This window comes from Micromonospora sp. NBC_01796, from assembly GCF_035917455.1.
GTDB lineage: Bacteria > Actinomycetota > Actinomycetes > Mycobacteriales > Micromonosporaceae > Micromonospora_G.
The window spans coordinates 5,710,256-5,940,941 of the sequence record NZ_CP109078.1; the positions used below are offsets into that span (position 1 = coordinate 5,710,256).

The 230,686-nt window shown below is 68.5% G+C and carries 169 protein-coding genes, 11 pseudogenes and 5 CRISPR repeat arrays; of the genes and pseudogenes, 83 read left to right on the forward strand and 97 right to left on the reverse strand.

From position 1 onward, the window contains the following. Positions 1-237: 237 nt before the first annotated feature. Entirely contained in the window at positions 238-915 is a 678-nt protein-coding gene (locus tag OIE47_RS26195) for a response regulator transcription factor (protein ID WP_326557164.1), read from the reverse strand. Beyond that, the gene (locus tag OIE47_RS26200) at positions 912-2,108 is read right to left on the reverse strand and encodes a sensor histidine kinase (RefSeq protein ID WP_326557165.1); all 1,197 of its coding nucleotides are present in this window, start codon (positions 2,106-2,108) and stop codon (positions 912-914) included. The genes OIE47_RS26195 and OIE47_RS26200 overlap by 4 nt, the downstream gene beginning before the upstream one ends. Before the next feature lie 181 nt (positions 2,109-2,289). Between OIE47_RS26200 and OIE47_RS26205 the strand changes: the two genes are divergently transcribed. The 3 genes from OIE47_RS26205 (at position 2,290) to OIE47_RS26215 (ending at position 4,920) form a co-directional block, all read left to right on the forward strand. Further along, a complete protein-coding gene (locus tag OIE47_RS26205; RefSeq protein WP_326557166.1) occupies positions 2,290-3,210 on the forward strand; it encodes an ABC transporter ATP-binding protein in 921 nt (306 codons plus the stop codon). Beyond that, the gene (locus tag OIE47_RS26210; RefSeq protein WP_326557167.1) at positions 3,207-3,971 is read left to right on the forward strand and encodes an ABC transporter permease; all 765 of its coding nucleotides are present in this window, start codon (positions 3,207-3,209) and stop codon (positions 3,969-3,971) included. The genes OIE47_RS26205 and OIE47_RS26210 overlap by 4 nt, the downstream gene beginning before the upstream one ends. 163 nt (positions 3,972-4,134) lie before the next feature. Then, entirely contained in the window at positions 4,135-4,920 is a 786-nt protein-coding gene (locus tag OIE47_RS26215) for a hypothetical protein (protein ID WP_326557168.1), read from the forward strand. A gap of 73 nt (positions 4,921-4,993) precedes the next feature. Here the strand turns inward: OIE47_RS26215 and OIE47_RS26220 are convergent, their stop codons facing one another. The 6 genes from OIE47_RS26220 to OIE47_RS26245 form a co-directional block, all read right to left on the reverse strand. Continuing rightward, positions 4,994-5,869, reverse strand: a complete 876-nt coding sequence (locus OIE47_RS26220; RefSeq protein WP_326557169.1) for an ABC transporter permease — start codon at positions 5,867-5,869, stop codon at positions 4,994-4,996. After that, on the reverse strand, positions 5,866-6,831 hold the full coding sequence (locus OIE47_RS26225) for an ATP-binding cassette domain-containing protein (RefSeq protein ID WP_326557170.1): 966 nt from the start codon (positions 6,829-6,831) through the stop codon (positions 5,866-5,868). The genes OIE47_RS26220 and OIE47_RS26225 overlap by 4 nt, the downstream gene beginning before the upstream one ends. Next, positions 6,828-7,262 carry a lasso peptide biosynthesis B2 protein gene (locus OIE47_RS26230; protein ID WP_326557171.1) on the reverse strand — a complete coding sequence of 145 codons (435 nt, stop codon included), beginning with the start codon at positions 7,260-7,262 and terminating at the stop codon, positions 6,828-6,830. The genes OIE47_RS26225 and OIE47_RS26230 overlap by 4 nt, the downstream gene beginning before the upstream one ends. Beyond that, a complete protein-coding gene (locus OIE47_RS26235) occupies positions 7,259-7,519 on the reverse strand; it encodes a lasso peptide biosynthesis PqqD family chaperone (RefSeq protein ID WP_326557172.1) in 261 nt (86 codons plus the stop codon). Before OIE47_RS26235 ends, OIE47_RS26230 begins: the two co-directional genes overlap by 4 nt. Next, positions 7,516-9,345 (reverse strand): asparagine synthase-related protein, encoded by a 1,830-nt coding sequence (locus OIE47_RS26240; RefSeq protein ID WP_326557173.1) that lies wholly within the window; start codon positions 9,343-9,345, stop codon positions 7,516-7,518. The genes OIE47_RS26235 and OIE47_RS26240 overlap by 4 nt, the downstream gene beginning before the upstream one ends. 119 nt (positions 9,346-9,464) lie before the next feature. Further along, the gene (locus OIE47_RS26245; RefSeq protein WP_326557174.1) at positions 9,465-9,593 is read right to left on the reverse strand and encodes a lasso RiPP family leader peptide-containing protein; all 129 of its coding nucleotides are present in this window, start codon (positions 9,591-9,593) and stop codon (positions 9,465-9,467) included. A 262-nt stretch (positions 9,594-9,855) separates the two neighbouring features. Here OIE47_RS26245 and OIE47_RS26250 point away from each other — a divergent pair, with 262 nt between their 5' ends. The 3 genes from OIE47_RS26250 to OIE47_RS26260 are packed head-to-tail and all read left to right on the forward strand — an operon-like array spanning position 9,856 to position 11,911. Next, the gene (locus OIE47_RS26250) at positions 9,856-10,503 is read left to right on the forward strand and encodes a DUF3105 domain-containing protein (protein WP_326557175.1); all 648 of its coding nucleotides are present in this window, start codon (positions 9,856-9,858) and stop codon (positions 10,501-10,503) included. After that, positions 10,500-11,141, forward strand: coding sequence for a DUF305 domain-containing protein (locus tag OIE47_RS26255; RefSeq protein WP_326557176.1), 642 nt, complete (start codon positions 10,500-10,502; stop codon positions 11,139-11,141). Before OIE47_RS26250 ends, OIE47_RS26255 begins: the two co-directional genes overlap by 4 nt. Next, positions 11,138-11,911, forward strand: a complete 774-nt coding sequence (locus tag OIE47_RS26260; RefSeq protein ID WP_326557177.1) for an AfsR/SARP family transcriptional regulator — start codon at positions 11,138-11,140, stop codon at positions 11,909-11,911. The genes OIE47_RS26255 and OIE47_RS26260 overlap by 4 nt, the downstream gene beginning before the upstream one ends. On the opposite strand, the gene OIE47_RS26265 is transcribed toward OIE47_RS26260, so the two are convergent. Both OIE47_RS26265 and OIE47_RS26270 read right to left on the reverse strand, forming a co-directional pair. Next, entirely contained in the window at positions 11,912-12,574 is a 663-nt protein-coding gene (locus tag OIE47_RS26265) for a response regulator transcription factor (RefSeq protein ID WP_326557178.1), read from the reverse strand. Beyond that, on the reverse strand, positions 12,571-13,611 hold the full coding sequence (locus OIE47_RS26270; protein ID WP_326557179.1) for a sensor histidine kinase: 1,041 nt from the start codon (positions 13,609-13,611) through the stop codon (positions 12,571-12,573). The genes OIE47_RS26265 and OIE47_RS26270 overlap by 4 nt, the downstream gene beginning before the upstream one ends. Before the next feature lie 268 nt (positions 13,612-13,879). Here OIE47_RS26270 and OIE47_RS26275 point away from each other — a divergent pair. After that, positions 13,880-14,497 (forward strand): annotated as a pseudogene (locus tag OIE47_RS26275) (IS30 family transposase); the annotation flags it as partial. Positions 14,498-14,515: 18 nt separating this feature from the next. Here the strand turns inward: OIE47_RS26275 and OIE47_RS26280 are convergent. The 6 genes and pseudogenes from OIE47_RS26280 to OIE47_RS26305 all read right to left on the reverse strand — a co-directional run. Continuing rightward, positions 14,516-14,743 (reverse strand): annotated as a pseudogene (locus OIE47_RS26280) (transposase); the annotation flags it as partial. Positions 14,744-14,969: 226 nt separating this feature from the next. Beyond that, positions 14,970-15,590 (reverse strand): annotated as a pseudogene (locus OIE47_RS26285) (transposase); the annotation flags it as partial. A gap of 43 nt (positions 15,591-15,633) precedes the next feature. Further along, positions 15,634-16,530 carry an IS3 family transposase gene (locus tag OIE47_RS26290; RefSeq protein WP_326556611.1) on the reverse strand — a complete coding sequence of 299 codons (897 nt, stop codon included), beginning with the start codon at positions 16,528-16,530 and terminating at the stop codon, positions 15,634-15,636. Beyond that, positions 16,527-16,829: a transposase gene (locus OIE47_RS26295; protein WP_185755210.1), complete on the reverse strand. Its 303-nt coding sequence runs from the start codon at positions 16,827-16,829 to the stop codon at positions 16,527-16,529. The genes OIE47_RS26290 and OIE47_RS26295 overlap by 4 nt, the downstream gene beginning before the upstream one ends. Positions 16,830-16,875: 46 nt before the next feature. Beyond that, positions 16,876-17,388: pseudogene (locus tag OIE47_RS26300) on the reverse strand (IS110 family transposase); the annotation flags it as partial. Between the two features lie 208 nt (positions 17,389-17,596). Next, complete coding sequence (locus OIE47_RS26305) at positions 17,597-18,733, reverse strand: IS701 family transposase (RefSeq protein ID WP_442791994.1); 1,137 nt, start codon at positions 18,731-18,733, stop codon at positions 17,597-17,599. Positions 18,734-18,884: 151 nt separating this feature from the next. Between OIE47_RS26305 and OIE47_RS26310 the strand changes: the two genes are divergently transcribed. Together OIE47_RS26310 and OIE47_RS26315 are read left to right on the forward strand one after the other, a co-directional pair. After that, positions 18,885-19,775: an AlbA family DNA-binding domain-containing protein gene (locus tag OIE47_RS26310; RefSeq protein ID WP_326557182.1), complete on the forward strand. Its 891-nt coding sequence runs from the start codon at positions 18,885-18,887 to the stop codon at positions 19,773-19,775. A 222-nt stretch (positions 19,776-19,997) separates the two neighbouring features. Continuing rightward, a pseudogene (locus OIE47_RS26315) lies at positions 19,998-20,345 on the forward strand (helix-turn-helix domain-containing protein); the annotation flags it as partial. A gap of 899 nt (positions 20,346-21,244) precedes the next feature. On the opposite strand, the gene OIE47_RS26320 reads toward OIE47_RS26315, so the two are convergent. The 6 genes from OIE47_RS26320 to queC form a co-directional block, all read right to left on the reverse strand. After that, positions 21,245-21,934, reverse strand: a complete 690-nt coding sequence (locus OIE47_RS26320) for a hypothetical protein (protein WP_326557183.1) — start codon at positions 21,932-21,934, stop codon at positions 21,245-21,247. Between the two features lie 179 nt (positions 21,935-22,113). Further along, entirely contained in the window at positions 22,114-23,265 is a 1,152-nt protein-coding gene (gene dbpB / locus OIE47_RS26325; RefSeq protein ID WP_326557184.1) for a DGQHR domain-containing protein DpdB, read from the reverse strand. Beyond that, positions 23,262-24,482 (reverse strand): tRNA-guanine transglycosylase DpdA, encoded by a 1,221-nt coding sequence (gene dpdA, locus OIE47_RS26330; protein ID WP_326557185.1) that lies wholly within the window; start codon positions 24,480-24,482, stop codon positions 23,262-23,264. Before dpdA ends, dbpB begins: the two co-directional genes overlap by 4 nt. A gap of 46 nt (positions 24,483-24,528) precedes the next feature. Then, positions 24,529-24,885, reverse strand: coding sequence for a 6-carboxytetrahydropterin synthase QueD (queD, locus tag OIE47_RS26335; protein WP_326557186.1), 357 nt, complete (start codon positions 24,883-24,885; stop codon positions 24,529-24,531). Continuing rightward, positions 24,885-25,526: a 7-carboxy-7-deazaguanine synthase gene (queE, locus tag OIE47_RS26340; protein WP_326557187.1), complete on the reverse strand. Its 642-nt coding sequence runs from the start codon at positions 25,524-25,526 to the stop codon at positions 24,885-24,887. The genes queD and queE overlap by 1 nt, the downstream gene beginning before the upstream one ends. A gap of 3 nt (positions 25,527-25,529) precedes the next feature. Next, positions 25,530-26,234, reverse strand: coding sequence for a 7-cyano-7-deazaguanine synthase QueC (gene queC / locus OIE47_RS26345; protein ID WP_326557188.1), 705 nt, complete (start codon positions 26,232-26,234; stop codon positions 25,530-25,532). A gap of 631 nt (positions 26,235-26,865) precedes the next feature. Between queC and OIE47_RS26350 the strand changes: the two genes are divergently transcribed. Then, positions 26,866-27,930 (forward strand): integrase core domain-containing protein, encoded by a 1,065-nt coding sequence (locus tag OIE47_RS26350; protein WP_326557189.1) that lies wholly within the window; start codon positions 26,866-26,868, stop codon positions 27,928-27,930. A 46-nt stretch (positions 27,931-27,976) separates the two neighbouring features. Next, positions 27,977-30,205: direct repeats of the CRISPR family, unit length 29 nt; unit sequence CGGACCACCCCCACGGGCGTGGGGAGCAC. Between the two features lie 77 nt (positions 30,206-30,282). Continuing rightward, a CRISPR array of direct repeats spans positions 30,283-30,739; the repeat unit is 29 nt; unit sequence CGGACCACCCCCACGGGCGTGGGGAGCAC. 94 nt (positions 30,740-30,833) lie between these two features. Beyond that, positions 30,834-31,351: direct repeats of the CRISPR family, unit length 29 nt; unit sequence CGGACCACCCCCACGGGCGTGGGGAGCAC. Positions 31,352-31,633: 282 nt separating this feature from the next. Here OIE47_RS26350 and OIE47_RS26355 read toward each other — a convergent pair. Then, the gene (locus tag OIE47_RS26355) at positions 31,634-33,712 is read right to left on the reverse strand and encodes an HsdM family class I SAM-dependent methyltransferase (protein WP_326557190.1); all 2,079 of its coding nucleotides are present in this window, start codon (positions 33,710-33,712) and stop codon (positions 31,634-31,636) included. Positions 33,713-34,092: 380 nt separating this feature from the next. Between OIE47_RS26355 and OIE47_RS26360 the strand changes: the two genes are divergently transcribed. Then, on the forward strand, positions 34,093-34,827 hold the full coding sequence (locus OIE47_RS26360; RefSeq protein WP_326557191.1) for a hypothetical protein: 735 nt from the start codon (positions 34,093-34,095) through the stop codon (positions 34,825-34,827). Here the strand turns inward: OIE47_RS26360 and OIE47_RS26365 are convergent. Continuing rightward, positions 34,730-35,992 (reverse strand): serine/threonine-protein kinase, encoded by a 1,263-nt coding sequence (locus OIE47_RS26365; protein WP_326557192.1) that lies wholly within the window; start codon positions 35,990-35,992, stop codon positions 34,730-34,732. The two genes, OIE47_RS26360 and OIE47_RS26365, sit on opposite strands and share 98 nt — an antisense overlap. 238 nt (positions 35,993-36,230) lie before the next feature. On the opposite strand from OIE47_RS26365, the gene OIE47_RS26370 reads away from it, so the two are divergent. From OIE47_RS26370 to OIE47_RS26400, 7 genes are all read left to right on the forward strand, one after another. Next, positions 36,231-38,336 (forward strand): UvrD-helicase domain-containing protein, encoded by a 2,106-nt coding sequence (locus tag OIE47_RS26370; RefSeq protein ID WP_326557193.1) that lies wholly within the window; start codon positions 36,231-36,233, stop codon positions 38,334-38,336. A gap of 347 nt (positions 38,337-38,683) precedes the next feature. Further along, on the forward strand, positions 38,684-40,342 hold the full coding sequence (casA, locus tag OIE47_RS26375; RefSeq protein ID WP_326557194.1) for a type I-E CRISPR-associated protein Cse1/CasA: 1,659 nt from the start codon (positions 38,684-38,686) through the stop codon (positions 40,340-40,342). Continuing rightward, positions 40,339-41,010, forward strand: coding sequence for a type I-E CRISPR-associated protein Cse2/CasB (gene casB / locus OIE47_RS26380; protein WP_326557195.1), 672 nt, complete (start codon positions 40,339-40,341; stop codon positions 41,008-41,010). Before casA ends, casB begins: the two co-directional genes overlap by 4 nt. Continuing rightward, a complete protein-coding gene (gene cas7e / locus OIE47_RS26385) occupies positions 41,007-42,131 on the forward strand; it encodes a type I-E CRISPR-associated protein Cas7/Cse4/CasC (RefSeq protein ID WP_326557196.1) in 1,125 nt (374 codons plus the stop codon). The genes casB and cas7e overlap by 4 nt, the downstream gene beginning before the upstream one ends. Next, positions 42,128-42,829 (forward strand): type I-E CRISPR-associated protein Cas5/CasD, encoded by a 702-nt coding sequence (cas5e, locus tag OIE47_RS26390; RefSeq protein ID WP_326557197.1) that lies wholly within the window; start codon positions 42,128-42,130, stop codon positions 42,827-42,829. The genes cas7e and cas5e overlap by 4 nt, the downstream gene beginning before the upstream one ends. Before the next feature lie 2 nt (positions 42,830-42,831). Further along, on the forward strand, positions 42,832-43,497 hold the full coding sequence (gene cas6e / locus OIE47_RS26395) for a type I-E CRISPR-associated protein Cas6/Cse3/CasE (RefSeq protein WP_326557198.1): 666 nt from the start codon (positions 42,832-42,834) through the stop codon (positions 43,495-43,497). 2,179 nt (positions 43,498-45,676) lie between these two features. Next, positions 45,677-47,794, forward strand: a complete 2,118-nt coding sequence (locus tag OIE47_RS26400; protein ID WP_326557199.1) for a helix-turn-helix domain-containing protein — start codon at positions 45,677-45,679, stop codon at positions 47,792-47,794. A 373-nt stretch (positions 47,795-48,167) separates the two neighbouring features. On the opposite strand, the gene OIE47_RS26405 is transcribed toward OIE47_RS26400, so the two are convergent. Next, positions 48,168-48,437, reverse strand: coding sequence for an integrase core domain-containing protein (locus tag OIE47_RS26405; protein WP_326557200.1), 270 nt, complete (start codon positions 48,435-48,437; stop codon positions 48,168-48,170). A 42-nt stretch (positions 48,438-48,479) separates the two neighbouring features. Between OIE47_RS26405 and OIE47_RS26410 the strand changes: the two genes are divergently transcribed. Next, a complete protein-coding gene (locus OIE47_RS26410) occupies positions 48,480-48,614 on the forward strand; it encodes a hypothetical protein (protein WP_326557201.1) in 135 nt (44 codons plus the stop codon). A gap of 219 nt (positions 48,615-48,833) precedes the next feature. Further along, positions 48,834-49,461: a CRISPR direct-repeat array (repeat unit 29 nt; unit sequence CGGACCACCCCCACGGGCGTGGGGAGCAC). Between the two features lie 390 nt (positions 49,462-49,851). Next, a CRISPR array of direct repeats spans positions 49,852-54,029; the repeat unit is 29 nt; unit sequence CGGACCACCCCCACGGGCGTGGGGAGCAC. Positions 54,030-54,372: 343 nt separating this feature from the next. Here the strand turns inward: OIE47_RS26410 and OIE47_RS26415 are convergent. The 3 genes from OIE47_RS26415 to OIE47_RS26425 all read right to left on the reverse strand — a co-directional run bounded on the left by OIE47_RS26415 (position 54,373) and on the right by OIE47_RS26425 (position 61,539). Next, positions 54,373-55,668 (reverse strand): recombinase family protein, encoded by a 1,296-nt coding sequence (locus OIE47_RS26415; RefSeq protein ID WP_326557202.1) that lies wholly within the window; start codon positions 55,666-55,668, stop codon positions 54,373-54,375. A gap of 393 nt (positions 55,669-56,061) precedes the next feature. Next, positions 56,062-56,337 (reverse strand): DUF4259 domain-containing protein, encoded by a 276-nt coding sequence (locus tag OIE47_RS26420; RefSeq protein WP_326557203.1) that lies wholly within the window; start codon positions 56,335-56,337, stop codon positions 56,062-56,064. A gap of 585 nt (positions 56,338-56,922) precedes the next feature. Continuing rightward, on the reverse strand, positions 56,923-61,539 hold the full coding sequence (locus OIE47_RS26425) for a LamG-like jellyroll fold domain-containing protein (protein ID WP_326557204.1): 4,617 nt from the start codon (positions 61,537-61,539) through the stop codon (positions 56,923-56,925). Positions 61,540-61,564: 25 nt separating this feature from the next. Here OIE47_RS26425 and OIE47_RS26430 point away from each other — a divergent pair, with 25 nt between their 5' ends. After that, on the forward strand, positions 61,565-68,497 hold the full coding sequence (locus OIE47_RS26430; protein ID WP_326557205.1) for a polymorphic toxin-type HINT domain-containing protein: 6,933 nt from the start codon (positions 61,565-61,567) through the stop codon (positions 68,495-68,497). 384 nt (positions 68,498-68,881) lie between these two features. Here the strand turns inward: OIE47_RS26430 and OIE47_RS26435 are convergent, their stop codons facing one another. Next, entirely contained in the window at positions 68,882-69,844 is a 963-nt protein-coding gene (locus OIE47_RS26435; RefSeq protein ID WP_326557206.1) for a recombinase family protein, read from the reverse strand. A gap of 384 nt (positions 69,845-70,228) precedes the next feature. Between OIE47_RS26435 and OIE47_RS26440 the strand changes: the two are divergent. Then, a pseudogene (locus OIE47_RS26440) lies at positions 70,229-70,441 on the forward strand (zinc finger domain-containing protein); the annotation flags it as partial. Positions 70,442-70,483: 42 nt separating this feature from the next. On the opposite strand, the gene OIE47_RS26445 reads toward OIE47_RS26440, so the two are convergent. The 4 genes from OIE47_RS26445 to OIE47_RS26460 form a co-directional block, all read right to left on the reverse strand. Then, positions 70,484-71,299, reverse strand: a complete 816-nt coding sequence (locus OIE47_RS26445) for a hypothetical protein (RefSeq protein ID WP_326557207.1) — start codon at positions 71,297-71,299, stop codon at positions 70,484-70,486. 5 nt (positions 71,300-71,304) lie between these two features. Continuing rightward, positions 71,305-71,925 (reverse strand): RNA polymerase sigma factor, encoded by a 621-nt coding sequence (locus tag OIE47_RS26450; RefSeq protein ID WP_326557208.1) that lies wholly within the window; start codon positions 71,923-71,925, stop codon positions 71,305-71,307. A 147-nt stretch (positions 71,926-72,072) separates the two neighbouring features. After that, positions 72,073-72,486, reverse strand: a complete 414-nt coding sequence (locus tag OIE47_RS26455) for an endo alpha-1,4 polygalactosaminidase (RefSeq protein ID WP_326557209.1) — start codon at positions 72,484-72,486, stop codon at positions 72,073-72,075. Then, positions 72,465-73,355, reverse strand: coding sequence for an IS5 family transposase (locus OIE47_RS26460; protein ID WP_442792132.1), 891 nt, complete (start codon positions 73,353-73,355; stop codon positions 72,465-72,467). The genes OIE47_RS26455 and OIE47_RS26460 overlap by 22 nt, the downstream gene beginning before the upstream one ends. A 1,002-nt stretch (positions 73,356-74,357) precedes the next feature. Between OIE47_RS26460 and OIE47_RS26465 the strand changes: the two genes are divergently transcribed. The 6 genes from OIE47_RS26465 (at position 74,358) to OIE47_RS26490 (ending at position 88,193) form a co-directional block, all read left to right on the forward strand. Then, positions 74,358-75,626, forward strand: a complete 1,269-nt coding sequence (locus OIE47_RS26465; RefSeq protein WP_326557211.1) for a hypothetical protein — start codon at positions 74,358-74,360, stop codon at positions 75,624-75,626. After that, positions 75,623-77,629, forward strand: coding sequence for a hypothetical protein (locus tag OIE47_RS26470; RefSeq protein WP_326557212.1), 2,007 nt, complete (start codon positions 75,623-75,625; stop codon positions 77,627-77,629). Before OIE47_RS26465 ends, OIE47_RS26470 begins: the two co-directional genes overlap by 4 nt. Beyond that, positions 77,626-81,432 (forward strand): helicase-related protein, encoded by a 3,807-nt coding sequence (locus tag OIE47_RS26475; RefSeq protein ID WP_326557213.1) that lies wholly within the window; start codon positions 77,626-77,628, stop codon positions 81,430-81,432. Before OIE47_RS26470 ends, OIE47_RS26475 begins: the two co-directional genes overlap by 4 nt. A gap of 696 nt (positions 81,433-82,128) precedes the next feature. Beyond that, the gene (locus OIE47_RS26480; protein WP_326557214.1) at positions 82,129-82,614 is read left to right on the forward strand and encodes a hypothetical protein; all 486 of its coding nucleotides are present in this window, start codon (positions 82,129-82,131) and stop codon (positions 82,612-82,614) included. Next, positions 82,595-83,632 carry a tyrosine-type recombinase/integrase gene (locus tag OIE47_RS26485; RefSeq protein WP_326557215.1) on the forward strand — a complete coding sequence of 346 codons (1,038 nt, stop codon included), beginning with the start codon at positions 82,595-82,597 and terminating at the stop codon, positions 83,630-83,632. The genes OIE47_RS26480 and OIE47_RS26485 overlap by 20 nt, the downstream gene beginning before the upstream one ends. Positions 83,633-83,915: 283 nt before the next feature. Beyond that, positions 83,916-88,193 (forward strand): hypothetical protein, encoded by a 4,278-nt coding sequence (locus OIE47_RS26490; protein ID WP_326557216.1) that lies wholly within the window; start codon positions 83,916-83,918, stop codon positions 88,191-88,193. Here OIE47_RS26490 and OIE47_RS26495 read toward each other — a convergent pair. Next, positions 88,190-89,194 carry a hypothetical protein gene (locus OIE47_RS26495; protein ID WP_326557217.1) on the reverse strand — a complete coding sequence of 335 codons (1,005 nt, stop codon included), beginning with the start codon at positions 89,192-89,194 and terminating at the stop codon, positions 88,190-88,192. The two genes, OIE47_RS26490 and OIE47_RS26495, sit on opposite strands and share 4 nt — an antisense overlap. Before the next feature lie 464 nt (positions 89,195-89,658). Between OIE47_RS26495 and OIE47_RS26500 the strand changes: the two genes are divergently transcribed. Further along, positions 89,659-90,384, forward strand: a complete 726-nt coding sequence (locus tag OIE47_RS26500; RefSeq protein WP_326557218.1) for a hypothetical protein — start codon at positions 89,659-89,661, stop codon at positions 90,382-90,384. A gap of 55 nt (positions 90,385-90,439) precedes the next feature. Here OIE47_RS26500 and OIE47_RS26505 read toward each other — a convergent pair whose 3' ends face one another. After that, positions 90,440-90,997: a hypothetical protein gene (locus tag OIE47_RS26505; RefSeq protein WP_326557219.1), complete on the reverse strand. Its 558-nt coding sequence runs from the start codon at positions 90,995-90,997 to the stop codon at positions 90,440-90,442. 382 nt (positions 90,998-91,379) lie between these two features. On the opposite strand from OIE47_RS26505, the gene OIE47_RS26510 reads away from it, so the two are divergent. Next, positions 91,380-92,117, forward strand: a complete 738-nt coding sequence (locus tag OIE47_RS26510; RefSeq protein WP_326557220.1) for a hypothetical protein — start codon at positions 91,380-91,382, stop codon at positions 92,115-92,117. On the opposite strand, the gene OIE47_RS38065 is transcribed toward OIE47_RS26510, so the two are convergent. The 3 genes from OIE47_RS38065 to OIE47_RS26520 all read right to left on the reverse strand — a co-directional run bounded on the left by OIE47_RS38065 (position 92,098) and on the right by OIE47_RS26520 (position 94,223). Then, positions 92,098-92,163: a hypothetical protein gene (locus tag OIE47_RS38065; protein ID WP_442792187.1), complete on the reverse strand. Its 66-nt coding sequence runs from the start codon at positions 92,161-92,163 to the stop codon at positions 92,098-92,100. The two genes, OIE47_RS26510 and OIE47_RS38065, sit on opposite strands and share 20 nt — an antisense overlap. 261 nt (positions 92,164-92,424) lie before the next feature. Then, positions 92,425-93,297, reverse strand: a complete 873-nt coding sequence (locus tag OIE47_RS26515; RefSeq protein WP_326557221.1) for an AraC family transcriptional regulator — start codon at positions 93,295-93,297, stop codon at positions 92,425-92,427. 23 nt (positions 93,298-93,320) lie between these two features. After that, entirely contained in the window at positions 93,321-94,223 is a 903-nt protein-coding gene (locus OIE47_RS26520; protein ID WP_326557222.1) for an MBL fold metallo-hydrolase, read from the reverse strand. A 495-nt stretch (positions 94,224-94,718) separates the two neighbouring features. On the opposite strand from OIE47_RS26520, the gene OIE47_RS26525 reads away from it, so the two are divergent. After that, positions 94,719-95,441, forward strand: a complete 723-nt coding sequence (locus OIE47_RS26525) for a haloacid dehalogenase type II (RefSeq protein ID WP_326557223.1) — start codon at positions 94,719-94,721, stop codon at positions 95,439-95,441. On the opposite strand, the gene OIE47_RS26530 is transcribed toward OIE47_RS26525, so the two are convergent. The 3 genes from OIE47_RS26530 to OIE47_RS26540 form a co-directional block, all read right to left on the reverse strand. Then, complete coding sequence (locus tag OIE47_RS26530) at positions 95,334-95,918, reverse strand: transposase family protein (RefSeq protein WP_326557224.1); 585 nt, start codon at positions 95,916-95,918, stop codon at positions 95,334-95,336. The two genes, OIE47_RS26525 and OIE47_RS26530, sit on opposite strands and share 108 nt — an antisense overlap. An 80-nt stretch (positions 95,919-95,998) precedes the next feature. Beyond that, a complete protein-coding gene (locus OIE47_RS26535; protein ID WP_326557225.1) occupies positions 95,999-96,997 on the reverse strand; it encodes a hypothetical protein in 999 nt (332 codons plus the stop codon). A gap of 170 nt (positions 96,998-97,167) precedes the next feature. Further along, positions 97,168-97,575, reverse strand: coding sequence for a RidA family protein (locus OIE47_RS26540; RefSeq protein WP_326557226.1), 408 nt, complete (start codon positions 97,573-97,575; stop codon positions 97,168-97,170). 65 nt (positions 97,576-97,640) lie between these two features. On the opposite strand from OIE47_RS26540, the gene OIE47_RS26545 reads away from it, so the two are divergent. Further along, positions 97,641-98,297 carry a TetR/AcrR family transcriptional regulator gene (locus tag OIE47_RS26545; protein WP_326557227.1) on the forward strand — a complete coding sequence of 219 codons (657 nt, stop codon included), beginning with the start codon at positions 97,641-97,643 and terminating at the stop codon, positions 98,295-98,297. 49 nt (positions 98,298-98,346) lie between these two features. Here the strand turns inward: OIE47_RS26545 and OIE47_RS26550 are convergent, their stop codons facing one another. After that, on the reverse strand, positions 98,347-99,273 hold the full coding sequence (locus OIE47_RS26550; protein ID WP_326557228.1) for an IS3 family transposase: 927 nt from the start codon (positions 99,271-99,273) through the stop codon (positions 98,347-98,349). Continuing rightward, a complete protein-coding gene (locus OIE47_RS26555) occupies positions 99,270-99,581 on the reverse strand; it encodes a transposase (RefSeq protein ID WP_326557229.1) in 312 nt (103 codons plus the stop codon). Before OIE47_RS26555 ends, OIE47_RS26550 begins: the two co-directional genes overlap by 4 nt. A 56-nt stretch (positions 99,582-99,637) precedes the next feature. Between OIE47_RS26555 and OIE47_RS38070 the strand changes: the two are divergent. Then, positions 99,638-99,721, forward strand: a pseudogene (locus OIE47_RS38070) (IS5/IS1182 family transposase); the annotation flags it as partial. Between the two features lie 182 nt (positions 99,722-99,903). Here the strand turns inward: OIE47_RS38070 and OIE47_RS26560 are convergent. After that, positions 99,904-100,200: a hypothetical protein gene (locus tag OIE47_RS26560; protein WP_326557230.1), complete on the reverse strand. Its 297-nt coding sequence runs from the start codon at positions 100,198-100,200 to the stop codon at positions 99,904-99,906. A 225-nt stretch (positions 100,201-100,425) separates the two neighbouring features. Next, the gene (locus OIE47_RS26565) at positions 100,426-101,082 is read right to left on the reverse strand and encodes a TetR/AcrR family transcriptional regulator (protein WP_326557231.1); all 657 of its coding nucleotides are present in this window, start codon (positions 101,080-101,082) and stop codon (positions 100,426-100,428) included. A 58-nt stretch (positions 101,083-101,140) separates the two neighbouring features. On the opposite strand from OIE47_RS26565, the gene OIE47_RS26570 reads away from it, so the two are divergent. After that, positions 101,141-101,971 carry an SDR family NAD(P)-dependent oxidoreductase gene (locus OIE47_RS26570; protein ID WP_326557232.1) on the forward strand — a complete coding sequence of 277 codons (831 nt, stop codon included), beginning with the start codon at positions 101,141-101,143 and terminating at the stop codon, positions 101,969-101,971. A gap of 292 nt (positions 101,972-102,263) precedes the next feature. Then, positions 102,264-102,587: a nuclear transport factor 2 family protein gene (locus tag OIE47_RS26575; RefSeq protein WP_326557233.1), complete on the forward strand. Its 324-nt coding sequence runs from the start codon at positions 102,264-102,266 to the stop codon at positions 102,585-102,587. 81 nt (positions 102,588-102,668) lie between these two features. Here the strand turns inward: OIE47_RS26575 and OIE47_RS26580 are convergent, their stop codons facing one another. Continuing rightward, positions 102,669-102,989, reverse strand: a complete 321-nt coding sequence (locus OIE47_RS26580; protein WP_326557234.1) for a hypothetical protein — start codon at positions 102,987-102,989, stop codon at positions 102,669-102,671. 357 nt (positions 102,990-103,346) lie between these two features. On the opposite strand from OIE47_RS26580, the gene OIE47_RS26585 reads away from it, so the two are divergent. From OIE47_RS26585 to OIE47_RS26595, 3 genes and pseudogenes are all read left to right on the forward strand, one after another. After that, positions 103,347-104,054, forward strand: coding sequence for an aldehyde dehydrogenase family protein (locus tag OIE47_RS26585; protein ID WP_326557235.1), 708 nt, complete (start codon positions 103,347-103,349; stop codon positions 104,052-104,054). A gap of 2 nt (positions 104,055-104,056) precedes the next feature. Further along, a pseudogene (locus OIE47_RS26590) lies at positions 104,057-104,613 on the forward strand (aldehyde dehydrogenase family protein); the annotation flags it as partial. A gap of 47 nt (positions 104,614-104,660) precedes the next feature. Next, positions 104,661-104,786, forward strand: coding sequence for a hypothetical protein (locus tag OIE47_RS26595; protein WP_326557237.1), 126 nt, complete (start codon positions 104,661-104,663; stop codon positions 104,784-104,786). Positions 104,787-105,113: 327 nt separating this feature from the next. Here the strand turns inward: OIE47_RS26595 and OIE47_RS26600 are convergent, their stop codons facing one another. Together OIE47_RS26600 and OIE47_RS26605 are read right to left on the reverse strand one after the other, a co-directional pair. Next, positions 105,114-105,236 (reverse strand): hypothetical protein, encoded by a 123-nt coding sequence (locus OIE47_RS26600; RefSeq protein ID WP_326557238.1) that lies wholly within the window; start codon positions 105,234-105,236, stop codon positions 105,114-105,116. Positions 105,237-105,382: 146 nt separating this feature from the next. Beyond that, positions 105,383-106,663 carry an amidohydrolase family protein gene (locus tag OIE47_RS26605; protein WP_326557239.1) on the reverse strand — a complete coding sequence of 427 codons (1,281 nt, stop codon included), beginning with the start codon at positions 106,661-106,663 and terminating at the stop codon, positions 105,383-105,385. A 208-nt stretch (positions 106,664-106,871) separates the two neighbouring features. On the opposite strand from OIE47_RS26605, the pseudogene OIE47_RS26610 reads away from it, so the two are divergent. Next, positions 106,872-107,233: pseudogene (locus OIE47_RS26610) on the forward strand (winged helix-turn-helix transcriptional regulator). Between the two features lie 202 nt (positions 107,234-107,435). On the opposite strand, the gene OIE47_RS26615 reads toward OIE47_RS26610, so the two are convergent. Then, the gene (locus tag OIE47_RS26615) at positions 107,436-108,722 is read right to left on the reverse strand and encodes a vanadium-dependent haloperoxidase (protein ID WP_326557240.1); all 1,287 of its coding nucleotides are present in this window, start codon (positions 108,720-108,722) and stop codon (positions 107,436-107,438) included. A 505-nt stretch (positions 108,723-109,227) separates the two neighbouring features. On the opposite strand from OIE47_RS26615, the gene OIE47_RS26620 reads away from it, so the two are divergent. Then, positions 109,228-110,214 carry a serine hydrolase domain-containing protein gene (locus OIE47_RS26620; protein WP_326557241.1) on the forward strand — a complete coding sequence of 329 codons (987 nt, stop codon included), beginning with the start codon at positions 109,228-109,230 and terminating at the stop codon, positions 110,212-110,214. A gap of 334 nt (positions 110,215-110,548) precedes the next feature. On the opposite strand, the gene OIE47_RS26625 is transcribed toward OIE47_RS26620, so the two are convergent. After that, positions 110,549-111,601: an aldo/keto reductase gene (locus OIE47_RS26625; RefSeq protein WP_326557242.1), complete on the reverse strand. Its 1,053-nt coding sequence runs from the start codon at positions 111,599-111,601 to the stop codon at positions 110,549-110,551. A gap of 5 nt (positions 111,602-111,606) precedes the next feature. After that, positions 111,607-112,107 (reverse strand): hypothetical protein, encoded by a 501-nt coding sequence (locus OIE47_RS26630; protein WP_326557243.1) that lies wholly within the window; start codon positions 112,105-112,107, stop codon positions 111,607-111,609. Positions 112,108-112,669: 562 nt separating this feature from the next. On the opposite strand from OIE47_RS26630, the gene OIE47_RS26635 reads away from it, so the two are divergent. Continuing rightward, positions 112,670-113,635, forward strand: a complete 966-nt coding sequence (locus tag OIE47_RS26635) for a LysR family transcriptional regulator (RefSeq protein WP_326557244.1) — start codon at positions 112,670-112,672, stop codon at positions 113,633-113,635. Between the two features lie 168 nt (positions 113,636-113,803). On the opposite strand, the gene OIE47_RS26640 is transcribed toward OIE47_RS26635, so the two are convergent. Further along, positions 113,804-114,328 carry a hypothetical protein gene (locus OIE47_RS26640; protein WP_326557245.1) on the reverse strand — a complete coding sequence of 175 codons (525 nt, stop codon included), beginning with the start codon at positions 114,326-114,328 and terminating at the stop codon, positions 113,804-113,806. Positions 114,329-114,732: 404 nt separating this feature from the next. Here OIE47_RS26640 and OIE47_RS26645 point away from each other — a divergent pair, with 404 nt between their 5' ends. Next, positions 114,733-115,716, forward strand: coding sequence for a hypothetical protein (locus OIE47_RS26645; RefSeq protein ID WP_326557246.1), 984 nt, complete (start codon positions 114,733-114,735; stop codon positions 115,714-115,716). Positions 115,717-115,954: 238 nt separating this feature from the next. Here OIE47_RS26645 and OIE47_RS26650 read toward each other — a convergent pair whose 3' ends face one another. After that, on the reverse strand, positions 115,955-116,527 hold the full coding sequence (locus OIE47_RS26650) for a hypothetical protein (RefSeq protein ID WP_326557247.1): 573 nt from the start codon (positions 116,525-116,527) through the stop codon (positions 115,955-115,957). Between the two features lie 192 nt (positions 116,528-116,719). Here OIE47_RS26650 and coaD point away from each other — a divergent pair, with 192 nt between their 5' ends. Beyond that, positions 116,720-117,274, forward strand: coding sequence for a pantetheine-phosphate adenylyltransferase (coaD, locus tag OIE47_RS26655; RefSeq protein ID WP_326557248.1), 555 nt, complete (start codon positions 116,720-116,722; stop codon positions 117,272-117,274). Between the two features lie 76 nt (positions 117,275-117,350). On the opposite strand, the gene OIE47_RS26660 is transcribed toward coaD, so the two are convergent. The 4 genes from OIE47_RS26660 to OIE47_RS26675 form a co-directional block, all read right to left on the reverse strand. Continuing rightward, positions 117,351-118,139, reverse strand: a complete 789-nt coding sequence (locus OIE47_RS26660; protein WP_326557249.1) for a tyrosine-type recombinase/integrase — start codon at positions 118,137-118,139, stop codon at positions 117,351-117,353. A 296-nt stretch (positions 118,140-118,435) separates the two neighbouring features. Continuing rightward, positions 118,436-118,993 carry a hypothetical protein gene (locus OIE47_RS26665; RefSeq protein ID WP_326557250.1) on the reverse strand — a complete coding sequence of 186 codons (558 nt, stop codon included), beginning with the start codon at positions 118,991-118,993 and terminating at the stop codon, positions 118,436-118,438. Positions 118,994-119,148: 155 nt separating this feature from the next. Further along, positions 119,149-119,361, reverse strand: coding sequence for a DNA-binding protein (locus OIE47_RS26670; RefSeq protein WP_326557251.1), 213 nt, complete (start codon positions 119,359-119,361; stop codon positions 119,149-119,151). 95 nt (positions 119,362-119,456) lie between these two features. After that, positions 119,457-119,981, reverse strand: coding sequence for an HAD domain-containing protein (locus OIE47_RS26675; protein ID WP_326563255.1), 525 nt, complete (start codon positions 119,979-119,981; stop codon positions 119,457-119,459). A 214-nt stretch (positions 119,982-120,195) separates the two neighbouring features. On the opposite strand from OIE47_RS26675, the gene OIE47_RS26680 reads away from it, so the two are divergent. Next, positions 120,196-121,302, forward strand: coding sequence for a hypothetical protein (locus OIE47_RS26680; RefSeq protein ID WP_326557252.1), 1,107 nt, complete (start codon positions 120,196-120,198; stop codon positions 121,300-121,302). A 247-nt stretch (positions 121,303-121,549) separates the two neighbouring features. Here the strand turns inward: OIE47_RS26680 and OIE47_RS26685 are convergent, their stop codons facing one another. The 7 genes from OIE47_RS26685 to OIE47_RS26720 all read right to left on the reverse strand — a co-directional run bounded on the left by OIE47_RS26685 (position 121,550) and on the right by OIE47_RS26720 (position 136,563). Continuing rightward, positions 121,550-121,894 carry a hypothetical protein gene (locus OIE47_RS26685; RefSeq protein ID WP_326557253.1) on the reverse strand — a complete coding sequence of 115 codons (345 nt, stop codon included), beginning with the start codon at positions 121,892-121,894 and terminating at the stop codon, positions 121,550-121,552. Between the two features lie 478 nt (positions 121,895-122,372). Next, positions 122,373-123,041, reverse strand: a complete 669-nt coding sequence (locus OIE47_RS26690) for a suppressor of fused domain protein (RefSeq protein ID WP_326557254.1) — start codon at positions 123,039-123,041, stop codon at positions 122,373-122,375. A gap of 508 nt (positions 123,042-123,549) precedes the next feature. Next, on the reverse strand, positions 123,550-125,004 hold the full coding sequence (locus tag OIE47_RS26700) for a DUF7405 family protein (RefSeq protein WP_326557255.1): 1,455 nt from the start codon (positions 125,002-125,004) through the stop codon (positions 123,550-123,552). Between the two features lie 36 nt (positions 125,005-125,040). Then, entirely contained in the window at positions 125,041-125,484 is a 444-nt protein-coding gene (locus OIE47_RS26705; protein WP_326557256.1) for a hypothetical protein, read from the reverse strand. A 61-nt stretch (positions 125,485-125,545) separates the two neighbouring features. Continuing rightward, positions 125,546-135,277 carry an RHS repeat-associated core domain-containing protein gene (locus tag OIE47_RS26710; RefSeq protein WP_326557257.1) on the reverse strand — a complete coding sequence of 3,244 codons (9,732 nt, stop codon included), beginning with the start codon at positions 135,275-135,277 and terminating at the stop codon, positions 125,546-125,548. Between the two features lie 503 nt (positions 135,278-135,780). Beyond that, entirely contained in the window at positions 135,781-136,278 is a 498-nt protein-coding gene (locus OIE47_RS26715; protein ID WP_326557258.1) for a cupin domain-containing protein, read from the reverse strand. A 72-nt stretch (positions 136,279-136,350) separates the two neighbouring features. Next, positions 136,351-136,563 (reverse strand): hypothetical protein, encoded by a 213-nt coding sequence (locus tag OIE47_RS26720; protein ID WP_326557259.1) that lies wholly within the window; start codon positions 136,561-136,563, stop codon positions 136,351-136,353. 96 nt (positions 136,564-136,659) lie between these two features. Here OIE47_RS26720 and OIE47_RS26725 point away from each other — a divergent pair, with 96 nt between their 5' ends. Continuing rightward, a complete protein-coding gene (locus OIE47_RS26725; protein ID WP_326557260.1) occupies positions 136,660-137,298 on the forward strand; it encodes a dihydrofolate reductase family protein in 639 nt (212 codons plus the stop codon). A 29-nt stretch (positions 137,299-137,327) separates the two neighbouring features. After that, positions 137,328-138,917: a phospholipase D family protein gene (locus tag OIE47_RS26730; RefSeq protein WP_326557261.1), complete on the forward strand. Its 1,590-nt coding sequence runs from the start codon at positions 137,328-137,330 to the stop codon at positions 138,915-138,917. 514 nt (positions 138,918-139,431) lie between these two features. Here the strand turns inward: OIE47_RS26730 and OIE47_RS26735 are convergent. Next, on the reverse strand, positions 139,432-139,866 hold the full coding sequence (locus OIE47_RS26735; protein WP_326557262.1) for a hypothetical protein: 435 nt from the start codon (positions 139,864-139,866) through the stop codon (positions 139,432-139,434). Positions 139,867-139,973: 107 nt separating this feature from the next. Further along, the gene (locus OIE47_RS26740) at positions 139,974-143,522 is read right to left on the reverse strand and encodes a DNRLRE domain-containing protein (RefSeq protein ID WP_326557263.1); all 3,549 of its coding nucleotides are present in this window, start codon (positions 143,520-143,522) and stop codon (positions 139,974-139,976) included. A gap of 481 nt (positions 143,523-144,003) precedes the next feature. On the opposite strand from OIE47_RS26740, the gene OIE47_RS26745 reads away from it, so the two are divergent. The 4 genes from OIE47_RS26745 to OIE47_RS26760 are packed head-to-tail and all read left to right on the forward strand — an operon-like array spanning position 144,004 to position 151,610. Further along, on the forward strand, positions 144,004-144,936 hold the full coding sequence (locus OIE47_RS26745) for an ABC transporter ATP-binding protein (RefSeq protein WP_326557264.1): 933 nt from the start codon (positions 144,004-144,006) through the stop codon (positions 144,934-144,936). After that, entirely contained in the window at positions 144,933-145,655 is a 723-nt protein-coding gene (locus OIE47_RS26750) for an ABC transporter ATP-binding protein (RefSeq protein ID WP_326557265.1), read from the forward strand. The genes OIE47_RS26745 and OIE47_RS26750 overlap by 4 nt, the downstream gene beginning before the upstream one ends. 7 nt (positions 145,656-145,662) lie before the next feature. Continuing rightward, positions 145,663-148,845 (forward strand): FtsX-like permease family protein, encoded by a 3,183-nt coding sequence (locus OIE47_RS26755; RefSeq protein WP_326557266.1) that lies wholly within the window; start codon positions 145,663-145,665, stop codon positions 148,843-148,845. Then, positions 148,842-151,610: an FtsX-like permease family protein gene (locus OIE47_RS26760; protein ID WP_326557267.1), complete on the forward strand. Its 2,769-nt coding sequence runs from the start codon at positions 148,842-148,844 to the stop codon at positions 151,608-151,610. Before OIE47_RS26755 ends, OIE47_RS26760 begins: the two co-directional genes overlap by 4 nt. Before the next feature lie 100 nt (positions 151,611-151,710). On the opposite strand, the gene OIE47_RS26765 is transcribed toward OIE47_RS26760, so the two are convergent. Further along, positions 151,711-152,580, reverse strand: coding sequence for a fumarylacetoacetate hydrolase family protein (locus OIE47_RS26765; protein WP_326557268.1), 870 nt, complete (start codon positions 152,578-152,580; stop codon positions 151,711-151,713). A gap of 179 nt (positions 152,581-152,759) precedes the next feature. Between OIE47_RS26765 and OIE47_RS26770 the strand changes: the two genes are divergently transcribed. The 3 genes from OIE47_RS26770 to OIE47_RS26780 all read left to right on the forward strand — a co-directional run bounded on the left by OIE47_RS26770 (position 152,760) and on the right by OIE47_RS26780 (position 157,400). Continuing rightward, positions 152,760-153,530, forward strand: a complete 771-nt coding sequence (locus OIE47_RS26770; RefSeq protein ID WP_326557269.1) for an IclR family transcriptional regulator — start codon at positions 152,760-152,762, stop codon at positions 153,528-153,530. 424 nt (positions 153,531-153,954) lie between these two features. Next, entirely contained in the window at positions 153,955-155,385 is a 1,431-nt protein-coding gene (locus OIE47_RS26775) for an extracellular solute-binding protein (protein WP_326557270.1), read from the forward strand. Continuing rightward, positions 155,382-157,400, forward strand: a complete 2,019-nt coding sequence (locus tag OIE47_RS26780; RefSeq protein ID WP_326557271.1) for an ABC transporter permease — start codon at positions 155,382-155,384, stop codon at positions 157,398-157,400. The genes OIE47_RS26775 and OIE47_RS26780 overlap by 4 nt, the downstream gene beginning before the upstream one ends. Before the next feature lie 269 nt (positions 157,401-157,669). On the opposite strand, the gene OIE47_RS26785 is transcribed toward OIE47_RS26780, so the two are convergent. Then, positions 157,670-160,375, reverse strand: a complete 2,706-nt coding sequence (locus tag OIE47_RS26785; protein ID WP_326557272.1) for a M14 family metallopeptidase — start codon at positions 160,373-160,375, stop codon at positions 157,670-157,672. 622 nt (positions 160,376-160,997) lie between these two features. Between OIE47_RS26785 and OIE47_RS26790 the strand changes: the two genes are divergently transcribed. Together OIE47_RS26790 and OIE47_RS26795 are read left to right on the forward strand one after the other, a co-directional pair. Continuing rightward, positions 160,998-161,729, forward strand: a complete 732-nt coding sequence (locus OIE47_RS26790; protein WP_442791995.1) for a response regulator transcription factor — start codon at positions 160,998-161,000, stop codon at positions 161,727-161,729. Beyond that, the gene (locus OIE47_RS26795; protein ID WP_326557274.1) at positions 161,726-163,177 is read left to right on the forward strand and encodes a HAMP domain-containing sensor histidine kinase; all 1,452 of its coding nucleotides are present in this window, start codon (positions 161,726-161,728) and stop codon (positions 163,175-163,177) included. Before OIE47_RS26790 ends, OIE47_RS26795 begins: the two co-directional genes overlap by 4 nt. A gap of 107 nt (positions 163,178-163,284) precedes the next feature. Here OIE47_RS26795 and OIE47_RS26800 read toward each other — a convergent pair whose 3' ends face one another. Then, complete coding sequence (locus OIE47_RS26800; protein ID WP_326557275.1) at positions 163,285-165,429, reverse strand: MMPL family transporter; 2,145 nt, start codon at positions 165,427-165,429, stop codon at positions 163,285-163,287. A 154-nt stretch (positions 165,430-165,583) separates the two neighbouring features. Between OIE47_RS26800 and OIE47_RS26805 the strand changes: the two genes are divergently transcribed. Next, the gene (locus OIE47_RS26805) at positions 165,584-166,906 is read left to right on the forward strand and encodes a monooxygenase (protein ID WP_326557276.1); all 1,323 of its coding nucleotides are present in this window, start codon (positions 165,584-165,586) and stop codon (positions 166,904-166,906) included. 167 nt (positions 166,907-167,073) lie between these two features. Here OIE47_RS26805 and OIE47_RS26810 read toward each other — a convergent pair whose 3' ends face one another. Continuing rightward, positions 167,074-167,739, reverse strand: coding sequence for a response regulator transcription factor (locus tag OIE47_RS26810; protein ID WP_326557277.1), 666 nt, complete (start codon positions 167,737-167,739; stop codon positions 167,074-167,076). 444 nt (positions 167,740-168,183) lie between these two features. After that, a complete protein-coding gene (locus OIE47_RS26815) occupies positions 168,184-168,810 on the reverse strand; it encodes a TetR/AcrR family transcriptional regulator (RefSeq protein ID WP_326557278.1) in 627 nt (208 codons plus the stop codon). 39 nt (positions 168,811-168,849) lie between these two features. On the opposite strand from OIE47_RS26815, the gene OIE47_RS26820 reads away from it, so the two are divergent. Next, on the forward strand, positions 168,850-169,578 hold the full coding sequence (locus OIE47_RS26820) for a hypothetical protein (protein ID WP_326557279.1): 729 nt from the start codon (positions 168,850-168,852) through the stop codon (positions 169,576-169,578). A gap of 1,029 nt (positions 169,579-170,607) precedes the next feature. Here the strand turns inward: OIE47_RS26820 and OIE47_RS26825 are convergent. Beyond that, positions 170,608-171,498, reverse strand: a complete 891-nt coding sequence (locus tag OIE47_RS26825; protein WP_442792132.1) for an IS5 family transposase — start codon at positions 171,496-171,498, stop codon at positions 170,608-170,610. Between the two features lie 508 nt (positions 171,499-172,006). Between OIE47_RS26825 and OIE47_RS26830 the strand changes: the two genes are divergently transcribed. Both OIE47_RS26830 and OIE47_RS26835 read left to right on the forward strand, forming a co-directional pair. Then, the gene (locus OIE47_RS26830) at positions 172,007-172,243 is read left to right on the forward strand and encodes a hypothetical protein (RefSeq protein WP_326557280.1); all 237 of its coding nucleotides are present in this window, start codon (positions 172,007-172,009) and stop codon (positions 172,241-172,243) included. Positions 172,244-172,912: 669 nt separating this feature from the next. Beyond that, on the forward strand, positions 172,913-173,584 hold the full coding sequence (locus OIE47_RS26835) for a hypothetical protein (protein WP_326557281.1): 672 nt from the start codon (positions 172,913-172,915) through the stop codon (positions 173,582-173,584). A 122-nt stretch (positions 173,585-173,706) separates the two neighbouring features. On the opposite strand, the gene OIE47_RS26840 is transcribed toward OIE47_RS26835, so the two are convergent. Continuing rightward, positions 173,707-174,603 (reverse strand): SDR family NAD(P)-dependent oxidoreductase, encoded by an 897-nt coding sequence (locus tag OIE47_RS26840; protein ID WP_326557282.1) that lies wholly within the window; start codon positions 174,601-174,603, stop codon positions 173,707-173,709. Positions 174,604-174,616: 13 nt separating this feature from the next. After that, positions 174,617-175,342: a hypothetical protein gene (locus tag OIE47_RS26845; protein WP_326557283.1), complete on the reverse strand. Its 726-nt coding sequence runs from the start codon at positions 175,340-175,342 to the stop codon at positions 174,617-174,619. Positions 175,343-175,444: 102 nt separating this feature from the next. On the opposite strand from OIE47_RS26845, the gene OIE47_RS26850 reads away from it, so the two are divergent. From OIE47_RS26850 to OIE47_RS26860, 3 genes are all read left to right on the forward strand, one after another. Then, positions 175,445-175,888 (forward strand): MarR family winged helix-turn-helix transcriptional regulator, encoded by a 444-nt coding sequence (locus tag OIE47_RS26850; RefSeq protein WP_326557284.1) that lies wholly within the window; start codon positions 175,445-175,447, stop codon positions 175,886-175,888. A gap of 321 nt (positions 175,889-176,209) precedes the next feature. Continuing rightward, positions 176,210-177,457 carry a hypothetical protein gene (locus OIE47_RS26855; protein WP_326557285.1) on the forward strand — a complete coding sequence of 416 codons (1,248 nt, stop codon included), beginning with the start codon at positions 176,210-176,212 and terminating at the stop codon, positions 177,455-177,457. A 323-nt stretch (positions 177,458-177,780) separates the two neighbouring features. Beyond that, positions 177,781-178,158, forward strand: coding sequence for a tetratricopeptide repeat protein (locus tag OIE47_RS26860; protein WP_326563256.1), 378 nt, complete (start codon positions 177,781-177,783; stop codon positions 178,156-178,158). 335 nt (positions 178,159-178,493) lie between these two features. On the opposite strand, the gene OIE47_RS26865 is transcribed toward OIE47_RS26860, so the two are convergent. After that, positions 178,494-179,153: a TetR/AcrR family transcriptional regulator gene (locus OIE47_RS26865; protein WP_326557286.1), complete on the reverse strand. Its 660-nt coding sequence runs from the start codon at positions 179,151-179,153 to the stop codon at positions 178,494-178,496. 81 nt (positions 179,154-179,234) lie between these two features. Here OIE47_RS26865 and OIE47_RS26870 point away from each other — a divergent pair, with 81 nt between their 5' ends. The 3 genes from OIE47_RS26870 to OIE47_RS26880 all read left to right on the forward strand — a co-directional run bounded on the left by OIE47_RS26870 (position 179,235) and on the right by OIE47_RS26880 (position 181,907). Next, on the forward strand, positions 179,235-179,924 hold the full coding sequence (locus OIE47_RS26870) for a maleylpyruvate isomerase family mycothiol-dependent enzyme (protein WP_326557287.1): 690 nt from the start codon (positions 179,235-179,237) through the stop codon (positions 179,922-179,924). A 235-nt stretch (positions 179,925-180,159) separates the two neighbouring features. Next, positions 180,160-181,098, forward strand: coding sequence for an alpha/beta hydrolase (locus tag OIE47_RS26875; RefSeq protein WP_326557288.1), 939 nt, complete (start codon positions 180,160-180,162; stop codon positions 181,096-181,098). A 71-nt stretch (positions 181,099-181,169) separates the two neighbouring features. Further along, complete coding sequence (locus OIE47_RS26880; RefSeq protein ID WP_326557289.1) at positions 181,170-181,907, forward strand: SDR family NAD(P)-dependent oxidoreductase; 738 nt, start codon at positions 181,170-181,172, stop codon at positions 181,905-181,907. A 472-nt stretch (positions 181,908-182,379) separates the two neighbouring features. On the opposite strand, the gene OIE47_RS26885 is transcribed toward OIE47_RS26880, so the two are convergent. Both OIE47_RS26885 and OIE47_RS26890 read right to left on the reverse strand, forming a co-directional pair. Next, positions 182,380-183,213 (reverse strand): SDR family NAD(P)-dependent oxidoreductase, encoded by an 834-nt coding sequence (locus OIE47_RS26885; RefSeq protein WP_326557290.1) that lies wholly within the window; start codon positions 183,211-183,213, stop codon positions 182,380-182,382. 37 nt (positions 183,214-183,250) lie between these two features. Then, positions 183,251-184,222 carry an aldo/keto reductase family protein gene (locus OIE47_RS26890; RefSeq protein WP_326557291.1) on the reverse strand — a complete coding sequence of 324 codons (972 nt, stop codon included), beginning with the start codon at positions 184,220-184,222 and terminating at the stop codon, positions 183,251-183,253. Positions 184,223-184,344: 122 nt separating this feature from the next. Here OIE47_RS26890 and OIE47_RS26895 point away from each other — a divergent pair, with 122 nt between their 5' ends. The 3 genes and pseudogenes from OIE47_RS26895 (at position 184,345) to OIE47_RS26905 (ending at position 187,237) form a co-directional block, all read left to right on the forward strand. Then, positions 184,345-185,004, forward strand: a complete 660-nt coding sequence (locus OIE47_RS26895; RefSeq protein ID WP_326557292.1) for a TetR/AcrR family transcriptional regulator — start codon at positions 184,345-184,347, stop codon at positions 185,002-185,004. A 40-nt stretch (positions 185,005-185,044) separates the two neighbouring features. After that, positions 185,045-185,274, forward strand: a pseudogene (locus tag OIE47_RS26900) (FGGY-family carbohydrate kinase); the annotation flags it as partial. A gap of 181 nt (positions 185,275-185,455) precedes the next feature. Beyond that, positions 185,456-187,237 (forward strand): glycoside hydrolase family 15 protein, encoded by a 1,782-nt coding sequence (locus OIE47_RS26905; RefSeq protein WP_326557293.1) that lies wholly within the window; start codon positions 185,456-185,458, stop codon positions 187,235-187,237. A 74-nt stretch (positions 187,238-187,311) separates the two neighbouring features. On the opposite strand, the gene OIE47_RS26910 is transcribed toward OIE47_RS26905, so the two are convergent. The 3 genes from OIE47_RS26910 to OIE47_RS26920 all read right to left on the reverse strand — a co-directional run bounded on the left by OIE47_RS26910 (position 187,312) and on the right by OIE47_RS26920 (position 189,142). After that, the gene (locus tag OIE47_RS26910; RefSeq protein ID WP_326557294.1) at positions 187,312-187,737 is read right to left on the reverse strand and encodes a hypothetical protein; all 426 of its coding nucleotides are present in this window, start codon (positions 187,735-187,737) and stop codon (positions 187,312-187,314) included. Further along, positions 187,734-188,057 carry a hypothetical protein gene (locus tag OIE47_RS26915; RefSeq protein WP_326557295.1) on the reverse strand — a complete coding sequence of 108 codons (324 nt, stop codon included), beginning with the start codon at positions 188,055-188,057 and terminating at the stop codon, positions 187,734-187,736. Before OIE47_RS26915 ends, OIE47_RS26910 begins: the two co-directional genes overlap by 4 nt. Positions 188,058-188,323: 266 nt before the next feature. After that, positions 188,324-189,142 (reverse strand): alpha/beta fold hydrolase, encoded by an 819-nt coding sequence (locus tag OIE47_RS26920; protein ID WP_326557296.1) that lies wholly within the window; start codon positions 189,140-189,142, stop codon positions 188,324-188,326. A 57-nt stretch (positions 189,143-189,199) separates the two neighbouring features. Between OIE47_RS26920 and OIE47_RS26925 the strand changes: the two genes are divergently transcribed. Further along, positions 189,200-192,217, forward strand: coding sequence for a BTAD domain-containing putative transcriptional regulator (locus OIE47_RS26925; RefSeq protein ID WP_326557297.1), 3,018 nt, complete (start codon positions 189,200-189,202; stop codon positions 192,215-192,217). Here the strand turns inward: OIE47_RS26925 and OIE47_RS26930 are convergent. Both OIE47_RS26930 and OIE47_RS26935 read right to left on the reverse strand, forming a co-directional pair. Beyond that, complete coding sequence (locus tag OIE47_RS26930) at positions 192,193-192,747, reverse strand: dihydrofolate reductase family protein (protein ID WP_326557298.1); 555 nt, start codon at positions 192,745-192,747, stop codon at positions 192,193-192,195. The two genes, OIE47_RS26925 and OIE47_RS26930, sit on opposite strands and share 25 nt — an antisense overlap. Positions 192,748-193,092: 345 nt before the next feature. Then, entirely contained in the window at positions 193,093-193,716 is a 624-nt protein-coding gene (locus OIE47_RS26935; RefSeq protein WP_326557299.1) for a hypothetical protein, read from the reverse strand. Positions 193,717-195,271: 1,555 nt separating this feature from the next. On the opposite strand from OIE47_RS26935, the gene OIE47_RS26940 reads away from it, so the two are divergent. Beyond that, the gene (locus OIE47_RS26940) at positions 195,272-201,106 is read left to right on the forward strand and encodes an RHS repeat domain-containing protein (protein WP_326557300.1); all 5,835 of its coding nucleotides are present in this window, start codon (positions 195,272-195,274) and stop codon (positions 201,104-201,106) included. An 87-nt stretch (positions 201,107-201,193) separates the two neighbouring features. On the opposite strand, the gene OIE47_RS26945 is transcribed toward OIE47_RS26940, so the two are convergent. The 3 genes from OIE47_RS26945 to OIE47_RS26955 form a co-directional block, all read right to left on the reverse strand. Then, positions 201,194-202,069: an alpha/beta fold hydrolase gene (locus tag OIE47_RS26945; RefSeq protein ID WP_326557301.1), complete on the reverse strand. Its 876-nt coding sequence runs from the start codon at positions 202,067-202,069 to the stop codon at positions 201,194-201,196. Further along, a complete protein-coding gene (locus OIE47_RS26950) occupies positions 202,066-202,899 on the reverse strand; it encodes an alpha/beta fold hydrolase (protein WP_326563257.1) in 834 nt (277 codons plus the stop codon). The genes OIE47_RS26945 and OIE47_RS26950 overlap by 4 nt, the downstream gene beginning before the upstream one ends. 204 nt (positions 202,900-203,103) lie before the next feature. Further along, entirely contained in the window at positions 203,104-203,349 is a 246-nt protein-coding gene (locus tag OIE47_RS26955; protein WP_326563351.1) for a hypothetical protein, read from the reverse strand. A 120-nt stretch (positions 203,350-203,469) separates the two neighbouring features. Between OIE47_RS26955 and OIE47_RS26960 the strand changes: the two genes are divergently transcribed. The 6 genes from OIE47_RS26960 (at position 203,470) to OIE47_RS26985 (ending at position 210,015) form a co-directional block, all read left to right on the forward strand. Then, positions 203,470-205,983 carry an ATP-binding protein gene (locus OIE47_RS26960; RefSeq protein WP_326563258.1) on the forward strand — a complete coding sequence of 838 codons (2,514 nt, stop codon included), beginning with the start codon at positions 203,470-203,472 and terminating at the stop codon, positions 205,981-205,983. A 53-nt stretch (positions 205,984-206,036) separates the two neighbouring features. Continuing rightward, positions 206,037-206,603 carry a response regulator transcription factor gene (locus OIE47_RS26965; RefSeq protein ID WP_326557302.1) on the forward strand — a complete coding sequence of 189 codons (567 nt, stop codon included), beginning with the start codon at positions 206,037-206,039 and terminating at the stop codon, positions 206,601-206,603. 446 nt (positions 206,604-207,049) lie between these two features. Next, positions 207,050-207,886 carry an alpha/beta fold hydrolase gene (locus OIE47_RS26970; RefSeq protein WP_326557303.1) on the forward strand — a complete coding sequence of 279 codons (837 nt, stop codon included), beginning with the start codon at positions 207,050-207,052 and terminating at the stop codon, positions 207,884-207,886. A gap of 126 nt (positions 207,887-208,012) precedes the next feature. Further along, positions 208,013-208,771, forward strand: coding sequence for an AraC family transcriptional regulator (locus OIE47_RS26975; protein WP_326557304.1), 759 nt, complete (start codon positions 208,013-208,015; stop codon positions 208,769-208,771). 362 nt (positions 208,772-209,133) lie between these two features. Next, positions 209,134-209,496 carry a cyclic-phosphate processing receiver domain-containing protein gene (locus OIE47_RS26980; RefSeq protein ID WP_326557305.1) on the forward strand — a complete coding sequence of 121 codons (363 nt, stop codon included), beginning with the start codon at positions 209,134-209,136 and terminating at the stop codon, positions 209,494-209,496. Between the two features lie 90 nt (positions 209,497-209,586). Next, entirely contained in the window at positions 209,587-210,015 is a 429-nt protein-coding gene (locus tag OIE47_RS26985) for a hypothetical protein (RefSeq protein ID WP_326557306.1), read from the forward strand. Here OIE47_RS26985 and OIE47_RS26990 read toward each other — a convergent pair. After that, positions 210,005-210,601 carry a hypothetical protein gene (locus OIE47_RS26990; RefSeq protein WP_326557307.1) on the reverse strand — a complete coding sequence of 199 codons (597 nt, stop codon included), beginning with the start codon at positions 210,599-210,601 and terminating at the stop codon, positions 210,005-210,007. The genes OIE47_RS26985 and OIE47_RS26990 overlap by 11 nt on opposite strands. 561 nt (positions 210,602-211,162) lie before the next feature. Between OIE47_RS26990 and OIE47_RS26995 the strand changes: the two genes are divergently transcribed. Both OIE47_RS26995 and OIE47_RS27000 read left to right on the forward strand, forming a co-directional pair. After that, positions 211,163-212,068 carry a phosphotransferase gene (locus OIE47_RS26995; RefSeq protein ID WP_326557308.1) on the forward strand — a complete coding sequence of 302 codons (906 nt, stop codon included), beginning with the start codon at positions 211,163-211,165 and terminating at the stop codon, positions 212,066-212,068. A gap of 286 nt (positions 212,069-212,354) precedes the next feature. Further along, entirely contained in the window at positions 212,355-213,251 is an 897-nt protein-coding gene (locus OIE47_RS27000; RefSeq protein WP_326557309.1) for an NADP-dependent oxidoreductase, read from the forward strand. 276 nt (positions 213,252-213,527) lie between these two features. Here the strand turns inward: OIE47_RS27000 and OIE47_RS27005 are convergent, their stop codons facing one another. Beyond that, positions 213,528-214,064, reverse strand: coding sequence for an RrF2 family transcriptional regulator (locus OIE47_RS27005; protein WP_326557310.1), 537 nt, complete (start codon positions 214,062-214,064; stop codon positions 213,528-213,530). A gap of 82 nt (positions 214,065-214,146) precedes the next feature. On the opposite strand from OIE47_RS27005, the gene OIE47_RS27010 reads away from it, so the two are divergent. Both OIE47_RS27010 and OIE47_RS27015 read left to right on the forward strand, forming a co-directional pair. Continuing rightward, the gene (locus tag OIE47_RS27010; protein ID WP_326557311.1) at positions 214,147-214,938 is read left to right on the forward strand and encodes an SDR family oxidoreductase; all 792 of its coding nucleotides are present in this window, start codon (positions 214,147-214,149) and stop codon (positions 214,936-214,938) included. Between the two features lie 300 nt (positions 214,939-215,238). Then, positions 215,239-215,643, forward strand: coding sequence for a hypothetical protein (locus tag OIE47_RS27015; protein ID WP_326557312.1), 405 nt, complete (start codon positions 215,239-215,241; stop codon positions 215,641-215,643). Between the two features lie 320 nt (positions 215,644-215,963). On the opposite strand, the gene OIE47_RS27020 is transcribed toward OIE47_RS27015, so the two are convergent. Continuing rightward, positions 215,964-216,551 carry a hypothetical protein gene (locus OIE47_RS27020; protein ID WP_326557313.1) on the reverse strand — a complete coding sequence of 196 codons (588 nt, stop codon included), beginning with the start codon at positions 216,549-216,551 and terminating at the stop codon, positions 215,964-215,966. Positions 216,552-216,709: 158 nt separating this feature from the next. Beyond that, the gene (locus OIE47_RS27025) at positions 216,710-217,960 is read right to left on the reverse strand and encodes a S1 family peptidase (RefSeq protein WP_326557314.1); all 1,251 of its coding nucleotides are present in this window, start codon (positions 217,958-217,960) and stop codon (positions 216,710-216,712) included. Between the two features lie 1,102 nt (positions 217,961-219,062). On the opposite strand from OIE47_RS27025, the gene OIE47_RS27030 reads away from it, so the two are divergent. Next, the gene (locus OIE47_RS27030; protein WP_326557315.1) at positions 219,063-219,992 is read left to right on the forward strand and encodes a hypothetical protein; all 930 of its coding nucleotides are present in this window, start codon (positions 219,063-219,065) and stop codon (positions 219,990-219,992) included. A gap of 90 nt (positions 219,993-220,082) precedes the next feature. Here the strand turns inward: OIE47_RS27030 and rhaS are convergent, their stop codons facing one another. The 4 genes from rhaS to OIE47_RS27050 form a co-directional block, all read right to left on the reverse strand. After that, positions 220,083-221,141 (reverse strand): rhamnose ABC transporter substrate-binding protein, encoded by a 1,059-nt coding sequence (gene rhaS / locus OIE47_RS27035; protein WP_326557316.1) that lies wholly within the window; start codon positions 221,139-221,141, stop codon positions 220,083-220,085. 81 nt (positions 221,142-221,222) lie between these two features. Next, positions 221,223-222,242 (reverse strand): ABC transporter permease, encoded by a 1,020-nt coding sequence (locus OIE47_RS27040; protein WP_326557317.1) that lies wholly within the window; start codon positions 222,240-222,242, stop codon positions 221,223-221,225. After that, complete coding sequence (locus tag OIE47_RS27045; RefSeq protein ID WP_326557318.1) at positions 222,232-223,287, reverse strand: ABC transporter permease; 1,056 nt, start codon at positions 223,285-223,287, stop codon at positions 222,232-222,234. The genes OIE47_RS27040 and OIE47_RS27045 overlap by 11 nt, the downstream gene beginning before the upstream one ends. Next, a complete protein-coding gene (locus OIE47_RS27050) occupies positions 223,284-224,822 on the reverse strand; it encodes a sugar ABC transporter ATP-binding protein (RefSeq protein ID WP_326557319.1) in 1,539 nt (512 codons plus the stop codon). The genes OIE47_RS27045 and OIE47_RS27050 overlap by 4 nt, the downstream gene beginning before the upstream one ends. Before the next feature lie 532 nt (positions 224,823-225,354). Here OIE47_RS27050 and OIE47_RS38075 point away from each other — a divergent pair. From OIE47_RS38075 to OIE47_RS27060, 3 genes and pseudogenes are all read left to right on the forward strand, one after another. Continuing rightward, positions 225,355-225,450, forward strand: a pseudogene (locus OIE47_RS38075) (hypothetical protein); the annotation flags it as partial. A 685-nt stretch (positions 225,451-226,135) separates the two neighbouring features. Then, complete coding sequence (locus OIE47_RS38080; protein WP_442792188.1) at positions 226,136-226,291, forward strand: hypothetical protein; 156 nt, start codon at positions 226,136-226,138, stop codon at positions 226,289-226,291. A gap of 44 nt (positions 226,292-226,335) precedes the next feature. Next, positions 226,336-226,779 (forward strand): DUF4240 domain-containing protein, encoded by a 444-nt coding sequence (locus tag OIE47_RS27060; protein ID WP_326557321.1) that lies wholly within the window; start codon positions 226,336-226,338, stop codon positions 226,777-226,779. A gap of 185 nt (positions 226,780-226,964) precedes the next feature. On the opposite strand, the gene OIE47_RS27065 is transcribed toward OIE47_RS27060, so the two are convergent. The 4 genes from OIE47_RS27065 to OIE47_RS27080 all read right to left on the reverse strand — a co-directional run bounded on the left by OIE47_RS27065 (position 226,965) and on the right by OIE47_RS27080 (position 230,655). Continuing rightward, positions 226,965-227,375, reverse strand: a complete 411-nt coding sequence (locus tag OIE47_RS27065; RefSeq protein ID WP_326557322.1) for a hypothetical protein — start codon at positions 227,373-227,375, stop codon at positions 226,965-226,967. A gap of 240 nt (positions 227,376-227,615) precedes the next feature. Continuing rightward, entirely contained in the window at positions 227,616-228,668 is a 1,053-nt protein-coding gene (locus OIE47_RS27070) for a HEAT repeat domain-containing protein (RefSeq protein ID WP_326557323.1), read from the reverse strand. A 438-nt stretch (positions 228,669-229,106) separates the two neighbouring features. After that, a complete protein-coding gene (locus tag OIE47_RS27075; protein WP_326557324.1) occupies positions 229,107-229,883 on the reverse strand; it encodes a maleylpyruvate isomerase N-terminal domain-containing protein in 777 nt (258 codons plus the stop codon). 625 nt (positions 229,884-230,508) lie between these two features. Continuing rightward, on the reverse strand, positions 230,509-230,655 hold the full coding sequence (locus OIE47_RS27080) for a hypothetical protein (RefSeq protein ID WP_326557325.1): 147 nt from the start codon (positions 230,653-230,655) through the stop codon (positions 230,509-230,511). Positions 230,656-230,686: the final 31 nt, after the last annotated feature.

Sequence of the window (230,686 nt, forward strand, 5' to 3'; positions counted from 1 at the left end):
CTGGCTACGACCCTCGAGAACAACAGCCGTGATCACAAGACGGGCTTTGGACACCCCGCGACGATCACGGTCATCCAGGGTTTCCTATGTCCCGACACACCAGTTTCCGATGACTTGAGACAGGGGTTTCCTATGTCCTGAACCAGGACACTACCGGGGGCATGTCGCCGAGGCCCTGACCAGCGGAAACGCCGGCCAGGGCCTCATCTCTGCCTATACGTGCTGGCGGGCCTCAGCTCAGCGGCGCGGCGCAGCCGTCACCAGCCCGCTCTCATAGGCGGCTGCAACCAACTGCGCCCGATCGCGAGCCCCCAGCTTCGCCAACAGCCGAGACACATGGGTCTTCACTGTGCCAACACCCAGCCGCAAATGCGCGGCGATCTCGCCGTTGGACAGCCCCCGCGCGACCAGCACCAGCACCTCACGCTCGCGATCGGTCACGCCGGCCAGGTTCGTCGCGGGAAGACCGGCCTGTTCCGGGCGCCGGGCGAACTCCGCGATCAGGCGACGGGTCACCCCGGGCGCCAGCAACGCGTCGCCCGCCGCGATCACCCTGATCGCCGTCAGGAGGTCGGCTGGTGGGGTGTCCTTGAGCAGGAAACCGCTGGCTCCCGCGCGCAGTGCCGCGTAGACGTACGCGTCCAGGTCGAACATCGTCAGGATCAGCACCCGTACGTGCGCCGTCTCCGGCGCCGCGCAGATCTGCCGGGTTGCTTCCACGCCGTCCAGGTCCGGCATGCGGATGTCCATCAGCACCACGTCCGGGCGTTCCCGGCGGGCGAGCTCGACCGCCTCCAGGCCGGTGGCCGCCTCGCCGACCACCGTCAGGCCGGGAGCCGTGTCGACCAGGACCCGGAAGCTGCCACGCAGCAGCGCCTGGTCGTCCACGACGAGCACCCGTACGGCGTCGCTCACGCGGTGACCTTCGCCGCCGCCTGGAACGGGAGGCGGGCCGATACCCGGAAGCCCTGCCCGGGACGCGGGCCGGCCTCCAGCGTGCCGTCGTAGAGGGTCACCCGTTCCCGCATGCCGATCAACCCGTGGCCTTGCGTGCCGTCGTCCGGGAACTGGCGCCGGCCGGGACCGTCGTCCGTGACCTCGACCGCGATCATGCCGCCGTCCCGGCCGACGCGGACCTCGCAGGATGCCGGCGCGGCGTGCTTGACCACGTTCGTCAGCGATTCCTGCACGATGCGGTAGACGCACAGCTCGACGCCCTCTGGCACCGGGCCCAGGTCGGCCAGTTGCAGGTCGACGCGGACGCCGGCCCGCGCGGCGCGCTCGGCCAGGGCCGGCAGGCCGGCCAGGCCCTGGGGCGGGGCGTACGCGTCAGCCAAGTCGTCCGCGGAGTCCGAACGCAGCACGCCCAGCATCTGGCGCAGCTCGGTGAGCGCCGAACGGCTCGTCGTCTCGATCGCGCCCAGCGCCTCCCGCGCCACTTCCGGATGCTCGTCCATGACGTGGTGGGCGACGCCGGCCTTGACCGCGATTACGCCCATGCTGTGCGCGACGATGTCGTGCAGCTCCCGGGCGATCCGCAGCCGTTCACCGGCCACCGCGCGCTCGGTGAGCTGGGCGGCGGAGCGTTCCGCGTAGGCGTGGCGCTCGCGCGCGGCCCGGCCCAGCGTCCACGCGCCGCCGAGCAGCACGCCGCTCAGAAGCACGCCGCCGGCCGTGTCCCGGGCCCAGACCGGAAGTCCGGCCACCGAGCCGATCACCAGCGTGAGGCAGGTCAGCACGCCGATCACGCGGGTGGGTATCCACGGGCGCGGCGGCTGGGTGAGCGCCACCGGATACAGCCCGAAGGCCGCAGCGACGAAGAGGCTGCCCGCGACATCGGTGGCCGCGGCCACCACGGAGGCGGCGAGCACGATCGCGAAGACGGGCACGGGCCAGACCCGCCGGGCCGCGAGTGGCAGTCCCATGGCGGCGATGAGGAGGAGGCGGCCCCAGGCCGGTACGCCGTGACCGGGTGACGCGCCCAGCGTGGAGGTCACCATCACCGCGGTATATCCGGCCGCGGCGAGTGCGTCCACCACGATCAGGTCACGCCGGCGCGGGCGGCCGGTGATCAGCCGGGTGCGCGCCGAGGTCACCTCACCGTCCACTAGCGGAGTCCTTCATCAGCAGACCGTATCGCCGGGCGGCGCGCTGCGTCGACCGTCCCGGGGCGTATGTCTGGAGGCATACCCCGCGCGGTGCACGGCGGATCGGTCCACCCGGCAGCAGAGGGAAAGTCGAGACGGGGGAGAGATGTGTCGCGGGTGCTCCTGCGGAAGGGTTGTCGCCATGATCGAGGTGCGAGAACTGACCAAACGGTACGGCGGCACAGTGGCCGTCGACGGGCTGTCGTTCACAGTGCGGCCGGGCACTGTCACCGGCTTCCTCGGCCCGAACGGCGCCGGCAAGTCGACCACCATGCGGCTGCTGCTCGGGCTGGACACTCCTACCGCCGGCACGGCCACCATCCACGGCCACCCGTACGCCAAGCTGCGCCATCCGATGCGGCGCGTCGGTACCCTGCTGGACGCGAACGCGGTCCAGGGCAACCGCAGCGCCCTCAACCACCTGCGCTGGCTGGCCCGGAGCAACCGGATCGAGCCGGCCCGGGTGACGCGGGTGCTAGAGGAGGTCGGCCTGGCCGGGGTGGCCCGCAAGGCTGTCGGCGGCTTCTCACTCGGCATGCGCCAGCGGCTCGGCATCGCCGCGGCGCTGCTCGGTGAGCCCGACGTGCTGGTGCTGGACGAGCCGGTCAACGGTCTGGACCCGGACGGCGTGCGCTGGATCCGGGACATGCTGCGGTCCTACGCGGCCGAAGGCGGGACGGTCCTGCTCTCCAGCCACCTGATGAGCGAGATGCAGCTGACCGCCGACCAGTTGCTGATCATCGGACGCGGCCGGCTGATCGCCGACACCTCGGTGCGCGAGCTGGCCGAACAGTTCACCGAGGGCGTGCTGGTCCGCTCGGCGCGACCGGAGGAGCTGGCCGGTGTGCTCCGCGCGGCCGGCGGTGAGATCACCACCGCGGCCAACGGCGGCCTGACCGTACGCGGGCTCGACCAGCAGCGGATCGGCAACCTGGCCGCCGAGAACGGCATCCCGATCTACGAGGCCGCGGTCCGCAGCGCCTCCCTCGAGGACGCCTATCTGTCACTCACCGCCGGCACCGTCCAGTTCGGTGCCTCCGAGAACAGGACGGTATTCCGATGATCGACGCGCTCGCCGCCGAATGGATCAAGATCCGGACGACCGCGACGACCCTGTACTGCCTGGGCGTGGCGCTCGGCAGCGTGGTGCTGAGCACGCTGCTCACGTTCGGCATGGTGTCCTCGTACGACGGCCGGGACGCGGCCGGCCGCGCCACCTTCTCCGGCACGCCGATGGAGGAGATCACCATGCTGGTGGCCCACCTGTGTCTGGGCGTCCTGGGTGTGCTGGTGATCAGCTCGGAGTACACCAGCGGCATGATCCGCACCAGCTTCATCGCGATGCCGTCGCGCCGGGTGGTGTTCCTCGCCAAGAGCGCGGTTGTGGGGTTCGTGGTCCTCGTCGCCGCCCAGGCCGTCATCTTCGGCACGTTCTTCCTCAGCCGGCTGGTGGTCGGCGACCGCGCGATCCCCGACTACCGGACGGGCGTCGACGACCGCGCCGCTACGTTGTTCGCGATGGGCCTGACGGCCGTGGTGGTGGCGCTCGTCGGCCTCGGCCTCGCGGCGATCTTCCGCTCGGCGGTCGCCGCGATAGCCGGCATCGCCCTGCTGGTGTACGTGTTCCCGATCGCCGCGGGCAACATCCCCGAGCCGGTCGGGCCGAAGATCGACGCGCTGTCGATGAGAAGCCTCGCCCTCCAGATCGGCGGCGACGTGCCGGATGCCGTGCTGACGCCGGCTGCGGCGGTCGGCGTGCTGGTCGCGTACGTGGTGGTGGCGATCGGGACCGCCACCCACCTGATCGGGCGCCGGGACGCCTGACCGCTGATCCGGCGCGGACCTATATCCGCCGGTCGGCGGATATAGGTCCGGTATAGACCGTCGCAGTAGCGTGCGGTTCTGCGGTCCGGCCGGCGGCCGGCCCGACAACAACGAGGTGCCGCGCGGCGCGCCCGGGTGGTGCCCTGACCGGATCGGAAAAGGGATGCCTTCATCTGGAGTTGACCGGCGCGGACTGCTGCGCGGTTCGCTGGTCATGGCCGCACTGGCGGGAACCACAGCAGTACTCGGCTCCGAGAGCGCCGTGGCGGCGCCCGCCCCGCCGCGGACCGAGCCGCTGCCGGAGGTGCCGGGCATGCTCGGCGACCGGCTGGCCAACGAGTTCTGGTACCGCTTCGATCAGTACACGGCGTTCGCCCCCAGCGCCGAACTGGCCGCGGCGTACGAGGTGCTCCGGTCCCTGTTCGACCGCTTCGAGCGCGACATCTACTTCGCCTGGCGGGACACGAACGCGGCCGGCACGTACCCCGCCGCTTTCCTCGACGTCGTGACGCCGATCCGGCCGCAGCTCGAGGTCATGTCCCGGGCCCAGCTGATCGCCTTCGACGAGCTCTACCACCGGCACGACCCCCGGCTGGTGACCGCGTTCGTCGACTTCGGCCAGGGCGTGCTCTTCGATCCCCGCCTCGCCGAGCACGAGCAAGAGGTGCACACGATGAACGGCAAACCGCCGGTGGGCTACCACACCTGGCACGCCTTCATCCGCGCCATGATGCTGCTCGGCATCGACCGCGGACGCTGGCGCCGGATCGCCTCGCTGAACGGGCTGGCCTGGGCGATTCAGACGGTCGCCAAGCCGTCCACCAGGGTGGTGAGCCCTCCGCTGCCCCGCGAGACGGTCCGGCAGCTGACCCGGCTGTGGTTGCCGAAGAGCTTCGACCAGCTCGACGAGGACTTCCTGTCGTTCCCCTATCCGGTGGGGATGAGCTGACGTCCGATGCGTCGCGGATCCCGGCGCCCACTCCGGTGGGCGCCGGGATTGCCGGCCGATGCCGGTGGCCGTCTCACTCCACCCGTGAGAAGCGACGGGTGGCGATGCCCAGCACCAGCAGAGCGGCCAGGCCGATCACCGCGATCTCCAGCACCACCGGGGGAGTCCAGCCCCACAGCTGCGGGCTGAGCACCCGCCCGCCCAGGTCGGCGCCGTCGCCCGGCATGGTGCGGCGCAGCGCGTCGACGCCGTACGTCAGGGGGTTGCCCAGCACGGCGACGCCCAGCCATCCGGGCAACCCGCGCGCCGGGAACATCGCGCCGGACAGGAAGAGCATCGGCATCATCAGGAGGCTCATCACCACCTGGAACGACTCGATCCGGCGGATGCAGACCGCCGCCAGCACGCCGACCGAGGTGAAGGCGAACGCGATCACTCCGAGCTCCAGCAGCACGAGCAGCAGTTGAGGGTGGTAGGGCACGTTCGCGGCGCCGGCCACGAGGAGCACCATGCCGCCGTACGCCATCCCGGTGCTCGCGCCGCCGAGACAGATGCCGGCCAACAGGAAGCCGCGACGCACCGGCGCGACCATCATCTGCCGCAGCACCCCGGCCTGACGGTCCCAGACGATGGCGACGCCCACCGCCAGCGACGGCGCCTGCACGGTCATCAGCAGCACCCCGGGAAAGAGGTACGTGGTGTAGTCCCGCAGCGACTCCTGCCCGTCGCCGAGCGAGGACAGGCCGGTGCCGAGAATCAGCAGGAACACCAGCGGTGTCACCAGGCCCATGGCCAGCCGCAGCCGGTTACGGGCGAACCTCAGCATCTCCCGCTGCCAGAGCAGGCGAAGCGTCCGCAGGTCACGCTGGAGGCTGCTACCGGTCTTGAGGCCGGAGCCGGTGGTGTCCGGGGCTTCCGTTTCGGGCATGGCCAGGTCCGTTCGCGTCATCGTCGTCCCCTCGCTGCGATGGCCGCCACGGTGGGGCGCCCGCCCGCGTCCCGGATGGTGCGGCCCGTGTAGTGCAGGAACACGTCGTCGAGGGTCGGCGGCGTGACGGATACCGCGTGCACCGGCACGGTCAGCTCGGCGCAGAGCCTCGGCACCAGCGCCGCGCCGTCCGGCACGCGCACCTGGACACCGCTCGCTCCGGTGGTCGCTTCGATGCCGAACCGGGACCGGACGGCGCGGGCCGCCTCTTCGTCGTCATCGGTCCGCAGGGTCACCAGGTCGTCCGCGACGACCGCCTTGAGGCCCGGCGGCGTCCCTTCCACGACCAGTTCACCGTGATCGATGATGGCGATCCGGTCGCAGTTCTCGGCCTCTTCGAGGTGATGGGTGGTCAGGAAGATGGTGACGTCCTTCTCCCGTCGCAGCCGATGCAGGTGTTCCCAGATGGCCACGCGGGTCTGCGGGTCGAGGCCGGTGGTGGGTTCGTCGAGGAAGAGCACCCGCGGCGCGTGCAGCAGGCCCCGGGCCAGCTCCAGCCGCCGCCGCATGCCACCGGAGAACATCCGGACCGGTGTCTTCGCACGGTCGGTCAGGCCGACGAGGTCGAGCATCTCCGGGATCGCGCTGCGGGAGCGGCGGCGGGGAACGCCGAAGAGGTCGGCGTAGAAGCGCAGGTTCTCCGCCGCCGTCAGCTCCTTCTCCAGAGTGGACTCCTGGAAGATCAGGCCGATCCGCCGGCGCACCTCATCCGGTTGCCGGGTCACGTCGTACCCGGCAACCACGGCCTGCCCGGCTGTCGGGCGCAGGACGGTGCACAGCATGCCGATGGTGGTGCTCTTTCCCGCGCCGTTCGGCCCGAGGAAACCGAAGGTCACCCCGGCGGGCACCGTCAGGTCGAGATCCACCACCGCCTCGACCTCGCCGTAGATCTTGCGCAGGCCCTCCGCGACTACCGCGTTCACGATCGGCCGTCGCCGGCTCGAGGGGCACGCACCGAGAGCATCGTGTGATACAGCGCCATGTCGCCGGACTCGCCGACGGCGGCACCGTCCGCCTCCACCCAGGCATGTGCCCGGAACGGCTGGAGCCGGACGCCGGTGCACCAGTCGGGCCACCGCCCGCCCAACCGGCAGAGCAGCGCCGTGGCCACGGACCGCTGCAGGCAGCCCTGCCCGGCGCACCGGGCGCTGACTGTCACCACCGCTTGGCGGGCGGCCAGCGCCTGGGCGGCGGTGGCCGGCGCGGCACCCTTCGACAGCAGGGACAACACCGATCGGAGCCGCTTCGGTTTGAGCCGTACCAGGGCGAACGCGGCGGCCGCCGCGCAGCGTGCGGTCATCGACCGGCGCCACCGCAGCCGGACGCCTTCCTCGGCGGTCACCGGCATCGTCATGACGCCACCACCAGCCGGGCGCGGACCAGCGAGCCCATGAGCGTACGGACGTCGTCGAGCGCACGGGACGCGTCCTGCGGCGAACCGGCGGTCAGCTCGGCGGCCACCTCCTCGGCCGACCGGCCGGCGAGGGCGAGCCGCAGCGTGCTGGCGCCGGTGGTATTGAGCATCCAGTAGCGTCCGGTCCGCTCGTTGAGCAGCACCATGCCGTCCTCGGTGTCGGTCGTGGTGAGATCCGGCGCGAGTGCGATCGTCATGAGCGGTCTCCTGCCGTCAGTGGATGAACCCGGGTGCCCTCGGCCGCCCGGAGCCAGTTCTCGTACGCCAGCGTCGCCTCGAGGAACCGCAGGCGGCTCAGGTCGGGCTGCGGCCGCAGCAGCTCCGCCCGCATCAGGTCGGCATCGACGAGCCCGAGCCGGGCCAGGCGCAGGTCGTCGGTGACGTCGAGCAGCGCGCGCAGGTTGCGTTGCACACCCGCGTACATCTCGGCGCTGAACTCGCCCTTGTTCCGCCGAGCGAGGACCGGCTCCGGTACGACGCCCCGCAGCGCGGCGGTGAGCACCGGCTTGTAGCGGCCGGGACTGACCCGGTCCTCGACCCGGACAGCGAGCGCCGCCTCCAGCACCCGGTCGTCGAGCATCGGCGCCTCCCAGTCGACACCGTGCGCGCGCAGCACCGAGTTGAGCTGACGCAGCGCCACACCGCTGCGGACCACGCTCTGCAGGGTCTGGTGCTGGAGCCGGTCGGGGCTGAGCGGGGCAGTGCCGGCGTCGGCCGCGTCCCGCAGTTGCCGGCGGATGGCGTCGATCGCGGCGGCGCTGGCCCACGGTGGCAGCCGGATGTCATTCCCCCACCGCTGCGGCGCCTGGCGGGCCGCCCGCGGGGCCTCGGTGGCCAGTCCGTCGGCCATGACCGCCAGTGAACGCGCGTACGTCGTACGGTCCAGCAGCCCGCGCACCGTGGAACCGAGGCTCCAGCGATTGACCAGCTGCGCGCGGCGGACGCGGGGCAGCGCGCGCAACGGGTGGCGCCGCAGCAGCGACCAGAAGTAGGTGGACTGGAGCCCGAAGAGCTCGTCGCCGCCGACGCCGATCAGGTGCAGGTGGATGTCCTCGGCGGCCAGGAGACGGCTCTGGTGTTCGTGGTGGTTACGGTTGCGGGTCCAGTTGAGCGGCCCCTCGGCGTCGAGGTGGCCGTCGCCGGGACCCGCGGCGAACCAGGTGGGTGCGTCGGCGGGTTCGACGAACCGGTGCCGCGCCCGGGGCAGCATCTCGGCGGCACGGCGGGCCCAGGCGGTGTCGTCGTTGGCCCGGTCCACCGGGATCCAGTGCTGGGTGACCAGGTCGGCACCGGCGTGGTCGGCGAGGAAGCAGAGACTGGTGGAGTCCAGCCCGCCGGAGAGGTCGGCGCTGACCGCGGGATCGGTGGCGACCCGGGCGCCGAGGCTTCCCACGAGGGCGTCCCGCACCGCGGTCGCAGCCGTGGGGAGGGGTTCGGTCGCGGGCGGCGGGCGCCACCACTCGACCTCGCGGTGCCGTCCCGCCGTGTCCATCTCCAGCCAGTGGCCGACGGCGAGCTGCCGCACCCCGTTCCAGATCGGACGGAGCAACAGCGGCCACGGCGCGATCGGGCTCACCAGCCGCAGGGCCAGGGCGTCCTCGTCCGGTGCCGCGCCGGTGAGCTGGACCAGCGTTCCTGGATCGTCGGCGGCCACCGTGACGCCGTTGACGTCGGCGTAGAACACCTGGCGGGCCGTGGAGATCGTGCCTTGCGTCCGGGTCAGCCCGTCCAGCGAGGTGGCCAGGTGCACAGCACCCGGCAGTCGACGGGCAAGTGCGTCCAAATCCGGGCCGGTCCGGGCGTCGGCCAGCCGTCGTTGCGCCTCGCCGCGGTCGAAGTCGGTCCGGCCGAAGACGGCGAGCCGGTGACCGCCCGCCGTGACGATCGCGCATACGCCGCTCCGCCAGTCGCCGACCAGCCAGGGCCGCCCGGAGGCGTGCCGGATGACGCGGGTTCCGGGTCCGCCGGCCCGTTCCGCCACGCCGGCCGCATCCGGTGAATCCGGGAGGATCAGAAAACTCATGTCTCCTTCTCGGGGTGGAGGCTCAGCGCACGGACATAGCGGCGGGGCCGGCGGCGAAACTCCTCACCGCCGGCCCCGCCGAGCGTCGATTCAGTTACCGGCGGCGCTCGGGGCCGTGATTAGCACCAGAGCGGCTCTCCCCAGAACCAGTCCTCACAGGGCTCGTCCGTGTCGAGGCCCAGGGTGAGCTCGGCGAAGTCGCCGACCTCGATGAGCGTCGGCGGCAGGTACACCTGCTTTTCGGACATCCGGTCACCATCCCTTTCAGGTGGGTGAGATGAGAGCGGCCGCGGTCGGTCGCCCTCGCTGTCCTGTCGAAGCTAGGAAGCCGGGTGTCCCGGGCGCGTGAGAGCGCTGTCCCGCTCTGGTCCCGTCACCAACCGGGACGAGACGCGGGCACAGCCGGCTCTCTCCGGGACGCCGGCCCGGGACAGGACCGGGACACCGTTCCCATGTGCCCGGGGTACCGGTCCGCCTACCTTCATGGCAACGAGCGGTGAGGGAGGGCGTATGACGCAGCAGACGCGACAGAGCGATCGGCTGGCCTCGCGTCGCGCGGAGGAAGCGCGCCAGGCCGTGCGCAAGCGGCGTCGCGTCCTCGCGTTGTCGGTGGTCGCCGCGCTGGTACTGGCGACCGTCGTGGCGGTGCTGGCCGTCCAGGCGTGGTCGTCCGCCGACGAGGTTCGCCGCGGCATCGATCCGGGCCGGGCCAACGTGGCAGGCGAGGTCGTCTACCGCGACCTGGCGCGCAACCACGTCACCGGGCCGGTCGACTACGCCGCGACACCTGTGCCGCCGGTGGGCGGTCCGCACGACGGCACCTGGCAGAACGCGAACGGCGATGTGTACGAGCAACCGATACGTGCCGAGCATGCGGTTCACTCACTGGAACACGGCGCGGTGTGGGTCACGTACCGCGGCGACGTGTCCCGATCCGACTGGGACAGCCTGCGGGCGAAGGTCGAGGGCGTGCCGTACCGGATGATGAGCCCGCTCCCGCAGCAGCCGGCGCCCATCATGCTGACGGCCTGGGGTCATCAGCTGTCCGTCGACTCGGCCGGCGACGCCCGCATCGACGAGTTCCTCACCGCCTACACGCAGGGTCCGCAGGCGCCTGAGCCCGGCGCGCCGGTGACCGGCGGCCGGGCGGCACCGTGACACGCCTGCTCCGGATAACCGCCACCCTCGCCGTGCTGGCCGTCGGCCTGCTGATCGGCGAGCGGATGGGCCCCCGGCCGGTGGGCCCGCCGGGGGAAGGCTCGGCCGCGGTCGGGTTCTGCCGGGACATGGCCGTTCACCATCAGCAGGCGGTGGAGCTGTCGCTCGTGGTGCGCGACCGCAGCACCGACGACGACGTGCGGCGGCTCGCGTACGACGTGCTCACCACGCAGGCCGCGCAGCGCGGGATGATGCTCGGCTGGCTGACCTCGTGGGGCTACAGCGCGTCCGCCGCGCGTCCGCCGATGGCGTGGATGGCGATGCCCGGGTCACCTGCGGGACCGCCAATGCCCGGCATGGCCACCCGGGAGCAGGTCGCCGCGCTGGAGCGGGCCGGACCCGGGACGGCGGACGTCATGTACCTGCGGCTGTTGATTGCGCATCACCTCGGTGGCGTGCACATGACCGACGGCCTGCTCCGCCCGGGCGTCCCCGGCACGCCGCCGGAGGTGCGGTGGCTGGCGGAGGCGATGCGGAACTCGCAACGTGCCGAGATCGGAGCCCTGCGCGACATGCTAGCGGTTCGTGCGGCGCCCCCTCGGCGGGACAGCATCCACACGGGGGAGCCAGGAAGATGAAATTCGCGATTCTGGGACCGGTCTGCGTGTCGCGCGACGGGTCCGAGGTGCCCATCCCGGGGGCGATGCAGCGCACCCTGCTGGCGTGCCTGCTGCTCACCCACGGCCGGACGGTTCCCGACGGCCGCCTCGCCGGCCTGCTCTGGGGATGGCAGGCGCCGCGTACGGTCAGCGCCCAGCTGTACACCTACGTCTCCCGGCTCCGCAGCCGGCTGGGCACCGCGGTCCGCTTCGACCGGCTGAACCACGGCTACCGGCTGCGGATCGTCGACGGGAGCCTCGACGTCGACGACTTCACCCGGCTGTCCGCGGCCGGCCACGCCGAGCTGCGCGCCGGCCACCCGGAGACCGGCGCGCGGGCCCTGCGGGCGGCCCTGTCGCTGTGGCGTGGCCCGGGACTCGACGGTGTGACCAGGTACCTGCGCGACGCCGAGCTGCCGCAGCTCGACGAGGCCCGGATGGCGGCGCTGGAGAGCCGGATCGACGCGGAGCTGGCCCTGGGGGAGCATCAGCGACTGGTGCCGGAGCTGACCGGGCTGGTCACCCGCTACCCGCTGCGGGAGCGGCTCCGCGCTCAGTGGATGACCGCGCTCTACCGTTGCGAGCGCCGGGCCGACGCGCTGGCCGCCTACCGGGCCGGGCGGGAGCTGCTGACCAGCGAGATCGGCGTCGAGCCCGGCCCGCTGCTGAGCGCCACCCACCGGGCCGTCCTCGACGGGACCCTGCGCTGGCCCCGGGAGTCTGCCGGCCCGCCCTTCCCAGTGCGCTGATCAGTGACCCAGGCCGGCGTCCCGAGCTCGTACGGCCGCGGCCGTACGATCGGTGACCTGGAGCTTGATGAACGTGTGAGTGATGTGGTTGCGCACGGTCTTCTCGGAGAGCACCAGGTCACGGGCGATCTGGCGGTTCGTGTAGCCCCGGGCGATCAGGTCGAGCACCTGCCGTTCGCGCTCGGTCAGCTCGGGGAAGGCCGCCCGGCTCGGCACCTGGTACACCTCGGAGAAGTAGGTGGTGAGCCGGTCCGCCACCGACGGGCTGAAGACCGCACCCCCCGCCGCCACCGTGTGGATGGCCCGCACCAGCTCGTCGCGCGAGGACGTCTTGGCCAGGTAGCCGAGCACGCCGGCCCGCAGTACGGCCACCACCGTGTCGTCCTCCTCGGACATGGAGATGGCCAGCATCTTCATCGCGGCCTGGGCGGTCGCGTTGATCTGGGTGATCGCGCGGGCCACCTCGATGCCGGTGCGGTCGGGCAGCTGCAGGTCGAGCAGGACCACGTCGACCCGGCCGCACACCTCGGCCAGCGCCGCGATCGCCTCCGCACCGGTGGCGGCCTCCCCGACGATCTCGATGGTGTCATGAGTGGAGAGCGCCATGCGGAGGCCGTCGCGGAAGATCGGGTGGTCCTCGACGATGAAGATGCGGGCGATCACTGCCCGCTCCTCGGCAGGATCGCTCGCACCACCGCGCCCGTCTCATGGTTGAGCACCAGGAATCTGCCCTGAAGTTCCTCGGCGCGCCGCCGCATCGAGCCGAGGCCGACGCCGTCGCCCGGCCCGGCCGCCAACCGGCCGTTGCCGTCGTCGGCCACGTCGAGCAGCACGTGGCGGGAGTCCACCGCGAGGCGGACGGTCACCGTGCCGGCTCCGGCGTGGCGCAGCGAGTTGGTCACGCCCTCGCCAGCGATCAGGTACGCCGCCACCTGCACCGCGTCGGACAGCGGCGGGGCGTCCTCGGGCACTTCGGCCCGGACTGTCAGGCCGTCGTGCGCCAGCCGGGCGGCGAGTCGTTGCAGCGCGACGGGCAGGTCGCCGTCGTCGAGGTCGGCGGGCCGCAGCCCGTCGATCGCCCGGCGCACCTCCTCGGTGACCCGGGTCAGCTCGGTCGCCGCATCGGTGAGCAGCTGCCGGGCCGGCGAGTCGTCGGCCACGTGCGCGGCCGCGGTGTCCAGCCGCAACCGGAGGCCGCTCAGCGTCGGCCCGAGCCCGTCGTGCAGGTCGCGCCGGAGGCGCTCGCGTTCCTCGGTGCGGGCGGCGACGACCCGCCGGCGGAGCCGGGCGTGCAGCCGCCGGATCGTCTCGACGGTGCGGCGGCGCCGGGACCGGGACAGGTTGGCTGCCACCCGGTAGACCGCGCGGCCCAGCACAGCGGTGGTCACCGCCCAGCAGAGCATCATGACCACCAGCACGGCCGAGGATACGAACGCCGCGGCTACGACCGCGGCCAGCAGCACCAGCGCGGCGCCCACGAGCCCGAGCACCAGGCTGGCCGACAGAATCGCGGTGAGCGTCGGCGTGCACCGCCGCCGGGCGCGGTGGCCGGCCACGAACAGGAACGCCAGCACCGGGATCAGCACGACCCCGGGCAGCAGCAACAGCCGCGGGTGCGCGTCGCCGAGCAGGGCGGTGCCGGGACTGGGCGACAGGGCGGCGAGCAAGGGCGGCAGCGCGATGCCGCCCGCTGCAATCATAAGCGCCCGCGCCGGTCTCCGGTGCCGTGGCCCGATCGCGACCGCCTGGGAAGCCTCTTCCGTGGCAGTCGGCTCGTCGTCGTTTTCTTGACCTCTATGCCCCCGCAACTTGGTCATGGTGCCACAGTAGGCCGTTAACAATCATCTCACCAACATCAATGAGCGTCGAATTCTCGACATCAGTCCTATGTGGACGGCAATACGGCGCGAAGCGCAAGGCGAGTTCAGACGGTCGTAGCATTTGATCTTGGTGGTTGGGTGGGACAGGATGCCCGCCGTGCGTGCACCACTGACATTGACCGACCATGAAGAAATCTCCCACGGACTCGCGGAAGGCTTGCTGTACAAGGAAATCGGCGTCCGGATCGGCCGGAACCCGTCGATCGTGTCGCGGGAAGTAGCCCGGCACGGTGGCCGGGCAGGCTACCGGGCGGTGGCCGCCGACAGCACCGCCACGGCAGCCCGCCGGCGGCCGAAGTTGTTGGCGGTCGACCGGTCACCACGACTACGGTCGGTGGTCATCCAGCGGTTGCGGGCGGGTTGGTCACCGGCCTCGATCGCGGGTCGCTTGCCCGAGCTGGTGCCCGGCGACGACGCTGTGCGGGTGTCGCACGAAGCCATCTACCAACGGGTCTACGCCCAGCCCGTCTCCACCCTCGCCCGCGAGCTGATCGCTCTGCGGGCCGGCCGTCCGGCCCGCCGATCCGGGCCGCGTCCCGAGCCCGCACCGCGGATCCGCGAGCCCCGCTACCTCGACGAACGACCGCCCGAGGTCGAGGGCCGGGCCGTGCCCGGGCATTGGGAAGGGGACCTGGTGATCGGTAAGAACGGCAAGACCGCGGTGGCGACCCTGGTCGAACGCAGCTCACGGTTTCTGATCCTGGTCCCCGCTGGGCTCTGGCGCTCATTTTGTGAGTGATCTTGGTGGCGGCTCGCGTGTGGCGAGGACGCGTTTGCGGAGGAGGTCGAGGTTCGCGCGGCCGTACATCTGCCGTTTGATGGTTTTGATGCGGTTGACGTGGCCTTCGACGGGACCTGAGCTCCAGGGTTGGGTGAGGCCGGCGACGACGGCGTCGCGGTCGCTGATCAGGCCGGCGGCGAAGCCGCGCAGTTCGGTCTGGTCCCCACTCCTTGAGGCTTGGTTATGGGCGGTTGGCGGTTGTGTCGGTGGTCTGGCCTAGGCTGGGGCGACCATGGGGAAGACGGACCTGCTGCGTACGAGCCGCGATGGCGACCAGTTCCATTACCACTGGGCAGCGCGTCGGTGTTTGGCGCTCCTGCCGCCTATGGCTTCGCTGGCCGCCGTGGCGATCGAAGGGGTGTCGGAGGCAGAGTTCACTGGCGCCGACGGGATTGTCGCGGGTGAGCAGGTTATCGACATCGCGGAGTACTTCGGGTCTGAGCAGCTTTCGGACGCCGATCGTGAGTGCCTGCAGGCCGACCGCGTCGACGAGCCGGTCGTTGTGCACGTGACGGGCCAGCACGACCTTCTTCTTGCCGGACTGACGGGTGATCGGGCTGGTGCCGGCGTAGTTCTTGCGCGCCTTGGCGCTGGCGTAACGGGTCTTGTCGTCTCCGAACTCGGCGAGCACCCGGGCGCCGAGCACGGCACTCAACCCAGGCTGGCTGACGTAGATGTCAGCGTCAGGGTGCTGGCCAAAATGGGCCCTCAACTGCTCTTCCAAAGTCTTAATCTCGGTGTTGAGGGTGGTCAGGATGGCAACCTGGGCGCGGACCATAGCGGCGTACGCGGTGGTCACAACGGGCGGCTGCCCCAGGTGGTTGGCTCGTAGGGCATCTCGGATCGCCTCGGCCTTGACCGTGGCGTGATGACGCCGTGCCCGCTTGACCGCGGCGACGATCCGCGTCAAGGGCAGCCAGGCGGCCGATGCCGGCTCGGGCGCTTTGGCCAGGAGCTCCAGCGCTTCCGGCGCGGTCAGGTCAGCGAACGCGGCCAAAGCGGCGGGGAAGTACTCTGGGCTTGACCCGTTTCGACGGACAGGGTCGTTGTGTTGATCTTAGTTAGGCGGCTCGGTCGATCGGTAGCGGTTGTGAGCTGGTGGTCTCGAAGGCCGCAGGGCTGAGGTAGCCGAGGGTTGAGTGTCGGCGGCGGGTGTTGTACCAGCCCTCGATGTATTCGAATATGGCCTGGCGGGCGGCTTGGTGGGTGGGCCAGGCCTGGCGGTGCAGGAGTTCGGTTTTGATGGTGGCGAAGAACGACTCGGCGACTGCGTTGTCCCAGCACTGTCCGCGCCGGCCGACGGACAGGCGGATGTCGTGACGGTGTGCCAGGCGGGTGTGCTGGGCGCTGACGTATTGCGTGCCACGGTCGGAATGAAACACCAGCCCGGGCTCGGGTCGGCGGCGTGCGACAGCGTCGGCGAGGGCGGCGTCGACCAGGTCGGTCTTGAGGTTGTCGGCCACGGCCCAGCCGACGACCCGGCGTGATGCGAGATCGATGACAGTGGCCAGGTAGAGCCAGCCCTGCCACGTGTTGATGTAGGTGATGTCGCCGCACCAGCGGGTATCGATTACGCCAGGATCAACACGGAAATCGCGGCCGACCAGGTCAGGTCGGAGCCCGGCGGCCGGATCCGGGATTGTGGTCGTGCGCCAGCGGCGTGGGCTCTTGCCGGCGAGTCCGGCGATGCGCATCAGCCGGGCGACGCGTTTGCGGCCGTGCCGTAGCCCCTGTTCGGTGAGGTCAGCGTGGATCCGCGGCGCCCCGTAGGTGCCCTTGGACCGTTCGTGCAGCACGGTGATCTTGTCGGTGAGCCGGGCATCGACCCGCTCGCGCTGCGACTGGGTGCCGGTTTTCTGCTGGTAGTAGGCGGATCGGGAGACCTCGAGCAGTTCGCAGGCACGTTTAACGTTGTGCTTGCCGGCCTGCTCCGCGGCGATGAACGGGAAGACGTTCACCGGGTCTCCTTCGCGAAGAAAGCCGTTGCCCGTTTGAGCACATCGACGTCTTCGCGCAGCCTGCGGTTCTCTTTGCGCAGCTGTGCGAGTTCGGCCCGTTCGTCGGTGGTCAGCCCATCGGCGCGGACGCCGGTGTCGAGTTCGGCCTGCTTGACCCACTCACGCACTGCCGTCTCGGTCAGGTCGAAGTCCTGGCTGACCTGCCGGAGCGTGCGGTCACCACGCTGACACAACTCGACGATCTCGGCCTTGAACTCCGGCGTGAACGAACGCCGAGGCCGCGGCCGCTTCTTTCCCATGCTCTCCATGATGCTGGACATCCTCCCGGAGACCCCAGGTCCCCTGATCTCGGATGTCCGTCAAAACGGGGCAGGCCCACTCCCTCAGCGCGCTGCGAAGCCGCAGCATGTGCCTGGTCTGCTCCCAGATCAGCGTCTTGTGAGCGCGGGTGACGACCTTGATCGCCTCAGATTGGTCGCTGTCGCCGGCTACCGGCCGCAGTTGGTGCCGGGCCGCGCGGACCATGTCGGCCAGTGTGTGAGCGTCGGCGGTGTCACTCTTGCCCCCGGATACCGAGCGTCGTTCCCGATAGCGCGCGACCTGCAGCGGGTTGATCGCGTACACCTGATAACCGGCCGCGATCAACGCCTGGACCCACGGGCCACGGTCGGTCTCGATGCCAACAACCACCTGAGCTGCGCCATCATCCTCTGCCAGGTGTTCGCCGATCATGGCGTGCAGTCGCGTGACGCCGGCGATGCCCTCAGGCAGCTTCACCTTTCCCAGCCGTCGGCCGGTCTCGTCCTGCAGCTCGACGTCATGGTGTTCCTCGGCCCAGTCATCGCCAACAAACAGCAACTTCGGTCCCTCTCCTCCCGCCCGCGGGCTAGTACTGCAACGGCAGTTGGTTAGGGGTAGCCGTGTCGTCGGTAGTGGCAGGTTCGGGCTTGGTGTTGGCGGCGTCGTCGCCAGCGGGACCAGGCCCAGATGTGTTCTGGTGGGTGGGTTTGTCGCACGGCCAGTGCGGTGAGGAGTCTGCGGATCTCCGGTACGGTGTAGCCGATCATCAGGTGTTCGCCGTGGTCGGTTCCCCTTTTACCGCAAGGGATCTGGCCACCGAGAGCCACGCGTGGGCGGCCATCGACAAGGTGATGTGGGCGTACCAGGCCCGCCAGTCGCGGACCTGGTACTGGTCCAGCCCGGCCTCGTTCTTGGCCTGCTGGAAGCACTCCTCGACCGCCCACCGGGACCCGGCGACCCGGGCCAGGTCGACCAGCCGGGTCCGACGGGGTCCGTAGCAGACGTAGTAGGCAATCTCCCCGGTGGTCATATTGCGGCGGGCGAGGAGCCAATGGCCGCGACCCGGCTGCCAGAACACCCTGATCGGCACCCGCGCCCACCAGTACTCCCTCGGGCCGTGCGCCCCGGCACCGGCAGACAGGCGGCACCACGCCTGCTCAGGTAGGTCGGCGATGAGGTCGTCGGCTCGGGCCGTGCCCATGCTGGTGGTGATCATGTCGTCGTTGCGGCGGGTCGCGACCACATAAGCGACATCCCGTTGTTCCAACCAGACCCGCAACGACTTCGACTGCCCGTAGGCCTCGTCCATCGTCACCCACCCGACCGGCACCCCCGCGTCCAGGGCGCGGCCGAGCATGGTGCGGGCCATCTGGACCTTCGTGGCGAACTCGACCTCGTCCGGGATGCCGGCGGCCCGGCACCGGTCCCGGTCATCGGTCCAGGACGTCGGTAGGTAGAGCTGCCGGTCGATCAACGCGTGGCCCTTGCTGGAGCGGTAGGCCAGGAACACTCCGACCTGGCAGTTCTCCGTCCTGCCGGCGGTCCCGGAGTACTGGCGTTGCACCCCGGCCGACCGGACACCCTTCTTCAGGAACCCGGTGTCATCCACGATCAACACGCCCCGCGGGTCACCGAGATGCTCGACCACGTAGTCCCGCACATCGTCACGGACCACGTCGACGTCCCAGTCAGCCCACCGCAGCAACCGCTGCATCCCGTCCGGAGACACGTCCCCGGCCTGCTCCGCGAGGGTCCACCCGTTCTTCCGGTCCAGGCTCGTCACCAGCCCACACAGGTACTGACGAGCCCGCCGCCGCGGCTCCGCCCGACGAAACCGGGCACCTATCCGATCGTGAAGGTGGTCCAACTCCGCATGCCACCGATCAACATCGACATCCGTCACGCTATACCCAACGAACGTGAACAGGACTCGACTCGGTCAGTGCCGTTGCAGTACTAGGACGCGTGGCCCGATGGCTGCGCCTACCTGATCCTCCAACTGCCGTGACGGCTGACCTGGAAGGATTCCCATCGAATCGGGCACAATGCTCGCCATGCGAAGCGATTCCGCGCCATCGTCGAAGCGTCTCCGCTACCGGGAGACCAGCGTAGAGGCGAGACAGATCTTGTCACAGGAGGGCGAGTCACATCGATTCGAGTTTAAGGAGACAGCCGAGGCCGTTGACGCGCGCGTCCTAACTGCGGCTGCCAACGCTGTGCTGGTTGACCAGATAACCGAGGGTTTTGTAACGATCCTGGTTGGAGTCAAGGAGGTAGCCGACGAGCAGACTGGCGTCGTTCGCGGCGAGGTCGTGGGACTGGTCAAGATGAACGACGAGCGGGCTCGCCGTTCATCGCTCGAGAAGGCTAGGCAGAAGATCCAGAGTCGAGCGAGTGAGACGCTTCCCGTGCCAGTCAACCTGCGCATCATCGAAGAAGGGGTTGATACGTCCGCGCCGTTTCTTCGGCTCGAGGTCGGGCCAACCCGCGCGCCGCACTACACCCGAGATGGGCTTCGTGTCACCAGGTATGGCGCCTCAACGCGCGCAATCACCGACGAGGAGCTCATCGACTTGTACCTGGTGCGGGAGGCCGAGGCATTCCGGCAGCGGTTTAGTGCGATCGCCGCAGGCCTGACCGGGACTGTCGAAACGCTCCGTGGGAACGTCGAAGCCACGTCAGAGGCCATCATGTCGGCACTGAAGGAGGTGGAGGACAGTGCAGGGTATGCCGCCGTCGAAGCTTCGGAAGCCGCGAGCACTCTCCGCGATATCGAAATTGAGCTGCAGGACCGCCCAACGTCGGACCAGGTCATCGACTGGCTCGAACACGGCGACGTGACCCTCGCAGCTAACCTGTCCCGGGTGGCGGCGCACCTGACCCGCCGGATCAAGTCCCAACGAGTCCAGCCGATGAAACCACGGCCGCGGAAGGCGACTCCCTGACGCCAGGCATGAGCCGATGGTCGGGTGCGGCGAAGCACCTAACCCTCTGCCAGATTCCCGTCCTCGGGTCCTTCGCCCCCGTCAACCTAGATGTCAGCTAGCAGCGGGCCTGTCCCTGCCTCAGCCCGCCTCGCTGCACGCTCTGTCTCGTCTGTCGGCTCCGCCTGAAAACTGACCATGTGGTTCCGGCTGAATCGGGACCACCTCCTGAAGCATCGGGAGGTGCTGAGCGTGGAGGATTGGGCAGAGATCCGGCGGCTGCGGCGGTCGGAGGGCATGGCGATCCAGGCGATCGCACGGCGTTTGAGGATGTCTCGTAACACCGTGAAGAAGGCCTTGGCCGGTGATGAGCCGCCCCGGTATCGGCGGGCGGCGAAGGGGTCGATCGTGGATGCGGTCGAGCCGAGGATCAGGGCGTTGTTGGCGGAGTTCCCGGAGATGCCCTCGACGGTGATCATGGAGCGGGTGGGGTGGGCCCGGGGCAAGACGGTCTTCTGTGACCGGGTGCAGCAGCTGCGGCCGTTGTTCCGCCGGCCGGATCCGTGCCAGCGGATGGAGTATCTGCCGGGTTGACCGTCGTTTGACCGTGGAAACGTACGTGTCGCCTCGTCCTGGGCGGTGCCGCATCGTGTCGTGTCTCACCTCGTCGTCCGCAGCCGGCTGGTCTTGTCTCCGGCGCGTGTTCAACGCCTGGACCGGCTATCCCGGTCGGCTGGCCTTCTCGGGAGGGCGCGCTTGGACAGTCCGAATGTCAATGGCTGTTCCTGGCCCCGGTCGGTCCGTTCTCGCCAGACCGCGCGGATCTGGTCCCCGATCGATGGGGCTTGGCCGCGTCCCGCGTGGGCTGTCGATGGGTGCCGCGTGGGGTCGAGCATGTTGTTGCCTATCGCTCTGTGGGCCGCGGCGTTCTGTGTCTACGACGCCGTACGGCACCGGAGGGCTTCCGCCTAGGTTTGGGAGCGATCGGAGTGGGGCGGGTCGGGGTGATGGGCGGGATCACAATCACCCGGCTTTGGGTCATCGTCAGTCGGGTAATCGTTCTTCGGTGACCGCTCTGACAACGACGTTTCCCGGACGCAAACAGGGCTACGCATCGTCGGCCCGTTCGAGCCGGATCACGCAGCCCGTCGGTGGCTGGTGGCGGAGAGCATCGACGACCTGGCCCTTGGGTGGGGCTTCCTCGCGGCGGACGTATGTGCCTTGCTGAAAGGAGATCCTGGTCAACCCGCGTAGCCGGACGAGAACACGAGCCTCGTATGCCGACACCTACAGCCGACCTGGTCAAACACCGTGCTCGCACTCGCGCACGACACTGCCGAAGGGGCCGCGTCGGAGGATGGTCAGGTAAGCGATCCTTCCCGGATCGACGATCGGCCGGATACCGGGGCGAGTGGCCGGGCGTTGGACATGCCTTTGTGCGCCGAGGAGCTGGTCGAGGTGGGGACTCACTCAACCCCAGCCTTGCCGGGTCAGCCCCGAAACTGGCCGTATGGTGCGTGCCCCATCATGAGAATGTGGCTGGCGATGAGGTCGCACTCGACCTCTAGCCGCTGAGACCTGGAACGCCCGGCCAGATCAGCCCACGAGCACTGGACGTCCCCGCGGAATGCCCTGTGCTGCCGGTGATCATCGCGCCGCCCCTTGGCGGCATGACTTGCCAACCGGGCGCGGACGATTCCTTGACCGATGTACGCCAGTCCTTCCAAGCCGTCGGTATCCGTGCTGCGTCCTTCATTGCCGAGACGGCGTACCCGGTAGACGCCGGTGACCGGGCTAGCAGCCAGCATCGGGCTCCACGGACTCCAGGCCAACGTGGCCCAGTCCGCCGCGGTCGGATTGCCGTGCAGATCGAGGACGGCGGGTTCGTCGGCCGATCGTCGCGCGTCCGAATCTGGATAGCCGCGCCGTCGCCGACCGGAGCGCACGAGCGCAGCGGTATTGCCAGTGGACTTGACCCAGCCGTCGGGCATACGTCCGAAGTTGGCCGTGGGCGACCGGCCGTACTTCGCCCGGCACTCGGAAAGGAGCACGCACTCGGCCGCCAGCCGGTCGTCCTTCGTGCCGTCGAACTCGGCCACGGAGAACTCGAACGCTGCCTCGCCTTCAGTGCGCATCACCCAGAGGCACGGTGCAGCCGTGTGCGGGTCGTTGTAGGGCATGTCGTCGTCGTAGAGGACGCAGAGCTGGCTCAGCCGGCCGCGTAGTCCGCTCGTCTGGCCGATGTAGGCGAGACCGCTCCCACCTGAGGTCCTGACACGGTACAGCCCGGGTGACTGGGGTATCCGCAGGCGGGCGGCACGGTCATCTAGCGGACTCCAGTCGCTCCACTCTAGCGCCGTCATCGTTGTGATTCCCGTTCCGGGCTAGTCGGCTGTCTGCGGCCGAGGGTGTAGCGGCTGTGCAAAAAATCCGTCAGCCGCTGAATGTGGCGCGGAATATTTTCGATGTCATTCCACTTGTGTACCTGGCCGCCGCTGAAAATCCACGCCCCTTCGGTCCAGTGGCAGTCCACGGCGACGAGTTTTAGATCGGCAACGAACTGGTCAGTCGCGACGATGCCATCGTTCACGGCCCGCACGTGGACGATCGCATCCATGAGGTATCCCATGCTGATGATTCCCGTTCCGTGCATCAGGCGCGAGTTTCGAACAGGCTTACCCCACGCTTCGGGAAAGACTTCACGAACCGCGCTCCAGAAGTTGCATAACAGCGTGTGCGCTTCACCGCGGCGAACCATGTCTTCGTCATTGCGCAACCGGTACAACGCGCCGTCGGTGAGGCTGTTCTGGAGCATTCGCAGGACATTACTGTCGTTGATGTAGCCACCCGGATTGGTGGTTGTCTTGATCATTCGGTATAGCGGGGATCTGACTGCGTCCGAATTCAATCGTTCGAGGAGCGTCGCCGGTAACTGGCGGAGGTGCAACAGTGGCGGTAGCGTGCCTGCGGCTGTGGGTAGCAGTTCGTTGACGAGTCCCGTAGGCAGCGGTCGGGTGCGGTTGAGAAGTATGAACTGGGACCTCTGATCGGCTACCCCGTCGGCGAGAAAGGCATTGACGGCGACGGGGAACGCGTCCACGCGGGCGTCCCTGATAGCCGCGCAGCGGTGTTGCCCGTCGACGATTAGGCCGGGTCGTTCATGCTCGGGACCATCGGTCGCCGGAACGATCAGATATCCACTTTGCACGTATTCAGGCACGGCTTCGCCGGTCGGCGTCGTTTCGAAGCGAACCCGCTCATCGAAGGCGACGACGATGGCGTTGGGCATGAGCGGGCTGGGGTCATCTTCGAGATAGCGGCGGATCGCCGCGACGTGGGTGCCACTCTCCGGTCGCTGATAGCCGTTAACCTGGCCATCCGGCCGTTTGATACGAGAAACCGTGGCGATCTTCGGCAACAGCGTGCCGTCGATGGCAAACGTATAGACGGCACGCCCGCGTCCCTGGTCGATCTTCAAGGCGGGAAGCCGGAGTTCCGATTTGTCGTTCACGCAGCGTCCTTCCGCTGTTGCCGGGTACGTAGTTGCTGCTCAAAGACATAGAGGTTGTGGAAGCCGCGTCGTTTGTTGCGCTCCGAGCCGCGGAAGACAGCGATCTCGATACCGAGCGCTTTGCAGAGATCACATGGACAATGCCGCCATGGCCGGTCGACGAGAGTTTGGCGGTATTGGGCGCTGCGATCAGTCTTGCCGTCCCATACGGCACCGTAGCGGACGAGGGCTTCAACTACGTCGTCGACTTCGATCTTGTCCGAGTCGAACTGCCGGAGTTGGTGCAGCGCGTTGCGTTCCAGTTTCGCTGCCTGTTCCTGGCGGATCTCACCGGCACGAATCCGGCCCTTCAGCTTGGCGTTTACGTCGACTTGGGGAACTCGGAGTGCCACGTAGGTGCGGGTCGGGGTGTAGTAGTTGTTCCGGTCGTCCTTGAACGCTTGGCGGAAGGGTGAGCTACTGTCGAAGCTGGACACACCCAGTCGGGCGAAGTGCGGGACGTCGTCGCAGCGACTGATCCCGAGCAGATGCAGCTGGGTCTCTTTGTCCCGAACGTCGGCGACGGCGGCGAGGCAGGCCAGGATGTCGCGGGACTTCAGGGGAACCATTCCACCCAAAGCGATCCGTCGATAGCCGATCCGCTGGAGGACGCTGACCGAGTCGGCGTAAGACTGCGGACTCCAGCCCTGGGCGACACCGTATGGTTCGAACCGCACTCGCCGCGCTGTGCACCGCTGCAGGAAGAGGTCGGCCAGCTCCAGGGTGATGTGCTGCCGGTAAGCCCATCCCCGGGTGATCGCGTCATCTCGGGTCGCGACGGGATCGTATTGAAAAATTACGTGGTCGACGGCGATGCCGTAGTCGAAGCCGGAGCTCTCGTAGAAGTCGATGACCTCATCGGGCGTGTACGGCGGGTACTCCTCGGCGACGTACGAGAACGCACCGCAGTCGCCCATGATCTTCAGTTGGGTCTGGCTCTGGTCCAGCCGGAAGAACCGGCGTGCGCCTTCACGGTAGAGACGGTGCCGCTGGGCGACGGTGTACTTGCCATCGACAGCAGCCTTCGAAATCAGTAAACCGTCGTACGGCGCGCCTGTGAGAGCCTCGTGCGCGTAGCAGTCGTCACGTTGCCGGACGCGGAACGGATCGCGCTCCTCGGAGAGGAAGTCGAAGGCCGGATCGATCTGGTCCTGGCTGTCCGGAAAGAAGAATCTCACCTAGTCGCGCCCCAGGTGCCCTGACGATTCCGTTCCGTCCGCCGCACTACAGCTCTCCTCGGTAAATGCAGCCGGTGGTGCACGTCTCCCGCACCATCACTGCGGCCAACGACAAATGGTCGACCAGCCGATCCCAGATCCAGCGAGCGAGCACCTCACTCGTCGGATTCTCCAAACCGGGCACCTTGTTCAGGTAGTAATGGTCAAGCTGGGCATGCAGAGGCTGGAACGCCTCGCTAAGGTCGCCGAAGTCGATCACCCAGCCGCTGTGTGGGTCGACGTCCCCAGTCACATGCACCTGCACCTTGTACGAATGGCCGTGCAGCCGAGCACATTTGTGCCCCTCCGGCACATGCGGTAGCCGGTGCGCGGCTTCGAAGCTGAACTCGCGGAAGATCTCCATCAGGCAATTCCTATGTACTTGTGGGTTTGCACGCTCAGCCGCCACTGCGGGTGCTCCAGGCAGTAGCGGACCGCGGCAGCGGTGTTCGCAGCCCTATCCGGGCCGTCCATCGGCTGTAGCAGGAAACACTCGAAGTCCAGGTCCTCGAACCGCTCGGGCTCCGCACCCACCTGCGGGAAGACAAGTTTCAGGTCATGGCCCCGGGCGAGGATGACCGGAGCGCCGGCTTTGGGGCTGACACAAATCCAGTCCAGGCCAGCCGGAGCGTGGCGCGTCCCGTTGGTTTCGATGGCAACCTCGAAGCCGGCCGCGTGCAGAGCGTCCACCGCAGCCTGATCGAGTTGCAATAGCGGCTCGCCTCCGGTGCAGACGACGTAGGGCTTGGCACGCTGGTGCGGTCGACCGTCCCAGGCTCGGGCAACCGCCACTGCCAGCTCCGAGGGACTGTCGAACCGGCCGCCGCCCGGGCCGTCGACGCCGACGAAGTCCGTATCGCAGAACTGGCAGATGGCACGATGCCGATCCCGTTCCCGCCCGGTCCAAAGGTTGCAACTCGCGAATCGGCAGAACACGGCGGGACGGCCGGTATGCGATCCTTCGCCCTGAAGGGTGTAGAAGATCTCCTTGACCAGGTACCCCACGGCTCATCCTCCGGCAGTCGCCAGAGCCGGATCGCCGAGACCGAGTTCAGCGAACCCCCGGGCCCGCAACAGACAAGAGTCGCAGGTTCCACAGGCGCGACCCTGCACCGGGTCGTAGCAACTATGGGTCAACCCGTAGTCGACGCCGAGTTCCAGACCACGGCGAATCGTCTCCGCCTTCGACAGGTTGATCAGCGGGGTGTGGATACGCAGCCGTTGACGCCCCTCCACACCCGCCTTGGTGGCGAGGTTCGCCATCTCCTCATACGCCGCGACAAACTCGGGTCGGCAGTCGGGATATCCACTGTAGTCAAGGGCGCTCACCCCGATGAACACGTCGGACGCGGCTAGAGTTTCAGCCCAAGCGAGCGCAAAGGACAGGAAGATGGTGTTACGGGCAGGCACGTAGGTCACCGGAATGTCGGCTGCCATGTCATCGGCGGTCGCGTGATGCGGAACGTCGATGGAGGCGTCAGTAAGCGCCGAACCGCCGAACGCCCGCAGGTCGATGTCGACGATCACATGCCGCCGGACACCGAGATACCGCGCTACACGGGCCGCGGACTCGAGTTCGATGGCATGACGCTGCCCGTACCGGAAGCTGAGCGCGTGGAGGTCATAGCCCTCATGGCGGGCCATGGCTAACACCGTCGCGGAGTCGAGACCCCCGCTGAGCAGGACCACGACCTTCTTGTTAGCGGTGGACATGCGCTTCCCTCACTTCCTGCGACCGGGCGCCTCGGAAATCTACGAGGTGGGTCTGACATTCTTGGGTCACCTTTGAGCCGCTGTCAGGTAATTGACAACGCCGCCGCTCTCAGCCGCACCGAAACTGCTGAAGCCGCCGCGCGGCCAGCACCGACCAACAAAGACGATTGTCACCGCCGCAACGCCACCGCGCCGCGACAGACAGACAGAGCAGGCGGGCAGGTCGTCAGCGGTCCGCTGCGTGGCGACGCTCCAGCATGCATGCGGCGCCAACCTCGCGCGGGCCATGAAGCAGGCAGTTACCGGCCATCGACGACGCCCTCCGCCGCAGCCGACACGACGCCGGGAACGAGCTCGCACTTGACGTGATCAGCGGCAGTTTCGTTCTAGGCTCGCCTGGGTGAGGCAGACATTGGCGACCATTGCTCGGTACTGGGTAGACCGGAACAGCGGCATCCGCGATCGGGAATCGGCCCGCCTACTCGGCGAAGGGCTGCTGAGGCTCGTCGACGCCGTTGGCGGTCGGTGCACCGTCCTGCTCGCACCGTGTGGGGCTCGAATACTCGGTTCGGCGGTCTGAAGTGCGGTTCTGTGCGAGCTCGAGCACGGCGCAGCCGTCATGCTCGTGGCTATGAGCGCGTCGTTGGTGTACCTGCTGCTTCGCCAGGTCCTGCAGATGTTGTCCCAGCTCGCCCGCGACGAGGGGGCCAAGGATGTGGAGATCCTGGTGCTCTGCCATCAGGTGGCGGTGCTGCGCCGCCAGGTGACCCGCCCCGATCTCGAGCCCGCCGACCGGGTGGTGCTGGCGGTGCTGTCGCGGCTGCTGCCCCGCCCACGCTGGTCGGTGTTCTTCGTCACCCCGGCCACGCTGTTGCGCTGGCATCGTGACCTGGTCGCCCGACGGTGGACGTACCCGCATGCCCGGCCGGGCCGGCCAACGGTCGACAAGCAGGTCCGCGACCTGGTACTGCGACTCGCGGCGGAGAATCCTTCGTGGGGGCACCGCCGCATCCACGGTGAACTGCTCGGCCTGGGCTACCGAGTCGCGGCCAGCACCGTGTGGAAGATCCTCAACGAGGCCGGGGTCGACCCAGCACCCCGGCGGTCCGGGCCGACCTGGAAACAGTTCCTGACCGCCCAGGCCCACACGATCCTGGCCTGTGATTTCTTCACCGTCGACACCGTGATGCTCAAGCGGATCTACGTGCTGTTCTTCGTCGAGATCGCCACCCGCCAAGTCCACGTGGTTGGGGTAACCGCCCATCCGACCGGCGCCTGGGTGACCCAGCAAGCACGGAATCTACTGATGGATCTCGACCAGCGCACAGCTGGGCTGCGGTTCCTGCTCCGCGACCGCGACAAGAAGTTCACGAACACCTTCGACGCGATGTTCACCGCCGAAGGCATCGACGTGATCATGACCCCACCGCAGGCACCCCGGGCGAACGCGTTCGCCGAACGATGGGTGGGCACCGTACGCCGGGAGTGCACCGACCGGCTGCTCATCGTCAACGAACGGCACCTGGCGACCGTCCTCGCCGAGTACACGGCCCATTACAACGGCCACCGACCACATCGTTCACTCGGCCAGCAGCCACCGAATCCTGCGCCGCACGTTGTCGACCTCAACGCCGCCCGGGTTCACCGGCGACCGATCCTGGACGGGCTGATCAACGAGTATTCGCAGGCGGCGTAGCCGAGCCGGCTTTACGAGCCCCACACGTCGTCGGAGGACGAGGCGGCGGATCACCCCCACGGGAGTGGGGAGCACTTGAGCATGACGTCGTGCGGACCCATGCCCCACGGACCACCCCCACGGGCGTGGGGAGCACCGGCACCGCGCGTCGGCGTCCTGCCCGGCCGTCGGACCACCCCCACGGGCGTGGGGAGCACGCAAAGAAGCCGATCGCGAGGCCGACCAGGAACGGACCACCCCCACGGACGTGGGGAGCACGCGTCAACCTCGTGCCGAGGCACGAGCCAGCCCGGACCACCCCCACGGGCGCGGGGAGCACTCTTCCGTGGTCCGTACGAGTTTGCGCCACCGCAGACCACCCCCACGGGCGTGGGGAGCACGCTCTTCAATGGGCTGACGCCTGGCATTAACACGGACCACCCCCACGGGCGTGGGGCGCACGCCAGCTCGATCTCGGTCGCCCGCAGGTTCGCCGGACCACCCCCACGGGCGTGGGGAGCACCGCGACGGCCGAGGGTCCACCGAGCCAGCTGAGGGACCACCCCCACGGGCGTGGGGAGCACACCACGGTCGGGGCGAACATCTGATCAAGCAGCGGACCACCCCCACGGGCGTGGGGAGCACACCTCCTCTGTGGACGGCTCATAGATCAACTCAGGACCACCCCCACGGGCGTGGGGAGCACGCGCTCCTCCCGCTGACGGTCGCGTTCCAGGGCGGACCACCCCCACGGGCGTGGGGAGCACCGGCCAGCGACGGCTGCTCGGCCAGCGCCTCCTGAACCACCCCCAAGGGCGTTGGGAGCACGCTGAGGTCGATGGTGACGGTGAGGGCCGGGCCGGACCACCCCCACGGGCGTGGGGAGCACGACCGCCGGTTCCTGATCGGCTGCGCCCTCGGGGACCACCCCCACGGGCGTGGGGAGCACACCTCGGCATGGACACCGGGGACTGGCTGTGCCGGACCACCCCCACGGGTGTGGGGAGCACCGGGGCGTGGTCGGCTGCGGGTCGTTGGCGGGCGGACCACCCCCACGGGCGTGGGGAGCAAGACGGTACCTACCTACCGTCCGGGCGCGGTTGCCTACGGACCACCCCCAGGGGCGTGGGGAGCACGGTCAGTCCTGGTCGGCGCAGGGGCACTGCATCGGACCACCCCCACGGGCGTGGGGAGCACGGGCCCATCCCATCGAGTGCATCCGCGTGCACCGGACCACCCCCACGGGCGTGGGGAGCACGTCGGCATGTTCGCCAAGCCTGGTGGGAGCATCGGACCACCCCCACGGGCGTGGGGAGCACCGGGACTGGCGGTGGCGCGTCACCTCCCCGGCCGGACCACCCCCACGGGCGTGGGGAGCACGCGGGTGGCACCCAGGAGCCACGGGTCTACGCGGGACCACCCCCACGGGCGTGGGGAGCACCCCGGACCGCCGATGAACCGCAGGCCGGCCTCGGGACCACCCCCACGGGCGTGGGGAGCACGGGCCCCACCCTCGGCCGAGGGTGGGGCCCGTCGGACCACTCCCACGGGCGTGGAGAGCACCATCATCGACACGGCGTTGACTCTGGTCGAGCCGGACCACCCCCACGGGCGTGGGGAGCACACCACACGTGCACGGTGATCGTTGACGGTGATCGGACCACCCCCACGGGCGTGGGGAGCACGTAGTACCGCAGCGCCCGCCACATCGGCATGCCGGACCACCCCCACGGGCGTGGGGAGCACAGCCGGTTACCAGCGGCCAGCCTCGCGAGGACCGGACCACCCCCACGGGCGTGGGGAGCACTTGGCCGGATGGCTTGACGCCCAGGCGGTCGGCGGACCACCCCCACGGGCGTGGGGAGCACCTCGTGTCGACGGTCGTCCGAACCCGGAGCGGCGGACCACCCCCACGGGCGTGGGGAGCACTCCCTGTCGAGCCCCCGCTGCCGATCGGTCGCCGGACCACCCCCACGGGCGTGGGGAGCACAGTGCGGTGTTGGTCATTGAGTCCCGCGCGTTCGGACCACCCCCACGGGCGTGCGGAGCACGGTGGCGAGGAGGCAGGCCGCGCTCACGGCGCCGGACCACCCCGACGGGCGTGGGGAGCACACGACCATGGAACTCGACCGGGTCCGGCCGATCGGACCACCCCCACCGGCGTGGGGAGCACCTGAATTCCCAATCGGTCCAGGAATCCACTAGCGGACCACCCCCACGGGCGTGGGGAGCACGCGAAGTGGCGGGTCTCCGGCGTGCCGGGGAACGGACCACCCCCACGGGCGTGGGGAGCACGGGGCAAGCTTCCGGGCCGAACCACCCCCACGGGCGTGGGAAGCACCTCTCTCGGCGCGTACCTGGTGCCGGGGCAGACGGACCACCCCCACGGGCGTGGGGAGCACTGGCCTCCGGCGGGGTGCGATCCCGCCGGGGGCGGACCACCCCCACGGGCGTGGGGAGCACTCTGCAGTCCGCCCGGAAGCGGATCCTCGCGGCGGACCACCCCCACGGGCGTGGGGAGCATCCGTACTACGGCGCGGACGGGTACGCGAACGACGGACCACCCCCACGGGCGTGGGGAGCACTTCAGGGTCACGAGACCCTTCCGGGCCAGCGCCGGACCACCCCCACGGGCGTGGGGAGCACGCGAGCAGTACCGCCGGGTCGTCGCCTCTGGCCGGACCACCCCCACGGGCGTGGGGAGCACACGGACACGAGCCCGGCGAACCCGTCGGCCGTTGGACCACCCCCGCGGGCGTGGGGAGCACGTCGGTGGCACCGAAGCGGCCAGGGTCCTCGGCGGACCACCCCCACGGGCGTTGGGAGCACCGGTGCGGACCGTGTGTCGGCCTGACGTCGTACGGGACCACCCCCAACGGGCGTGGGGAGCACGTTCACGGAGCTGTAACGGACACAGGTGGGGGCGGACCACCCCCACGGGCGTGGGGAGCACGGGTACCGGCGGCCCGCGGCAACACCATGGCCCGGACCACCCCCACGGGCGTGGGGAGCACTGTCACTCTCGTCGGGGTACCAGGCGGGGATACGGACCACCCCCACGGGCGTGGGGAGCACTCGGGCAAGGCCACCCGCGCCCAGGCCCAGAACGGACCACCCCCACGGGCGTGGGGAGCACATGGCGGACAGTAGCGGGCTCTTGCCAAATCCCGGACCACCCCCACCGGCGTGGGGAGCACAAGTAGACCAGCGCGTACGGCGGAACCGTCCCCGGACCACCCCCACGGGCGTGGGGAGCACGGTGTGGACAGTGCGCGCGAGGCGCTGAAACCCGGACTACCCCCACGGGCGTGGGGAGCACGTCCGGACGGTCCTGAACGGGCTGCCGCCGGGCGGACCACCCCCACGGGCGTGGGGAGCACTCGACCCGGCCCGACAGGCGCTCCAGCTCGGCCGGACCACCCCCACGGGCGTGGGGAGCACACTCCGCGTCCGGGCCCGCCGTGTTGAGCGGGCGGACCACCCCCACGGGCGTGGGAGCACACAGAAGTCGACACGGAGACTGCCCGCCGCGACGGACCACCCCCACGGGCGTGGGGAGCACTTCAGTTGCTTACCCACGGGGCGTGGGGAGCACGCCCCGGCCAACGGCGCCGGCACCGTATTCACCGGACCACCCCGACGGGCCTGGGGAGCACCAGCGCGGGACCCGGGTTTTTCAGCATCGGCGGAGACGTCGCGGGCATGGCGGGCACTTCCCTGGACGTTAGGACGAGGGTCCGAGGCTGCCCAATGTGAGGCCGTCGCTGATTTCTCGAGCCAGCGCGGCTCCGGTTGTTCCTGCGCGGTCGAGGTGGTTTCGGAACTCGATGAGTTGGCGGAAGGCTTGTCCGTAGGGTCGCTGTTGATCCAAGGGCAGTACCGGAATGGTGAGTCGCCTGATTTCGATGCGCAATGCGCCGTTGCTGGTGCTGGTGGTTCGGTCGGCGCCGTGCGGGTTGTCGGTGCGGGAGATGACACCGGCGATGAACCATGGGTCGAAACGGGTCGTGTCGACGCGCATCAGTTGAACGCCTGGTCCTAGCTCGGCTCCAGCCTGATCGGGGGTGGCGACTTGGGCGGTGATGTTGCGGCCGAGGATGGTGATGAGGATGTCATTGGCGCGTACCCGAGAGGCTGGATCGTTGTTCGTGTTGCGGGGTGCCGAGCCGGTTGCCGGGCCGCCGGACAGAGCGTCGGTGGCGGTCAATACCGTGGTGGTGGCGGTGGTGCCGGTTGATCGGCTACGGGAGAGCGGGCGCTGTACGGATATGCTGCGGGACCGGATCAGGTCGGCAATGTCAGCCTGGGGGGCTGTGCGCAGCGCCGAAGAGTTCAGCTGTCGTACTGCGGGTAGGGTGCCGCGCACTTGGTCGAGGAGTTGCTCGAACTCGCCGATCCTAGCGATCGTCTGGCCCGGGTCAGGCGCGAGTTCGCCGGCCTTTGCCAGGTAGCGCTGCGGTGTCAGGTCGACCTGGTCATCGAGCACTTCGATGACGGGTATGGCGCGGTGGATGCTTGGCACTTCGTCGTAGCGACCGGACCGGTAGGCGCGCCACGCGGTTCCGACGATGTCGGGCAGGGACTGGTCGGCCGGCGCGGCGGTGGTGTCGACGACGAGCAGTTCTCCGGCGCGCGGCTGAGTTGGATCAGGTTGGCCGAGTACCCAGACGTGCAGGCCGATGCCGGTCGGTGGCATCAAGCCGGCGGGGAGGGCGATGATCGCGCGTAGCGCTCCGCGGCGGACCAGTTCGGCACGGACACGGCGGCCGGCTGGACGTACTGCTGCGGCCGGTGGCATGAGTACGACGACGGCGCCGTCGGGGGAGAGGTGGGCCAGGGCGTGTTGCACCCAGGCGAGTTCGGGCTCGGTGCGCGGGGGTAGGCCGTAGGTCCAGCGAGGGTCGTAGGCGAGGCGGTCGTGACCCCAGTCGTGGATGCCGAAGGGGAAGTTCGCTACGACGACGTCGGCCCGTAGGTCGGGCATGGCGTCGGCGAGCAGGCTATCGCCGACGTGGACGACGGGTGGCTCCACCTCGATGCCGGCGCGACGGGCTCGCAGGTGGACGAACCATAGCCGCAGTAGCGTGATCAGGGCGTACTGTGGCTTGATTTCCTGTGCGTAGCACCGTGTAGGGGCACGGTTGGTCAGGGCTTGGTCGGCGGCCATACGCAGGATCGATCCGGTGCCGCTGGTGAAGTCGAACATTCGGGCTCCGGAGCCGGCGAGGGTCAGCATCGTTTCGGCGATGCTGTCCGGCGTGCCAGCGAGGCCGGACAGCGAGTTGGCCGAGGCTACGTACCGGCTGTGTAGGTACTCAAATGCGGTCTCGTGGCCCTGTTCGGCGCCGAGTTGGTCGACCATGGTCAGCACCGTGGTGAGCTGTGCTGTCCACACCGGGGGTAACACGGTGTCGACCAACGCGGTGAGGCCAGGGTCGAGCGTGCGCAGGTGGTCGACGAGTTGCGCTGGGCTGAGCATGGTGTCGCCGGCGGTGTCGGTCTGATCGGAGCGGACGAGTAGGTATGCGCCGCAGATACCGAGCACGTCACTGATCTGGGTTGCGGGCTGGTGGCTCTCGATGTGCCGCCATGCCCACTGCTCGGTGCTGGCCTGGTGTAGGCGGCCATGTTGGCGGAGCCAGTCCGCGACCTCGCGCGCGTCGAAGGACGGGCTCGCCGGGGTGCCGCCGACGGGTGTCGGGAAGTCGGCGTACCGGCGACGCCAGTTGCTCACTGCCGCCCGACCGACGTTGGCCAGTCGTGCGATGTCGCTGGCGGTCAGAGTGACCTCTCCGGGGGTCATGCTGGGGTTCCGTGTCACCCGTGAACTCTAACATGTCTGCTATCCTTGTGTACTGGCTTCACGGGCGCTATCTTCCTTGGTGTTCCGATTCACAAGCCGTCATTGGAGGCTCCCATGCCCCGTCGTGGCCGTAGTACCACAGTTGGAAAGTTCGCAAAGCTCGACCAGAACCGCCGGGCGTCCGAAATTCGCGTGCTCGGTGAGCTGCTCCGTCGCGAGCAGCACGTAACGCCTGCCGAGGGCTCGCAGGTGCATGACCTGCAGGGAAGCGCTCGCTTGCCTGTGTGAGGCCCCACCCCCCGACGATCGAAGGAGGACCATGAACACCCTTGCGCGTACCTACGCCGCCACTGTCCCCGTCGTTTCCACCGGTTGAGTACGTGCGTGCCGGCGCGCGCCGGTATCACTCGGCCTCCCTGGACATGACGGCCCCGGAGGTGTACGCCGGGGTACGCCTTGATCCGGCTGTCGGTGCTGCCATCGCTGACGCTTACATGGCAGCAGCCGTCCGGGACGAGCGGGCCTACGGCGCGTATGCCCTGTTCTGCCGCGAGACCGTGCAGCAGTACCACCTCCTCGTTGGCCGGGTCGAGTTCGGCGGCCTGGGCGTGGCGGTACGGGTCGTCGACGAGGACCCGTACGCGGACGTCGAGTCCATGATCGACGATGTGCTGCAGCGTCGGCTGAGGGTGTGGGCCAGCGCAGCCACCGCCAACCCGCACCCGTACCTCAGCGACGGTGAGAACGACATGTTCCGCGCGGTCCACGACGTGTTCGGACACGCGGCGAGCGGCCGTGGCTTCGACCAGCATGGCGAGGAGGCGGCGTGGTTGAAGCACAGCACCATGTACTCGCCGCTGGCGCGCCGCGCCTTGACGACCGAGACGCGCGGACAGAACTGCGCCCAGATTTTTCACTACGCTGGCGCTCGGTTCCCACAGCAGAAAGCGGTGCTGTTGCCCCCGGCGTTCAGCGATCCGAAGCTGGTGGGTACCGGGGTAGCTAACGTGAAGGGGCCTATGCAGTGCTCAGCCGCTCGATCTCCCGCCGTAGATCTAACACCTTGGCGTACTCGGGGCCGTTCACTCGAATCATGTCGTTCAACAACACGTTGAGCTGCCGCAACGCGCGGTTTGGCTCCCCGAGTGGCAGGTGAGCGAGGGCGGCACGCCGTCGCGCGTCGAACACCAGTGGATGGTCGTCGCCATGCAGCCGCGCGTGCTGCTCGGCGACCTGCCGCCACTGTCGCGCCGCGGCCCGGAACGAGCCAGCGGCCTCCGACTGTTCTGCTTGGTTCGCGGCCCACTCCGCATCGGGCTTCGCGGGCGGGGCGGGCGGTGTCGCCGCGGGGCCGGCCTGCGGCGGCACCCGCCCGACGATCGCCGTGTACGTCCGCACCGCCCCCGCAGGGTCATCGAGGACCCCGGGAAGCGGCGGCAGGTCCCAGGCGAGGGGAGCCAGCGCGACATAGGCCTCGGCGGCGCTGTCGGGACGGTCCCGTGGGTCGATCGCCAACAGTGTATACACCAGGTCATCGAGCTCGGATGGGATCTCCGCCCGCAGCAGCGAAGGGCGCGGCGGGGGAGCGTTCATCTGGTTGCGCACCGTGGTCCTGGTGCTGGGATCATCGAATGGCGGGCGGCCGGTGAGCAGGTCGTAGAGCGTCGCCCCCAGGCCATACAGGTCGGTGTGATGACCGGTCGGCTCGCCGAAAATCTGTTCCGGAGCCATGTAGCCCACCGTGCCGAGGCTGTCCCCGGACTGGGTGATCCGCGAGTAACGGTCGTCGTCGCGCAGCACGGCCAGCCCGAAGTCAAGGACCTTCACGGCGCCGCTCGGGTGGAGCATGACGTTGCTCGGCTTAAGGTCCCGATGCACCAGACCAATCTGTCGGGCGGCGAGGAGAACGCTGCTGACCTGCGCCCCAATGGCGGCGACCCATTCAATGGGGAGCGGGCCGTGTTCCGCGACCAGATCTCGCAGTGTGACACCGTCGATCCTTTCCAAGACGACGTAGGGCAGACCAGCATGCTGGCCGAGGTCGTAGACGGCGGGTACTCCGGGATGGTCGAGCCGGGCTGTCAACAGCGCCTCGCGCCGGAACCGGCGCGCTGAGTCCGTGTCCATCCCCGTGGCGCTGACGAACTTCACGATCACCGGGCGGTCGAGCAGGGTGTCCTGTGCCATCCAGACTTCGCCCATCCCTTTGTGTGCCAAGGGGAACCGGTTGAGCCGGTATCGCTCCTTGATGTTCGCCCCCGACGCTCCGACGCTGAACATTGCGCCCTCCCCTCATAGCCCGATATCCCGCGGTGTGCGAGACTTAGTGGAGCCGCATCACAAACTAACGCTTGCAAGCGATGTTCACAAGATGCTCTAATGTTTGCCGGAACTGGTCAGCGTGGCTGCACCGGTCTCGAACGTGAACAAGACGACGCTGTCGCCCCACCACGAACGCTCGGCAGCGCCGGCTACGACATCTTGGTTCGCTCCAGACGCCGTGAACGGGGAGAGACGTATGGCCGAGCTGGCCCTCGAACGGGGATTCCTTGCCGCCTATGCCCGGCTGGAACCCCGGGCGCAACGCGCCGTTATCGCTGCCATCGACAGGTTCGTCGAGCACACCCACCCGGACCTGCTGTTGGAAGAGCTGACCGGAGCGCGTGACCCTCACATCCGCACCATGCGCATCGATCAGGCTCACGATGGCGTCGTGCTCTTCCTGGGAGGGGAGAGATACGCCCTGATCAACGTTCTGCCGCACGACGCCGCCGTCGCCTTCGCGACACGTCGCAGGGCTACCGTCAACCAGCTAGTCGGCGTCCTGGAGCTACGCGACCAGACAGGCATCGAGGATTATGTTCGTGCCGAGGCAGGGCAACCACGCGACGGCGGGCTGTTCGACCACGTATCCGCGGCGGATTTCGCCCACCTCGGGGTGGACGAGGACCTGATGCCACTGCTGCGCGTCATCGGCACCGACCAACAGCTGGAAAGCCTCGGCGGGCGGCTGCCCGAAACCCAGCTCGACATCCTGAATGGGCTCGCCAGTGGCATGTCGGTGGAGGAACTCCGCGCGGAGCTGACTGACCGGATCGTGTCGGGGGTGGACACCGACAACCTCCTCGCCGCGGCGCGCCGCACCCCGGAACGGATCCGCTTCGTCTCCGGCCCGGTCGAGCTGGCGGCCATTCTGGCCTACCCGTTCGACGAGTGGCGCACCTTCCTGCACCCGACCCAGCGCGACGTCGCCTATCGGGAGACCTACCGTGGTCCCGCCCTGGTCACCGGTAGCGCGGGAACCGGCAAGACCGTCACCGGCCTGCACCGCGCGGTATTCCTCGCCGGGCGGCTGCCCGACGGTGAGGGAAAGGTCCTACTCACCACGTTCACCCGCGCGCTCGCTGACGCTCTCGACCGGCAACTGCACCGGCTCACGACCGACCCGGCCGTACGGTCCCGCATCGATGTGATCAGCGTTGACAAGATTGCCTACGAGGTCGTATCCCGTGGCGGTAAGAGGGCCACTGTGGCGGAAAACGATGTCGTGGACTCGCTGTGGGAGGAAGCCGCTGCCACCGCACCCACTTACCTGAACCGGGTCGGCCAAGTCACCAGATTCAGCGGTGCCTTTCTCCGCCGGGAGTGGGAGCAGGTCGTGCTGGCCCAACAGTTGACTACCCTGGCCGCGTACCGCGACGCCCCACGCAAGGGCCGGGGCGAGCGCCTGCGAGCGGTCCAGCGGGAGCAAGTCTGGACCGCGATCGACGCTGTTCAGCGGAAGCTGGCGAAGCGGCGGCTACGCACCCACACCCAGCTCGCCGACGACGCGGCCGCGATCGCGCGCCAGGCACCGGCCACGTACCGACACGTCATCGTCGACGAAGGGCAAGACCTGCACCCGGCGCAGTGGAGGCTGCTCCGCGCGCTCGTCGCGCCCGGACGGAACGACATGTTCCTGCTCGCTGACCCGTACCAGCGCATCTATGACAGCCACGTGTCGCTGACCCAACTCGGCATCGAGGTACGCGGTCGCTCCCGAAGGCTCACCGTCAACTACCGCACCACTCACGAAATCCTGGACCTGTCGGTCCGGATCCTTAACGGCGACGCCGCCGTCGGCTTGGACGATGCGGACGACACGCTGCGGGGATACCGCTCGATCACACGCGGCGAGATGCCCGTGCTTCTCAAGCATGGCAACCGCAATGCCGAACACGAAGCCCTGTGCGAGCGGGTAAAAACCTGGCTGAAGCAGGGTGTCGAGCCGCACGCCATCGGCGTGGCCGCGCGCACGGGGCAGCTCGTCAAGACGATCAGCAAGATTCTGATCGAGGCAGGCATCACTGTCGCCGACGATCAGCGTGGTGTCGACGGCGTGCACGTCGCCACGATGCACCGATTGAAGGGTCTCGAGTTCCAGTGTCTCGCGGTCGTCGGGCTGGAGGCCGGGGTACTCCCCGCCCCATACGCGCTTACTTCGGCGGCGGAGGATCCGCATGCCCACAAGCAGGACCTGCAACGCGAGCGATGCCTGCTCTTCGTCGCCGTGACCCGCGCCCGCGATGTGCTCTACCTGTCCCACAGCGGCACACCCAGTTCGCTACTGCCGGAATCACGATGAACACCTACGACACCACCAGTGGGGTGTCACCTCGGCGCTGCGGCCCAACCGGTCCGAGGCAAACTGACCGCCGCGACGCCTCCCCCTACCCCCGAGCACAGTTTCTGGCCGACCAGCTTCAGCAACGGAAAGCGTCGAGGGCATCAAGCCCCACGTACCGCCGATCGGCTGGCGCGCTTGCGTAGACGGTGCGGGCGACTATGCAGCGCGGCGGCCCTTACGCGAAACCGAAGTCCCTCCTACGGGTACGTGCGTCGGACTGCCTAGTAGCGCCCCTCAGGATCCTCCGGCCAGAGCAGCGACCCACTGAACCTGGTTCGATCGCCACTTCGAAGGAGCACGTCGACTTGACAAGCCACCCGGATAATCGGGAATTTTCCCTAATAGACGAGCCATGGATTCCGGTACTGGACGCTGCCGGTGAGCGCCGAGAGATCTCGTTGTTCGGCCTCTTTGAGCAGGCCGGCGACGTACGCATGATCGCCTGTGAATTACCGACGCAGACGTTCGCGATCCTGCGACTGGCGTTGGCGATCCTGCACCGGACAACCGGCGGTCCGCCAGATGAGGCTGCCTGGCAGGCACTGTGGCGCGACCGGCGGCTACCTGTCGCGGACACCGCCGAATACCTCGGCAATCTTCGCGACCGGTTTTACCTGCTGCATCCGAAGTACCCGTTTTATCAGGTCGCCGACCTCCACACCCAGAAGGACGGCAAGTACGGGCTGGAGCGCCTTTTTGCCGACGTACCCAATGGCCTGCCGTTCCTGACCGCGCGCGCCGGAGCAGGGCTGGCGTCGATCGCGCCCGCCGAGGCGGCCCGTTGGCTGGTTCACTGCCAGGCCTACGACCCGTCGGGCATCAAAAGCGGGGCGGCCGGCGATGCGCGGGTCAAAGGCGGAAAGGGATATCCGATCGGCGTTGCGACCGTCGGCGCGCTGGGCGGCGTCCACCTGGAAGGCGCGACCCTGCTGGAGACCCTGCTGCTCAACCTGGTGCCGGTCGCGCCCGATTGGCAGCGGGCCGACGAGCGAGACATGCCCGTGTGGGAGCGCGAGCCACACGGGGCGGCTGAGGAGGCCGACGCCACGCGCGGACCCTACGGCCTCCTCAGCCTCTACACCTGGCAACCGCGCCGGATCCGGCTCTTCGGCGGCATCGGCGGCATCACCGGCGCCATGATCGCAAACGGCGATCGGCTCGACTGGCAGGATCGACACCTGCTCGAGCCGATGAGCGTCTGGGGGCGCAGCGGGCCACGCGAGCGCGAGCAAAAGCGGACCCCGATCTACCTGCCCCGGCCGCACGACCACACCCGGGCACTGTGGCGCGGGCTCCAGTCCCTGCTGCCGGCACCGCCGACAGGCGCCGAGCCGGCGCAGCGGCTGTCACCGATGGTGGTACGACGGCTCGCCCAGCTGACCGTTACCGGCGTCGTCGAGCCCGATTTTCAGGTCCGGACGCGGGCCACCAGTGTCACCTATGGCAACCAGCAGGCGGTCATCGACGAGGTGTTCACCGACGCGCTGACAATGAACGTGCTACTGCTCATCGAGCACTCCGCACTGCGCACGACAGCCGTCGACGCCGCAGCCGACGCCGAGGCGGCGATACGGGCGCTGCGCCTGCTCGCCGAAAACCTGGCCCGCGCGGCAGGCAGCCGGGAGATCGATAGCAGCGAGGCCGAACGGGCGGCCGAACGCGCGTACGCCCTGCTGGATCGCGCCTTCCGCGACTGGCTGGCCGGACTCAGTCCCGACAGCGACCCAGTGCCCGAGCGTGTCGAGTGGCAGCGTCTGGTGCGTCGGGCCGTTTACAGGCTCGGCCGAGACATGGTCGACGCAGCCGGACCGACGGCCTGGATCGGCCGAACGGGCACCGACCGCAGCGGCAGGCAGGTGCACTACTCGAGATCACAGGCCGAGGTGGCGTTTCACACCGGCCTGGCCAGGGCGCTGCCCATGGCGGCCGGGTCCTCGCACCAAAGGCACGAGGAGGCAGCATGACCGTCCAAGTAGATCCGCCCGCCGAGCCTGCGCCCAAGGCATGGGTCCGGCGTCGCGACGACCTCGGCGAACATGTCGCCAAGAGGATTGGGGCCCTCCAGACACGGCTGCTGTGGGATATGCCCCAACCGGAAGCGGTCAGTGCCCTGGCCCGGCTCCGGCGTGGCCTTGGCCGAACTCCGGGCTTCGACTTCACCCTCGAGCGGTACCTGCAGGTGCCGGACCATCTGCTGGGCTATCGGCCGGCCGATGACGCCGAGGCGTCCGACGCGGAACAGGCCGTGCACGACGCGGTCACCCTGTACGCGCTGCACCAGCAGTCACGCCGCGCGCGGATGCACGTGGAGGGGCGAGGCCTGGGGCGCGCGCTGGGCGACCTCGTCAGGGCCTCCGGCGGGCCGGAGGGGGTACGTCGCCGGTTCGCGGCGCTCGGCACTGCCAGTACCTACCAGGAGAGCATCCACCACTTGCGAAGCCTGATCACGATGCTGCGCGAGCATCAGATCCCACTCGACTACGGCCTGCTTGCCGACGACCTGCAAACACTCCGCCACCCGGACGGTCGATCCACAATTCAGGCGATCTGGGGTCGAGAGTTCTTCCGCAGCCGACCCAGCAACCGCGCTGATGCCCCCGTTACCGACAGCACCCAGGAGGAGCCGTCATGAGCCGCACCATTATCGACGTCTACGCATTGCAGACCGTGCCCCCAAGCAACCTCAACCGCGACGACACCGGTTCACCGAAAACCGCCGTCTACGGTGGCGTCCGTCGTGCCCGGGTATCCAGCCAGGCGTGGAAGCGTGCGATTCGCCTGGCCTTCGCCGATCTGCTCGACCGCGCCCGACTCGGCGAGCGATCCAAGCGCGTTGGAGAGTCTCTCGCGGCCCGGATCAGGGTGCTCGACCCCAGCGTCTCCGCCGAGACTGCGTCCACGCTGGCCGCCGAGGTCTTCGCAGCCAGCGGCCTGGCCAAGGCCGAAAAGAAAAAGGGCGAGACACACGACGTCGAGTCCGGCTACCTGCTGTTCCTGAGTCACCAGCAGTTGGATAACCTCGCCGCCGCCGCGCTCGAAGCCTCAGCCGCCGGCACCACCCTAAACAAGGCCCAGTTCAAAACGCTGGCCAACACCGAACACTCGGTTGACATCGCGATGTTTGGTCGAATGATCGCCGACATGACCGACATCAACGTCGATGCCGCCTGTCAGGTCTCACACGCCATCAGCGTGCACGCGGTCGACAACGAGTTCGACTACTTCACCGCCGTTGACGACCGCAAAGCCGATGCCGCCGAAACCGGCGCCGGCATGATCGGCACCATCGAGTTCAACTCGTCCACGCTCTACCGATACGCCAATGTCGACGTCGACGCCTTACATCGCACCCTCGGCGATGCGGACGCAACCCGTGCTGCGGTCGAGGCGTTCCTCGTCGCCTTCGCACGCAGCATACCGACCGGCAAACAGAACACGTTCGCCCACCGAACACTGCCCGACGCGGTCCTCGTGCGGCTGCGCGACACCCAACCCATCAACCTGGTCGGAGCGTTCGAGACCCCGATCCGCGAAACCCGCGATGTCGGGAGGGTCGAGCGGGCTGCAGCCGCGCTCGCCGACTACACCGTGGCCGTCGAGAGTGCTTACGGCGAGCAACCAGTCGCCAGCTGGGTCACCCAAGTCGGGGACAAGACGGCGGCGCTTGCCCACCTCGGTAAGACGGTCAGCTTCAGCGAACTGGTCACTGAAGCGGGCGAGCAAGTCGCCGTGGCGCTCAGGCAGCCGGCATGAGCGTGCTCCTGCTGCGCCTCGCCGGCCCGATGCAATCGTGGGGCTCATCCAGCCGCTTCTCTCGCCGCAACACCGACGTCGCGCCGACCAAGAGCGGGGTGATCGGGCTGCTCGCCGCAGCCAGGGGGATCCGACGTACGGAGCCACTCACCGAGCTGCTCGGCCTACAGTTCGGGGTACGGCTCGACCAGCCCGGGCAGATCCTGCGGGACTTTCACACGGCACGATCCCTCGACGGCCGGCAAAGCGCACCCCTGACCTACCGCTACTACCTGTCCGACGCAGCGTTTCTCGCCGCCGTCAGCGGCGACGAAAATATGCTATACGGACTGGCCGAGGCACTGCACCGGCCGAAATTCCCGCTCTACCTCGGGCGCCGATCTTGCCCGCCGGCCGGCCCTATCAGTCTTGGCGTGCACGACGGCACCATCGATGACGCGCTGACCTCGTGGCCGTGGCTCGCCGCAGAGTGGTACCGCCGACGGGCATCCCGGGAAGTGCGTCTGGAAATCATTCGAGACGTCCGTCCTGGCGAGCCGGTCACGGAAACCATGCACGACGTGCCGGTGAGTTTCGACCCAGCACACCGGCAACACACCTGGCGATCGGTACTACGCAGACACGTCGACGTAACCAACGACGTCGCGGAACGGGCCGGGGTCACCGAGCACGACCCACTGAGCCTGCTGGGAGGCTGAGCATGTTCCTCACCCGGTTCCAGATCAACCCGGCGCGTCGGGGCGCACGCAAAGTGCTCTCCTCGCCACAGGCGATGCACGCGGCAGTCCGCGCCGCATTCGCCGCCCCGGAGGACTACGAACGCGAGGGCACCCGCACACTCTGGCGGCTCGACGCCCCGACCCCAGCGACCGTGCACCTCTACCTCCTCAGCCCTGGCAAACCCGATCTGACCCACCTGGTCGAGCAGGCCGGATGGCCCACCACCGAGACCTGGGTGACCCGCGACTACGACAGCCTGCTCAGCTCGCTGGACGCCGGCCAGGACTGGGCCTTCCGGCTCACCGCAAACCCGAGCCACAACGGACGCAAAACCGCCGACGCCAAGGAGACCCAGCGCTTCGGCTACCTGCGGGAACAGGAACAGGTCGCGTGGCTGGCCAACCGCGTCGCCCGGCACGGTTTCACTCTGATAACGCAGCGTGACGGCCTCCCGAACCTGCGACTTCACCACCGCCAAACGCAGACCTTCAAACGCGGCATGGCACAGGTAACCCTGACCACGGTGACCTACGACGGCATCCTGCAAATCTCCGACGCCAACGCCTTCCGCCAAGCCTTGACCCGGGGGATAGGGCACGCCAAGGCGTACGGCTGCGGCCTAATCACCCTCGCCAGAGCAGGCTGAGTCCGGCCCGACGGACGCGACTTTCCGGCTGCTTCCGCCAACAGCTATTTCCGGCGTGGTGAGTAGGTCATGCATCCGCAAGTATGCATCCTGCCGCCGGTATCGCCGGTTCAACAACGTATTTGCCAAGGAGAGGCCGGCGGCGATGGCCGCGACCACCAGGGCGAGAAGCGCGGTGTGGTCGATGAACCAGCTCCAAGTCACTTGTGCCTCCGATTCCTGCTCGTGCAGCGTTATGTCGACCGTACGGATGTCTGTCTAGAGCAGGCTTTCCGTCGCGGAGGCATGGCCTGGCTGCCTGTGGTGCGCGGCTTCTGGTCAGACGGCTCCCCGGAGCCGCCTGAGTCCCAGGGCGGGTAGCAGCCTGCAGCAGGTCGGCCCGCGGCGACGCCAGCGCGATATTGGCCCTGTCGCTGATCGTGTCCAGGAACACCACACCCTGCGGGTGCTGCCGCACCTGCCGCATCGGTACGTCTGAGCGTAGGCCATGACCATGGGATCACCCCCGCCGGCGTGGGGAGCACACGTTCGACCGACATTTTCGTACTGCCACCGGACCACCCCCACAGGCGCGGGCAGCACGTCGCGTCGGGCTTGCTGGTGGTGTGCGTCCGGACCACCCCCACGGGCGTGGGGAGCACGCGGCGAGCTGCTCCGCCGTCGCGGTGGACATTGGACCACCCCCACGGGCGTGGGGAGCACAAACTCGCGCAAGTCGCAGAATCGGCGGTCAGCGGACCACCCCCACGGGCGTGGGGAGCACCGGGCTGGGAGAACCAGCTGCTCGACGAGCGCCGGACTACCCCCCACGGGCGTGGGGAGCATTGCGGGGCCTGACCGATGCACAGCTCGCGGACCGGACCACCCCACGGGCGTGGGAGCACAAGCCCGGTACAGCGTGGTTCGAGGAGGCTGTCGGACCACCCCACGGGCGTGGGAGCACAAGCCCGGTACAGCGTGGTTCGAGGAGGCTGTCGGACCACCCCCACGGGCGTGGGGAGCACTCCCTCAGCAGGGCGCTCTCGGAACGCACCTACGGACCACCCCCACGGGCGTGGGGAGCACCGCGGAACCGTCACGGTCACGCTGCTCGATGACGGACCACCCCCACGGGCCTGGGGAGCACTAGCTGCGCCGCGATCAGGTACCAGTCGGCAACGGACCACCCCACGGGCGTGGGGAGCACGCGACCGGCGGTACGAGCGACACGGGCGTGGGGAGCACGACGCCGAGAAGCGGCTGATGTTCGAAATCGTCGGACCACCCCCACGGCCGTGGGGAGCACGCGTCGAGGGTCTCGACGAAGTCGTTCTCCCACGGACCACCCCCACGGCCGTGGGGAGCACGCGTCGAGGGTCTCGACGAAGTCGTTCTCCCACGGACCATTCCCACGGGCGTGGGGAGCACGAAAGGGTCCGGGTCAGGCCGTGTGCGCGCAGCGGACCACCCCCACGGGCGTGGCCGGACGACGAGGACGACGACGGGCCACCCCCCACGGGCGTGGGGAGCACGAGACCGCGACCGGCGCGGTGAGCGCCAGCGTCGGACCACCCGGCACGGGCGTGGGGAACACCCGGAACCCGACTACCTGGACCGTACCCCAGCAGACCACCCCCACGGGCGTGGGGAGCACCCCCCGGCCATTCCGGGTGTCCGTAGCGAGCGCGGACCACCCCACGGGCGTGGGGAGTACACGAGCAACACGTGACGTACCCCGCAGGCACGCGGACCACCCCCACGGGCGTGGGGAGCACGAGGAGGAGAGGGAGCTGCCGTACGTGCATCACGGACCACCCCCACGGGCGTGGGGAGCACGAGTCGAGCACCGGGCTCGGAGTAGGGGATCGCGGACCACCCCCACGGGCGTGGGGAGCACGCGCGATCAGCAAGGTGGCGGCAATGCACGACCAGACCACCCTACGGGCGTGGGGAGTCGGGGCCGACGAGGTGCCCGCTACACCAACCCACCCGAGGACATCGCCGCTGGCTATGTCGATCAGATGTGATCAACACCGATGGCGGCTGGTGAGACGTTTCCTACCGGCATCTCTAGCTCCGCATCCAGGGGTAGCTACCCCAAGCGCGCGATCGAATCGATTCACAAGCGTACCGAATTCATGCTTGCTAAATCAGAAACGTTGCTGCAAGCTTGTGTGGAGGTGGCGGAGAGGGGATTGCGATGGGCAACGAGGATGTCGGCGACGCCGAAGTGGGGCACCGCCTCGCGCAGCTGCGAGAGCAGGTAGGACTGAAGCAGGCCGAGCTGGCCCGGAAGGTGACTTGGAGCCCGGCCGTCCTATCGCGGGTCGAGACCGGCGACCGCGCCGTGTCCGACGACGAGCTGTCGATGCTGCTCGCAGCGATCGGCACCGACGAGGCCACCGAGCTTGCCGCCGTTCTGGCGCGCAACTGGCAGCACCTGCCCCGACCGCCGCTGGACCACCCGGACCAGCAGCTACTCTGGCGTGCCGAGGAGATGGTGGCCGGCCTGATCACCGCCGGCTCGGAGGCCGACGCGCACCCCGCGTTTCTTGCCCGCCTCCAGGAGTACGTCAAGGACGTGGAGCGGCTGGCGCAGCTCCTCCTCCGCCGCGAGCACCAGATCGCGTTCATCGGCAGCATCGGCATCGGCAAGTCGACCGCGATCTGCCGGTCGACCGGCCTCGAAGTCACGAACGCGCAGGGGCGAACGGTGTCGGTGCTGGAGACGGGCGCCGGCGGGATCACGCTGTGCGAGGTGCGGCTGAGCCGCGGACCGGGTTACGGCATCAAGGTCGAGCCCCGGCCGCTCGACGAGATCCGCTCCGACGTCGACGACTTCGTCGACCAGATTCGGCAGGGCAAAGCACCGGCCGAGGAGGACGACATCACCGCAGCCGTGCCCCGTGAGCTGGAGCGGGCGATCCGCAACATGGCCGGCCTGACGCAGAAGCGTTCGAAGGGACCCGATGGCAAATCGGTCCGGACCGACCCGGCGAAGGAACTGGCCGCCGAGTTCCCCGAGCGACGCGACCTCGCAGTAGAGGTGCTGGCGCGCATGAACCTTCACCGGCGCGACCGGCGCGACGCGTGGCACACCGCATCGGCCTCGGCGACACCGCTGGAGTGGCTGCGTCAAACGTTCGAGGCGATCAACAACGGCCGGCATCCCGAGTTTCCACTGCCGAGCCGCATCGACATCGTCGTCCCCGCTTTGATCGACATCGACGATCTCGACGTCGGGATCATCGACACTCGCGGCATCGACCAGCCGCCGGCACGGGCAGATCTCGAGACGCTGCTCGAAGATCCGCACACAGTGTCGATCCTCTGCTCGGGTTTCAACGACGCGCCGTCGCAGTCAGTCCAGCACCTGCTGAAGCGGGCCCGGGACATCGACAACCCGCAGATCGACACCAACGCCGGCCTGCTCATCCTAGCCCGGCCTGACGAGGCGATGGCGGTCAAGGACGAGACCGGCGTCGGCGTCTCGACCAGCGAGGAAGGGTACGAGCTGAAGGGCGAGCAGGTCAGCACCGCGCTGCTGCCGTACGGCCTCGGCGACGTCCCCGCACTGTTCTTCAACTCTCGCGAAGACGACGCCGAACAGCTGCGGGACTTCCTGCGTGACCAGGTCCGCCGGACGCGAGCCGAGTTCCGCCACCAGCTCGACGAGGTGCTCGTCCGAACCCAGTCACTGCTGGACAACGCCGCCCTTGAGCAGGTGCGCGCGGTCCAGCGCGACGCCGGTAAACATATGGCGAGCTGGATAAAGCTCCACCCGTCGCCGAAGCCGCTCAGCGGCCACATCCACGACGCGCTGCTCGACGAGATCAGCCGCGCGCATTCGAGCACGGTCAACGCGACGATCCGCCGCAACGGCGAGTGGCGTTCCCTGAGCTACTCCCACCAGCTCGGCCACGGCGCTCGGAGGCTCGCCGTCCTCGCCCTGCAAGACTCGGTCACCGAGTTCACCGGCATGTGCGAGACGCTGTCGGCGTCGATGCCCGATGCGCGCGAGCTGCTCTTCCAGGCGAACCGGCTGATGATCTCGGCCTACGAGGACCTGCTGCGCAAGATGCAACTCAACGGCCTGAGCTTGTACCGCGACCAGCTCCGGACCGCCGCGCAGTTCTGGATCGACAACGCCAGCGAGTGGGGCCGCGGCTCCGGTTACGTCAACCGCGTCTTGCAGCGAAACCGGACATGGTTCGAGGAGACGTCCCGGCAGGAGCTCGAACAGCAGCTCGGCGCGTTCCTCGACCGCGAATGGCGAGTGCTGCTGCAGCGGGTGGAGGCGATCTTCGAGCAGAGTTGAAACCCTGCGATCCGGGGATGAGCTTCACGATGCGCCCCGCCCGGTCGCGGATGTCGCGCAGATGGCGCTCGTGATTGTTTGGTACTGGCAGACCGGGGATTCCTGCATCGTCCACCCGTCGGTGACCCTACCGGCGGGTGGACGGTCACCGGCGAGCATGTCAGGGGTCTGAATCAGCAAACATGTCCTCTGACCAGCCTTACCGCTAGGTTTCCGCAAGATCATCATCGCGGGCCAAGTCCTCAGTATGCAACCTGCGAAGCGGGCTATACCTACACAAGGTCGGCGAGGTGGCGCAGCAGGATATTCGTTTGCTGCTCAGAGAACCCGGTGAACCCGGCCCTGTCCTTGCCGAAAACCCCATCCGCACAGGTCAGGCGGCATGCTGGTACTCGTGGAGGATGCTGCCGAGGCGATCGCGTCTTCGTATGTCGAGGCGGGCCAGTTTGTCCGGGTCGGTGATCTGTGTGGGCAACGGGCGTAGCGGGCGTGCGTTCGCGATGCCCTGGTGTGGACGGTGTGCGTTGTAGAACTGTTCGAACTCGCGTAGGGCGTGGAGCAGGTGCCGCTGGTTCCAGATCAACGTCCGGTCCAGTAGTTCGAGGCGGCAGGTCTGGACCCACCGTTCCATGATTGAGTTCATTCTCGGCATCTGGATGCCGCTGATCCTTACGACGGCATAACCGTGTGCCGTTCCCGCACCTTCAGCCTGCGCGGCCAACGCCCCGTCATCCTCGTCGCCGCGTACGACGGCGTACTCCAGGTCGAAAATCCCGACCCGCTGCGACGGCTCCTCCGCGACGGCATCGGCCAGGCGTAGCCCATGGATGCTGACTGATGACGACCCCAAGGGCGTGGGGAGCACACCAGCAGGGCGGCGTACCGCTGCGGCATGCGCGATCAGTGACGGCTTCGGCCTGATCAAGAAGGTCCTCGGTGGGTACGTTCGAGTTGGGCACGTTCACGCGTACCTGACTAGCCACGCCAACCTGTACGCCGACAGCACGTCTCGATCTGTCCCACCGTCACGCCGATGGCCGGACCACCCCCCACGGGCGTGGGGAGCACAACTACGACGGGTCGGACATCATGACCGACTACGGACCACCCCCACGGGCGTGGGGAGCACTGGACGCGGGCGAGCGCGAGCGGGGTGCCACCCGGACCACCCCCACGGGCGTGGGGAGCACCGCTCGCCCCACCGACCCGTACCGAGCAGATCCGGACCACTCCCACGGGCGTGGGAAGCACTCGATCGCCTCACGGGTGTCACCGACGAGGCCCGGACCACCCCCACGGGCGTGGGGAGCACGGCAGGTCGGACTACGCCGGTATCGAACCGATCGGACCACCCCCACGGGCGTGGGGAGCACGGGCGGCTGATCACGTGTCGCCCTGGACGAACGGACCACCCCTACGGGCGTGGGGAGCACCGGATCCACCCCGCCCTGGGTCCGTGCCGGCGCGGACCACCCCCACGGGCGTGGGGAGCACTCCGCGCAGCAGCCTTTCTGCTCGTGCTGGACCGGACCACCCCCACGGGCGTGGGGAGCACGGGAGGGGCAGCCTGCCACAGCGGACCACCCCCACGGGCGTGGGGAGCACTGTCGCGCTCGGCCAGCCGGCAGTCCCAGCACCGGACCACCCCCACGGGCGTGGGGAGCACGCCCGACCGGACCAGGAGAACGTGCGCGCGATCGGACCACCCCACGGGCGTGGGGAGCACCCTGCGGTTGGTGCGGATGACGGTGACCACGCCGGACCACCGCCACGGGCGTGTGGAGCACGCCACCTACCCAACGACTGGACTTTCGAGGATCGGACCACTCCCGGGCGTGGGGAGCACGAGCCGCTGCCGGGAACCCGGCCGTGAACCGGACCACCCCTACGGGCGTGGGGAGCACGGGGGTGGCGGCGTTCGTGCGGGCGCGAATGGCGGACCACCCCCACGGGCGTGGGGAGCACCCGGGCCACTCGCGTGGCTTCTTGACCGGCGACGGACCACCCCCACGGGCGTGGGAGCACGCGGCAAGCGATACCGCGCGTTCCTCGCCGAACGGACCACCCCCACGGGCGTGGGGAGCACGAGGCGAGGTTCCGGTCCCCTCCGTTGGCCTCCGGACCACCCCCACGGGCATGGGGAGCACGCGGCGAGCTGTTCCGGGGTCGCGTTGGACATCGGACCACCCCCACGGACGTGGGGAGCACGCTGATCCGCCCTGGAATCACTCCTCCACCCACGGACCACCCCCACGGGCGTGGGGAGCACGAGATCGCGTCGACCGTCGCAGGGACGAACGGCGGACCACCCCCACAGGCGTGGGGAGCACATCGGGGTGCAGCAGACGGCACAAGATCACATCGGACCACCCCCACGGGCGTGGGGAGCGCGGCAAGCGCGGCAGCTTCGATCAACTCGACGGCGGACCACCCCCACGGGCGTGGGGAGCACTGGCGCAGGACGGCGCCTGGCTGGCCCCGGACCGGACCACCCCCACGGGCGTGGGGAGCACGCGGTCCGGCGGCGTGGCGAGATCAAATCTGCCGGACCACCCCCACGGGCGTGGGGAGCACATGCCCTTGTAGCTCAGTGGATAGAGCACCGGCGGACCACCCCCACGGGCGTGGGGAGCACATGCCCTTGTAGCTCAGTGGATAGAGCACCGGCGGACCACCCCCACGGGCGTGGGGAGCACCGCTCCTGAAGCGGTCGCAGCGGCAGGCCGTACGGACCACCCCCACGGGCGTGGGGAGCACCAACCCGGAAACGGGGCGCATCGTCCCGTTCAAGGACCACCCCCACGGGCGTGGGGAGCACGGCTCCCCGCGCACGGCCGAGAAGATCAATCACGGACCACCCCCACGGGCGTGGGGAGCACTCCGCGCCCGCGTGCTGGTGGACAAGCGCGGCCGGACCACCCCCACGGGCGTGGGGAGCACTTCACCCGGCGGGCCCGGAGACCGTCCGCCCACGGACCACCCCCACGGGCGTGGGGAGCACGCGTGGGGAATCGCGGATGGCGAACCGTGGTACGGACCACCCCCACGGGCGTGGGGAGCACGTCATCCCGTTCACTAACACGTTGGGTGCGACCGGACCACCCCCACGGGCGTGGGGAGCACGACCGGTACTACTGCGCGTTCTGGAAGAAGGGCGGACCACCCCCACGGGCGTGGGGAGCACTCGGCCCAGTCCCGACTCGGCCAGCGGGTTACCGGACCACCCCCACGGGCGTGGGGAGCACTCTCAGTAGTTCGCCGTGCCGCGCATCGCCGGCGGACCACCCCCACAGGCGTGGGGAGCACCGACCAGCGTCACGTCACGCACCACCGACAGAAGGACCACCCCCACGGGCGTGGGGAGCACAACCGGGCCGGGTCGCACAGGATCCCCGTCGGCGGACCACCCCCACGGGCGTGGGGAGCACACAATCAGGATGAACGCCGGCCAGTCGGGGCGCGGACCACCCCCACGGGCGTGGGGAGCACGAAGCGGGGACACCCAGACGACCGACTTGCGACGGACCACCCCCACGGGCGTGGGGAGCACACGCCGCACCGCTCGCGCAACTCGGTCGGCTACGGACCACCCCCACGGGCGTGGGGAGCACTGAGCCGTGGCCGGTCCCGCGACGCTCTGAGACGGACCACCCCCACGGGCGTGGGGAGCACAGCTGGGTGATGCGGATGCCGGCTTCGATCATCGGACCACCCCCACGGGCGTGGGGAGCACGCGGTCAACGACCTCGACAAAGAGTTGATCACCGGACCACCCCCACGGGCGTGGGGAGCACGCGGGCCAGTGCGCCCGGACTCCCGGTGCTCCTGGACCACCCCCACGGGCGTGGGGAGCACCAGGTCACCGACGAGATCCAGCGGTCCATGCGCGGACCACCCCCACGGGCGTGGGGAGCACTGATCAAAAACCCCTGGGATCCGTACAGACCCCGGACCACCCCCACGGGCGTGGGGAGCACACGGTGGTCGCAATCGGCACGGCCCTACTCGGCGGACCACCCCCACGGGCGTGGGGAGCACCCCGTTCGGTGTTGCTGCCCCGGCCCAGAACGCGGACCACCCCCACGGGCGTGGGGAGCACGTCGCCTGCGCCTGCGGTCTGGCCTTCGACGGCGGACCACCCCCACGGGCGTGGGGAGCACGCGATCAAGCACCCGGCCACCAACTACGTCATCGGACCACCCCCACGGGCGTGGGGAGCACTCTGCCACGCGAATCTCATCTGAGCGGTGCCGCGGACCACCCCCACGGGCGTGGGGAGCACGGCGTCCGCTGGCCTCCGGGCGTCGGCGAGCGGGGACCACCCCCACGGGCGTGGGGAGCACGCAGTCGGGACATCAGGGCGGACGCGACGCCCAGGACCACCCCCACGGGCGTGGGGAGCACTCAGCGGCGACGGCACCGCGGTCCTGAGCGTTCGGACCACCCCCACGGGCGTGGGGAGCACAACGTGATGTCCTGCCGCATGCCGATGATGGACGGACCACCCCCACGGGCGTGGGGAGCACGGACGTCCCGGCGGTTGCCTGGCGCCACTGCTCGGACCACCCCCACGGGCGTGGGGAGCACAGGTCCAGCCGCTCGGCCTCGGCCCGGCGGAGCGGACCACCCCCACGGGCGTGGGGAGCACTCCTCATCATCGGCCGGCTCCGGCGGAGTCGGCGGACCACCCCCACGGGCGTGGGGAGCACTACCGGCGCGCGTTGGGCGGCCGCTGATGCCGAGGACCACCCCCACGGGCGTGGGGAGCACCGAAGCGCCCCTGCCCGTGATGGGTGGGGGCGCGGACCACCCCCACGGGCGTGGGGAGCACGAGGCCGGGGCGACGGTCGCCGCCTGGTCGGTCGGACCACCCCCACGGGCGTGGGGAGCACACCCGGACGGCCAGTTCGGTCTTGGCGCAGTTCGGACGACCCCCACGGGCGTGGGGAGCACCGCACCGTCGACTGCCACACCCGGTGCCCCGGCGGACCACCCCCACGGGCGTGGGGAGCACCCAGGCTGTGCCCACCTCCGTGCCAGCCATGAAGGACCACCCCCACGGGCGTGGGGAGCACGAGGCCCAGAACCGGCGGTGGCCGCCCGGCGTCGGACCACCCCCACGGGCGTGGGGAGCACGGCCGAGATCCTCGGCGCCGAGGTCATCCATGCGGACCACCCCCACGGGCGTGGGGAGCACGCGGCCGGGGTGGTCGCCCGGCGGATCAGCCGCGGACCACCCCCACGGGCGTGGGGAGCACGGCGGGGCGGAGATCATGTTCTCCGGGACGGTCGGACCACCCCCACGGGCGTGGGGAGCACTGGGCGCCGCCGGGGATCAGCCGCAACTTCGGCGGACCACCCCCACGGGCGTGGGGAGCACACCTTCTGCTGGCCCTCGGCCGACTCCAACCACGGACCACCCCCACGGGCGTGGGGAGCACCCGGTCACCGGGCCGAACGTGTTCGCCGACTCCGGACCACCCCCACGGGCGTGGGGAGCACGCCAGGGTCTGGTAGGCGGCGGTGATCAGTTCCGGACCACCCCCACGGGCGTGGGGAGCACTCCAGGACGTCGATTGGTGCTACGGCCTCGTCCGGACCACCCCCACGGGCGTGGGGAGCACCCAGCTCGCCACCTGACCGGCCGCGCGGGCTACGGACCACCCCCACGGGCGTGGGGAGCACAGGTGTTCCAGGCGCTGCGCCGCCCTGCCCCACGGACCACCCCCCACGGGCGTGGGGAGCACGCGTGCTGGGCGCCCGTCGCGTCCCGTCTGGACGGACCACCCCCACGGGCGTGGGGAGCACGCCGACACCGGCCTTCTGCGTGACGCCGCCATCGGACCACCCCCACGGGCGTGGGGAGCACGTGAGCAGCACCTGGTTGGACACGATGCCGCCCGGACCACCCCCACGGGCGTGGGGAGCACTCACGGCGCCGCTCGAACAGGTCACGGCACCGCGGACCACCCCCACGGGCGTGGGGAGCACGTCACTGATCGACCGTACGAGTGTCCACACCGCGGACCACCCCCACGGGCGTGGGGAGCACCGCGACGGCCGTCATGCAGGCCGTGAAGGTGGCGGACCACCCCCACGGGCGTGGGGAGCACCTACAACCCGTTGGCGAGGGCCGGGGGATACCCGGACCACCCCCACGGGCGTGGGGAGCACTGGTCCTCCGCGACGACGGTCACGGTTGGGGGCGGACCACCCCCACGGGCGTGGGGAGCACACTTCGCGACCTGGGGTTTTAGGCGGGGTCGTGACAGATCGGGAGTGGGAACACGATGTTGTCGCGCATGTGTCGCCTGCTTCGTCTGTACACCCTGGACCGCCTTCTAGCCGTGAGACAGCGACCATGAAAGATGATAAGCCGAGCGTCGATCTTCGAGCGGAGGTGTCGATGCGTGGAAGAGGCCACCGGACCACCGACGGGACGGAAAGCACCCACGCCGTGCGAGTCAGCTTAGCTCCAATCGGCAACGCTGCGGAAATGACGGATAACAGTCAGCTTAATTGCAGGTCGGCGGCAATTCGGATTATGTAGTTGGAGTTCAACTCGGGCCTCGGACACGTTAACCCCCACGGGTGGTCTTCACGGCCGCTGAGGGTGGCTCGGTGGAGATTTCTTCCGCTCGGCGCTGGTGCGGGATCGCGGGCGGTCGGTGTATCGCCGCCCGGGTGGGGATCTTGGTGATGGTCAGCGTTCCGCCGATGGCGCAGGTGACGTGGACATCATGTTCGAGTAGCGCGGCTACGACGGCGTTGGGGTCGCCTGCCGGGATGCCGAGCCACTGGGCAACTTGTTTGATCGCTTTGGCTTCGTGGATGTAGACGTTGCGCGGCCGGGCCATGCCATCTGCCGCTGCGTTGCGATGGCCGTGGCGGCAGCGGTAGGCGGCGTGCTTGTTGACCCAGTGTGCGTCGAGGATCCGGTCGCATTCCTGGCAGCGGATCAGTCCGGTGAGCAGGTAGCGTCCGCTTTCGTTGTTGGCCGGTACGGGCTGGGCGTTGGCGTGTTGGGCGGCGACGAAGTCGTGTTCGCTGACCAGCGGCGGATGGGCGATGTCCCGGGAGATGACCCACTGTTGCATCAGGTTCCAGCGGCGTACCTCCGATTGACCGAGCAGATCATCGGCGGCGTCGAGCGGGCCGCGGTCGGTGTGCTGCCGGTTCCAGACTTGCCGGCCGGTGTAGCGAGGGTTGGCCAGGATCGACGCCACCGTGCGCAGGGTCCATCCCGCGCCGCTGCGGTGCGGGTTGCGGCCGGGGTCAACGCTGGACGGGCATGGGACGTGCCGTTGGTTGAGGTCGCGGGCGATTCCGGCGACGCTGCGCCCAGTGAGGCGTTGGGCGAACATCCACTGCACGTGCGGCGCGGTGGATGGGTCGGGTTCCAGTCGGTGGGCCACGCGTCCCCACTTGGCGTGGGCCGGGTTCGGGTGCGGTCCTGCCGCGACGAGGCGGTACCCGTACGGCGGCCGGCCGCCGAGATGACGGCCTTGCTCGATCACCTGGGCGCACATGGCCGCCTTCGCCCGAAACCGTGAACGCTGGACCTCCCGCATGGAGTGCACGCCGAGCAGGGCCAGTAGTGACAGGTGCAGCTCGGTGCCGGCGTCGACCGGGCCGTTGAGCTCGGGCAGCCACAGCTGCACGCCGTACAGTTTGAACAGCGGCGCGAGGTCGCGGAATTGGTTGCCGTAGAAGGCCCGCTCGAACTCTCCCACGACCACCGCGTCGAACCCTCGGTCGGGGTCGGCCAGGGCCGCCAGCAACCGCGCTGCTTGCGGGCGACGTGGCCAGGGCACCTGCCGGGAGAAACCGACGTCGAAGAAGTCGGCCACGATCACGCCCCGCCCGTCGATCACCTCTTCGGCGAAGTCGCGCTGCCACCGCGCCGACGACAGCCGATCCTGGAACTCTCGGGTCGACATCCGCCCGTAGAAGGCGAACCGTATGCCCACGGGCTCTGGTGCCTGCGGGCGCCGTGTCCGCAGGCGGCCTCGCCGGTCCGGCTGCCGGAGCCACCAGCCGAGCAGGTCAGGGCCGTCCAACTCCGGCGCGTACTGCATCAGGACCCTCCCCATGTCGAGGCTTCACTAACAGCCGCAGCCGTCGATATGGATGGACAACGATGCAGCTCTCCGCAGGACTCGGCCACCTGCACGGTTGTCGGCCTGACCTCCCCGATCACAGGGGGTTGCTGTGCAGGGTGATGCGGGAAGGGCGCGGGGTATCTCCGCCGCGGCACCGGCTGCCCACTATGCCGTCAGGACCCTGCGTAGGCCGCAGACGGCGACGGAGGCTGGGTTGACGTCCCCGGCGGCGCCCTGCCACAGGTCGTGCCACTCGGAGTCTGCGGCCATGATCCGGTCGAGGGTCCGCGCCGCCAGTGCCGTCAGGTCATCGGGCTGATCGAACCGGCCCCGCGGGTGTGGGGAGCGCGGTGCGTACACCGTGCGCAGATTTGCCGACCCGGACCACCCCCACGGGCGTGGGGAGCACGGAAATCCGTCCTGCGCGAGCTGTAGGCCCATCGGACCACCCCCACGGGCGTGGGGAGCACACTTCGCGATCCGGGGTTTTAGGCGGGGTCGTGACAGATTGGGAGTGGGAACACGATGTTGTGGCGCTTGTGTCGTCTGCTTCGTCTGTACACCCGGGCCCTCCCTCTTTGCCGTGAGACAGCGACTATGAAAGATGATAAGCCGAGTGTCGATCTTCGAGTGGAGGTGTCGATGCGTGGAACAGGCCACCGGGCCACCGACGCGATGGGAAGCACCACGCCCTATGAGTCAGCTTATGGAGACCCCTGGACACCCAATCGGCGTCGGCTGATTCCCGGCCGCAGGGGCCGGGACCGCGTCGGTGGCGTGCTGCCCGGCTTGCGGGAGTTCCGACGCCGTGGTTGCCTGACGGCGACCGGGCGTGGCCCTGCTCGTCAGCGGTGGTGTCTGGTTCCTGGACCGGCCGGGGGCCGCGCTATACGGCGCTGTCGAGGCCCTGGGTGGTGAGTTGCTGTGCCCGGTCGACAGACCGGGCGAGGATCGCAACCAGTTCTGGACCGGGCACTCGATGACTTTCCGGGCCGCTGGGCGGTGATGCCCAGCGGCCCGGCGTCTTTACTTGTCGTTCATGATTGCTTCGATTTGTTTGGTGTCGAGGATCGCTCCGGAGTAGATGCGTACGTCGTCGATTGCTCCGGGGAAGTAGCCACCGAGGACGTCGAGGTACTTGTAGCTGCCGATGTTGATGGGGCCTGTTGCCTGGATAGGTGGACTGCTGATCGTGGCGGCGGCTGCGAGTTTGCCGTCGACGAAGAGGATCATTTGTGAGGTGCCCGGGTCCCAGGTGGCGCAGAGGTGGGTCCAGGTGTTGACGCTGACGGTGGTGGGGGCTTCGACGGCGCTGTAGCCGCTGTCGCTGAAGGCGGTGACGAATTGCCATCGGTTGGTGGGGCTGGTGCGGATCCAGAAGCCGCTGCTTCGGGTGGCTTGTTGGCTGAGTACGGCTCGGTAGGCGAGGCCGGCGACGTTGTCGATTTTCGCCCAGGCGCAGGCGGTGTAGCCGGTGAGGGTGTCGACGCTTCTGGCGGCGCTGGCGTAGCTGGTGGTGCCGTTGAGGGTGATGGCCTGGCCGTATTTGCCGGTGGTTCCGGTGGTGGTGCTGTTGAGGATGAGGTTGCGGTTGTTGCCCGAGCTGTCGGTCGTGGCGCCGGTGGGGTTGTCGAATTTCCAATGTCCGGCGAGCGCTGTGTCGCGGGCGAGTTGGCCGATTTCGGGTGAGGTGAGGGCGAGGTCGTAGACCCGTACGTCGTCGATGTCTCCGGCGACCCAGTCTCCGCTTGCCTGCCCCGAGGTGGCATTGCCGATCTGGAATGCCCTTGTGGCGTTCCAGGCGGACGGCTGGCTGCTTGATCCGCGCAGTGCGCCGTTGATGTAGAGCTTGAGCTGGTTCGCGTCGGCGTCGTAGACGCCGACGAGGTGGGTCCAGACTCCGAGGCGCGGTGGAGCGAAGTCACGTGCTGCGTAGTAGTTGACGGATCCCGTGGTGTCTGCCGACGCGGCGATGATTGTCCATGCGTTCATGGGCTTGTTGTATTGGAGGTAGAAGCCGGATCGATGAGTGCCGGTCTGGCTGATGAAGGTGCGGTACGCGGTGGTGTTGTCGAGCTTGACCCAGGCGGCCACGGTGTAGCTGCGGCTGGTGTCGATGACCGGCCGTCCGGTGGTGACGTAGTCGTTGGTTCCGTCGAAGTGGAGTGCCTTGTCACCGATGACGTGTCCGTTGGTGTTCCAGGTCGGGCCGGCGACGGTTGCCGGGTAGTTGCCGTACGCGTCGGCGAGGGTGGTGCCGCTGCCGTCGTCGAAGCGCCAGTGCGCGGTGCCGGTTCGGGTGGTGGTTGCGGTGGCGTTGCCCTTCTTGGTTACCTGTCCAAACGAGGTGCCGTTGTGGGGGAACGTCCACAGCTCGCGGTTGCCAGCCTCGCAGCAGTCGACGATGGCGGCGAGGTCGTTGTCGCCGTCGTTGTCGAAGTCGCCGGTGGTGACCTGGATGGTGCGTCGCCAGTCCCAGCCGTCGACGCTGTCGACATCGCTGTCCCACCACGTCGCCGGGCCGGCGAAGGTCGAGCCGTTTGCCGTCAGGACCTTGATGGTGGTCTTGGCGCCGTGGTTGTAGAGCGCCACCAGATCGGTGGCGCTGGTGCCGCTGACGTTGATCGCGGTGTATTTGGCCGCGTTTCCGGTGAAGGTGGTCGGGTCGGTGTCGGTGTCGCTGTCCCACCAGCTGGTGCCGGCGCTGAAGCCGGTCCCATTCGAGGTGTGTACGCGCACGGTGGTGCGGGCGCCGGTGGTGTCCTGAGCGACGGCTAGATCGGCCTTTCCATCGCCGGTGAAGTCGCCGGCCACGGTTTTGGTGTTGATCCAGGTGTAGGTGCCGGGGCTCTGGGTGTACCAGGGGGTGCCGGAGGTGGTGAATGCCGCTCCCGTAGAGGGGTACACGTAGGCTCGCCATCCGCCGGCGCGGTCGTCGACGACCGCTGCGGCGTCGTCGATACCGTCGCCGGTGAAGTCGTCGGCGAAGACCCGTGCATCACCGAGTAGCCATGTGCCGACGTCGATGCTAGCCCAGTCCGTCTGGTACTGGTTGGTGTCGGAGCGGAGGTTGAACAGGCGGACATGACCGTCGGGGTCCTGCCGGAACACGGCGATATCGGTGCGGCCGTCGTTGTCGAAGTCTCCGCCGGCGGTTTGGATCCTGTCGATGGCGTGGCCGCCGTTGACACCACTGTCCCAGGCGATGGTGGCGGGGTGGAAGCCACCACCGGAGGACATCATCGTCCAGGCCGCGGTGCGCCCGTTGCCCATGTCGAGCACAGTGGCGACGTCTGCCTTGCCGTCCCCATTGATGTCATTGTGCTTGTCGGCGACGGTCGCGGTGCCGCCGGCTGCGAGGGTGCGGGGGCCGGTTACCTCGAGCCGTTCGTTTCCGGCCTTGTCGACAGCTTTCATCCACAGGTCGGCGATGGCGGTGCCGGGAAAGTCGGGGTCTCCCCACAGTGTGATCGGGATGGTGGCCTTGCCGGTGGCGTCGGCCGGTGCCCAGAGCTTGACGTTGTCGTCGAAGCCGTAGCGGTAGCCGGCGATGTCGATGTCGCCGGCGGCTGGGTTGATCGTGACGGTGCCGACGGAGCCGGCGTTGACGTTCTCACTGCCGGCGGGGTAATCGGTTGAGGTGATCGTCGGCTGTCCGGGGTCATTGCCGTCAACGAGGAAGTAGCACCGCGCCGTGAACGGGCCGAAGGCGCCGCCGGTGTCCTTGGCCCGGGCCTGGTAGTAGTAGACCGTCTCGTTGCTGACCACGACGCCGTCCGGGACGGTGGGCCAGGTGACCACACCGCCGGCGGGGATGGTGGCGGACGCGGCCGGTCCGTGGACCAGTACGTCGCCGGACGCTCTTCTGATCTCCAGGTAGGCGGTGAGGTTGTTCGCGTCGGCGTCCGACAGCCCGGCGGTAAAGGTGGGATTCTTCATGCTTTCCGACAGCCGGGTCGGATTGGTCGAACTCCCGCAGGGGATCGGCGGGTAAGTGGTCAGCTCGGTGGGGACGGCTGGTGCGGTGTTCCATTCGACGGTGAGTTTGGCGGTGCCGGGGTGGAATTTCTTCCACTGCTGGTTCGTGCCCTCGTTCGGCGCACGCAGTCCGAAGGTGATCTGGCTGCTGGTGCCAGCGGCAGCAGTCGAGACGGCGTTGGTGAGCGCGGTGCTCGCGAAACCCATCGGCATGTCCGGCTCGCCGCAGGACGATTCGTTGGCGTGTCCGGAGGCGCTGGCGAGATTGCTTCGCCACTTGTTGGTGTCGGTGACGGAGTTTTTCCAGGTGACCGCGCCCGAGCGGCTGATGTTGTCGGTGAGGTACAGGTCGACCGGGGTGTTGGTGCTGCACTGGTATGAGTGGTCGAGGGTGATGCCGAAGGTGGCACTTGTGATGATCTTGCCGCGGATGTTTCCGATGCCGAACAGGAAGTAGGACCGGTACGTCACGCCGCTTGCGGCGCCGACCTTGGCGCCGTCGTCGCGGTCGTAGTTCCAGTACGACTGGGTCGGAAATTCCTTGGCGATGTGGGTCCAGTCCGAGGGCCCGATGGGGGTGGAGTTCGGGTCCAGGAAGAGCGGCCAGTTGACCTGCGGGTTGTCGAGGATGTCCCGGTCGGGGATGACCGTTATCGCGGTGGGTGTGAGCACCACATCCATCGGGCCCACGAGCCGAGACTGCGGATCACTGTCGATGGGTCCGTTGCCCTCAATCCGCTCGATCCGGCTCAACGTCGGCTCGCTCGGGGTGTCCCACATCAGCGGCGGGTCGGTGGCGAACACTGCCGCGCCCGCCGAATCTAGGGCGTTGATACCGCCGTCGGTCCGGGTAGACAGTGTCAGACCGTTGGTCCGGACCCCGAAGGTGATGGTGTGCAGCGCCGGGTTGTCGGCGGCGGTGGGACTCTTGACGACGAGCTGCTCGCGGTAGCCGCCCATCGGCTCTGCGGTGACTTGCAGGTCCACCTCGGGCAGGACGTTGGGGTAGGTGGCCGTGTTGCCCTGCAGGCTAGGTGCCGGCAGGGGGGTCGGCCAGGTCAGCGACAGGTTCTTGTCATCCTTGCCGACGGTGAGCAGTGGCCCGCTGCCTCCGCCGGAGATCGTCAGGCTGCCGGGGGTCGCCGTAGGGCTGATGCTGCCGTCAGCGTTCATCCGGAGTGTGGCATCGATGTCGACCCAGTCACCGGCCCGCTGGACGTGAATCGGATGGGCGAAGCTCTCGGTCGAAAACGAACCCGAGGGATTCGCGAGCAGCCGACTGTCCTCGGTCCTGCGTCGCGTTACCTCGACGGGCTGGCCAGCGCGCGCCGCCTCGGCTGAGGCCTCGGCAAGGATCGTGATCTCATCCCGCATGTCCTCCGTAGAGGCCGTGGCGTCAGGCGCCGCCTCGGCGGGCCCAGGCGGCACCGGACCGGCGACGAGGACGCCGGCAGCCAGGACCAGCGCTGTGCTGGTGAGGGAGACCCGCCGTCGAAAGTGTGGTGAACCTCTGGACGCGTCTTGGAAAACGAACACGACGGGGCCTCCCCGTGAAGATCCGAAACTTGGACAGCGGATCGTATGGGGCTGGATGCGTACCGTCAAGATCTTGAATGCCTGCTGAAGATCCTCCACGATGATGGCCCGCGACTCCGTCTCGGTCACCCAGCTCGTCTCCAGTGGAGGATCCATGCCCGTTCGGCTCAGACGCCGGTCTGCCCGCTGGTCGGTCCGCCACTGGTTGCCGGCGCGTCTGCGCCGGGCACAGGTACTGGCCGTGATGCTGGCGGCCGCCCTGACGGCGAATGCCTTGATGGTCCCCCCGGCGGTCGCGGCCGAGACGCCTCCGTCGTGGGCGGCGCCGAAGGAACCGTCGATCCCGGGCACGAAAATGGGAATGCGACCTTCGACGCCCGACCGCGCCGAACAGTCCGCCGTACGCGGTCCACGCAAGGTCGAATGGCCCGCAGCCACCGTGGCCGAGGTCGACCTCGCGCCAGCCGCGACCGGCGCTCGCGCGATGCCCTCGGGTCGGGTGCGGGCGGGCGATTCGCCTATCACCCTCGGTGCCCCGGCCAATCGGGAAACAGGCCTGCGTACCAGCGCCAACGGCCCGAGCCGGGTGGGTGTGCAGGTACTCGACCGTGGCGCGACAGCCAAGGCCAAGGTCGACGGCGTCCTTGTACGCCTACGCTCCGCCGATGCCGCGCGTTCGGCCGGCCGCATCTCCGTCCAGGTCGACTACCGCTCGTTCGGGCACGCCTTCGGAGGCGACTGGGCCGCCCGACTCCACATGGTCGCGCTGCCAGAATGCGCCCTGATCACACCCGACCACGCGGACTGCCAGGGTCGCCCGCTGCCAAGCACCAACAACACCAGCAGCGCGACCCTCGCCGCCGACGTTGATCTCACCTCTACCGCACCGGCCCTCCTGGGGATCATGGCCGCCGACTCCGGCGCCTCCGGCTCGTACTCGGCCACCCCACTCGCCAGTGCGTCCACATGGTCGCACGGTGGATCATCGGGCGATTTCAACTGGTCATACCCGCTGCGCGTGCCGCCGGGCGTGAACGGCCCCACCCCTCAAATCAGCCTGTCGTACTCCTCCGGCTCGGTAGACGGGCGCACCGTATCGACCAACAACCAGCCCTCGTGGCTGGGCGAGGGGTTCGAATTCTGGCCAGGGCTCGTCGAGCGGAAGTACAAGCCGTGCGCCCTCGACACCGACCAGCAGAACAACCAGTTGCCGAACAACACCACTCGCCCCACCGGCGACCAGTGCTGGGGCACGAACAACGGCACCATCTCGCTCAACGGCAAGGCAGGCGAACTGGTCCCCGTCGACGCCCAGGGCACCACGTGGCGGATGAAAAACGATGACGGCACCCGGATCCAGCGGCTGCTCGACACCGGCCGCGGCAACGGCGACGCCGACGGCGAGTACTGGGTAGCGACGACGCCCGACGGCACCCGCTACTACTTCGGCTACAACCGGCTACCCGGCTACACCGGCGCCTCCGGTCAGGAAACCACCGACTCCGCCTGGACCGTCCCCGTCTACGGCAACCACCCGAACGAGCCCGGCTACACGACCGGAAACTTCGCCGCATCGGAACGTAACCAGGCATGGCGCTGGAACCTCGACTACGTGGTCGACATCCACGGCAACACCATGTCGTACTTCTACGGCACCGAAACCAACCGCTACGCCCGCAACGGCGACGTCAACTCAGCCGCCGCCTACACCCGCGGCGGCTACCTGAAGCGCATCGACTACGGCCAGCGCGATAACCAGATCTACTCGACCAAGCCGGTCGCCCAGGTCGAATTCGAAGCGCTCGACCGATGCACACCCAACACCGCCTGCGACTTCGCCCACCCCAACAGCTGGCCGGACACCCCCGTCGACCAGAACTGCTCAGCCGCCCCGTGCAACGGCCACTTCTCGCCGACGTTCTGGACCCAAAAACGGCTAGCAAAGATCACCACAAAGGTCCGTGAGGGCGCCTCCGCCTTCCGGCTCGTCGACTCCTGGACCCTGTCACACCTGTTCGCCGACCCCGGCGACTTCACCCGGGCCGGCCTCTGGCTCGACCGCATCTCACACACCGGCCACGTCGCACCCGCCGGACAGGAGATCACTCTCCCCGACGTCAAGTTCACCGGCGAGCCGTACAACAACCGGGTTGACGCCGCGACAGCCGACTACGTCGCACCACACAACTGGTGGCGCGTGACCGCGGTCCAGGACGAGAACGGCGGCAAGATCGCCGTCGTCTACGAAAATCCCGACTGCGTGGCCTCGGGCGGCATGCCGGCCAGCCCGGAAACCAACACCAGGCGCTGCCAACCGGTGCGCTGGTCGCCGGACCCGTCCCTGCCCGAGCGACTCGACTGGTTCCACAAGTACGTCGTCCGCTCGGTCAGCCAGTCCGACGAACTGGCCGGCACCGTACCTGTCGAAACCCATTACCAATATCTCGACGGCGCGGCCTGGCACTACGACGAGGTCGACGGCCTCACCCCCGCCGAGGAAAAAACGTGGGGACAGTGGCGCGGCTACGGCAGAGTCAAGACCCGCACCGGTAACCCCACCGACGGACAACTCGTCACCGAGACCCGCTACTTCCGCGGCATGGACGGCGACCGCAACGGCACCGGCGGCCAGAAGAACGTGTGGGTGGCCGACTCCCGCGGCGCCGGTTTCGAATGGGAAGACCACGAACGACTCGCGGGCACCGTACGAGAAAACATCACCTGGCTCGTCGACGACACCACCATGCTGTCCCGGACCATCACCGACCCATGGATCTCCCCAGCCACCGCCACCTCCACCAAGCCTTGGGGAACGACCCGTTCATTCCTGCTCGACACCGCCGCGTCGCTGACCCGAGCAGCAGTCGAGGGTGGGTGGCGAGACAGTTCAACGACGAAGACGATCGAAGCTGACGGCACCGTCACCTCGATCAACTCCAAACCACAGGCCGGTAAGCCCGAGTTCGACCGATGCACCCGCTACGAGTACGTGTCGAACACCACCGCTCACCTCATCGACCTGCCCAAACGCGTAGAGACCGTCACCAAGGCCTGCGAGACCCCGCCGAGCCGCCCCGCCGACGTGATCTCCGACGCGCTCAGCTACTACGACGGCATCGAGACACACGGCGCTCAGCCCACGGAGGGCCAGGTCACCCGGGTCGACGAGTTCGACGGCTGGAACGCGGCCCAGTCCCACGCGATCTACCGAACCGTCTCCCGGGCCACCTACGACGACCTCCACGGCCGGATGACCGCATCCACCGACGCCAAGGGCGGTGTGACCGAGACCGAATACACCCCCGAGTCCGGCGGACCGGTCACGGCGGTGAAGACCATCAACCCACTCCTGCACGACACGCAGGCGTTCCTCGATCCCGCCTTCGGGGCCCAGATCGGCTCCGTAGACGCGAACGGACTCCGCACCGACCTCAAACTCGACGCCCTCGGCCGGCTGAGCAAGGTCTGGTCGCCGGGCCGCACCATGGGGACGCATAACCCCGACGCCGAGTTCAGCTACCTCATCCGGACCGACGGACCAGACGTGATCACCACCAAACGCCTCCAGCCCGACGGCGGATACCAGACCAAATACGAGCTCTACGACGGCCTCGCCCGACTACGACAAACTCAGGTGCCCGCTCCGGGCGGTGGCCGGGCAATCTCGGACATGATCCACGACTCCCGAGGACTGCTCGTCAAGCGTCGCGGCCCCTACTACAACGCCGCCGCCCCCGCCTTCGAAGTCATGGCCATCTCCGACGACGCCGTCGCGTCCCAGGTGCGGACCGTCTACGACACCGCGGGTCGCGCGACAAACGAGATCACCATTGCCAACGGCGCCGAAAGGTGGCGTACCACCACTACCTACACCGGCCTCAACCGGATCGACGTCGATCCACCGGCCGGCGGCACCGCCTCCACCACGATCACCGACGCCCGTGGCGCCACCACCACTTTGCGCCAATACAAGGGCCCGTCACCGACCGGGGCGTACGACGAAACCCGATACACCTACACCAACAAGGGTCAACTCGCCACCGTTACCGACGCGGCCCAGAACGGTGGCAACACCTGGCAGTACTTCTACGACATGCTCGGCCGACTCGACCGCACTGAGGACCCCGACCGCGGCACCACCACCATCACCTACACGCCGTACGGGGAAAAGAAGACCGTCACCAACGAGGCAGGCGACACGCTTGCGTACGTCTACGACATCCTCGGACGTACCACCTCCCTGCGCGACGACGACGTCACCGGCACGATGCGCGCCGGGTGGGTGTACGACACCATCCACAAGGGCATGCCCACCTCCTCGACCCGGTACGTCGGCAGCGACCAGTGGACCAACCGGGTCGTCGACTACGACGACACCACCGGCCGCCCCACCGGCAGTGAAGTGGTCGTCCCCGCCAGCGAGGGCAGCCTGGCCGGCACTTACCGCTTCGACGCGACCTACCTGCCCGACGGCAGTCCGGCCACAGTGAAGATGCCGGCCGCGGGCGGGCTTGCCGAGGAGACCCTGACGTATGGCTACAACGCCTTCGGCCTGCCGACGACGCTGACCGGTACGACCTCTTCGGGCACTCGGACGTACGTCAACACCAGCACCTACACCTCATTTGCCGAACTATCGGTCATCGGCCGCACCACCAATGACGCGAAGTGGGTCAAGCAGGAGTTCTTCTACGAGCCCGGGACCCGCCGCCTACAAGGCGGCCGCATCAGCACCCGTACCGCCGGCGCCACCGCCTTCCTCAGCAACACCGCCTACAGCTACGACGACGCCGGCAACCTCCAGAAGATCTCCGACACACCGGTCAGCGGCACGGCCGACCATCAGTGCTTCGACTACGACTACCTCAACCGCCTCACCCAGGCATGGACGCCCGGCAACGGCGACTGCGACGCCACACCCACCACCGCAGCCCTGGCAGGGCCCGCCACCTACTGGACCTCCTGGACCTTCGACGAGGCTGGCAACCGCACGTCCGAAACCAGCCGGGCGATCAGCGGCACCACCACCTCCACCTACACGTACCCGAGCCCAGGGCAACCCCAACCACACACCCTCACCCAGGTCCAGACCCAGGGCCCTGCCGGTAACAAGACCGTCAACTACGGGTACGACGCGCTCGGCAACACCACCACCCGACCCGGTACCGGGACCGGCACCCAGACCTTGACCTGGGATCCCGAAGGTCGCCTGGCAACAATCCAGGAAGGCGCCACGACCAGCACCTACGTCTACGGCGCGTCCGGGAACCGGATCAAGCGCAAAGACGGCAACACCACCACCATCTACCTGCCCGGCATGGAACTCACCTCCACCGGCGGTGTCACCAAGACCGCGATCCGCTACTACACCCACGCCGGACAACCCGTCGCCGTACGCACCAACGACAACAAACTCACCTGGCTCCTCGCCGACCACCACGGCACCAACTCCCTAACCGTCGACGAAACAACCCAAGCCATCCAGCGCCGCTACAGCACACCCTTCGGTGGCACCCGAGGCACCCAACCCACCGCCTGGCCGGACGACAAGGGCTTCGTCGGCGGATCCAAGGACAACAGCGGCCTCACCCACCTCGGGGCCCGCGAATACGACCCACAAACCGGTCGATTCATCTCCGTTGACCCCATCATCGACCCAGGCGACCCCCAGCAAATGCACGGGTACGCCTACGCGAACAACGCACCCACCACCCTCACCGACCCCGACGGGCTCAAGCCCGCATGTAGCGCAGACGGGACCGCCGCGAGCGAGGCCGCATGCAACGGCTCGGGCGGCTCCGCACCCACCACCGACACCACCACGGATACGGACACCACCACTCCTGCGCAGCTCGATCAGGTGGTCGAGGACGCCAAAGCTGATAAAGAGCGAGCTGAGGCGGTCAAGAAGAAATCCTTCCTCGACATCATCAAGGAACAGGGCCTCGCTTTTCTCCTCGACTTCTTCGGAATTACCGACATCATCAACTGCTTCACCAAGGGCGACATCGGTGCCTGCGTCAATACCCTGGTCGGCATGATCCCGTGGGGCAAAGTATTTAAAGCCGGGAAATCGCTCTACAAGGGCATAAAACGCGCCTTCGCATCATACAAATCCTGGCAGAACGCAATTCGCCTCGCTGACGACGCCATCGCCCGTGCGGACGAAGCCATCGCCCTTGCCCAACAGAAGGCCACCGAACTCCGCGAGGCACTCGCCAAAATCGAGACCGCCGCCGGTGAGCTCTGCGAGAACAACAGCTTCGTGTCCGGCACGCGGGTACTCATGGCTGATGGGACCGGCAAACCCATCGAAGAGGTTCGCGTCGGTGACGAAGTCGCTGCTACCGACCCCGAAACCGGGGACAGTGGTACGCGAACCGTGACCAAAGAAATCGTCGGCGCCGGCGACAAGAGGCTTGTCAAGATCACCGTAGACACTGACGGTGGGACGGGTGATGCGAGTGCCACCCTCACCGCCACCGACGCCCACCCCATCTGGGTCGCCAACACCACCCGCTGGACCAACGCCGCCGATTTGCAACCGGGGGACGACGTCCTAACCCCAGATGGCGCTCGTGTCAGAGTCATCGACATCGCCGCCTACGGCGCCCTTGCGACCGTATACAACCTCACCGTCGAGGACATCCACACGTACTATGTGGTGGCCGGCAACACGCCGGTCCTTGTTCACAACTGTGGCGGGAACCTGACGGTCCACAAGTGGGCGGCCGACGAGCCAGGCGGCGTGCCGCACTTCAGTGTCGAGGTGGTTGCCGACAGCGGCGGGGGGACTCGTCACACGGAATTGCTCGGTGGGACTGGTACACCCGCATCGGTAAGAGACTTCAACTCGGTTGGCATGACGTTGGTCGAGTCGAGAACGATTAGGATTTCGAACGCAGCTGCCGCGATTAACTTCCAGCGGAGAGCTGTAATGACTGGACGGGCCGGATCGTACGACGTCATTACAAACAGTTGCGTAACACACTGTATGAACGTGGCGGCGAAAGGTGGGGTGCAAAGTGCTGGCGTGCGAGATTTTGCCGCCCATTTCGGTTGGTCCTATAAGGATCTAAGGCGATGATTCGCTTGTTTCGGGAGCAATGAGATGAATGAGCGCGGATTGATGGTCGAAATTCTAGCGAGTCAAGCGGCTGACGAGAAGATCTTGGTCGGTGTAGGGAGGTTTTTGATACAGGGCTCACTGATCAACCTTTGGCTCGGTGGTGAAGGTTCGGACAAGGCATCCTCGGATGAATTCATTGCCTATGCCGAGTTGCGTGAGTCAAAGTGGATGGAGATCGAGGAAGCTTGGTCTGTCGTTAAGCAGCGAGAGATAGAGTACGGGCATGAGCTGGTGGCTAATGAAGATAGGTTGAAGCCTCAAGGGCACCGCGAACATCGCCTCATGCGTATGCGAATTGATGAATCGACAGGCTATCTCTCCTCCCGGACTCGACTCTCTGAGCTATTCAACGAGTTGATAGGGATGAGCGATGCGCTCACCGCCAGAGCGTCCTGGCTTCCTGAGTGTGTGTTGTGTGAATCCAAGTTGCGGTAACTGAGATCCGTTGCCTTCGGTTCTCAAAGGTGGTCCTCCTGGAGGTAGAGGATTTTTGGTTTTGGGTGAGTGTCGGTGGGTGGTGGTGTGTCCGTGGTTGCATCGGTATCCGGGGCGGCAGTGGACGCGATCCTGCACCGTGCCAAAACTCGTCGCACCGGATCGGTGTGGCCGCATACGCGGCCAACAGAGCGCCTTTGCCGCCGTCGCGATCCTGCCCGACGCGGCCAGGACCCACACCGCCACCAGCAGACTGGCTAGGCTCTGGCCGGTGAGGCGTTGGGTGAACATCCACCGCACGTGTGCGGCGGTGGCCGGGTCGGGTTCGAGACGCGTAAGTCGGCGACCCCATCGGGCGTGTGCCCGCTTGGGGTGGGGGCCGGCGTCGGTGAGCCGGTAGCCGTAGGGCGGCCGGCCGCCGAGGTAGCGTCCCTGTTCCCGTGGTTGGGCTCGCATGGCGTTGATGACCCGGAACCGGGAACGCTGCCCCTCGCGTTTCGACTGGGCGCCGAGCAGCATGATGAGCGCTTGGTGGGTCGGGTCGCGGTGGTCGACGGGCCCGTCCGTTTCGGGTAGCCACAACTGCACACCGTGCTGTTCGAGCAGTGGTGCCAGGTGTAGCAGTTGGTTGCCGGAGAACGCGCGCTCGTACTCACCGACCACGATCGCGTCGAACCCGCGATGCGGGTCCTTGAGCGCGGCCAGCAGGGCGGCGGACGTCGGCTGCTCCTGCCGCCAACTACGGCGGCGGGAGCAGCCGACGTCAAAGTATTCGGTGACGATCGTCCCGCGAGCGGCGATCAATTCGTTCGCGCAGTCCGGCTGCCACTGCCGGGACGTGACCGGGTCCTGGTACTCGACCGTCGACATCCGACCGTAGAACGCGAACCGTAGACCACCCCGCCAGCGGGCACGCGGCCGCGTACCCGCCTCCGACTGCTCGCTCAACCGTCGGGTCAACAGAATCCTCGAGTCCTGCACTCTGGTCGTCCGACATGCACCCCTTCATACCGAAGAATCTTCATAGGTGAGGCGGACGGGCGGCCCGCCTCCACCAGCGGCCTGCACGGTCGGCAGCGCGTGGTGGCACGAGTCCACGTAGGCGACCAGAAGTACAGCGCCACCACGGGATTCACCGCGACCTTCCAGTAGGACCCGGCGGGTGGCGACTTTCATGACGAACAGCACGTAGAGGTGCCGTAGGCCGATGGTGTCGAGGTAGAAGAGGTCGGTGGCGAGTAGCCCAGCCGCTCGGCGTTGCGGGCCGGCGGCACCAGCTTCGACGTGCTGTACGTCAACGTCAAGGGGGAGAGCGGCTACTTCGACCGTTCGCTGAACGTCTACGGCCGCGAGGGCGAGCCCTGCCACGAGTGCGGCTCACCGGTTCGGCGCGAGTCGTTCATGAACCGCTCCTCGTACAGCTGCCCGCGCTGCCAGCCCCGCCCCCGCACCGCCGCCGTCGGATGACGCCGGTGCGGGGCCGGGACCGGGTGCGGGGTCGAGAACGGGTCAGCCGTTCGGGAACGTGGTCGGCCCGCTGACCTGGACGAACCGATCGCCGTTCCAGCGGTACCCGCGTTCCTGCCGGGTCTGGTCGCCGTACCGCTGTTCGAGCGTCACCAGCAGGACGCCGCCGTTGACCCGGGCCGAGACGTAGTTCTCCCCCTGTGGTCCGGCGTAGCCGAGCCCGACCAGGCGGCCGTCCCGCTCGGTGACCACGAGCAACTGCCCCGAACCGTCACTGCTGTCGAGGTCGCTGTTCCGCTCGCAGTGGAAGTTGATCACCGCGTCCCGGTGCCCGTCCCGGTCGAGATCGCCGAGCGTGAGTGCCCGCTCGCGGACCTTGACCGTGACCGACCCGACCTTCGTCTCCTCGCCCCGGGTGGTGATCCGGCCGGTGGGGCAGACGGAGCCGGCGCGGTCCGCCGGCAACTGGACGGTGGCCCGTCGCCAGTCGACCTCGCGCAGGTCGAGCGGGGCCGGTGGGTCACCGGTGCTGCCGCTTCCGGTGGGCGGGACCGACCGGCTCCGTGTGGTCGGCGACGGACCGGTGGTGCCGGGTGTCGCGGCCGGGGCCAGCGGATCGGACGCGGAGGTGCCGGAACCGTTCTGGGTCAGGACCAGGCCGGTGGCGCCGGTCACCGCGAGCACGGCGGCGGCCAGCGCCACCCCGGTACGGCGTCGGGCGCGCTGCCGACCGGTGGCCGCGATCCACTCCGCCGGGGGCGGTTCGACCGACTCGTGCGCGCTGTCCCGGTAGGTGGTCAGCAGCGCGTCGAACCGGGACCCTTGGCCCAGTTGGTCGTCGGAGAACGAGTTTGCCATGATCGTCACCGCCCCGTCGGGTTGTCGTCTGCGGCTCGGTTCGGCCGGCTGGCCGAATCCGTCTCGGTCAGGTACGCGGCGAGCTGCGCCCGACCGCGGTGCAGCCAGGAGAGCACCGTGTTCTTCGGTACGCCGAGTTCGGTCGCGACGCTCGCCACCGGTAGATCGGCCAGGTGGTGCAGGACCACCGCGCGGCGTTGCTGGTCCGGCAGCCGGCGCAGCGCGGCCACCAGGGCCACGTGGTCGGGGCTTGGTGCTGATGCGACAGTCACCGGCCGCTGCTGGCGGAGCAGCCGGGCGGCCCGGGCGAGCCGACGTAGCCGGCTGGTGGCCAGGTTCCAGGCGACCCGGCGGACCCAGGCGAACGGTTCGTCGTACCGGCTGATCGCCGACCAGCGCTGCCAGGCTCGGATGTACGACTCCTGGACCACGTCCTCCGCCTCGGCCCGGTCACCGAGGTACGCGTGCAACTGCACCGCCAGCCGGCGGTACGTCGCCTCGTAGAAGACCTCGAACCCGTCCCGGCCACCGGACGAGCCGCGTGAGTTGTCCGGATCGCCACCGAGCGGTGTCCCCCGCGGCGACGACGTGTCGATCGCACCGGCGGGTGCCGGTCGCTGCCCCATCTCGTCTCCCTCCCAGCACCGCCCCGTGGTGGGGCGGCATGTGATGGTCACGCCGGCCCGGGGGCGTCGATTGCAGCACGCCGGGGTGGTGTCGCCGGCCCGACAGTGACGAGCACGGTCAGCCCGGTGTGCGCGACGTCAGCGCGGTCAGCGCGGTGGCTGGGGGCCGGGGCAGTTCTCCCGCCAGGCGTCCAGTTCCCGGTTCTTGCCGATGACGGCGAAACCGTAGCCGGCCGCGGTGGCGCAGTGCTCCTCGGACAGGCCCTCGTACTCGACCTGGAACACCGGTTTGCCGGAGTCGACGAACGGCAGCAGCTTGTCGCACTCGCCCCGGGAGAAGCACTCCTCGTTGACCGCGAAGTCGAACGTCGGCTCCAGCGCGGTCACCTGCGCCAGGTCGTTGGTCAGGCCGGGGGAGAGTTCGGCGTCACGGGCCAGCGCGGCCAGCCGCCGGTTGAAGACGAGTTGGTCGTCGAAGCTGAGCGGAAATCCGGTGTCGTGCGCGTAACCGTCCATGTGAGCCGGGACTAGGGCGCGTTTTATAAGTCCGGTCGGAGCCACTCTCCGATGGCGGTGATGGTCAGGACGGCCTGGTAGCGGACGGCGAGTTTGTCGTATCGGGTCGCGACGCCGCGGTGGCGTTTGAGGCGGTTGATGCCGCACTCGACGGCGTGGCGTTGCCGGTAGACGACCGGGTCGAAGCGGGGTGGGCGACCGCCCTTCGATCCCTTGGCTTTGCGGTGGGCGTCCTGGTCGGCTTTGCTCGGGATGCAGGCCTTGATCCCGCGGGAACGCAGGTGGGCTCGGTTGCTTTTCGAGGTGTAGGCCTTGTCGGCCAGGACGAGGTCCGGACGGGTCCGGGGATGCCCACCGCCGGGCCGGCCCACCCGGATCTTGCGTAGGACGGGGATGAACTGCGGGCTGTCGCCGCGTTGACCGGCCGTGAGGATCAGGGCGAGGGGTTTCTGACCTTGTTCACAGGCCAGATGCGTCTTGGTGGTCAGCCCGCCTCGCGACCGCCCGAGCGCGTGATCGACGGGCTCGTCGTGGATGCCGCCGGGTGGTTCTCTCTGCAGATGCCCGTCCCGGCGGGCACCGGCAGCGTGTTGGTGGGCGCGGCTGGTCATCGAGTCGATGCTGACGTCCCACTCGATCCGGCCGGCCGCGTCAGCGCTGGCCTGTAGCCCGGCGAGGATCTTCTCCCAGGTGCCGTCGCGCTGCCAGCGGCGGAACAGGCCGTAGATGGTGGGCCAGGGCGCGTACTCGGCCGGGACGTCACGCCAGGGTGAACCGATCCGGATCCGCCACCGAATCCCGTCGATCAGCTGCCTTCTTGTCCACTTCGGCGGACGACCCCGAACCGGCGCAGCGGGTAGCAACGGGGCAAGCGCCGCCCATTGCGCGTCGGTCAGGTCGTGCCGCCTCGTCACCGCTAGGGTGGCCACGAGGTCTCCGGTGCATGGTGCTTCTTGGTCGTTGTACCAAGTACCGGAGACCTCGTTGTCTATCGATCACCGCCACGCCGTGACCTCAACCTGCCCACCGTGCTTTATGAAACGCGCCCTAGGAGCCGTTCGGAGTTTGGATCTTGGTGGGGTGGGTGGTGTGCTGGCCGTGGCTGGTAGAACTCGGTGGTGGCGCGTTTCGATGTGACGGATGCCGAGTGGGTGTTGATCGGGCCGTTGTTGCCGGTCGCGGCGACGGGGCCGTTGCCGCGTCGGGTGCGGGACCAGTTCAACGGGATCCTGTGGCGGTTTCGGACCCACGCTCTACTCCCGGTTCAACCGCTGGGCCAGGGCCGGGGTGTTCCAGGACCTGATGAACGCGTTGATCTCCGAGGCCGCGTCGCGTGGGCTGGTCGGGCTGGAACTGATTAGTGTGGACTCCACCGTGGTGAGAGCGCACCACGAGTCACATCGTGGCAATGACGAAAGCCGAGGGGCGGTAGGGCACGCGCGGAGCCGTCGGGGGCCTGGGTCGCCGGTGGTTGTCGGGGATGGGGTCCTGCGCGGCGCCGGACACGCTGACCGCCCCTTCTCCTTGCCCAGTTGGCGCTGCGGCAGCCTGATCTGATGGCGCAGGGCAAGAATCTCCACATCCTCGTCCCGATTGCTCATCGGCAGCATCGCGAACGCCTTCGTCGCGCTCAAGTACGCCAGTCGGCGCAGCACGGCTGCCCACCATGCCGCAGTGATCACCCGGCCGGGTGCAGCGCCAGCACCGGTAACCTGGGCCGACCAACCGGTACCCCGGCTTCCACCAGGGCGGATGACGTTTTCGGCAGGGTCAGGGGCAGTCTGACACGTCAGCCGGCCTCTGTCGGTGAAGCCACGTCGGCGTGCGCCGGTGCGGCGACGGCGGTCCGGGAAACGGCCAGCAAGCATGGCGATACAGCGGATGCTTGACGCCACGGAGTTGGACAGGATCGAGCCGTGGCTGTCTTCCTGACCGAATTGGACCCGCGCGCGCGTATCAAGGGATCACGGGACGGGCTCGGCGCCCAGCCTGTTTGGTCGGCGATGGGACGCCCGCTGATCGGCAATCTGACGACGGTGACCACCGACCTGTCCGCATTCACCACACTGCTGGTCGGTCTGCGGCTTGCCGAGATCGATCCGGGCGAGGATGACGCGCAGCGGTGGGCGGCGTTCCTGGTGTGGGAGCAAATGGTCGGCTACGTCCGGCACGCCGTGTACGGCGATCGCGGGTTCTTCGGACGCCAGCGCGTCGCAGCCCGCGCCGAGTCCGCCCGCAGCAACGGCGGAAAGGTGCGTTTGTCGGCCGACCCCGCGTACCAGATCCTGAGTAACCAGAAGACCGACGGCCTGCTCGGCAACTACGTCGCGCCGGCGAGAGCGTCCGGGCTCGTCGCCCCTGGCTCGCCGGCCCGTCTCACGCCCGACGCGGCGGCGTTCGTCGATGACACCTACCTGCCCCGACTCGCTACGGCGTGGGGACGCGACGCCCAGCACCTCACCCGGGCACTCAAGCAGCAGTCCTACAACTTCGACCTGCGCGACAATTCACGGCTCGCGGCTGTGGCGGCCGTGTTCGGCCCGGTCTTGTCGGCGCAGGAGCGGGACTTCTACCGACATCACCTGATCGACGGCGGCTCGCTGGACCCGACCGGTGGCCGGCAGGCGCGTCTCGCGTCGCTCATCGAGGTCCGGCCCCGCCCGTCCGCCGGGCCGCTCGGTCCCTACGTCGCCCGGCTCGCCGAAGACGCCGAGGGCCGGGGTTGGGTGGACGTGTCCGAGCAGTTGCGCCGCATAGCGGCGTGCGAGTCGGTGCTGGCGCCGGCGACGGTGCTGTTCAGCTACCTGCTCGGCCGCGACGACGCCCACCTCGACACGGTGGTTGAGGACCTGCGCGCGGTGTGGGGCGACCGGCTGGAATCGGTGCACGAGCGGGCGGCGGCGGTGCTGCCCGACCGGCAGTGGCGAGACATCGCCGACGGCCTGGCCCAGGGCGACTGGCGGCGGTTGACCCAGGCCCTGGCGCAGCGCAACGCCGCGGTGATGCGAGAGCGTGGGGGAGGGCTCGCCTGGCTGGAGGTGACTGACGGCGACCGGCTGCGGGTACGGTTCCGCGACGAACCCGTCGACCTGCCGACCGCGGACGGGATACGTGACCTGTGGTGGTACCCGTACTTCCTGCCGTCCCTCATTCGCCTCGTCGCGGCGACGGGAGAGAACGCATGAGCGACCAGATCCCGAAGGCGGTGCTCACCGAGGCGCTGCGAGAGCGGATCGGCGGCCGGCGGACCCTCGCTGCGGTGTTCTGCACCTTCCGCTTCGAGCCAGGCTTCTTCGAACAGGAGATCCTGCCCGTCCTGTTCGACCTGCCGTTGCAGCAGGCGCCCGCTGTCCGGCGCCTGCAGCTCGAGGACGCCCTGCGGCCGCTCGCTGGGCAGGTGGCCGTCTACTACGACCATGGCGCCCTCGTTGTCGGTGACGGCACCGCATGCCTGGATGTGCGTCGAATCCCGGTGCGGCCGACCCGCGGCTACTTCCATCCCAAGAACGCGTTCATCCTTCTCGAGGACGAGGACACGGGGGAGCGGGCCGTAGTGGCACTGACCGCTTCGGCGAACCTGACCCGGGCGGGCTGGTGGGAGAACGTCGAATGCTTCCACCTTGAAGAGATCGCCGAGGGCGGTCGGTCTCGCACATCCACCGACATACGGCGCTTCCTGCGCCGGGTGCGTACCCTGGCCAAGCACCACGGCCCGCACGACGCCTCGGACCAGGTGCAAGCCTTTTTGTCCACCGTGCAGCCGATCACCCAGCGGTCGGTCAACCAGGTCCTGCACCCGCACTTCATCGTCACTGGTAGCCGCAGCGGGATGCCACTGGTGGACCAGCTCGACGACATCGCCGGGCGGCGGCTTCGCGGCGCGAACCTGGAAGTGCTCTCCCCGTACCTGGACGATGCGGACACCTCGACGCCGCTGGTCGCACTGCTCGACCGGTTCCAGCCGCCACAGTGGCGCATTCTTCTGCCGGAGGAACGCGGCCTGGCCCGCTGCCGCACCTCTCTCTACGACTGGGTACAGAGGCACGGCGGCCGGTGGGGCCGGCTACCCACCTCCCACACCGCCCGCGGCGGAAAGCAGGCCAGCGGCGCCGCCGCCGCGCCGCGAGCCGTCCACGCGAAGGTGTACCGCTTCTTCACCGACGACTGGGAGATCACCCTCGTCGGCTCGTTCAACCTGACTAGTCCCGCTCACCAGGCCGGGGGGAACGTCGAGTCCGGAGTCCTCGTGGAGGTGCCCACACCACGCCGGCCGCGTTTCTGGCTGGAGCCGGTCAACGAGCCCCCGACCTTCGCGCCGACGTCCGCCTCCGAGGACGACCGTGGCGACTTCGACGCGATACCGCTCGCGGTCCGCTACGACTGGACCAGCGAGACCGCTGACGTGCTGTGGGACGCCGCCAGCGTCAGCCCGCCGCTGCACGTGCACCAGGCTGTACCCCTGTTCTCCCTGCCACCCCTGAAGCCGGCCACGTGGACCGCGCTGCCCGCCGACGACGCCCGGAACCTGGCCGAGCGGCTGCGCTCGTCCAGCTTCCTCACCGTCGTCGACGGTGACCGCCGCGCAGTTGTACTCGTCCGCGAGACCGGCATGGCCCACCGGCCGTCCCTGCTGCTCGACCTCACCCCGGCGGAGATCCTGCGCTACTGGTCGATGCTCAACCCCGACCAGCGGGCCGCCGCCATCGCCGCCCACGGCGCGAGAGTCGACGATTCCGGTACGGAGGCACTGCGCCTACCGGCAGCGAAGACCGTCGACTCGATCTTCGACCGGTTCGCCGGCATGTTCCACGGCTTCGGCAGCCTCACCCGTACCGTCGAGGAGGCACTCGCCGACGGCCGCGCGGAACACGCCCGCTTTCTCATCTTCGGCGCCAAGTACGACTCCCTGCCCGTGCTGCTCCAGCGGGTGGTCGACGACAAGGACGGAGACCTCGTGGAGCGCTACCTCACCGTGCTCTGCGCCCACCAGGTCGTCGACCGGATCCGCCGGCACTGGCCACAGTTCTGGGCGTCCGACCCGCTCGGGGCGGCGCGCCTGCACACGGCACTCACCACCCGCGCCCAGCTGCGGGAGCAGATCGCCGTACGCAACGACGCCGACATGGTCGACTTCCTCGACTGGTACGAGAGCCGCTTCCTCGACGACTGCGCAGAGGCGCCGGCATGAGACTGACCATCGACACCGCCGCCCGGCTGCTGGACTTCGACCGGCTGATCAGCAACGAACAACGCGCCACCGACCAGCTCGCCGGCGCGGTCGCCGTACACAACATCCTCCACGAGCACACCGTCGCCTACCTCGCCGACGAAGTGGGCATGGGCAAGACCTACGTCGCCCTCGGGGTCGTGGCGCTGCTGCGCCACTTCCAGCCCGACCTGCGGCTGCTCGTCATCGCCCCCCGAGCCAACATCCAACACAAGTGGCAGCGGGAACAGAACGTCTTCACCGCGAACAACGTCCGCCTCGACGACCTGCGCGTCCGCATGCCCGACGGCCTGCCGGCGCGGCCGCTCGTGCACTGCGACAGCCTGATCGAGCTGCTGGAGGAGACCGCCGTCGCCCCGGACCGAGACTTCTTCGTCCGCCTGCCCAGCTTCAGCCTGCCCCTGCGCCAGGACCCCGCACAGCGCCGACCCTTCCGCGACCGCCTGCGGCGGCAGATTCCATGGCTGCCCGACGAACTGGTCGACCTACGCGCCAACGCCGAAGTCGTCAAGGACCGCTTCGCCCAGGCGATCAACGCCGCCCTTCCCCACTTCGACCTCGTCATCGTCGACGAGGCCCACAACCTCAAACACGGATGGGGACCCCACGCCTCCGCCCGCAACCGGGTCCTCGCCACCGCCCTCGGCCGCCAGCGCGACGACATCGCGGCGAGCCTTCAGCACGCCTACGGCGCGCGCGCAGGCAAGGTCCTGCTGCTGTCGGCGACCCCCGTCGACGACGACTACCGACAACTCTGGAATCAACTCGACCTCCTCGGTCGCGGCGGACCGTTCGCCGCCCTACGCGCCGCCGACGCCACCGAAGACCAGAAGCGGGACGTGACGGGACGGTTCCTGATCCGGCGCGTGACCTCCCTGAAGGTCGCCGGCCAGCAGCTCACCAAGAACCTCTACCGGCGGGAGTGGCGCCAGGGCGGCCTCACCGTCCACGACGAGCCCATCCAGATCACCGACGACCGGCAACGGCTCACCGTGGCGCTCGTTCAGAAGAAGGTCAGCGACCTCCTCGGACACGAACGCTTCGGCGCCCGGTTCCAGGTCGGCATGCTCGCCTCCTTCGAGTCCTTCCTGCAAACCAGCGGCGCCACCGGGCAGCAACCTGACGACCCCACCGACGACGAGCAGACGCCGAACTTCGACGGCGCCGACCAGGCCACCGACGTCGCCGAGCGGCAGGGCGCCGACGTGCCCATGCTCGACGAACTCGCCCGCGACCACGCCCGACGGTTCGGACGCGAGCTGCCGCACCCGAAGATGGACGCGCTCGTTGACGCCCTGTCCTCGTCCTGGCGCGACGGGCACAAGGGCCTCGTCTTCGTCCGCCGCGTCGCATCGGTCGCGGAACTGAAACGCAAACTCGACGACGAGTACAACGACTGGCTCATCACCCGACTACGGGGGCGCCTCCATCCCCGCCACCACGGCGCACTCGACACCGCCGTGGCCGACTACCGCGACCACCGCTCCCGGCACACCGTCACCGACAACAACCAGCCAGACAACCACGACGAGGACTCCGGCGGAGACGACACCTTCTTCGCCTGGTTCTTCCGCGGCCGCGGACCCGACACCGTCATCAGCGGCGCACGAATCCAAGAACGCTTTCGCAACCTCGGCAGCCCACTCGGCATCTTCTTCGACGACAACCACGTCATGGACATCCTCGACGCCGCCCCCGGCGAGGTGGTGAGCCGCCTCGCGGCCGCACTCGGCGAAGACCCTGAGAAGGCCCATCACCTGATCCGGGAGCACTCCCGCCATTATTTGTCAGAGGCGAAACAACCGACCAGGGGAGCCCGCTTCGACGCCGCGCAAGCCGCGGCCCTGGAACTGCTCGCCGCGACCACCGGCCCACAGCGGGCGCGCGCCGAGGTTGCCTGGTGGGAGCTGTATCGGCCGCGGAAGCAGCAGCGGCCTGCCGCAGGCGCAGCCGAAGCGGACCTGCTCGAAACCCGTACCTTCTTCACCGAACTCCGCCGTCGTAGCCGGCTGCGCTCCGTGCTCTGGCCGCAGCCCACGGGGGACAACCTCACTGCAGCCTTCCGGGAACAACACCAACGCGGCCAATTGCTGTCCGCTGCGTCCCGGCTCGGTCACGCCTTCCTCGACCTCTACACCATCGTCACCGACCACCTGCGCTCACTCAACCCCAGCGAGGGCATGGAGCCGGGCACCGAACTCATCGCCGCCTGGCTCGACGAACTCGAACGCCAAGCTCACACCACCGCCGGCAACTGGTCGGCGTACGACGAGCTCAAGAACCTCGCCAGGCACCACGACCTGATCATCGACACGACTCTGCCCGAACTACGCCGCGCCGACCTACGAGAAACGTCGACCCACGTCAGTCGGCTCCTCACCGCGCAGCAACCGGTCGCCGGCATGTCCGGCCGGGTCAACCGTCGCCTCGTGCAACAGTTCCGCCTCCCCGGCTACCCGCTCGTGCTGATCTGCACCGACCTGCTCCAAGAAGGCGAGGACCTGCACACCTTCTGCTCCCGCGTCTACCACTATGGCCTCGCATGGACCCCGTCCGCCATCGAACAACGCATCGGACGCATCGACCGCATGCGCTCCCAGACCGAACGACGCCTGACCAAACCGTGCGACACCGTGAGCGGAGACGACCTGCTTCAGGTGCACTACCCCCATCTCGCCGATACCATCGAGCGCCTCCAGGTACGCCGCGTACTTCACCGCGTCAACGACTTCCTGCGACTGATGCACGAGGGCCTCACGACGCCTCCGGCCGGCGACGGGCACCTCGACATCGCCTGGGAGGCACTGGCCGACGACGGCATACCCCCAGTGCACACCGAGCCGCTCGTCACGTCCTTCCCCGTCCGCGCCCAACACCTCGCCGGCCGCGACCGCCCCCTGGCCGTCAACGAGTCACGCGTACAACAGCACCTCGACCGATTCGCCGCGCTGGCTGACAGCAACCTCCACGGCGTTACTGTGGAATGGGAACGCCATCAACCAAGCCGGAACACCCGGCTCGGCACCATGATCCTGAACACCGGCAGCCGGCAGCCCTTCAGCCTGCACCTGAGCCATGACAGCGGTCACCTCGTGGTCCGCTGTGTCACCCTTGTCGGCAGCATCGAGCGCGATGAGCAGTGGCGGCAGTTCGGACTACGCAGCGGTACCACCCCGGCGCGGCTCGGTGTCGTCCGCACCCGCGGCGGCAGCTACGACCTCACCGTCGAAGAGGACGTGCCGCTCACTAGCCGCCGGCACGACCGAGCCCGGGTAAGCGCCTTGCTGGACCGGGTCGCCGCCCTCGCCGAGGATGCGGAGCGGCAACACCTGCCCGATCGTGACCGGCTCCTGACGGGAATCGGTTCGGGGTTGCGGGGTGTTCGGCACCGCGCTGAGTGGCGCACGCTCTGCGATGCGGAGGACATGCGCGTCCGACGACACGGTATCGTCGTGCGATTCGCCAAGCAGCGTTCGCACACCGTCCAGATACAGGACCTGATTGACGCCTACCTCGTGACCGCCGTCATCGCCCACCACGACGACCTCGCCCACCAGCCTTCGACGGCGCGCAATGCCTGGTTCCAGAACCGCTACAGCAGCCTCGTGGGCTTCCGGGTGGCAGCAGACGGTCACCTGGTGGCCCAGGGCTGGACCCCGAAGGACGGGCTCACCGCGAATGCCTTCCAAGCAATCGTCCGCGCGGTGGCCCGTCAGGCCCACCGGTACGAGTTCCGGCTCACTGGCGCCGCAGGCGACTACTGATCCGAGGCGGCTATGCCTGTTCGCGGCCCATTTGTTCGAACCCCAGCGGGCATATGGCTGGCCGCTGCGGTGAGGGCCAGGTTGTCGAATTGTCTGATCGAGTGGGCGGTGCTTCACCAGTCGCGTTGCCGGTTGTTACACCAGCCGGGCCTTGGGCTCCGAGCGCTCATCGGGCCGGTTGCCGACTCGAGCCAGGCGGTCCGTCCCGCGTCGTTGAGGCGCAGCAGCCAGGCTAGGCCGTCCTTGACCGCCTGTCGCCACTGCTGAGCGGGCTGTCCGGCCGTACCGACTCCGGCCGCCACGGCGTCTCGATCGACCACACGTCTGCAAGACCGTCTGGCCGGCAGCAGTCAGAAAGCCGCACAACAGTTCGGCTTCCGGATGGCCGCCGAACCGGTCGCAGGATTGGGCATGAGCAGCCTGCGAGGGCCAGCCATGCTCAATCCTGCGACATGGACGTCAAGCTGCACGTTCAATCGAGCAATCAGCATAATTGCAGGTCGGTGGCGATTCTGATTGTGTAGTTGAGGTTCAACTCGGGCCTCGGACACCAGTTTTGGTGGAGCTTCACCAGGCATGGACCAGATTCGATTCTGTACTGGTATCTGCCCCGCATACGTGCGATAACAGATGATCCGGGCGTCGGCGGCCTGGGCGCAGTTGGCGTGTTGCGCCGTTTCCGCGGTTGGGCTGGTCATGACACCAACCCGCCGCTGCGACCGCGAGCGACTCATCGGCGTGCTCATACCGACCCCGCTTCCCGACAGACCGCGCCCCGGTCCGGCGCCGCTGCCGGTGCTGCCCGCACCCCGTTCGTTGGCGACCGCCGCAGCGGACGAGGTCGTGATCGGTGTGGCGCGTCCGGACCGATCCGGCCGGGTGACCGAACGCGGCCTGCTGGACGCGTTGCGCTGGCCGGCGGGCCACCGTATCGACATCCGTCCGCACAGCGGAATGCTCGTTGTCGCGTCAGCGCCAGCCGGACAACACGTGGTCGGCAGTCGAGGGGAGCTGCCGTTACCGGCGAGCGTTCGGCAGATGTGCGCGTTCGTGCCCGGGCAGCCGCTGCTGCTCGCCGCTCTGGTCGCCCACGATCTGTTGGTGATTCATCCAGCCAGTACCGTCGTGCGGTTGCTGGCTGATCTTCACGCGCAGGTCGTCGGTGGTCGTCGTGGTTGCTGATCCCGCCCGCGTCGCTGCCGCGCGGCAGTTGCTGGCCCATTTGGGCGTCACCCTCGCCGATCTGCAGGCTGAGCCCGGTCCGGGGCTGCCGACGCTAGCTGAGTATCTGCCCCAGGTTGTCGCTGCGGCCGGGCCGGGGACCCGCCGTACGTATGGCACGTACTGGAACCGGATGGCCGCCGTCTGGGGCGACCGTCCCTTGGACGCGGTCGCGGCCAGTGACATCGAGGCCATGCAGCGACAGGCTGCGGCGACTGCCCGGTCGCGGCGTAACAGCCGTAGTGGTCGTCACGCGGGCGAGCTCGTGATCGCCGCTGCGCGCGCCATTTACAACCGGGCCATCGCCGACGAGCTCATCGATCCCGCTGCCAGCCCCGCCCACCGAGTGGTCAAACCCCGCCGACTACCAAGCACCCGCCGCGCACTGACCCCCGACGAACTCGAAGAGATCAACCTTGCCGCTCGCACCAGCGGCAACGACGTCATCCTCGACGCACTGGTGCTGCGTCTGCACACCGAGACCGCCTGCCGCCGCGGCGGCGCCCTCGGGCTACGGCTGACCGACCTGAACACCGACCGCGGGCTGGTGCGGCTGACCGAGAAGGGCGCCACTCTGCGCTGGCAACCGATCACCCTCGACCTGGCCGCCCACCTCGACGAACACGCCCGCATCCGCGGCGCGGTACTGCCCACCGACCAACTGCTTCGCTACCGCAACGGTCGGCCGATCACCAGCCGCCGTTACGACCACCTGTGGAAACGCATCGGCGAGCAACTGCCGTGGGTAGCCGCCCAGGGCATCTCTACCCACTGGCTACGCCACACCACCCTGACCTGGGTCGAGCGCCACTACGGCTACGGCATCGCCCGCGCCTACGCCGGACACACCGACTCCACCGGCCCAGCCACCACCACATACATCAAAGCCGACCTACAAGCCGTCGCGGCTGCACTCGCCGCCATGACCGGCCAACCACACCCACTCGCTGCCGCTGTGGACCGCGCCTTCGGGCCGTGAGGGCCACCCGAACGGCCAGCGTCGGCGAGTTGGCGCCTCGGTGGTGGAACAGATCCACTGGCTGGGTTCGTTCTGGGCCGCAAACCCCTCATCGAATCTTGGGGGCTGGGTCACCTCTGACGGTCAGCAGCGCTGCTGGCTGCGGGCGGCGAGACCTAGGCGGGCTCCGCGAGGTGTCGATATCGAAGAAGCTTGCGACGATCCGGCCGTGGCCGGCGGACGGACGAGTCGCGACTGTCGCTAGAGTCCTCAGCGTGTTCGCGAGAGACCTGCCGAGCGTCGCGTGACAGCCACCGTCGCAAGGGCCACCGAGATCCGCCTCCGGTCGATTCGGTCGCACGAAGGGAGTCAGGCGCGGGCGTGGGAAGAGCTGGCATACCAATTACGACCGCCGGTCGACGAAGGCCACGTCGAGACGCGCAAGACTCGCGCGCCTGATGCTGGCGTCGAGTGGTACGAGGTCTACGCAGACGGGCACCAGGAGGGCTTCCAGGCGAAGTTCCATGCCACGTTGTCAGATGCGCTTAGCGGCATGCGTGAGTCTGTTGAAGCGGTCTGCACCAAGCGGCCGAAGCTGACGAAGCTGACCTTCGTCGTTCCCTACGACTTCACGGACTCTGGTACGGCGAGCACCAAGACAGACCAAGATCGATGGGATGAGGCGGTAGCCCGATGGCGCACCGACTTCCCTCTAGCGAGCCAGATCGAGTTCGCTACGGTTCGCGCCGGCGACATCATAACCAAGCTGACATTGAAGGAGCATGCCGGCCGCCGCGAGTACTGGTTCGGCGGACTGGAGATCACCGACGAGTGGTTGATGCACAGGTTCGCCGAGTCAACCCGCGTGGCAGGTGCGCGTTACACACCCGAGGCCGATTCCCCGACCTCCATCAACGACGTCATCGATGGAGTTACGTGCGGCCCGACGTTCATCGCCGAACTCCGCGTGCTTACCAAGAATGCCATTGCTGCCGCGAGGCAGGATGTCGGCATTTGGGGTGCTAGCGCCGCATTAGCAACAACTTTGATCAACGAACTCGATGAGGTCTACCGAGCGACCCATGGCGCCACCGATAGTGGTGACAACGTCTTACCGGGCATCGCTCCTGATCTGGCGGGAACCGCAGCACTCACAAGCAAGATTCTCGATCTCGCATACCTCCACTGGGAGAGTTTACCGAGTTATGGGCGGCGAAACCTTGATATAACCATATCTGCATTGCAGGCTCTCCGAACCCTCACTACTGGCAGCGCGGCCAAGGCCCTGGCAAGTCGAGCATTCGCACTGGTCGGGCCAGCAGGTCAAGGCAAGACACATGCCTTGATGCGCGCGGTCGACGGCTGCTTGGAGCGCGGTGTGCCCGCTATCGCGATTCTCGGCCAGCGACTGAGCGACAAGAATTGGTGGCCAGCGGCCGCAGAGACGCTCGGCGGTGTGGCCGTTGGCAGTGATGAATTCTTTCAGGCACTCGACTCCTTGGCTGAAGCACGCCAGTGTCGTGCTTTAGTCGTGATTGACGCTATCAACGAGTCCCAGTCTCCCAAGCGATGGAGGGACGAACTGCCGGCTATGCTCGCGCATTTCGAGAAGTACCCCCACCTCGCGCTCATCGTTTCGTTTCGAACGGACTACCGGGACGTGGTGGGGGCACCGGCGTCGCTCCTAAAGGTCCGGCATCCGGGCTTAGCGGGCATGGAATCTGAAGCGCTGGCGGCGTACTGCAAACTGTTCGGCATCCCGGTTCCATCCAAGGGCCTCTACGAGCCTGCGCTGAGTAGCCCCCTCTTCCTGCGCATGTACTGCGAAGTTATTGCAGCAGAACCCCATGGCAGTGCGGCGGCGCCTTCACGCTCGGACCTCTTCGAGCGCTACGCCAAGGTCATTGGCAAGCGGGTGGCGAGCAGGCTCGACTTGTCCCCGGCGAGCACGGCCGTCTCGACCGCACTGACGTACGTTGTAGACCGAATTTTGGCCAACGGTGGGAGCCCTGTTCCTCGTGACCTGATCGAGGAGGAGGTGGACGCATTCTTCCCTGGACAGACTTGGCCAAACACCCTCTTCCAACAGATGGCGAGCGAAGGTCTGATCGAAATACAACCGACATATGACGGGACAGAATCCGTCACACTTTCATTCCAAGCCTACTCCGAGCATCTCCTTGCCAACCGCCTACTGGCGTCAGTCGATGCAGAGGTGAGGTCATGGTTCCGCCGGCTCCTCCCGCTCCCGCGAAAGGCAAAGAGGCGGCGAGCTCTGGCGAAGCGCATCGCTGACGCGCCATGGTCTTGGCGATCGCTAGCGGTGACGCTCCCCGAGAGAGAAGGTCGCGAACTGATCGACCTCCTTCCTCTAGAAATGGATGATTTCCGATTGCAGGAGGCTGTACGTGAGAGCTTGACCGACCGTGCAGCCTCAGCGTTTGGCTTGCGCGCATTGGAACTGCTTCATCAACGTCTCACCGCAGACTCAGACGGTAACGGGAGCGGCGTGGAGACCGTTCTCGCGCTCGCGCCGCGCGATGGACATCCAGGAAACGCGGATTGGCTTCATGCCCAACTTGTCGGCGTCAGCATGGCTGATAGAGACGCTTCGTGGTCGATCGCTACTTTCCGGGTCGACCAACACTCCGACGCTTTTCGTCGGCTGACCCGCTGGGTAGAGTGCTTCGCAGGTGCTGCCATCGAGGAGGAGGTGCGGCTTGCGGCAATAACCCTCATGTGGCTACTCGCGTCGCCCAATAGATTCCTGCGGGATGGTGCTTCGAAGACTTTGGTAACGCTTATGTCGCACCGATTGAAGATAGCCGCGTCTCTCATTGCCACAGCGCAACAGGTCGATGATCTTTACGTTCAAGAACGAACACTCACCTGCTCATACGGTGCAGTCCTTGTTGCCGGAGACGCTGACCTGGAGGGTGTTCGCTCGGTGCTCGAAGCAGTCACCTCTTGGGCTCGATCAGGCCTTCCCGTTGACGTCCTAGCGCGAGACTCCGCTCGGGGCATCGCCGCCTGGTGCTCCGATCGAAATTTACTGCACGCCGATTCCATGTCAGACTTCGCTCCTCCATATGGAGCGCCGCCGCCCGAGGAGCCTCCGACACGCGAAGACCTCAAGGAAGCCTGTGGTCCGATCAAGGACGCCGAGGGCAACTACACCGCTTGGCGCGCATCGTCGATTCTGCACTCGTGTCTTGACTGGTACGGCGACTTCAACAAATATGTCGTGAAGGGCGACGTGGAGTTCTTCAGTTGGTATCCGCTATCTGGTCCGGCTCCGAGTAAAAAGGATCATAAGGATCCGACTGATGAAGTCGACGTCAACTGGGCAGGACGGTGGATCGCTAACCGCGCAATCTCTCTCGGCTGGACCGCGGAACGCTTCGAGGCATTCGAGCGCAATCACGACCTCAGGCGCGGACGGGAGGGGCATAAGGCCGAGCGATTCGGCAAGAAGTACCAATGGATCGCTCACAGGGAGCTGCTTGCCCGGCTCGCAGACAACTTCCACCCGGCATACGAGAGGTGGCACAACGGCCAGAACACGTATCAGGGACCGTGGGTCTGGTACGGACGCGACTTCGACCCGACCCTGCCACCTAGCTTCGTCATGGGTGAGTCCCAGGTTTGCCGCATTGCTCGTGACGCAACAGCAGATTGGGCGACGCTCCGCACGCCGGAGATGGACATCAATGCTACTCCAGACGAATGGGTTGCAAAGACCGACGACCTGCCCACTGCCGCGTCGATGTTCTCTTGCGCTGACCTGTCTGGTCGCAAATGGGTCGCGATCCAGCGCTACTCGACTTGGGATCGCGACAACGCGCAGCGAACCGGGATGTCGCGGCGGGAACGTGACCTCTTTTTCCTACAATTCTCGTGGCTCGTTCCGCGGGGTGGAGGAGTCCAGGTCTACGAATTCATCAAGCGAGCGGGCCTGTCTGGCCGGCGAATGCCAGAAGCGAGACGTACTCACCACCAGTACCTCGGTGAGGGGGCATTTGCGCCCATCGTCTCGACCGCCGAGGTCGAGCTAGATGACTACGACACCCCAAGCAAGCTGCGGAACGTCGGTCTCCGACCACGGCCCGCGGCGGAGCAATATCTGTGGGAAGGCAACACCCTCGACTGCTCCATCGATGAGTCCGTTGACTTCTACGCGCCTACTCCAGAGCTACTCGGTCGCGCTCGATGGGTTGGCCATCAGGCAGCCTGGTCAGTCGATGGACAAGTGGTGGCTCGATCGATTGAGTTCCCGGACGGTGAGAAAGCACAAGGCGCCCTGTTGGTCGACGAAGAGTGGTTGAAGACGAGGCTTCGGGACCTCGACGCCGACATGGTGATCGGCACACTGAGCGAACGCCATGCCCTGCCGATGGACGATGACGACTACAGGCGCATGGCCTCCTCCGATGTCTGGTACGTGGCGCTCGTGACCTCTGATTCGGACAGCCGAGAAGTCGGCCCCCTCCTCAAGGTTCGACGCCAAGTCCGAGACTCGGTTGGATCGGCACAAGCGGAACAGATCCCTCCGGAGGAGCCGTTCGACCTGGCATCGACCTAATTGGAACTCCGCCCCTTCGGAATCTGGCGCATCACCGGACCCCCGCCACACTGCCGGACAGTTGCGTTGACGGCCTGCGGGCGCCTACCGTCGACGCATGAACACCTGTTTCCGGCAGGTGTGCTGGGTACGTGTGGCCGAGTCCCCCCTCGGACACGTACCAATACCCCACGGTGCGCATTGAGATCAATCTCGGTGCGCACCGTTTGTGCGTCCGGATGGTAGATCAGTCGGAGTCCGAGTTGTCGGTAGACCTCGGCCTTGTCGGCGGGGTCGGCGTCGCCTAGCACGGTGACCATGTCGCCGAGTGTCTGCACGAGGGACGTGATTTCGTCCCGCGTCATGCGACCGGAACTGGTGTTCGTTTGTGCTCGTAGGTCGGCTTCGGCGCGGGCGCGGTCGGCCTGGGTCTGGGTGATCCATGCGGTGACCACCGCGGGGTCGGCCCCGGCGTCGAGGGTGGCCCGGTAGCGCTCGAGCTTGGCGTCACACTCGGCGATGATCGCCTTGGCTGCTGCGGCGAGGGCAGGTGGGTGTTCGGCGGGCTGGGCGTCGGTGATCGCGGTGATCCTTCGTTCGAGGCGGTGTGGGGTGAAGGCGGAGGCCAGCCAGGTGTCGAGTGCGTCGGTGAGGGCGTCTTCGCGGAGGTAGACGTTGCGGGGGTGCTCAATCTGGTTGGCGAGCGCGTACTCCTGGGCGAAACGGCGGCGGTAGTAGGCGGCGCCGTGGTTGTACTGACCTTGCATTCGTCGGTCGCACGCGGCGCAGTAGGTCTTGCCGCGGAAGATGTATGGGTTTCGGGTGCGGTGCGTGACGTGTTGTCCGCCGGTCCCTCGGCCGCGTCGTTTTAGGAGGGCCTGAGCCTGTTCGAAGGTGCTGTCGTCGATGAGTGGCTCGTGGATGATCCACTTGTCGGTCGGGTTCCAGCGAAGGACACCTGTGTGGCCCATTGCCACGTCGTCGACGTCGAGGAGTACTTCGTCGGTTCGCTGGTTGTTCATACCTGCCGACCGGTGTAGCGGGGGGGTTGGTCAGGATGACGCGGACGGTGCTCTTGGACCAGGCGATGCCGCTTCGGTGCCGGTTACGGGCACGGTCGTGGGCCCGAGGGACAGGGATGCCGGTCAGCGGTGAGCCCTTCGGCGATGGCGAAGATTCCGCTGCCGGTGAGGGAGTCAGCGCAAGATTGCCAATACTCGAGCTGACGAAGTTCCACCGCGCCACTATCGCGGACCAGCATCGGCACCAGGCGGCGCGATCGGCGCACAGCCGCGCCGGACGACCGGCGGCTGGCCGCGCTCGGGCGACGACACTCGTCCAAGCCGGACTCGACGACCTCGGCCCTCGACCGGACCTCGCTGCTCGACCCCAAGGAAGTTCCGTGGCACATCGCCGAGCCGAAGCCGCTGGGGGTGGCGATCGCATCCCCGATCCGGTCGGCCAGCCGGACGCTACGGTGCACCACATGGGTTTCGACGTCGGCGTAGGGCTCTTCCTCTGCCATGACGAGGAGGACGAGGCGGTCTGGCCGCGTCAGGAGAAGGAACGGTTCCTGGACGAGGTCAACGCCTGCCTGCGGCACCACGGACTGCCCGACCATCGAGAGCCCCGATCGATCGCCGAGATCGACCCACCACTGCCCCCGGAGACCGACCCATGCTTGTTCGGCGTGTCGATGGGCTCGTACTCCTCGCACTCCCAAAGGGCCGAGCGGTTGGCCTGGTTCGCCCGGTACGTCGCGGTCCGTGGCACGGCACCACCCGCGCGATCGTACGAGCCGGAGCTGCACGACGCGTACGACGAGCTGCCCGACCGCCGGTTGACCTTCGACCACCTGCTCGCCACCTGCGGCGACAGCGTTGTCGTGCTGCCGCGCTCGCTCGACCAGGTGATCTACGACCACTCGTCGGGCGAGTACCGCTGCCTGGTCTCGGCGCACCGGCTGTGGGCCGAATCGGTGGCGCTCGGGTTCGTGCTGCGCACCGGCGACCCTGACGGGGACGATTCGCCCGTGATCGACCGGACCGCCGGGCTCCCGGTGCGGGATCGATCGTTCGCCGCCCTTGACGCCCGCGTCCCCGAGGACGCCGACGCCTGGGAGCACTGGCTCGACGAGTCCGACCTCTGCCGTCGACTGCGCCAGACCGCGGCCGAGGTCCTGCGTACGGGCGCACTCGGCCTCACCGGGTGAGCCTGCCCGACCGCGCTGTACCGGTCGGGCCCACCCACCCCTGGTCAGGGCGAACCTATCGTGACGAGCCACGCCAGGTGGCGTGGCTCCACATGTAGGTCAACGCCGCCGCGCACTCGGCCTCCACGCGGCGCAGGTCGTCGGGGGTGTGGTGATGACCGACGAACCCCAGTTCTTGGTAGACCTTCAGAACCCGATCCGCCTCGGCTCTGAAGCGCGCGATCTCGTTCTCGAACCGCTTCCTGTCCGAATGGAAGACCGCGGCATACAGCTCACAGTTCAGCCGCTTGGCGCGCAGGGACGCATCCGCGGCACGGGCGATGCTCTCCTCGACCTCCCGCTCGACGCGCTGATGCTCCTGCGCCACCGCACGCACGGTTCGGTAGTCGGTGACGACGACCGGTACCTGCACGGGGGCGAGAACTTCGGCGATCTTCGACGGCTGGCCTTTCGTCGGGTCGAGGCGACGGTAGAGACTCGCCGCGAGCTCTGCGGTCCTGAGGGCATCAATACCGCCCACCGCTTCGTAGATCCCGGCGCGGTTGTAGAGCAGCGCCGCCAGCACCCGGAGGTGATACGGATCGGACCCTTCTTCCTCTTCGAGCAGGCGCACCGTCTCCTCGGCCAGGAGGTTGGTTCGTAGCGCCGTACGTAACCGCCCCGCCGCCATCGCCCGGTTACTGCGTCGAATCAACCGTTGCAGGCGACGCCTGCGATGCCCCGGGGAACCCCACACGGTCCGGACCTCCAACATGTCTCGGCAATCCAGGGATGCGGAACCCCGGAAAGGCCCGATCCGCACCACGGCATCACCGGCTGAGCGTTGTCGATATGTCGACCACCGTACGGCTTGTCGCCAGCCGCTGCACAGTCCCGATGACTCCCTGGGGTCTTCGGCGGCTTCCGGCGGCCGGGGCAGACTGAGGATCCACGAAGCTGGCTCACCCCTCCGTCGGGGGAGCCAGGTGATCGGGTCGAGACCTGGAGGTCACGGTATGGGCATCGACTACAGCTTCCAGGTGTACGTACACCGACGTGACGCCGGGCGCCTGCTCGCCGAGGTCGCCGGGCTCTGTGACCCGGTGGAGAAACGGCGTACGACACTGGTCCTGCCCGACGGCACGTCGGTGGCGTTGCCGGGCACGCACGACTTCGAAGCCGACCGTACGGTGGAACTGGCAGACCTGGTCGCCGGCCGCGCCGGGTCGAGTTTCGACCTGTCGCTCTGCTTCCCGCCGGACGGCCCGCTGCTCGGCTACCGGGACGGTGGGGACCGCCCCGCCGAGGTCACGCGCGCCTGGTCGGACGGTACGACCCGGATCATGGTGGGTTACGTCTACCTGATGGTTTTCGACGGCGGGTCAGTCCTGCCCGAGCACGGGATGTTCGACTTCACACCGGCCAGCAGTTCGCAGAGTCGGCTGTTCCTGTCGTCCCCGTCGGTCCGGGACGCCTTCGCGACGATCGCGGTGTCCGCCTCGGCGCCGCTGTGCCTGCTCGACGTCGGCGAACGGTACAAGATCGTCGTGACGGCGCAGGGTCGGCGCGTCTCCACCGAGGTCCCCGGGCCGTGCGTGCTCTGGGACGATCGTGCTCCCGGAAACGAGGCGTACCACGAGTTGTCGGCGCGGCTGGCCGGGCAGTCGTCGGAGACGCCGCCGAGGTGGATCATCGGCCCGAAGCACGAGAACTACCGGCCGGTCCTCGACACTCTCACCCCGACCGCGGGGTGACCGCGGGAATGCCGTACTCACGGGCCACCGTCGGACCGTGGGCCATCACCGTACCGGTCTCGGTGACCAGCGCGCCGGCAGTAGCAGCCGCAGTACCAGTCCGCCGGGGGTGTTCGGATAGGAGCGATAGGGCGGTGCCGGTTCGGTTGGCCCGCTCGGGCGAGGCAACGTTGGCAACGACCGGACTAGCTCAAATAGGTCCGGGACGGCGCGCGGCAGGAACGTCAACGACCATGCCAGAGCTCTGATCTCGTGGCGCGCGGTCACTTGCCGTCCGTAGGTCGCCGGCACCCCGCGCGCCACGTACCTACGCCTCGCCGCGGGCGGCCTGCGTCCCGCTGCCGGTGTGGCGTTGCTGCCGATATCGTCCCGCGGAGACGCCGTACTCCCGTTTGAAGGCGTTGGCAAAGGCGTACGCCGAGCCGTACCCGGTGCGCTGGGCGACGACCGAGAGCGGGACATCGGTCGTCTCCAGCAGGTGCGCCGCCGTGGTCAGCCGCCACCACGTCAGGTACGTCAGCGGCGGCTGCCCGACCAGGGCGGTGAACCGGCGGGCGAACGCGGCCCGCGACAGGCCCGCGTGCGCGCCCAGCGACTCCACGGTCCAGGGATGTGCGGGGCGTTCGTGCACGGCCCGCAGTGATCGGCCGACCACCGCGTCGTCGAGAGCGACGCACCAGCCGGTGGCCGATGGCGACGACGCGCGGTCGATCAGGTAGGCGCGGACCAGGTGGACGAAGAGCACGTCCAGCAGGGCGGGCAGGACCAGATCCGTCCCGTACGCGTCGCCGGCGATCTCGGCGCGTACCAGATCGATCGATGTTTGCAGGCCGGGGTACCGGTCCGGGTGGGCGGGGAGGCTGACGATCTCCGGAAGGCTCTGGAACATGGGGTGCGGACGTGCGCGGTCCAGCTGGTAGGCCCCGGACAGCACGTGCGCGGTGCCGTCCAAGGCGTTCGCGGCGTTCTCCAGGGTGTGCGCGGTGCCGTGCGGGAGCAGCACCGCGTCGCCGGCCACCAGCGTAGACCGGGCGACCCGGATGCTCCCCGCGGTGACCACGTAGAACCGGGCACCGTCGAAGAGCTCGACGTCACCCCTCCACGACGGCTCCACCGCGACCAGCGTCAAGGAGGGCCGGCCCACCCGCATGGCGCTGATCGCGTCGCTGAGAACATCCATGGCCGGATTGTGTCCCACCCGGTTCAGCCGACCGGCAGCAGCGTCCGGTCGGTGATCGAGAAGGCGCCGGTGACACGGAGCGTGCCCGTCCCGCCGAGGTGCGCCGGCAGCACCAAGCTGTTCGTCGCGGCCGCCTGGTGCAGAATCCGGCGGCGGGTGCGGGACGCCTCGGCCTGGTCCTCGCTCAGGCAGGTATCGTGATCGGGTTCGAGCACCTGGAGCGGGACGTGGATGACGTCGCCGACGAACAGGGCCCGGTCGGTGCCGGATACGAGCCGCAGCACGGCCGAACCGGGCGTGTGCCCGGGTGCCAGTTCCAGCACCAGGTCCTCGTCGATGCGGTAACTGTCGCCCTCCCACAGCACCGTCTGACCGGCCTGGTGAACCGGCAGGACACTGTCGGTGAACGTGGCCCCGGTGTCGCCCGCGGACTGGAACGGGGACTGCGGGACGTGGCCGTTGGCCGGATTCCAGTAGTCGAACTCGGCACGGCTGATCAGGTATCGCGCGTGGGGGAACATGGGCACCCACTCGCCGTCCACCAGCCGGGTGTTCCAGCCCACGTGATCGTTGTGGAGGTGGGTGTTGACGACGATGTCGACGTCCTCCGGCCGCACCCCGGCCGCGGCCAGCCGGTCGAGGAAGTCGCCCTGCCGCATGTGGAAGACGTCGACCGCGCGGTTCTTGTCGTTGCCGAGCCCGGTGTCGACGAGAACAGTACGGCCCGCGCTGCGCAGCACCCAGGTCTGCACGGTCGCCTGCCACTCGCGCGTCGCGGCGTCGATGAAGTGGGGCGCCAGCCAGGAGGCGTGCTCCTCCCACATCTCATCGGGCACGGAGGGGAACAGCACATCGACGGTGGAGAAGGCCGTCTGGTCCTCCACAATGCGGAGCACCTGTACGTCGCCGAGAATGATCTTTTGCATGTCTCCCACGCTAGGAGCCCACCCCGCGACGGAAAATGCTTCGCCGTCTCCTCCGGTTAATCCAGCGTCTCCTCGCCGGTGGTGGTGCCGCGTTGTCGAGCGCGACGTGGACGTCCCGAACAGCGGAGGGCGGGTTCACTGAGATGATCTCGTTGCCCTCCTCGGACCATCGGAGGAAGATCCGCTCATCGGCTACTTGTTAACTGGACCCACGACCGCAGCCCGGCCAGGCTGGGTCGAGGTGACCGGCGGGACAGCTCTCTCATCGGCTGCCCACCGCGGTTTGGTGTGGCTCTCATCTGGCATGCGCCCCGCCGGTCACCCTGGCGCGGAGAGGCTCAAGAGGGGACTGCCCAGCTCGAAGTAGCGCTGCCCTCCTCGCCGGTTCAGCCCGCTTTGAACGAGGAGGACGAGCGTGGGACGCGTCCAGTCACAGAATGTGCGCCAGAACCACTTTTCGGCATCCGGGGCGGGTCTACGTGTCAGCATGGTGCCATGGCGCTGGACTTGGACCGGATTCGCCTGATCATCTTCGACGTGCTCGGCACGGTTGTCGACGATGCCGGTTGCGCGACCGCCGAGTTCGAGGCGACCATCCGTGAGATCACCGGAAAGACGGGCCGGGGCGCGGAGTTGGCGACCGGATGGCTGCGCCACTGCGACGAGCGGACCCGCTCGATCGCCGCCGGCAGGGCCGACTGGCTGTCGATGGACGACATCAACTACGACGCGCTGGTCCAAGCGGCGGCCGAGCGGCACCTGGACCTCCCGGAACCCGCGTTGCGCAGACTCGCCGGGGTCCAACAGCGGATGATTCCGTGGCCGGACTCGGTACCCGCGCTGCGGAGCATGTCGCGTCGGTACCCGGTGGTGGCGTTATCGAACGCGTCCCTCGCCACGCTCGCCGAGATGAGCCGGCACGGCAGCCTGCCCTGGAACTGCGTGCTCTCCGGAGAACTGGTCCACTCCTACAAGCCTGACCCCGCCGTGTACGCGATGGCGTTACGCCTGCTGCGGGCCACCCCGGACGAGACGCTGTTCGCCGCCGCGCATCCCTGGGACCTGGGGGCAGCGGCAGCAACGGGGATCCGGACGGCATACATCACCCGCTCAGTAGCCGGCGGAGCACCCAGCTCCGAATCGTTCACTCTCACCGTTGACGACCTGAACGGACTGGCTGAGCGAATGTCGGCAGAGCCACCGCACCCGGTCCGCTGACGCCACCTGCTCGACAAACGTCCGCCGCCGGCACCCGCTGTTGACGCAGGCGAATCGGCGGACCGTCAGCGCGAGCAGCACTTCATGGCCACCCAACCTGACATCGGCCAACAGTCGAACATAGCGACCATCCACGGTGGACGACCAAGTGCCGCAAGCGCCGCACGGCATCTGCACCGTTCTGTGTCGCCGCGTCGATCCTGACTCGACGCCCCGCACCACCACCGCTTGCAACCGCAACCCCACCAGATGCGGAAGCAACGCCGAGATGATCTCCACCCGCGCACTCAACCCGAGCCACCGACGAACGCGACTCACAAAATGTGTGCCAGAGCCAGTCTTCACGCGTCGTCGACACAAGAGAACCGTGCAAGCTCTGACCAACGCGGCGTGACCGGTGCAGGCGCCCGAGCGCACGATCGGCGGCAGATCTGGATGCGGATGACGTCGGCCATTGGGCGGTGGTGCTGCCGGCATTGGCGGGATTGTCTCTCTCCTGACGGATCACACTTTCGTTCGGCTACTGGGATCAGACGGCCGCGATACGTGCCGGGAGGCTATGGCCCGTATGGGTCCCAGTGGGCCGCGTAGCGCAGCAGCGAGCGGGCCAGGTTCGGGTGGGCTGCCGCCCACCGGGTGTCGAAGAGGAACCACTGGTCGTACCCGAGGAAACTGTCGACGTACCGGGCGACCTGCCCGATGTGTCGGTCCAGCCGGATCCGCGACTCGGAGGGCGGTTGCGGGAGCAGCAGCCGCCGCATCTCCCGATGGACGGCGTCATGCGCGGGTATGTGATCGATGGCTGTGGTCGACGGGGCGTATCCGGATAGCCGCGCGTAGCGCTCCAGCGCCGGGCCGATGGTGTTCTCCCCGGGCGCGATGAGGGCCCGCAACAGCCTGGCGTCACGCGGCCATCGTTGCGCGTCGGGCTCGTCGACGCCGCGCAGGTGGGCGGCGAGGTCCGTCAGGGTCAGGCCGGGGAAGACGATGGCGCCGGCGAGATCCAGGTTCCGGTCCATGTCAGGCGAGTCCCAGGGCAGGTGGACCGAGAACACGGAGTCGGGCTCGGGTCGGGCCCGCTGGACGGTACGGACCGGTACGTCATGGCTGAAGACGGTGTCTGGCGCGGCGGCGCTGGTGGGCAGCGGCCACGTGTCGTGCAGGAGGTACGTGAGCCGGTCGGGTGATGAAGCAGCGGCTTCGTTGTCGATGAAGTAGTAGGCGAGGTCCACCTCGTCATCGTCGGTACGCACGCGCAAGGCGTGCTCGCCGAGCCGGATGAAGGTGCCCTCGTCGTCTCCCTCTACCCAGAGGTGTTCGTTGAGCAGCTCGCGCAGTTCGTCGACAGTCTCCGGCCGGGGCAGGTTTCGTTCCCGGGCCTCCTCGAAGATTGAGTTCAGGCCGTAGACATCGCCGCCCAGCTCTCTCCCGATCCAGTCGTACGCGTCGTCGCGGTCCCAACCGCGGCGGAACCAGTCGAGTGCGGTCGCGTCAGGCACGGTGACCACCCGCTTGCCGAACGGCGACTCTTCCCGCCACCGGCACACGAAGTACATGCGGCTGACTCTAGGCGAGCGGTCTGACGAGAAACCTGCTGTGGCAAACGCCCACGCCCGAGCGTGACGGCTCGTCGTCTGCCTGCGCGCACGACCAGCGGCATGAGCGTCCGTCGGTGGTCCATTTCTGCGTCAGGGACCGTGCTGCGGTTGGTCCCTGGGAGCGGGTGTCAGTCGATGACGGCGGTGGCCTCCACCTCGACCAACAGGTCGGGCTCGCCCAGCGCGGAGACACCCAGGAGGGTGATCGGTTTGACGGGGTCAATCCCCAGCTTCGCGGCCGCCCTGGTCACGCCTTCGCCGAGCAACGGCATTTTGTCAGGTGACCAGTCGACGATGTAGATGGTCAACTTCGCCACGTCGTCGAACGAGCCACCGATCTCAGCCAGGGCCGTGCCGATGTTGAGATATGCCTGCTCGACCTGGGCGGCCAGATCTCCGTCGCCGACCGGGTTCCCATCGGCATCGCGAGCTACCTGCCCTGCCAGGAATACCAGCCTCGATCCGGTGGCGATCGACAACTGCCGGTACACCTCGGGTTTCGGCAGGCCGTCAGGGTTGACCAGTTGCACAGCCATGGACCTCTCCTTACTGGACACGAGATCGAGCACCTAAACATATCATCGCTATGTATTGTGGTGCCATGGTCAGAACGAAAGACCCGGCAGTTCGCACCCTGCTGATCGAGCGGGCCGCACAGATGCTGCGCGCCCGGGAGCCGGTCACCCTGCGCTCGCTCGTCGCGGGTACCGGCGCGTCGACCATGGCCGTCTACACCTACTTCGGCGGGATGGACGGCTTGTGGCGGGCAACGCGTCAGGAGGGGTTCATCCGCCTGGCCGCCAAGCTCGAGGCGGTCCCGCTCTCAGCGGACCCGGTACGGGACCTTGCCGCCCTGGGGGCCGCATACCTATCCAATGCCCTGGCCAACCCCGACCTATACCGAGTCATGTTCGACGCCGGCTTCGAGTTGGTAGATCCGGCGGCCGCGGACGAAACCCTGCACTGTCTGCTACACGCGATCGGGCGGGCCAAGGAAATCGGACGGTTTCGCAGCGATGTCGACGCCCTGGCCCTGGCCACCCAAAGCTGGGCCATCGGTCACGGACTGGTGTCCTTGGTGGCCACCGGGCCCCTACCGCGCCAAGCACTCGACTACGGCGCACCCATGCTCACCGCCCTGTTCGTCGGTTGCGGCGACGACCCAGACAGCTGCCGACGGTCAGTCGAGCTCGGTTGGCGCCCCGAACCTCACCACGAAACCACCCCGACCCGCCAGCCTCCACCTGTCAGCACCTGACATCCGCCTTTCGGCACGTTGAGTTCCCCCCGCTTTGATGGAGCGGTGGTTACCTGCTGCCGGCTGGTGCAGGGGTGGCGATAGGTGGCTCGGCCTGGTCGTTCTGGTGGGTGTGCCAGGCGGTTTCGTACTCGTCGGGGCTGAGGTAGCCCAGTTCCTTCTGGATGCGGCGGGTGTTGTACCAGGCGTTGATGTAGGCGAAGATCGCGTTCTCGGCCTCGTCGCGGGTCCGCCACGAGGTGCGGTAGACGAGTTCGATCTTCAGGGTGGACCAGAAGTTCTCCATCAGGGCGTTGTCGTACGAGTCGCCGACGGAGCCCATCGACGGCAGGATTCCGTTGTCTTGCAGGCGTTCGGTGAAGCGGAAAGACGTGTAGTTCGGGCCCCTGTCGCTGTGGTGGATCAACTGGCCGTCGCGGACGTCGCGGGACCAGATGCCGTATTCGAGGGCGGCGAGGATCAGGTCGGTGTCGCAGCGGTCGGAGGTCTTCCACCCGACGATCCGGCGGGAGAACGCGTCGCGGACCGCGGCGAGCCAGAACACGCCCTCAGCGCAGGGGATGCGGGTGGCGTCGGCGACCCAGAGTCGGTTCGGCCCGGTCGCGGTGAAGTCGCGGTTGACCAGGTCCGGTGCCGGCGTCGCGTTCGGGTTCTGTCGGGTGGAGCCGCCGTGCCAGCCTCGGCGCAGGAACGCGCCCTGCCAACCCTGGTCGGCCATCAACCGCTCGACCCGCTTGCGGCCCACCCGGATGCCGTCACGGCGTAGCTGCCGGTGCACCCGGTCCGCGCCGTAGGTGTGCCCGGACGTGGCCCAGATCTCGTGGATGTTGGACAGCAGGCCCAGGTCGACCACGTCCCGGTCGCAGGGCTGTTCGGCCTGCTTGACCCAGGCGTAGTAGGTGGATGTGCCGATGTTCAGGACCCGTAGCAGGAGCGCGACCGCGAACTGGTCACGGTGTTCGTGGATGAACCTCATGACCGTCGCCGGGTCGGGTCGAGCTCCGCCGCGAAATACGCGCTCGCCGCCTTCAGGATCTCGTTCGCCCGACGTAGCTCCGCGTTCTCCTTCAACAGCCGGCGGTTCTCGGCCAGCATGTCGCTACTGGGCCGGTCGTCCCGCTCGCCCGCGTCGGCCTCGGCCTGACGGATCCAGTTCCGCAACGCCTCGTGATGCACGCCAAGCTGCTCGGCCATACGCCGGATGACCGGCTTCGGGTCCGACTCGCGGTACAAACGCACAGCACGCTGACGCAGCTCGTCGGGGTACTTCTTCGGTGCTGCCACAGAAACTTCCTCCCCACGGCCATCAGACCATGATCAAGAAGCTCCATGAAAGCGGGGGTGGCTCAGAACGCGCCAACGCCCAGCTCAAGTACTGGCGCATCCTGCACAAAGTCCGCGTCAGCCCACGCGGGGTCGGTTGACTCGCCAAAGCCATCCACGTGCTGGAGAACTACGAAGCAACCGCAGAATGAAAGATTCATTGTCGGTCCGCGCCAGGGTCACTCGCGGGTCGCGGCGCTTCGCGAGAGCGGGATGACAGCTCGGGCCTGGGAGTCGGCGGCTTGTCGGCGTAGTGCCGCATTTTCCGCGGCCAGCGCGGCGATCACGGTTGCGGCGGCGTCGACCTGATTTTGCAGTTTACGGCATCACGGGCCAGCAGAAACCGCCGCGACATCACCACGGTGTACGCGTACGCCCGCATTGTCTTGACGCTGCGCCGGTCCAAGCTCAGCTCTCGAAACCAGCTACACAGCGGCTCCACCGGCGTCATCGGGTTCGACAACACGATCGGCGTACCCACCGCCGGAGCCCACCTCGCCAACAGGCCAGACAAGTCCACCGCGTCCAGGCCTGGGATCTCGCCGACTTTGCGCACTTTCTGCACGTCGGTGAAGAACAAGTGCAGGGAACCCCACGATCGACGACCATGCCAATCACTCAACGGAGCCGGAGTCAGAGAGATACGCGTCGATCGTCAGCTGATACACGTAAGTGTCTCTGGAGAACCGTCCTTCTCCAGACTCGCGATGTCTCATGAGACACACTCGCCGCATGCCGCCAGCGGGCCGGCCGCGCGTTCTAGAGCGACGAGGGTGTGCGGCGCCTCGGGGGAATACCGCGTTATCTAGCGGGCCAGGCGCTCCAGCAGTTCGCCGAGCAGTCCGTGTTCGCCGGGGGTGAGGTCGCCCGGGTCGTTGTCGACCAGCGCACGCAACGTCAATGCGGCGCTTGCCCGGGTCGCGGGGGCGTCGGCGGAGGGTGTGTGCAGGACTCCGGCCAGCGCGGACTCGCGGACGCGTCCGGACAGCCCGAAATCCGGGTCCGGCTGGCTAATCAGGGTGAGCGTGATGCCGACGTTGGCGGCGAACACCTGTTCGGCAGCGTCGGCCGCCGGCACCTTGAGCAGGCCCCGGGTTGCTGCGGCGGTGAACCGCTCACGCAGCGCGGCGTGCGCGGGAGCGGTGACGGCGCAGGGCTTTCCCGGCTCGGCGCGGCCATAAAGCAGCCCGTAGAACGACGGGTGCTCCAGCCCGAACCGCACGTGCCTGTCCCAGCCCTTGCGCAGGTCGTCCAGCGGGTCGCCCGAGTTCTCGACCACCGTGTACTGGGTGAAGCCGTGGTTCGCCACGGCGTCGATCAGGCCCTGCTTGCTGCCGAAGTGGTGGTACAGCGTCGGGGCCTGCACCCCGGCGCGGTCGCACACCGCCCTCGTGGACACCGTGCCGCCGGCCTCCAGCAACTCTGCCCCGGCGAGCAGGAGTCGATCTCGTGCGTTCTGCATGCTTGCTATAGTAGCGCATGTAGCGCTACATTGCTTTCTATAGCGAGAGGAGAAGTCGATGAGGACTTGGTTCATCACTGGTGGGACGCCCGGAGGTTTCGGCCTGGTCTATGCCGAGGCCGCACTGGCACAGGGAGACCAGGTGGCGGTGACGGCGCGTCGGCCATCTGAGCTGCAGAAATGGGCTGAACCGCACGGCGACCGTGTGCTGGTTCTCCAGCTCGATGTCACCGATGCCGACCAGGTACGTGCGGCGGTCAAGACGGCAGAGGAACGGTTCGGCGGAATCGACGTGCTCGTCAACAGCGCGGGCCGTGGCTGGTACGGCTCGATCGAGGGGGCCCCCGACGAGACGATCCGCCGCACGTTCGACCTCAACCTGTTCGCCGTCGTCGAGGTGATGCGCGCGGTCCTGCCGGGTATGCGGGCACGCGGCGACGGCTGGATCGTGAACATGTCGTCGGTGGCTGGCCTCGTCGGCGCACAGGGGTTCGGCTACTACGCGGCGGCGAAATTCGCGATCGAAGGACTCACCGAGACACTGCGCCAGGAAGTCGAGCCGTTCGGTGTGCGCGTGCTCGCCGTAGAGCCGGGAGCCTTCCGCACCAGTGCCTTCTCCTACTTCCAGAACGAGCCCGTCAACGAGACCGTCGATGCCTACGTGCCGATGGTCGAGGCAGTCAAGGCGGCGTTCGTGGACGCTAACGGCAAGCAGGCAGGTGACCCTGTTCGTGGCGTGCAAGCCGTGATCAGCGCGATGAACGCACCCGTTCCACCGCACCGGATCGTGCTCGGCAACTCCGGCTACGACGTCGTTGTCGCGATGCACGAGAACGCACTCGCCGAGCTGCGCGCGAACGAAAAGCTTTCACGCAGTGCGGACTTCTGAACCTGTCGCAAAGAGCGGTGTCGGCGACCTGCGCGGGAGTTGACCATGCCGCGACCGTGAGGAGTCTCGCCGGTGGGATTGAGTCACCACACACAACCGACCCGATGCAGCCTTCATCAGGATGCCTCGCATGCCTGTGCCGACCTGACTGACCTCTGGTCGGTACCTCGAGCCAATCACCGCGCTGCACGGCCCGTGACGGGCCCCCTCATCGGCATCGTGCCGCTGAGGTGCTGCAAGGACATACCAGCACGCCCTCGCGTCCTGGCACCCGAGAAACCGGAGAGTAGAAATGAACGACAACACGCTGCCCAACGCCGTCGAGAACTTCATCGCGGCCACCAACGCGCACGACACGAACGCCCTGGCCGCAGTCTTCGGCGACGGAGCCACCGTGCGCGACGACGGGAAAACCTGGGTCGGCAAGGCCGAGATCCGCGAGTGGATCCAGGGGCATCTGATCACCCCCAAGATCGTGCTCACGCCGACCTCGTTCGCCGACGACCGGCTGGTGGCCTCCGGGGACGGCGACTTCCCCGGCGGGCCGCTGTCCTTCTCGTTCGTGTTTGGCATCAAGGACGACCAGGTCAACGACCTCGCGATCGCCCCCGTCTGATCCCTCACCGGCTGGGGCGGCCCGAGGGCCGCCCCAGCCCGCGAAGGTTGCGGTGGCCGGCAGCTGACACCCGGTCAGGGCTCAGTGTTCGGTGGGACGCCGTAGCGGGGTGATCGTCCGCGACGCTGTTTCGGTGGCCTGGCGGCGCAGGGCGTCGTTCTCCGCGGCGAGAGCGGCGATGACGGTGGCCGCGGCGTCGACCTGCTCCTGCAGTTCGTAGCATCGGGCGCGGCTGGCCTTCAAGTCCCACTCGATGCGGCCGAGGTCGTGGTCGCGGCGCCGCGCGGCGGTCCCGGCCGGGCCGCCGCCGACCTGGGCGTCCCAGGCGGCGAGGATGTCACCGGCACGGTTCATGGTGGCCCGGCTGACCTGCGCTTCGCGGGAGAGATTGTTTCTGGTCACGCGTCCGTCCGTGTGCTGCGGTGTGCCGGCAAGCAGCCGGTGCATTGCCTCGAGCAGCCGTCGACGGCTAGCCGCCGAAACGGACGCGGTCACGGGGTTGTCCGGTTGAGACGTGTTCGACCTCGCTCAGTTCGGCCTCGATGCGCCGGCGGTGGTTCGGTGCGAGCGTCCCGGAGCCGAGCAGCCGATGTCGGATCGCCCTCCGACGAGAAGCTGCGGTTGCTCACGAGCTGGTACGCCAGCTCCGCTGAATCCGACCGGACATCTGTTCCGGTTCCGCCGATGGGCGAGTAATCGTAGGAGACCTCTCGGATTGCTAGCCATCCTTCCAACCACGGCGCATCCGGCGCTGCGGGAATGATCGCTGCCTCGGCCGAAATGTTTAGGCACCGCTTCGGCACGAAGGATGCCGGTGGGCGAAGCATTGTCACCCTCCGTCATTATTCCCGACTGGAGACGCTCATGATCGACACGAATGACCTACAACGAATCTTCGCCCGCCTGAGGGCAAACCGGCGGAGCATCCGGCACAGCGGCGCCGAGGAACGCATCGCCCGCCTCGAACGCCTCCGCACCGAGGTCGCCGACCGGGCCGCCGACATCGGCGAAGCCATCCACGCCGACCTGGGCCGCCCGGCAGACAACCGCGACGAGATCGAGACTGTCATGGGCAATCTCGACAAGGTGGCCGTTGAGCTTGCCGACTGGATGAAGCCAGTCCAGGTACCGCAGACCCCGGACCTGCCACCCGCCAAGGACATCTACGTCCAGTACGAGCCGCGCGGTGTCGTGCTGTTGTTCGGAACCTGGGACTTCCCGATCGGCATGTTCTTCTCGCCGCTGATCCAAGCGATCGCGGCTGGCAACGTCGTGCTCGCCAAGACCAGCGACCTTGCTCCCGCCACCGCCGCGGTCATCGCCGAGATTGTCCGGGCGGCGTTCGCGGAGGACGAGGTCGCCGTGGTCACCGAGGCCGACGACATCACCAACGACGATTTGCTCGAACTTCCGGTCGACCACATCTTCCTGACCGGCAGCCGGCGGGTCGGCAGGTCGGCAGGCTGATCGTGCAGGCCGCTGCGAAGCACCTGGCCACTTTCACCCTCGAACTGGGTGGCAAGTCACCGGTGATCATCGATGACACGGCCGACCTGGACCAGGTCGGCCGCTGGCTGGTCGGTGGCAAGGCCGGGAACCACGGCCAGACCTGCCTGAGCGTCGACTACCTGTGGGCCCCGCCAGAGCGCCGGGACGACCTGGTGGACAGGTTCACCGCCGCGTTGCGGGACGCCTACTACGCCGACGGCGTCTTCCAGTGGCAGCGTGACGGCCGATTCGTCAACCGGCGTAACTTCGACCGGGTCAAGGGATATCTCGACCAGGCGATCGAGCGCGGCGCAAAGGTCGCGTTCGGCGGGAAGACAAACGCCCAGGCGCTTGTCATAGAGCCGACCGTGCTCTTGACGTGCCGGGCGACTGCGACCTCGTCCGTGAGGAGATCTTCGGGCCGATCCTGCCGGTTTTGACCTACACCAACGAGGAAGAGATCTATACGCACGCCGACTCGCTCGGCAAACCCCTTGGTCTGTTCATCTACAGCCGCGATGACGCATTCGTGCGCAGGGTGCTCGACAACACCACCTCGGGTGGTGTCACCGTCAACGGTCAAACGTGCACTGGCAGGAGGAAAACTTCCCGTTCGGCGGGGTCAACACCAGCGGGTACGGCCGTTACCACGGCGTCTGGGGCTACCAGGAACTTTCCAACGCGCGCTCGGTCTACCACGTCGCACCCTGACTATCGGCGAACCGGCCGGCGCCTCGGCGGCACCGGGCCGGCACGCGCGAGCGGGCGAATTCACCGCTGGCCTGCGTCGTGAACACCGGGTTCGTCGGGTACGGCGTTCTGCCTGGCCGCCGCCGGCGCGTACTCCAGGGTTGGCGGGACGGCTTCTGCTCCCAAGTGCCGACGCGCTGTTGGTACGGGTCTCACCCGGAGTCAGTCTGGTCGGCATCGTGCACGGCTCCCATCTGGGGCTCACCGACGCCGAACTCACTCGCCTCTCCAGCCTCGAAGTCGTCGGGCAGCGCGAGATTCGGCTGGCCCACAACTGGTCGAACGGCCTTACTCCGTCATTGAGCTGAGCGTCGTCCGGGAGATCACCACCAGCCGTACCACCGTGTGGCGCAGGTGCAGAACCTTGGTCAACTCCCGTACGAACATGGGCGACGCATCGATGTATCGCAACCTTGCCGACCTTCACCAGTTCGTGCAGCGCCTCGGGAGTTGCCGGTGTGCTGAGCGTGCCCAGGTGAGTGGGGCCGTACCCGGCTTGCCGCAAGAAGCGGCGCTACCGGAGAACTCGCTCCGGTAGCGCCGCGACGAGGACGGCTTCACGTACGCCGCGCTTTGATCCGGTCCCGTGAAGCGCGCATGAGCTCGCGGGCGCGCTCCGCGACCGCGCCGGAAAGCTTTCCCCCGCGCTTGAGGACGCGTCCGTCGATGACCACCGTGTCGACGTCGCTCGGTCCGGCGCTGAGGAACGCCGCGAGCACCGGGTCGTCGAAGCCGTCCAGATGGGGGGCGTCGAGATCAACGGTGATCAGGTCGGCGTAGCGGCCGACTGCGATCTCGCCGGCGAGATCAGGCAAGCCCACGACTCGGGCGCCGCCCCGGGTGGCAACGTCCAGCAGGTCCAGGTGCCCGTACACGAGTTCGCCCGGCATTTCGCCACGCGCGATCGGGGCCGCGTTCGCCCGCGCCCTTTCGGTAGCCAGTACGAGCCGCATTTCGCCGAACAGGTCGCTCGGGCCGTAGGCGACGGTGTCGGCGCCCAGGCCGACCGGTATGCCGTGCGACAGCGCCGGACCGGTCGCCGGATGAACGCCCAGCCCCATCGTCAGGTCGACGGTCGGCGTAGCGGTCACGGTGCCACCCGACTGTGCGATCAGTTCCCATTCTCGCTGGGTGAACTCGTTGGCGTGCACGTAGTTCACGTCCGCTCCGAGTAACCCCTGCTGGTGCAACTGCTCCACGGCCCCTGGCAGGCCGGCCATCCCGGCGTGGATGGAGATGGGCAGGCCCATATCACGGGCGAGCGCGAAATCGCGTTCGGTCTCCTCCGGCGACGACATCGACGGGCCCCGCAACCCGAGGCCGAGCCCGATCCGGCCGCTGCCCGCGGCGGTGTGCGAGGTCAGCATCTCCCGGGCGTGTCCCTCGAAGAGGCCGGGGTCCCCGCTGGAGCTGGCCTTCCCACCGAAGTAGACCCGTGCGCGGATGCCGCTGTCGACGAGAGCACGCATGTTGGCGTCGATGTCGGCGGGCGACCCGAGGTTGTGGGCCCAGTCGGCGACGGTTGTCACACCAGCGTGGATTGCCTGTAACGCGCCCCACAACACCCCGGCGTAGACGTCCTCGGTGGTGAACGGGTCACCGTGTCCCTCGTTGATCTGCTGGACGTACGGAAACAGGGGCACCCCGCTGCTACTGGCCGAAAGGACACCGAGCCACATGTGGCGGTGGGTGTCGACGAAACCCGGCAACACGAGGTGACCGGAGACGTCGACGGTCTGCTCGTCCCCGGACTTCGCCAGTTGCACACCTATCTCGGTGATGATCCCGTCGCGGATGGCGATGTCCGCCCGACGACTGGTCAGGTCTGGGAACAGCACCTCCCCGCCCCGAAGGAGCAGGGGACGGGATTCTGTACTCGAAGGCATATCGTGGTTCTCTCTTTGCTGCTAGGTATACGGCAGATACCTAGCTAAGATAGGAGCCGTTGCTGGACGGCGACAAGAAGGCACATTGAGCTGCTCAGGTATCACCGGAGGAACCATGTCGAGGGATACGGCCGAGCGCAACATCCTCCTGCGCGATGTCATGGATCGCATCGGGGACAAGTGGTCGGTTACCGCCATCTGCCGGCTCGATGGGGGCCCGCTGCGGTTCAACGCGCTCCGCCGCACCATCGACGGGATCACGCAACGCTCGTTGAGTGCGACGCTGCGACGACTGGAACGCGATGGTCTCATCACCCGCACCGTCCATCGACCGTGCCGCCGAGCGTCGAATACGCCCTCACCACCCGCGGGCGGAGCCTGCATCACGTCCTCGCCGAGCTGGTCGACTGGACCGAAGCGAACCTCGACGACATTCAGGTGTGCCGCGCGGAGTACGACGCGGTGCAGCCGGCGCCCGAGGTCAGCCAAATGGCTGCCCCCAGCTTTACCACCCTGCCGTGACAGGACGGCGGCGAAGGTCTCTCACCCCCACTCGGTCAATCAGCGCCTCACGGCGCACGTGCCACAGGTGCCGACGGTCCGCGACCTGCAACGCCTCGGGCAGGGCGCGCCATGTAGTCATTCCGTGATGGCCGCAGTCGGGCGAGACCGTAGCCAACCAGGTACCGCGGGTCGACAGGAGGAACTCCGGTAGCCGGGATTGTTACCGCTGTGGCCGGAAGTGGTTCCGGATCAGGTACGCGGTGACCTGCTTGCCGATCTTCGCGCCCTCCACGTCGGCGGTCCGGGTGTGGATGCCACCCCAGATGCGCGCTTCGACGACCTCGGAGAGGGCGTCTGAGAAGCCACGGAAGTGCCGGGTGGTGCCCGAGGCGGCGCTGTATCCGCTGAACGCGATGTCGTCCCGACCGAAGAGGTACGCCAACGCCGACATGCTGGCCGCGGTGAAGCAGGTGTGCCCGGACGTGAAGTCGGGGTGCGGGGGAGTGACCAGCAGCGGCGACCACCCGGGGTCGGCCACGGTGGCCGGGTTGCCGTCGGTGTCGGCGAGCTGGACCGCGGTGATCGGCCGCCAGAAGCTCCATGCGGCCTTCTCGTTGTAGCAGGCGGTCGTGGCGTCGGCTTCTGCGAGGTCCACCACCGCGAACATCCGGGCGGTCTGGAGGAGGTTCAGCCGCTGCGTCGTCGCGAGCTGCCGTTTGATTTCCCATTCGGCCAGGTGCCGGTCGTGCCACCAGATCGCCGCCTGGGTCTGGTCGAGTGTCCGTATCGTGCTGTTCGCCGCGCCGATCTCCTTGACCTCGTTGAGGTCCCGGGCGTACCGGTTGCTGGTGAGGGCGGGCGGGCCGGCGGTTCGGAACATCGACGCACGCGGGATGACGAACGGCTTGAGGTTGCCGACCCAGGCTCCGTCGTGGGTGAAGGTCGGGGGCGTGGGCCGCCACTGACCGGGTTGACTGCCGATCACCCAGGTCTGGTCGCCGAACGCCCCGTCGTTCCTGCGTGCGGCGATCATCGCGGCCGCCGTTCGGCTGCCGACGGTGATCCCGCGCCGCTTCGCGACGCTGTCCGGGATCGTGGCCAGCGACTCGTCGTACTGCGTCCGCAGTCGCTGGTGCTGGTCGGGGAACAGCGCGTCCAGCACGGTGAACGCGGCGGTGGCGACGGCCGCGTCCGTCGACTCGGTTCCCCGGGTCGCCGGTGCGACCAGGTACGGCTGGTACGGCGTGCCGGCGATCGCGTTCACCGCGTCGTAGACGGCCCCGTGCACCATGGCGAAGCTGCGTGCCTGGACCTGCGGTTGCTGGCCGGCGACTTCCCAGATCGCGGTCTCGGCGTTGCGGTCCCAGACGATGACGGCGTTGGCGGACGGATCCGGGTCGGACGCGTACGCCGATGCGGAACCGAGCACGGCGGACGACCCGACCGCGAGGATCCCGACAACGGCGACCTGTCCGGCCTTCCGGAGCAGCGAATGACGGCCCGTCATGAGGCGGCCGACCGCTGGTTGTCCCGTCCCGGTGACCGGGGCATCGACGATGATGTCTGCATGGCTGCAAAATACGCCGCCGGGCGTGGTCCGTGGGGCCCCGAGACGCGGGGTGGGCGTTCGGGTGTCGAAGAACCGGCGGCGGCAGCGGCACCCGTAGGAACACTGCCCGCAGGTCCAGCCAGCCGCTCGTCGGGATACGGACCTCGTCAGCCAAGACCTCGAAGCGGCGGGAGCCGGGCTCGTTCGCGAGGGAGTCGCGGGCGGTCTTCTTGGCTACCCGAACGAAGTCGTCGCGATGCTCCGGCTGGGCCGGAACGTCCTGGACGTCGACGTCGAGGCTCTGCGCCAGCGTGTGGCCGTTCCTCACGACCGAATCGTGGCTGCAGCGGTCAGCTGGGCGGGCCGGGCTGGGTTTTCTCCCAACCGGGTCGCTCCGGAAGCGGAAGTTCCGCTATAACGGGCATGCTGTTCCGCTGGCCGACATCGCCCCCTCGGAGTGCCCATGACGACGCAGTTGCGTGACCGTCTCGACCAAATACTCCAAACGGGCCAGGTCGGCGGTCTGCACGCCGTCGCGGCGGTTCGCGGTGGTCAAACCGTGCTGGAGTACTACGGGGCCGGCGAGGACTTCGCCTGGGGCGACTCGCTGGGCGTCGTCGAGTTCGGGCCCGGGGTCCTGCACGACATCCGGTCGGTCACCAAGAGCGTGACCGTCCTGTTGTACGGCATCGCGCTCGGCGAAGGACTGGTCCCGCCGCCAGCGGAGCCGCTCCTGCCGCGGTTCCCGCAGTACCCCGACCTGGCGGCCGACCCCCGGCGTGCCCGGCTCACCGTCGAGCACGCGCTGACAATGTCGTTGGGTGTGGAGTGGCGCGAAGATCTCCCGTACAACAGCCCAGCCAACGCCGAGATCGCGATGGAGCTGGCACCGGACCGATACCGGTACATCCTGGAGCGGCCGATCCTCGAGCCGCCCGGCACCCAATGGACCTACTGCGGCGGTGCCACGGCTCTGCTCGGCCGACTGATCGCCGACGGCACCGGGCAGTCGCTGCCGCAGTACGCACAGGCCGTGCTGTTCGCGCCGCTGGGCATCGGCAGCTTCGAGTGGATGACCGGCGCGGACGCAGTGGCCTCCGCCGCGTCAGGGCTGCGACTCGCGCCGCGCGACCTGGCCAGGCTCGGGGAGCTGGTGCTGGCCGAGGGAACCTGGCACGGTCAGCGGGTCGTCCCCGCCGACTGGATCCGTACGATGCTCCAGCCACGCCTGCAGACCAGCTGGGGCGCGCGGTACGGCTACCAGTGGTACATCGAATCCCTCGAGGGCCATCGACTGCTGGCCGGCATGGGCAACGGCGGCCAGCGCCTGTTCGTCCTGCCCCATCTGAACCTCACCGCGGCCATCACCGCCGGCAACTACGACGACCCCGACCAGTGGCGGACCCCGCTCACGGTGCTGGAACGGGTCATCCTTCCCGCGATGGCTTGAGGCACCGCGCCCGCCGGCTAGCCCATCGGCAGGGCGCACATCTGGGCCGGACGTCAGCTCACGCGTGCGGTTGGGACAGCTCCTGCGTTCACCACGTTTCTGGCGGGTTCCACTGCTCGTACTCCGGTCCGTGAGAGGGCAGGCGCGGCGGGCGATCGGCACGGTGCCCGGCGGCGCACAAGACGGTAGGGCCCGCCCGTGGGGCTTGGGGGTCAGCCGTCACGGCGCGGGGCCTACCGCGGGGCGGCCGGGGAAGCCGCGCCCGGGTGGGGCGGCGTCGCCGGGCACCGGGTCGGGCTCCGACGGTCCCGGCCACGGCGACGCCGCTGGGGGCTCAGATGATCGTCGGAGCCTCGGCCTGGACACCCAGCATGCTCGGGCCCGCCGCCAGGCCCTGGTGTGCCAGCTGGCCGAGCTCGTCCAGGTCCTCCTTGGTGAGCAGCACGTCGAGGGCGCCGAGGTTGTCGTCCACGTGCGCAACCCGGCGGCTACCCGGGATGGGTACGACGTTCTCCCCCTGGCGCAGCAGCCAGGCGAGTGCGAGCTGGGCCTGGCTGATCCCTCGCTCGGCGGCGAACTGTCGCAGCGGGGCGAACCTGTCCACGTTGCGCCGCAGGTTCTCCTCCTGGAAGCGCGGCGCGTTGTTGCGAAAGTCCAGGTCCGCACCACCGATGGAATCGGCGCTGCCGGCCAGGAAGCCATTACCCAACGGCCCCCAGGGCACCACGCCGATGCCCAGTTCGTTGGCTGCCGGCACGACCTCCGCCTCGACGTCACGCGTCCAGAGCGACCACTCCGACTGCACCGCCGAGATCGGGTGCTCGGCGTGCGCCGCACGCAAATGCTCGGCGGTTACGTTGCACACGCCGATGTGGCGTACCAGGCCGTCACGGACCAGCGCCGCCATCGCGCCGACCGTCTCCGCGATCGGTACCGCCGGGTCGGGGAAGTGCAGGTACCACAGGTCGACCATGTCGACGCCGAGGCGTCGCAGGCTGGCCTCGAGCGCGGGCCGGGCGAGTTCGGGCCGCGCGTCGACGAGGACCGTGTTGGCGTAGGCGGCGGTTACCTGGCTGGTGGTCGCTGATCGCGCCCCGGCGATCCCCCACTTGGTGGCGATCGCCACCTCGTCTCGCCGACCGGCCACGGCCCTGCCGACCAACCGCTCGTTGCCGCCGTCCGTGCCGTACGCGTCGGCGGTGTCGATGAAGTCGACCCCCCGGTCGAGTACGTGCAACAGCGTGGCGAGCGCATCCTCCTCCTGGCTGGCCCCGTACATGCCGTGAACCAGAACCATGGCCCCGTACCCGAGCGCGGAAACCTGTAACCCCTGGCTACCGAGTGCGCGTTTCTGCACCTGCCCTCTCCATTCTGGATGTTTCAGCATGTCGGTCAGTTGTATCGGCCGACAACATCGTGGATGACACCGTCGCGGATCAGGTAGTCGTAGTAGAAGACCTCGCTGCCACCGCCACCGGTGCTGAACTCGTAGTCAACAATGTAACGCTCGCCATTCCAACGGCTGCCGACAACCTTGTAGCGGCCACCGGCGTGCAGTACCTCGGGAATGAGGAAACGGTCCATAATCGCGTCCCGCGACGGGTAGATCCGTCCCACACTGTCGAACTGCGCGTTCGGCGCGAAGGTGGACCGTACCCCGTCCTCATCACCGGCGTTTGCCGCGTCCGCGAACCGCTGCGCGACCCGCTCCACCGCCGCCTTGTCCACCCCCGCGGCCGGTTCACTGGCCGCTGGGGGCGGGCTGTCGGCCGGCACGGTCGTGACGCCCGACGAGTCCGGTGCCGCTCCCGGTGTGTCGGTCTCGCTGGAACAGGCGGCCATGCTCAGGGCCAGCGAGGCAACGAGTACGACCCGACTCGCTTTCTGCATCATGCGCTCTCTCCTTCTCTGACACGGATTGCTGTCCCGGGTGTGGATCAGCAGACACATCTGGTTGCCGGTACCTTCGGCTTCGAAGATCGGTTATGCGTTACCTCCCGCCGACCACGTCCACCGGCTGAGGGCCAGTCGTCACGAGGATGGCTCCTGTTCAGGGCGCGCCGGGTCGCGATTCGATCGCGGGATCCGAGCGTCTACGGTGGTCACCGGGCCGGGTGCCGGCCGCATCGGCACGTCGGGCGGCTGCGGCGGCTCGGGTCGGCCGCCACGGACCGGCGAGGAGGTCACGGCGACCGGAATCGGGTACGGGACGGACGGTGCGGCAGAACCCGATAGTGGTCTCGTGTCGGTACCGTCCGGCGCGGGGCGACCAGTGCGTCGTACTCGTGGCCGGAGCCCGGATCGCGACGTTGCACGCCTCGCTGTGGGCTGGCATCGGTCCTCCTGGAATACGTTGCGGCTGGTCTCGACACAAGGGATCTCCGCTCGTGGTTCTGCACCAGCAGACAATGCTCGTGCCCCCGACGTCCAAGACCTACAGTTATGACGCCGAGGCATGGATCGATCGGGGGAAGGGTTGGACGTCGACACCCGGGTGTTGCGCTATTTCGTGGCGATCGCCGAAGAGCTGAGCTTCACCCGTGCCGCCGAGCGGCTGTTCGTCTCCCAACCGTCGTTGAGCCGGCAGATCCGTCAGCTCGAGGAGGAACTGCGTAGCCCGCTGTTCCAGCGCACCACCCGGGACGTACGACTCACCCCGGCCGGCGAGGCGCTGCTGCCCGCGGCCCGGCAGCTGATCGACGCCTGGCAGACGGCCCAGCGCACGGTCCGTACGGTCGAGGCCGCAGCGGCCCGGCACCTGCGGGTGGGGTTCACCGCCACCGGCGCCGGCCCGTTGAGTACCCGCGCGCACGCTGTCTTCTCCCAGCGCTATCCCGAGGTGAGCGTGGAGCCCAAACGCTTCGACTGGGGCGGCGAGGTGACCGCGCTGCGCGAGGGACTGGTGGACGTCGCGTTCCTGTGGCTGCCGGCGGACACCATCGGACTGCACACCGAGATCGTGGCCGTGGAGCGACGGTTCGTCGGCGTCGCCAGGAACCATCGGATCGACCAGCTCGCCACGGTGGGCATCGGGGACCTGCGGACGGAGCCGCTGGTGTTCACCCGCAAGGCGCCCCGGCACTGGGTCGACTGGTGGGCGGTGAACCCGCGCCCGGACGGCTCGGAGCCGGTCTGGGGACCGGAGAACGACAACGTCGAGGAGATGCTGGAGCACGTCGCCGCCGGGATCGCGGTGTGCATCGGACCGGAGTCGATGGCGAGCTACTACGCCCGGCCCGACCTGAGCTGGCGCCCGGTCGTCGACATCGCCCCGCTGCGCATCGCGCTCGCCTGGCCGGTGGCCACGAGCAATCCGCTGGTGACCACGTTCGCGGAGGTCGTACGCGAGCTGTCGGATCCGCTGCCGGACACGGCGGTCGGACCGGAGCGCGTGCCGTCACCACTTCGTTCGATTCCATAAGTCACCGTCGGTCGGCGCCGGTCGCTTGGACGGCCGGCGCCGACGCTGGTTGACTCAGCCCTGCCGGAAGATCTGTACCGTTCGGAAGCTCGGCCACGGCGTTGACATGCGAGTTTTTCCGCTGATGATCGGCGAATGGCGTCATGCTGCCGGTCGTGATCCTGTCGTTCAGCTACCTGCTTCTTCGTCAGGCACTGGCAGTCGATCATCCTGTTGAATTGCGGTGGGCACGCCAACGCGGTCGAGGTGCTCGTGCTGCGGCATCAGGTCGCGGTCCTGCCTCGGCAGGTGCGCCGTCCGGATCTGGAACCGGCCGACCGGGCAGTGCTTGCCGGCCCGTCGAGGCTGTTGCCGCGGACCTTGGCGGGTATCCACGGAAGGCGACGGGCGTAGCAGCCATTCGGTTGCGGTGTGCACCTCGGTGGCGGCATTGAGCGGGGTCTCGATCGGTGTACTGGTGTGGGCGTCGACCTGGTGGCCGCCGCAGCCGGTGGGGTCGGAGTCACAGCTGAGGGAGATCGTTGTGTGCACCTGCCATGGCGGTCCGGGGCGGTGGTACGGCATGCTGCCCGCTGGCGCGCACAGGACGTCCACCCAGATCTGATTCGATCCCCCTTCGCCCGTCAATATCGTGACCGGGAACTCCGGTTCGGGCCCGAGCCGCTGGTAGCGGAAGCGGTTCAGGGAAGCCACAGAGCTGGGCGTCGGATCGTGCACCCAGCTGCTGCCCGACCCGGAAGAGGGGTTCGTCGGCGGACTGCAGAAGCTGACGTACGCGGTTGTGTTCCGTCCGATCTGCCAGGGCGGGAAACAGCCAATCGACCTTGCCTAGCGGCAGCGGAATGTTCCGGAGGTCACGGCTCAGTCTGTGTTGCCGAACCATGCTACGTCCACCCGTTACCTGTGCGCCGCCGTGCACGGTCGGCGGCATGAGAGTGCATGTGATCTTTCAACAGAAGGTGTGCTGGTACGGGCAGTCGTCGCAGCGTCAACGCAGCATTGCTCGACCAGTCAGGCCACTGGGTCACCACAGAGCGGGAGGGCATTCCCTCTCCAGAGGGAGGCTGTCCGGTGCGGTCGTTCCTACGGTGAGTGGCATGAAGAGGAATGGACGCGCCGCGGAGGCGACACCAGGAGGCTACTGGCCGAGTGTTGGGCGCGTTGCTGCGTACGGCGCGGTGTTCGCGATGGCACCGTACTTCGTGATGAAGGTCTACTGGACGATCGACGGACTGCGCGGCGGGGGACTGCACGAAGGAGCCTGGAGCCACTTGAACTGGGCGACAATTAATGGGTTGACGGTGGCGATGTCTGGGCTGGCCATGCTGCTCGGCCTTGCGCTGGCGCAGCGATGGGGCCTGCGGGTACCAGGCTGGTTAATACTGCTCCCGGGCTGGATCGGGATGGGTTTCCTGGTGCCGATGATTCCGGTCATACCGTTTCTTGCGCTGGTGAGCACGGATACCGGCGCCACCGCCGCGGAAGCGCAGATGACTGCCTGGGAAATCGGTCTGCTGTCGGTGTCGTTCGCCGGGTTCGCGCTCGGTCTGGCGATCGCCGCTCCGGTCTACGCCGTACGGCGGTGGCCGGACGGGTTAGTCGGCGCGGGTGTCCCTGGGCGGCCGGGCGTGCGGGTCACTGTGGCCCGATTGGCGGCGGCGCTCTGCCTCGCCCTCGGCCTGCCGCAACTATTCTGGGCGCTGGGCGGAACGATCGGCTTGAACGGGGCGACGCTCGACGGCCGCGACGCGCAGTGGCACCTACTTACCGCCAACAGCGGAGTGTGGGCGTTGGGCGCCGCGTGGAGCGCATGGACGCTGACCCGCAACACCGGTCGGGTGCCCCTGCTGCTGTCGTGGCTGGCTTCCGGGTTCCTGTTCGCGTGGGGGTCGTGGAAGGCAGTCTTCTCCTTCGCGGTGACGCCGGAGTTTCCGCCGCCGGAGCAGTTGTGGACGCTGGCGCTGCAGAACCATTTCGGCGCGGCTGCCGGGCTGCTAGTCCTTGTCGTAATCCTTCTCACGGTGTCTGAAAAAGCTGAGCGGAGCCGCGCCGTCGGCGGACCCGTGCCGGATGCCAACTGATGCGGGACACCCGCTCATCGACAGTTCAGGATCCTGCACGACCAAGCGACTCGTCACCGAGCGTGGCCGCTTCGATCGGCGAGCACGCCCGGACGGCGGCAGATCCGGATGCCCGATCTTGGAATCGACGCGCGCTACCTGCGGCAGTGCAGGCGTCTGGCTGATTGGGCATCTTTGCGAGATTTCCGGCTCCTGGCCGGAGCGTTCCCGGTGGTACGTCGAGGACCGAAACAGGTGATCAGGAGCTGCTCCACAGCGTCAGGTCACTGCTCGTAGCGACAGCCAAGGTGCGCCCGGATGGGGAGAAACCAGCAGCGCGTAGCTCGGAATAGTCGGCGTGGAGGATATGCCACCACTTCTCGCCCGCCGGGCCACGGCACAGTCCTCCGTCGGCCGAGAGTACGACTCGATGATGCGGCCAGTCCGGGCTGACCACATCAACGGTCCAGCCATCCTCAGTCGTGGTGTGCAAACCACCACCAAAAAGACCCGCGATCCGGACTCGCGTCCCGGCAATAGGGCCCAGACCTGGACAACTGAGGTCTGGAACCGCATCCGGGTAAGCCGACTCTGGGTCCGGTGTTCGATCCCTGGCGATCTTGGCCCCGGTCGTCGCGTCGAACAGGCCGTGGCCGTCATGGGACACGACCATAACTAGGTCGTTGCCTGAGTGATCTGCGGAAAAGCCGATCCCCACAAGGCCTCCGATCGGCACCTGCCGGTCGAGCACAAGCCGCCAAGGACCTGGCGGGGGCATCACCGGGGCGGAGAGGAAGCGTTCACGCAGTCCCCGCTGGTATTCCGTCAGCATCCCTCAGCACCCCTCATGTCGCGCTTGGCGTATGTTAGCCAGTCTCGCAACTTGGGCAGGAAGTACCTACGGGGGCTCGGGTGCACTCAACTCGGCAGTTCAGGGTGCCGGCGCCCCTGGACGCCGGACACCAAGCGTGACGGCTCATCGTCTGCCTGCGCCCACGATCAACGGCAGATCAGGATGTCGCCTGTGACGAAAGGCCCGATGTCGGGTCAGCACATGTACGGCTGGGATAATCGTAACCATGTGGTTGGAGTTGCGGTGACGGCTACGTCGGATCGTGGAGTGGTGCCGACACCTGGTTCGTTGGTGGTCTATCCCGGTACGTTCGATCCGTTTCACTCGGGGCACCGGGACCTGGTGGCCCGTGCCCGGGTGATGTTCGACCAGATCATCGTGTTGCTGGCGGTGAACGCCGACAAGCGACCAACCGCCGAGGCCACGACCAGGGCCGCACGCGTGCGCGACGCCATGCCGGCAGCCTGGGGCAATGTTGAGGTGGACACCTGGACCGGTTTGACCGCCGCCTACTGCCTGCACCGCGGCGCCACAGTCATCGTCCGCGGCCTACGTACGGCTGCGGACCATCGTCACGAGTACCAGCTCGCTGCGATGAACGAGAAACTCGGCGTTCAGACCGTCTGGTTGCCGTCCCGTCCGCAACTGGCCGCCACTTCGTCTACGGTTGCCCGCGCATACCGCTCGGCACAGTCGACCCGTCCCTCCCTGAACGCTAAAGGGTGATCCCAGGGGTCGCGGATCGCTGGTAACGCCTTCGAGATGAAAAGCACTGTTCTCGGCAGACCCGCTCGCGCGGTCGCTAGGTTCCGGAGGCCATGTAGGCGGCGAGGATGTAATTGGGGTGGCGGTCGAGGTTCTTGCGGGCACGGTCGTAGCGCATGGTGGTGCGGGGGTCGGCGTGACGGGCGGCGATCTGTACGTCGCAGAGGCTGACACCGGCGTCGAGCATGGTGGTGACGAAGGTGTGGCGCAGCATGTGCGGGTGCATCCTCGGCATCCGTATCCCGGCGTGGGCGGCGAGGAGTTTGAGTCGGCGGGTCGCGGCGTGCCGGTCCATCCTGGTGCCGAGGGTGTTGCGCAGGATCGGGCCGTCGAGGTGGCCGTCGACCGCGCGGTCGACGGCCCTCGCCACCGCGGGTGGGAGTGGGATGAGGACGACCTTGCCGCCCTTGCCGCGTACCCGGAGGACACGGTGGCCGTGCTCCTCGCCGAGGTCGCCGATGTTCGAGCCGCAGGCTTCGAAGATCCGGAGCCCGAGAAGTCCGAGCATGGCGATCAGCGCGAAGTCGTTCGGGTTGTCGGATTGTCGTGCGGTGGTGATCAGTGCTTCGAACTGGAGGTGCCCGAGCCCGAGGGTGGGTGATTCGGGTGGGACCACCGGTCTGCGGACGTAGTCGGCGGGTGAGTGCGGGAGGATGTCGTCGATGACGCAGACGCGGTAGAAGCCGATCACCACCGACAGGCGGCGGGACACGGTCGAGGGCTGGAGCCGCCGTACGTCTTGAAGCCAGCGCACGTACCGCTCGATGTCGACGCGCGCGGCCGACAGTGGATCCAGGTCCTGGTCGGCGCACCAGGTCAGGAACACGCCTAGGTCGGAGTCGGTATGCGACCGTGTGTCACCTCGGTACCGACCGAGGTAGGCGGCCACCGCCGCACGGAGGACGCGGCGATCAGGAGAGACAGGACCGGGACCGGAAGCGGGAGAGGTAGTCATACCTCACGGTGCGTCACGCTCAAAGGCAGCGCCAACACTCGCCAGGCGACAGATCCGGACGGCGGGGTGAGTGGCGTCGCGCCCGGTGACCACCGGCTTTGCCCTATGGGGCCGCCGCATTCGCTGGGCCACCCTCGGCAGGCCGGTGGGGTGATGCGCGGTTCGTGTCAGTCGCGGCGTCGGGGTGCGGGTGGGTGACCGCGGTTCGGGTCGTGTTTTCGGAGGGAGCCCTCGCTTTCGTTGGCGAGTCGTTGTAGCAGCCATTCGGTTGCGGCGTGCACCTCGGTGGCGGCATTGAGCGGGGTCTCGATCGGTGTACTGGTGTGGGCGTCGACCTGGTGGCCGCCGCAGCCGATGGGGTCGGAGTCACAGCTGAGGGAGATCGTGGTGTGCACCTGCCATGGCGGTCCGGGGCGGTGGTACGGCATGCTGCCCGCTGGGGCGCACAGGACGTCCACCCAGATCTGATTCGATCCCCCTTCGCCCGCCAGTATCGTGACCGGGAACTCCGGTTCGGGCCCGAGCCGCTGGTAGCGGAAGCGGTTCAGGGGGACGCCCCAGAGCTGGGCGTCGGATCGTGCACCCAGCTGCTGCCCGACCAGGAAGAGGGTTTCGTCGGCGGACTGCAGAAGCTGACGAACACGGTCGTGTTCCGTCCGATCTGCGAGGGCGGGGAACAGCCAATCGACCTTGCCTAGCGGCAGCGGAATGTCCCGAGAGGTCACGGCTCAGTCTGTGTTGCCGAACCATGCTACGTCCACCCGTTACCTGTGCGCCGCTGCGCACGGTCGGCGGCAGAAGAGTGAGCCGGGAGCCATTGCGGAGTGGCGTCGAAACAGTGCGAGGTCAACCTGTCTTGCTGACGTTGGAGCTGTTGCCGTCATTCGGCAAAGGCAAGGCCATGCTCGGCCAGCGCTGCGGCCAGGATGCTGACCGCCTTCGGCCCGACCCCGTGCAGGGCCAGTAGATCGCGGCGGCTGTAGGCGCTCACTTGCGCAAGCGTCGTGATGCCAGCTTCGAGAAGGGCGCTGTTGGCTGGTCGCCCGATCGGTGGCAGGTCGCCGATTTGTTCGGGCACATGGCGAGCACTCACGCGATCACGATAGCCAGCCGCACCGCCGATCCGCGAAACCGGACCACACCTCGCCTCGCCGGGGTACCCGATCGGCGGCATGAGCGTGCAGGTGATCAAGCTGGGTTGCCGCCCTGCGCCAGCCATTGACGGATGACTGAGAAGTCCGCTTCGGTCAGGCCTGTGTATGGGTCGACGCGGTGCAGCAGCGCCCGCGTCGGGTGATGGGCCACGACCCATCGCTGGTCGGTATCGGTTGTCTCGTCGTCAAGCCAGACGAACGATCGTCCTGCTGCCCACCGGGTCAGGAACACGGTCTTCCAGTGCAGACCGTGCCCCGGATCCTGGTCGTCGTCCGGCCAATCGACCACCGGCAGGACTAGAAGCCCGAGCCGTGGTGAGACGACCTCGTTCGCATCCGCCATCCATGTCGTTGCCCAGACCAACTCGCATCTCAGGGCCAGCAGCCTGCGGCCGTCGCTTGGGTCAAGCCGATCGAGCAAAGGATTGCCGGTGCTGTCCGGTGGCTGTGTGGCGGCACCGATCGAGGAACGTCTCCGGCCAGCTGGCCGGGTTTTGAACGGGATCAGTGGGCCGTCTACATCGAGGAAGATCAAGGGGCGGTGGGTCAGGCCGGGCATCACGCTCGAACCGTATCGTGGGGCCGATCCGGGCTGGGCCGGGTACGTGCACCCTTCGGGGCACGGCCGGACGTCGAGTCCCACTTGCTGACTACCGTGGGCCGCCCTCGCTCGGCGGCAGATCCGGATGCCGTCCTCCTCTCTGATCACGGCGGCACCGGGAGTTGAAAAGCTCGGCACGGACCCGCGGAGACCGGTGCTCCATACTCTTGCGGTGCGGCACGAGGAGCTTCTGGCGCGGACCGACTGGTCGGCGGTCGAGCATGCGCACAGCGGGATGCCGGAGGTGCCGCGGACACCAGAGATCCTCGCGGCTCTGCTGAGCGACGACGCTGTACGTCAGGCCAGGGCGCTTGGTGATCTCTACGGGATCATCCACCACCAGGACACCATCTACAGCGCGACAGCACCGGCGGTGGACTTCGTTGTCGCGGTGCTCGACGCCCCGCGCATGCTCACCCCGGTGGCGGCGCGAGGCGGTGTCGGCACCGTACCGATGCGGGCCGCTTTGCTGGATTGGTTGACGTCGGTTATGGATGCGGTAGCGGCCTCGGGTGAAGCGGTCTCGGGTGAGGCGACGGACATCGACGCGTGCCGTGCCGCTCGCCCGCGTGTCTTTCGCGCCGCGTGGGCGATGCGTGAGGATCCTGACCCGGCGATCGTGCGTGCCGCGCTGGGCACGCTCGCATGTGTGTTGGACGACGGGTCAGAACTCAAACGCCACCGCCCCGAGGTGGCGGCCTGGATGGGTGAGCATGCTCTGGCTCGCTCTGACCGGTGTATCCGTGTCCTGGCGGTTTTGACTCTCACGTCCTGGGCGTACGACACCTCGCCGGTTCTTCGCGACGATCCGGATGCCGTGGTACGGGCAACCGCCGCGCTCTCGCCCGCCTTTGCTGTCAAGCCGGAGGGGACCCGGGCGCTTATCGATGTTCTGTCCAATCCGGCCGATGCAGCCTGGTGTCAGCAGATTCTTCCGTATTTCGGGCGGATCTACCCGTTCAAGCTGCTGCCTGTGGCGATCGACCGGGCCACGCTGGAGGAACTCGTTAGGGCTTTGGGGCTGCTCCTCGCCGAACCACCCGATGGCACGTACGTCGGCGACTGGGGCGCAAGGCTGCGTGCGAAGGCGTTCCCGGGCGGGTTCCCGCCGCCGCAGCCGCTCGACGCGACTCAGCAGGCACTGTTGGACCTGGTCGCGATGCACTGTTTCGGTCCAGCCGCCCCGCCGCGTCGGTTCGCCGCCGACACCCGGATGGCGCTGCGCGGTCTCGTGCCAGGCGGCCAGGTCTCCCAAGGCGCGGCATCCGCAGAATGGTGACCAAGCCGGGCAGCGCGCACGACCAGGCAAGCTCCCGAGTCAGCCGCATAGCCACGCTGCTCCCGGAATTCGTCAGCACCTCGCGTCTCCGCCCATCGGCATGACCGGCGGTTGAGTCACACCTCTTTACGATGCGTAGCGTGCGGATTGCGGCACGACCCGAAGCCCTCGCACCTGGACGCATCACTGCTGACGATCGCTGAAGGTGACGGCTGCTCCGGCGCCACTGCACGCAGTCGGCGGCAGATCAGGGCGCCGTCAGTGAGGGGTGCCAGAAAGCGAAGTCGTCAGGCGGACCCAGGACAAGCGCTGTCATATCCAACAGCCGTTGGTAGTAGCTCGCCTCATAGCCGGCCAAGTGCGGTACCACTCGGGCGAGGTCCTGCTCGCGTGCTGCAAGAACATCCCACCACCGATCATCGAGGTCGCCGCCGTTGATCAGCCACGTACTGATGCAGCCGGCGGCGCCGGCATCGAGCATGACCATCTCGACCCCCGCGATGTCGACGGCCGTCAGACGGGCAGGAAACGCAGCCTCCCTGTGCGCCGCCCAGAGTTCGGCAACAGCCTTGATGCGGTCATCATCCGTCATCCGGAACAGCCCTCCGATCGCCGGGACCCTTAAAGAGAGTAGGCACACTACTTTCGGCAGATCAGGATGCCGGCACCGCGGGGGGCCGAACACCGAGCGTGACGGCTGGTCGTCTGCCTGTGCACACGACCAGCGGCTACTCGGTTCGTTGACCTGCGACCGTGGCCCGGCCAGGCTTCGGTCGAGACGCCCGGGCTGTCGCTCACTCTTCGGCTGCCACGCTGGTCGTGTGGCTCTCATTTTGCCTGCGCGGCTCGGGCACCGCCCCAGGGCGGGAGGGGCTCAAGAGCGCCTCTGTGTGTCAAATCCTTGCTGGGTGCCAGCTTGAGTTGATCTTTGATGAGGTGTCGGTAGAGAACCTTGGTCAGCCGCCGTTTCAGGCGGGTCGCGCCTCGGCGGGTGTCTTGCCCTCACGGAGTTTGCGCGGGTAGTAGACATGGCCGCGGGCGTCGAGGACGACGACCGTGAGTAGCCCGGTCTAGGGGCCGTCGTTGCCACGTCCGGCCTCGCTTGGGGTCCGCGACGCCTGGTCGTCTGTTACTGAGGGCCGGTTCAGGTCGGTGACCAGTAGCGGCTGTCGTTCGCCAAGCATGGTCAGTAGACCGTTGGTGCCCCGCTGTCGAGCTTGCGCGTATTCGTCGGTGGTCAGGCCGACTACCTGCAGGAACTGCACTCGGCCGTGTGGAGTGTGGGTTGTCCCGAGTTCTGGGTCCTCGACGAAGGTTAGGGCCGTAAGCGCCGTTTCGTGGTCCTGGCGGATGGGGCCGTTGGCGTTGATGTGGTGGCCGGGTTCGAACCTGTTGCCGCTGGAGATCATGTACCGGGCGAGGTTCTGCAGCAGGTTTGCCGCCCAGATCGGCGGTGCGGTGTCACCGGTGTCGCGGGTGATCCGGATGGTGAGCTCGAAGCCCCAGCCCGACTCGTCGGGGTTGTCGGTTTCCTTGGCGTACAGCTCGCTCATGCCGTAGCCGATGGTGTGCCAGTGCGGCACGGGCTCGACACGCTGGTAGAAGCTGACACCGTCGAGCGGATCTGGTCCACCCAGCGCGAAGCGGTGCAGCGTGCCGTAGTGCTTCGGCTTCACATCGGGATACAGCTCGGCGAGCCGGGCGTCGATAGCGCCCCACCCGGGAGCTTCGGAGGTCATTGAAAGATCAGAACACGCCGGGTCGGGGTGTCTGCACGGACCTCCTGAGTGGCGAGGCAGGCGGCCCGTGCTCGCCCCGGACATCGCGGGCGACGGCCGGCCATAGGACGACCACTGGAGCGGTCCGCCGCAAGGAGAATCCCGCAACGCCATCCCGCGACCGTCATGACACGAACGGACGCCGACAGGTCCGCCTGATCAGCGGCGTATGCGGATCCGTGCGTCATCCGTATGAGAGGCCACTCTTGTGGTCGGCTAGATCGAACGGGGTGGCGCAGTTCGGGCAGTTGAGCCGACCGAAAAGGCAAGTGAGGGCGATCGCTCTCGAGTCCCGGCCTGCCTGAAGGGCCTCGGCTGGGTCGTCGAGCAGACCATCGCCCTGCCGCACTGGTTCCGACGCCTACGGACCCGCTGGGATATCCGCGATGACATCCACGAAGCCTTCCTCACCCTGGCCTGCGCGATCATCTGCTGGCGCAGACTCCAACGCTCAAAGAGTTAGGAGCTCTTAGTCGGCCAGCTCGACCAAGGGGAAGGCCCGGTGCCGTCGGGGCGGGATCAGGAAGTTCTGTCGACGGGTGCAGGTGAGGAAGCGTTCCAGGCCGTTGTCCTGCTCGGCCACCCGGTGCTTGCGCGCCAGGTCTACCGCGGCCTGGCTGTGCCGCATGCGGGCGAAGACGTCGGCGGTCGGCACGAAGAGGCTGAAGTGCAGCTTGGGTTGACTGCTGCCGTCCGGTACGTCCATCGGGTCAAAACCGGGGCCGTCCACCCGCAGATGCATCGGGGTACCGTCCGGCGCCCGGGAACTGCGCTGGAGGGTGGACAGGTGCCCCATCCGACGCTCACCAGGGGGCAGGCCGACCCCTCGGGCGGTCAGTTCGGCGTAGTCCGGCCCACGGTTGTCGGCCGGCAGGAACGACGGCCCACCGCCGTCGGTGAGCTGGTCGGTGTTGCCCGGATGCACCGGCGGGGCGTGGAACATGTACTGCACCCGTTTGCTGAAGTTGCCGTTCTCGCTCGGCGGGGTGTCCGGCGAGGCCATGTCGTAGAACTGGAGCATGTCGAGGATGACGTGCGACAGGTGCTGGATCCCGCCGTTGTCGAGGTAGTCGCCGGGGCGGGCGGTGGTCAGCCGGGCCGAGGGGTGGCCGGCGAAGGTGCAGATCGCCGGTGGGCCGGAGGCGTTCGTCTGCTGGTCCGAGAAACCCATCCACATCGGGGAGTCCGGCTGGATGAACCGGGCGTAGGGCAGCCGGTTCTGCTCGGCCACCGAGCGGGGCAGGCCGACCTGGGTGAACATGTGTCGGCTCGAGGTGACCGTGAGCAGCCCGGCGAAGTCGGGCGAGGGTGTCGGCGCACCGGCCAACATGTCGCTGCCGTCGAACCAGCCCAGCACGTCCTGGATGACCGCCGCACGGTCACTGCGGAAGGTGAACATCAGGTCGTTCTGTTCGATCCGGACCGGAACGGTGAAGCGTTTCTTGGTGACCCCCGGGTTGTCCGGGTGCACGTCGGTGGGCGCCGGCACCGCCTCCTCCAACACCGAGCGGGCCGGGTCGGCGAGCAGCCGGGGCAGGTGCGCGCCGACCAGGTCCCCGGTGAGACCGCCGGGCAGCCGCCGGAAGTACGGCAGGCCGTACGACACGAAGGTCAGCAGGCCGGCCGCGCCGAACGCGTACCGCGACTCCAGCAGGGTGAGCACCCGGGTCAGCTCCCGCTGGTCGTCCCGGCCGGGGCTGCGGGCGAGCGCGGCGGTCAGGTACACGGTGTGCACCGGCGGCGTGACGAACGGTCCGCCGGTGGGCGAGGACTGCTCGGGCGCGCTGAACCGGGCGACGTCGAACTGGATGTCGGGCAGGTCCGCCGCCGGGTCCGATGCGGCCGGACGGATCGGGGTACGGGCGCCGTCCGAGCAGGCCGCCAGCGCGGACGCGGCCATCGCCAGCGCTCCGCCGGCCAGCATGGTGCGGCGGCTTAGCCGGGACGGGGCGCCCATGCCTCAGTGGGACCGGTCGAGCGCACCGCGCAGGGTCCGGCCCAGTTCGTCGTCGCCCGGGTCGGTCAGCCGTACCGCGTGCTCGCCGAGCCCGACGAAGCCCTCCCGGGCGCCGCCGTTGCGGGTCGGGCTCACCAGCAGCTCGTCGGAGTCCCACTCGATGTCGACGTGCCGGGTGCCCTTGGCGTACGTGGCCCAGGAGCGCAGCCCGAGCGCGTCGAGCAGCGGGGCGAAGGGCGTCGGCCCACCCCGCAGGTCGGGCGTGGGCACACCGGTGCGCGAGGCGTCGAGCATCCGGCGCACCGCCGCGCCCAGTTCCCGGTCGTCGGCCGGCTCGTCGAGGAGGTCGAAGACCCCGTTGGCGATCCACAGGCCGTCGGTGGTGAGCGAGGAGGAGTACGCGACGTACCGACCTCTGCGCAGGTCGAGTGCGGCGAGTCTGGTCATCGGTGTCCTCGGTCGGGTGAGGGGACGCCCAAGGATATCGTTGGGCGTCCCCGGATGGTTGCTACCTGATCGGGATGATCCGTACGGTCACCCCTCGCTGCGCGCCGTACTGGACTATCTGGTTGAGCGCGTTCTGCTGGGCGCTGGTGGCCGTACCGCGCTGCACCGCGATCTCCAGTTCCCGGGCGGCGACCTGTCCCGGTCTGATGGTGACCCCGTCCCAGCTGACCGGGTTGCTCTTGGCGAAACCGGCCGCCTTGTCCACATAGCCCTGCAACCGGCTGGTGAGCTGGCCGGCGGTCTGGTAGCTCTTGGCGGTCAGGTCGACGCTCTTGATACTCGTGGCGGTGCCGTTGGCGAACCGGTCGATGGTCGGGAAGCTGCGCGGCAGGTTGCCGCCGAGCTTCGCCTCGATCGCCAGGCCACGCTCGAACTGGTTGAGCTTCCAGACCGAACTGCCGGCCTTCAGGTACGCCCCGACACCGCCGCTGAGCGCGCCCAGCGCGCCGCCGATGGCGAAGTCCCGCAGGGCGTCACCCATGCTGTACTTGCGCCCGGTCAGCGCGGCGACGCCCGCGCCGATGCCGACCGAGGACGCGCCGCCGATCAACGCCCCGATCAGGATCGGTACGCAGATCGGGCAGTCGCCGTTGGGGTCGGAGAGGTTGACCGGGTCGTTGAGGGCGTACGTGTAGAGGTTCGTGCTGCCGCCGCCGAATCCGGCCGGGTCCTGGCTGAGGAACCGCCCCGTCTCCGGGCTGTACCAGCGGGCCCGGTGGTAGGACAGCCCGGTGTCGGCGTCGCGCTCCCGGCCGGTGAACTGCTGGGTGTTGCCGCTGGCGGCGCCGCTGACGGTGACCGCGCCGAACGGGTCATAGCTGTACTGGGTGGTCAGCGTGCCGGCGGAGTCGGCCAGGCCGAGCACGGTGCCGAGCGCGTCGGTGATCGGCATCCGGGCGCCGGCGCCGTCGGTACGGACCAGTGTCTGGTCGAGCCCGGCGGTGAGCCGGTTGGCGACGGCCGCCCCGGTCTGCTCCCGTACCAGGTTCGGGCCGTCGTAGACGAAGGCGGTGGTGGCCCCACCGGCCGTACGGGTGGCGAGACGCCCGGCGCCGTCGTAGCCGTACGCGGTGGTCATCCCCGGCCCGGTGACCCCGGTCAGCTCGCCCCGGGCGTTCCAGGTGTAGCCGAGCAGTCCGTCCCCGGTCAGGTTGCCCTCGTTGTCGTAACCGAACGTCCGGGCACCCCGGCTGGTCAGCCGGTTCGCGGCGTCGTAGCTGACCGATGGCGCGGTGGCGGGGACGGTGACGTTGGCGAGGCTGCCGGTCAGGTTCAGCACCCGCCCGGTGCCGTCGTACGAGTAGCCGAGGTCGCCGATCGGTACCCCACCGGCGCTCTCGTAGAACATCCCGGTCAGCTGGGAGGCGGCGTCGTACGTGTACCGGGCGGTGACGCCGCCCTGCTCGACCCGGTCGGTGCGGCCGGCCGCGTCCCGGTGCCAGGTGGCGGTGGTGCCGCCCTGGGTGATCCGCTCGACCAGGCCGGTCTGGTCGTAACCGTAGGAGATCGCCGGCTGACCGGGCACGGTCATCCCCGAGCGCCGCCCGGCCGCGTCGTAGGAGTAGCCGACGGTGCCGGCCGGGCTGACGACGGTGACCACCTGGTCGAGGTCGTTCCAGCCGAGGGTGACCAGCCCGCCGCCGGCGGAGTCGTCGATCGTGGTGAGCCGGTCCTGGGTGTCGTAGCCGAACCGTTTGGTGCTCTCGTAGCTCGGTCCGGCGGTGGCGCCGTACCCGATGAACGTGGTCCGGCCGAGGGGGTCGTACTCGGTGACGGTGGTCTTGCCACGCCGGTCGGTGGCGGAGACCACCCGGCCGAGCACGTCGTACGTCTGCCGGGCCTGGTGGCCGAGCGGATCGGTGACGGTCACCGGGCGGTCGGAGTTGTCGTACGCGACGGAGGTGCTGTTGCCCCGGGCGTCGGTGACCTTGGTCAGGTTGCCGTTGCCGTCGTACTCGAAGGCGGTGACCCTGCCGAGGCCGTCGGTGCTGGCCACGACCTGGTTGTCCGGGTCGTGGCGGACCTGCTCCAGCACGCCGGTCGCGTCGGTGACGGCGACCGGGCGGCCGACGGCGTCGACGAAGCTGCGGGTGGTCCGGCCGAGCGGGTCGGTCACCGCGATCAGGTCGCCGTGCTGGTAGGTGTAGCTGGTGGTGTTGCCCAGCGGGTCGGTGAACGAGGTGACCTGACCGGCGGCGTTGTAGGCGTAGTGCCGGCTCCGGCCGGCGGTGTCGGTGACCTTGGTGAGGTTGCCGGTGGTGTCGTACTCCATCCGGTTGGTCCGGCCCTGGTCGTCGGTGACCGAGGTGATCTGCCGGTAGGGCCCGCCGGAGGTGACGGTGGCGGACTGCGCGGCGGCGGTGCCCGCGAGCGCGGTGAGTGAGGTCAGGTCCCCGTTCGGGCCGTACCCGAGCGCGGTCCGTCGCCCGTACGGGTCGACCAGCGCGGTCGGCTGGTGGGTGACCGGATCACGGGCGGTGGTGGAGGTACGTGCCTGGGCGGTGCCGGCGGCGGTGGTCTCGGTGGTCACCCGGCGGTTGGCGTCGAAGCTGGTCTCCCGGACGCTTCCGTCGGGCTCGGTGACGGCCGTCTTCACGACCTTGCCCGCACCGTCGGTGGTGTACGCGAAACCGTAGGTGACCCCGTCGGGCATGGTCTGGGCAACCACCCGCCCGGCGGTGTCGTAGGTGTTGGTGAGGTAGGTGATGCCGCGCGCGTCGGTGACGGTGGTCATCCGGTTCGCGGTGTCGTAGCCGTACCCGGTGGTCCGTCCGCCGGGCGAGGTGACGCTGGTCAGCCGACCGGCGGTGTCGTAGCCGTAGACCACGGCCCGGCCCGCGTTGTCCTGCGCCCGAACCACCCGGCCGCTGGCGTAGCTGAGTTTGATCCAGCGTCCGTTGGGCGAGGTGATCTGGGTGATGTCGCCGGACTGCCCGCCGCTGGCGCGGGTCAGGGTGATCTGGTTGCCGTGCCGGTCCCGGATGGACTGCAACGGGGTGTTCTCGCCGAAGACGTACACCATGCCGTCGGTGCGGACCAGGTCCCAGCCGTCACCGTTCCAGGTCATCACCGCGTCCCGGAACGGGCCGGTGGTGCCGACGGCCTTGAACACCGCGTCGGTCCAGCCGGTGCCGGGGCTGATCCGGTCCATGTGGACCTTGCCGCTGTCCGGGAAGACCAGGTCGGCCTCGGTGTACTCGTGTTCGGAGTAGATGAAGATGCCGTAGGTGAAGTTCGCGCCGATGCCGAACTCGCGCATCTGGGTGTCGTTCTGCCGGTAGGTGCGGGTGATCGAGATCGGCAGCACGTCGTTGACGGTGAGGTCGGTGTGCTCGTCGACGAAGAGCCCGCTGGCCAGGTCGACCGGGTCGCCGCCGGCGTCGCCGTCCTCGCCCGGTCCGGTGCCGGCGGGGCGCTTGCCGCTGCCGTTGAACATCGCCCCGGTGAACTCCCAGACCCGCACGTCGGGGTCGGGCACGACCTGCCGGCCGTCCGGCGTGACGGTGCCCCGGCCGTAGACGTACCAGCCGGCCTCCGCGCCGGTCACCGCGCAGACCGAGGGCGCCTTCGCCGCCGTCGTGCCCGGCTTCTTCGGGTACGACTTCACCGGCGCGTTGGTGCACGGCACCCGGCCGGGGTCGTAGTCCCAGAAGTCCAGCCGGCTGCCCGGCGCGAGGCCCTGGGTGTTCGGGTAGATGATCTGCGCGCCCTTCGGCAGGATCACCGACCCGCCGGGCTGCACGGTGAAGTAGACCGGGGTGCGTACCCCGGCGGGCAGCGGGAACGGCGGCTGGTCCACCGGGAGCGCGGTGATGGACAACTCGGTGACGGTTCTGCCGGTCCGGTCGCGGATCACGGAGCCCTTGGGTAGCCGTACCTCGAAGCCGGGAATCGCCGGAGTGGTGATGACCGTCTGCTGCTTGGTAGTGGGGGAGGGGAAGCGGACGCTGTTCGCGGTGTCGAGCCGGGTCATCCAGATCGGGTACGACAGCTCGACGGTCTCTCCCGCCCGCAGGTCGACACCGGTCTCGAAGCGGCCGAAGGCGCGTCCCGGGCTGCTCGCCGTCGCCCCGTCGATGACCAGGACGTGGTGCCCGGCGGTGAGCCCGGTGAGCAGGAACCGCCCGGTGGCGTCGGTACGGGTGCCGCGCCCGCCGACGGTGAGGGTGACATCCGCGAGCGGTCTGCCGTTGAGCAGCAGCGCCTGCCCGGCGAGCGCGGTGATTCCCCGCTCGGCGCGCAGCGCCGGCTGGAGGTTGCCGTAGGCGCCGGTGCGGTGCGACTCCCAGTCCTCACCGGCGAGGTTGAACCGGTCCGGGGTCCAGGTTTCGGTGACGTCGCCGACCGGCCCGGTCACGGCCTGCTTCGCGGCGGCGGGAGCCGGGGCGGCGGGCAGCCGTACCTCGCCGGTGACTCTGCCGACGGTGCTGGTCGAGGGGTCGACAAAAACGGTGTACGTGCCGGCGGTGGGCAGGGTGACCGAGGTGAAGGTGCAACTGCCGCCGCAGTACACGCTGCTGCCCAGGTTCGTCCCGTCCGGTTTGCGGATGATCGCCGTGGCGTTGTACTGGCTGTAGGTGCCGGCGGTCATCGCCACGGTGACCGCCTGGCCGGCGGTGCCGGGGAAGGTGAGCGCCGCGTTCTGCCCCGGCACGGTGGTGGTCAGGATGGTCGCCGGGCCGCCCGGGGTGGTGGCCGAGGTCGCGTCGGCCGGGACGGCGTGCACCTGGAGGGCTACCGCACCGGTGTACGTGGTTTCCGGGTTCAGCAGGATGGTGTACGTGCCGGCGACCGGCAGGGTGGTGGCGTCGAAGAAACACGTGGCCCCGCAGTACGCGCTGCTGCCCAGGTTCGTCCCGTCCGGCTTGCGTACCACCGCCGTCGCGTTGTAGGTCCCGTACGTGCCGGCGGTGCCCTGCACCGAGATCCGCTGGCCGGCGGTGCCGGTGAACGACAGCACGCCGTTCTGCCCGGGGACGGTGGTGGTCAGGGTGACCGGGGCGGCGCCCGGTGTGGTGCTCGCCGCCACGTCGGCCGGGACGGCGTACAACTGGAGCGAGACCGCACCCGTGTACATACCCTCCGGGTTCAGCAGGATCGTGTACGTGCCGGCGACCGGCAGCGTGGTGGCGTCGAAGAAACACGTCGCTCCGCAGTACGCGCTGCTGAGCAGGTTCGTCCCGTCCGGCTTGCGTACCACCGCGGTCGCGTTGTAGGTCCCGTACGTGCCGGCGGTGCCCTGGACCGAGATCCGCTGACCGGCGGTGCCGGTGAACGACAGCACCGCGTTCTGCCCCGGGGCGGTGGTGGCCACCGACACCGCCGGGCCGCCGATCGTGGCGTTCACCGCCGCGTCGGACGGCACGTCGTAGATCCGCAGGACCACCGTGCCGGTGTAGGCGCCCTCCGGGTTCAGCAGGATCGTGTACGTGCCGGCGACCGGCAGCGTGGTGGCGTCGAAGAAACACGTCGCTCCGCAGTACGCGCTGCTGACCAGGTTCGTCCCGTCCGGCTTGCGCACCACCGCCGTCGCGTTGTACGTCCCGTACGTACCGGCGGTCCCCTGCACCACGATCCGCTGACCCGCCGCCCCGGTGAACGACAGCACCGCGTTCTGCCCCGGGACGGTGGTGGTGAGGGTGACCCCCGCCCCGCCCGGTGTCGCGGTCGCGGTGGCGTCGGCCGGTACGTCGTACACCCGGACGGTGAGCGCGCCGGTGTAGGTGCCGGCCGGGTCGAGCAGGAGGCTGTACGTGCCGGTGACCGGCAGCACCACCGTGTCGAAAAGGCACGACGTCCCGCAGTACGCGCTGCCGGTCAGGTTCGACCCGTCCGGTTTGCGGACGACCGCCGTCGCGTTGTACGTGCCGTACGTGCCGCCGGTGCCCTGGACGAGAATCCGCTGCCCGGCGGTGCCGGGGAAGGTCACCACGCCGTTCTGGCCGGGGGTGCTGGTGGTCACGGTGACCGGGTCGCCGCCCGGGGTGGTCGGGACGGTGGCGTCCACCGGCACGTCGAAGACCTGCGCGGTGAGGCTGCCGACGGCCGCCGCGGCCGGGTCCACCAGGAGCGTGTAGGTGCCGGCCGCGGCCAGCGACACAGAGCTGAACGAGCAGGTCGTCGCGCAGGAGGAGGTGCTGGTGACCGTGCTGCCGTTGGGCGCGCGCAGCGCCACGGCCACGCTACCGCCGCCGAACGCACCGGCGGAGAAGCTGGTGGTGACGACCTGTCCGGCCGTACCCGGGAACGAGATCACGGCGTTCTGCCCCGGCACCGTCGTGGTCACGGTGACCGCGGCCCCGCCGGGTGTGGTGGCGGCTGCGGTGTCGGCCGGTACGACGTACACCCGGGCGGTGAGCGCGCCGACGGCGGCCGTCCTCGGGTCGACGGACAGGGTGTAGGTGCCGTCGGCCGGAAGTGTCGTGGTGTCCAGGAAACACGCCGTCCCGCAGGAGGTGTTCGAGACGATCGAGGTCCCGTCCGGGCGGCGTAGCGTCACCACCGCCTCGGTCGAACCGAACGTGCCGGCGGAGAGCTGCACCGCCACCCGCTGACCCGACGTCGCCGGGAACGAGATCACCGCGTTCTGCCCCGGCACCGTCGTGGTAACCGACACCGCCACACCACCCGGCGTGGCGGTCGCCGTGGCGTCGGCCGGCACGTCGTGCACCTTCGCGGTGATGCCGCCGACGACCGTGCCCCTCGGGTCGATCAGCACGGTGTACGTCCCGGCCACCGGAAGTGTCGTGGTGTCCAGGAAACACGCCGTCCCGCAGGAGCTGTTCGACACGATCGAGGTCCCGTCCGGGCGGCGTAGCGTCACCACCGCCTCGGCTGAGCCGAACGTGCCGGCGGAGAGCTGCACCGCCACCCGCTGACCCGCTGTCGCCGGGAACGAGACCACCGCGTTCTGCCCCGGCACCGTCGTGGTCACCGACACCGCCGCACCACCCGGGGTGGTGTTGGCGACCGCGTCGTTCGGCAGGTCGTGCACCTGGGCGGTGATCGCACCGAGGGTGGCGTCGGTGGGGTTGACCAGGACCGTGTACGTGCCGGTCGTCGGGAGCGTGATCGCGTTGAACGAGCAGCTCGTACCGCAGTAGGTGTCGGCGACGACGGTGGAGCCGTCCGGGGCGCGCAGCCTGGCGTAGGCGTTGTACGTGCCGAAGGTGCCGCCCGACATGATCACCGAGACGGACTGCCCGGCGGTGACGGGGAAGGAGACCACGGCGTTCTGTCCGGGGACCGTGGTGGTCAGGGTGACCGGGGCTCCACCTGGCGTGCTGTTCGCGGCGGCGTCCGCCGGCACGTCGTGGACCTTCACCGTGGCCTGGCCGAGGTAGGTGCCGTCCGGGTTGAGCAGGATGGTGTACGTGCCGTCGACCGGCAGCACCACCGCGTCGAAGAAACACGAACCACCGCAGTACGCGCTACCGCCCAGGCTCGACCCGTCCGGCTTACGGATCACCGCCGACGCGTTGTACGTCCCGTACGTACCACCGCTGAACTGCACGGAGATCCGCTGCCCGGCCGTACCGGCGAACGACACCACCGCGTTCTGGCCCGGCACGGTGGTGCCCACGGTGACCGGGGCGCCGCCGGGCGTGGTGCTCGCCGTCGCGTCCGCCGGCACCAGGTGGACCTGCGCCGACACCTGGCCGACGGTGACGCCGTCCGGGTTGAGCGCGATCGTGTACGTGCCGTCGACCGGCAGCACCACCGCGTCGAAGAAACACGACGCACCGCAGTACGCGCTGCCGCCCAGGCTCGACCCGTCCGGCTTACGGATCACCGCCGACGCGTTGTACGTCCCGTACGTACCACCGCTGAACTGCACCGAGATCCGCTGCCCCGCCGTACCGGGGAAGGAGATCACGCCGTTCTGGCCGACGGTGGTGGCGACGGTGACCGCGCCCGCGCCGGGCGTGGTGCTCGCCGTCGCGTCCGCCGGCACCGAGTGGACCTGGGCGCCGACCGTACCGACGTAGGTGGTGTCGGGGTTGACCACGATGGTGTACGTGCCGTCGACCGGCAGCACCGTGGTGTCGAACAGGCACGAGCTGCCGCAGTACGCGCTGCTGGTCAGGTTCGACCCGTCCGGTCTGCGCACGATCGCCGTCGCGTTGTAGGTCCCGTACGTGCCGCCGGAGAGGTGGACGAGGACCCGTTGCCCCGTGGTGCCGGCGAACGAGAAGACGCTGTTCTGGCCGGGCACCGTCGTGGTGGCGGTGACCTGGGGACCGCCGGGCGTCACCGCCACGGTGGCGTCGGCCGGCACGTCGTACACCTGGACGGTGATCGCCCCGGTCACAGTGGACTGCGGGTCCACGAAGAGGGTGTACGTGCCCTCGATCGGCAGCACGGCGGTGTCGAGGAAGCAGGCGCTGCCGCAGGAACCGTTCGAGGCGACCGTTCCGCCGCCCGGCCTGCGCAGCGTGACGGCGGCGTTGTAGGTGCCGTAGGTGCCGTCACTGACCTTGACCGCGACCCGCTGACCGGTGCTGCCGGCGAAGGTGACGGCCGCGTTCTGCCCCGGGACGGTGGTGGTGACGGTCACCGGGCCGCCGCCCGCCGTGGTGCTCGCCGTGGCGTCCGCCGGCACCTCCCGGACGGTCGCCGAGATCGAGCCGGTGGCCGCGCTCGCCGCGGCCAGCAGCAGGGTGTACGTCCCAGCCGTCCGAGCCGTCACCACGTCGATGAAGCCGGTGGCGCCGACGCACCCGGACGACGCGGCGGTGCGCCCGAACGGGTCGAGCACCTTCGCGGTGGAGATGCCGCAGGAGCCGAGGGTGCCGTCCGCGAGCTGCACACTCGCCCGCTGCCCCTCCGCCAGGTCGAAGACGACCAGGGCGATGTCGCCCGCGCTCGGGATCGACACCGACCTCGTGCCGCCGAGCGCGACCCGCGAGGTGTGCGCCACGTCGGCAACGGCGTACGGGGCGGGCGCGACGAACACGTCGGCGGTGCCTTCGCCGCTGCCGTACCTGGTCCGTACCCCGATCCGGCCGGAGCCGGCGCCGGCGGGCACCTGGACGCCGAGGCTGCCGGCGGCGACGGTCGGGGTGAACGCCCGGGTGCGGTTGAGGGTGATCGCGTTGTCGGCGGCCTCGGTGGCGAAGCCGGTGCCGGTGACCGTGACCGTGCCGCCGGGTGCGACGACGTTCGGGGTGACCGCGGTGACGGTCGGCGCGGACTCGCCGGAACCGCTGACCACGAAGGACTGCGGGCTGGTCGCGGTGACGCCGCCGACCGCGACGGTGACCGGTCCGGTGGTCGCCCCGGCGGGGACCCGGACCACCAGGCGCCGTCCGCCGGCCGTGCTGACCGTGGCCGGTACGCCGTTGAACTCGACGGTGTTCTCGGCCGCGACGTTGGAGAAGCAGCCGCCCTGGAGGGTCACCTCGGCGCCGACCGCCGCCCTGGCCGGCACCAACGACAGCAGGGCGAGGGCGGAGCCGCCGTCGTTGGTGACGGAGGTGATGTTGCCCGTGGGGTCGTACCCGTACCGGGCACTACGACCGGTCCGGTCCTGCACCCCGGCCAACTGCCCGGCGGCGTCGTACGCGTAGCCGAACGAGTCGCAGGCGACCGAGGCCGGCACGATGTCCGGCAGGTCCCCCCGGACGCCGAGGCCCAGCAGCAGGGCGAGCGCGGCGAGCGACGCGGTCGACCGTAGTCGGGCACCCGCCCAGACCCTCGATCGGATGGTGCGGTGGCCCGCCGGTCCAGACATGCTGCCTCCTCAGACGCAACTTCTGGAAGGCAAGCTAGGCGAGATCCATCGACCAGAATAGACATCCGATCGGTCCGGGACCCCCGGAACCTAATCACTCACTGTGATCGCACCTTCTACCGGCAGAAACCGGCGGCGTCACCGAAAGTGTTGTCGACTATCGGACAGTCAATTGTGTTGCCGCCGAGCGGGCTAAATTGGACGGTTCGCCGCGGGCCCGGTGTGGGCCGCACCGGGCCGCGCGGTCCGGCTGGCTCTCCGTCGCGGACCTCTGCGTTGTGACGAGGATGCTCCGCCGGGTGAGCGTCGACACGTGGGAACTCTCGGCCGGGCTCGGCGCCTTCGGCCTCGCCGGCATGCGGAGCGCCCGGCACCACCGGCACCAGACGGTCATGCTGCAACGGTCCGGCGGTCCTGCGGCAGCTTTCACCTACTCGGTTGTGGATTTCGGCAGGGGCGCTGTCGGCGTGGTGACACCAGCACTTCTTCCGCCAAACAACCGGTCAGTCCCAGTTGTCGTGCCGGATGCCGAAGGCGTCCCGCTCGGACTCGGTAATCTCCAGCGAACCGTCGCGGAGCCTGAGGAGGGTTTCGAAGTACTCCTCTCGCGGCGCGCCCGGCGCGAACAGCAACAGCATCGACGCTGGATCACCCGACTCGTTTCGGAACCCGTGCATCCCGCCGGGTGGTACGTGCAGGAAGTCTCCGGCGCCGGCGTCGACCCATCGGTCGCCGGAGTACAGCCGGATGTTTCCGCCCAGGACGAAGAACGACTCGGAAAGGCCGCGGTGGAAGTGCGGGCCGGGTCCGCTTGGCTCCGGGCTGAAGTCCCACCGGTAGAGGCCGAAGTCGCCGTACGTCTCGGTGCCGCGCGCGAGGTAGGTGACCTTCACCCCGTTGGGGTAGGTGATGTCGGCCGGCTGGTCCGCTCTTCTCAGGTGCGTGCGGCTGTGACCGTGTTCCCCGTCGTAGCGCGAGGGTGGATAGGCGGGTAGCGACAACGCGGTTCCTTCCCTTCTGCGAGGCGTGGACGTTCGTGGGTGGGTGCGACGCCGGATGGCCCTTGCCGGACTTTATCGGGCGGCGGTGCTCAGATGGTGCAGGAGCTTGCGTGCCAGGGCGTCCAGGGTGGTCAGTTCTCGGGGTGTGAGGCCGGCGGCCAGCAGGGCGGTGACGTTGGCGGTGTGCTGCGTCATGGCGGCGTCGACGGTGGCGTAGCCCTGTTCCGTGAGGCGGATCTGGAAGCTGCGCCGGTGCTCGCGGTCCAGGATCGCTTCGACACCCACTTCGTCGACAGCGCCCCCTGGCACCGGACTCGCGCAGCCGCCTGACCGCACCCACCCTTACCGGCACCTGACTGCACGTACTCCTGAGGAGACATCATGCGAAAGATCATCGCTTCCACCTACGCCACCCTCGACGGCTTCATCGACAACCCGCACCTGTGGTCCATGCAGCACAACAGCGAGGACGCCATGGCGTACGCCCTGAACCTCACGCTCGGCTGCGACGCGCTCCTGCTCGGCCGCGTCACGTACGAAGGCATGGCCCAGGCATGGCCGGCCATGGGCGGCAACCCCTACGCCGACCACGTCAACAGCATCGCCAAGTACGCCGTGTCCTCCACCCTGGAAAAGTCGGACGCGTGGGACAACTCCCACATCATCCCGGGCGACGAGCTCGTCGAAGCCGTGACCACACTGAAATCCGAAGCCGGCAAGGACATCCTCATCTGGGGTAACGGCCGACTCACCGACGATCTGGCCAAGCACGGGCTCCTGGACGAGTACAGGGTCTGGATCTACCCCGTCATCAAGGGCGGCGGCGAGGCTCTCTTCCGCCCTGAGAGCGCCGGCACCGTTGAACTCGTCGACAGTACGACCTTCACCTCGGGCATCGTCGTCCTGACCTATCGCCCCACGCGCCGCCAATCGAGCCCGGACCGGGCTAGCCAGAGCCCCTTGGAGCGGCAGGCGAACGCGCTTCGTGGTGCGGAGCCCGGCCCCGTCGGCATACGGTGAGGACGTAATCGACCTTGGAGGGCTGGCACGTGGCGACGGAGGATTGGTTCCTCACCGCGCGGGAGCGCGGCAACCCGACCTCCCACCTACCCGCCTCTACCAGCGGAAACCAGGCCGAACCGCTGATTCATGGCGCGGCGTACTTCGATCGGTTGGTGACCGAGGTCGAGTCGTTGCGGGCCGGGGACCATCTGTTCTTCACCGACTGGCGGGGTGACCCGGACCAACGGATGCGCCCGGATGGTCCCACCGTGTCCGAGTTATTCTGCCGGGCGGCGCAACGTGGCGTGGTGGTCAAAGGTCTGATCTGGCGTTCTCACCTGGACCGGCTCCAGTACAGCGAGGAGGAGAACCGCAGCCTCAGCGAGGCCGTCTCGGCCGCCGGTGGCGAGGTGCTCCTCGACCAGCGGGTCCGGCGGGGCGGATCGCACCACCAGAAGTTGGTGGTGCTGCGGCACCCGAACGAGCCGGAGCGGGACATCGCCTTCGCCGGTGGGATCGACCTCTGTCACAGCCGGCGCGATGACGCCGACCACCGGGGCGACCCGCAGGCGGTGGCGATGTCACCCCGCTACGGCGACCGCCCACCCTGGCACGACGTGCAGTTGGCGGTGCGGGGGCCGGTGGTCGGTGCGCTGGACACCGTGTTCCGGGAGCGCTGGACCGATCCGATGCCGCTGGACTCGGAGAACCCCATGGCGTACCTGCGGGACCGGCTGCGCGGGGCGGACCTGAGAGCCGACCCGCTGCCGGCCCAGCCCCCCGACCCGCCGCCCTGCGGGCCGCACCACATCCAGGTGCTGCGCACCTATCCGGCGGTCCGGCCGCGCTACTCGTTCGCTCCGGACGGGGAGCGTACGGTGGCCCGTGGCTACACCAAGGCGATCCACCGGGCCCGGAAGCTGATCTACCTCGAGGACCAGTACCTCTGGTCGACCGAGGTGGCCGACCTGTTCGCCGCCGCGTTGCGGGCCAACCCGGAGTTGCACCTGGTCGCCGTGGTGCCCCGCTACCCCGACGTGGACGGTCGACTGGCCCTGCCGCCGAACATGGTGGGGCGGGAGCAGGCGCTCGCCCTCTGCGAGCGCGCCGCACCCGAGCGGGTGCACGTCTTCGACGTGGAGAACCGGTCCGGTGACCCGGTGTACGTGCACGCCAAGGTCTGTGTGGTGGACGACGTCTGGGCGAGCGTGGGCAGCGACAACTTCAACCGCCGATCGTGGACCCACGACAGCGAACTGTCCTGCGCCGTACTCGACGACACGGCCGACGACCGGGCGCCCACCGACCCGTCCGGGCTCGGCGACGGGGCCCGCCGGTTCGCCCGCGAACTGCGGCTGCGGCTGTGGCGCGAGCACCTGGACCGGGCCGCCGACGGCAGCGAGGACGACGACCTGCTCGATCCGCAGGAGGCGGTGCGAGCCATCGCGGCCGGCGCGGCGGCGCTACAGGCGTGGCATGACGGTGGCGAACTCGGGCCCCGGCCGCCGGGTCGGCTACGCCCGCACCAACCGGAACGGCTGCGCTGGTTGACCCGGGTCTGGGCGGTTCCGGTCTACCGCCTGGTCTACGACCCGGACGGCCGTCCCTGGCACGCCCGGCGCAGTGGGAGCTGGTAGCGGGCGACCGACACCCCGGCGCCGGCTCGGATCGTCGGGCCGGTCGGTCGGCCTTCGTGTGTGCTCGGGTACCTGGCGCCGGTGCGCGACACCGCCGTACCCCTGCGGCCGGCCGGCTGGGGAGCGTTGGCCACCGTCTACGCCACGCGCGTGTTGAACAGCATGCCGGCGGATTTGGTACCGGGTCACCGTGTTGATCGGTCTCCCGCTGCTGCTCGGCGCGCGTACCTGCCGGTGGTGCGACAGGAGGCCCGCCAGGTGGAGCGGCGGGTCGCGGAGGAGCGGCGGCGCCGGGTGTCGGAACTGGCTCTGGTCCGGGCCAACGAACGCAGTGCCATCGCGCGGGAACTGCATGACACGCCCAACACATCGCGTCGATCGTGCTGCGGGCAGGCACCTCGATTTCGACGTGGTGGTGGACGGCGAAGCCCTCGACGGTCACTCCCGCGCGGGGCGCCTGCCCCGGACCACGGTCACCGGCACCACCGTACGAACCCGCAGGGCCGGTCCCGTCCTACAGTCTGACCAGCGCGACGTCCCACTGGCCGTGCAGTTCCTCCCACCCGGCCACGATCTCGCCGATCGGCAGCGGATTACGCCCCGGATCGTCGTCGCGGTTCAGTTCGCATCCCTGCTGCTCAAGCTCCCGGAGCACCCGCTCGGCGTCGTCGACCGACCCGTCGGTCACGAGCCGCAGGTAGCCGATCCGCCAGTCGTCGGTGCGCGGTGGTGCGAGCGCGAGGTCGCGCCCGGAGGCGAACCGTCCACTGACGGCGTACAGGGAACGGCTCGCGTCGACGCGTAGCGGCCCGTCGTCGGACATCGCGACGTCCGGATGGAGGAACATCCGCTCGCCGGTGAGGACGGCGGGTTCGAGCCACTCGGCAAGACGGTCGAGTTCGGTCTCGTAGAGGAAGTTGCCCCATGCGTAGAGTGCGAATTCGGCCACGGGCGCCGATCGTACGCGGCGGACGAGGTGCGGACGAGGCCGTCGCGCCCCGGCGGGTGGTTGCCCACCGAGGCGCGACGGTCCGTCGTACGAGGTCGGGAGCGCGGCTACTGCTGGTCGCAGTACGTGTCGCCGGGCTCGTCCGGTGGCTCACTCGGGTTCGGGTCGTCGGGGTCGACCGGTTGGCCGACGATCTGGACGAAGAACGGGTCCCCGGGCAGGATGCGGTGCTTCTGGTAGAACCAGCCCAGCCGGGAACCGGAGGCGCAGTTGTCCTTCAGCGGGATCTCGTCCACCGAGTAGGACAACGGCCCGGTCAGGGCCCCCTCCTTGGTCGAGGCGAACGGGTACTCGTCGCACGAGTCCCGGTTGGTGCCCCAGATCCGGTTGCAGGCGGCGATGGCGAGGTCCCGGTTGTTCTTGATGCCGCCGCCGGTCAGCCGGTGCAGCGGGTCGTTGCTCTCCCTCGAGCCGGGGATGTGCTTGCGCTGGCCCGCGGGCGGCAACGGTTCGGTCAGGTTGGGGGTCTGCTGTGCGGTGTCGATGTGCTCGGCCGAGTGCTGCACCTTGAGATCGTTCTTGTTCAACTTGAAGGTCGAGACGCCGTTCCTGATCACACAGCCGCCGTTGTAGACGGAGATGTTCGGTGAGGAGTCGCAGCGGATGGCCTTGTGCGTGCCGAAGGCGGTGAACTTGACCCGGTCGTAGACGAATTCGATACCCGCGTTGATGTCGCAGTTGGCGGTGTAGTGCCGCCCCACCCCGACGGGCGTCGGGGAGCGGAGCGTGTGGTCGACCGTGACACCGGCCGTCCACTGCGCGTACGTCTTGGTCACCCGGTCCGTCCCACTGGTGAGCTGGCAGGGGTCGGGCGACCCCACACCCCTGGTTCTGAGCAGGAGCAGCGACACCGGCATGACGGCCGGCGGGGGAGTGCCCCAGACGGTCCGGAAGTCGTCCAGCCGCCATTTCAGCTTGGTGTCCCGAGCCGCGAGGTGTGAACTGTCCCGGACACCACGGAACGTGGTGACGAGTTGGGTGATCCGGAACGACACCGCCCCGACCTGCACCCAGACACCGCCCCGGTTGCGGACCCAGGATTCGAACAGCCCGGTCTGCTTGTGGCAGGCGTTGTACTGGTTCTTGATCCAGCCCTTGGACGCGTACGCCTTGGTCGTCGCCGAGGTCCCGTCGCATTCGGCCAGGGTGATCTGTCCGGGGCTGGTGGGCGAGGGCGCCGCCGCGTCGACCGCGCGCCCACCGTCGCCCGGTACCCGCGAACCGGTCGTGAGCGCCCCGCTGCCGGACAGGGTCACCTCCAGCACGGGCGGAACCGGCTCGCCCTCCCACGGCACGGCGGAGTCGAAGTAGCGTTCGTGCTGGCCCTCCCCGGCCTCCGGAACCGTACGCAGGGCCAGGCCGTGGTTGGCCGTACCGGTCGCCCACGATTGGGCGGTCGCGGTCACCGGCCAGCTCATCGTCCCGACGCCCTCGCAGTCGGGGGTGGCGTCCGCGGCCACACCGGTCGCGCCCGTGGCCGGCTGCCGGTTCCAGGCGAGTGTCTCCGGGGCCCAGGAGCCGGTCACCGGGAACACCCGGATGTCGATCGTGTCGGTGTCGCACCAGGCGAAGACCTGGTTCAGCCGCAGCGTGGCGCTGCGTACCGTACGTCCGGCCAGCGCCGTCGTGTCGAACCTCAGGTACGTACGGGACAGGTCGTGCGTGCCGTCGCCCCAGTCGTAGCTGCCGGCGACGAGCAGTGGCTCGCCCTGCTCCTCGAAGCCCCAGTTGGTGGTGGCGACACCGGCGACCAGTGGCAGCTCCAGCGTCTGGTCCTCACCGGGCGGCCCGGTCGGTGGTGGTGTCGGTTCGGAAGGTGTCGGGGTGGGGGTGGTCGGGGTGGGATTCGGCCCGGTCGGGGTGGGGTCCGGGGGCACCGGATCCTCACCGGGCGGCGCGTTCGGGTTGCTCGCCGCGTCCCGATCCTCCTGGGTCAGTCCCTCCGGTGCCGAGTAGTCGTCCATCTCCAGGTCGTCGAAGGTGACGCCCTCGGTCTCCGCGAACCGGATCGCATCCTCGTCGCTGCGCCTCGGCATCTGCGGCGGTACGTCGGTCATCCTGGCCTGCGCCGCCTCCGCGTCGGCCCAGGTCCGGTTGACCACGTCGGGACCGTGCTCGTCCGCGTAGGTGGACAGGATGGTCACCTGCTCGGCGGGTTCGTAGTCGACGAAGAGCACCGGCCCGGTCTCGCTGCTCTCCGAGGAGCGGTACTGCCGCCAGTTGGTGGCCTCCGACTCGTTCACCGCGCGCAGTTGGAAGCCGAGGTCCGGCGCACCGTCCGCCCATGCCTGGGTGATCGCCTCGACCGAGTGGTACAGCTCGCCCTCACCCCAGGAACAGGTGTCGCTGTAGGCGGCCTGGTTGCTGCTCTGCCCGGTGGTGGTGGCCGAGGGCTGCACGCTCCAGCGCAGTGTCGCCGGACTCCAGTCGCTGGTGATCCGGCGGGCGACGATGCCCGAGCCCACCTGGGACCCGCAGGCGTTCGAGCGGTAGTTCCAGATCCGCAGGTCGGCGTTGAGGATGGTGGATCCGACGAGGTTCGTGCCGGCGATGTGGTAGCGGATGTAGGTGCGCCAGGTTTCCGCGGCGCTGCTGGACGACCGGCCGGCCCGCAACCAGGTCGCCGAGGCCTGCGAGTTCGGGTACTGGACGCTGGAGACGAAGGTGTCCTCGTCCAGTCCCGCGCCGACCCATTCGGAAGCCAGTCCGATCGTCACGGGGTAGGCCACGTCGCGGTCGGCAAGGAAGACCGGGTCGGGCGTGAGCGTGAGTACCGGTCCCACCGAGTCGTGGGTCACCGACGCCGACGCGATCCCCCGAACACCCGAGTCCGGGGTGTCGACCGCCTTGGCGTCGAGCATCGTCGCCGCCGAGACGTCGGCAAAGGTGCTGGTCCTGCCCGTGTCGGTGGCGAGCAGACGAGGGCCGCCGGACTTGTCCTTCCCGTACGTCATCCGTTCCGGAAGGGTGACCGGTACGCGGAACGTCGGCTTCCCCTCCGGCCGCTGCCGGATGACGATCGACTGGTCGAACCCGGTGGAGGTGGCCGTGACCACCAGGTCGATGCCCGGGGACACCGCGTCGGGGTAGGTGGCCGCACTGCCCGACAGCACCGGCCGGGGCAGCGGGCGCGGCCAGCGTACGGCGGACCGGTCCCGGCCGTTGCGGCTGCGGAGAACGGTCGTGTCGCCACCCGAGGACAGGTCGAGCCCCACCGGGGTCGCCTTGGGCCGGATGACCCCGTTGCGCTCCACCAGGGTGGTGTCGACCGGCACCCACCGGTCCCGCTGCTTGACCCGGACCGGCTCGCTGTGCAGTTCGGCGTGGAGCGTACGGCCGTCGCTGTTGGCCCACGTGCTGGACCGTTCCGTCCGCATCGACTCGATCTCGACGCGTCGGTTCTGTTTCCTGGCCGCCTGTTGTGCGGCCTTGACCGGGTCGAGCCGGCTGGCCGTCGACTCGGGTTCGGGCTGGTTGGCGCTGGCCCGGAACGGACCGCCGATCAGCAGCGACGCGGTCAGTACGGCGACGGCCGCGACGGCCACCGCCCGCCACTGCCCGGGTCCGCGCGCGGACGGGCTCATGGATCCTGTCATCTCGCTCCCCTCGGAGCACAAGGAATAGATAGGCAACCATCTCCCGGTGGCCTGGAACGGAACCTTGGGTAATCCTTGAATCGTCCGTTCGGGAACCCTGCCGCAGGTCGGGCGCGGCGGGGTTGACGGAGGGACCGGGGCCGCCCATGCATCGGGCGGCCGCACGCCGGTTGGACGAGGCATTGCGGGGCTGCTCGGTACGTCGACGGCGACCGGGCGCGGGTGACGCCGTACGTGGCGGATAGGGCCGCCCGGCCCGTGCCGCTGTCCGCGTCCGCGGGACGCGGGCAAGCCCCGTGCAGGGGTCAACGACGCAGCCGGTTGCGAAACTGCTTCAATACTGCGTTAGCGGGGGCGATCGAGGCTCCTGACGCATTACGCGACCCTCCGTGCCGGACAGGTGACACCGGGTGTCCGTTCGGTGTACTCGATCGCTGCACGACGCTGGCCCGATGTCGGCACGACCCGGACGGAGGAGGAAATGTCCAGCACGCCGCTGTCCCTGCCGCAACCGTCCGCGCGGGCGCCCGAGTTCGGCCGGGACGCGCTCATCGTCTGCGAGAACCTGGTGCGGATCTACCAGACCGGTTCGATCGAGGTGCAGGCGCTGCAGGGACTGGACCTGGCCGTGGACAGCGGTGAGATGGTCGCCGTCGTCGGCGCCTCCGGCTCGGGTAAGTCGACGCTGCTGTCCATTCTGGCCGGCATCGACGCCCCCACCGCCGGACGAGCGCGGGTCGACCGGTGGAACCTGCTGGCGATGTCCCGCGCGGACCGCGTGGACTACCGGCGGCACACCGTCGGCTTCGTACGGCAGCAGACGGCGAGCAACCTGGTCCCCTACCTGACCGCACGGGAGATGGTGGACCTGCCGATGACGGCGGCCCGTACCGGGAAGAAGCAACGCCGGGAGCGCGCGGCCGAGCTGCTGGGCAGCCTCGGCGTCGCCGACTGTGCCGATCGGCGCCCCGCCCAGCTCTCCGGCGGACAGCAGATGCGGGTCGCGATCGCGGTGGCGCTGGCCAACAGGCCGCGGGTCCTGCTCGCCGACGAGCCGACCGGCGAACTGGATGCCGCCACGTCCGCGGAAGTCTTCGGCGTACTGCGGGACGTCAACCGACGGTACGGCGTCACCGTTGTCGTGGTGACCCACGACCCGGAGGTCAGCGGCCAGGTCGAACGGACCGTCGCGATCCGGGACGGGCGCACCAGCAGCGAGGTGCTGCGCCGTACCACCACCAACGCGGAGGGCGACACGCACATGATCGCCGAGGAGTACGCCGTGATGGACCGGGCCGGGCGGGTTCAGGTGCCGCGCGACTTCCGTCAGGCGCTGGCGCTGACCCGGCGGGTCCGGCTGGCCCTGGAGCCCGACCACATCACGATCCGCCCCGACGCGGGAAGCGACGAATGAGCACCGAGCCGCTGCTCAGCGTGCGTGGTGTGCACCGTCGTTTCAGCACCGGGCCGACCGCCGTGCACGCCCTGCGCGGCGTCTCGTTCGACGTGGCCGCCGGTTCCATGGTGGCGCTCGTCGGCCGGTCCGGCTCGGGCAAGACCACCCTGCTCAACGTCATCGGCGGCCTGGATCGCCCGGACACCGGCACCGTGCACGTCGACGGCACCGACGTCACCGCGCTCGATGAGGACGGACTGTCCCGGTTGCGGCGCGAGAAGGTGTCGTACGTCTTCCAGAGCTTCGGGCTGATCCCGGTGCTGTCGGCGGCGGAGAACGTCGGCGCCCCGCTGCGGCTGGCCCGCGTCGCCCCGGCCGAGCGCGAGCGGCGAGTCGAACTGCTGCTGGACCTGGTGGGCCTGGCCGACCATGCCCGGCAGCGGCCGGCCGAGCTGTCCGGCGGCCAGCAGCAGCGGGTGGCGATCGCGCGTGCGCTGGCCGCCTCACCCCGGCTGCTGATCGCCGACGAGCCGACGGGGCAACTTGACGCCGAGACGGGTCTGTCGGTGATGGCCCTGCTGCGCGGGGTGGTGGAGTCCGAAGGCGTCACCGCACTGGTGTCGACGCACGACGCGGTGATGATGGCGTTGGCCGACCGGGTGATCCGCATCCACGACGGGCAACTCGACGAGCAGGCGGCCGAGCAGCCGTACGGGCACGTCCCGGGCGCCACGTGACGCGACGATGCTGAGGCTGGTCAGCCGCCGCGCCCGCGCGCAGTGGCAGTTGCTGGCAGCCCTCCTCGGGGTCGTCACGGTCGGCGCGACCCTGCTCGGCACCTGCACCCTGCTGAGCACCCGCACCGCCGAGCGGGCGCTGGAGGTGGCCATGGCCCGCGCCGCCCCCGCTGCCGTCGACGTGACCGCCTACACCGGCACCATCGAGGGCAGGGACGCGCCATCCGTCACCGCCGACACCCGTACCGTGGTGACCTCCGCGCTCGTACCGTTCTCGGCGACGACGACCGCGCGGGCGTCGACCGTGCTGCGGGCGCTGCCGCCGGGGCTCGCCCCGGGCACCACCGTACCGGCCCAGGCGTACCTGTCGGGGCTGGACGACCTGCCGACCCGAGCCCAACTGATGACGGGGCGCTGGCCACGCGACGCCGGCGACACGGTGGTGTTGGAGTCCACCGCCCAGCTGCTCGGCCTCAGCCCCGGCAGCCGGGTCCACCTCGGCGCGGAGCTGGCCCACGCGCCCGTCCCGGCCCTCGACGTGACCGTCGTCGGTGTCGTACGCCCGCTGCCGGGGCGCGGCTGGGACCGCGACCCGCTGGCCGCCGCCGGCTCTGCCACCGGATACCGCGACGGCCGCTTCGGGCAGCCCGTCAACGCCTACGGCCCCTTCATCGTCGACCTCGCCGACCTGGTCACCACCGGTGCGACCCTCGACCGGCTCGAGATCACCGCCCATCCGGACCTGTCCCACTCCAACCGCCGCGACCTTGAGACCGTGGCCGGGGCCGTCCGCGCCGCCGACCGCCGGCTGGCGGGCACTCTCGGCGACCGCGTGCAGCTCGAACGTGTCTCCTCCGCCCTGCCACTGACCCTGCGCGCCGCCGACAACCAGCGACACGTCACCGGCGCCGTCGTGCTCGCCGTCGCGGTTCTCGGCGGCGTCCTGGCCGCGACCGCACTCGCCCTCGCCGGCCGGCTGACCGCGGGCATTCGCGCCGACGAGACCGCCCTGCTGTCCGCCCTGGGCACCAGCCGCGGCCAGCTCGCCGCCACCGCGACACTCGAGGCCGTGGTCGTCGCCGCCCTCGCCACCGCGCTCTCGATACCGGCCTCGTCGGCCGTGCACGCCGGCCTGACTCACCTGTCGCCGCTGGACGGCGCCGGTCTGACCGTCCGGCCGGCCGTCACCGGCGCCCAGGTGCTGGCGGTCGCCGGCGGCGCGTTGGTGCTCGCCGTCGTGCTCATAGTCCTGGCGATCCGGCCCGTCCCGGCAGCCGGCGACCGACGCAACCGGCGCGAACTGCTGGCCCGATCGGGCGCCGACCTGCTGCTCGCGGCATTCGCCGCCGTCGGGTGGTGGCAGCTGTATGCGCAGCCCACCACCGCCAGCCCGCGCGCCGACGCGGTCCGGGTGCTCGCGCCGGCGCTGCTGCTCACCGCAGGCGCCGCCCTGGTGCTCCGCGTGGTGCTGCCCGCCCTGCGCGGCGCCGACCGGCTGGCGCGCCGCGCCCGGGGGCTGGTGCTGCCGTTGGCAGCCTCCGAGGCCGCCCGCCGGCCCCAGGCGGTCGCCGCCGGGCTGCTCGTCGGGCTGGCCTGCGCGGTCGGGACCTTCGGCATCGCCTTCGACGCCACCTGGGAACGGTCGCAGTACGACCAGGCCGAGCTTTCCGTTGGCACCGACCTGGCGCTCGCCCTCACCACGCCGCCGGTCGCCGGGCAGGGCGCGGCCGTCAGCGCGGCCACTTCGGGGCAGGTGAGCCCGGCGGTCGACCGAGGCACCGCCGTCGGGCAGTGGCTCGGCACCGCCGGTGAGGCGCCCCGCCTGGTCGCCGTCGACCTCACCCGCGCCGACGCACTGCTGCGCGGGCGGCTGGACGGCGACCGCAGCTGGACGGAGGTGGGGGCGGCTCTCGCACCACTTGCCCGCGTCAACGGCCTCGCCATTCCGGCTGGGGCCCCGCTCGTCCTGAGCGGGACCGCGGCCGGCGGCACCTCGCTCGCCGTAACGCCCCGGCTGCTGCTACAGGACGCCACCGGCCTGCGTACGCCCTGCACCGGTCCTCCGGTGCCGCTCGACGGGCGGGAGCACCGGCTGCCCGCGTGCGCGACGGCGGACGGACTGCGCCTCGTCGCGGTGTCCCTGCCGGTGGCGCCCGACCCGACCGGACCGGATGGCGGGTCCGACGCGGTCGCGGGCCGCATCGCCGTGGCCGTCACGCTCACCGTGCCGCCGGACGCATCGGCTGACGGATCGGACTGGACCGCCACATCCGCTCCGCCGGTGGCGGGGCAGCTCAGCGACCCGACCGTCGCGCTCTCCGCCACACCGACGGGAACCGAGCTGCGGATGGCGGCAACCGTCGACCTCGGCGGCGCCCCGGACGCCGCCCGGAACCTCGTCGCCACCGCCTTCCCGAACCCCGGCCCGGTGCCCGTCGCCGTCTCCGCCCGCTTCGCCAGCGACGTCGGTGCCGGCCACGGCCGGCAGCTCAGCGTCACGGTCGGCACCACGCCCGTCCCGATCGTCGTCACCGAGGTCGTGCCGACCGTCCCGTCCGCCCCCGGCGCCGTCGCCGTCCTGGCCGACCTGGACACCCTGTCCCGCGCACTTGCCGTCACCGGCGACCTGACGTTCCCGGTCGACGCCTGGTGGGTCGGCCACCCCGCCGGACCCGGTGCCGCCGAGCGGGCCACCGCCCTGCACCTGGGCACCGTCACGACGCGCGAGGCAGAGACCGCCCGCCTCACCGGCGGCCCGCTGCGCGCCGGGCTGCCGGCCGCGCTCCGGCTGGTCGTCCCGGCCGCGGCCCTGCTGCTGCTCGCCGGCGTCGTCCTGCACGTGACCTGCGACCTGCAGGCCCGCGCCGTCGAGGTGGCGCGGCTGCGCGGCCTGGGGATGTCCCGGCGCGGAATCCGGGCCGTGCTGCTCGGCCAGCACGCCGGTGTTCTGCTGCCGTTGCTCGCGGCGGGCGCGGCCGTCGGCGCGCTCGCCACCCGCGTCGTCGTACCCCTGCTCGTACGCTCCGACACCGGCGCCGCGCCCGTTCCGGCCGCCCAGCCACTCTGGCCGTGGACCGCCGAGGCCGTACTGCTCGCCGGGCTGCTGGCCGGGTGCACGCTCGCCGTCACCGTCGTGATCACCCTCCAGGTCCGCCGAGCCGACGCCGCGCACCTGCGGGTGGCGTCGTGAACCGTTGGCTGGCTCGCCGACGGCCGGCACCGCACTGGCCCAGCGTCCGGGGCCGCGCCCGCGCCGACGCCGGACCGCTGCTGCTCACCGCCGCTGTCGTTGCGGCCGTCGCGCTGCTCGCCGGGGCCGTGCCGACGCTGCTGCGCGCCGCCGCCGACGACGCCGTGAAGGACACGATCCGCCGCGCTGGCGACGACGCGGACGTCCTCGTACACGCCAACTGGGAGCGCGACGACGGCCCGAGCGGCGGACGCATCCGGGTACCCCGCCTCGCCGGGGAGGTCGACGACTTCCGCAGCCGGGCGGCGGACACGCTCGGGTCCGGCCTGGATGCCGTGCTGCAACCGCCCGTCGCCGTCGTCAACGGCCCGATCTTCAGCATCACCGACGGTAGCGTGCTGCGTACGTTCCAGTTCACGTACCTGGCCGGCGATCTCGGCGGCCCGGACGTGACGTGGATCGCCGGCAGCGCGCCCGGCCCCGCCGTCGCCGACCCGGACCAGGCCGTCGAGATCCCCTACCACGGACCGCCCTGGCCGGTGCAGGTCGGCCTGTCCGAGGCGGACGCCGCCGCACTCAACCTCGGCCCGGGCGACCGAATCCCGCTCAAGGACGATCAGAAGCGCGACAAGGACGTACGGATCAGCGGGATCTACCGACCTGCGGACAGCGCCGATCCCGCCTGGCGACTCGCCCCGTCGCTGCTGCGACCCGTACCCGGCGCCGACGGCGTGGGCAGCACCCGCCTCGCCGGCCTGCTGTCGCGTGAGTCGCTCCCGGACGCCCGTCTCGCCGTCGACGAGGACCAACTGCAGCGCACCGTCCGTTTCACCCCCGAACCCGGCGCACTCACCTGGGACGCCGCCGCGGCGCTCGCCGGCACCGTGGTCGAGCTGAAGGCCACCTCCGGTTCGTCGAGCGTCCGCGACGAGTCCCTGAAGTGGGAATCGCAGCTCGACACCGTGCTGCGCGACGCCCGTACCCAGATCAGCGCCGCTTCCGCGCAAGCCGCCGTCCTGCTCGCCGGGGTTCTGACCGCCACGGTACTGGTCCTGCTGCTCGCCGCCGATCTGCTGGTCCGCCGCCGTACCCCGGCGTTGAGCGCCGCCCGGCAGCGCGGTGCGGCGCTGCCCGACCTCGGCGCGGAACTGCTGATCGAGTCGGCCGGGGTGACCCTGTCGGCCGCCGTCGTCGGGCTCGCGATCGCCCGCGCGGTGGCGGCGGGCGTCTCCTGGTCCTGGGCGGTTCCCGTGGTCCTGGCCGGCGCCGTCGCCGGGCCGGCGTTCGGCACACTCGCCGCCGCCCGAGCCAGCCGCGATCGGCGCAGGCCCGCCAACCGGGCCGCACGCAGCCGGCTCCGCGGCACCGGACAGCTGCGCCGCGCCGCCCTGGAGGCCGCTGTCCTGATCGCCGCGGTCGCCGCCTTCGTCGCACTGCACCAACGCGGGCTCGTGCCCGCCGCCGGCCCCGTCGGCGACGCCGGAGAGCTGACCGGCGACCTGGCCCTGCCCATGAGCGCTCTCGCGCTGGGCGTGCTCACCGGCGCGCTCGTCCTGCTCCGGCTGGTGCCCGTCGGGGTGCGGTTGTCGCTCCGGCAGGCCCTGCGCTCCCGCCGTCCGCTGGCCGTGTTCGGCGCAGCCCGGGCGGCCGCGACGGCCGGGCGCGCGCTGCCGCTGCTGGTACTGGTGAGCGCCACGGCGCTGGCGTCGTTCGCGCTCATCCTCGGCGCCACCACCGCCCGGGGCCTCACCGACGGCGCGTGGAGCACCGTCGGTGCCGACGCCCGCCTCGACGTCGGCGCCGACGCCGCGGCCTCCACGCCCGCACTCGCCGAACGCATCGCTGCCGCACCCGGGGTACGGCAGGTCCTCACCGCACAGGTGACCGACTCGGCGCGCGTCGTCGCCGACTCGACCGCACTCGCCCCACGTCTGGTCATCGTGGACGCCGCCGCGTTCCAACGCCTGCTCGCGGCCACTCCGCTGCCGGACGCGCCGGCGCTGGCCCGGCTCTCGGCACCCGGTCCTGGCCCCGGGGACGTGCCGGCGCTGGTCCGATCGAGCGACGGCGGCCTGCGGACCGGTACCAGGCTGCAGCTTCCCCGCGATGGCGCCCCCGCGATCCGTCTCGCTGCGGTCGGTACCGCTCCCTCCGTCGGCGCCGCCACCGACATCGTCATCGTGGACGCCGCGGCTCTCGCCGCCGCCGGGCTGCCCGCCGTCCCCAACACCGTCTGGGTGACCGGCCCCGGCGCGGCACGGGCCGTGTCGAGCACCGGCGTCGCCGCCGACGTCGTGCTGCGCACGGATGTCCTGCGGGCGCAGCGGGCGGCCCCGCTGACCGCGGGGCTACTGCGCCTGACGTGGACGGCCGCTGCGGCGCTGCTGGCGCTGGGGCTGCTCGGCCTCATGCTCGCCGCGGCCGCGGGTGCGCCGGAGCGGTGGCAGACCCTGACCCGGCTGCGGACCCTCGGCCTGCGGCCACGCGACGCCCGCTGGGTCGCCGCCGGAGAGCTGCTGCCGCCGGTCGTGGTCGCTGCGGTGTACGGCCCGTTGCTCGGGGCCCTGCTCGCACGCCTGACACTCGGCCCGCTCGACTTGCGGCTGCTCACCGGCCAAGCCACCGACCCGGCGGTCGTCCTGCCCTGGTGGATGCTCGGCCTGGTGGGCATGGCGTTGCTGGCGGCGGCCGCCACGGTTGTCCCCGTCGAGTCGGCGCTACGGCGGCGCGACCGGCTGAGCGAGGTGCTCCGCGCGGGCGAGTGACGGCCCAGTGGGCTGTCACCTCTGGTGGTGGGCGCCGGTCAGCTGGAGGAAGTCTCCGGGTTCGGCATCGGCGCGAATCGTGCCGTCGTGTTTGCCCGCGTCACGGTCGTCTCTGCCCACCGGTCGCATCGCCGACCGCAACGACGGGATTGGTCAGCGTTCCGAGTGCCGCGGACGTGATCTCGATCGTGTCACCGGGTCGTGTGGTGAACTCGGCCTCCGGCACAATGCCGGTGCCGGTCAGCAGCACCACGCCGGCCGGAAAGCTGAGCGCTCGGAACAACCAGCCGGCAAGGTCGGTGAAACCGCGGGCCATCGCCGACGTCGAGGTCGCTCCGGCGTACGCCTCGCGGCCCTCACGCAGCACCCGCATCCCGATCTGGATCGTGTCCGGGTCGATCGCCCAGCTCGGTACGATCGCCGGGCCGAGCGCACAGGAGCGGTCGTAGATTTTCGCCTGCGGAAGGTAGAGCGGGTTCTCACCCTCGATCGCTCGGCTGCTCATGTCGTTGCCCAGCGTGTAACCGAACACGTCCCCGGCCGCGTTGAGCACCAGGCCAACCTCGGGCTCAGGTACGTCCCAGCCGGAGTCGACACGGATCCCGACGGCGTCGCGGTCGCCGACAACCCGCCACGGACTGGACTTGAAGAAGATCTCGGGACGGTCACTGACGTAGACGTGGTCGTAGAGGGAACCGTGTCCGGACTCCTCCTGTCGTCCGTCGCGGCTGCGCAGGTACGTCACCCCGGCTGCCCACACCTCCTGCCGGTCCACGGGTGGAAGTGCCCTGTCTCCGGGCATGTCGCCGCGGGCTTCGCGGGCGGCGGCCTCGACCACAGCGCGGGCCTGGTCGAGCGGTAGGGCGAGCAGGTCGGCGAGGCTGGCGTCGAGCTCGCCCCACTCGCCGTCCTGGCGTACGGCCCAGCGTGAGGCGTTGCCGGCGCTCAGGTGGTGAATGGAGATCGACATTTGACCATCCTAGGTGTGGGGAAAAGCAGCGAACGTGGCTGTTTCTGGTTGCGTCGGGACCGCTTCTGCGGGCGACGAGCCCGGAACCTGGCGCGGGGGACGACGCGGTTACCCTCTTCAGGTGCCGGTCCGTGTGGAGATCGTTGACACGAGTCCGGCATTCCGAAGGGACTATCGACATGCCCCGTGTGGTACCGGCGGTCATTCGCGCACTCGACATCCTCGAACTGTTTCTGGACCGTCCTCAGCTGTCGGCCCGTGAGGTGATGGAGCGGCTCGACCTACCCCGCACCACCGTCCACGAGTTGCTCGTCACGCTCGAGGCGCGCTCGTACCTGATCTCCGTTCCGGGCCAGCCGGTGCAGTATCGGCTCGGCATGCCCCTGTTCCAGCTCGGTGCGGCGTTCGCCGGCCGGCTCGACCTGGTCCGTGAGGCGCAGAGCGTCGCGCGGGACGTGGCCGCCGCGTGCGACGAGGCGGTTCACGTGGCCGTGCTCGACGGTGCCGATGTCATCTACCTTGTCAAGGTCGACAGCACCCACCCGATCCGGATGGTCTCTGCGGTCGGGCGGCGGCTGCCGGCGCACTGCACGGCGGTCGGCAAGATACTGCTGTCGGGCCTCGATCAGGCGGGCCTGGACGTCGTCCTGCCGAAGGGTGTCCTGTCGGGCATGACGCCGGACAGCATCACCGATCCGGACCGCCTGCGGGCGCATCTCGAACATGTCCGGGCCGAGAGCGTCGCGTTCGACATCGGTGAGTCCGACAGCGCCATGCGCTGCGTCGCCGCGGCGGTCCGGGACCATTCCGGCGCAACCATCGCCGCGATGAGCGTGTCCGCGCCGACCATTCGCTGGACCCCGCAGGCGCACGTCGAGTGGACCGCGCTGGTACGCGAGGGCGCGGCCACGCTGTCCGCCCGGATGGGCTACCTGGCCCCGGCTCGATAGTCGGCTTGCTGGTTCCGACCGGAAATCGCATCGAAACATTGACATGCCTCCCTGTGTTCCTCTAGCGTCGCGTCCACTCGACACGATATCTCGAACATAGTTCGAAATTTCGAACGGTGGTGTCCCGTGGACCGACCGAACTGGAACGTCAGCACCGCTCTCTCGGCCCGGTCGCCGTGGACTGCGGGGGTGGACGGCGCCATGGGTGGGCCCGACGCCGCTGGGACAACCCCACCAACTTCTGCGCCATCGAGCCCTCAGGGCGGTAGCTGGCCGACGACGAGTACGCGCACGCGTTGACCGATGCGGGCCGCGTGCCCGCAGTCGCCGACATCGAAACACAGCTGAAGCACTAGGAACGCGGCGTTCGCCAAGTGCGCCTTCGGCGTGCGGCGATCAGGGAAAACAAGGGAGGCCAAGGTCTATGGAGGACAACCCGTTATGGTCCCGGCGCGGCTTTCTGGGGATGGGGGTGGGGGTGCTCGGGGCGGCCGGTCTGGCCGCGTGCGGGGGCACCTCCGACTCGCCCACCAGGGTGCAGCCGGAGGTTCCGAAGGAGCTGGTGGACGCCGCGGCGTCGTTGAAGGGCTCCTCGATGGGGGTGCTGTCGCAGAAGCTCTACTCGACAAAGGCGAACGAAGCGCTCGACAGCTCGATCGGTAAGTTCGCCGACGTCACCGGGACGAAGATCGAGAACAGTCTGGTCCAGGCCGACGCCGGTGACGTGGTGGCCAAGATCGATGCCGAGGTCAAGGGCGGCGTGGCGCGTGACCTGGCGTTCATGACCGACTCGCGGTTCGTCGCGCAGTTTCACGCGCTGGGCGACCTGGAGGACGTGACGGACGTCGTCGAGGCGCTGACGGCCAAGTACGGCGAGCCCTGCGCGGAGGCCAAGAACTTCTGCGTCTTCGACGGCAAGTGGTACGCGATCCCGTACCACTTCATCGGGATCGGGTCGTTCCTGCGCAAGGACTGGATGCAGGACAAGGGCATCACCCCCAAGGACGTCTACACCTGGGAGGAGTTGCGGGATCTGTGCCTGGCGATCTCCGATCCGACCAAGCGCCGGTTCGGCTGGGGTATGACGGTGAACCGGTCCGGTGACGGCAACGGCATGATCGAGGCACTGATCAACTCGTACGGCGGGGCGATCACCTCCAACGACGGCAGGAAGGTCACGTTCGACTCTCCCGAAACGGTGCAAGCGGTGACCTTCCTGGGTGACCTCTACACCAATCCCAAGTACCGGCCGATGCTGCCGCCGGGGGTGGCCAGCTGGACCGACACCAGCAACAACGAGAACTGGCTCGCCGGGATCCTGGGTTACACCCGCAACAGCTTCAGCGTCTACGCGGACTCCAAGACCAAGCGGAACCCCGTCTACGGCAACACCCACGTCTTCTCCGACTGCATCGGGCCGGCGACCGACAACTCCCTGCTGCTCGGGCAGTCCCAGGGCTTCGTCGTCTTCAAGGGTGCCAAGAACCCCGCACTCGCCAAGCTCCTGGCGCAGTACCTGGTCAGTGCGCCCGCGCTGGTCGGGGTGGCGAAGGAGGCGCCCGGTCTGGCGATGCCCGCCTGGGAGAAGGTCTGGGACGCCGACCCGTTCTTCACCAGCGGCGACCCGGCGTTTCCCATGGTGCGCAAGGTGTCCCAGCAGCCGTTGCCGCTGTCCACCAAGAACGGCCTGGCCTTCCCACAGAAGGCCAGCGCCGGCCAGCAGGCCGCCGTCGCGGCCTACGTCCTCACCGACATGATGCAGCAGGTCGTACAGGGAACGGCGCCCGCGCAGGCCGTGACGGCCGCGCACGCGAAGATGGTGCAGATCTTCGCCCAGCAGGGGCTGCCGCAGTGAGGTCGGTCCGTTCAGCACCGGCCCCGGCGACGGGGGCACCCCCGCCGCCGGGGCGCGGCTCTCTGACGAAGACCCAGCGGCGGCTGGGCCGTGACTGGCGGCTGGCGGCACTGTTTCTGGCGCCCACGGCCGCGCTGGTCGGCGGGCTCGTGCTCGTGCCGATCGCCCGGTCGATCGTCACCAGCACCACGGAGCGGCACGGGCAGGACAACGTCTTCGTCGGCCTGGGCAACTACATCGCCCTCTTCGCCGACGAGCAGTTCCGCACGGGCGTGGTGAACTCGTTCGTCTACACCGCGTACGCCGAGGTGTTCAAGGTGGTACTGGGGCTTGCCGCGGCCCTGCTGCTGCACCATCGGCGTCGTGGTCGGGCCCTGCTGACCGGGCTCCTCCTGGTGCCGTGGGTGGTGCCGACGGTGGTGACGGCGTTCAGCTGGCGCTCCCTGCTCGACCCGATCTTCGGCAGCGTCAACACCCTGCTCACCGCCTCGGGGATCGGGCCGCTGCTGGCCACGGTGCAGTTGGTCGACAGCTGGCCTGCGGGCTGGCTGTCCGACACGTCGCTGGCCATGCCGTCCGTGATCCTCGTCAACGTGTGGAAGGGGGTGCCGTTCTTCACCGTCTGTTTCCTCGCAGGGCTGAAGGCCATCCCGGCGGACCTGTACGAGGCGGCGGCCATCGACGGCGCCTCGTCGTGGCGGAGATTCGTCCACGTGACGCTACCCGGACTGCGCCACGTGATCACCGTGACAGTGACCCTGTCGTCGATCTGGACGTTCAACAACTTCGACCTCATCTGGTTGCTGACACAGGGCGGCCCGGGCAACGTGACCGCGCCGTACGTGCTCGTCGCGTACTCGAAGGCGATCCTGCAGTTGCAGTACGGCGCGGGAGCGGCGGTCACGCTCGTCATGCTGCCGGTCATCGGCGGGCTGGTGTTCGTCCTGGTCCGGCTGTTGCGCCAGGACGCCGGCACCAAGCGACCCGGGAGCGCCCGGACGGCGCGGTGGGCGGCGCCGGCGCGCAAGGCGCTGCCGTGGGTCGTCACCGCGGCGCTCGTCGGTCTGCTGGTCTGGGCGTCGCCACAGATCTTCTGGAAGGCGGCGGTGGTCCTCGGTGTGATCCTGCTGATCGCGGCGACGGTCGGTCGGGTGGTCTCGGCGCTCCAGTCCCAGGGAGGTCGCCGTGCGTCGTCCCTCGTGTCGAGCCTGGGATCCGGTGTCGCGATGGTCGGGTTGCTCGCCTTCGTGCTCGGCCCGCTGTACTGGATCGCCGTCACGGCCTTCAAGTCCGAGGGCCAGGTTGTCATGCGCGTCAACGACCTGTGGCCGACGCCGTGGACGTTGGAGCAGTTCGGTGCCCTGTTCACGAACCAGCCGTTCGGCCGCTGGTATCTCAACACCGTACTGGTGTCCGTGGCGTCCACCGCGGTGGCACTGGTCTGCGCCGTCCTGGCGGGCTACGCGCTGGCCCGGCTGCGGTTCCGCGGGGCGCAGGGCTTCACCGTCACGGTGCTGCTCACCTACGTGATGCCGGGTGCGCTGCTGTTCATCCCGCTGTACCAGTTGCTCATCGGAGTGCGGCTCACCGACTCGCTGTGGTCGCTGGTGCTGACGTACCCCACCTTCACGCTTCCGTTCGCCACCTGGCTGCTGGCGGGGTACTTCGCATCGATCCCTGTCGAACTGGAGGAGGCCGCGCTGGTCGACGGCTGCACCCGCATCCAGGCGTTCGGCCGGGTGGTGCTGCCCCTCGCCAAGCCGGGACTGCTGGCGGTCGCGCTGTTCACCCTGACCAATGCCTGGAACGAGTTCCTCTTCGCCTTCGTGTTCATCACGAAGGACGAGTACAAGACGCTCCCCGTCGGGATGCAGTCGATGATCGCCGGGGATGTCGTACCGCAGGGACAGCTCGCCGCCGCATCGCTGCTCGTCAGCATCCCCGTGGTGGTCATGTACGCCTTCGGGCAGCGTTTCCTGACCGAGGGGCTCACCGCGGGCGCGGTGAAGGGCTGACCGGGGAGGCCAGCGCGCCGTCGATCACCCGCAACGGTGGCCCGCCACGTGGCGGGTAATCTCCGCCACGTGGCGCTCGATCATGCCGATGATGCCGGCCATGCTGGGGGCAGTGATCACGTCCCGTGACCCCTGTTTCGCGGAGGCGATGCCGGCCACCGAGGTGAGGCCCCGCCGGTACGGGTTCCCCGAGGAGCACCCGTACCGGCGGATCGATCCGGTCCAACCGGGTTCACATGACTGCGATCCCGCCCGGACCGGATGGGCCCCTACTTCTTGCGGATCGTGATCGTCGCCTTGCGGTAGTTGTTGCGCTTGTCGGTCTTCGTCGGGTCGTAGTTCTGCTCGATGTTGCCCGCCGCGTCGACCGAGAACCAGTGGAACGTCGTCGTCTCGGTCACGTGGAACACCTCGCCCGGCTCTCGGAATTCAGTCGCCTCGTAACGCGGCGACTGGAGGGTGGGCCGGCTGCCGTCCGTCGTGTAGTAGATGGTGGCCGGCTCGTTCGTCTCGAAGCGCACGTCGACGGGCGCGGAGTATTTCCCGCCGCCGGGAACGAGCTTGGACGTCGGGTCCTTCTTGTCCTTGCCCCAGTCCGCCGCGACCCGGAACATCTCCATGATGCCGTTGGCGTACTCCATCGTCTCGGCGTGACCGCTGACAAGGTTCGGATCGCCCTCCCACACCGGTTGGAACGAGCCGCCCTGCCAGGTGCCGGTGGCCGGGTTGTAGACCGATCCGCCGACCTCCCACCCGAAGGCGTAGATCCCGTAGGTGTGGTACAGGTCCTCGCGCACGTTGCCCGCGGAGGAGTAGAGGACATCCGACGACCCGCCGACGTTCTCCGGCGTGACGACGGTCTCCCGGTGCGCCTTGACCTGCGACAGGATCCTGCCGGCCGACTGCCAGTAGAACGCCTCGTCACCCAGCGGCGGGCGCGGCGTGGTGATCCGCCCGTCCGCGATGTAGGCACCGGGCTGCCAGAACAGCTGGCCGCCGTTGGAGTGCACCGACATCATGAACTTGATGTTCGAATACCTCTCGACCAGCCAGATGATGTTTTCCGCCTCGGGTTCGGAGAGCTTCTCCGGTCCCTGGTAGGTGTCGCTGACGCAGCTGGTCGACGCACCCGAGTAGCCGTCGTGACCCGACCCGACCCGGTAGTTCCGGTTCAGGTCGACGCCCCAGGAGTTACGCCGGGCCGGATCGGCGTTCTCGTCCGGGCAGTGGTTCGTCATGTTCCGACGCTGCGAGGCGAAATTGTAGAAGCTGTAGTTCGCCCCGTCGGGGTTGTTGGACAGGATGAAGAAGATGTCGGTGTTCTCGACGATCTTCTTCGTCTCCCTGTCGGACCTGTAGTTGTGCACCAGACGCTCGGCCGACTCCAGCGAGGTAGTCGCCGGCACCCACTCGCGGGCGTGGTCCTGCGCCTGGATCAGTACGCCGGGGTTCCTGCCGTCGCGATGCTTGCCGATCCGCAGGACGGGGATCGTGGCCGGGCCGCGCGGCACCTCGCCCTCCGGTGCGCCGACGCGCTTCTGGTCGAGGAAGTCGGTCAGCGCGACCGGGCCGGACGTCGGCGCGACGATGCCGGTGCCCGCGTTGGTCCGGTACGGGTGCGCCCGGTCGACAAGTCCCTGGGACTGGGTCTCCAGCGCCGCCGCCACCTCGGTAGCCGTACTCGCGGCCCCGGCGGAGGCATCCTTCGCGAGGAGGACGCGGATCGCCTTGCCCGTCACCTCGACGCCGAGCGGGAGGTTCGCCCCCGGCCGGTCCACGAACTCGACGGTGATGTCGTTGCCATCCTCGTGACCCCACGCCGCCGAGCTGACGACGACCGCAGACTGCCCGGTACCGCCGATCGTGGCCTGCGCCTTGCGCTGGTAGCCATTGGTCTGGTTCGGCAGGTGGACGATCTCGGCGATGTCCGGGTACTGCCGGGCGATTTCCTTGGCGCGGCTGTAGAGCTGCTGCGGGTTCCGGTAGCCGTCGACGAAGTCCGACTTGTAGCCCCGGTTCTCCGTCAGCGGTGGCGGAGCGTCCTCGAGCCAGTCGGAGACGTCGCCGGTGGCGACGCCGCCGGTCGAGCTGGTCACCCGGATCTGGTTCGGGCGCGCGTCGAGCTTGAACAGGTTCCGGTGGAACATGTACTGCCCGGAGTCGACGAACCGGCTCATGGTCCGGGCGAAGCCGAACGGGGTGCGCCGGCCCGAGTCGTTCTCGAGCTGCATCGTGACGATCGGGTCCGCCTGCTGCCCCTCGGTGGTCCGCGCCTCGACGTAGAGGAAACCCTGGCCCTTCGTGGTGAACCAGTCGGCGCGGACGACCCGCACCGTCTTCTCGTGGCTGAACACCTGGGCTGTCTGCGTACGGAGGGCCTGGAGGCCGCCGTCGGCCTCGTCGCTCCAGGCGAAGCCTTCGTCGTCGCCGAGGATCTCGACGCCCATCGCCTCGAGTTCGGCGATCTGCTCGGCGTTCACCACCGCCTCTCCTTCGATGCCGCTGGGCACGCGCCTGAGGCCGTGCTCGAGGTCGAAGCCGGCGGCGACCACCTTGTCCAGCATGTCGGCACCGGTCAGCTGGATGCGTACGTGGCTTACCGACTCCCGGTCCTCAAGGGGGGATCGCCCCGAGTTCGCTGTGGCTGTGGACTGCGTGGGAACCGCGCCTACGGGTGCGGGCACGATGAGGATGCTCGCCACCAGGGCGGGCAGTGCGAGAAGCGCGATGCGCAGTCGTGTGCGATGCATGCTCCCCTCCTTCCGTTTGCGGCCTGTGGATGATGCCGTGGCCGGCCCACGGGCGGGCCGGACCGATCCAGTTCGGATGGCCGTGCTGAGCTCACCCACGGCGGGCCTGGGTACGACGGCGGGCACCGTCGCGACAGGATGGGTGCGGGTCGTGAGCGAGCTGGGAGCGGTGAGTGTATGCGAATTCTTCGCTGCGACGAGCTGCGTGAGCCGGATCTTGAGCATTGCTTGAGGTGGTCGTCCAACCGCCCGCTCCAACCCGTACCCGTACCCGGAACCGACCTCGACGCGTGTGACGATGTGGTCGAGGATTGGGCAGACGGTATTCCCGGCACGCTTGCGGTGCGACGTCGTCGGCGGGGTGGTGCGACAACACCACGTCGCCCACCCCGTCCGCGAGGGGAGGCATGACCACTCCGACAGGGGCGGACAGGACACCTGCCGGGCCCCGAGAAACGGGGGAGCGCATGTATGAGTTTCCCCCGCCTCGATAGTCATCGGTGTCCATCGATCGACGAGTGTCGCACGCACCGTGCTCACCGTCCGGCGACGGCCTTCGTCCAGGTCATCGACACGACCGAAGCGGCGGCCCCACCATCCGCAGGTACGAAATCGCGTAACGAGCGGATCGCGGCATGACAGTGCGCGGAGTTCGCCGCCGGCCTGCGGGCCTGGTAGTGCGCCTGGCGCGCCGGCACTCCGTTCTCGCAATATCCGTTCCGGCGGTCCCACCGTTCGTTGCCGTCCCGTCAGTGGTCAAGTCTGAGCTCAGGCATCCGTAAGAGCACGGCCCGCGGGCACCACAGAGGTGATGGTTCTAATCCTGGCTTCAGGTTGATCGGGGAGGATGGGCGGCAAAGCATCGACTGGAAGGGGGCGGGCCGGCGTGCGGATCCTGATCGCGGATGATGACGGGGCCATCCGTGAGTCGCTGGAGCGGGTGCTCCAGGTCGAGGGTTACGACACCAGCACCGTCGCCAACGGTCTCGCCGTGCTCGACGGGGTCGGTGGGGTCGGCGGTGACACCCTGGATCTGCTGATCCTCGACGTGATGATGCCCCGCCTCGGCGGGTTGGAGACCTGCCGGCGGTTGCGGGCGGCGGGTCGGGATCTACCGGTGCTGATGCTGACCGCCCGGGATCAGGTCTCCGACCGGGTCGCGGGGCTGGACGCGGGCGCCGACGACTACCTGCCCAAGCCGTTCGCCACCGAGGAGTTGCTGGCCCGGGTGCGGGCCCTGCTGCGCCGGCGCACGCCGACCGACGGGGAGTCGCAGATCCTGTCGTTCGCCGACGTCCGGCTCGATCCCGACGGGTTCGAGGCGTGGCGGGGCCGGCGGCCGCTGCGCCTGACCCGGACCGAGTTCTCCCTCCTGCAGGTCCTCATGCGCAACGCGACCCGGGTCTTGACCCGCGACGTGCTGTTCGAGGCGATCTGGGGCTTCGACATGAGCGCCACCGCCAACAACCTCCAGGTATACGTGAGCTACCTGCGTCGCAAGATGGAGGCCGAGGGTGAGCCGCGATTGATCTACACGCTGCGCGGCCTGGGATACACGTTGCGGGAGACTCCTCCGTGAGCAGGCCCGCCGGCCGGGAACCGCGCCGGCTGACCCGTTGGTGGCGGCGGCGGTCCCTGCGGACCAGGCTGACGGTGATCGCTGCGACGGCCATTGCGGTCAGCGTGTTCGTAGCCTTCCAGGTGGCCAGCGAGCTCCTGGACTGGGAGCTGCAGGACACCGCCCAGAATCAGCTACGCGCCGACTCCCTCGTCCTGGCGACGAGCGCAGAGCGCGCCGGTCTGGCGCAGGTCGAGCTATCGCCGTATCCCGGATCCGGTCGGCTGGTGCGGGTCATCCTGCCCGACGGGTCGACCCGGACGCCGGCCGGTCAACCCGCGCTGCCTCCGGTCAGTGGGCCCGCCGGGCGCGTGGCGCAGGGCGGGCTGGCCGACCTGATGGAGTCGAACGACAGCGACGAGGACGGCTACGTCATCTACACGCTGCGGGCGGGCGACGGCGCGGTCCAGGTGGCCCGCGTCGTCGACGACAGCCCGATCAACCGGTTCGGGTTCGGCATGTTGCTGATCGGGCTGTTCTGCGTGGCCGGGGGCGCCCTTGTCGGGCGGACTGTGGCGCGGGCCGGGCTGGCACCGATCGACCGGCTGACCGCCGCCGCGGTACGTGTCGCGCACACCCGGGATCTCGACGCCGACATCCCGGATGAGGGCGGTGGGGAGATCCGGCGGCTGACCCAGTCGATCAACGACATGCTCGCCGCGCTCCGGGACTCCCGGCGGGCCCAGCGGCTGCTCGCCGAGGACGCCGCCCACGAGCTCAAGACCCCGCTCACCAGCCTGCGCCTCAACGTCGAGCTGCTGGTCCGGCTCAATCGGCGCGGCACCCTGGACAGCGCACTGCCGGCGGAGAGCCGGACCCGGCTGCTCAACGATCTCGGCGCCCAGGTGGCCGAGTTGAGCACCCTTGCCGCCGAGCTGACCGAGGTGGCGCGCGGTGACGTCAGCGACGAGAACACCGAGCTGCTCGACCTCGCCGACGTGGTGGTGGCCGCCGCGACCCGGACGCGTTCCCGCGTGCCCGACATCGAGGTCGCGCTCGACGTGACCCCCGTGTGGGTGAGCGGGCGTCCCGCTGCGCTCCAGCGGGCGGTGCTCAACCTCATCGACAACGCCGGCAAGTGGTCCCCCGCGGCCCAGCCGGTCCAGGTCCGGCTCCGTGCCGAGGGCGCGTCGGCGGTGCTCGAGGTCGACGACGCCGGGCCGGGCATCGACGCCGTCGATGTACCGCGGGTGTTCGACCGGTTCTACCGTGCCGAGAGCGCCCGGGCGTTGCCAGGATCCGGTCTGGGGCTGTCGATCGTGCAGCGGGTCGTCGACGACCACGGCGGCCGGGTCACCGTCGCCCGCTCCGCACGCGGTGGCGCGCTGCTTCGGGTCGACCTTCCGGCCGCGGCCCCGCCCGCCCCGATCGCGCGGCTCACCCCCGGGGAGGACACCGCGGTGCGCTGACCCGCCCCGGCGGCGCGGCGCAGGACCAAAGGGCGGCGACCGTCGGGCCCATGAAACGATCCGGGACGGGCTGGGCCCCGTCCCGGATCTCGTCCGTGCCGCCTCGCTCACCGTTGCAGCACGGGCTCCTCGTCGGCGGCGAGCGACTCTTGACCGTCCGGCAGCTCCACCGGTCGGGACAGCCGGCTCGGCCACCAGATCCGCCGGCCGATCAGCAGGGTGAGGGCGGGCACCAGGACCGACCGCACCAGCAGGGCGTCGAGCAGCACGCCGAAGGCGACCAGGAATCCGACCTCGACCAGCATCACCAGCGGAAGTGTGGCGAGGACCGCGAACGTGGCCGCCAGGACCAGGCCTGCCGAGGTGATGACGCCACCGGTGGCGGAGAGGGCTTTGAGCATGCCCTCTCTGGTGCCGAGCCGCACGGTTTCCTCCCGTGCCCGGCTGACCAGGAAGATGTTGTAGTCGACGCCGAGCGCCACCAGGAACAGGAATGCCAGCAGCGGCACCGAATAGTCGACGCCCTTGAACCCGAGGATCGTGTCGAAGACGAACACACTGCCGCCGAAGGCTGCGGCGAATGAGATGATCACGGTGGCCATCAGGACCAGCGGGGCCACGAACGCGCGCAACAGCAGCCCGAGGACGATCAGGACGACGGCGAGCACCAGCGGGATCACCAGCTTCTCGTCGCGGCTGGTGGTCACCGCGGTGTCGAGGTTCTCCGCGCTCGGCCCGCCGACGATCGCCTCCGCCCCGCTCACCGCGTGCACGGCGGTGCGCACCCGCTTGATCGTGTCGTACTCCGCGACGGTGTCCGGCGCGTCAGCCGGGAACACGGAGATGTCGGCCCAGCCACCGCTGGTCTCACCCGGGATCGCCAGAGTCACGCCGGGAGTGCGCTTGACGATGTCGAGCACCCGCTCCTGGTGCGCCGGCCGCGTGAAGATCGTCATCGGCTGGCCGCCGAGCTCGGGGAAGTGCTGGCGGAGGACGGTGAAGCCAGTGACCGACTCCGGCGCGGACAGGAACTGGTCCTGCTCCCGCAGGACGCCGGTGTTGCCCGCCAGGCCGATGGCGAGCACGCCGAGGACTCCGAGCGAGCTGAGCGTCGCCACCCACCGGCGGCGGCTGATGGCGGTGCCGAGCCGTCCCCACAGCCCCGGCTTCTCTTCCACGACCGTGCTGAACCGTGGGATGGCCGGCCAGAAGATCCGCCTGCCGAGCACCACGAGCACCGCCGGGAAGAGCGTCAGCATGGCCACCAGCGCGCACAGGATGCCGGCCGCGCCGATCGGGCCCAACCCGCTGGTGCTGTTCAGGTCCGCGACGAGCAGGCAGAGCAGGCCGGCGATCACGGTGGCCGCGGACGCGACGATGGCCGGCGCCGCGCCGCGTAGCGCGTGAACCATCGCAACCCGGACGTTCTCGTGGTGGTGCAGTGCCTCCCGATATCGAGCGATGAGCAACAGCGCGTAGTCCGTGCCGACGCCGAATACCAGGATCGTCAGCAGCGCCGAGTTCTGGTCGTTGACCACGATGCCGAAGCCCTTGACGAGGAGGTAGACGGTCGCCATCGCGGTCAGTGCGGCCGCGCCCACGGCCACGAGCGGGATGAACCACAACACTGGGCTGCGGTAGGTGAGGATCAGCAGGAGCGTGACGACGACGACGGTGGTGAGGAGGACCTGCATGTCGATGCCGTCGAAGACGGCGTCCACGTCGCCGTCGATCGCGGCCGGGCCGGTCACGTCGAGTTCCAGGCCGCCGGGGCGGTCCTTCGCGGCGTCACGCAACGGGCCGACGATGGCCTCCGGTGCGCCGTAGGTCGTGCTCACCTCGAGGGTGAACATCATCGCCCTGCCGTCGGTGGAGAGTCTCGTCAGTGGGCCCTCGTCGTCCTCGCCAGCCGCCGCCACCTTCGGCGGGTACCGCTTGGCAAGGGTGCTGTGGTGGCGCTCGACCGTCGCGCGGTCGGCGTCGGTCATGCCGCCGACGCGGTGGTACACGAAGACGAACGTGTTGTCCTCGCCGCCGGGGAGACTGTCCTCCAGCACCGCCACCTTGGTGGACTCGGCGCTGGCTGGCAGGGTGTCCGCGGCTTTGTCGGTGGTGACCGAGCTCAACTTTCCGCTCAGCGGCACCATGACCGCCGCCAGCGCCAGCCACAGGCCGATCACCAGCCACGGCACCCACCGGCCTGCCAACCGACCGGGCGGCACTTCCCTGGGCGGCGCTGCGTTGACTGACATCAATAGCCTCCTGACGGGTTGCATCGCTTGTCCGAGGCCAACTTCGTACCGAGCGAATCTGAGACGACCGTTAATCCGGTGATCAGACCGGTTGGCAAGGCCCAGGCACACAGCCGTCGGACCGGATGAGCAACGCGGCACGGCTCTCGTGCGGGTGTCGAACGGCGCTCCGGGAGTGGTACCGCGGTACCACCTCCCTCCCGACGATGACGACCGCCGTACGACGAAACAAGACGGAATCTGTCCTAGCGTCCGGGCTATGAGGAAATCTGACAGTCCACGGTGGAAATTCGCGGCGGGCGCCATGACGCTGGTGACAGCGTTCGCTGCTGTCGCCGCTTGCGGGTCGGACGCCGACAACAGTGCGGCACGCCCAGCTGCCGGCCCGCACAGCATGCACGCGGGCGCGTCGTCGGCTCCAGCGCAGTCGCTGCGCGCCGGCGAGCGGTTCCTGGACCTGAAGATGGCCGAGGCCTACACGCCTACGGCGCCGGAGGGCGGCGGCACGGACGAGTACCGGTGCCAGGTGATCGATCCGGGCCTGACCAAGACGGCGTTCGTGACCGGGACCCAATTCGCACCGGAGAACGTCGCCATCGCGCACCACGCCATCGTGTACGCGGTGCCGCCGGACCGCGCTGCCCTGGTGCGCAAGCAGGACGCGAAGACGCCCGGCCTCGGCTGGCAGTGTTTCGGCGGGACCGGCGTGCCCGGCGCCGACGTGGAGGGCGACGACCAGGGCGCGACGTGGGTGGACACCTGGGCGCCGGGCGCCACGGAGACGCTGCTCGACCAGGACCTCGGCTTCAAGCTGGGGCCGGGCAGCCTAATCATCCTCCAGATCCACTACAACCTGCTCGCGACCGACGGCAAACCGGCCGGGTCGGACCGCTCGGCGGTGCGGCTGCGGCTGACGGACGGCACGCCCCAAACCCGGGAACTCGAAACGTGGTCGCTCGACGCGCCGACCGACCTGCCCTGCGCCGCCGACGAGTCGGGTCCGCTCTGTGACCGGACGGCCTCGATCGCGGACGTGACGAAGCGGTTCGGACCGGATGTCGGCGAGTCGGCGGACCGTCAGGTGGAGGAATGCAACCCGGGCGGCGTGCCGAAGCCCGGTAACACCCAGACCTGCGACCAGAAGGTGCCGGCGCCGATGACGCTGTTCGCCGGTTTCGGCCACATGCACCTGCTCGGGCGGGCCATCAAGGTCGAACTCAACCCGGGCACGCCGAACACCAAGGTCGTGCTCGACGTGCCGCAGTTCGACTTCGACAACCAGCGGCTGATGAAGTTGCCGTCGCCGGTGGAGATCGGTCCGGGGGACACGCTGCGGGTGACGTGTACGCACGACGCGAGGCTGCGCAGACAGCTGCCGCAGCTGAAGAAGCTGCCGCCCCGCTACGTGGTGTGGGGCGACGGCACCAGCGACGAGATGTGCACGGGCATCATGACGGTCTCCCCCCGCAAGTCCTGAGGAAGCGTCGAACGTGTGTGAGCTCACCGAGGTCGACGAGCCGAGAAACGGCTCTGAGCTCACACTTCCGCACTGAACGGGCGGTGACGTGGAGGGCTGCAGGCGGACCCGGCAGCGGAGCGGCTGGGAACCACGGTCGCGCCCTCGACTGACGCGCGAGCTGAATACTAGACCGGCCGGGTGAGTCTCAGGTTGTAGGCGAGGATGACCGCCTGGATCCGGTCCCGTGCGCCGATCTTGGCGAGGACCCGCCCGACGTGGGTCTTCACCGTCGACTCCGACAGCGTGAACCGTTGCGCGATCTCGCCGTTGGTGAGGCCCTGGCCGATGGCGACGAGGACCTCGCGCTCGCGGTGGGTCAGGAAGCTCAGCCGGGGATCCTTCCGCACGGGTCCGCAGAGGTCATCGTCGAGCCGGTCGGCGAACGCGTCGAGCAGCCGCCGAGTCAGCGCCGGCGCGAGCGCGGCGCCCCCAGCGGCGACGGCCCGGATGCCGGCGAGCAACTCCTCCGGGCCGATGTCCTTGAGCAGGAAACCACTCGCCCCGGCCCGCAGCGCGGCGAACGCGTACCGTTCCAGGTCGAACGTCGTCAGCACCAGGATCCGCGAACGCCCACCGGCTGCGACGATGCGCCGGGTCGCCTCGATCCCGTCGACGCCCGGCATACGGATGTCCATCAGCACCACGTCGGGGCGCAGCGCGGTGATCTGCCGAACGGCCTCGGCGCCGTTGCCGGCCTCGCCGACGATCTCGGTGTCGGGGGTGCACTCCAGCAGCACCCGAAACCCGAGGCGCTGCAGCGGCTGGGCGTCCACCACGAGCACAGAAATCACGAATGGCTGCCCTTCAGGGTCGAGACCCGCGTCGCCCGGCGATGCCCAGTTCATACCGAGCGAACCTGAAGCGACCGTTAGAAACGGCGCTCAGGCGGACTTGCACGGCGAGCGTGCCCGGTTTTACGCCGCTTTTTCAACGAAGGATGAACAAGAATCTCTTCGTCTGCCTTCGCCAGCCAACGCACTCACATCGACAGATGACCACCGGCCCAATCCAGATGTCGGAGAGGTGACGTCGGCAATGGCTACACCCACAGCCGGTGGACCTGCGTTGTTGACGGGAGGACCCACAGGCCACGCAGGCAGCTGCCGCCGGCTTCCAGGTCCGCCCGGCACCGTCCCATTCCCGCAAGACTCGATTGATCTCGACAGCGAAGCCAACAGCACCCTTGAGAAGTCCTCCGTACCGGGACGGCCCGACGTGAGGCGCCTCATGACATGTCAGGTCAGGAGTTCGCGGGCCAGGGCCTCGGTCCACCAGCGTTCTACCTGTTCGGGTTGCCAGCCGCGTTCGTCGGTCAGTGTGGTGTAGACGTCGATGTTGCAGATCGCCGCGTAGATGTCGACGGCCGACCATATGTCCAATCCGTCGCGGAGAACGCCGCCCGGCCACGACGAGAACACCTGGATCCTGGTCTCGTCCCCCTGCTGGCGGGCGTCGCGGTAGGCGGTCGCCAGCGTGGGCTCGGTGCGGCCCGCCTCGCGCACGAGCGCGATGATGTCGCCGGCGCGCTCGAAGAGGCGCCGGTCGTAGCCGGCCATCGCCGCAAGCTGCCGCACTGGATCGTTGCCGGCCCTTTCCAGTTCGGCGAGCGCCTGTGTCGGATCTGCGGCGATGTCCGCCGCGTCGGCCAGGGCCTGGATCAGCCCGGTCTTGTTCCCGTACACCGCGTAGACGGTCGGCACCGAGACCCCGGCTTCCCGTGCGACGTCACGTACCGTGGTCGCCGCCCAACCCCGGGAGAGGAACAGCCGACGAGCGGCGGTGGCGATCTCACCCCTGGTCTCTGCCGCTTGCGTCGCCCGGCGTAGTGACTCGTACCTGCGCCTGCCTGTTTCGGCGGTCATGGCTTGCCTCTTTCGGTTTCCGGTCCATATATTGAATATATGGACCGTATCCTTGGTGTCGGAAGCACCTGGACATTCCCGCGGATCGCCGGACTCGCCGGGCTCGGATTCGCCATCCTGATCGCCTCCACCAACGCCATCCTGGTACCAGCCGGCCTGCCCCACACCGGTGCGGCGACCAACGACGTTGTCCAGTTCTTTACCACTCGACAGAACACCGTCGGCCTCGCGTCAGCACTCGCACCGGTCGCCTGGGTGCTGGCCACCCTGTTCGGCGCCGGCGCGGTCTCCGTACTGTGGCGGTCCGACCGCGAGCAAGGCACAGCCTGGTCCCTGGTCGGATTCGCCGGAGTGATCATGCAGAACATCACGTTCACCGGCGTGCTGGCCATCCGGCTCGCGCTCGCGTCAACGACCGCGCAGGACAGCACCGCGATCGCCGGACTCTGGGCACTGCACAACGCGCTGTTCACCTTCAACGGCACCTTCCTGGCACTCGCCATGATCGGCCTGTCCATCAGTGGCCGGCGCGCCGGCCTGATCCGCCGCTGGCACAGCGGGATCGGCCTGCTGGCCGCCGCGCTCCAGCTCGGCTCAGCCGTGCTGAGTCCCCTGGTCATCGACGACCCCGGTCCGGTCGGTCTCCTCGGCCTCGTCGGCTGGCTCATCTGGGTCGTGTGGATCGTCGCCTACGGCAGCACCCTGATCCGCCTGACAGCCGTTGCCCATCCAGGCAAAACCGAACAACTGACCCACCGCTCCCGTTGAGCCATTTTGATCACTCCGACGGTCGACCGATCCACCCGAAGGCCAGCATCGTGGGAAGTCCGTGACTCCTCGCGGCGTTCGCCACGGCCAGCAGCGGCGCCAGGCCGGGGTGAGCGCGGCGCGCCATGGTCGCGGTGCCTTGCCGTAGCCCGCCGGACGCGGTGGTGGGCCTGCGTTCAGCGCTGGGGAAGCATCGGACGCATGAACGTCCGCTCGTAGCGCAGGATGCACCCGCTCCAGGCGCCTCCGCCCCCACGGGTAGCGAGGCCACCGACGCGGTCGGATCCGCCGTACGCAGCTCCGGCGTCGGGCGTATGTCTAGGCATCGATTTCGTACCGGTACCAACGCCGTCGGTCCCCATCGACCTGTAGCCACAGGGTTTCGTCACGTCCGACCCTTTCCGCGCCACCAACATGATGGTTGTCGTCTCCGCCGCCCAGTCAGGCCGCTCGAAAGCCTGGCCGAAGCTGCGGCTCTCCGTGATCGACGGGCGTATACCTGATTAGCCGAAAGCTCGTTCTCCTTGTGCTGTCCCGCGATGAACCCGAACGGCCGGCCCGCGCCGGTGCAGCGCATCTTGAGGATGCCGGCTTGCCGCGCCCGACACTGAACGTCCACTCATCGACAGGTCCGGAGGTTCTCCCACCTGGACGCATCAGCATCGAGGGCTACCGAGGGGTGGCAGACGCTCCGGCGTGGGCGCGCACGATCGGCGGCGGTAGCGGATGCTGGTCTCTGGCGATGGGAGGATCATCGGTATGGACGGCAGGCAGTTGACGCAGCGGGAGCGAGGAGTGCTTGGGGCGCTGCTGACCGTTGATTTTCAGGGCGCCGAAGCCCTACGGCGCCAGGCAGCGGAGGTGGTCGTCGTCGGCAGGTGCGCCTGCGGATGTCCATCAATCGACTTCCAGCTTGGCCGAGGCCTCGGGATTGTCGTACGGGTCAATGCGGGTGTTCGAGGCTCCCATGACGGTCTGTTTCTTTACACAGTCGAGGACCCTCAGCGGCGAGAGGTCCTAGGGCGCGTTTTATAAGTCCGGTCGGAGCCACTCTCCGATGGCGGTGATGGTCAGGACGGCCTGGTAGCGGACGGCGAGTTTGTCGTATCGGGTCGCGACGCCGCGGTGGCGTTTGAGGCGGTTGATGCCGCACTCGACGGCGTGGCGTTGCCGGTAGACGACCGGGTCGAAGCGGGGTGGGCGACCGCCCTTCGATCCCTTGGCTTTGCGGTGGGCGTCCTGGTCGGCTTTGCTCGGGATGCAGGCCTTGATCCCGCGGGAACGCAGGTGGGCTCGGTTGCTTTTCGAGGTGTAGGCCTTGTCGGCCAGGACGAGGTCCGGACGGGTCCGGGGATGCCCACCGCCGGGCCGGCCCACCCGGATCTTGCGTAGGACGGGGATGAACTGCGGGCTGTCGCCGCGTTGACCGGCCGTGAGGATCAGGGCGAGGGGTTTCTGACCTTGTTCACAGGCCAGATGCGTCTTGGTGGTCAGCCCGCCTCGCGACCGCCCGAGCGCGTGATCGACGGGCTCGTCGTGGATGCCGCCGGGTGGTTCTCTCTGCAGATGCCCGTCCCGGCGGGCACCGGCAGCGTGTTGGTGGGCGCGGCTGGTCATCGAGTCGATGCTGACGTCCCACTCGATCCGGCCGGCCGCGTCAGCGCTGGCCTGTAGCCCGGCGAGGATCTTCTCCCAGGTGCCGTCGCGCTGCCAGCGGCGGAACAGGCCGTAGATGGTGGGCCAGGGCGCGTACTCGGCCGGGACGTCACGCCAGGGTGAACCGATCCGGATCCGCCACCGAATCCCGTCGATCAGCTGCCTTCTTGTCCACTTCGGCGGACGACCCCGAACCGGCGCAGCGGGTAGCAACGGGGCAAGCGCCGCCCATTGCGCGTCGGTCAGGTCGTGCCGCCTCGTCACCGCTAGGGTGGCCACGAGGTCTCCGGTGCATGGTGCTTCTTGGTCGTTGTACCAAGTACCGGAGACCTCGTTGTCTATCGATCACCGCCACGCCGTGACCTCAACCTGCCCACCGTGCTTTATGAAACGCGCCCTAGGCGGCATCGAGTGGGTAGGCGTCGAGGAGACGGATCCAGATGAACTTCCATCGCCCGAACTGCTCGAACTCCGACCTGCCTGATTCGCCACCCCACCTGCGCTCTGCCAATCGCTCATCGGCACGAACGAGCATCCCGCCTTCAACGGGCGCCGTACGGAAGGTGGTGGTCGGGTCGAGGCGTCACAGCTCCCGGACCCGCGCGAATCGCGACAGATCCGGATGCGCATTGGGTGTGATGTCCGACAGTTCGAGTCTTGCCGACCCTTGCCCGGGAGAGACCATAATCTGGCCATGCATTGCGTCCGCGCCGAAGTAGTCCGTTGGGTCGATGAAGATTGGCCGGGATGGGTGGAGGTGCGCCTAGACGAGGTGGACGGCACCGTCGTGTCGCTCATCGATAAGGTTCCGGTTCTCGACTGCGACGGTCGGCTGGCGCCCGGGATCGACCTTCCAGCAGAGCTTGAGATCCCGTGCGATGTGCTCGACTGGTCCGTGGACCAGGCCGGCAGGCGGTCGGCGATTATCCGTTTGCACTCCAATGTCGAGGACCGAAACGGCCGGACGGTCTTCAACGTCGAGGCAAGCACTCTCACCTCACGCGCGTAGGGTTCGGCGCACTCTCATCGACAGATCCGGTCCTCTAGAGGGCGTGATGGGCGAGCCGTCACTGGTGGTCCGATGGCTCGTTCGGCGTAGATGTGGGGGAGCGGATTGGGAGCAGCGGGGCGCTCCCAATGGTGCTGAACGGCGCTCGACGTCGTTGCGCCGCGCGAATCAGCTGCGCCTGACCTGGGGCGTTCGGGTTGTTCCTGGTCAGGGCATCGCGGTTTGCTCCTTGATACGAAGAGCGCAACGGCACTGAGTGGACGTCGATGGTTCTCTATCTTGCCTGACAGGGGCAGGTACGGGGGAGAGTGCGGTAACGGGTGCCGGTCCTGCTGAACGTTTCCTTGGGAGCAGATTTGGGAGCAGGGGGCATGGCCTCTTCCCGAAGTCGGAAGTGTTCACGCGCGCCCAGATACACGGTTGGCGGCCCGCGTCACCCTCTCGCTGCGGTAGCAGGGGATGGCTGTGTTGTTGGGTGGCGAGTTTTTTGGGGTTAGTACGGCAGTGGCACATGTTTGAAGGATGCGTTGTTGCTTGTTCCGACCGAGGTCAGTGGTAACGGTTTGGTTCGCGACTGGCTCGGCGACCGCGGAGGTCAGCGTGCGGCTCGTCGAGGTGCGCGGGTTCCGGACCCATCACCGTGCCGGACGATGTCTGCACACTAGGGGCGTGATCAGGCTGCGGTTGTACAAGGCTCGCGAACGTCAGCGTGTGATCGGTTCCGCCGATCTCGAGGCGGCCTACTGGGCCGTCGATTCGGAGACCAAACCGGTCTTCGAGCACGACGGCGTGATGGTGTGGGTCAGCGATTCCGACCACTGCCGGGTCGAGCGGCGCATCCGCGGCCGGGATCTTCACCTGGTCGAGTCGGGCACGAACGTCCTGCCCCGTACCCGTGGTCTGGAGATCCTGCGGACGCCCGACGCGGACCACCGTTGGGTGCATTCCCTGGACTGGCGCTGGGGGCCCGGTGAATACCTTGATCGACACCGTGTCGAAGCGATCGTCGACCGGGCCCTCGACATGGAACCGTGGGCCGCGCCGGAGGGTCCGGTCGGCCTGGTCCATCTGTCCTACCTGATGTGGTTCCACAACGGCGCGATGGCCAACGGCGCCGCCTGGCCGCTGGACGTCTGCACCGTCGAGCAGATCGCCGCGTTCGCCGCGGCGGCCACCTACTTCGAGCTCGACGATATCGCCGACCTGATCGGCCGCCTTGAACCGGATGACTCGCTCGGCCACGAGTACTGGCATCTCAGTAGCCCGTTCGGCGAGGACGCTTCGCTGATCCGCGACGCGCTCCGCTGCAAACTTGTCGAGGCGGCGAGGGATTGGGTCTAGCACTCCAGCCTGGTGGCAGGCACGGGCATAGCGCTATGCGGTGTGCCCGCCCTGTTGCGTCGGCTTCATCGCCAGCACGACCCAGGTCGAACTCATCACCAGATCCACGTTCCTACAGGCGCTCACTGGTCGTACGGGGGTGAATGGCGCGAGGCGGCCGTCGGGCGAGCGTTGAGGCCGAGCGCGCGCGCCGTCCGTTCGTAGACGGTGGTTGCCAGGTCTGCGTCATGGGTGGTCGTCGGTGGTATGGCGGCCGCACCTTTGGTGAAGTAGCCGCCGTTCGGCGTTGGTGGCGTCCCAGCTGTGGCGAGGGAGACCGGGGTGCGTGCAGCCTTGTCGGGAGCCTGGGCCATGATGCCGCTGACCGAGGAAACAAACTTCAACAGACCACCAGCCTTGGTGTTGAAAGCAGTTCTGATGACGCCCGGATTGGCGCTGTAGGCATTCATACCGGCGGGAAGCCGGTCGGCGAGCGCAGTGGTGGCCAGCAGGTTGGCGAGTTTGGCGGTGCCGTACACGGTGAGCTGCGAGAAACGATTTCGCCAGGAGATGCCGGCGACGTCAGGTTCGCTGGGGTCGAGCCGTCCTCGGGTCACCAGGTCGCTCGATATGTTGATGATGCGCGCGTCCGCAGCGAACAGACCGTCGTCGAGCAACAGATGGGTGAGGTGAAACGGCGCCATGTGATTCAGGGCGTGGGTTCGTTCGATCCCGTCGGCGGTTTCGACATAGCCTGCGAAGGCTGCTCCGGCGTTGTTGACGAGCACATCGACATGCCCGACGGTAGCGCGCAGCTGCGCCACGAGGGCTTGGACGGCGTCGCGATCGACGAGGTCGGCATGCAGAGCGTGCACCGTACGGCCCCGCGCCTCTGCGGCGAGCGTTTGCCGGGTGGCCACAGCGCTGGGCGCGTCACGTGTCACCGCGACGATGTCGAACCCGCCGGCCAGTAGACGCCGAGCGGTGGCCTGGCCGAGGCCGCCGGCCGCGCCGGTGATGACTGCAGTTCGGGTGATCACGCTGGTACTCCCGTCAACGCCGGATCTGGAGGGTGACGTCGGCTCGGTGGCCGTCCGCGGTCGGTCGGATGGTTGGCCAGCTGCCCGGGGACCCCTTGGCCATGCGGATCTCGATGTCGTGGGCGTTGACGAACGGGCTTCGCCCGCGTTTGGCGTACGGTGGCATCGATTGAATGTGCGTGGCGAAGTCGTCGGGAAAGTACAGTTCCGTGCCGAGCAGGGCCGTTCCGCCGATGCTGACCCGGACGTGGATGTGGATGGTGCGCGGGGTGTACCAGCCCGGCACGATGGTCTGGAACTCGACGTACCCGTCAGGGTCGGTGACCTGCTGTCCACGTAGGAACATCGCGGTGTCCGTGGGCCGGAACCGCCGCAGGCTCAATGACACCAGGGCCGGGAACCTGTCCGCGCCGTAGCGCTGGTACCCGGAGTAGATGCCGTCGGCGTCGCAGTGCCAGACCTCGACGGATGCATCTGTCACCGCAGCCAGCGTGCCGACCTCGACGGCGCGGATGCGGAGCAGAAGAGGAACTCCGATACGGCCTTCGCGGATGTCATGTCGTAGCGGAGACCCAGGCACGTGATACGGCCCGTTCCCTTGGTTCGCCGTGGTCTCGTGCGCGTCGATGATGGTTGCACGGCGGATGCTCTCCCGATTGTCGAACCGCCCCAGCATCGTCGTCAGTACCCGCCTGCGCACCCGGTCGCGCATCGTCTGGGGGCGTTGCACGGTCTCCATGCCGCCTTCTCCGTTCCAGTTGCTTGGAGTGTCAAAGCATCGACAGTCTGGAACAAAAGCTTGGAGTCGTCAAGCGTAGGAGTCTCCAAGTATGATGGCGAGATGGACGGTGAGTCGTTGACCTATCAGCTCTTGCGGTTGGTGCATGCCATGGACGGCGCGACCAACGTCGCCATCCAGGACGTGCTCACCGAACTCAAACTGACTCACCCGCTGGCCGACGCGCTGTGGCAGCTGGATCCCGCCGCCCCAGCCCCAACGATGCGTCAGATGGCCGTCCGGTTGCGCTGTGACCCGTCGACCGTGACGTTCCTGGCCGACCGGCTGCAACAGCTGTCGTATGTGACGCGTACCGCGGCTCCCGGTGATCGACGCACCAAGGTGCTCGAGCTCACCGACCAGGGCCGCGAGGCACGCAGGCGACTGGTGGACGCAGCCACCACCCGTACACCCCTTGCGCGGCTCACCTCCGCCGAACAGCGCCGCCTGCACACCCTCATGACCAGAGCGATGGCCCCTTCCGCAAGGGACGAAACCCAGGGGTGACGGCCAAGAGGACCCAGCTCGGCCAGTTGGCTACCTTTCCGTCTCGGCCCGATTATCCCTGCGCGGCTGGAAGGCATCTCTGAACCGCTTGTCGAGCGTTACGGGGGCGTTGGTCGAGTTCTTCGCCGCCGCCCGCAACGCTCAGTGCACTGCCTTCTGTCCGCGTGACCCTGCCGGCAGGGCACCCAGTGGCGCGTGGACGAGGAAGGACGAGTTGATCTCGGAGGGTGCGCAGCCGCGCACCTATGTGTTTCAATGCCGCTACCGAATAGTTGATCGAGGCCTCAATATCTGAGGCTCGCAGGACAACGAGGAGCGTGCATGAGACGACGGATCCCCGCACTGCTGGCGGCAACCGTCCTCGGCCTGGGACTGACCCCAGGGCCCGTCCACGCGGCGCCCCCCGCGAGCGTCAGCGGAGGTGGGGGCATTGTCGCCCCGCCGCAGTTCGATTTCGCGACCGCCCGCGCCGCCGCGAACCCGGAGACCCAGGCACGCATCGCCGCGATCGCGGCGCTGCTACCGGAAAACTGGCAGGCCATGCTCGCCGACAAGCGGGAGAGGATGGGCCTGAAGCCGTCCCTCGCGCAGGAGTTGGTCGCGGAGGCGATCGACCCGTCGCTCTACCAGTGCCAGGACACCCAGTTCAGCACGTACACCCAGGGCCTGATCGAAGGCGTCGACCTCGACACCCTGCTGGTCCTGGTTATCTTTGGCGTCCTGGACTACGCGGCCTACGACGCGCTCATCTACGGCCAGTCCAACAACGAGGCGGACTACGGCCTGCCGGCCAGCCAGAAGAGCATGTTGAAGCGGACCTTCAAGGACGCACAGCAGTTCTGGGACGTCGACCTGTTCGACGTCAAGTTCATGGCCATGCAGAACGACATGCTGCAGGACCCGGCGCGAGTGGCTCGCATGGTCTCCTTCATCTGGGGCATGGACGAGGATCAGGCGGCAGCCGCCGCAGCCGAGATCATGGCCATCATCAACTCCGTGCCCGCACTCGACGCGGGACGCAACCCGATCTTCACCCTGAACGCCTTCGCCTTCACCGCCGAGGGTGAGACCGACCCGCTGCTGCGTGACGTCCCGGACAAGGTCGTTTTCGGCGAGGGCATGATTACCGCGCTCGACGCACTCGGCCTGGGAACAGCCGGCTCGCGCGCGGTCCTCGCCCACGAGATGGCCCATCACGTCCAATTCGAACAGGGCCTGTTCGACAGCCCGCTGACCGGCGCCGAGGCGACCCGCCGCACCGAACTGATGGCCGACGGGTTCGGCACCTACTTCGTCACCCACCCGCGCGGGCTCAACTTCAACGGCGTCCAGATCCACCAGGCGCAACAAGCCTTCTACGAGGTCGGTGACTGCTCCTTCGACAACCCCGGCCACCACGGCACCCCGAACCAGCGCCTGCGGGCCTCGGTCTGGGGCGCCCAGATCGCCCAGCAGGCCACGGGCACCCAGCCCATCCTGCCGTCGATGAATCTCTTCAACCGATTCGAGCGCAAGCTCCCGGCGCTGATCAAGCCAGACGCGCGCCCGGAACCGGCCGGCCGCCTCTGACCCGTTTACCCGGTGGGCCGTCGGAATCCGGACGGCCCACCGGGGTACGGGCCAGGCAGCCACCAGACCGACGGCGCGACGTCGCGATCGGGTACGTCAACGCCGGATCCATCCGGCTCTGGGACGAGGTTGACCTGTGGGAGCGGGCCCCTGCTTGTGGGTCGATGTCGGTGGTGACATGGGTCTGACCCGGAAGGGCACCAGCCGCGCCGCCCACTAGTAGCTGGCCGCCTGAACCATCCGACCGCCTACTGTGGAGGGATCCGATACTGCGGTCCGTCAGGGATCCACGTGGCCTTGAACTTCTTCAACGCGGTGCTCGGCTGGTTGGTGACCGGAATCGGCGGTCCGGCCAGCCGGCGCCTACACGGTGCGCTACTTGGCAACGACCGGGAACGTACGTCGAGGCCGCCGACCGGTACCGCCAGGCACTCGCCATCAACCGCGAGACCGGGAACCGGGCAGGCGAGGCCGTCGCGCTGGGCAACATCGGTGAGGCGTACGCGTCGGATGGCAGGCACGAGGAGGCCATCAGCTACCTGGAACAGGCGGTGGCACAGTTCGAGGAGCTACGAAACGGTCGATTCCAGGCGTGGACCCTCACTCTGCTCGGTCAGACACTGAAGCGGGCCGGCCAGCGCGAAAAGGCGCAGATCTGCCTGGACGCAGCAACTGAGATCAATCAGACGTTGGAGCGCTGAGCGACGCGCCGCTGGCCGGCGCTACCACGACTGCCCAGATCGACGCCGCCGTCGCGTCGCTTGACGTCCAGCTGACCGATGACGAGATATCGGCGGTGGCCGGCTACTCCAACGCTCGGGCGGACAGGTCAACTCGGGCACGCCGGTCGTCGCCATCTCAGGAGACGGTTTGTCGCGGTGTCTGCCTGACGGTCGCTCGGGTGCAGCGCGCGGAAAGGAAGCATCACCGTGCTTGTCGTTGTGCCAGGCGGCCAGCGGGCTCCAGATCTTTCCGCACTGGCGCCGGCCCTGGTCGAGTGCGGTCAGACGTGATCAGAGCAGGCTCCGGGTCTCCATTACGGGAGACCGGATGCTTGGTTGCCGGGATCGAACGGACGGGGTGTGTGGACGAGGCCGTTGAGCACGACCGTCAGTCCTCGCTCGAATTCCTGGCCGGTGAACGCGGCGCCGACCGGGGCCAGTTTCGAGAGGGTCGGGAGTGCGTCGGGTGCGAGCGCTGCGACGCGTTGGGCGGCCGAGCCGGCATCGTCCTCGCGCGATAGCCGGCCAGCCAGTTCGGCTTGTGCGATACCCATGACAAAGGCTGAGACGGTGCGGAATGCGACGAACAGGTCGACGCCGTCGAGGCCGCCGCGCGCCAGTGCTGCCGCGAGTGCCTCGGCTGGGGCGAGGCTGGCTTGGGAGGAGGTGCGGCGGGTGAGTACGAGCGGGATGGCTGCCGGATGTGCGCGGAAGGTTCGCCACAGGGCGGTGGCCACGGCGCGTGTGTCGGCCAGCCAGTCGTCGGTTGGTTCTGGCATCTCGACGCGGGCGGAGACGGCGTCGACCACGAGTTCCTCAAGGGCCTCACGGCTGTCGACGTAGTTGTAGAGCGTCATGGGGCCCGTGTGTAGGGACGCCGCGAGTGAGCGCATGGTGAGCCCGGCCAGGCCGTCCTGGTCGACGATCGCCAGCGCGTGTTGCTGGATGTCCGCGAGGGTGAAACGGGCTCTCATGCTGACTGCTCCCGACTTAGGTACGACGTACGTATCTGACGGTACTATACGTACAGCGTACGTATGTTGAGGAGGAGTTTTGTGATCATCACGTATACGAGGGGCCCGGGCTCCCGTGTCGGCCGCAAGGGTGGACCCGGCTTCGGTGATCTTGTTCGGCGCCAGGGTGACGCGTTCGTCGCCTTCGCTCGAAACCTGACCGATGAGGAGTGGGAGCGGCCCAGCCTCTGTGCGGGCTGGACCAACAAGGACGTGCTCGCCCATCTCGTGCTCGGCCTGCATCTTCCACTGCCACGGTTGATGCTGACGATGGCGCGGCAGCGTCGGACGTTCGACGCCGCCAATGACCTTCTCAGCCGCGACCACGCCAGCCGGAACACCGCCCGGGAACTGATCGACGAGTTCGACCGCGCTCGTGCGCACCCCGGGGGCATCGGGCGCTTGCTGCCGGCGCCACTGATGCTCGGTGACCATGCCATCCATCACCTCGACATCGCGTTCGCCCTCGGCAGGTCCGGCGTCCTGTCACCGCGGGTGACCAACGCGGTCCTCGCCGTCGCGACGCGCGTGCCGAACCCGTTCATTCCCGCTGCCACCCGGGCCCGTGGTCTCACGATCCGCAGCACAGACACGCTGTGGTCCCGCTCATCAGACCGCCGCCTCGAAGTCGTGGGACCTGGCGAGAGCATCATCTCCGTCCTCGCCGGCCGACGTCACGCCATCGCCGACCTGGCGGGCGACGGCGTCGTCACTCTGGCGAGCCGACTCTGAGCGGCTCCCGGCGTCATTGAGCCCAGTTGCGTATGTCCGGGCATTTCCTCAGCCGAGGTGTCCCAGATCACTTGACACGTACAACGTACGTGAGCCAGGCTTACGTACGTTGTACGTGTCCTATTGGGGGCGCGTACGAAAGTGCCGCTCCGCGCGAGAAGAAGACGGATCCCTGCTGGCTCGTGCAAGAGCGCAGCGGGCCGGGGCAGTTTCCACTACGAAATTAGAGGATTAGATGCTCAGCATCGACAACGAACTTTTCGAGGCCGCCAGCGCTATCGCAGCCGTCACCCCACCCACACCGCCAGTCGAAGGGGACTGGAAGACGCGGCGGGCAAACATCGACGCCCTCTACAACGGACTGGCTGCCGTCGCCACACCCGACGACAGTATCGAGATGGTGGACTTCACCGTGCCGTCACCGGATGGGCACGCCGTTCCGCTACGACTCTACAAGCCAGAAAACCTGCCGAACGCACTTGTTGTCCATGTCCATGGAGGCGGTCTCATCGCCGGTGGCCTCAACGGCTACGACCACGTTTGCCGCCGCTACGCCTCGCAGGCCGGGGTCGCAATGATCGCGGTCGACTACCGCCTGGCACCCGAATCACCGTTCCCATCAGCGATCGAAGACTGCGTCACGGCAGTCCGGTGGGCAATCGAGCACGCCGCGGAGCGGGTACCCGGAGCCCGCGTAGCGCTCATGGGCGACTCCGCCGGAGGCGGTCTCGCGGCAGCGACCGCGCTGGTGTGTCGCGACCGTCGGATCGGGCCTCTGGCCGCACAGATCCTGATCTACCCGATGCTCGATGACCGCACCGCAGTCGCCGACCCGGCGGTCGAGCCGTTTCTCGCCTGGTCGGTCGCCGACAACATCACCGGCTGGCAGGCCTACCTCGGCGACAAGTACGGCACCGACGACGTGCCCGCCGCCGCTTCCGTCGCCCGTGCCGGTTCACTCCACGATCTGCCAACGGCCTACCTCGAGGTCGGCCAATTGGATCTCTTTTGCGCCGAGACGGTCGCCTACGCCAAGCGGCTCATGGAACACGGTGTGCCCGTGCACCTGTCGGTGCGTCCCGGCGCATTCCACGGTTTCGACCAACTCGCGCCCAACTCCCGCGTCGCACAGAGCGCGTTCGCAGACCGTGTCGCCTTCCTCCAGGGCCTGTAGCACCGACCGCTTCCGGCCCGCGCCATCCGGTCACATCCCAGGTCGTCACAAACCATCAGCAAGGAGATCCCATGAGCACCAAGACCGCCCTCATCACCGGCTCGACGAGCGGAATCGGTCGCGCCACCGCACTCAGGCTCGCCCGCGACGGTATCCGTGTCGTCGTGTCCGGCCGCGATACTCAACGAGGGCAGGGGGTAGTGGAACAGATCCGTTCCGAAGGCAACGCGGCTTACTTCGTCCGCGCGGACCTACGTGATGCACAGTCCGCCGTCGAACTCGCGGCCAAGGCCACCGAGGTCGCCGGCGAAGCCCTCGACATCCTGGTGAACAACGCGGCGATCGGGGCCGGTGGCCCGACCGCGGGCACCGAGGAGTCGACCTTCGACGCGGTGCTGGCCACCAACCTGAAGGCCCCGTTCTACCTGGTCGCGAACATCGCACCCGTAATGGCCGCACGCGGCCGTGGAGCGATCGTCAACGTGTCCACACTCGCCGCCGAGGTCGCGCTCCCCGGTCTGTCTGTCTACGGGGCGAGCAAGGCCGCCCTGGACCTGTTGACCAAGAGCTGGGCAGCTGAGTTCGGCCCCGCCGGCGTACGGGTAAACTCCGTCAGCCCCGGCCCGACCCGTACTCCGGGATCGGAATCCCTGGGGGAGTATCTGCAACAGCTCGCAGCGCAGGCCCCGCTGGGTTTCGTCGCCAATCCGGAAGACATCGCCGCGGCCATCGCGTTCCTCGTCAGCGATGAGGCACGGTTTGTCACGGGTACCGTGTTCGACGTGAACGGCGGACGCACCATCGTGTGAGAACGGGTAAGGCTCAGCTACCGGCGGTGATGGGTCGTCGCGGCCAGGACCACCATCAAACGGCGCCCACCGCTGTCAGCCGCGTACGCGATTCCGGCGCCGGCCCGGGTCCGGGCCTGTTCCTGGCCGAGCTGGAGCTGTGGTTGCTCGGCCCGGCGCTCGGCATTCCGACAAGGTTGCCCGGCTCCTCGTCCCGTCCTAACTCGCGGGCGGGGCGATCTGACGCGGGCGGGTCGGCTTCGACCCGGCGAGAGGGACCCCTGTCCGCTGCCGCCCTTGCCAAGGCCACGCCACTCAGAGGTCCCGCCGTGGCACTCTCTGGTCGTTTCGCCAGAGGTCGACGGGCGGGCCGATCAAATCCAGGCGTGGCTGGCTCTCGCCTGCCGTGGCGACCGTCCGACGATGGTGTCGGGCGCCTCCCGATGGGTGCCCGGCACCGTCGTCTGGACGAATCCAGGGCAGGATGCCAACCTCAGGCTGGTGAGGCGCCCTGTGCGAGCAGGGAGAGGTGATCCCACTCCTCCCACAGAGCAATTCGGCGCGCGTACTCCGGGCGAAGCAACTCCAGGCCATTCGCGCCGAACAGCACGCGCAGCGGAGGATTGGGGTGATCAGCGACAGCCAGCATCGCCTGAGCGGCCGCAGCCGAATCACCCGGAGCGATTCCGGTGCCCTCGAAGCCGGCCATCAGCGCTGTACGTGCATGGTCGTACTCGGGCATTTGCGGAGCGGGAGTACCGAGCTCGCTCGGAAACGTGAGTGGCTCGATAATCGTCACGTAAATTCCGTGATCCGAGACTTCTGCCGCCAGAGCCTGGCTCAACGCCTCCAGCGCCCACTTTGTTGCGTGATAAGTCCCCATGATGGGGGTGGCGATGACTCCACCCATGGACGAGATCTGGATGATACGGCCGCGGCGACGCTCCCTCATGTGCGGCAGAACTGCCTGTGTGGCATACAGAGCGCCGAAGTAGTTGACCTCCATCTGCACTTTTGCCTGCGCGGCACTGACTTCCTCAATGGCACCCATCACCGCCTGCCCTGCGTTGTTGACCAGGATGTCTATTCCGCTGAACCGTTCCTCGGCAGTCTCGATCGCCTTATGCACCGCCACCTCGTTCGTGACATCGAGTTCGAGCGGGAGAACCAGGTCGCCGTAGCTCTCGACGAGGGGGCGCAACGCGTCGGCAGATCGTGCGGTCGCAGCGACACGGTCGCCGCGGGAGAGCGCGGCTTCCGCCCACCGGACACCCAGGCCTCGCGACGCTCCTGTAATAAACCAGGTCTTAGGGGTATTTGTCGTCATGCTAGTAACTCCTTCTAGCCTTCACTATCAGTGGATGTCAGGCTCGGCGCATCGACGGCCAAGCCGGGCGAGTGGTCTCGCTCGCCAGGTCCATCGCGACGAGCAACTCGGGAGGAAGCGGCGCGCCCTGCACCCCGTCAAGGTTCTGGACGAGATGTTCGGGTCTGGACGCGCCGAGGATGATGCCGTCGCCATGCGCGGCACCAAGGTGAGAGTGGTGCACGAGCCAGCGCAGGGCAGCGTCGGTGGGTAGGACACCCCACGCTTCGCAACCAGCCCTGAACTCACGCATTGCCTGCAGGTACGGCTCGTTCCAATATCGGCGGCGGTACTCGATGCCCTGAGGGTGCCCCTGGTCGAATCGAGAGCCGGTGCTCACTGACTCGTCGTTTCCGAAGCCTGACGCGAAGGCGCCGCCAGCGAGTGGGTTGTATGCGTAGAAACGGATGCCCTGCTCGTGAAGCAACGGCAAGAGTTCGGCCTCCGGCGAGCGGGACGCGGCGTTGTACAGGCCCTGGTAAACGGTCGGGCGGACCCAGCCTTCGCGCGCCACGATGGCGAGCGTCTCCTCGACATCCTCCGGAGCGATATTGCTCAGTCCGAACTCCGTGATGAGGCCTTCCTCATACAGCTCATGGACGGTACGCAACGTGTCTTCCCAGCGGGTGTCCCGGCCACGCACGTTCAGATAGAGCAGTTCGGCCCGTGCCGCACCAAGCCGCTTGAGGCTGGCATCCAGTGAGGCGCGAAGCACCTCCGGCTCGTGGCCCCTGGCCGTAGCGACCGGGTCGTAGCGCAGGGCGATCTTGAAGTGGTCGAGGGTGCGCAGATCGCCGAGCATCTGTTCACACGAGCCGTCGCCGTAGACGTAGCAGGTGTCGATCTCGCGGTAGCCACGGCTATGGAAGTGGTCGAGCATCCGCCTCGCCGTGGAGGTGTCGCGGACGCGTACTCCTCTGCCGTGGTAGCCGAGTGTCATGGTGCCGAAGATGATCCGCTCGACGGGCACGGAGTCCCCCTCATCCAACTGGGCCGACATGTCCACGGAAACGGAGAGACATCTCCGTTACAGCCACGGTACCATAGCGGAGATGCGTCTCCGATTCCTCGGATGCGTGACGGGGAGGACGTATGGACGAGAGCACACGCCCAGCCCAGCCGCCCGACGGACGGGCACTGCGCAAGGATGCGGAGCGGAACCGCTCTGCGCTCATCGCCGCCGGGAGCGAGCTGTTCGACGCGGCAGGGCTGCTGCCGACGCTTGACGATGTCGCACGACGAGCCGGAGTCGGCGTTGGCACCGCCTATCGTCACTTCCCCAACAAGTACGCGCTCGCGCAAGCAGTGTTCGCCGAGACGGTCGACACGATGCTCGAAGCCGCAGAGCGCGCGGCATCGATGGAGGACGCGGCCGACGGGCTCGTGGCCTTCTTCGAGGCGGTGCTCGAACCGCAGGCGAACAAGCGCGCCCTGGGAAAGCTTCTGAGAGGCGCGCCGGGCGAAGGCCCTGGAGCCGGCGACATCCGGGCGCGCGTGGAGCGCTGCATCGACCACCTGTTGCAGCGTGGTCGGGAGCAGCGGGTGATCCGGGCCGACGTCGCAGCCACCGACATCGGCGTCCTGATGTCCCTGATGGCTTACCTCATCGAGACCTTCGGCGAGGCGAACCCACGGCTCTGGCGTCGCCTTCTTCCGATTCTTCTTGATGGCCTACGTGCGGACGCGCCGACTGCGCTGCCGGAGCAACCATTGAACACATCCGAGTTCCTCAGCCGCCTCACCGCGGGCTAGGTTGTGTCTCGGGTCTGTGGATCCGAGGGTGTTTCCGAGAGCCGTGCACGGCCTGACCTGCGGACCTCGACCCCCGCGCAGCTGGCCCGCGCGGCGGTGGAGGGCATGCTGTGCGTGCTCGCCGACGGGCTGGACGCGATGATCGGGCAGGGCACGTCGGTCAACCGGGTCATCCTGGTCGGCGGTGGCGCCCGCTCGGAGGCGGTGCGCCGGATCGCGCCTGCGGTCTTCGGCTGCCCCGTGCTCGTGCCACCGCTGGGGGAGTACGTCCGGCGGCGGCCTACTGGTCGGTTCCTTGGTCGCGAGGGCCGTCGCAAGCAGGGCGTGCAGCCGGTGATGGTCTGCGGCCGTGCCCGGTCGAGGTCATCCGGATGCGACGGGGCGCCTTCGCGGGACCACCTCGGATACGGCCGTTTCCGATTGGATTCGGAGTCGGCGGGTAGCCGGTGGGGTGGGCAAGAGTGAGATCAAGGATTATGGGTTGCTGGCTGACGGGCGTACCGCCGCGTTGGTCGACCGGACCGGTTCGGTGAACTGGTGGTGTCCGTCCCGTTTTGACGGGCCGTCGGTGTTCTGCCGGCTGTTGGACGAGGACGGCGGGCACTGGTCGATTCGCCCTCGGGACGGGTTCGAGGTGGAGCGTGCCTATGTGAAAGGCAGCCTGGTCCTGCGTACGGTCTTCACCACCGCCCAGGGCTCAGTGGCGGTGACCGACATGCTCGCCCTGGAGCCCGGGGTGCGGGGGCACCAGATTGGGCGTCGTTCCCCCGGTGTCCTGATCCGGGTGGTGGAGGGGCTCTCAGGTGTGGTGCCGCTGGAAATGTCATATTCACCCCGATTTCAGTACGGTCGGGTGCACGGGTATCTGGTGCGACGGGACGAGGCACTGGTGGCCACCGCCGGCGCGACGACGTTGAGAATGACCGCCAGCGTGCCGCTGAACAACAACAGCGACGACGCCTCGGCACACTTCCGGGTAGGGACGGGCCAACGGGAAACATTCGTCCTCGCCTACGCCCCGACGTACGGCGAACCGGGGAGGCTGGCGATCGACGCTCAGCAGGCGGTCGACGAGACGGTCGAGTCCTGGCGGTCCTGGGCACGGTTGCACGAGTACCAGGGGCGTTATGCCGAGCTGGTCCGGCAGCACGCCCTGGTGCTGCAAGGGCTCACGTATCAGCCGAGCGGGTCGATCGTCGCCGCCGCGACGACATCCCTGCCCGAGCAGATCGGCGCCGACCGCAACTACGACTACCGCTACGCCTGGCTGCGGGACTTCAGCATGACGTTGCACGCGCTCTGGGTCGCTGCCTGTCCCGACGAGGCGAACCGGCTGTTCAGTTGGGTCGCCTCGACCGTCGGCCAAGTTGGTGACCGCCCGGTGCCGATCATGTCCGACGTCGAGGGCGAGCGGGACATCTCGGAACGTCAGGCCGACACACTGCGCGGATATTCGGGCAGCACGCCGGTCTGGATCGGCAACGAGGCATGGCGGCAGCGCCAGCTCGACGTACTCGGTGAGGTGTTGGACGCGGCCTGGCTGTTGCGCGACTACCTCGACCCCATGCCCGAGGAGGTTCGCGACCTGCTGCGCAGCCTCGCCGACCGGGCGGCCGGCGCGTGGCGGGAGCCGGACGCCGGAATGTGGGAGGCCCGCGACATGCGCCGGCACTACCTGTCGTCCAAGGTGTTCTGCTGGGTGGCGCTGGATCGGGCGGTTCGCTTCGGTGAGCGGATCGGCGACGCCGACGACCTGGCCCGCTGGACGAGGGCGCGGGACGAGGCGCGGGACACGATCCTGCGCGAGGGCTGGAACGACGACGTGGGTGCGTACACCGGGGCCTTCGGCTCCGACAAGCTCGACGCCAGCGTGCTCGTCATGCCGATCGTCGGGTTTCTGCCGGCGACCGACCCCCGGATGCGGGCCACGATGGGGATGATCGAGGATCAGCTCTCGCACGGCGGCCTGATCCGCCGATGGGACGGTGACCCGGCGGCCTTCTTCCTCTGCTCGTTCTGGATGGTCACCTGCCTCGTGCTCGCCGGCGAGCACGACCGGGCATCCGCGCTGTTCGAGAATCTGGCCGACAGCGCCAACGATCTGGGGCTCTTCGCCGAGCAGATTGACCCGTACAGCGGGGCCCAGCTGGGTAACTTTCCGCAGGCTTTCTCGCACATCGGACTGGTCCTCGCGGCATGGCAGCTCAACCGTGTGTCAACCGACACGATGTAGCGTTCGCAGATCTGCCGTCGTGCTCCGGCCAGGGCGACGGCGGTCTAGCTCTGCCCGGCCAGGGCGGCGGCGGTCTAGCTCTGCCCGGCCAGGTCGGCGCAGCCGGTCTCCTCGGGAAGCAGCGGCCGGAATACGATCTTCCACTGTTTGCCGTCCGATTCCCATGGTGTGTCGGCGTTGGCCTTCCGGGCCGCGTCGACCACCTTGCCCGCCTCGTCGTCGGCGGCCACCACGCAGCCGACGTCGAGGGTGGCGTTGAGCCTGTCGCCAGGCAAGGCCGGTCCCGGCCAGGCTACGGCGGGCTGGGCCGGCAGCGCCGGATCGGGCTGCGTCACGTGCGGCGTCGCGATCGCCGCGATCGCCACCGCCGGATAGGGTTCCGGCTCCTTGACTGTGCCGGCACCGAGCGTGGCGCGCACGTCGCTCAATTCGTTGACCAGTTCGGAGAGCTTCTCGCGGGCCGCCTTCTGCGCGTCGCTCAGGCCGCCGGCCTCCTTCATACCGAGCGCGACGACCTCCAGCGTCCTGCTGCCCTCGGGGTGGCCAGCGTGAACCGGGTGTTCTGCACGTCGGCGACCGGCGGCTGGCCGAGGTCGGTGGCGGTGCCCACGCCCGCCTCCTGCGCTTTCTCGAGCAGTGTCTCCACGTTGTCGGCGGAGATCACCGTCTGTAGCAGGTGAGGTAGCGCCGGGCCGGGGTAGGCAAGAGTCGTCGGCCCCAGGGTGATCACCCGACCGTCGCCGTAGATCGACACCAGGGGCAGACGGCTCGGGATCGTTTCGACGGGCACGAAGCCGCCGGTGTGATCGATCCGCAGCACGACGGCGTCGCCGTCCAGGGACCCGACAGGTGCCGGAGGCGGGCTTCCGACGCCAGGCTGGGGGCCGCATGCGGTCAGGAGAAGTAACGCAGGTACGGCCGCCGCCAGACCCAGGAGGGGTGTCCGTGTCGTCATGCCGGTCAGACGACGAGAACGGAGATCCGGTTCCCGGCGACCGTGGCACGCTCGAAATGACAATCCGCTGGTCCCCCACCCCGACCTCGGCGACCGCACCAGGATCATGTTCGACCGCGTGGATGCCGCCGTCATCCCGTCCGAGGGGCTGACCCCGGAGTGGGTCGCTGCCTTCCTGTCGCCTCCGGGGGATGGAGGCCCTCGTCGAGGAACTCCTCCACCAGCGGGGCCAGCAGCGCGGCCCGCTGCGGCAGCGAGGCGTGTGTGGTGCCGGGCAGGATCGCGAGGCGGCAGCGCGGCAGCCCACAGACGTCGCCGGGCACGCCGCCGCCGAGCAGCCGGAACATCCGTACGGCATGTTCCGGCCGTACGATGTCCGCGTCACCCACCACGACCAGCGCGGGGACCCGTAACGCCCGGATCTGCGCGGGCGTCCACTCGGGCGGATGCGCGTCCAGCACCGCCATCTTGGTGACGAGGCGGTCCCAGCCGGCCCGGTCGGGCGCGGTCCGCAGGTATTCCTCGTGCAGCTCCGAGCCGTACAGGTGCTCGGGCCGCAGGCGCTGGGCGCCGTCGAGCAGCCCGGGGTGCAGGCCACCGCGGTCGAAGGTCGACGAGGCGAGCACGAGGCGGCCTGCCCGCGCCGGGTGGTGGGTGCCGACCCGCAGTGCGACCGCGGCGCCCAGACCCCAGCCGAGCACGTCCGCCTGCGGCAGGCCGAGACGGTCCAGCAGGTGCACCACCTCCGCCGCAAAACCCTCGACGGTGTACGGGCCGTCGCAGTCGGGAGTCCGGCCGTGCCCCGGCAGCTCGATCGCGACCACGCGCCGCCTTTTCGCCAGCAACGGCATCAGCACGCCGTACGACGTACGGATGCCGGACAGTGCGGCCGGCACGAGGATCAGCGGCCGTCCCGGGCCGGTGCCGTGGTCCTCGAAATAGATCTCCATGGGTCCAGCGTGCGTGGCTCCGCTTACGGTCGACTTACCGCCGTAGCATGTCCCGCTGTGCGTTTCGGGATTCTCGGTCCGCTCGCCGTCACCACCGACGACGGCGAGCCCGTGGTGGTGCCCGGCGCCAAGGTGCGGATGCTGCTCGCCGACCTGCTGGCGCACCGCAACAAGGTGGTCTCCGCAGACCGGCTCATCGAGGATCTGTGGGGCGACGACGCACCCGCGAACCCGGCCGCCGCGCTGCAGGTGCGCGTGTCGCAGCTGCGCAAGGCGCTCAACGACGCCGAACCGGGCGCCCGTGACCTGATCGAGTCGCGGCCCCCGGGCTACCGGCTGCGGGCCGACGATGTGGACGCCGACCGGTTCGCCGCGCTCGCCGACGCGGCCGACGTGGTCCGGCTCGGCGCGGCGCTCGCGCTCTGGCGCGGCCAGGCGTACGCCGACGTGGCCGACCAGGAGTTCGCCCGCGCCGAGGCGACCCGGCTCACCGAGCAGCGCCTCCTCGTGTACGAGCGGCTCGCCGAGGCCCGGCTGGCCTGCGGCGAGCACGACATGGTGGCTGCGGAGCTGGCCGAGCTGGTCGAGCGCCATCCGCTGCGGGAGGGCCTGCGCGGTCTGCACATCCGAGCCCTGTACGCCGCCGGGCGGCAGGCCGAGGCCCTGGAGAGCTACGCCGGGCTGCGCGAACGACTCGCCGACGAGCTGGGCCTCGACCCGGGCCCCGAACTGGCCGCCCTGTACCGGCAGATCCTCGACCAGGACCCGGGCCTCAGCGCCCCGCCCAAGTCCGCGATCGTCCGGAACAGCCTGCCCGCCCAGCTGGACGAGCTGATCGGCCGGGCCGAGGCCCTGACGGAGCTGCGCACCCTGATCCCAGCCGGCCGGCTGCTCACCCTGGTCGGGCCGGGCGGGGTGGGCAAGACCCGGCTCGCCGCGGCGGCCGCAGCCGAACAGGTGCAGCCGGACGGCGTACATCTGGTGGAGCTGGCGCCGCTTCCGGCAGCAGACACGCGGGTGGCGGAGCAGGCGCTCGGGGTTCTCGGTCTGCACGAGGCACCGGGCACGACCGGGTCTGCGGCCGACCGTCTGGTGGCGGCGTTGCGGCACCGCGAGATGCTGCTCGTACTGGACAACTGCGAGCATGTGATCGGGGCGGTCGCCGCACTGGTCGGGCGGCTGCTCCGCGATGCGCCCGGGGTGCGCGTGCTGGCCACCAGCCGCGAGCCGCTGCTGCTCGCGGGCGAACGGATCTGGGAGGTGGGTCCGCTCGCGCTGCCGTCCGACCCGACCGACGTCGACGCGGTACGGCGGTCGGCCGCAGCCCGGCTCTTCGTGGCGCGCGCCGCCGCTCAGCACCGGGGGTTCCGGCTCGACGAGCAGACCGCGCCGGCCGTGGCGCAGCTCTGCCGCCGGCTGGACGGCCTCCCCCTGGCGCTGGAACTGGCCGCGACCCGGGTGCGCGCTCTCGGCGTACAGGGCGTGGTGGATCGCCTTGACGACCGCTTCCGGCTGCTCACCACGCGGCAGCGGGATGTGCCGGAACGGCAGCGCACCCTGACCGCGGTGATCGCGTGGAGCTGGGATCTGCTGGACCCGGAGGATCGAGCGGTGCTCGCGCGGCTCTCGGTGTTCCGCGACGGCTGCACACCCGAGGCCGCCGAGCAGGTGTGCGACGCCGGCCTGGACGCCGTGGACCGGCTCGTGGAGCGGTCGCTCGTGGTGGCCGAGCCGGGGCCGCGTTATCGGCTGCTGGAGTCGGTCGCGGAGTTCGGCGCCGCGCAGCTCACCGACGCCGCCGCGATCCGGAGCCGGCACGCCGCGTACTTCCGGTCGCTCGCCGAGCGCGCCGATCCTCTGTTGCGCGGCGCCGAGCAGCGGGAGTGGCTCGCGACCCTGGACGCCGAGCGAGCCAACCTGCAGGCGGCGCTCACTCACGGCGGTGGACTGCGGCTGGCACTCGCACTCACCTGGTACTGGGTGCTGCGGGGCCGGCTCAGCGAGGCCCGCGCTGCCCTGGCGCTGGTCGGCACGGCCGAGGAAGAGCGCCTCGCCGCTCCCTGGCGACTCGGTCTCGCTCTGCTGCAAGGCGAGCGGGTGCCTTCGGACGTACAGGATGTGCTTGCTCCTGACACGGCCGGGCGGGCGGTCTGGTTCGTGGCGAACGCCGTGCTGGAACGGGGTTACCTGGCGCTCGCCGCGCAACTGCTGCCGGAGGAGTTCGACGACTCGTGGACCGAGGCGGCGGTGCTGACGTCGCGGGCGATGCTCGCGCACGCGGCCGGTGATCCGCCCGCGCTGGAGGCGGCTGCCACCCGCAGCGACGCGCTCTTCGCCGAGCTCGGCGACCGGTGGGGGCGGCTGCGGGCCAGCGACTGGCTCGGCGGGCTGGCGGAGTTCCGTGGCCAGAACGAGCGGGCCGCCGCCGTGCACCGGGAGGGGCTGCGCTGGGCGACCGAGCTTTCGCTGTGGCCCGAGGTCGGTGGCAAGCTGTCCTGGCTGGCCTGGCTAGCTGTGCAGGGCCGGGAGTACGAGGTCGCGCGGGAGCTGGCAGAACGCGCCTACCGGCTGGCCGTCGAACAGGGGGCGCCCGCCGCGGTAGTGTTCGCCGAGATGGGCCTCGGCATCGCCGCCCGCCGCTCGGGCCGCCTCGACCAGGCCGTCACCCACCTGACCCGGATCGCCGACCAGGGCCGGATCGAGCCGCAGCCACCGCCGTACCTGCCGATGATCCTGGTCGAGCTGGGCTACGCGCGCGAACTCCAAGGCGACCCGTCGGCCGCCCGGGCACTGCATCTGGAGGCGTACGACGCCGCCATCGGCTCCACCCGTGACGGCATCGGCGCGGTTGAGGGCATGGCCGCGTTGGCCGAGCCCTCCGTGGCGGCCCGGCTGCTGGGCGCCGCAGCCACCGCCCGCGATCACAATGCCGCCCCGGCCGCCCCGGCCGAGCAGGACGAGCTCGACCGGACGGCGCGACGGGCGGTTGCTTCGATCGGCCAGGAACGCTTCGACGACCTGGTGGCCGAGGGCGCGAAGCTCTCCCTCGATCAGGCGGTGGCCTTGGGCCGGTAGGTGGCGACGATGACGCCGTTCTTGAAGACCCGGGTGTCGATCAGTTCGAACGTGGCCTTTACGTTGCTCAGCACACTGGTGAAGCTGGGAACACCCTCGATGACCGGGTGGATCCAGAACTTCACCTCGTCGACCAGGCCGGCCTTGACGAGCTGCGCGGCGACCCCGCCGTACCCGTACTGCACGATGTCCTTGCCGTCCTGGGCCTTGAGCTTCGCGACCGCCTCGACCAGATCCCCTTCCAGCACCTCGGTGTTCTTCCAGGAGGGGTCCTTCAGCGTCGTCGACGCCACGTACTTCTTCACGTTGTTGAAGAAGGCGGCACCGGTGGCGGGGTCGCTCTCGTCCATGGCCGGCCAGGCCTGTGAAAAACCGTCGTAGGTGGCCCGGCCCATGATCAGCGCGTCCGCGCCGGTGGTGAGTTCGGCGGCCAGCTCGGCTGCCTCCTCGGCGAAGTAGGGCGACGTCCACATGGGGTTCTCGACGACGCCGTCGAGGGTGAGGTAGGTGGAGTTGATGAGCTTGCGCATGGGATGTTCTCCAAGGTGGTTGCGGTGTCGCTGCTGACAGGGAGAACTCTGCCGAGGACCGCTTACGATTTCCTTCAGATTCCCTTCGAGGTGGGCCTGGGCGTGGAATCTGCGTGGTGCCGAGGCGGGTTCGGGCCCGGCCATGTTCGCCCTGGCGTGTCTCCTCGATTCACCATCCGAAGGAACCAACGGACAGCCTGCACCCGATCCACCGGCTCACCTACGCCGTCGCGACACTGTCCGTTGAGCAGATCGGGCAGGCGGCACGTCCGGGTGGGCGGGAAGAGGACGCGCGAGCCCTGATTGCACGAGCCCAGGTGACATCCGGTTCGTGCATCAGGCCGGTCAGGCGGCCGGTTTGCTGAGGGGCGGCCGGTGGCCTCCGTGGGACGCGATCAATGCCTCTGCCACGAGTTCGGCATCAGCTTCTGCGACGTCCGCTGGGTACTCCGGTAGCAGGTCGTCCCAGACGACCAGCCACGATCCGTACAGTTGGGCCTGTCCCTCGGGCCGGGCGAAGAACCAGACGTGCAGGTGGGCGCCACCATCTCCGATGCGGTAGACGTGGGCGCGCGAGATGTGCGGCAGCGCCTGTACGTGGCGGACGATGCGAGTGCTCAACAGCCCCAGTTCGGCTGCCAGTTCGTCAGGTAGATCCGCCATGTCGTAGTGATCGCGCGGATACAGCATGAGCACCAGCGGGACCCCCACTCCCGGAATCCGGACCAGCCGCCAGTGATCGTTGAACCAGATCCCTTCGTCCCGGTCGCGGCACGCGTTGCAGTCCGACGGATCCTTGCCGTGCCGCGCGGGCTCTGGGAGCACCGGCGGGCGCAACGGCGCCACGCGCAGGCCGTCCGGCTCGAACGGACTGATCTCCCATCCCGTCATGCGTGCCAACGGAAGCCGGGCCCCGCCGTCCGCGGCGGCGACTGCGTGGTCATAGAACTCGTCCGGTCGCAAGGCCATGCGGCGAAGACTAGTACGACAGGCCCGGGAGCCGATCTGGGCGACCCGAACACACTGGCCGCACTCGATACGTCAGTTCAGGATGCCGGAAACCCCCGGCCACCGGAGACTGAACGTGACGAATCTTTGTCTGCCTGCGCGCAGGGTCGGCGGCAGATTCGGACGCTTGGCACCCGTGAGGCGAGGCCCGCATGCTCGTTGACGAGCTGATGCTTATCCGCGTCCGTTCCTCTCGCCGCGTGCTCTTCCTACCCCGGTGGAACCAAGTGACGCGGCTGGTGCCAGCTCGGCCGCCAGGTTGTCCCACGCTTTGTAGCCGCCCGGTACCGGCCAAGCCCGGGTAGGTCCCTCGGTACGGGCGATTCCGCGCAGCTCCGTAGCCAGGTGGTTGCCCAGATGAGCGATGCGGGACCCATCAAGTGGTCCTGCGGGCCGGCTCTGGAGATCGACAATGCGTCCCTCGTACGCTCGCAGGGGCGGCTGCTGAACTGCTGAGATCCATCGAGGATCTGCGGTGGGCGCGAGTACGACCACCTCCGGTGCACCGCCCTCGGCGAGCGCTGCGGCGATCCGGTCGTGGCCGTCGACGACGAGCAATACGTTCAGCCCGCTCACCCACCACAGCAGGGCAGGAGGCAAAATGCCCTCTCGGTGTTGCCGCCGGTACGACTTGACACGGGCCGCGGTGTGCGGGGACAGGCGTCGCAGTGGAAGGACGTCGCGGACGTCTTCGTCGGGGTCGCCATAGCCGAACCAGGTGATGTGGCCCTGGTCGGGGTCGATGACGTGAACACGCCGCCAATGCCCCGGCACCGCCCAGCGTGGCATGCCCCAGGCGAGGGTCCAGCGACCGACGTGCAAGGGGCCCTCGGGTCGAGCCTGTAACCACGCCGCGAACTGGTGCGTCCAGCGCGCCGCCCACGCGTCGTCATCATCGCTTGTCTCCCGGGCGCGGCGAGCGTGACGGACAGGGATGGGAGGCAGCGGAGACTCATACAGTCCGGTACGGCAGTAGTACACGCCGCGATGCTGGGCTCGCTGGCGACCCAGGAGAACGACGCGGTCAGCTTGGCGGATCAACAGCCTTCGCCCGCCCGTGGCCTCCACCCGCAGCTCGGGCAGGCCTGGGCGTGAGACATCCAGTTGCAAACCGGCCCAGCGATGGCCCGGAGACAGCGGATCTGAACGCACGTCGTAATCATGCTACGGCTGCCTGCTTGCATGGACGGCGGCAAAAGAGCGCGCCACAGCGATGCCTGCTGGTCTTCGCCGACGTGTGGATACGCGTATGAAGGGCTACTTTCGCGCGCTGTGACAGTTGGGGTGCCCGACGGCTCCGACAGCTAACCAAGATCATCACGATGACCACCATGCGTGAGATGTGAGTCACTGCCCAATTGAGGGAGGAGCGTCCACTTCGGCCACTTTTGGATCTTGGACCGTTACCCGTTCGTGATCGTGTCCGGCGTTTTGATCATGGGACAGTGGCGCCCGGCCTTACGCGGTCGACACCCGCAGGCTGGTTGGTTCCTTGATCTAACGGGGTGAGGGTGCGATGAGACGACACGCGGTGCTGTCGCGTGGGGCGCGGATCCGGGGCGTACTCGCCGCAGCCGTGGCCACGACGCTGCTGGGCAGCGCGGTGGCGGTCACCTCCGCCCCGGCGGCGGTGGCCGCCAAACTCACGCCACCGCTGGCCACTCCCGAGGTCCGGGCAGTGCGCGGAGTCAAGCCCCTTCCGACGCACTTCGCGTCGCCGGCAAAGCCGTCCAAGCCCTTCGCCCCGGTCCGGACCAGCTGGCCGGCGGCCGGCACGAGCACCCTCACCCTGGGCACCCCGTCCGCCGCGGTCAGCGGCGCCCGGACGGCGAAGGTACGCGACGACCGCTCGCCGATCTGGGCACAGGCGGCGGCCGACGGCGAAGGCCGTTACTCCGGCCCGCCCGCGCTCGACGTCCGGGTGCACGACCGTGCGGCAGCACAGGCAGCGGGTGTCGCCGGAGTGCTCCTGTCCGTGGCGGGCACCGGTACCGCCACCGCGAGAACCACCGGTGCCGAGGTCCAGGGCGAGGTCACCGTCGGGGTCGACTACTCCTCTTTCGCGCAGGCGTACGGTGGCAACTACGGCCTCCGGCTGGGCCTGGTAGCCCTACCGGACTGCGCCATCAGCACCCCGGCGCAGCCTGCCTGCCGGAAGGCGACGCCGCTCCCGTCGACGAACGACGCCGGCAGCCAGAGCGTGTCGGTGCGGCTGAAGCTCACCGGCACGGCTCCCGTGGTGCTCGCGGCTGTCGCCGCCGCTGCCGATGGTGGCAAGGCAGGCACGTACGCGACCACCGACCTGATGCCATCGGGCTCCTGGCCAGCCGGGACCAACACCGGATCGTTCACCTACTCGTACCCGATGGCGGTGCCGACGTCCTCGTCGCCCCTGGTCCCGTCGTTGTCACTCAACTACGACTCGAGCGTCGTGGACGGACAGACCGCCGCGACCCAGGCCCAGGCGTCCTGGGTCGGCGAGGGCTGGTCGACCCCGAAGTCGTTCATCGAGCAGTCGTTCGTGTCGTGTTCGGACAACCCGGGTGGCAGCGCTTCGCGGGTGTCCACCTCGGACAGGTGCTACGACGGGCCGATCCTGACCCTGTCGCTGAACGGCTCGTCGTCCTCCCTGGTCTGGGACGCGGGCAAGAAGGTGTGGAAGCCGAAGAGCGACAAGGGCGAGGTGATCACCCACGTCACCGACACCAACAACGGCACCGACACGTACAACACCGACTACTGGCGGGTGACACTGCGCGACGGCACCAGCTACGAGTTCGGCCGCAACCAGGTGCCGGGCTGGTCTTCGGGGAAGCCGACCACGAACTCGGTCGACGTCCAGCCGGTCTACTCGCCGCACCCGGGCGACCCGTGCTACAACGCGGCCGGGTTCTCCTCGTCGGTCTGCACCATGGCGTACCGCTGGAATCTGGACTACGTCAAGGACATTCGTGGCAACGCGATGGCGTACTACTACAAGCAGGACGTCAACTACTACGGCCGTAACAAGGGCACGAGCAACGTCTCGTACACCCGCGACAGCTACCTCGCGCGAATCGACTACGGCTTCCGTGACGGCGGCGCGTACGGCACCGTGCCGAACCAGGTCTCGTTCAACACGGACAACCGTTGTCTGTCGGGCACCTGCGCACCGCTGGGCGAGAGCACGAAGGCGAACTGGCCCGACGTGCCGTACGACCTGGTCTGCGCGGCGGGCACGACCTGCATGCCGTGGAGCCCGTCGCACTTCTCCACCGTCCGGCTGAAGTCGATCAGCACCCGGCAATGGTCGACCGCGTTGTCGAGGTACGAGCCGGTGGACACGTACCTCCTTGAGCACCGCTTCCCGGCAACGGGTGACGGAACGTCCCCCACGCTCTGGCTGGACTCGATCACCCACACCGGGTCGACCACCAAGACCGACGGGTCGACCGAGTCGATCGCGCTTCCCCCGGTCTCGTTCGGTGACGTCGAGCTGCAGAACCGGACCGACCCGGACGGCCTGCCGGCCCTCATGCGTCGCCGGATCGGCACCGTCACCACCGAGACCGGTTCGGTGATCACCGCAACCTACGAACTGCCGAAACCGTGCGCCACCCCGGTGACCATCGACCCCGCCACCAACACCTCCTCCTGTTACCCGGTCTTCTGGACCCCCCACGGCTCTGCCGATCCCATCCGGGACTGGTTCAACAAGTGGGCGGTCACCAAGGTGACCTCGACCGACCCAACCGGGGGAGCGGCGCAGACCGCGACCAGCTACAGCTACACCGGCGGCGCCGCCTGGCACTTCGACGACAACGAACTCGTCAAGGCGAAGAACCGGACCTACGGGCAGTTCCGGGGCTACGCCAAGGTGCAGACCAGAAACGGTGACGGCGTCGACGACCCGCAGACGTTGTCCGAAACCACCTACTACCGAGGCATGTCGCGGAACAACGGCGGCGCGGCGGTGAGTATCACCGACTCCCAGGGCGGCAAGCACGACGACGCCGACGAACTGGCTGGCATGGTGCTGGAGTCGACGTCCTATCGCGGCGACAACAGCCCGGTCGACAGTTCCACCATCACGTCGTACTGGGTATCGGAGGCCAGCGCGAGCCGCAGTCGCACCGGCCTACCCGCCCTGACCGCGAACGTGGTCGCTCCGGTGCAGACGTACAACCGGCAGGCGATCACCGGAACCGGAGCGACGACCTGGCGGGTCACCCAGACCGACAGCAGCTACGACACCGCCACCACCAGCACTTCCTTCGGTCTGCTGCAACGCACCTACGTCCACACGGTGCCGGCGGACCCGGCCTACGACCAGTGCACCACCAACACGTACGCCCCGGCGAACGTGGCGAAGAACCTCGTCGGACTGCCCGCTGAAACCGAAACCGTCGCGGTGGCCTGCGGCGGCTTCACCCAGGGCTCCCCGGCCTCGGTACCGGGAAGCGTCAACACCCTGACCGCCCCGGGTACGGTGTCCCGCCCGGCCCAGGTCGTCAGGGCCGTCCGGACCTACTACGACGACCAGGACTGGTCCACCACCTGGCCGCAGCCGACAGCACCGAGCACCGGCGACGTGACAATGACCCGTACCGCCTCCGACCACACCGCGGGCGCGTACGTGTGGCAGACCACCAGCCGAGGTAACCCGTACGACCTCTACGGCCGTCCGACTGTCGCCTACGACGCCAACGGCAACAAGACGAGCTCGTCGTACGCGGTGAACGCGGTCGGACTCACCACCGGCGTCAGTGTCACGAACCCGCTGAACCAGACCTCGTCCACCACCCTGGACACCGCACGGGGTCTGACGCTCACCTCGACCGACCCGAACGGTGTCGTCACCACACAGCAACACGACCCACTCGGTCGCATCAAGGCGGTATGGACCGACTCGCGGGCGACCAGCCTGCCGGCGAACTACACCTTCGACTACCAGGTGTCGAAGACCGGTGTCACCGCCACCACCACGAGGAAGATGAGCGAGCTGTCGCTCTACCAGACCTCGGTCACCATCTACGACGCGCTGCTGCGTACCCGGCAGGTCCAGTCGATGACGCCGAACGGCGGCCGGATGGTCACCGACTCGTTCTACGACAGCCGGGGCTGGGTCACCCGTACCTACAACGGCTGGTGGGACGACACCACCCTGCCCACGGTGTCGACCCCGGCCAGCGCCGCCGACCTACACAAGCAGGTCGCGAACCAGACCTGGACCACCTACGACGGCCTCGGTCGGGCGGTGATCGTCACCGCCGCGAAGGACGGCGTCGCCGTCTCCACGACAACCACCGTCTACAACGGTGACCGGACCACCGTGGTCCCACCGGCCGGCGGTGTCACCAGGACCAGCGTTCTCGACCCACTCGGACGCACCAGTCACCTGCTCGAATACACGACCCGACCGACGGTCGACAACCCGTCGAACACGTTCACCGGCGTCTTCACCATCACCGGCGGCGACACGGTCGACACCAGCTACGGCTATGACGCCAGGGGCAACCAGACGACCGTCACGGACACTGCCTCGAACACCTGGACGTCGACCTACGACCTGCTCGGCCAGGTCGTCGCCAAGTCGGACCCGGACGCCGGCACCAGTACCATGCGGTACGACGCCAACGGCAACCTGATCCAGGCCACCGACGGTCGGAACAAGACGCTGTCGTACACCTACGACGCCCTCAACCGGAAGACGGGCAGCTACGCCGCCACCGTCGAGGCGCAGTCGACCACCAACCGGGTCGCCTCCTGGGTGTACGACAACTCCGACAACGCCGTGCCCACGATGAAATACCCGGTCGGGCACCTGACCACCAGCACCTCGTACGTCAACGGCGCCGCCTACACGGTCCAGTACAAAGACTTCAACATCTTCGGCAAGTCGCTCAGCGAGACGGTCACGATCCCCGCGACCCTCACCGGGCCACTCCTTGCCGGTACGTACACCTACGCCCACAAATACGCCACCACGACAGGCCTACACACCAAGGACGTCCTGACGTCCCACGGCGGGCTGCCGAACGAGACCATCAACTACGCCACCACCGGCGTGTTCGACCTGGTCACCGCCGTGGCTGGGCAGAACAGCTACGCCCTCAACGTGCTCTACGACGCCTATGGCCGGGTCGCCCAGCAGGTCCTCGGCAACTCGACCAACCAGGCATCGGTCACCTACACCTACGACCCGCACAACGGCCGGCTCACCGACCAACTCGTCAGTCGCGGCACCGCCACACCCAAGGACATCGACAAACAGAGCTACTCCTACGACCCGGCCGGCAACATCCTCCGCGAGACAAGCACGCGGCTCTCGGCCGCCACCCCGTCCGAAACCCAGTGCTACGCCTACGACGGCCTCGCCCGGCTCACCTCCGGGTGGACCGCCACCGACAGCTGCGCAGCCGCCCCGACCACGACGAACCACACCATGGTCGGAAACAGCATCGGCGCGGGCAGTGCCTACTGGACGAGCTGGCAGCTCAACCCGATCGGCAACCGCACCCAACAGGTCGAGCACAACCTGACCGGCGGTGTCGACACCACCACGAACTACCAGTACAGCACCACTGCGCCCCACGCCCTGACCTCGACCACGGGTGACCCGGCCGGGACCACGACCTACGGGTACGACACCGCCGGCAACATGACCAGCCGCAACGCCGGCCAGGGCAACCAGACACTCACCTGGAACGAGGCAGGCAAGCTCACCGCCGTCACCGGCGGCACCGCCGGCAACAGCGAGCTGGTGTACGACGCCGACGGCAACCTACTGCTGGAGAAGAACCCGTCGGGCACCGTGCTGTACCTGCCGGGCGAGCAACTCGAACTCCGCAACGGCGCCACCGCGGTCACCGGCACCCGCTACTACCCACTACCGGGCGGCGGCAGCGCCATCCGTACCGGCACCGGTACCAACTTCTCGTTCGCCGTCGCCGACAACCAGGGCACCCCGGGTCTCTACCTCGACTCGACCGCCCAGATCCCCACGTGGCGGCAACACACCCCCTACGGCGCACCACGAGGTGCGACCGGCGCATACCCGGACAACCGCGGCTTCCTGAACAAGCCGGTCAACCTCGACGTCGGACTCGTCCACGTCGGCGCCCGCGAGTACGACGCTGTCACCGGCCGGTTCGTCAGCGTCGACCCGGTCCAGGACCTGACCGAACCGCAGCAGTGGAACGGCTACGCGTACGCCGACAACAGCCCCGTCACCATGAGCGACCCCTCCGGGTCGGGCCCGGAACGCGGCAGCGGAAGCGGCTACGACTCCTGCGACAACGTGGTGGAAGCGGCGTCAGGATCGGACGCGGCGAAAACGTACGGCGGTTGGAGCAACAACACCCCGTGCTAAGAACGCTCACATCGCCGCGGGCGCGTGGGAGTACGGGTCTTGGCTTCCTGAACGGTGGTCAGGAAGCCAAGACCGGTGGGGGGTAGGTCAGGCGGTCGTGCGGGCGGCGGTGTCGATGAGCTTGGTGACCGCGTCCGGCGCCGTGATGAGGGACAGGTGGCCGGCGTTCACCTTCACCACGTGTGCTTTCGCGTGTCCGGCCATCGCAAGCTGCGCAGCCGGGGGGATGAGCTTGTCCTGGGTGCCGACGAGGGCCCAGGACGGGATCGACGCCCACGCCGGTGCACCGGAATGCTCGCCCAGTGCGACCAGCGAGGTCGGGCTCTGCGATGCCGCGAGCACCGCGATCTGCGACTTCGACAGCCCGGCACCCAACGCCGCTTCGAACACCTTCGGCAGCAGGTAGGTGTCGTAGATGCCGGCCGGAGCACCCGGGTACGGAAGGAGTTTGAACACCGACGTCGGGTTGGTCCCGGCGGGCGCGAGCACGGAATCGGGGCTGGTGAGCTCGGCCACGCTCTGGTTCGCGTCGGGGATGTAGGCATCCACATAGACCAGCGCTTTGACGTTGGCGTTGCCGGTGGCCGCGTTGGTGATGACCGCGCCGCCGTACGAATGTCCGACAAGGACGACCGGGCCGGTGATCCCGCCGAGGAACTCGCGCAGATAATCGGCGTCGCTGGACAGGCCGCGCAACGGGTTCGGCGCGACGACCACCGGGTAACCGTCGTGCTGTAGCCGGCTCACCTCGCCCGACCAACTGGACCCGTCAGCCCACGCACCGTGCACGAGCACGACGGTCGGTTTGGCCGATGCGGGACGCGGATGGTGGGAGTGCGCGACGTGACTCGTCGAGGCCTGCGCGGTGCCGATGCCGGCACCACCAAGGGTGAGGGCACCGATGGCCACGCCTACGTAGATGAGGCGGCGCCGGAAGGACAACTTCACGGTGTTTCCTTTCACTGCTGGAAAAAGTCGAGCAGGGCGGCGTTGACCTGATCGGTGTGGGTCCAGGCGATGGCGTGCGGCCCGCCCTCGATGACGAGCAGTCGCATATCCCCGATGAAGGCGGACAGCCGCTGGCCGGTCACTCCGATGGGTAGGACCCGGTCCTGGTCGCCCTGGATAACGAGTACCGGCACGTCAATCTTGGACAGGTCTTCACGGAAGTCGGTGAGCCAGGTCGGGATACAGGCCACCGCGGCGAGGGGAGATCCGGACACGGCCACGTTCCAACTGGCCCGGAACGCCTCGTCGCTGACCAGCGAGCCGCCGTAGACGTCGAGGTTGTAGAAGTTCTCCAGGAACTGCTTGAGCCACACGTACCGGTCCGCCCGCGCGGCCTGGATGAACCCATCGAACAAGGACTGCGGTGCGCCTTCGGGATTGTCGTCCGTTCGCAGGAGGAACGGGGGGATCGGCGACAACAGTACGGCCTTCGCGACCCGCCCGGTGCCGTAGCGACCCAGGTACCGGGCAACGTCGCCGGTCCCCATCGAGTGACCCACGAGGATGGCGTCGCGCACGTCCAGTTTCTCGAGCAGCACGTTCACATCGCTGGCGAACGTGTCGTAGTCGTATCCACTGGCGGGCTGGCTGGAATTTCCCCAACCCCGCCGGTCGTACGTGATGACACGGTAACCGGCTGCGAGCAGCGCGGCGACCTGCTTCTCCCAGGCCCGCCCGCTGAGTGGGTATCCGTGACTGAGTACCACCGGCGTACCGGTGCCGTGATCTTCGTAATAGATTTCGATCGGGTTGGCTCCCTCTGAGCCAACGGTGACACGGGGCATGCAGACTCCTTGGGCTTGCGTTCCGCTCTGGGAACCTTGCCGAAGGTACGGATATTGCGCCGTTTCGCGAATCACCCGAATCGCGTAGTCCCCGTGTTTGTCGACCGACTCGACGGACAACGAGAGATGGGGGATGCGGGGGAGTCGGGGCAAGCTGCAGGCTGGGCCGAATAGCGAAGCCGGTCCCCTTCCATCACTAGGATGTCAATCGTGAGTACGCCCGACCGCAGGCTCCCGGACACGCCGCGGTCCCACTGCGAGTTCAAGGTCTTCGGCGGTCTTGGCGCCCGGCGGGACGGCTCGGAGGTCGATCTTGGTCCGGTTCGCCAGCGGATCATCCTGGCCAAGCTCCTCGCCGCCGGGGGTGACGCGGTCAGCCTCGACAACATCATCGACGGCGTGTGGGACGAACAACCGCCGCCCAGCGCCGCCAACCAGATCCACCGGCACGTCGGGCACCTCCGGCGGATTTTCGAGCCGGACCTGGACGTCCGCGAAACCGGTCGGTACCTCCTACCGGCCGGTACGGGCTACCGGCTGGCCCTCGCGACCGAGGACTCCGACCTTGCCATGTACCGCGAGTTGGTCCGGCGCGCCCGCGAGGCGCTCGCCGGCGGGGACGTCGTGGCCGGCGTACGGGCGTACCTGACCGCTCTGGAGCTCGGCCGCAGCCCGGCGTTCACCGACCTTCCGACCAGTGCGTTGAGCGCGCCGGAGTTCGTCGCCATCGAACGGGAGCGCGCCGCGGTGGCGGTCGCGGCCAGCGAAGCCGCGATCGCCCACGACATGGCCGGCACCGTGTTGACCCCACTCCTGAGCGTGGCCGCCGCGGCGCCGCTGGACGAGGCGCTACAGGCGTGCCTGATGCGCGCGTACGTGGCCACCGGTCACCGGGCGGAAGGGGTGCGGGTCTTCGAGCGGACCCGTCAACGTCTCGCCGAGGAACTGGGGGTGGACCCCGGTCCGGAACTACGGGAGGCGTATCGGGAACTGCTCGCCAGCGGCTGGAGCCCGCAGGACGAGCCGCGCCCGCCGGACGCTCCCCGGCCCGCGCAGCTACCGCCGCCGGTCGCGGGCTTCGTCCGACGAAACGACGTGGCCGCCGTACTCGACGACCAACTGTCCGACGCATTCGGCGATGCGACCATCGTGATCACCGCGCTCGGCGGCATGGGTGGCATCGGCAAGACCGCTCTCGCCGTGCACTGGTCCCACCAGATCGCCGACAAGTTTCCCGATGGCCAGTTGTACCTGAACCTGAGGGGCCTGGATCCGGACGGACGCGTCGTGTCATCGGAGGACGCCCTCGCCACATTGCTCGCGTCACTGGGTGAGCCGGCGGTCTCGTCACCGCAGGAGAACGTCGACGCGCAGGCGGCTCGTTACCGCAGTCGCCTTTCCGGTCGTCGCGTCCTGATTCTCCTGGACAACGCACGCGACTCCGACCAGGTCCGCCCGCTGCTGCCAGCCTCCCGAGGCTGTCTGGTCATCGTGACAAGCCGCAACCGGATGACGAGCCTGGTCACCCGAGAGGGCGCACGTTACCTGCAGGTCGATCGGCTGACCGGGGCCGAGTCCAGACAGCTTCTGATCAACCGCCTCGGCACCCGCCGCGCCACCATCGACCCGGACGCGTTGGACAGGGTCATCACGCTCTGTGCCGGGCTGCCGCTCGCGCTGGCGATCGTCGCGGCCCGCGTGGCCCTCAATCCGGCCCTGCCACTGAGCGCGGTCGTCACCGACGTCTCGGCGCCATCCGCCAGACTCGACGCGTTGTCCAGCGCGGACTCGTCCGACGATGTCCGGTCGGTGTTTTCGTGGTCGTACCGTGCCCTCGATCCATCAACGGCGCAGGTGTTTCGTGCCCTCGCCGCCCATCCGGGTCCAGGGATCTCGCTGGAGTCGGTGGCCAGCGTCGCCGGAGTCGGCCGCGTACGGGCGCGCGAACTACTCACGGAGTTGATGACCGCGAATCTGCTCAACGAGTCGCAGTCCGGGCGGTACGTTCTGCACGACCTGCTGCGGGCCTACGCGGGTGAGCTTCTCGACGAGGATAAAGAACGGCCGGAGTGTGAGCGGCGTCTCATCATGCATTACCTGCACTCTGCCCGCGCCGCGTACGCGAGGCACCACCGGATGCCGGTCGGCACCGTCAACGAACCGCCGTCGGATGTGACTCCTGAATCGTTCGACAGCGTGCCACAGGCTGCCGCGTGGTACGCACGGGAACGGCCCGCGCTGTGGGCGACGATCGATCTGGCCCTCGCACATGGCCTGGGGCGATACGCGGCGGCTATGGTCCTCGCCGCATCAGCACCGGGCAGCAACTCCATACCGGCGGGCCGGACACAGACCGTACTCGCGATCCTCGATTTGGTCAGCGCGCTCGGCGAGCCGCTGATGGAGGCCGAACTTCTTCGCACCGTCGGTGAGGCCTTCGCCCCGCTGCCACAGGCCGACGAATATCTACGTCGAGCCTTGTCCATCTTCGAAGGCGCCGGAGAACTCGCCGGACAAGCCGACGTCCTGCGAAACCTCGCCGTGCTCGCGCTGTCGCGTGGCGACCACGACGCCGCCAACGCGTATGGCGAACGCTCGGCGAGTCTTGCCCGGCAGACGGGAAGCCAGGAACTGCTCGCCGTCTCGCTGCTGACACTCACGAGCGCGCGCCTGGGGTCCGATCGGTTGGAGGCCGGCACACGGGTCGCGGACGAAGGACTGGCCATTGCGGTGGCGAAGCACCTCGATCACCTGAAGATCTACTACGCACAGCTCATCGCGGAGTCCTCCTGGAAACTCGGCCGGCTCGAACGAGCGGTGAAGGTGTCGGAATGGGGATTGGCGGAAGGCGTCTGTGAGTCGAACGGTCCCCGGTGTGCCATCGCGGCGATCCTCGCGCGGGCCGCATTCGACCTGGGCGACCAGGTTCGCGCGGAACGGGGCTGCCAGCAGTTCGAGAACCTGATCGCCGACAACGGCTTCCGGGAACTCATCGAGGTCTCCGGCATCGGGGAGGCCGAGGGATACCGCGACATGGTCGCGTATGTCCGGGCCCGGCTGAGCTTGATGAGCGGCGCGTCGTAAGCGGGTAGGGCAAGCACTCAGTCTGCACTCGTCGTGCACCGCGGTGCGATCGGATGGTCGTCGAGACCCCGAACCCTCGCCCGAGGAGCACCATGCACTGCGCCGTATCCGAGCCTGCCCGAGTCCTTCCCCGTGCGGTCCTGACCCCACGACAGGAACAGATCGCCCTGCTGGTGGCGGCAGGCTCCACCAACGTCGAGGTCGCGACGCACCTGGTCATCAGCACCCATACCGTCAAACATCACCTACGCGGGGTGTTCCACAAGCTGGGCGTCGCATCCCGCCGCGAACTGCGCACCACCCTGCCCCACCCCGACACGACCAACCGCTTCGCCCAGAGCTGCTGCCTGACCAGCCAGGAGCGCGACATCGCCCGCCGGGTCTCGAACGGCGCGTCCAACCGCGAGGTGGCCGCACAACTGTTTATCAGCCCGAGCACGGTGGACTATCACCTACGCAAGATTTTTCGCAAACTCGGCATCACCTCACGCCGAGAACTGGCGAGACGAGACGCACCTGCCGCGCCACGATCGGACAGCGCACCGTTGGCCGCGAAGTCCGGGCATGGTCGTCCGGGACCAAACTCCGGTTTGCCCTCACCGCGGCCGGGCTCAGCCTGATTCGGACATCGCAACTGCCCTGACCACGTCAAGCCAATCCTGCGGTGATCGATTGGCGCCCAGTGTGGGGTGTGCGGAGCGACTCGGGTGTCCGCGTCGGTGTGCTGCTCGACCGGCTCGCACACCCGCCCGACGATTTGACGGGCATCGGTCCATGGATACACGGCGTCGCCACCGCCAGCGGCGACACGTCTCTCGCGGACGACCTCACATACCTGTTCGACGGGGCCACCGCAGCATGTGTGGCAGCAGGTTCGACCCCACCGACTGGCCTCGAGGCCGAGAATGTCCCTTGCCAGCCCATCGACTCGATCGCGCCCCGAACCGGCCGCTCAACCTGACACGGCGACGTCCCGGACGGTGGCTGCCGGCCTGGATGCCCTGCTGTCCGTGACACCGACATTTGTCCAAGACTGATAGCCGGCAGCCGATGCATCATCCCCTGCATGAGTGACTACGATGCGGAGCATCTGCATGGGATGCGTGTGGTCCACGACGGCCCGAGGCAGGCACCGGCGCTGCTGCTCATCCACGGATCGGGGTTCTCGGGCGCTTCCTGGAGCCCGGTGGTCCCGGCACTGGCCGGCCGCCATCACGTCATCCGGGTCGACCTCCCGGGCTGCGGCCAGTCCCCGCCCGCGCTGTCATACGAGGTGCCCATTCAGGCGGGCCGGGTGGCAGCGATGCTCGACGACCTCGGCCTTCGTCGGGTCACCACGGTCGGGCACTCCAGCGGCGGTTACATCGCCACCGCGCTTGCCGAACAGCGCCCGAACCTGGTGAGTTCGCTCGCGCTGATCAGCAGCGGCCCGAGTCCGGAGGCGCTCCTCCCGCAGCCGTTGCTTCTTCGGTTCCTGTTGGCCCCGCCTCTCGGCCCGCTCCTGTGGTCGAGGCGTTCGGAAGCGATGATCCGCAGGGGGATAAGCGCGACGTGCGCTCGCGCCGTGGATATCCCGGACGACCTGGTCGCCGATGTACGGGGCACCACGTACCGCACGTTCAGGACGGTGCTGCGCCGCAACACCGCGTACATCGCCCAACGGAGCGTGCCCGAACGTCTCGCCGCCATCGAAGTCCCAATGCTGGTGATCTTCGGTACCGCCGACCGCCGCTGGGAGCCGTCGTCGGTGCACCAGTACGACGCGGTGCCGAACGCGCGGGTCGAGTTGCTGCCCGGCGTCGGGCACATACCCATGTTCGAAGCCCCCGAGAGGACCAGCGAACTGCTGCTGGGCTTCACGGCAACAGTCGCTGAGACCCCGCCGGTGCTCCCCGAGGCCTAGACTCATCATGTGCTGTCGACCGGGGCACCGCCCGACTGGGCGCGGGTGGACGTCGCAGTCCCGCGCCCGCCAGGTCGGCTGCCGGGGATCAGCATGGCCGGGTTCCGCCAACGTGTCCCCGCACTCGTGGACATCGCCATGGTCGCGCACCCGTTCGTCACCCTGCTCGTCGACCTGAGCGAGGGAGAAGGCCTCTTCTACGACACCCATGGCCGGCACGAGCGCGGCAGTGTCGCCATCGGGCTCCTCCCCGGCGATCTTCGGGCAACTGGCCGGGGGGTCGGAGAGTGCCTTCAGATCCGGCTGGAGCCGGTCGCGGCCGCTGCGGTGCTCGGCGCATCAACCGAACTCAGCGGGACGGTGATACCCCTCAATGATGTCTGGGGCCGCGACGCCGGGCGAGCCGAGGACAGGTTGCGTGCCGCCGCGTCGTGGGACGAACGGTTCACGATCGCGGAGGAAATCCTCGGCCGACGGCTGGGCGCCCACCCGCCGGTCGATTCCGAGGTCGCCTACACCTGGCGGCGGACGCTCACCAGTCGGGGGCAGGTGCGGGTCGACAGCCTGTCGGCCGAGGTCGGCTGGAGCCGCAAGCGCCTGTGGTCCCGCTTCCGGTCCCAACTCGGCATCACGCCCAAACGCGCCGCCCGACTGGTGCGGTTCGACCACGCCGCCCACCTTCTCGCGGCGGGTCACCCCGCCGCCAGCGTCGCCACCGAGAGCGGCTACGTCGACCAATCCCACCTCCACCGCGAGGTCAAGGCATTCGCCGGGCTTACGCCCGCGGCCGTGGCCGACGCGCCGTGGCTCGCCATTGACGACGTCGCGTGGCCGGCTTCATCGCCCGCCCGGAGCGCTGTGACGGGTGGCGACCACCTACGTTGAACAGCCTGCCGGCCACGATCTGGCTCCCACTGGCCGTCCAGATCGAGAAACCCGTCGTGTCAGGGCAGTTCGTCTGCGGCCAGCCGCTGCAATAGCGACCGCGAGACACACTCTCATCGGCTGCCCACCGCGAGTTGGTGTGGCTCTCATCTGGCATGCGTCCTGCCGTTCACCGTCCGGCACGGAGAGACTCAAGGGCGGGCAGCCTGACTTGAAGAATCAGTGAGCACGGCTCTGTTGAGCCACGCCGCGGCCGGGCGCGCTGATGGGTCACGGAGGGTGATGGTGCTCGGGCGTCGACCTGTACGGTCGGCGGCAGAATCCGGGTGTCGGATGATTGCGGTGCCACGCATCATCATTGCGTGGATACCCGTCGAACGATCGTCCTGGTCGATGACCTCCGCTCGTTCGTGGATGGCCGTAGCGCCGAGGTGGCCCGCACCAGCGCCGCCGGGGTAGAACTCCTCGATCGGTACCGCGACCGGCGCATGGACGAACTGTGGCTGGACCACGACCTGGGCGGGGCTGACACGATCTGGCCGGTCGTGGAGGTCCTGGAGCGGGCTGCCTTCGACAGGCGTCCCTTTGACGTTGGGGTCATCAACGTCCACTCCGCGAACCCGGCCGGCGCGGCGAAGATCGCTCAGGTGCTACGGCACTGGGGGTATCGCGTCCGCGTCGCGTCGGGCTCCGCGGACGTCGGCTATCTCGACGGCCCTGGGTGAGTTGACCGGCTCGAACGCGATACCCGACGGTTGACACGCTCGGGCGGCAAAACCCGATCTGCTCTTGGCCGCACGGCATGATGAGCGTTTATGGGCGCCACCGATCCGTACGTGACCATCACGGAACCAACATTCGTGGCACGGTTCCTTCTCGGTCCCGACACGACCGAGGAGTCCGTGGCCAACGTGGATGCCTTCGTCGACCTTCCTGACGGGTCGAGTTGGGCGCTGACGATCTTCACCGTCGATGAGGTCCGCCGCCTGCTCGCGAGATGGAAGGAGACCGGTGAAGTCGCGGACGGCAGTTACTTCTGGGCCGTTGACCAGCTGATCGTGCCGGAACCGGGCGTGCTGGCCATGACCGCAGCTATCCGAGAACTCGTTCGCAGTGGGGAGATAGCAAGCGCCGGTGTTCGCTGCGAGGATTCGGGCTGGGGCCACCTGGGCGTACCCACGAGGAGTGTTGGCTCGGACCGGCGCCGCGCCTCGCGACAGATCCGGGCATGGTTCACCGGTTGACCATGCCGTAGGAAGGAGTCACATGGATGCCCGTGCCGTACTCGTAACGCAATCCGGCCTGGGCGATGAACTCCGCGGCGTGCGGTAGCACTGGGTGCGAGCCGATCTTGCTCACTGCCATCCGGCGGATGATGCGATTGAGCTTGTTGGACGCACTCGTGACCGCCGGCCAGTTCCAAGCGGCGGGATCACCGAGCCTCGACGTGGTTCTGGCCCATGCCGCAGCACGCTTCTGGGTGTTGTGGTTGGTATGGCTCCACCGCAACTGCCGCGTCCCCAAGGGTCCGTAGTAGTAAAGCTGTACGAGGCCCCAGCCTTCGCAGGTGTAGCGGAACGTCGCGTCTCCCGCCACACCTGGTAGAAACTCGATCCGTTTGGCCATAGGCTCCGGCCCGGCCTCTACGACGAACAACGCCAGGCTTCGTCCCCGAGGGCTCTCAAGGACCTCGGCGGCGGTTTGGAACTCCCGCAGTTCACGGTCAGGTGCCGAGTCGGACTCGAGTACGCGGAACAACCCGAGACCGAAGACGGCTTCAAGGACCGCGAGCCAGTCGTCAGCAACAGCGTAGAAGTCCAGGTTCGGCACGCTCCTACTATGCAGGGCGGGTACGACGACGCTAACCGCCATATCCGCTCATTGACAGATCCGTCATCTCGGAGGTGTCTGGCAGCCGCCGCGGGTCGTCCGATGGCTTGTCCGGCCTAGATGTAGGGGAGCATTGGTGCGCTCCCAACGGTGTTGAACGGCGTCAACACGGTTGAGCTGCGTAAAGCTGCTCCGCGTGACCGGGGGCGGGTATTGCAGTATCGGAGATTGGCGCCGCTGCTGCCGATCGCCGGCTGACGGACCGGGCCCAGCCTGGACGCCGTACCGGATGCAGGCACCTCCCGCGTCGATGCCAGCGGCGGTGGACCCATTCGTCACCCACGAATCCGATCAGTCGCCAGGAGAAGCCCTTGCTGCCCCTTCGGCGGCACGGCCCTCGACCACCAGTGCCGACCAAGGGCAACAGGGCGAGGTGCTCAGTTCACGCGGGGGACGGCGGCCCGGCGCGACGGCGTGCGGTGTCCGAAGGTGCCGTGCAGTCCCTGTCCCCGGTGCCCGCCGCGCCGGTCAGGTCGTGAAGCTCAAGTACCGTGACTTTCTGTGACTGAATGCGGCGTTGAGGTCAGCGAAGATCTGGTCCGCCACTTGCTGCGGGAGCAGCATCCGGACCTGGCCGAGTTGCCCCTCCACGAGGTGGCGGGCGGCTGGGGAAACCAGATGTGGCGCCTCGGGGACGACTTGGCTGTCCGGATGCAACGGATGGACACAAGCCCCGATCCGCAGCTCAAGGAGCGCCGCTGGCTGCCACTGCTGGCCCCACGTCTGCCGCTCCCGATCCCGACTCCGGTGCGGAGCGGTACGCCGTCCGAGCGCTTCCCCAAGATGTGGACGGTCATGACATGGGTCGAGGGCACGCCCCTGGACCACGGCACGATCGCCCGCCGCGACCACGCGGCCGACATGTTGGCGGCCTTCCTCAAGGCGCTGCATGTGGAGGTGCCCGCCGATGCGCCGGGCGCCTCGGACTTCGGCACCCACCCCAAGGACTCCGGGGACGGGTTCGAGCACTTCCTGGGGGCCGTGGACCTCGTCGGCTTCGGCTTCGCCGAGGACGACCTCCGGGCCGTGTGGGACGACGCGGTGGCGACCCCCGAGTGGCCGGGACCACGGGTATGGGTGCACGGTGACCTGCATCCCGCGAACGTCGTCATCGCCGACGGCACACTGGCGGGCATCGTCGACTTCGGCGCGCTCTTCGCCGGCGATCCGGCGTGGGACCTCGGGGCCGCCTGGCTGCTGCTGCCCGAGGGAGGCGCCTCGCGGTTTTTTGACAGCTACGCCCAGGTGGACGAGGCGATGGTCCGAAGGGCCCGCGGGCTAGCCGCCATGAAGAGCCTGTTCCTGATGCTGATGGGTCAGAACGGGGACCGCGGCCTGCCCGGCGGCAAGCCGAACTGGGGGCCCCTGGGCCGGTCGGCACTTGATCGTGTAATGAAGGGCCTCTGAGTCGGTACGAACCGACGGGTGCTCCCCGGCGGCCGGGACCAGAACCGCCTCGGCCGCCGGAATCGTCCGGACCGAAGGACCTCCCCGACAGCCCGTGGCGTACGCGACGCGAGGGTTACGGAAGTCCGGCAGGCGGCCGCCGAACCGTCAGATAATGCAGGGGTTGGCCTGTGGTTCATCCCCAGAGGCAGCGGGCGGGCCGACCGGGTGCGTCGGGAGGAGCAGTCGTCGAATGAGCACGATGCACGCCGTGAGAGCTCACACCAGGGGCGGGCCGGAGCAACTTGTGTACGAGGAGGCGCCGCGGCCGAAGCCGGGGCCCGGTGAGGTGTTGGTGGCCGTGAAGGCCGCCTCTATGACACCCCACGAGCTCACCTGGCCGGCAACCTGGACGCACACCTCGGACGGGACAGGACCGGAGCGCACGCCGATCATTCCGTCGCACGAGTTCTCCGGAGTCGTCGCGGAGTCCGGGGCGGGGGTGGAAAGCCCCGTTGAGGGGGATGCGGTCTATGGCTTGATCCCTTTCGTCCGCGATGGCGCGGCGGCCGAGTATGTCGTCCTACCCGCAGCCGTCCTGGCGCCCAAACCCGCCACCGTTGACCACGACCACGCCGCAGCGCTCCCATTGGCTGCGTCGAGTGCGTGGCAGGCCCTGGTGGATCACGCCGACCTGCAGGCCGGGCAGCACGTGCTGGTGCAGGGCGGTGCCGGCGGTGTGGGGATCTTCGTGGTGCAGCTCGCGGCCGGTCTCGGTGCTCGTGTGAGCGCCACGGCGGCGGCGGGCGACCTGGGATTCGTCAAGGGATTGGGTGCCGAGCAGGTCATCGACTACGCGCACGACCGCTTCGAGGACCACGTTCGCGACGTGGACGTGGTCGTTGATCTTGTCGGAGGGGCCGCGCAGTCGCGTTCCTGGTCGGTCCTGAGACCGGGCGGTGTCCTGGTCACCCTCGTCACCCCACCCGACCAGCAGGAAGCAGCCCGGTACGGCGTTCGTGGGGCGTACTTCATCGTCGAGCCCAACCAGAATGCGTTACGTTCCATCGCCGAGTTCGTCGATGACGGCCGGTTGAGGCCAGTACTGGACCGCGTGCTGCCCCTCAGTGAGACGCGCTTGGGTTACGAGGCGCTCGAGACGGCCAAACGCCACGGCAAGATCGTCATCCACGTCGCTGACTAGTGCTCGTCCTACAGGTTGACTGAATAATCCGGGTGACGGATCTCGGAGTTGATAGCGAATCCGGACTTGGGTCGGGCCCGGCGGTCGCGCTGTCGGACGTAATCGCCGATCACGGTTTCCTGCTTGGCGTGGCTGCGGTGATCGATGCCGTTGAGGGCGGAGCACCGCCCGGCGGCGACGAGGGGTCTTCAGGAGGTTGGGGAACTCGCGTCACCGTTTCCGGTCACGGATGCGGTAGCGCAGGCGCCCGGTGATCTCCGTGGGAAGTGTGGACGCTCATCGACTTGGCCGAGGCGGCGGGTCGGCGGCACGGGATTCCGGCGATCGGTGCGACGGCGTGGAACCCGTCGACGCGAGGCGGGATCGGGTGCGGGCCGGTGCTGTCGGGGGCAGCGTGGCGATGATGTCGGCGAGTGAAACGTCGGCGAGGCTGCGCCGCCACGCGTCGTGCGCCTCGGCCATCTTCTGGGCGAGGACGCAGGTGTTCCGGCACTCGTCGGGAGGGAGTGCTCCCAGTCCTTGTTGGCGGATCTCGCGGCACTCATACGGCGGGGAGGCGCCGTCGACCGCCTCCACGATCCGCAGCAGCGTGATCTCGGACGCCGGTTGCGCGAGCCGGAACCCGCCGCGCGGTCCTGTCGTCGCGACCAGCACGCCGGCCCTGACGAGCCCCTGTAGCTGCTTGGCCAGGTACGCCGCTGGGAGGTCGTAGTACTGCGCGAGCTGCGCCGCCGACGCGGTGGCTCCCGGATCGAGCTGCGCCAGCGTCGCGGCGCAGTGCAACAGCCATTCGGTGCTCACGGGCAGCTTCACCGCCTCAGCCTATCGCAGATATTGCGGATCTGTGAAGTCCGAGATACCGTCGGCCCGCAAGTGAACGAGAGGAAAGATCATCATGCGAATCGCAGTCGCCGGGGCGACCGGGAACATCGGCGCCCTCACCGTCGCCGCCCTCGAACGGGACGGACAGGACGTCGTGCGCATCAGCCGTTCGCTGGGGGTGGACCTGTCAACCGGTGACGGGCTCGACCACGCCCTCGCCGGCGTCGATGCGGTCATCGATGTCACCAGCGGGCCGGCGACCGGCCACGCGGAGGCGGTGGCGTACTTCGGCACCACCACCCGGAACCTGCTCGCAGCGGGGGAGCGGGCCGGAGTCCGACACCACGTTCTGCTCTCGATCGTCGGGATCGATCGCGTCGAGGGCACCGCACACTACGCTGGCAAGCGCGAGCAGGAGCGCCTCGTGGCCGCCGGTCCGCTGCCCTGGACGATCGTCCCGGCCACGCAGTTCCACGACTTCGCCGCGATGGTCGCGAGTTGGACAGAGCGCGACGGCGTCGCGACGATCGCGCCGCTGCTCGTGCAGCCGATCGCGCCGCAGGACGTCGCCGATATCCTCGCCGAGATCGCCCCGGGCGGGCCGCAAGGCCGCTACGCCGACGTCGCCGGCCCGGAGCCACAGGACCTCGTCGACATGGCACGACGCACCAACGAAACGCGCGGCCATGTGGTGAGGCTCGTGCCGACGTGGTCGGCCGTCTTCGGCCCGGCGATGGCCGGCACCGTGCTGTTGCCCGGCGAGGGGGCTCGCATCGCGCCGACAACCTTCGACGAGTGGCTCGTCGGACAGCGAGCAGACCACACATCCGGCGGCGGCAGCATCGCCGAACTCCGGTCAGCGTAGCGAACTCCGAGCCGGACCCGGCCGAACAAACGGCGTTGTCGGGTACGCCTGGAGTCACGCTGCAGACCGTCAACCACGTCATGTTGCACAACCAGTGCCATCTTTCGGTGGTGGTGTCGACGTGTCGCAGGCGATTACTGACTGGCGTACTGGACGCGGGCCGGGTGAAGCTGGGGTGTGATTGTCATCCAGCGGGTGCGTGTGCGGTGGACGGCTGCGGCACGCGGTGCCCCGGCCGCGAATGCCCGTCGTGGCCTCGACCGGGCAGTGGCCCTGCCTCGGTCACTGCCGGAGTCCGAGGTGGTGATCCACGAGGTCCTGGTTGACGATGCGGTCGACTACGAACGTCATGACGAGGTGCTGGCCGGCGGCGCCGAGCAGGCCCGCGACATCGGTCTTTGGCTGAGTCGTGACGAGGCGACGGTGACCGTCGACCGGTTACCGGGTTCGGCGGCCTATCCGCGCCCGTACGCGTCAACCCGCCTGTTCGCGCTGACTCCGGGGCAGGTCGGCCGCTACCGAGCCAACTTCCGCTTCACCGGCTGCAGTTGCAACCCGAGCTGGTACTACGAGGATTGGCTGGTGCACGTCAGCCACGGCCAGGTGACCCACGACCGCTTCGTACGCGGCCAGCCGGACCGCGATGCCGACCATCGCGTGCATCTCTACGGCGGAACCGGGCGCCGCCCACGCCCCCACCCGTGAGCTCGGCGGCCTCGGAGCGGTAAGCCAAGCCCGCACCACCCAGGGCCCGGCATGAACCAGCAGGGGCGTGATGCCGTTGCGCTACCGGTTCGCGTCGGGCCCGCACCCGACCGGGTTACGTCAAGTCGCCGTGTGCTGAGACGTCAACCGCCACTGCTGGCGTGGTTCGTCGCGGCTTCGGGCGCATGGTGACGGCGAGTCTGGAGGGGGAGCAGCGGGTGGCCGGCGTGCAGGTGGTGCGCGTACCCGGGAAAGAGGGCGGGTGGCGGCGGCCGGGTGGCCCGGGATGAGCGTAGCCGGGGTTGTGCCTCCGGGGCGGGTCAGCCGAGTTTCGGTTGGGCGCTGACGCAGTTGGCGCCGGTCATCCAGATCGGGCTGCTCTGGAGCTGCGCAGCGGGGTCGACCCGGGCGGCGACGCCGCGCCACTGGGCGGTCTGTCCGGCGATGTCGCAGAGCCTCGACCAGATCGGCGCTTCCGACTCGATCGGTTGCCGGAACAGGAAGGCGACGGTGATTACGGTCTTTTCACCCGGTACCCCGATCGTGGTGGCCTGGACCTGGACCTGCGCCACCTCACCCTGACCGAGGGCGGCGGCGACCGTGGCGTCCTGCGACGCGGCGGAGACCGCGGATTCGATCTGCGTCTCAGCCAGCGGGGGGAGGCCGGCGGCGGGGGTCAGTTGGGTCGGGCGCGGCAGGGGGTACGCGTTCGGATCGCCCGGTGGGTTCGACGGCGGCCGGCTGACGCTCGGCGGCGGCATGGTCTGCTCCGGAGGCTGGAGTGGCGGGCTGGCACTCGGGTCGACGGGGCTGCTGCCCGGGTCCGCCCGCTCGGTGGAGACGCAGGCTGCGGCCAGCAGGCTGACGGTGAGCAGGCCGGTGACGAGACGGATGCCGGTAATCCCCATGATGCCTCTAACCCCTCTGGTCCGCTGGTTTCGCCGCGGCGACGGATTTGTCGGTCGCCGGAGCCGGCCCAGCCACCGACCGGGCGTGGTGACAGGGTCCGCCGGCCAGGCCGACGGACCCTGTCATTGTCGTACGTCGATCAGGCGGTGTCAGGTAATCAGGAGGCGCGGGTCTCGATGGCCAGACCCCACAGCGGGGTGATCTGCGGGATCGGGCTGAACCAGGACTGGCTGCCGCCCTGGTCCCCGTTGCAGCCGTAGTGGCTCTGGCTGTGGATGCCGTACGCCACCCGGTAGGTGGCCGAGCCCAGCCAGTACCAGCCGCCGCCGCTGTCGCCACCGCAGGCGTCGAGCCCGTCGACCCGGACCATGCCGCCGTCGTTGGTGCTGCCGATGATGCCGCAGCGGTTCGGGCCGTTCGGCGAGGTGTAGTTCGCGGCGAGGCAGACGGTCTCGCCGACCAGGAGGTAACCCATCGTCGGAGCCACGTAGTTCAGCGCCATGGTGCGGCTGCCCGACTCGATGTAGATCTCGCCACCGGCGTCGTACTGGAACCAGGGGTTGTCGTTGCGGATGATGCCCGCGTCGAGCCCGCCGGACACGATCGCGCCGGTCATCGGGCCGATCGCCTGGGCACCGGTGCTCCAGGTGCCGCCGCCGCTGTTGCAGTGGCCGGCGGTGTAGGAGTAGCGCTGCCCGGCCGAGGTACGCGCGGTGAAGCCGACCGAGCAGACCGGGCTGCCGTTGTACTTCAGGATGGCGCCGGCCCGGATGGTCCAGTCGCAGTCCAGCCGGGAGGTGCAGCCGGCGTCCAGCTCACGCGCGAGGTTCGAGCCGGTGACGACGGTGACGCCGGCCGGCACGCCCTGCGCCCTGACCGTGCTGACATTCTGGCCCGACACGGCCAGCGTCACGGTGTTGCTCTTGACGTCGATGCCGACCACGCCGTTGCTGGCCTTGGCCACGCTGTTGTTCCGCAGGGACGTGGCCAGCCGCTCCAGGTCCGCCCAGGAACGCTTCACCACGTGCGCCTCGGCGCGGATGCCGAGCTTCTGCGCCGTCTTCAGCGCCTCGGACGCGGCGGCCGGACTGGTCAGCGACAGGTGCATCACGCCGGACGGCGCGTCGAACCAGGAACCACCGTACGCGGCGTTGGCGGAGACCTGCAGCTGCAGGTTCTTGCGGGTCAGTTGCTGGTCGAACGCCGCCCGGGCGGCGGCCTCGGACATCTGGGGGTAGGCCGTGCGGTACGCGGCGATCGCCGAGGCAACAGCCTTGTCGTCCGTTGCCGACGCGGTCGCCGGTTTCGCCGTCACCGTGTTCGCCTGAACGGGCGCGGTGAATACCGCGCTGGCGATCAGGACCGCCGCCGTGACGAGCGCCGGCAGCCGGAATGCCCTGGTGGTCATGAACCCTCCTCATCGGATCCCGCCAGGCTGCACACCTGGCCGATGACAGAATTGCACGGCGGTTATTGATGCCAATCAAAGCGACGCATTGCTGACAGTGAATTTATGATGTGTATTGCCAAGCGAATTCTGAACTGTCCTGTCATGGCTTGACTGCTGTCGGACGAAACTCCCGACTCACGTACGGTTTGGTGCGATGGTCCGAAGGTGCTACTGCCGTCTGGCTGGTTGACGCGACCCTACTCGGGTTCCGTCGGCCTGGTTGTCGGGCTCGTCCCGAACGATTAGTTGGGGCTTATTGCCTGATGAGCGGAGTATTGCGACCGTTTCGTCGCGAGTTGGATCTCGGCGCGGGTGATGGCGCTCGTCAGGAATGCGACAGCAGAGAAGGATCATCCTTTCTTGGTGTCTCGGGTGGACGGAGCAGCGAAATGCGGAGATCGGGTCCCCGGGTTTCTCATGGGTCGGCCAGAACGGCTCTGAGCTGGGGATAGATGGCTTCGGTTGCGCTGTCCGAGGCAAGCTGTGGGCGCTTCGCTGTCGTGACCCGGGCCGGCTTCTGTCCGTCGCTGGTCAGCAGCCGCGTCCGCTGGTGGGCACGGAGTTGATTCCGTCGGGTATCGCTGCTGCCGGTGCTTTCGCTCTGTTTCTGGCAGATTAACCGTAGAGCTGAGTAAGCGATGTGACGTGTCCCGCTCTGGTTGAGATGATGCGCGTATAGCCGGGCTCGTTGGGCTGGGGCGTGCGGGCGCTGATGATCGCACTATTGCGGGAGGCAGTGATTATCCGGCCGGCCGTACCCACTGTTTCCCCTAAACTGCGTCAAGGTCGCACTGAGGTTCCCCCTGGGATATGGACACCGGGTCATGCCGCGACCTGATGCAGCGTACCGGTGAGGGATTGTCGACATGTCGATCCTGTACCGCTCGGAAACCCGGTTCTGACCCCTGACGGGAGTTGGGGTCATAGTGGTCGGTGCTGTCGGGGCGGCCTGCGTCTGGCGAGTGTCATCTGTGGCGCTGTCGTTGGCTCGGCCGAGGCCAGCAGGTCCCTGTTCGATCTCGTCGCCTAGCCTGGCTCCATCTGCTTCGGGAGGTGAAGAGTGCGGTACGTCAACGGGAGGCTGTCCCTGCCGGACGTCGTGCAGCTGCAGTTGGTCATCGATCCGTTCTCTGATCGAGCGGGAGCCGTGCAGGCGGCGCGTTCGTGGTTCGATCTCGGATGGCGGCAGCTCGGTGGAGAACTGCGCGAGGCGGCCGTCGCACAAGCCTCGGGCGATACCGGGGTGGCGCGTGCGCTGTCCCCGTTCGGGGTGGAGGCGGGGATGGCCTTCTCGTACGGATTTCTGGGGCAGGAAATCAGCCGCGACATGGGGTTCAGCGACGAGAGCTGGGCAGAACTCCTGGCCGCCATGGCCAAGCTGCCCAGCGCCTTGTTCGTGGCCGGCACCCTGACGGCCGACGGGAGGGCTGGTGAGGTGCCTCGGATCTACGAGGCATCCCACTATCTCGAGATCATGCTCCGGCCATCGTTCGGTCCCGGCGGGAGATACTCCATTCTGACCCTGCGCCTACGGGCGGATTCGGTGCTGACCGCGCCGGAACGGGAGGCGGTCATGCCGGCCGTCCTGAAGGCGGTCGCGGCCAGCACTTCGCCGGTGTTCGGCGAGATTTCCTACAGCTACACCAGCCCGCTGACCGCGATGGAATACGTCCTGCGCACCGATCCGTCGATCGCGTTCCCCGATCCGGAGCAGGTGCTGCGTGGCTACTCCTGGGTGACCGTGGTGCCCGAGGAGATGGGACTCGCCCTGGGCGGCCGTGACAGGCTCGCCGGGTCGGGGGCCTTCTGGAACGTGGAGCGGCTGCCACGCGGGGGCTACTGGTTGCAGGCGACCGAGAGGTTCGCCGACTATCGCCAGGCTGAGGCGGAGCGGGTATTCGACGTGCTGCGGCCCCACCTCCCCGCGAACGCGTACGCATCGGACTTCCGAGACGCGCGGAGACCCATTCCGGGAGCAGCGGTCGGGTGAATCGTTCGTGACATCAGCGCCATGGCGAACCAACGATGGTGTCTCCCGGCGCCGGACCCGGGAGGTGGGCGGCGCCGGGAGACGGGTGGCTCAGAAGTTGAACTGGTCGATGTTGGCCGAGTCGAAGACGGTCGGCGGGCCGAGCACGACCACCCCGTCCGCGTCGACGGTGTACTCGCCGAGCTTCCCGGCGGTGAACTTGTCACCCTCCTTGCCGGTGATGACCCCGGAGGCGAGCGCGGCGCCGGCGTAGGCGGCCAGGTAACCGAGGTCGGCCGGGCTCCAGAGGGCGAAGTTCTTCACCGTGCCGTTCTTGACGAACTCCCGCATCTGGTTCGGGGTGCCCAGACCGGTAAGCGCGACCTTGCCCTTGTACTGGGAGCCGGACAGGTAACGCGCCGCCGCGGCCACACCCACCGTGGTCGGCGAGACGATGCCCTTGAGATCCGGGTACGACGCCAGCAGGCCCTGGGTCTCCTGGAAGGACTTCTGGTCCTCGTCGTTGCCGTAGACGGTGGTGACGAGCTGGATCTTCGCGTACTCGGGCTTCTTCAGTTCGGTTTTCATCAGGTCGATCCAGGCGTTCTGGTTGGTGGCGTTCGCCGTCGCCGACAGGATCGCGATCTTCCCCTCGCCGCCGATCGCCTCGGAGATGAGCTTCACCTGGTTCTCCGCGATGCCCTGCCCGGTGACCTGGTTGACGAACAGGTCCCGGCAGTCCTTGTTGGTGTCGGAGTCGAAGGTGACCACCTTCGCGCCGCCCTGCCGGGCCTGGTTGACCGCTCCGCAGATGGCGTTCGGGTCGTTCGCCGACACCACGATCACGTCGCTGCCCTGCTGGGTCAGGGTGTTGAGGTAACTCACCTGGGACGAGGCGCTGGCCTCGGACGGGCCGACCTCCTTGTACTCACCCTCGAACTCGTCGACCGCCGCCTTACCGCCGTTGTCCGAGACCGTGAAGTACGGGTTGTTCACCGTCTTGGGTAGGAACGCGACGCTCAGGCCGCTCCTGATGGTGCCGTCGCCGTTCGAATCACCGGACGGGGTCGAGCCCTCGTCACTGGCACACGCCGCGCTGCTCATCAGCAGCGCCGTAAGTACGAGGACGGACGTGCCGAGGTGTAGGGGGTTGGTCCGAATACCTCTCATGACCAGTTCCTTTCCGGGGACATAGCGGTACCCAGCTCAGTGGTTGGGTGATGGTGGTTGGGGTGTTGAGTGGTCCGACGCTCAGGCGCCTGCCACGGGTTGTGCGGTGGCTCGTCGTCGGCGCAGCCGGTCACGGAGCATCTGGGCGACGTTGGGCCCGACGACGGAGATGATGAGCAGGGCGCCGGTGACCACGGTCAGGGTGTCGGCCGGTACGTCGGCCAGTTGCAGGGCGTTGCGCAGGGTCATCAGCAGCAGCACGCCGGCCAGTACGCCGACCAGGGTGCCCCGCCCACCGAAGATCGAGACCCCGCCGAGCAGGACCGCGGCCACCACGGAAAGCTCCAGGCCGCTGCCGTTGTCGGCCCGGGCGCTGGCGTAGCGCAGGGTCCAGAAGATCCCGGCCAGCGCGGCGATCGCACCGGTCAGGACGTACAGCCAGAACTTGGTTCGGTTCACCGAGATGCCGGCGAACGTGGCGGCCTGGGTGTTGTTGCCCATCGCGTACAGGCTCCGGCCGATCGGGGTGGCGTGCAGGACCACCCCGAAGACCACGGCCAGCGCGGCGACGACCAGTGCCACCCAGGGCACGGTGGTGCCGGGCAGCGCCTCGATCGAGTTGGCGGTCCAGGAGAACGGGAAGTCGGCGATCGCCCGGTCACCGAGCACCACGTACGCCAGGCCCCGGTAGAGCGCGAGCGTACCGATCGTGACGGCCAGCGACGGCAGGCCGAATCCGGCGACGAACAGGCCGTTGACCGCGCCGAGCAGCGCACCGAGCAGGACCACCAGCGGCAGGATCACCGGCAGCGGCAGGCCGAGGAACCAGAGTTGCCCCATCACCGCGCTGGCCAACCCCAGGGTGCTCGCCACCGACAGGTCGATCTCCCCGGTGATCACCACCAGGGTCATCGGCAGCGCGATCAACGCGATCGGGGTGACGTCGAGCAGCAGGAAACCCCAGAAACGGGGGCTGGCGAAGCCTTCGACCAGCACCGACGAGGCGACGATGACCCCGACGAGGACAACGATCACCAGTACGTCCCAGGTGCCGAGCTTGGCCAGCGAGCGGGCCGGTCGGCCGGTCTTGTCAGGCGCCACGGGCCTTCCTTCCTCGTAGCCGGTGGGCGACCCGCGCCGCGAGCACCCGGTCCAGGCCGATCGCCGTGAGAATGAGCGCACCGACGACCGCCTGCTGCCAGAACGGGTCGATCCGCAGCACCGGCAGCGCGCTGCCGATGGTGCTCAGCAGGAGGGCACCGAGGGCCGCCCCGTACACCGAGCCACTGCCACCGAAGATCGCCACCCCGCCGACCACGGCGGCGGCGACCACGTTGAGTTCCATGCCGCTGCCGGCAGAGGCGTCGAGCGTGCCGAACCTGGCCGCGTAGAGCACCCCGGCGAGCCCGGCCAGCGCGCCGCTGACCACCAGTGCGCCGAACACCCGCCGACCCACCGGGATACCGGACAGCCGTGCCGCCGCCGGATCCGACCCGATCGCGTACAGCTCCCGTCCGCTGCGGTAGGACCGCAGGTAGTAGCCGGCGACCAGCAGCACCACGATCGCGAAGAGCGCCAGCACCGGTACGCCGAGGACGGTGGCCGTACCCATTGCCTTGAAACCGGAGGGCAGGTCGGCGGCGTTGATCTGCTGCCCGGCCGCCCACGAGTAGTCGAGGCCACGGAACATGTAGAGCGTGCCGAGTGTGACCACCAGGGCCGGCACCCGGGCGACCGCGATCAGCGCGCCGTTGACGATGCCGCAGAGCGTGCCGAGCCCGATCCCGGCGAGAACCGCCAGGACGATCGGTGCGTCGGGCATGGCGAGGAAGAGCTTGCCGGTGGCGAACGCGGACAGCCCGAGCACCGAACCGACCGAGAGGTCGACGTTGCGGGTGATGATGACGATCGCCTGACCGACCGCGAGCACCACCAGGATGGTGGCGCCCAGCATCAGGTCCTTCCGGCTCTGCCCGGACAGGAAGCGCGGGTTCACCGCCGTGGTGACGGCGATCAGGAGCAGCAGGGCGAGCGCGATGCCCAGCTCCCGTACGGCGAACAACCGGTGCGCCGCGCGGACGCCCGCCCGTGTGGTGGCCGGCGGGGGCGCGCTCGCGGTCTGACCCGCCGGGGCCGTGGTGGTCATGACGGCGTGTCCTTTCCGTCGGCCCCGGCCTGACCGGTGGCCGCCAACATGACCGACTCCTCGTCCGCCCGGTCCCGGTCGATCTCCTCCACCAGGCGTCCCTCGTGCATGACCAGCACCCGGTCGGCCATACCCAGCACCTCCGGTAGTTCGCTGGAGACCATCACCACCGCGACGCCGTCGGCGGCGAGTTGCGACATCAGCCGGTGCACCTCCGACTTCGTGCCGATGTCGATGCCCCGGGTCGGCTCGTCGACGATGAGCACCTTCGGGGTGGTGGAGAGCCATTTGGCCAGCACCACCTTCTGCTGGTTGCCGCCGGAGAGGGTGGAGACCGGATCGGTGGTTCGTCCGGCCTTGACCTGGAGCCGTTGCAGCCAGGTGTCGGCCGCCCGTCGTTCGGCTGCCCGACCGAGCAGGCCGAGCCTCGCGAGCTGCCAGCGCCGGGTCAGGGTCGCGTTGCGCTCGATCGATAGTTCCATGACCAGCCCCTGCTGGCGGCGGTCCTCGGGCACCAGGGCCAGGCCGGCGGCCATCGCCGCCGCCGGTCTGCCGCGCGGCAGTCGTCTGCCAGCCACCTCGACCTCACCGGAGTCGTACCCGTCGATGCCGAAGACGGCCCTGATCACCTCGCTGCGGCCGGCGCCGACCAGTCCGGCGAGCGCCACGATCTCACCGCCCCGGACCCGGAAGCTGACGTCCTCGAAGACGCCGTACCGGGTCAGGTTGCGGACCTCGAGCAGTACCTCGCCCGGCTCCGTCTCGGTCTTCGGGAAGAGCTGGGTGATCTCGCGGCCGACCATCCGCCGGACCAGTTCCGGCACGTCGAGGTCACCGGCCTGGTCGGTGGAGACCCACCGGCCGTCGCGCATGACGGTGATCCGCTGGCAGAGGTCGAAGACCTCGTCGAAGCGGTGCGAGATGAACAGGACCGCGGCCCCCGAGTCGCGCAGCGACCGGGCAACGGCGAACAGCCGCTCCACCTCGACGCCGGAGAGTGCGGCCGTCGGTTCGTCCATCACCAGGACGCGGGCGTCGAAGGAGAGCGCCTTGGCGATCTCGACGAGTTGTTGGTCGGCGATGGACAGGCCGCGCGCCGGGCGGTCCGGATCCAGGTGTACGCCCAGACGTGCGAACAACTCCGCCGCCTGCTGACGCATCAACGCGGCGTCGATCCGACGCAGCCCGCGCAGCGGCTGACGCCCCATGAAGATGTTCTCCGCCACCGACAGGTCGGGAAAGAGCGTCGGCTCCTGGTAGATCACCGCTATGCCGGCCGCCCGCGCATCCGCCGGTCCGCTCATCTGCAGCGGCTGACCGTCGAGGGTCAGGGTGCCGGCGTCCGGTGCGTGAACTCCCGCCAGGATCTTGACCAGAGTCGATTTTCCAGCCCCATTCTCTCCAACCAACGCGTGGACCTCACCCGGATACAGCTCCAGCGAGACGTCGCGTAGGGCGGCGATGGCACCAAAGGATTTCCGCGCCTGGCTCAGGGCCAGTAATGGCTGCTTGATCGCATGGTCGCGCTCGGGCATAACAGCCCCCAAACTGAAACGTTTCATCGACCTCTGTGAGATAGACGTTAAGTGGAGGTTTCGTCTTCGGTCAAGGGTCTCCGGTCAGTTGATCGCGTCGACATCCGGTGGATGCCAGGTCCTGGATGGACATGGCCAGCATGCATACCGGGTATGCATCGGATGCCCGTCAACACGGCCCGGGTCAACGCCTCCTCGAAGCTCAACCACTACGGCGACGACTCCGACGAGGCCCGCTGGATCATCGAGGACACCACCCTCGGCAGCATCACCCGCAACGTCTCCGGCCCCGACGGTGACCTCGCCGCCACCACCAGTGCCACCGGAGACGTACGCCTGCAACTGACCAACCTCCACGGCGCCGTCGCCGCCACCATCGACCCCGCACTCACCGAACCCGAGCTCTACGACTACGACGAGTTCGGCATCCCCATGGCCGGGCAAGCCGACCAACGCTACGGCTGGCTCGGCGGCAAACAACGCTCCGGCGAAGCCATGGGCGACGTCATCCTCATGGGCTGTACGCCTCTACAGCCCCGCCCTCGGCAGGTTCCTCCAGGTCGACCCCGTCGACGGCGGCAACGCCACCGCCTACGACTACTGCGCCGGCGACCCCGTCAACTGCACCGACCTCGACGGCAAATTCGGCTGGGGCAGCATCAAGAAGGGCCTCTCCAAAGTGGCCAAGGTCGCCTCCTACGCCTCCATGATCCCCGGCCCCATCGGCACCATCGCCGGCGTCGTCTCCGCCGTCTCCTACGCCGCCACCGGCAACTGGAAAGAAGCCGCCTGGGCCATCGGCGGAGCCGCCGCGGCCGTCGTCGGCGCAGGAGCAGCCGTCAAGGGCGCACGCTATGCAGCGACCGCAGCCCGTGCCGCAGCCAAAGCACGTAAGGCGTCCGCGGGACGCAAACTGGCTCGGGCCGGATCCAAGTGCGCGCGGAAACGCAATTCCTTCGACGGGGACACTCCCGTTCTGATGGCCGACGGGTCCTACCTACCGATATCGCTCGTCCAGGTAGGCGCCTGGGTCAGACGGGCGACCGATGATCAGCCGGTGCGGGTGGCGTCGGTTTTCGACCGTGGCTGGGTACCTGATCAAATTGTGTACAACCTGAATGTCGGCGACGTCCACACCTACGTGGTGTCGGTTGACGGCTCCGATGTGCTCGTCCATAATGTCCGTGCTTGCGGCAAGCATGGAAACTCTTTGGTTTGCACCTGCATCCATTACACTACCGTATCGATAAGAACGGTAAGCCGTACAAGTATGGGGAAAGCAAGGGGACAGGCTTTCCAAGCAGGTCGCGAAGCTGAACCGGAAGAACCCGAACGACAAATATACGGGCAAGATTCTCCGGAACGGAATTCCCGGCAAGCGGCGGGCCAAAGCGATCGAGACAAGACTGATCAGGGGATTCTTCATGATCTTCGGCAAGCGCACACCGGGTAACAAGAGTTGGCACTGAATCAATGCTCGTGACGGAGTGCGGGAGTCTAGGGGCTCGGGTAGATGATGGATGACGTTGAGTTCTGGGGACTGGTGGGCTCCCTCGGTGGGCGCCCGGAGCTCCAGGATGATCGGCCCTACAGGGAGCTCACGACAGAACTGGCTCGCGGCCCTGTCGAGCGGATCGTGGATTTCGCGGAGACGCTCGCGTACAAGCTGTACGAGCTTGATCGACGCTATCTCCTGGAAAGCCAGGAGTCGGCGGAGCGGTTATCGGACGACGGTTTCCTGTACGCCAGGTGCGCGGTGGTCGTGGCGGGTTCCGTGGCGTTCGCGGCTGTTCTTGCCGACGAATCGGCATTCCACCCGTTCGTCAGTGCCGAAGCCGCCCACGCCGAGTCAATTCTCGATGTTCCGTCCAATGCGTACAAGGTGCTCACCGGCGAGGACTGGGACCATGTCGAGGAGTACGACTATGAGACCGGGTCGAACGACGAATGGTGGTAGTCGGTAGCAGTTTCGCCTGCCCCGCGGGCGCCCGGTCGATGTGGTTCACCGGGATGATCGGTCGGAGGTAGCTGACTCAGGTCAGGTTCTCGGCGGCCGTCCTCGTCCCCGGCGGTCGATCGTGCTGACGGCGGCGGGCCCGGACAGATGACTGTCCGGGCCCGCCGCCATGGTGTCGCGGGGGTTCAGCCGAAGGCTTTGAAGGTGCTCCAGTTCTCGGCGATGATGACCTTCACGAACGCGTTGGTGTTGGTGGCGGACGGGTGGTAGACGCGAATGCTCCCGTCCGGACCGTTGCGGGCCCAGAGATCCGGGATCCGGTCCCCGCTGATGTCGGGGATGCCGACCAGGTCGTCCAAGTCGTCTTCGAGTCGGGCGGTGGCGGTGTCCGACTCGGTGTAGGAGTCCTCGTACTCGGGCAGCCAATGCCGGACCTGCGCCACCGTCAGCGGGTGCCGGGCGATCAGGAAGGGCTCGACCCGGACCTCGCGCACCGGCCGTGCGTCCTGGGCGCCGGCGAAGAACGGCTCCAGGGTGTCCTCGACCCCGCCGCTGTGCTCGATGACGCGTACCGCGTCCAGCTCCGTGTCGGACAAAAGCCCATCCGGAACGTGCCGCCCGGCACCTTGCGGAACACCACGCCCGACGGGGCGTGCCGCCACGCCGGGCGCCCGGCCACGATCTCCTCGGTCCACATGGCGGCGAACGCTAGCAGTCCGGTCGCCGGTCGCTCTTTCCCGACGGCCCCCGCAGCTCCCGCGCAGATCAACTGCTGGCGATGTTCCTTGGTCAGACGCTACCGGTGTCCGGACTCCTCGACGGCTGGGTGCCGGGCGCTATGAGATTCGAGTGAGGGCGACGCTGGCGCGGGCTCGTACGGCGCGGTCCGGGTCCTGGGTGAGGGTGGTGATCAGTGGTCGTGCACCGATCCAGGCGCAGCCTCCCAGCGCGGTTGCCAGGTCGGCGCGTACGGCGGCGGAGGTGTCCGAGGCCAGAATCCACAGTGTTGAGGTCAGGCTCGGGTCGGCGTTCTCGGCGAGGGCCACGGCGATGGCGGCGCGCACGTGCTGGTCGGGGTCGCCGGCGCGGTCTTGCAGAGCGTCGACTGGTCCACCCAGGCTCCCGAGCCCACGGGCCGCGCCAGCGCGTACCTCGGGCTCGGCGTCTCCGAGCAGTAACAGGAGGGCGGAGGTCGCAGCTGGCCGATGGTCTGGGTCGATGGGCAGGTAGCCGATGGTCTCGCCCAGCGCGGAGCGGACGTGCGCGGCGGGATCGCGAGTCAGGGGTAGGAGATGATCGACGGCGTCCGGGTCCGCGAACCAGCGCAGATGCAAGACTGCGGATCGCCGGGTCCAATCGTCCGGGTCGTGTAAGGCGGACAGCACCAACTCGTACGCGCGACTGTCGCCCTTGAGGCTTGTCAGAGAACCCAGCACGGTCCGCCGGATCTGAGGGTCAGCGTCAGTCAGCGCCTGTTGCAGCACGTCGATGTCGCTGGGCTGGATGAGGTAGCCAAGGGCCCACAACCCCGCGCCTCGTAGGTCACGATGCTCGGCGGCGATGAACGACAGTGCGGTAGGCCGGCAGCCCGCCGGATCGGCTTTCATGATGTTAGCCAGCCAGGCGCAGAGGTCATCGCGGTCATCGCCGGGCAGCGGACGAGCGAACGCGCGTAGCAGCAGCGGGAACGCCGCGGTGCCGCGCAGCTCGGCCAGGATATAAGCCATCAAGTTCCGGCCGTACCAGTTGTGCTCGTCGAGATAGCGCTCCAACGCGGCCTGCACGGGCGGCACTAACGAGTGGTCGCCGCTTCCGGCCAACTCCTCGACCGCTGGCCATGGATCGCCGTGGAGCGTATCGACATGGCGCAACACCTCATCGAGCGTCACCTGAACCGCCTCCAGCGCCTGCCGGTGCCGGCTGCGGCTAGTGCGAAGGCTACTTCACGCGAGTACGACCTACGCCCGCCCCTCGCCGTACCCTGATGGGGACCGCACCGGGGCCGGCCGATGCAGCGCGACCGGCACGCCTTGCCCGAGCGCGCGGTCTGCGGCAGATCCGGACGCTCGGCACGATGCGCCCCTCGTACGCCCGCAGGAGCGGCTGCCGTACTGCCGAGATCCATCGAGGATCTGCGGCGGGCGCGAGTACAACCACCTCCGGAGCACCGCCCTCGGCGAGCGGCGCGGCGATCCGGTGGCCCTGATCCGAGTCGATGACGTGAACACGGCGGCAACGCCGCGGCACCCCCAGCGCGGCATGCCCCAGGCGAGGGTCCAGCGGCCGGCGTGCAAGGGCCCTTGTGCCCGGCCTGTGAAGAGACGTTGTTACACGGACGGGTCCCAGGCGATGAGCTGGTCGAAGATGCGGCGGTCGCCTTTTAGCTTCAGGGAATCCAGCGGTATGCGGTTGTAGAAGACCAGGACCAGGTCACTGGCCGTGCCCTGGGCGGAGGCGTCGGGGGCGTCCGGGCCCTCGCCGGCATCGGGCCTGGGCAGGCGGGCGGCCCGTGCGCCGTCCTGGGAGAGCCGAAGGCGCCAGGAGTGGCCCTCGGAGGCGTGGTATTCGACGACGGCGGGTTCGTGCGGCCAGGCGACCGTTGTTGAGCAGAGGGTGAACTGGCAGTCGTCAAAACCGTCGAGGGCGACCTCCTCCGGTAGCGGCTGCGGAACACCCACGGTGAGCTGGGCGTCGTACGTGTACACCGCGATCTCGTGAATTTGGCGCCGGGCCCAGGAGCCAGAGGTCTGCGGTGACTGCGAGTCACCCCACCACGTCCAACAATCGCGCTCCGGGCCGGCCTCGCGCAGCACGCTCGCCAGTTGCTCGATGGACTCGGTCCACCAGGCCAGCAGAGCGTCGCGTTCCCGAGGCGCGCCCGCGCCGCCCTCCCAGACAGACTTCTCCGGGGGACCGTCTGCAGGCCCTGCGGCGACGACGGCGGCTGCTTTGCGGCGGCCCATACCGACGTGTCGCACGAGATCGAACAGCGTCCGCTCGGGGTGGGTCGGCACCTGCATGTCGAGGCTGGGTGCCGCGGCGACCGCGGCGCGGAAGGCGGTCGACCGTTCGTCAATGAGCCGCAGCTGCTCAGAGAACGTCAAAGTCTTTTGCACTCCGGCTTTCTACCAGTGTGCTCCGACAACCGGACAGCGATTTTCGCAGCCGACGCCGCGGGCGCCGCAGCACTGGCGAGCCAGGGATCCGCCTGCCGTGACCTGCGCCGTCACGATGGAAAAGGCTCAACGATCACATGCCGTACCAAGGCCGACGCCAGCCAGAGCCACCGCCATGTCGCCTCGACCGGCCGCTGGCTTGGCCGCCGAAAGGGTGTACCGCCGGAAAATCCTTAACGGGCTGATCAACGAATACTCCAGGTGGCGTAGCTCCGACTGACCTTCCGAGCGATACAGGCTTCGGGAGGGTACGGCGGCAGTGGGGCCATACGGCCAGCCGTGGTCACGGAATCAATACACGTGAGCGGTGTAAGCCCTGCCTGGGGGTCTGTCCGCGCGGGACGACCACGGATCGGAAAGTTAGGAGGATCACAAGCCGCCTGACCTGAGGGATACAGGTCAGGCGGCTTGATCGATGGGCGGCCAAGGCAGCCCGGCGACCTCGCCTACGGGAGCCCACGGAGGCTCGCCAGCCCGCGGCAGGGCGTGCTCGGCGGGCCAGAGCGATGCCAGAGAGATGCCAGAGAGTTGCGGCTCCGACGGGCACTGAGTGTCAGTCGATTTCGGGCAGGATCAGCGCGGTGAAGGCGATGAGGGTCAGGCCGAGCCAGCCGAGCGAGACCCTGGGGGCCCGGACACCGATCGCTTCGAGCGCGAGGGCGATGGTGCCGAGGATGTAGAGGAATAGCGAGAGGGTCACGGCGGGCCTCCGGGCTTGGTGATGGACAGTG

Bases quoted from the DNA above. Each gene is read 5' to 3' on its own strand.
- OIE47_RS26960 (WP_326563258.1), top strand. From the start codon at position 203,470: ATGTACCGCGAGTTGGTCCGGCGCGCCCGCGAGGCGCTCGCCGGCGGG.
- OIE47_RS27050 (WP_326557319.1), bottom strand. From the start codon at position 224,822: ATGCCCGAGCGCGACCATGCGATCAAGCAGCCATTACTGGCCCTGAGC.
- OIE47_RS26575 (WP_326557233.1), top strand. From the start codon at position 102,264: ATGAACGACAACACGCTGCCCAACGCCGTCGAGAACTTCATCGCGGCC.
- OIE47_RS27020 (WP_326557313.1), bottom strand. From the start codon at position 216,551: ATGGGGATTACCGGCATCCGTCTCGTCACCGGCCTGCTCACCGTCAGC.
- OIE47_RS26615 (WP_326557240.1), bottom strand. From the start codon at position 108,722: ATGACGGGCCGTCATTCGCTGCTCCGGAAGGCCGGACAGGTCGCCGTT.
- OIE47_RS26895 (WP_326557292.1), top strand. From the start codon at position 184,345: ATGGACGAGAGCACACGCCCAGCCCAGCCGCCCGACGGACGGGCACTG.
- OIE47_RS26520 (WP_326557222.1), bottom strand. From the start codon at position 94,223: ATGCAAAAGATCATTCTCGGCGACGTACAGGTGCTCCGCATTGTGGAG.
- OIE47_RS27045 (WP_326557318.1), bottom strand. From the start codon at position 223,287: ATGACCACCACGGCCCCGGCGGGTCAGACCGCGAGCGCGCCCCCGCCG.
- OIE47_RS26480 (WP_326557214.1), top strand. From the start codon at position 82,129: ATGACACCAACCCGCCGCTGCGACCGCGAGCGACTCATCGGCGTGCTC.
- OIE47_RS26940 (WP_326557300.1), top strand. From the start codon at position 195,272: ATGAGACGACACGCGGTGCTGTCGCGTGGGGCGCGGATCCGGGGCGTA.
- OIE47_RS26260 (WP_326557177.1), top strand. From the start codon at position 11,138: ATGAAATTCGCGATTCTGGGACCGGTCTGCGTGTCGCGCGACGGGTCC.
- OIE47_RS26235 (WP_326557172.1), bottom strand. From the start codon at position 7,519: ATGACGATCGCACTCGCGCCGGATCTCACCACGACCGACACCGAGGAC.
- cas7e (WP_326557196.1), top strand. From the start codon at position 41,007: ATGAGCCGCACCATTATCGACGTCTACGCATTGCAGACCGTGCCCCCA.
- OIE47_RS26790 (WP_442791995.1), top strand. From the start codon at position 160,998: ATGGGCGGCAAAGCATCGACTGGAAGGGGGCGGGCCGGCGTGCGGATC.
- OIE47_RS26430 (WP_326557205.1), top strand. From the start codon at position 61,565: ATGCCCGTTCGGCTCAGACGCCGGTCTGCCCGCTGGTCGGTCCGCCAC.
- OIE47_RS26510 (WP_326557220.1), top strand. From the start codon at position 91,380: ATGGGCATCGACTACAGCTTCCAGGTGTACGTACACCGACGTGACGCC.
- OIE47_RS26350 (WP_326557189.1), top strand. From the start codon at position 26,866: ATGAGCGCGTCGTTGGTGTACCTGCTGCTTCGCCAGGTCCTGCAGATG.
- OIE47_RS26985 (WP_326557306.1), top strand. From the start codon at position 209,587: ATGGGCGCCACCGATCCGTACGTGACCATCACGGAACCAACATTCGTG.
- OIE47_RS26765 (WP_326557268.1), bottom strand. From the start codon at position 152,580: ATGTCGATCTCCATTCACCACCTGAGCGCCGGCAACGCCTCACGCTGG.
- OIE47_RS26320 (WP_326557183.1), bottom strand. From the start codon at position 21,934: ATGCCCTACAACGACCCGCACACGGCTGCACCGTGCCTCTGGGTGATG.
- OIE47_RS26800 (WP_326557275.1), bottom strand. From the start codon at position 165,429: ATGTCAGTCAACGCAGCGCCGCCCAGGGAAGTGCCGCCCGGTCGGTTG.
- OIE47_RS26785 (WP_326557272.1), bottom strand. From the start codon at position 160,375: ATGCTCAAGATCCGGCTCACGCAGCTCGTCGCAGCGAAGAATTCGCAT.
- OIE47_RS26420 (WP_326557203.1), bottom strand. From the start codon at position 56,337: ATGGGCCTACAGCTCGCGCAGGACGGATTTCCGTGCTCCCCACGCCCG.
- OIE47_RS26370 (WP_326557193.1), top strand. From the start codon at position 36,231: ATGGCCGAGCTGGCCCTCGAACGGGGATTCCTTGCCGCCTATGCCCGG.
- OIE47_RS26630 (WP_326557243.1), bottom strand. From the start codon at position 112,107: ATGATGCAGAAAGCGAGTCGGGTCGTACTCGTTGCCTCGCTGGCCCTG.
- OIE47_RS26745 (WP_326557264.1), top strand. From the start codon at position 144,004: ATGTCCAGCACGCCGCTGTCCCTGCCGCAACCGTCCGCGCGGGCGCCC.
- OIE47_RS26515 (WP_326557221.1), bottom strand. From the start codon at position 93,297: ATGGATGTTCTCAGCGACGCGATCAGCGCCATGCGGGTGGGCCGGCCC.
- OIE47_RS26705 (WP_326557256.1), bottom strand. From the start codon at position 125,484: ATGACCAGACTCGCCGCACTCGACCTGCGCAGAGGTCGGTACGTCGCG.
- OIE47_RS26910 (WP_326557294.1), bottom strand. From the start codon at position 187,737: ATGAAGGAGGCCGGCGGCCTGAGCGACGCGCAGAAGGCGGCCCGCGAG.
- OIE47_RS26525 (WP_326557223.1), top strand. From the start codon at position 94,719: ATGGCGCTGGACTTGGACCGGATTCGCCTGATCATCTTCGACGTGCTC.
- OIE47_RS26620 (WP_326557241.1), top strand. From the start codon at position 109,228: ATGACGACGCAGTTGCGTGACCGTCTCGACCAAATACTCCAAACGGGC.
- OIE47_RS26685 (WP_326557253.1), bottom strand. From the start codon at position 121,894: ATGACGGATGATGACCGCATCAAGGCTGTTGCCGAACTCTGGGCGGCG.
- OIE47_RS27060 (WP_326557321.1), top strand. From the start codon at position 226,336: ATGATGGATGACGTTGAGTTCTGGGGACTGGTGGGCTCCCTCGGTGGG.
- OIE47_RS26400 (WP_326557199.1), top strand. From the start codon at position 45,677: ATGGGCAACGAGGATGTCGGCGACGCCGAAGTGGGGCACCGCCTCGCG.
- OIE47_RS26635 (WP_326557244.1), top strand. From the start codon at position 112,670: ATGGATCGATCGGGGGAAGGGTTGGACGTCGACACCCGGGTGTTGCGC.
- OIE47_RS26885 (WP_326557290.1), bottom strand. From the start codon at position 183,213: ATGACGACAAATACCCCTAAGACCTGGTTTATTACAGGAGCGTCGCGA.
- OIE47_RS26205 (WP_326557166.1), top strand. From the start codon at position 2,290: ATGATCGAGGTGCGAGAACTGACCAAACGGTACGGCGGCACAGTGGCC.
- OIE47_RS26875 (WP_326557288.1), top strand. From the start codon at position 180,160: ATGCTCAGCATCGACAACGAACTTTTCGAGGCCGCCAGCGCTATCGCA.
- OIE47_RS26540 (WP_326557226.1), bottom strand. From the start codon at position 97,575: ATGGCTGTGCAACTGGTCAACCCTGACGGCCTGCCGAAACCCGAGGTG.
- OIE47_RS26245 (WP_326557174.1), bottom strand. From the start codon at position 9,593: ATGTCCGAAAAGCAGGTGTACCTGCCGCCGACGCTCATCGAGGTCGGC.
- cas6e (WP_326557198.1), top strand. From the start codon at position 42,832: ATGTTCCTCACCCGGTTCCAGATCAACCCGGCGCGTCGGGGCGCACGC.
- OIE47_RS26820 (WP_326557279.1), top strand. From the start codon at position 168,850: ATGGACCGTATCCTTGGTGTCGGAAGCACCTGGACATTCCCGCGGATC.
- OIE47_RS26565 (WP_326557231.1), bottom strand. From the start codon at position 101,082: ATGCAGAACGCACGAGATCGACTCCTGCTCGCCGGGGCAGAGTTGCTG.
- OIE47_RS27010 (WP_326557311.1), top strand. From the start codon at position 214,147: ATGCGAATCGCAGTCGCCGGGGCGACCGGGAACATCGGCGCCCTCACC.
- OIE47_RS26725 (WP_326557260.1), top strand. From the start codon at position 136,660: ATGCGAAAGATCATCGCTTCCACCTACGCCACCCTCGACGGCTTCATC.
- OIE47_RS26855 (WP_326557285.1), top strand. From the start codon at position 176,210: ATGAGACGACGGATCCCCGCACTGCTGGCGGCAACCGTCCTCGGCCTG.
- OIE47_RS26535 (WP_326557225.1), bottom strand. From the start codon at position 96,997: ATGTACTTCGTGTGCCGGTGGCGGGAAGAGTCGCCGTTCGGCAAGCGG.
- OIE47_RS26950 (WP_326563257.1), bottom strand. From the start codon at position 202,899: ATGCCCCGTGTCACCGTTGGCTCAGAGGGAGCCAACCCGATCGAAATC.
- OIE47_RS26750 (WP_326557265.1), top strand. From the start codon at position 144,933: ATGAGCACCGAGCCGCTGCTCAGCGTGCGTGGTGTGCACCGTCGTTTC.
- OIE47_RS26770 (WP_326557269.1), top strand. From the start codon at position 152,760: ATGCCCCGTGTGGTACCGGCGGTCATTCGCGCACTCGACATCCTCGAA.
- OIE47_RS26815 (WP_326557278.1), bottom strand. From the start codon at position 168,810: ATGACCGCCGAAACAGGCAGGCGCAGGTACGAGTCACTACGCCGGGCG.
- OIE47_RS26545 (WP_326557227.1), top strand. From the start codon at position 97,641: ATGGTCAGAACGAAAGACCCGGCAGTTCGCACCCTGCTGATCGAGCGG.
- OIE47_RS26775 (WP_326557270.1), top strand. From the start codon at position 153,955: ATGGAGGACAACCCGTTATGGTCCCGGCGCGGCTTTCTGGGGATGGGG.
- OIE47_RS26530 (WP_326557224.1), bottom strand. From the start codon at position 95,918: ATGCCGGCAGCACCACCGCCCAATGGCCGACGTCATCCGCATCCAGAT.
- OIE47_RS26865 (WP_326557286.1), bottom strand. From the start codon at position 179,153: ATGAGAGCCCGTTTCACCCTCGCGGACATCCAGCAACACGCGCTGGCG.
- queD (WP_326557186.1), bottom strand. From the start codon at position 24,885: ATGGAGATCTTCCGCGAGTTCAGCTTCGAAGCCGCGCACCGGCTACCG.
- casB (WP_326557195.1), top strand. From the start codon at position 40,339: ATGACCGTCCAAGTAGATCCGCCCGCCGAGCCTGCGCCCAAGGCATGG.
- OIE47_RS26230 (WP_326557171.1), bottom strand. From the start codon at position 7,262: ATGACGATGCCGGTGACCGCCGAGGAAGGCGTCCGGCTGCGGTGGCGC.
- OIE47_RS26220 (WP_326557169.1), bottom strand. From the start codon at position 5,869: ATGACGCGAACGGACCTGGCCATGCCCGAAACGGAAGCCCCGGACACC.
- OIE47_RS26310 (WP_326557182.1), top strand. From the start codon at position 18,885: ATGCGAAGCGATTCCGCGCCATCGTCGAAGCGTCTCCGCTACCGGGAG.
- rhaS (WP_326557316.1), bottom strand. From the start codon at position 221,141: ATGAGAGGTATTCGGACCAACCCCCTACACCTCGGCACGTCCGTCCTC.
- OIE47_RS26700 (WP_326557255.1), bottom strand. From the start codon at position 125,004: ATGCTGGCCGGCGGAGCGCTGGCGATGGCCGCGTCCGCGCTGGCGGCC.
- OIE47_RS26625 (WP_326557242.1), bottom strand. From the start codon at position 111,601: ATGCTGAAACATCCAGAATGGAGAGGGCAGGTGCAGAAACGCGCACTC.
- OIE47_RS26710 (WP_326557257.1), bottom strand. From the start codon at position 135,277: ATGTCTGGACCGGCGGGCCACCGCACCATCCGATCGAGGGTCTGGGCG.
- OIE47_RS26405 (WP_326557200.1), bottom strand. From the start codon at position 48,437: ATGAACTCAATCATGGAACGGTGGGTCCAGACCTGCCGCCTCGAACTA.
- OIE47_RS26355 (WP_326557190.1), bottom strand. From the start codon at position 33,712: ATGACCCCCGGAGAGGTCACTCTGACCGCCAGCGACATCGCACGACTG.
- OIE47_RS26935 (WP_326557299.1), bottom strand. From the start codon at position 193,716: ATGGCCTTGCGACCGGACGAGTTCTATGACCACGCAGTCGCCGCCGCG.
- cas5e (WP_326557197.1), top strand. From the start codon at position 42,128: ATGAGCGTGCTCCTGCTGCGCCTCGCCGGCCCGATGCAATCGTGGGGC.
- OIE47_RS26850 (WP_326557284.1), top strand. From the start codon at position 175,445: ATGGACGGTGAGTCGTTGACCTATCAGCTCTTGCGGTTGGTGCATGCC.
- OIE47_RS26585 (WP_326557235.1), top strand. From the start codon at position 103,347: ATGATCGCTGCCTCGGCCGAAATGTTTAGGCACCGCTTCGGCACGAAG.
- OIE47_RS26470 (WP_326557212.1), top strand. From the start codon at position 75,623: ATGAGCGACCAGATCCCGAAGGCGGTGCTCACCGAGGCGCTGCGAGAG.
- OIE47_RS26650 (WP_326557247.1), bottom strand. From the start codon at position 116,527: ATGCTGACGGAATACCAGCGGGGACTGCGTGAACGCTTCCTCTCCGCC.
- OIE47_RS26645 (WP_326557246.1), top strand. From the start codon at position 114,733: ATGAAGAGGAATGGACGCGCCGCGGAGGCGACACCAGGAGGCTACTGG.
- OIE47_RS26845 (WP_326557283.1), bottom strand. From the start codon at position 175,342: ATGGAGACCGTGCAACGCCCCCAGACGATGCGCGACCGGGTGCGCAGG.
- OIE47_RS26295 (WP_185755210.1), bottom strand. From the start codon at position 16,829: ATGGGAAAGAAGCGGCCGCGGCCTCGGCGTTCGTTCACGCCGGAGTTC.
- OIE47_RS26475 (WP_326557213.1), top strand. From the start codon at position 77,626: ATGAGACTGACCATCGACACCGCCGCCCGGCTGCTGGACTTCGACCGG.
- OIE47_RS26435 (WP_326557206.1), bottom strand. From the start codon at position 69,844: ATGTCGACGGTCGAGTACCAGGACCCGGTCACGTCCCGGCAGTGGCAG.
- OIE47_RS26215 (WP_326557168.1), top strand. From the start codon at position 4,135: ATGCCTTCATCTGGAGTTGACCGGCGCGGACTGCTGCGCGGTTCGCTG.
- OIE47_RS26270 (WP_326557179.1), bottom strand. From the start codon at position 13,611: ATGATTGCAGCGGGCGGCATCGCGCTGCCGCCCTTGCTCGCCGCCCTG.
- OIE47_RS26210 (WP_326557167.1), top strand. From the start codon at position 3,207: ATGATCGACGCGCTCGCCGCCGAATGGATCAAGATCCGGACGACCGCG.
- OIE47_RS26500 (WP_326557218.1), top strand. From the start codon at position 89,659: ATGGGTTTCGACGTCGGCGTAGGGCTCTTCCTCTGCCATGACGAGGAG.
- OIE47_RS26880 (WP_326557289.1), top strand. From the start codon at position 181,170: ATGAGCACCAAGACCGCCCTCATCACCGGCTCGACGAGCGGAATCGGT.
- OIE47_RS26965 (WP_326557302.1), top strand. From the start codon at position 206,037: ATGGTCGTCGAGACCCCGAACCCTCGCCCGAGGAGCACCATGCACTGC.
- OIE47_RS26675 (WP_326563255.1), bottom strand. From the start codon at position 119,981: ATGCCCGGCCTGACCCACCGCCCCTTGATCTTCCTCGATGTAGACGGC.
- OIE47_RS26495 (WP_326557217.1), bottom strand. From the start codon at position 89,194: ATGAACAACCAGCGAACCGACGAAGTACTCCTCGACGTCGACGACGTG.
- OIE47_RS26250 (WP_326557175.1), top strand. From the start codon at position 9,856: ATGACGCAGCAGACGCGACAGAGCGATCGGCTGGCCTCGCGTCGCGCG.
- OIE47_RS26570 (WP_326557232.1), top strand. From the start codon at position 101,141: ATGAGGACTTGGTTCATCACTGGTGGGACGCCCGGAGGTTTCGGCCTG.
- OIE47_RS26550 (WP_326557228.1), bottom strand. From the start codon at position 99,273: ATGAGGTTCATCCACGAACACCGTGACCAGTTCGCGGTCGCGCTCCTG.
- queC (WP_326557188.1), bottom strand. From the start codon at position 26,234: ATGTCCACCGCTAACAAGAAGGTCGTGGTCCTGCTCAGCGGGGGTCTC.
- OIE47_RS26445 (WP_326557207.1), bottom strand. From the start codon at position 71,299: ATGGCAAACTCGTTCTCCGACGACCAACTGGGCCAAGGGTCCCGGTTC.
- OIE47_RS26365 (WP_326557192.1), bottom strand. From the start codon at position 35,992: ATGTTCAGCGTCGGAGCGTCGGGGGCGAACATCAAGGAGCGATACCGG.
- OIE47_RS26970 (WP_326557303.1), top strand. From the start codon at position 207,050: ATGAGTGACTACGATGCGGAGCATCTGCATGGGATGCGTGTGGTCCAC.
- OIE47_RS26450 (WP_326557208.1), bottom strand. From the start codon at position 71,925: ATGGGGCAGCGACCGGCACCCGCCGGTGCGATCGACACGTCGTCGCCG.
- OIE47_RS26240 (WP_326557173.1), bottom strand. From the start codon at position 9,345: ATGAGTTTTCTGATCCTCCCGGATTCACCGGATGCGGCCGGCGTGGCG.
- OIE47_RS26755 (WP_326557266.1), top strand. From the start codon at position 145,663: ATGCTGAGGCTGGTCAGCCGCCGCGCCCGCGCGCAGTGGCAGTTGCTG.
- OIE47_RS26930 (WP_326557298.1), bottom strand. From the start codon at position 192,747: ATGCGCAAGCTCATCAACTCCACCTACCTCACCCTCGACGGCGTCGTC.
- OIE47_RS26740 (WP_326557263.1), bottom strand. From the start codon at position 143,522: ATGACAGGATCCATGAGCCCGTCCGCGCGCGGACCCGGGCAGTGGCGG.
- OIE47_RS26690 (WP_326557254.1), bottom strand. From the start codon at position 123,041: ATGACCTCCGAAGCTCCCGGGTGGGGCGCTATCGACGCCCGGCTCGCC.
- OIE47_RS27025 (WP_326557314.1), bottom strand. From the start codon at position 217,960: ATGACCACCAGGGCATTCCGGCTGCCGGCGCTCGTCACGGCGGCGGTC.
- OIE47_RS26920 (WP_326557296.1), bottom strand. From the start codon at position 189,142: ATGGAGATCTATTTCGAGGACCACGGCACCGGCCCGGGACGGCCGCTG.